At 72.5% G+C, this 178,419-nt stretch carries 142 protein-coding genes, 3 pseudogenes and 1 riboswitch; of the genes and pseudogenes, 74 read left to right on the top strand and 71 right to left on the bottom strand.

Annotation, left to right across the window (positions count from 1 at the left end; all coding sequences use genetic code 11):
* From M8542_RS34190 to M8542_RS50760, 9 genes and pseudogenes are all read left to right on the top strand, one after another.
* Positions 1-2,718, top strand: a pseudogene (locus M8542_RS34190) (hypothetical protein); the annotation flags it as partial.
* Positions 2,715-6,722, top strand: a complete 4,008-nt coding sequence (eccCa, locus tag M8542_RS34185) for a type VII secretion protein EccCa (protein WP_257924443.1) — start codon at positions 2,715-2,717, stop codon at positions 6,720-6,722. The pseudogene M8542_RS34190 and the gene eccCa, both read left to right, overlap by 4 nt.
* A gap of 5 nt (positions 6,723-6,727) precedes the next feature.
* Positions 6,728-8,107, top strand: a complete 1,380-nt coding sequence (eccD, locus tag M8542_RS34180; protein WP_257924448.1) for a type VII secretion integral membrane protein EccD — start codon at positions 6,728-6,730, stop codon at positions 8,105-8,107.
* A gap of 4 nt (positions 8,108-8,111) precedes the next feature.
* Positions 8,112-8,348, top strand: coding sequence for a type VII secretion protein EccB (locus tag M8542_RS34175; RefSeq protein ID WP_257924442.1), 237 nt, complete (start codon positions 8,112-8,114; stop codon positions 8,346-8,348).
* A 13-nt stretch (positions 8,349-8,361) separates the two neighbouring features.
* Entirely contained in the window at positions 8,362-11,271 is a 2,910-nt protein-coding gene (locus M8542_RS34170) for a hypothetical protein (protein WP_257924441.1), read from the top strand.
* Positions 11,272-11,287: 16 nt separating this feature from the next.
* Positions 11,288-14,323, top strand: coding sequence for a right-handed parallel beta-helix repeat-containing protein (locus M8542_RS34165; protein ID WP_257924440.1), 3,036 nt, complete (start codon positions 11,288-11,290; stop codon positions 14,321-14,323).
* 10 nt (positions 14,324-14,333) lie between these two features.
* On the top strand, positions 14,334-14,735 hold the full coding sequence (locus M8542_RS34160) for a YbaB/EbfC family nucleoid-associated protein (RefSeq protein ID WP_257924439.1): 402 nt from the start codon (positions 14,334-14,336) through the stop codon (positions 14,733-14,735).
* Complete coding sequence (locus M8542_RS34155) at positions 14,728-15,096, top strand: hypothetical protein (RefSeq protein WP_257924438.1); 369 nt, start codon at positions 14,728-14,730, stop codon at positions 15,094-15,096. The genes M8542_RS34160 and M8542_RS34155 overlap by 8 nt, the downstream gene beginning before the upstream one ends.
* A 15-nt stretch (positions 15,097-15,111) precedes the next feature.
* A pseudogene (locus M8542_RS50760) lies at positions 15,112-15,453 on the top strand (WXG100-like domain-containing protein); the annotation flags it as partial.
* On the opposite strand, the gene M8542_RS34150 reads toward M8542_RS50760, so the two are convergent.
* Positions 15,357-15,641: a hypothetical protein gene (locus M8542_RS34150; protein ID WP_257924437.1), complete on the bottom strand. Its 285-nt coding sequence runs from the start codon at positions 15,639-15,641 to the stop codon at positions 15,357-15,359. The pseudogene M8542_RS50760 and the gene M8542_RS34150 sit on opposite strands and share 97 nt — an antisense overlap.
* 2,650 nt (positions 15,642-18,291) lie before the next feature.
* Between M8542_RS34150 and M8542_RS34145 the strand changes: the two genes are divergently transcribed.
* On the top strand, positions 18,292-31,413 hold the full coding sequence (locus tag M8542_RS34145) for a hypothetical protein (RefSeq protein ID WP_257924436.1): 13,122 nt from the start codon (positions 18,292-18,294) through the stop codon (positions 31,411-31,413).
* Positions 31,400-31,903, top strand: a complete 504-nt coding sequence (locus M8542_RS34140) for a type VII secretion system-associated protein (protein WP_257924435.1) — start codon at positions 31,400-31,402, stop codon at positions 31,901-31,903. Before M8542_RS34145 ends, M8542_RS34140 begins: the two co-directional genes overlap by 14 nt.
* 52 nt (positions 31,904-31,955) lie before the next feature.
* On the opposite strand, the gene M8542_RS34135 is transcribed toward M8542_RS34140, so the two are convergent.
* A complete protein-coding gene (locus M8542_RS34135) occupies positions 31,956-32,414 on the bottom strand; it encodes a MarR family winged helix-turn-helix transcriptional regulator (RefSeq protein ID WP_257924434.1) in 459 nt (152 codons plus the stop codon).
* Positions 32,415-32,471: 57 nt separating this feature from the next.
* Here M8542_RS34135 and M8542_RS34130 point away from each other — a divergent pair, with 57 nt between their 5' ends.
* The gene (locus M8542_RS34130) at positions 32,472-33,407 is read left to right on the top strand and encodes an amidohydrolase family protein (RefSeq protein WP_257924433.1); all 936 of its coding nucleotides are present in this window, start codon (positions 32,472-32,474) and stop codon (positions 33,405-33,407) included.
* Positions 33,408-33,450: 43 nt separating this feature from the next.
* Here the strand turns inward: M8542_RS34130 and M8542_RS34125 are convergent, their stop codons facing one another.
* Positions 33,451-34,011, bottom strand: a complete 561-nt coding sequence (locus tag M8542_RS34125; protein WP_257924432.1) for an HAD family acid phosphatase — start codon at positions 34,009-34,011, stop codon at positions 33,451-33,453.
* Between M8542_RS34125 and M8542_RS34120 the strand changes: the two genes are divergently transcribed.
* Together M8542_RS34120 and M8542_RS34115 are read left to right on the top strand one after the other, a co-directional pair.
* Positions 34,010-34,168 (top strand): hypothetical protein, encoded by a 159-nt coding sequence (locus M8542_RS34120; protein ID WP_257924431.1) that lies wholly within the window; start codon positions 34,010-34,012, stop codon positions 34,166-34,168. The two genes, M8542_RS34125 and M8542_RS34120, sit on opposite strands and share 2 nt — an antisense overlap.
* The gene (locus M8542_RS34115; protein ID WP_257924430.1) at positions 34,165-35,100 is read left to right on the top strand and encodes a hypothetical protein; all 936 of its coding nucleotides are present in this window, start codon (positions 34,165-34,167) and stop codon (positions 35,098-35,100) included. The genes M8542_RS34120 and M8542_RS34115 overlap by 4 nt, the downstream gene beginning before the upstream one ends.
* Before the next feature lie 26 nt (positions 35,101-35,126).
* Here the strand turns inward: M8542_RS34115 and M8542_RS34110 are convergent, their stop codons facing one another.
* Positions 35,127-35,846 (bottom strand): mycothiol-dependent nitroreductase Rv2466c family protein, encoded by a 720-nt coding sequence (locus M8542_RS34110; RefSeq protein WP_257924429.1) that lies wholly within the window; start codon positions 35,844-35,846, stop codon positions 35,127-35,129.
* A gap of 29 nt (positions 35,847-35,875) precedes the next feature.
* On the opposite strand from M8542_RS34110, the gene M8542_RS34105 reads away from it, so the two are divergent.
* From M8542_RS34105 to M8542_RS34095, 3 genes are all read left to right on the top strand, one after another.
* Positions 35,876-36,016, top strand: a complete 141-nt coding sequence (locus M8542_RS34105; RefSeq protein WP_372508680.1) for a MerR family DNA-binding transcriptional regulator — start codon at positions 35,876-35,878, stop codon at positions 36,014-36,016.
* A gap of 4 nt (positions 36,017-36,020) precedes the next feature.
* Positions 36,021-36,587 (top strand): TetR/AcrR family transcriptional regulator, encoded by a 567-nt coding sequence (locus M8542_RS34100; RefSeq protein WP_257924428.1) that lies wholly within the window; start codon positions 36,021-36,023, stop codon positions 36,585-36,587.
* Positions 36,588-36,706: 119 nt separating this feature from the next.
* Positions 36,707-37,087 carry a DsrE family protein gene (locus M8542_RS34095; RefSeq protein ID WP_257924427.1) on the top strand — a complete coding sequence of 127 codons (381 nt, stop codon included), beginning with the start codon at positions 36,707-36,709 and terminating at the stop codon, positions 37,085-37,087.
* Positions 37,088-37,200: 113 nt separating this feature from the next.
* Here the strand turns inward: M8542_RS34095 and M8542_RS34090 are convergent, their stop codons facing one another.
* The 3 genes from M8542_RS34090 to M8542_RS34080 form a co-directional block, all read right to left on the bottom strand.
* Entirely contained in the window at positions 37,201-37,887 is a 687-nt protein-coding gene (locus tag M8542_RS34090; RefSeq protein WP_257924426.1) for a M15 family metallopeptidase, read from the bottom strand.
* A 144-nt stretch (positions 37,888-38,031) separates the two neighbouring features.
* A complete protein-coding gene (locus M8542_RS34085) occupies positions 38,032-39,201 on the bottom strand; it encodes a hypothetical protein (RefSeq protein WP_257924425.1) in 1,170 nt (389 codons plus the stop codon).
* A 22-nt stretch (positions 39,202-39,223) separates the two neighbouring features.
* Positions 39,224-39,796, bottom strand: a complete 573-nt coding sequence (locus M8542_RS34080) for a TetR/AcrR family transcriptional regulator (protein WP_257924424.1) — start codon at positions 39,794-39,796, stop codon at positions 39,224-39,226.
* A 68-nt stretch (positions 39,797-39,864) separates the two neighbouring features.
* Between M8542_RS34080 and M8542_RS34075 the strand changes: the two genes are divergently transcribed.
* Positions 39,865-40,887 carry an NAD-dependent epimerase/dehydratase family protein gene (locus M8542_RS34075; protein WP_257924423.1) on the top strand — a complete coding sequence of 341 codons (1,023 nt, stop codon included), beginning with the start codon at positions 39,865-39,867 and terminating at the stop codon, positions 40,885-40,887.
* A gap of 13 nt (positions 40,888-40,900) precedes the next feature.
* On the opposite strand, the gene M8542_RS34070 is transcribed toward M8542_RS34075, so the two are convergent.
* Positions 40,901-41,776 carry a cyclase family protein gene (locus M8542_RS34070; RefSeq protein ID WP_257924422.1) on the bottom strand — a complete coding sequence of 292 codons (876 nt, stop codon included), beginning with the start codon at positions 41,774-41,776 and terminating at the stop codon, positions 40,901-40,903.
* The gene (locus M8542_RS34065; protein WP_257924421.1) at positions 41,773-43,314 is read right to left on the bottom strand and encodes an FAD-dependent oxidoreductase; all 1,542 of its coding nucleotides are present in this window, start codon (positions 43,312-43,314) and stop codon (positions 41,773-41,775) included. The genes M8542_RS34070 and M8542_RS34065 overlap by 4 nt, the downstream gene beginning before the upstream one ends.
* Positions 43,315-43,385: 71 nt before the next feature.
* On the opposite strand from M8542_RS34065, the gene M8542_RS34060 reads away from it, so the two are divergent.
* The gene (locus tag M8542_RS34060; RefSeq protein WP_257924420.1) at positions 43,386-43,826 is read left to right on the top strand and encodes a MarR family winged helix-turn-helix transcriptional regulator; all 441 of its coding nucleotides are present in this window, start codon (positions 43,386-43,388) and stop codon (positions 43,824-43,826) included.
* A 4-nt stretch (positions 43,827-43,830) separates the two neighbouring features.
* Here the strand turns inward: M8542_RS34060 and M8542_RS34055 are convergent, their stop codons facing one another.
* Both M8542_RS34055 and M8542_RS34050 read right to left on the bottom strand, forming a co-directional pair.
* Positions 43,831-44,619: a hypothetical protein gene (locus M8542_RS34055; RefSeq protein ID WP_257924419.1), complete on the bottom strand. Its 789-nt coding sequence runs from the start codon at positions 44,617-44,619 to the stop codon at positions 43,831-43,833.
* 66 nt (positions 44,620-44,685) lie between these two features.
* A complete protein-coding gene (locus M8542_RS34050) occupies positions 44,686-46,122 on the bottom strand; it encodes an alpha/beta hydrolase family protein (protein WP_257924418.1) in 1,437 nt (478 codons plus the stop codon).
* 337 nt (positions 46,123-46,459) lie between these two features.
* Here M8542_RS34050 and M8542_RS34045 point away from each other — a divergent pair, with 337 nt between their 5' ends.
* From M8542_RS34045 to M8542_RS34030, 4 genes are all read left to right on the top strand, one after another.
* Positions 46,460-46,825 carry a DUF7134 domain-containing protein gene (locus M8542_RS34045; protein WP_443642548.1) on the top strand — a complete coding sequence of 122 codons (366 nt, stop codon included), beginning with the start codon at positions 46,460-46,462 and terminating at the stop codon, positions 46,823-46,825.
* A 29-nt stretch (positions 46,826-46,854) separates the two neighbouring features.
* The gene (locus M8542_RS34040) at positions 46,855-47,571 is read left to right on the top strand and encodes a sensor histidine kinase (protein ID WP_257924416.1); all 717 of its coding nucleotides are present in this window, start codon (positions 46,855-46,857) and stop codon (positions 47,569-47,571) included.
* Positions 47,568-48,227: a response regulator transcription factor gene (locus M8542_RS34035; RefSeq protein WP_257924414.1), complete on the top strand. Its 660-nt coding sequence runs from the start codon at positions 47,568-47,570 to the stop codon at positions 48,225-48,227. The genes M8542_RS34040 and M8542_RS34035 overlap by 4 nt, the downstream gene beginning before the upstream one ends.
* A 97-nt stretch (positions 48,228-48,324) precedes the next feature.
* Complete coding sequence (locus M8542_RS34030) at positions 48,325-49,140, top strand: tyrosine-protein phosphatase (protein ID WP_257924413.1); 816 nt, start codon at positions 48,325-48,327, stop codon at positions 49,138-49,140.
* 6 nt (positions 49,141-49,146) lie between these two features.
* On the opposite strand, the gene M8542_RS34025 is transcribed toward M8542_RS34030, so the two are convergent.
* The 3 genes from M8542_RS34025 to M8542_RS34015 all read right to left on the bottom strand — a co-directional run bounded on the left by M8542_RS34025 (position 49,147) and on the right by M8542_RS34015 (position 51,757).
* Complete coding sequence (locus M8542_RS34025) at positions 49,147-49,941, bottom strand: maleylpyruvate isomerase family mycothiol-dependent enzyme (RefSeq protein WP_257924412.1); 795 nt, start codon at positions 49,939-49,941, stop codon at positions 49,147-49,149.
* Positions 49,942-50,034: 93 nt separating this feature from the next.
* Entirely contained in the window at positions 50,035-50,634 is a 600-nt protein-coding gene (locus M8542_RS50455) for a TetR/AcrR family transcriptional regulator (RefSeq protein ID WP_257924411.1), read from the bottom strand.
* A gap of 10 nt (positions 50,635-50,644) precedes the next feature.
* Positions 50,645-51,757: an FAD-dependent monooxygenase gene (locus tag M8542_RS34015; RefSeq protein WP_257924410.1), complete on the bottom strand. Its 1,113-nt coding sequence runs from the start codon at positions 51,755-51,757 to the stop codon at positions 50,645-50,647.
* 389 nt (positions 51,758-52,146) lie between these two features.
* Here M8542_RS34015 and M8542_RS34010 point away from each other — a divergent pair, with 389 nt between their 5' ends.
* Positions 52,147-55,038: an AfsR/SARP family transcriptional regulator gene (locus M8542_RS34010; RefSeq protein WP_257924409.1), complete on the top strand. Its 2,892-nt coding sequence runs from the start codon at positions 52,147-52,149 to the stop codon at positions 55,036-55,038.
* A gap of 249 nt (positions 55,039-55,287) precedes the next feature.
* Here the strand turns inward: M8542_RS34010 and M8542_RS34005 are convergent, their stop codons facing one another.
* From M8542_RS34005 to M8542_RS33985, 5 genes are all read right to left on the bottom strand, one after another.
* Positions 55,288-55,704 (bottom strand): S26 family signal peptidase, encoded by a 417-nt coding sequence (locus tag M8542_RS34005; protein ID WP_257924408.1) that lies wholly within the window; start codon positions 55,702-55,704, stop codon positions 55,288-55,290.
* The gene (locus tag M8542_RS34000; RefSeq protein WP_257924407.1) at positions 55,704-57,494 is read right to left on the bottom strand and encodes an ABC transporter ATP-binding protein; all 1,791 of its coding nucleotides are present in this window, start codon (positions 57,492-57,494) and stop codon (positions 55,704-55,706) included. Before M8542_RS34000 ends, M8542_RS34005 begins: the two co-directional genes overlap by 1 nt.
* Positions 57,494-57,982 (bottom strand): thioredoxin domain-containing protein, encoded by a 489-nt coding sequence (locus M8542_RS33995; protein ID WP_257924406.1) that lies wholly within the window; start codon positions 57,980-57,982, stop codon positions 57,494-57,496. The genes M8542_RS34000 and M8542_RS33995 overlap by 1 nt, the downstream gene beginning before the upstream one ends.
* A gap of 12 nt (positions 57,983-57,994) precedes the next feature.
* The gene (locus tag M8542_RS33990; RefSeq protein WP_257924405.1) at positions 57,995-58,528 is read right to left on the bottom strand and encodes a MauE/DoxX family redox-associated membrane protein; all 534 of its coding nucleotides are present in this window, start codon (positions 58,526-58,528) and stop codon (positions 57,995-57,997) included.
* Positions 58,529-58,595: 67 nt separating this feature from the next.
* A complete protein-coding gene (locus M8542_RS33985) occupies positions 58,596-58,733 on the bottom strand; it encodes a hypothetical protein (RefSeq protein ID WP_257924404.1) in 138 nt (45 codons plus the stop codon).
* A 241-nt stretch (positions 58,734-58,974) separates the two neighbouring features.
* Between M8542_RS33985 and M8542_RS33980 the strand changes: the two genes are divergently transcribed.
* Positions 58,975-61,206, top strand: coding sequence for an ATP-binding protein (locus M8542_RS33980; RefSeq protein ID WP_257924403.1), 2,232 nt, complete (start codon positions 58,975-58,977; stop codon positions 61,204-61,206).
* Here M8542_RS33980 and M8542_RS33975 read toward each other — a convergent pair.
* Both M8542_RS33975 and M8542_RS33970 read right to left on the bottom strand, forming a co-directional pair.
* On the bottom strand, positions 61,173-62,681 hold the full coding sequence (locus M8542_RS33975; RefSeq protein WP_257924402.1) for a nucleobase:cation symporter-2 family protein: 1,509 nt from the start codon (positions 62,679-62,681) through the stop codon (positions 61,173-61,175). The two genes, M8542_RS33980 and M8542_RS33975, sit on opposite strands and share 34 nt — an antisense overlap.
* 75 nt (positions 62,682-62,756) lie before the next feature.
* Positions 62,757-63,692 carry a LysR family transcriptional regulator gene (locus M8542_RS33970; RefSeq protein ID WP_257924401.1) on the bottom strand — a complete coding sequence of 312 codons (936 nt, stop codon included), beginning with the start codon at positions 63,690-63,692 and terminating at the stop codon, positions 62,757-62,759.
* 72 nt (positions 63,693-63,764) lie between these two features.
* Between M8542_RS33970 and M8542_RS33965 the strand changes: the two genes are divergently transcribed.
* The gene (locus tag M8542_RS33965; RefSeq protein WP_257924400.1) at positions 63,765-64,133 is read left to right on the top strand and encodes a CBU_0592 family membrane protein; all 369 of its coding nucleotides are present in this window, start codon (positions 63,765-63,767) and stop codon (positions 64,131-64,133) included.
* Between the two features lie 116 nt (positions 64,134-64,249).
* Positions 64,250-65,704, top strand: coding sequence for a CHAP domain-containing protein (locus M8542_RS33960; protein ID WP_257924399.1), 1,455 nt, complete (start codon positions 64,250-64,252; stop codon positions 65,702-65,704).
* Between the two features lie 5 nt (positions 65,705-65,709).
* Here the strand turns inward: M8542_RS33960 and M8542_RS33955 are convergent, their stop codons facing one another.
* Entirely contained in the window at positions 65,710-66,336 is a 627-nt protein-coding gene (locus M8542_RS33955) for a helix-turn-helix transcriptional regulator (RefSeq protein WP_257924398.1), read from the bottom strand.
* 137 nt (positions 66,337-66,473) lie between these two features.
* Positions 66,474-67,751 (bottom strand): COG1470 family protein, encoded by a 1,278-nt coding sequence (locus M8542_RS33950; protein ID WP_257924397.1) that lies wholly within the window; start codon positions 67,749-67,751, stop codon positions 66,474-66,476.
* A 181-nt stretch (positions 67,752-67,932) separates the two neighbouring features.
* Between M8542_RS33950 and M8542_RS33945 the strand changes: the two genes are divergently transcribed.
* Positions 67,933-70,143 carry a choice-of-anchor D domain-containing protein gene (locus tag M8542_RS33945; protein ID WP_257924396.1) on the top strand — a complete coding sequence of 737 codons (2,211 nt, stop codon included), beginning with the start codon at positions 67,933-67,935 and terminating at the stop codon, positions 70,141-70,143.
* Between the two features lie 157 nt (positions 70,144-70,300).
* On the opposite strand, the gene M8542_RS33940 is transcribed toward M8542_RS33945, so the two are convergent.
* The gene (locus M8542_RS33940; protein ID WP_257924395.1) at positions 70,301-70,831 is read right to left on the bottom strand and encodes a phage tail protein I; all 531 of its coding nucleotides are present in this window, start codon (positions 70,829-70,831) and stop codon (positions 70,301-70,303) included.
* A gap of 19 nt (positions 70,832-70,850) precedes the next feature.
* The gene (locus M8542_RS33935) at positions 70,851-71,477 is read right to left on the bottom strand and encodes a discoidin domain-containing protein (RefSeq protein ID WP_257924394.1); all 627 of its coding nucleotides are present in this window, start codon (positions 71,475-71,477) and stop codon (positions 70,851-70,853) included.
* A gap of 90 nt (positions 71,478-71,567) precedes the next feature.
* Here M8542_RS33935 and M8542_RS33930 point away from each other — a divergent pair, with 90 nt between their 5' ends.
* The gene (locus M8542_RS33930) at positions 71,568-71,819 is read left to right on the top strand and encodes a hypothetical protein (protein ID WP_257924393.1); all 252 of its coding nucleotides are present in this window, start codon (positions 71,568-71,570) and stop codon (positions 71,817-71,819) included.
* Between the two features lie 605 nt (positions 71,820-72,424).
* Here the strand turns inward: M8542_RS33930 and M8542_RS33925 are convergent.
* The 11 genes from M8542_RS33925 to M8542_RS33880 form a co-directional block, all read right to left on the bottom strand.
* Positions 72,425-74,356 carry a putative baseplate assembly protein gene (locus tag M8542_RS33925; RefSeq protein WP_257924392.1) on the bottom strand — a complete coding sequence of 644 codons (1,932 nt, stop codon included), beginning with the start codon at positions 74,354-74,356 and terminating at the stop codon, positions 72,425-72,427.
* Complete coding sequence (locus M8542_RS33920; protein ID WP_257924391.1) at positions 74,356-74,748, bottom strand: GPW/gp25 family protein; 393 nt, start codon at positions 74,746-74,748, stop codon at positions 74,356-74,358. Before M8542_RS33920 ends, M8542_RS33925 begins: the two co-directional genes overlap by 1 nt.
* An 8-nt stretch (positions 74,749-74,756) precedes the next feature.
* On the bottom strand, positions 74,757-76,637 hold the full coding sequence (locus tag M8542_RS50450; RefSeq protein ID WP_257924390.1) for a phage baseplate assembly protein V: 1,881 nt from the start codon (positions 76,635-76,637) through the stop codon (positions 74,757-74,759).
* Complete coding sequence (locus M8542_RS33910) at positions 76,634-77,713, bottom strand: phage tail protein (protein ID WP_257924389.1); 1,080 nt, start codon at positions 77,711-77,713, stop codon at positions 76,634-76,636. The genes M8542_RS50450 and M8542_RS33910 overlap by 4 nt, the downstream gene beginning before the upstream one ends.
* Positions 77,710-78,222, bottom strand: a complete 513-nt coding sequence (locus tag M8542_RS33905; RefSeq protein ID WP_257924388.1) for a phage tail protein — start codon at positions 78,220-78,222, stop codon at positions 77,710-77,712. Before M8542_RS33905 ends, M8542_RS33910 begins: the two co-directional genes overlap by 4 nt.
* A complete protein-coding gene (locus M8542_RS33900; RefSeq protein WP_257924387.1) occupies positions 78,216-79,490 on the bottom strand; it encodes an eCIS core domain-containing protein in 1,275 nt (424 codons plus the stop codon). Before M8542_RS33900 ends, M8542_RS33905 begins: the two co-directional genes overlap by 7 nt.
* Positions 79,491-80,284: 794 nt before the next feature.
* On the bottom strand, positions 80,285-80,446 hold the full coding sequence (locus M8542_RS50445) for a DUF6760 family protein (protein WP_308210312.1): 162 nt from the start codon (positions 80,444-80,446) through the stop codon (positions 80,285-80,287).
* Entirely contained in the window at positions 80,443-80,835 is a 393-nt protein-coding gene (locus tag M8542_RS33895; protein ID WP_257924386.1) for a phage tail assembly protein, read from the bottom strand. The genes M8542_RS50445 and M8542_RS33895 overlap by 4 nt, the downstream gene beginning before the upstream one ends.
* A complete protein-coding gene (locus M8542_RS33890; protein WP_257924385.1) occupies positions 80,835-81,305 on the bottom strand; it encodes a phage tail protein in 471 nt (156 codons plus the stop codon). Before M8542_RS33890 ends, M8542_RS33895 begins: the two co-directional genes overlap by 1 nt.
* Positions 81,306-81,332: 27 nt before the next feature.
* A complete protein-coding gene (locus M8542_RS33885) occupies positions 81,333-81,797 on the bottom strand; it encodes a phage tail protein (protein WP_257924384.1) in 465 nt (154 codons plus the stop codon).
* The gene (locus tag M8542_RS33880) at positions 81,794-83,299 is read right to left on the bottom strand and encodes a phage tail sheath subtilisin-like domain-containing protein (RefSeq protein ID WP_257924383.1); all 1,506 of its coding nucleotides are present in this window, start codon (positions 83,297-83,299) and stop codon (positions 81,794-81,796) included. Before M8542_RS33880 ends, M8542_RS33885 begins: the two co-directional genes overlap by 4 nt.
* A 170-nt stretch (positions 83,300-83,469) precedes the next feature.
* On the opposite strand from M8542_RS33880, the gene M8542_RS33875 reads away from it, so the two are divergent.
* From M8542_RS33875 to M8542_RS33855, 5 genes are all read left to right on the top strand, one after another.
* Entirely contained in the window at positions 83,470-84,129 is a 660-nt protein-coding gene (locus tag M8542_RS33875; RefSeq protein ID WP_257924382.1) for a Pvc16 family protein, read from the top strand.
* A gap of 381 nt (positions 84,130-84,510) precedes the next feature.
* Positions 84,511-84,903 (top strand): PAAR domain-containing protein, encoded by a 393-nt coding sequence (locus tag M8542_RS33870; RefSeq protein WP_257924381.1) that lies wholly within the window; start codon positions 84,511-84,513, stop codon positions 84,901-84,903.
* Between the two features lie 31 nt (positions 84,904-84,934).
* A complete protein-coding gene (locus M8542_RS33865; protein WP_257924380.1) occupies positions 84,935-86,059 on the top strand; it encodes a hypothetical protein in 1,125 nt (374 codons plus the stop codon).
* A gap of 21 nt (positions 86,060-86,080) precedes the next feature.
* Positions 86,081-87,724, top strand: coding sequence for a hypothetical protein (locus M8542_RS33860; RefSeq protein ID WP_257924379.1), 1,644 nt, complete (start codon positions 86,081-86,083; stop codon positions 87,722-87,724).
* Positions 87,725-87,806: 82 nt separating this feature from the next.
* On the top strand, positions 87,807-90,581 hold the full coding sequence (locus M8542_RS33855) for a helix-turn-helix transcriptional regulator (protein WP_257924378.1): 2,775 nt from the start codon (positions 87,807-87,809) through the stop codon (positions 90,579-90,581).
* A 57-nt stretch (positions 90,582-90,638) separates the two neighbouring features.
* On the opposite strand, the gene M8542_RS33850 is transcribed toward M8542_RS33855, so the two are convergent.
* Complete coding sequence (locus M8542_RS33850) at positions 90,639-93,593, bottom strand: trypsin-like serine protease (RefSeq protein ID WP_257924377.1); 2,955 nt, start codon at positions 93,591-93,593, stop codon at positions 90,639-90,641.
* Positions 93,594-93,729: 136 nt separating this feature from the next.
* Positions 93,730-94,614, bottom strand: coding sequence for an XRE family transcriptional regulator (locus tag M8542_RS33845; protein ID WP_257924376.1), 885 nt, complete (start codon positions 94,612-94,614; stop codon positions 93,730-93,732).
* A gap of 138 nt (positions 94,615-94,752) precedes the next feature.
* On the opposite strand from M8542_RS33845, the gene M8542_RS33840 reads away from it, so the two are divergent.
* From M8542_RS33840 to M8542_RS33825, 4 genes and pseudogenes are all read left to right on the top strand, one after another.
* Positions 94,753-95,640 carry an XRE family transcriptional regulator gene (locus tag M8542_RS33840; RefSeq protein WP_257924375.1) on the top strand — a complete coding sequence of 296 codons (888 nt, stop codon included), beginning with the start codon at positions 94,753-94,755 and terminating at the stop codon, positions 95,638-95,640.
* Positions 95,641-95,783: 143 nt separating this feature from the next.
* Positions 95,784-96,302, top strand: a complete 519-nt coding sequence (locus M8542_RS33835) for a CHAP domain-containing protein (RefSeq protein ID WP_257924374.1) — start codon at positions 95,784-95,786, stop codon at positions 96,300-96,302.
* Between the two features lie 94 nt (positions 96,303-96,396).
* Positions 96,397-97,083, top strand: a pseudogene (locus M8542_RS33830) (poly(ethylene terephthalate) hydrolase family protein); the annotation flags it as partial.
* 171 nt (positions 97,084-97,254) lie between these two features.
* The gene (locus M8542_RS33825; RefSeq protein WP_257924373.1) at positions 97,255-97,587 is read left to right on the top strand and encodes a hypothetical protein; all 333 of its coding nucleotides are present in this window, start codon (positions 97,255-97,257) and stop codon (positions 97,585-97,587) included.
* 16 nt (positions 97,588-97,603) lie between these two features.
* On the opposite strand, the gene M8542_RS33820 is transcribed toward M8542_RS33825, so the two are convergent.
* Positions 97,604-98,164, bottom strand: a complete 561-nt coding sequence (locus M8542_RS33820; protein WP_257924372.1) for a TetR/AcrR family transcriptional regulator — start codon at positions 98,162-98,164, stop codon at positions 97,604-97,606.
* Between the two features lie 69 nt (positions 98,165-98,233).
* Between M8542_RS33820 and M8542_RS33815 the strand changes: the two genes are divergently transcribed.
* On the top strand, positions 98,234-99,130 hold the full coding sequence (locus M8542_RS33815; RefSeq protein ID WP_257924371.1) for an NADP-dependent oxidoreductase: 897 nt from the start codon (positions 98,234-98,236) through the stop codon (positions 99,128-99,130).
* Here the strand turns inward: M8542_RS33815 and M8542_RS33810 are convergent.
* The 3 genes from M8542_RS33810 to M8542_RS33800 form a co-directional block, all read right to left on the bottom strand.
* Positions 99,127-100,566: a non-reducing end alpha-L-arabinofuranosidase family hydrolase gene (locus M8542_RS33810; RefSeq protein WP_257924370.1), complete on the bottom strand. Its 1,440-nt coding sequence runs from the start codon at positions 100,564-100,566 to the stop codon at positions 99,127-99,129. The genes M8542_RS33815 and M8542_RS33810 overlap by 4 nt on opposite strands.
* Before the next feature lie 111 nt (positions 100,567-100,677).
* Positions 100,678-102,048 carry a glycoside hydrolase family 10 protein gene (locus tag M8542_RS33805; RefSeq protein WP_276587474.1) on the bottom strand — a complete coding sequence of 457 codons (1,371 nt, stop codon included), beginning with the start codon at positions 102,046-102,048 and terminating at the stop codon, positions 100,678-100,680.
* A 99-nt stretch (positions 102,049-102,147) separates the two neighbouring features.
* Positions 102,148-103,305 (bottom strand): mandelate racemase/muconate lactonizing enzyme family protein, encoded by a 1,158-nt coding sequence (locus tag M8542_RS33800; protein ID WP_257924368.1) that lies wholly within the window; start codon positions 103,303-103,305, stop codon positions 102,148-102,150.
* A gap of 72 nt (positions 103,306-103,377) precedes the next feature.
* On the opposite strand from M8542_RS33800, the gene M8542_RS33795 reads away from it, so the two are divergent.
* The 5 genes from M8542_RS33795 to M8542_RS33775 all read left to right on the top strand — a co-directional run bounded on the left by M8542_RS33795 (position 103,378) and on the right by M8542_RS33775 (position 110,066).
* On the top strand, positions 103,378-104,112 hold the full coding sequence (locus M8542_RS33795; protein WP_257924367.1) for a FadR/GntR family transcriptional regulator: 735 nt from the start codon (positions 103,378-103,380) through the stop codon (positions 104,110-104,112).
* Positions 104,113-104,158: 46 nt separating this feature from the next.
* Positions 104,159-105,307, top strand: coding sequence for a Gfo/Idh/MocA family protein (locus tag M8542_RS33790; RefSeq protein WP_257924366.1), 1,149 nt, complete (start codon positions 104,159-104,161; stop codon positions 105,305-105,307).
* Between the two features lie 72 nt (positions 105,308-105,379).
* Positions 105,380-106,804 (top strand): ABC transporter substrate-binding protein, encoded by a 1,425-nt coding sequence (locus M8542_RS33785; RefSeq protein ID WP_257924365.1) that lies wholly within the window; start codon positions 105,380-105,382, stop codon positions 106,802-106,804.
* Entirely contained in the window at positions 106,801-108,807 is a 2,007-nt protein-coding gene (locus M8542_RS33780; protein ID WP_257924364.1) for an ABC transporter permease, read from the top strand. Before M8542_RS33785 ends, M8542_RS33780 begins: the two co-directional genes overlap by 4 nt.
* Positions 108,804-110,066 (top strand): mandelate racemase/muconate lactonizing enzyme family protein, encoded by a 1,263-nt coding sequence (locus tag M8542_RS33775; protein WP_257924363.1) that lies wholly within the window; start codon positions 108,804-108,806, stop codon positions 110,064-110,066. Before M8542_RS33780 ends, M8542_RS33775 begins: the two co-directional genes overlap by 4 nt.
* Here M8542_RS33775 and M8542_RS33770 read toward each other — a convergent pair.
* The 4 genes from M8542_RS33770 to M8542_RS33755 all read right to left on the bottom strand — a co-directional run bounded on the left by M8542_RS33770 (position 110,063) and on the right by M8542_RS33755 (position 114,624).
* Complete coding sequence (locus M8542_RS33770; RefSeq protein WP_257924362.1) at positions 110,063-110,803, bottom strand: ribonuclease activity regulator RraA; 741 nt, start codon at positions 110,801-110,803, stop codon at positions 110,063-110,065. The genes M8542_RS33775 and M8542_RS33770 overlap by 4 nt on opposite strands.
* Positions 110,804-110,894: 91 nt before the next feature.
* A complete protein-coding gene (locus M8542_RS33765) occupies positions 110,895-112,241 on the bottom strand; it encodes an MFS transporter (protein WP_257924361.1) in 1,347 nt (448 codons plus the stop codon).
* 22 nt (positions 112,242-112,263) lie between these two features.
* Positions 112,264-113,727 (bottom strand): NAD-dependent succinate-semialdehyde dehydrogenase, encoded by a 1,464-nt coding sequence (locus M8542_RS33760; RefSeq protein WP_257924360.1) that lies wholly within the window; start codon positions 113,725-113,727, stop codon positions 112,264-112,266.
* An 81-nt stretch (positions 113,728-113,808) separates the two neighbouring features.
* Complete coding sequence (locus M8542_RS33755; protein ID WP_257924359.1) at positions 113,809-114,624, bottom strand: IclR family transcriptional regulator; 816 nt, start codon at positions 114,622-114,624, stop codon at positions 113,809-113,811.
* A gap of 143 nt (positions 114,625-114,767) precedes the next feature.
* On the opposite strand from M8542_RS33755, the gene fae reads away from it, so the two are divergent.
* The 7 genes from fae to M8542_RS33720 are packed head-to-tail and all read left to right on the top strand — an operon-like array spanning position 114,768 to position 123,737.
* Positions 114,768-115,301 (top strand): formaldehyde-activating enzyme, encoded by a 534-nt coding sequence (gene fae, locus M8542_RS33750; protein ID WP_257924358.1) that lies wholly within the window; start codon positions 114,768-114,770, stop codon positions 115,299-115,301.
* A complete protein-coding gene (locus M8542_RS33745; RefSeq protein WP_257924357.1) occupies positions 115,298-116,407 on the top strand; it encodes a mandelate racemase/muconate lactonizing enzyme family protein in 1,110 nt (369 codons plus the stop codon). The genes fae and M8542_RS33745 overlap by 4 nt, the downstream gene beginning before the upstream one ends.
* Positions 116,395-117,885, top strand: coding sequence for an aldehyde dehydrogenase (locus M8542_RS33740; RefSeq protein ID WP_257924356.1), 1,491 nt, complete (start codon positions 116,395-116,397; stop codon positions 117,883-117,885). The genes M8542_RS33745 and M8542_RS33740 overlap by 13 nt, the downstream gene beginning before the upstream one ends.
* 1 nt (position 117,886) lies before the next feature.
* Entirely contained in the window at positions 117,887-118,804 is a 918-nt protein-coding gene (locus M8542_RS33735) for an NAD(P)-dependent oxidoreductase (RefSeq protein WP_257924355.1), read from the top strand.
* Between the two features lie 11 nt (positions 118,805-118,815).
* Positions 118,816-119,949, top strand: coding sequence for an iron-containing alcohol dehydrogenase family protein (locus tag M8542_RS33730; protein ID WP_257924354.1), 1,134 nt, complete (start codon positions 118,816-118,818; stop codon positions 119,947-119,949).
* 55 nt (positions 119,950-120,004) lie between these two features.
* The gene (locus tag M8542_RS33725) at positions 120,005-123,019 is read left to right on the top strand and encodes a DEAD/DEAH box helicase (protein ID WP_257924353.1); all 3,015 of its coding nucleotides are present in this window, start codon (positions 120,005-120,007) and stop codon (positions 123,017-123,019) included.
* Positions 123,012-123,737: an SWIM zinc finger family protein gene (locus tag M8542_RS33720; RefSeq protein WP_257924352.1), complete on the top strand. Its 726-nt coding sequence runs from the start codon at positions 123,012-123,014 to the stop codon at positions 123,735-123,737. The genes M8542_RS33725 and M8542_RS33720 overlap by 8 nt, the downstream gene beginning before the upstream one ends.
* Positions 123,738-123,750: 13 nt before the next feature.
* Here the strand turns inward: M8542_RS33720 and M8542_RS33715 are convergent, their stop codons facing one another.
* From M8542_RS33715 to M8542_RS33680, 8 genes are all read right to left on the bottom strand, one after another.
* Positions 123,751-124,623 (bottom strand): serine hydrolase, encoded by an 873-nt coding sequence (locus tag M8542_RS33715; protein WP_257924351.1) that lies wholly within the window; start codon positions 124,621-124,623, stop codon positions 123,751-123,753.
* Between the two features lie 130 nt (positions 124,624-124,753).
* Positions 124,754-125,629, bottom strand: coding sequence for a hypothetical protein (locus M8542_RS33710; RefSeq protein WP_257924350.1), 876 nt, complete (start codon positions 125,627-125,629; stop codon positions 124,754-124,756).
* On the bottom strand, positions 125,626-126,123 hold the full coding sequence (locus tag M8542_RS33705) for a SigE family RNA polymerase sigma factor (protein WP_257924349.1): 498 nt from the start codon (positions 126,121-126,123) through the stop codon (positions 125,626-125,628). The genes M8542_RS33710 and M8542_RS33705 overlap by 4 nt, the downstream gene beginning before the upstream one ends.
* A gap of 91 nt (positions 126,124-126,214) precedes the next feature.
* A complete protein-coding gene (locus M8542_RS33700; protein WP_257924348.1) occupies positions 126,215-127,606 on the bottom strand; it encodes an SMP-30/gluconolactonase/LRE family protein in 1,392 nt (463 codons plus the stop codon).
* The gene (locus tag M8542_RS33695) at positions 127,603-129,426 is read right to left on the bottom strand and encodes a ricin-type beta-trefoil lectin domain protein (RefSeq protein WP_257924347.1); all 1,824 of its coding nucleotides are present in this window, start codon (positions 129,424-129,426) and stop codon (positions 127,603-127,605) included. Before M8542_RS33695 ends, M8542_RS33700 begins: the two co-directional genes overlap by 4 nt.
* A 242-nt stretch (positions 129,427-129,668) precedes the next feature.
* Positions 129,669-131,249 carry a hypothetical protein gene (locus M8542_RS33690; RefSeq protein WP_257924346.1) on the bottom strand — a complete coding sequence of 527 codons (1,581 nt, stop codon included), beginning with the start codon at positions 131,247-131,249 and terminating at the stop codon, positions 129,669-129,671.
* A 217-nt stretch (positions 131,250-131,466) separates the two neighbouring features.
* Positions 131,467-131,997: a hypothetical protein gene (locus M8542_RS33685; protein WP_257924345.1), complete on the bottom strand. Its 531-nt coding sequence runs from the start codon at positions 131,995-131,997 to the stop codon at positions 131,467-131,469.
* 67 nt (positions 131,998-132,064) lie between these two features.
* The gene (locus M8542_RS33680) at positions 132,065-132,316 is read right to left on the bottom strand and encodes a hypothetical protein (protein WP_257924344.1); all 252 of its coding nucleotides are present in this window, start codon (positions 132,314-132,316) and stop codon (positions 132,065-132,067) included.
* A gap of 182 nt (positions 132,317-132,498) precedes the next feature.
* Between M8542_RS33680 and M8542_RS33675 the strand changes: the two genes are divergently transcribed.
* Positions 132,499-133,713: a hypothetical protein gene (locus M8542_RS33675; protein ID WP_257924343.1), complete on the top strand. Its 1,215-nt coding sequence runs from the start codon at positions 132,499-132,501 to the stop codon at positions 133,711-133,713.
* A 43-nt stretch (positions 133,714-133,756) separates the two neighbouring features.
* Here M8542_RS33675 and M8542_RS33670 read toward each other — a convergent pair whose 3' ends face one another.
* From M8542_RS33670 to M8542_RS33660, 3 genes are all read right to left on the bottom strand, one after another.
* Entirely contained in the window at positions 133,757-134,374 is a 618-nt protein-coding gene (locus M8542_RS33670) for a hypothetical protein (RefSeq protein WP_257924342.1), read from the bottom strand.
* A gap of 17 nt (positions 134,375-134,391) precedes the next feature.
* Entirely contained in the window at positions 134,392-134,835 is a 444-nt protein-coding gene (locus M8542_RS33665) for a hypothetical protein (protein WP_257924341.1), read from the bottom strand.
* A 210-nt stretch (positions 134,836-135,045) separates the two neighbouring features.
* Positions 135,046-135,477, bottom strand: a complete 432-nt coding sequence (locus M8542_RS33660) for an Lrp/AsnC family transcriptional regulator (RefSeq protein WP_257924340.1) — start codon at positions 135,475-135,477, stop codon at positions 135,046-135,048.
* An 81-nt stretch (positions 135,478-135,558) separates the two neighbouring features.
* Here M8542_RS33660 and M8542_RS33655 point away from each other — a divergent pair, with 81 nt between their 5' ends.
* The 9 genes from M8542_RS33655 (at position 135,559) to M8542_RS33615 (ending at position 146,953) form a co-directional block, all read left to right on the top strand.
* Positions 135,559-136,971 (top strand): pyridoxal phosphate-dependent decarboxylase family protein, encoded by a 1,413-nt coding sequence (locus M8542_RS33655; RefSeq protein WP_257924339.1) that lies wholly within the window; start codon positions 135,559-135,561, stop codon positions 136,969-136,971.
* 406 nt (positions 136,972-137,377) lie between these two features.
* Complete coding sequence (locus M8542_RS33650) at positions 137,378-138,856, top strand: hypothetical protein (protein WP_257924338.1); 1,479 nt, start codon at positions 137,378-137,380, stop codon at positions 138,854-138,856.
* 158 nt (positions 138,857-139,014) lie between these two features.
* Positions 139,015-139,836, top strand: coding sequence for a class I SAM-dependent methyltransferase (locus M8542_RS33645; protein WP_257924337.1), 822 nt, complete (start codon positions 139,015-139,017; stop codon positions 139,834-139,836).
* A 247-nt stretch (positions 139,837-140,083) separates the two neighbouring features.
* Positions 140,084-140,296 carry a DUF2188 domain-containing protein gene (locus M8542_RS33640; protein ID WP_257924336.1) on the top strand — a complete coding sequence of 71 codons (213 nt, stop codon included), beginning with the start codon at positions 140,084-140,086 and terminating at the stop codon, positions 140,294-140,296.
* Positions 140,297-140,567: 271 nt separating this feature from the next.
* Positions 140,568-142,709 (top strand): DUF6351 family protein, encoded by a 2,142-nt coding sequence (locus tag M8542_RS33635; RefSeq protein WP_257924335.1) that lies wholly within the window; start codon positions 140,568-140,570, stop codon positions 142,707-142,709.
* A gap of 92 nt (positions 142,710-142,801) precedes the next feature.
* Positions 142,802-142,969 carry a hypothetical protein gene (locus M8542_RS33630; protein WP_257924334.1) on the top strand — a complete coding sequence of 56 codons (168 nt, stop codon included), beginning with the start codon at positions 142,802-142,804 and terminating at the stop codon, positions 142,967-142,969.
* Positions 142,970-143,087: 118 nt separating this feature from the next.
* Entirely contained in the window at positions 143,088-143,315 is a 228-nt protein-coding gene (locus M8542_RS33625; RefSeq protein WP_257924333.1) for a hypothetical protein, read from the top strand.
* A gap of 90 nt (positions 143,316-143,405) precedes the next feature.
* A riboswitch (cobalamin riboswitch) is annotated at positions 143,406-143,640 on the top strand.
* Positions 143,641-143,756: 116 nt separating this feature from the next.
* Positions 143,757-146,045, top strand: coding sequence for a 5-methyltetrahydropteroyltriglutamate--homocysteine S-methyltransferase (gene metE, locus M8542_RS33620; RefSeq protein ID WP_257924332.1), 2,289 nt, complete (start codon positions 143,757-143,759; stop codon positions 146,043-146,045).
* Positions 146,046-146,134: 89 nt separating this feature from the next.
* Positions 146,135-146,953, top strand: coding sequence for a methylenetetrahydrofolate reductase (locus tag M8542_RS33615; RefSeq protein ID WP_257924446.1), 819 nt, complete (start codon positions 146,135-146,137; stop codon positions 146,951-146,953).
* A gap of 9 nt (positions 146,954-146,962) precedes the next feature.
* Here the strand turns inward: M8542_RS33615 and M8542_RS33610 are convergent, their stop codons facing one another.
* Positions 146,963-147,517 (bottom strand): RipA family octameric membrane protein, encoded by a 555-nt coding sequence (locus M8542_RS33610; RefSeq protein WP_257924331.1) that lies wholly within the window; start codon positions 147,515-147,517, stop codon positions 146,963-146,965.
* A 91-nt stretch (positions 147,518-147,608) separates the two neighbouring features.
* Here M8542_RS33610 and M8542_RS33605 point away from each other — a divergent pair, with 91 nt between their 5' ends.
* The 3 genes from M8542_RS33605 (at position 147,609) to M8542_RS33595 (ending at position 150,768) form a co-directional block, all read left to right on the top strand.
* On the top strand, positions 147,609-148,817 hold the full coding sequence (locus M8542_RS33605) for a toll/interleukin-1 receptor domain-containing protein (protein WP_257924330.1): 1,209 nt from the start codon (positions 147,609-147,611) through the stop codon (positions 148,815-148,817).
* A gap of 206 nt (positions 148,818-149,023) precedes the next feature.
* A complete protein-coding gene (locus M8542_RS33600; RefSeq protein WP_257924329.1) occupies positions 149,024-150,154 on the top strand; it encodes a sensor histidine kinase in 1,131 nt (376 codons plus the stop codon).
* Between the two features lie 47 nt (positions 150,155-150,201).
* Positions 150,202-150,768, top strand: coding sequence for a hypothetical protein (locus M8542_RS33595; protein ID WP_257924328.1), 567 nt, complete (start codon positions 150,202-150,204; stop codon positions 150,766-150,768).
* Positions 150,769-150,771: 3 nt separating this feature from the next.
* On the opposite strand, the gene M8542_RS33590 is transcribed toward M8542_RS33595, so the two are convergent.
* Together M8542_RS33590 and M8542_RS33585 are read right to left on the bottom strand one after the other, a co-directional pair.
* The gene (locus M8542_RS33590; protein ID WP_257924327.1) at positions 150,772-151,413 is read right to left on the bottom strand and encodes an alpha/beta fold hydrolase; all 642 of its coding nucleotides are present in this window, start codon (positions 151,411-151,413) and stop codon (positions 150,772-150,774) included.
* The gene (locus M8542_RS33585) at positions 151,410-152,348 is read right to left on the bottom strand and encodes a beta-ketoacyl-ACP synthase III (protein ID WP_257924326.1); all 939 of its coding nucleotides are present in this window, start codon (positions 152,346-152,348) and stop codon (positions 151,410-151,412) included. Before M8542_RS33585 ends, M8542_RS33590 begins: the two co-directional genes overlap by 4 nt.
* 63 nt (positions 152,349-152,411) lie before the next feature.
* On the opposite strand from M8542_RS33585, the gene M8542_RS33580 reads away from it, so the two are divergent.
* Together M8542_RS33580 and M8542_RS33575 are read left to right on the top strand one after the other, a co-directional pair.
* Positions 152,412-153,005 (top strand): TetR/AcrR family transcriptional regulator, encoded by a 594-nt coding sequence (locus tag M8542_RS33580; RefSeq protein ID WP_257924325.1) that lies wholly within the window; start codon positions 152,412-152,414, stop codon positions 153,003-153,005.
* A 46-nt stretch (positions 153,006-153,051) separates the two neighbouring features.
* Positions 153,052-155,502: an ATP-binding protein gene (locus M8542_RS33575; protein WP_257924324.1), complete on the top strand. Its 2,451-nt coding sequence runs from the start codon at positions 153,052-153,054 to the stop codon at positions 155,500-155,502.
* Here M8542_RS33575 and M8542_RS33570 read toward each other — a convergent pair.
* Complete coding sequence (locus M8542_RS33570; protein ID WP_257924323.1) at positions 155,492-157,075, bottom strand: FMN-binding glutamate synthase family protein; 1,584 nt, start codon at positions 157,073-157,075, stop codon at positions 155,492-155,494. The genes M8542_RS33575 and M8542_RS33570 overlap by 11 nt on opposite strands.
* A 131-nt stretch (positions 157,076-157,206) precedes the next feature.
* Between M8542_RS33570 and M8542_RS33565 the strand changes: the two genes are divergently transcribed.
* The 4 genes from M8542_RS33565 (at position 157,207) to M8542_RS33550 (ending at position 162,088) form a co-directional block, all read left to right on the top strand.
* On the top strand, positions 157,207-158,307 hold the full coding sequence (locus tag M8542_RS33565) for an NAD(P)/FAD-dependent oxidoreductase (protein ID WP_257924322.1): 1,101 nt from the start codon (positions 157,207-157,209) through the stop codon (positions 158,305-158,307).
* 11 nt (positions 158,308-158,318) lie between these two features.
* Positions 158,319-159,671, top strand: a complete 1,353-nt coding sequence (locus tag M8542_RS33560) for an amidohydrolase family protein (protein WP_257924321.1) — start codon at positions 158,319-158,321, stop codon at positions 159,669-159,671.
* Between the two features lie 25 nt (positions 159,672-159,696).
* Positions 159,697-160,677 carry a LacI family DNA-binding transcriptional regulator gene (locus M8542_RS33555; protein ID WP_257924320.1) on the top strand — a complete coding sequence of 327 codons (981 nt, stop codon included), beginning with the start codon at positions 159,697-159,699 and terminating at the stop codon, positions 160,675-160,677.
* A gap of 97 nt (positions 160,678-160,774) precedes the next feature.
* Positions 160,775-162,088 (top strand): MFS transporter, encoded by a 1,314-nt coding sequence (locus tag M8542_RS33550; protein WP_257924319.1) that lies wholly within the window; start codon positions 160,775-160,777, stop codon positions 162,086-162,088.
* Here the strand turns inward: M8542_RS33550 and M8542_RS33545 are convergent.
* Positions 162,030-163,535: an FAD-dependent monooxygenase gene (locus M8542_RS33545; RefSeq protein ID WP_257924318.1), complete on the bottom strand. Its 1,506-nt coding sequence runs from the start codon at positions 163,533-163,535 to the stop codon at positions 162,030-162,032. The genes M8542_RS33550 and M8542_RS33545 overlap by 59 nt on opposite strands.
* Positions 163,536-163,618: 83 nt before the next feature.
* Between M8542_RS33545 and M8542_RS33540 the strand changes: the two genes are divergently transcribed.
* Complete coding sequence (locus M8542_RS33540) at positions 163,619-164,575, top strand: Lrp/AsnC family transcriptional regulator (RefSeq protein ID WP_257924317.1); 957 nt, start codon at positions 163,619-163,621, stop codon at positions 164,573-164,575.
* Between the two features lie 10 nt (positions 164,576-164,585).
* On the opposite strand, the gene M8542_RS33535 is transcribed toward M8542_RS33540, so the two are convergent.
* Both M8542_RS33535 and M8542_RS33530 read right to left on the bottom strand, forming a co-directional pair.
* Positions 164,586-166,082, bottom strand: a complete 1,497-nt coding sequence (locus M8542_RS33535) for a CoA-acylating methylmalonate-semialdehyde dehydrogenase (RefSeq protein ID WP_257924316.1) — start codon at positions 166,080-166,082, stop codon at positions 164,586-164,588.
* A 40-nt stretch (positions 166,083-166,122) separates the two neighbouring features.
* Positions 166,123-166,992: a Cgl0159 family (beta/alpha)8-fold protein gene (locus M8542_RS33530; protein WP_257924315.1), complete on the bottom strand. Its 870-nt coding sequence runs from the start codon at positions 166,990-166,992 to the stop codon at positions 166,123-166,125.
* A gap of 157 nt (positions 166,993-167,149) precedes the next feature.
* On the opposite strand from M8542_RS33530, the gene M8542_RS33525 reads away from it, so the two are divergent.
* A complete protein-coding gene (locus M8542_RS33525; RefSeq protein WP_257924445.1) occupies positions 167,150-167,926 on the top strand; it encodes a GntR family transcriptional regulator in 777 nt (258 codons plus the stop codon).
* Positions 167,927-167,932: 6 nt separating this feature from the next.
* Here M8542_RS33525 and M8542_RS33520 read toward each other — a convergent pair whose 3' ends face one another.
* Positions 167,933-168,616, bottom strand: coding sequence for a GntR family transcriptional regulator (locus M8542_RS33520; RefSeq protein ID WP_257924314.1), 684 nt, complete (start codon positions 168,614-168,616; stop codon positions 167,933-167,935).
* Between the two features lie 192 nt (positions 168,617-168,808).
* Positions 168,809-169,993, bottom strand: a complete 1,185-nt coding sequence (locus M8542_RS33515) for an oxygenase MpaB family protein (protein ID WP_257924313.1) — start codon at positions 169,991-169,993, stop codon at positions 168,809-168,811.
* A 242-nt stretch (positions 169,994-170,235) separates the two neighbouring features.
* Between M8542_RS33515 and M8542_RS33510 the strand changes: the two genes are divergently transcribed.
* Positions 170,236-171,390: a TetR/AcrR family transcriptional regulator gene (locus M8542_RS33510; RefSeq protein WP_257924444.1), complete on the top strand. Its 1,155-nt coding sequence runs from the start codon at positions 170,236-170,238 to the stop codon at positions 171,388-171,390.
* A gap of 12 nt (positions 171,391-171,402) precedes the next feature.
* On the opposite strand, the gene M8542_RS33505 is transcribed toward M8542_RS33510, so the two are convergent.
* The 5 genes from M8542_RS33505 to M8542_RS33485 all read right to left on the bottom strand — a co-directional run bounded on the left by M8542_RS33505 (position 171,403) and on the right by M8542_RS33485 (position 176,878).
* A complete protein-coding gene (locus M8542_RS33505; RefSeq protein ID WP_257924312.1) occupies positions 171,403-172,005 on the bottom strand; it encodes a lytic polysaccharide monooxygenase auxiliary activity family 9 protein in 603 nt (200 codons plus the stop codon).
* Positions 172,006-172,172: 167 nt separating this feature from the next.
* Positions 172,173-173,426 carry an MFS transporter gene (locus M8542_RS33500; RefSeq protein WP_257924311.1) on the bottom strand — a complete coding sequence of 418 codons (1,254 nt, stop codon included), beginning with the start codon at positions 173,424-173,426 and terminating at the stop codon, positions 172,173-172,175.
* An 18-nt stretch (positions 173,427-173,444) separates the two neighbouring features.
* Entirely contained in the window at positions 173,445-174,395 is a 951-nt protein-coding gene (locus tag M8542_RS33495; RefSeq protein ID WP_257924310.1) for an alpha/beta hydrolase fold domain-containing protein, read from the bottom strand.
* Positions 174,396-174,407: 12 nt separating this feature from the next.
* Complete coding sequence (locus M8542_RS33490; RefSeq protein ID WP_257924309.1) at positions 174,408-175,331, bottom strand: alpha/beta hydrolase fold domain-containing protein; 924 nt, start codon at positions 175,329-175,331, stop codon at positions 174,408-174,410.
* Positions 175,328-176,878 (bottom strand): long-chain-fatty-acid--CoA ligase, encoded by a 1,551-nt coding sequence (locus M8542_RS33485; RefSeq protein ID WP_257924308.1) that lies wholly within the window; start codon positions 176,876-176,878, stop codon positions 175,328-175,330. Before M8542_RS33485 ends, M8542_RS33490 begins: the two co-directional genes overlap by 4 nt.
* Positions 176,879-177,017: 139 nt before the next feature.
* Here M8542_RS33485 and M8542_RS33480 point away from each other — a divergent pair, with 139 nt between their 5' ends.
* On the top strand, positions 177,018-178,268 hold the full coding sequence (locus M8542_RS33480; RefSeq protein ID WP_257924307.1) for a lipase family protein: 1,251 nt from the start codon (positions 177,018-177,020) through the stop codon (positions 178,266-178,268).
* Positions 178,269-178,419 lie beyond the last annotated feature (151 nt).

Genomic DNA, 178,419 nt, shown 5'->3' with positions numbered 1-178,419 from the left:
GGCGCGGACGTCCCGCCGCCCCCGCCGCCGCCCGAGGCGCCGCCGCCCCCGGACATCCCGCCGCCCGCGGACGCGCCGCCCCCGCCCGCCATCCCGCCGCCGCCCGGCGGTTCCGGTGGTGGCGGCGGTGGTGGCGACGTGCCGCCACCCGAACTCCCGCCCCCGCCCGGCGACACCGGCAGTGGCGGCGCTCCGCCCCCGTTGTCCGGCGCCGACATCCCGCCGCCGCCCGGCGGGGACTCCGGCCCGGGCGGGGACACCGGGGGCACACCTCCGCCGTTCCAGAGCCTCGCGGCCGTCTCCCCGCCACCCGGCGGCGACAGCGGTCCCGGCGACCTCGGGGCCATCGACCCGCCTTCGCTCGACGGCCCGCCCGGGGACGTCGGCGCGGGCGGTGGCGCCCTGCCGCCGTTGACCTCGCCGAGCCTGACCCCGCCGCCTTCCGGCGCGGGGAGCAAGAGCGATCCGAAGGCCGGTGGCCTGGGCGACCTCAAGTCGCCCGCGTTCGACAGTCCGCCGGGTGATGTCGGCGCCGGTGGCTTGGGTGACCTCAAGTCGCCCGCGTTCGACAGTCCGCCGGGTGATGTCGGCGCCGGTGGCCTGGGCGACCTCAAGTCGCCCTCGCTCGCTCCGCCGCCGGGTGATGTCGGCGGCGGAGCCGGGGGCCTCAACGGCCTCGGCGACCTGAAGTCGCCGGCGCTGGGCAACCCGCCGGGCGCCGGTGGTCTCGACGGGCTGGGCGCGAACGCCCTGAACCCGGCCGACGTGCCGTCGTCGCTGCAGGACCCCAAGGCGGGCGGCGGGTTCACCTCGCCGATGGGCGGCGGCATGCCGATGATGCCGCCGGGTGCCATGGGCGGCGGCATGAACCCCGCCGGTTCCGAACGCCCGGACTCAGCCGGGCTGCTGGGCGGTGTCGACAAGCCGTGGACCAGCAGCCTCCCCGACGGGCTGGGCGACCCCAGCGCGCTGGCCGACGCGCCGGCGCTGAAGTCGGCTTCGTGGTCGGCGCCGCCGGGTGACGTCGGTGGCGCGGGTGGCCTCGGTGACGTCGGTGGCACCGGTGACGTCACCGGCGCGGGGATTCCCGACGTGGGCGGCATCAAGGGCTTGGATCCGAGTCAGCTGCAGGGGCCGGGTGATGTGTCGTCGCCTGGGCAGCAGCAGGGCGTGCCGGGTGCGGGGATGCCGATGATGCCGCCGGGTGGCATGGGTGGTGGGATGAACCCTGCCGGTGCGGAGCGGCCGGATTCGGCCGGGCTGCTGGGTGGGGTGGACGCGCCCTGGGATTCGGCTTTGCCGGAGGGCTTGGGGGATCCGAGTTCGGTCGGGGACACGCCGGCGTTGCAGTCGGCGTCCTGGTCGGCGCCGCCTGGTGACGTCGGCGGTGCGGGTGGCAGCGGCGATCTCGGTGGTGGCGTCGACGTTCCCGATGTCGGTGGGATCAAGGGCCTGGATCCGAGTCAGCTGCAGGGGCCGGGTGATGTGTCGTCGCCTGGGCAGCAGCAGGGCGTGCCGGGTGCCGGGATGCCGATGATGCCGCCGGGTGGCATGGGCGGTGGGATGAACCCGCCGGGTGCGGAGCGGCCCGATTCGGCCGGGCTGCTGGGCGGCGTGGACGCGCCGTGGACGGCGGACGCGCCGGACGGTCTCGGTGACCCGAGTTCGTTCGGGGAGACTCCGGCGTTGCAGTCGGCCTCGTGGTCGGCGCCGCCGGGTGACGTCGGCGGTGCGGATGGTCTCGGTGACCAGAGCTCGTTCGGGGAGACGCCGGCGCCGCCCGGTGGGGATGTGGAGGGGCTCGACGCGAGCCGGCTACCAGATTCGTCGCAGCAGCAGGCTTTCCCGGGCGCGGGGATGCCGATGATGCCGCCGGGTGGCATGGGCGGTGGCCTGAATCCACCGGGTGCCGAGCGGCCCGATTCGGCCGGTCTGCTGGGTGGTGTGGACGCGGCGTGGACGCCGGACGCGCCCAGTGGCGTCGGCGACCCGGCGTCGGTGGGGGAGACTCCGGCGCTGGGCGCGGCTTCGTGGTCGGACCGGGGAAGCGCACCGTCCACTCCGGACTCGGCACCCGCCGCGGCCGGGATGCCGATGATGCCGCCCCCGATGGCCCCGCCCGGCACCGGTTCCGCCGCCGAGCGGCCGGACTCGGCCGGGCTCCTCGGCGGCGACGCCTCGGCGTGGGCCACCACCGACGCCCCCGGCGAACCCGACCCGGGCGCCGGCACGCCACGCGGCTGGGCGACCGCCGTGCCGGTCAGCGGCTGGGGCGCCGCGCCCACCGGGAAGCCGGACGACCGTGACGACGACGTGCGGATCTCGGTCGTGCAGCCCGCCGACGCGCACGAGGACACCTCCGCCTGGGACGTCGGCACCGCCGAGTTCCTGCCGGGCCTCCTGCCGTTCGCGCCGCCGGCCGAGGAGGAGCAGGAGGTCGGCACGGACCTCCTCGAGCGCAGCGACGAGCCGTGGCGGCCCGCCGAAGACGAGCCGCGGGAGACCTACCGGCGGATCCGGGTCGGGGACGGCGAGTTCATCCCGGACGAGCTGCCGACCTGCGGTGACGGTCCGGCCCTCGACACCGAAGCCGAAGCCCCCGAACCGGAACCCGAAGACGAACCCGAAGAGGAAGAACGCACCATGGCGGACCTGCTGAGCCAGGACGACTCGGCCTGGGGCCGGTCCGCGAGCCGGCCGTCGGGGGTGCTGGAGTGAGCACGGAGACCGTCAAGCGCGGCCCGCGCGCGTCCGGCCCGGAACTGCCCGAAGGCCAGGAAGAGCTGCAGGAGCCGCCCGTGCTCGCCGAACCGGCGGCGCGGGACTTCAACTCGCTGCTCATGATGCTGCCGATGGGCATCGGGTCGATGGTGATGGTGCTGTCGTTCTCCGGCGTCGGCGGCAGCTCACCGATGACCTACGTGCTCGGCGGTGGCATGGGCCTGTCCATGATGGCCATGAGCGTCGGCCAGCTCACCCGCGCGGTCGGCGAGCGCAAGCGCAAGATGCGCGCCGAACGCCGGGACTACCTGCGCTACATCGCGCAGGTCCGCACCCGGGCCCGGGCGACCGCGGAGCAGCAGCGGCGCGCGGTGGCGTGGAACAACCCGTCGCCGGACTCGCTGTGGTCGCTGGCCATGGGACGGCGGCTGTGGGAGCGGCGGGTCAGCCACGATGACTTCGGCCGCGTCCGCATCGGCCTGGGCTCGCAGCAGTCGGCCCTCGAACTGGTCCCGCCGGTCACCAAGCCGATCGAGGACCTCGAACCGCTGTCGGCGATCTCGCTGCGCCGCTTCACCGAGACCTACCGGTCGCTGTCGGGCATCCCGACGGCGGTCGGCCTGCGCAGCTTCACCAGCGTCGAGTTCGACGGCGACCCCGAGGCCGCCGTGAGCCTGGTGCGGGCGATGCTCGCCCAGCTGGTCGTGTTCCACTCGCCGGACGAGCTACGGATCGCCGTGCTCACCACCGAAGCCGCGCAGTCCCAGTGGGACTGGGTGAAGTGGCTGCCGCACAACCAGCACGCCACCCTGCGCGACCCGGCCGGCCCGCTGCGGCTGCTGGCCGCCGACCACGACGACCTGATGGACGTCCTCGGCCCCGACGTCGCCGACCGCGATGACCACGACAAGGCCGTCGGCCCGACCACGACCGAGCCGTTCGTGGTGATCGTCGCGCACCTGGCGGCGATCCCCGAGTCGTCGCGGCTGCTGGGCGCGGGCCTGCGCAACGTCGTCCTGCTGGACGTCACCGGCGCGCTCCCCGGCGGCCCCAAGGTGCTGCGTCTGACCACAAAGGACGATCGCGTCGAGTTCCCGGCGGGCACCGCGGTCGGGTCCGCGGTCCGCGACGAGCTGTCCGTGACGCAGATCGAGGGCCTGGCCCGGCTGCTGTCGCCCAAGCGGACCAGCGGCACCCTGGAGATCGCCGAACAGCCCCTCGAGAGCGACTTCGGGCTCACGGCGCTGCTGGGCATCCGCGACGTCCACAGCTTCGACATCCCCGCGCAGTGGCGCCCCCGCGCCGTGCAGCGCGCGCGGATGTCGGTCCCGATCGGCGTCACCGAAGACGGCGAGATCGTCGAGCTGGACCTCAAGGAGTCCGCGCAGGGCGGCATGGGCCCGCACGGCATGCTCATCGGCGCCACCGGCTCGGGCAAGTCCGAGCTGCTGCGCACGCTGGTGCTCGGCCTGGCCGCGACGCACTCGTCGGAGATCCTCAACTTCGTCCTCGTCGACTTCAAGGGCGGCGCGACGTTCCTCGGCATGGACCGGCTGCCGCACACCTCGGCGATGATCACCAACCTCGCCGACGAGCTGCCGCTGGTCGACCGGATGCAGGACTCCCTCAACGGCGAGATGGTGCGCCGCCAGGAGCAGCTTCGCGCCAGCGGGCACCCGTCGCTGTTCGAGTACGAGAAGGCCCGCGCGGCCGGCGAGCAGCTGCCGCCGATGCCGACGCTGTTCCTGGTCGTCGACGAGTTCTCCGAGCTGCTGAGCGCGAAGCCGGAGTTCATGGAGCTGTTCGTCTCGGTCGGCCGGCTGGGCCGCAGCCTCGGCGTGCACCTGCTGCTCGCTTCGCAGCGGCTGGACGAGGGCCGGATCCACCGCGTCGAAGGGCACCTGTCGTACCGGATCGCGCTGCGGACGTTCTCCTCGATGGAGTCCCGCAGCGTCATCGGCGTCGGCAGCGCTTACGAGCTGCCGTCCGAACCGGGCAACGGCTACCTCAAGATCGACACGACGAACCTGGTGCGCTTCAAGGCCGCGTACGTCTCCGGGCCGGTCCCGGCCGGCAGCGGGGACGGCGCGAGCGACGTCGCCCGCGCGAGCGCCGAGGTCGTCCCGTTCTTCACCCAGGTCCGGCCGACCCGGTTCATCGTCCGCGACGACGAACCCGACACGAAGACCGAGAAGACGGCCCAGGAAGTCCTCGAAACCGCTCCGAGCGGCCCGACCCTGGCCGACGCGTTCGTCGAGCGGCTGGCCGGCGCGGGCCCGGCGGCGCGCCAGGTGTGGCTGCCGCCGCTGGCCGACTCGCCCAGCCTCGACGCGCTGCTGCCGGGCGTCCTGCCGGACGCCGTGCGCGGCATGAGCGTCCAGGACCCGGCCCAGCTGGGCCGGCTGCGCGTGCCGCTGGGCATGATCGACCGGCCGTTCGAGCAGGTCCGCGAGCTGCTGACGGCCGACCTGTCCGGCGCGGCCGGGCACGTGGCGGTCGTCGGCGGCCCGCAGACCGGCAAGTCGACGCTGCTGCGGACCCTCGTGCTGGCCCTGGCCATGACCCACACGCCGGAGGAGGTCCAGTTCTACGGGCTGGACTTCGGTGGCGGCGGCATCATGTCGATCAGCGGCCTGCCGCACGTCGGCTCGGTCGCCACCCGCCTCGAACGCGACCGGGTCGTGCGGACCATCGAAGAGATCTCGCAGATCATGGAGCACCGGGAGAACATCTTCTCCGAGCGCGGGGTCGAGTCCATGGACGTCTACCGCCGGCTGCGCCGCGCCGGCCAGGTCGACGACGCGTTCGGGGACGTCTTCCTCGTCGTCGACGGCTGGTACTCGCTCAAGAACGACTACTCCGAGCTGGAGCAGAAGATCGGCGAGCTGGCCTCGCGTGGCCTGTCGTTCGGCATCCACGTCGTCGTCGCCTCGACCCGCTGGTCGGAGATCCGCCCGTACCTGCGCGACCTGCTGCAGACCCGGTTCGAGCTGCGCCTCGGCGACCCGATGGAGTCGGAGATCGGCTCCCGCAAGGCGAAGACCGTGCCGAGCCAGCCGGGCCGCGGCCTGACCCCGGACGGCCTGCACTTCCTCGCCGGCCTGCCCCGGATGGACGGCAGCGCCGCCACCGACGACCTCGCGGCGGCGACCAAGGCCGTCGCCGAAGAGGTGCACACGTTCTGGCCGGGCCGCCGCGCGCCGGCGGTGCGGCTGCTGCCCGCGACGTTGCCGCTGTCCGAGCTGCCCCGGCCCGACGGCGACCTGCGGCTGGCCCTGGGCCAGGACGAGCAGCGGCTGCTGCCGGTGTGGCACGACTTCCGCGCCACCCCGCACCTGCTGGTGTTCGGCGACAACGAGACCGGCAAGACCAACCTGCTGCGGCTGGTCCTGCGCTCGATCACCGCCCGCTACGGGCCCGGCGAGGCGAAGATCGTGCTCGCCGACCCGAGCCGCCAGCTCGACGCCGAGGTGCCCGAGGCCTACCGCGTCGGCTACGCGACGACGACCGAAGCCCTGCAGGAGCTGGCGAACCAGACCGGCGTCTCGCTCTCGCCGCGGGTGCCGGACCAGAGCGTCACCGCCGACCGGCTCAAGCGCCGCGACTGGTGGACCGGGCCGCGGCTGTTCCTCGTCGTCGATGACTACCAGCTGCTCACCGGCGGCATGGGCTCACCGCTCGAGCCGCTGCTGTCCCTGCTCGCCCAGGGCGCCTACATCGGCATGCACCTGGTCGTCGCGCGCAGCACGTCGGGCGCCATGCGGGCGCTGAGCGACCCGGTCCTGCGCCGGCTCTGGGAGCTGGGCAGCCCCGGCGTCGTCTTCTCCTACCCCAAGGAGGAAGGCAAGTTCCTGGGCGAGGCCGCGCCGCGCAAGCTGCCGGCCGGCCGGGCCCAGCTCGTCACCCGCCGCGGCGTGAAGCTCGTCCAGACCGGGTTCGTCCCCGGTCCCGACCAGCTCGTCGGCAGCGGGTTCGGCACTCTCGAAGGGAGCGGACGTTGACCGCCATGCAGCAGGGCGAGCTGTGCCGGATCACCGTGCACGGCCCGCGGGGACGCGCCGACCTGGCCGTGCCGATGGGTGTCCCGGTGACGAGCCTGCTGCCGGTGCTGCTGCGGCACACCGGCGGCCACGACGACACCGGCGACTCGTGGGTCCTGCAGCGCCTCGGCGAGGCGCCGCTCGACCCGGCGGGCACGCCGGAGTCGCTGGACTGGAAGGAGGGGGAGGAGTTCCACCTCCGCCCCCGGCTGGACCCGTTGCCGGAACTGGACTTCGACGACATCGCCGACGGCATGGCCACCGCCGTCAGCCGCCAGTCCGGCCGCTGGAAGCCCGAGTTCAACCGGTTCCTGTTCCTCGGCTTCGCCATCGCGGGCCTGCTGGTGCTGGCCCGGGTGCTGCTCTACCCGGGCGCGACCGGCCTGTCCGCCCTCGGCTGCGCGGTCGTGGCGCTGGGCCTGCTGGTCGCGGCCATCGGCTCGGGGGTCCGTTCCGAAGACACGGCGTTGATCACGCTGCTCGGCCTGGGCGGGTGCGGGTTCGCGTTCGTGGCGGGTTCGGTCGCCGTCGCGGGCCTCGGGCCGGCGTTCGACCTGCAGACCGCGCCGCTGCTGTCCGGTTGCCTCGCCTTCGGCCTGGCGGGCGGGGCGATGCTGGGCGGCCGGGCCGCGTGGGCGCGGGTCACGCCGTTCGTCCCGTTCGGGACCGTCGTGGCGCTCGGGGCCGCCGGCGCGGTGACGCTGTGGCTGCACCACGGCCCGGAGTTCTCCCCGGTGCAGTCGGCCGCGCTGGTGTCGGCCGTCCTCATCGGACTGCTGGTGTTCGCGCCGCGGATCGGCATCCGGTTCGCCCGCATCCGCGGCCCGCAGCTGCCGCGCACGGCCGACGAGCTGCAGTACGACATCGAGCCCGCCCCGGCGGAGAAGATGGTCACGCAGACCGCGTACGCCGACGGTTACCTGACGATCGCCTGCGTCACATCGGCGGTCGTGTTCGCCTGCTGCTTCCCGTTCCTGGTCGGCCAGGGCCTGTTCCCGGGCATCCTCGCCGGGTTGCTCGCGGCGGCGGTGCTGATGCGTTCGCGCAGCCTGCTGGGCGTGTGGCAGCGGGTGCCGCTGGCCGTCGCCGGCGCCCTCGGCCTGGTGCTGCTGGCGTTTTCGCTGATCGAGCCGCTCGCCCCGGACTGGCGTGGGGCGTCCGCGGCGGGCGTGGTGCTGGTGTTCTTCCTGCTGGTGCTGGCCATGCTGCGGCCCCCGCCGCGCCGGCTGCTGCCGATCTGGGGCCACCTGGCCAACTGGCTGGAGACGCTGAGCGCCGTCGCGATCCTCCCGATCCTCTTGCAGCTGTTCGGGACTTACGCGTGGGCTATCGGACTGACGGGCTGAAACCATGGTGCAGACGCAGAAAGACCACGTCGAGGCGTACTCGTTCCTCATCGGACGGATGACCTCGGCCCTCGTGCTCGGCGACGCGAGCCACCTCGACGTGCCCGCCAAGCGCACCTGGACCGGCCTGCTGGTCGGCGCGGCGCTGGCGGTGCTGATCGTGCTGGGGTTCTTCGTGTTCGGCCTGATCGCCCACCACACCGGCCACGCCGTCCAGGCGCCGCCGGTCCGCCGAGCCTGATCGGAGGGTCACCATGGATCTCTCGCTGACGCGCCGCCGCGGCGGCCCGGACACCGACCTGAGCCGGCAGACGGTCGGCAACGCGCTGGTCGTGCACCCCGCCACCGGGATGACGGACGAGGCGCAGGCGCTCGCGCTGGGCGTCGCCGCCGACGCCGAGCACGATCTCGTCGTCGTCGACCTGCCGGTGGACTCGCCGATCTCCCTGTGGGAGTCGGTGGCGAAGGCACTGCCGCGGCGCCGGCGCGGGGTGCGCCTGGTCATCGGCGGGCGCTCGCGCGAGACGTCGGCGCTGGCGGGTCAGTGGCTGGCCGAGCGGATCGGCCGTCCGGTGCTCGCCCCGGACGGTTCGGTGATCCCGAGCGCGGGCGGCGCCCTGTTCGTCCACAGTGGACGCGGTAGCGGCTGGGTCCGGTTCCAGCCGGGCCGGCCGCCGAGGTGGGAGGCGAAGCGCTTCCCACGTCCATCCTGGGATTCGGGCGTCACGTCCGAGCTGACGTCGACGAGCTCGCGCGGCGTGGCCGAGCCGTTGCCGGGCGGTCTCTGGATCCGCCCAGTGGGCGTCGACCGCCGGCTGGGTCACCACCGCTCGGCGCTGATCCGCGGCCTGCCGGCGCTGCTGGACACGATGACGATCGTCCTCGGCTGTCCGGGGTGCCCGCCCCTGACGATGGACGACGCGGCGCGGCTGTGGATGCGCCTGCCTGAGCCCGTACGCCACCAGGCTCGCTTCGTCCAGTACGGCCCGATGTCGGTCCCGGCCGGGACGACGCTGGGCCAGGCGCTCGCGGACCTGCTGGGTCGCGAGGTCGGGTTCTGCACCGGAATCCCGATCGGCGCCCCGCACGAGTTCGACGTCTGGACGGTGCGCTACGACGGCAGCCTCGTCTGGGCGCCGTTCGCCCGCGAGCTGGCGTACGTCCCGGGGCAGCCGCTGCCCCGGGTGCTGGACCACCGCCCGCCGATCTCCGGGCTGAAGGAGATCGAGCCCGCGGTGTACTGGTATTCGCCGGACGCGGTGCTGGAGGTCGTCCAGTCGGGTCTCCTGCTGCGCCCGCCGGCCGCCGGTCCCACCGCGGAGGCACTGCGCGGGGTCACGCTGGACACGACGGCGCACAACCTGACCTACGACGTCTCCTCCGACGCGGCCGAGCGCATGCGCTTCCTGGCCGAGGACGTCCTGGCCAGGCTGGACGACCACACCCGCGGCCTCAGCCGCATCCTCCCGGCGGCGGCGTTGCTGGCAGAGCGAGCCAGGGCGGCGACCCCGCGGCGCGCGCCGGCCCAGATCGAGGGGCCGCCGCTGCAGACCATCTCGGAGCGCTTGGACCCGGGCGCGGTGGTCGCGTCGTCGCTTGACGCAGTGACGATCACGACGGCCGCCCCGGCACGGGTCGCTGCGGAGCTCGGAGTCGCGATGGTTTCCGACGGCCCGGTCACTACGCCGCCCGCCCGGGTGGACACCGGCGCTTCCGTCACTCCGCGGCCCGAAGCTCCGGCGATCCCGCTCCCGCCACCGGCGGTCCCGCCCGCAGGCCTCCGGGCGGCCGGCAGCGCGGTCTCGGATGGTGCGGTGCAGCCTGCCGAGGTCGCCGGGGGCACGGCGACGGATCTTCCGTCCGGTGCGACCGCCGAGACCACGCCCCGGCCCTCCGCGGCCCCGCCGACGAGCGGTGGTGCTGTTCCCGCGCCGCCACCGCCGGCGGTGCCGCCGGCCGGTGTCGTCGGTGGTTCGGCTGGTACCAACCCCGCCCCGATTGTGCCCAGCGGTGCGAGTGCTGCCTCCGCGCCCCTGCCGGCGGTGCCGCTCGCTGCTGTCGTCGGTGGTTCGGTTGGTGCTGACCCCGGTCCGATTGTGCCCGGTGGTGCAGCTACCACGCCGCCGCCGGCGGTGCCGCCGGCCGGTGTCCTCGCCGGTTCGGCTGGTGCCGACCCCGGTCCGATTGTGCCCAGCGGTGCGAGTGCTGCCTCCGCACCCCCGCCGGCGGTGCCGCCCGCCGGAGTCGTCGGTGGTCCCGCCGCCGGGCCCGGGGCAGAGGCGCCGACCAGCCACGATGCGAACACCCCCGAGCCCCCGCCGTCCGCGGCCTCGCCCCTCGAGGTCGCGGGCGGCGGTACCAGCGGCGCGCGGCTGCAGCCCACTCCCGCCGCCGAAGCCGCCGCCCTCGTGCCCAAGCGCGGGGTCGACAAGGAACGCGAGTGGCTTCGCAAGTCCCTCGGCGCCGAGTACGGCCTGATGTCCAACACCGCCGCGCGGATCCTCTCCGAACACCCCGGTTTCCAGGGTGCGCTCGCCGCGTCGCCGGCCGATGTGCTCACCGATGCCGTCGCCGTGCAGCTCTACCTCTCGGCCAAGGGCGCGGCCGTCGACGCCGGGCTGCGGGCCGGGCGCAGCGGGCCGCACGTGCCGATCGCGCGCTGCGTCGTCGCCGGGCTCAGGCGGCTGCCCTCGCACCGGGGGCCCGCGAGCTTCACGACCAGCCCGACCGCCGCGCAGTGGGCGCTCTACCGGACCCGGAAAGTCCTCACCGAGTGGGGTTTCCTGCACACCACGACCACTCCGATGTCCACATCGGACGGTGACACTGACTTCCTCGTCTGGTCGGTCACCGCCCGCCGGACGAAGCTGCTGGAGCCGGACGGGAGCGTCGCCGACCGCGCGCTCTTCGTGCCCGGCACCAGCTTCAAGGTCCTCGAAATCACCGAGCCCGGCGGCGCCGACCGCGGCCTGGTGCTGCTACGGGAACTGACCGTGAGCGAGGTGGACGAGACCGGCCGGGTCGCCGCCGACCGGATCTCGCTCGACGAACTGGCGCTCGAGTCGCTGCGACGCGAACTCGAGATGTGGGCCGAGACCGACGGCCGCACACCGATCGCGACGGCGGCCGCCGCGCGGTTCGGTGTCGTGCCGGGGCTGGTGTGAGGGAGAGGCGGAACTGATGAACCGACAGGTGCTCACGGTCGGCGGCGAAGGCGGCCACCCCACGATCGGTGCCGCGCTCGCGCAGGCCCAGCCCGGCGCCACGATCACCGTCCACTCCGGACGCTACGAGGAGAACCTCGTCGTCGACCGCATGGTCTCGCTGGTCGCGGAGGGCGACGTCGAGATCGTCGCGCGCGAAGGCAGCGTCCTCGTGGCCAACGCCGAAGCCGTCCAGCTGCGCGGCTTCACCCTCGCCGGGCAGGACGACAAGCTCGTCGCGGTCGACGTCGTCCGCGGCGAGGCCGCCCTCGACGGCTGCCGCGTCACCGGCGCCTCCTGGGCGACGCTCCTCGCCCGTCTCCAGGGCTCCCTCGCCCTGCGCGGCTGCGCGGTGACCAGCACCGCCGGGGCCGGGATCGTCATCGCGTCGCCGGCGCAGAGCACCATCGAGGACACCGAAATCGCCGGCACGGCGTCCTCCGGCGTCGTCATCGCGGAGGTCGGCTCGGTCGTGCTGCGCCGGTGCGCCGTCCGGCAGCCGAAGGGCAACGGCGTGTGCGTCAACGGCGAGGCCGTCGCCGTGGTCGAGCAGTGCGAGATCACCGGCGCCGAGAAGCCGGCGATGGTCGTCGAACAGCAGGGCCGGGCCACCATCACCGGCCTGACCGTGCGCGAGAGCGCGAACGTCGACCTGTACCTGACCAGCGAAGGCCGGGTGTCCGTTGTGGACTCCCGGTTCCTGGCGGCGCCGATGCAGGCCGTGCACGTCGCCGCGTCGGCCGCGCCGGTGCTGCGCGAATGCGTGTTCGCCGGTGCTGAGCGCAACGCAGTGCAGGTCACCGGCACCGCGTCGCCGCACTTCGTGGACTGCACGTTCGAGGACTCGCAGGTCGCGATCCTGGCCGACGGCGAGGCCGCGCCGAACTTCGAGCGCGCGACCGTGCGGGGCGCGACCCGGACCGGCGTGCTCGCCACCGCCGACGCGAAGGTCCGCATCGCCGGGTTCCGGCTCGCCGGCCGGGGCATCGTCCTTTCCGGACAGTCCCGGCTGGACATCATGGACGCGTCGGTCGAGACCGGACGCGAGATCGCCGTCGAGGTCACCGAATCGTCGTGGCTGAGCGGGACCGACCTCCACGTGCGGGGTAGCGGGTTCCGGATCACCGCCACGGCGGAGCTGCAGGACTGCGAGATCGCCGACGAGGTCGTGGTCGCACCCGGCGCCACGCTCACCGCGTCGCGCTGCCGCGTGCGCGACGGCGTCTCGGCCGAAGACGGCGCGAACGTCACGCTCACCGAATGCGAAACCGACGGCGCGACGACCGTCGAGCCCGAGGTGGTACCGCCGGCGGCGCCCGAGCCCGGCTCCGGCGACGCGTCCGGCGAGGTGCTCGACGGCCCGCTCGGCGAGCTGGAGTCGCTGGTCGGCCTGGCGGGGGTGAAGAAGGAGGTCACCGGCCTGATCAACCTCATCCGGATGTCCCAGATGCGGGAACGGATGGGGCTGCCGATGCCCCCGATGAGCCGGCACCTCGTCTTCGCGGGCCCGCCCGGCACCGGCAAGACGACGGTCGCGCGGCTCTACGGCACGGTGCTCGCGGAGCTGGGCATTCTCTCGAAGGGCCACATGGTCGAGGTCGCGCGGCAGGACCTCGTCGGCCAGTACATCGGCTCGACGGCGATCAAGACCACCGAGGTCGTCGAAAAGGCCATCGGCGGTGTGCTGTTCATCGACGAGGCGTACACGCTGTCGGCCGGTTCCGGCGGCTCCGGGCCGGACTTCGGCCAGGAGGCCATCGACGCGCTGATGAAGATCATGGAGGACCAGCGCGACTCGCTCGTCGTGATCGTCGCCGGCTACTCCGAGCAGATGGACGTCTTCCTGGAGTCCAACCCCGGTCTGGCTTCGCGCTTCACGCGGACCATCGAGTTCCCGAACTACAGCGTCGACGAGCTGGTCACCATCACCACCGGCCTGACCCGCAAGCACTACTACGAGCTGACCGACGACGCGCTGACGACGCTGCGCGAATACTTCGAGCGGGTGCCGAAGAACTCGACGTTCGGCAACGGCCGCGTCGCGCGGAAGCTGTTCGAGGCCATGGTGAACAACCAGGCGTCGCGCCTGGCGCTGCAGCCGCCGTCGAAGGACTCGGAGCTCAACCGGCTGACGGCCGAGGACCTGCGTGCGGAGCTCGCGAACCTGCCCGCGGCGGTGCAGGCGGCGGTGTCGGTGGGCACCGATCCGGCCGCCGCCGTCGGCGCGGCGGACAGCGTGCACCGGCTGCGCCGGCTCGTCGGCCAGAAGACGGTCCGGGAGCACGCCGAACGCCTGCTCGTCCGGCTCGGCGGGCTCGAGCACGGACGTCAGCCGCTCGGCCAGGAAGCCAACGTCGTGCTCAGCGGCGAGCGTGGCTCGGGCCGGGCGGAGTTCGCGCGGCTGTACGCGCGGGGGCTCGCCGAACTGGGGCTGGTCGGCGTCGGCCAGCTCGTCCGGCGTTCGGTCGCCGACGACCTGATGCCGCGTTGGCCGGGACAGGCCGAGCACCTGGTCCGCACGGCGCTGGACGACGCGAGCGGCGGTGTGCTCGTGCTCGATCTGGACGGTGAGTGGGAGTCCACAGTGCACACTCCCGGCCACGAAGTCCTCGAGGCTTTGGCCGAAGCGGTCGGCCGCCGGCCCGCGGACCCGGTCGTCGTCCTGACCGGCGAACCGCGTCGCGTTCGGACACTCGCCGGGCTGGTGCCGTCGCTGCGGGACCGGTTCCCGGCGGTCTGGGAACTGGGGGAGTACACAGTGGACGAACTCGGCGAGATCGCTGTGCGGCTGCTGGTCCGCGGCGGCCATGAGGTCCCGGGCGACGTCCGCGACGCACTGGCGCACGAGCTGGCGGCGGCCTCGGATCGGACGGTGCACGCCGCGCACGAACTCGCCCGCACGCTGTCGGCCACGGCCGCGTCCCGCACGCTGGCCGCGGCGGACCTGCGCGCCGTCCGCCCGCCGGACGTCGAACCGCTCGCCCTCGGGCAGGGCCTGGCCTCGGTCGGCTGAAGGAGGAGTCATGGCATCGCCCTACGAAAAGATGCTGGAGGACGCGCTCGGCGCGTACCAGCGGCAGCGCGAAAACCTCACCGCGGCCAAGGAACGGATCGACGAGGCCACCGGCACGGCGACGTCCGCGCGCCGCGAGGTGACCGCGACCGTCGGCCGCACCGGCGAGGTCACCGAGCTGACGTTCCCGACGAGTGCGTACAAGCGGATGGCGCCGGCCGAACTGGCCGGGGTGATCGTCCGGACCATCGCGCAGGCGCGGCAGCAGGCGATCGACGCGTCCGCCGAACAGCTCGCGCCGATGCTGCCGCCGGGGTTCTCCGCGCGGGACCTGATGGCCGGGAAGGTCGACGTCCAAGCGTTGTTCGCCGCCCGCGTGCCGGGCTTCGAGGGAGGGACCGAAGATGACTGACCAGTTCTTCGTGGACGCCGACGGGCTGGACACCGGCCGCAACGGCTACCGCGAGAAGGCGACCGAGCTGGAGGCGCTGACGCAGCGCATCCAGGCGCTCGGCAGCTCCGGGCGCGTCTCCGAAGCGGCGGGCCACGACAAGAACGGCAACGCGTTCGCCGAGACGCACATGAAGGCGGTCGCGGAGATCCGCGACGGTGTCCGGCTGTGGGCGAAGGCCGTCGACGGCACGTCCGACGCGATCGGTGACATGGCCGGCTCGTTCCGCGAGGCCGACCAGGGAGCGTTCGACATGGCGCGCGACCTGCAGAAGAGCTTCCTGCAGCTGCAGGAGGACGTCACGAAGCCGCCGACGGCCTAGGTTTCGGAGCCCGCGATGAGCCTGATGGTGGATCCCAGCCTGAACTGGATCTTCTACATCATCGCGGGTGACGCCTGGCCGCAGGGCGACGAGGACAAGCTCCGCGAGCTGGCCGCCGAATGGGACCAGGTCGCGCGCGACATCGCGGCGGCGGGCCAGGGGTTCAACCGGCTCTCGCAGCACGTGACGGCGAACGTCGGCGGCGACGTCCAGCACAACTTCTCGGAGTTCTCGCGGAACCTGAGCACGTTGGGCGCCGACTACGTCCAGCGCGCGACCGCGCAGGCGGCGTCGCTGCGGGAGCAGGCGCTGAACATCGAGAACGCCAAGTACGGCATGCTGATCTCGATCGCCGTGACGGCCGCGGAAGTGCTGTGGGCGTTGACGAACCCGTTCACGGCCCCGTTGGTCCCGGAGATCATGGCGGCCGGCCGGACCGCGGTGGTGACGGTGCAGCGCACGCTCGTCCAGCGCCTGACGAGCCTGCTGGCCCGCATCGCCCGCGAGGCGGCGCAGGAAGCGGCCGAAGAGGTCGCGGAGGACATGCTGGCGCAGGTCATCCAGATCGCCCAGGGCAACCGGCACGGAGTCGACTGGAAGTCGATCGGCCAGTCGGCGGCACTGGGCGCGGTGGGTGGCGCGTTCGCCCACGGGCTGGGCAAGGGCCTGGGCAAGGTCGACGGCAAGTTCGGCACGAAGTTTTCGAAGAACGTCTGGGGCGAGGCGGGCAACGAGGCGGCGACGGAGGTGGTGGTCGGCCTCACCGGAGCGGCGGCTTTCGGGGGTGACCTGGACAGCCTGGGCTGGGGTGCGCTGAACGGCGGTCTGAGCGGTGCGGCCACGCATGGGGCGCACAAGGCGGGTGAGTCACTGCACGACAAGCTGACCGGAGGCGGGCCGGCTGACGCGGGGCCGAAGGATGTCGGGGACGTCGGGTTCGACAAGGGCAAAATCGGGCCGATCGACGCGCCGTCGGGACCGGGAGCCGGCGGAGCCGGCCATGGATCGGCTGGGGTGGGCGGCGGCACGGGTTCTGGTGGGTCGGGCGCTGGACCGGCTGGGGCGGGCTCCGGTGCCGGTGGGCCGGGTGCGGGTGGTTCCGGTTCGGCTGGGGCGGGTGCGAGCGGGGCGGGGCCTGCTGCTGGTGGTTCCGGTTCGGTTGGGGCGGGCTCCGGTGCCGGTGGTCAGGGTCCGGACGTTGGTGCTTCCAGTTCGGCGGGGACAGGTTCCGGTGCTGGTGGTTCCGGCTCGAACGGGCCCGGCGCTGGGGCGGCCACCGGTGACCAGGGTGTCGGCTCCCATGGTGCCGGCGCGGGGACCGGTGGCCCGGGCGCGAACGGAGCGGGCTCCGGCGCCGAGACGGGTTCCGGCGGACCGGCTTCGGGCGGGGCGGGTAATGGAGGAGCCGGTCCGGTGGACGGCTCCGGTTCGGCCGGTCCTGGTTCTGCTGGAGCGAGCTCCGGTGCGAACGGCGCAGGTCCGGGCGGCGCGAACGATGGTTCCGGGGCGCAGGGCTCGAATGGGACGGAGGCGGGCTCCGGCCAGTCCGGTGCCCCGGGCGCTGCAGGGCCGGGTACCCAAGTCGGCACGGGTGGTTCTGACAGCGGCGCCGGCCAGTCCACCGCGGGTGGTACTGGCTCCGGCTCGGGTGGGGCGGGTACTGGGGTTGGTCAGTCGGGTTCGGGTGGAACCGGTGCTGGTCAGTCCGCCTCGGGTGGTGCCGGTTCTGCCGTGGGTGGGGTGGGTGCGGGGTCTGGTCAGGTGGGTGTGGGTGGAACGGGTGCTGGTCAGCTCGCCTCGGGTGGTGCCGGTTCTGCCGTGGGTGGGGTGGGTGCGGGGTCTGGTCAGGTGGGTGTGGGTGGAACGGGTGCTGGTCAGCTCGCCTCGGGTGGTGCCGGGTCTGCCGTGGGTGGGGCGGGTGCCGGGGTTGGTCAGCCGGGTTCGGGTGGAACCGGTGCTGGTCAGTCCGGTTCGGATGGTTCCGGTGTCGGGCTTGGTCAGTCCGCCTCGGGCTCTGGTCTCGGTGAGTCCGGCGGGCCAGGTCCGGCGGGGCCTGGCGGTCCGGGTTGGGTCGGGACAGGGCCGGGCACCGCCGGGGTGGGACGAGGCGTTGGTGACTCCGGCGCAGGCATTGGCTCGACAGGTTCCGGACCAGGGGCCACGGCCGGTGGTCTCAACGGAACTGGGGGAGCGGGTTCGGGCGCCGGGGCCGGCACCTCGATCGGCGGCCCCGGCTCAGCCGGCGGGGTGGGCTCCGCCAACGGCCACCTGTCGGCGCAGGGTGGTCCTGGCCGCGATGCGGTGGGGACACCTGCCCCCGGCACCGGTTCCGAGCCGCACGGTCCGGCCGGCGGCCCCGCGACCGGCCTGGGACCGAACGGCTCGAGCGCCGTGAATCCCGTCGAAGCGCCGAGCGTCGGCTCCGCGGACCAGCACGGGCCGGCATCTCCATCCGTCACCGGGGCCACTCCGGGGCCGAGCGCTGCCAGAACGGAACCCGGGGTGGGCACCGACTTCGCCGCCGGTGGCTCGAACCGGCCGGGAGACGGCTCATCCGGGACGAACGGCAACCCGGCCACCACCGACGGCAAGTCCCCCACCGGGGAAGGCCGACCGGACCACACTCGGCCCAGCACGAACGTCTCTGCGCCGGCACCTCCTCCGGTGGCGGTCAGCGTCGGCGGGGTGACCGCGACCGGCTCGCCGGCTACCCACCCGCCGAACGCGGTCCCGGCAACCGACGGAGACTCCACGGGGAACGTTCCCTCGGCCGGTGCGGAACAGAGCGCCGGGGCGGGTACGACCAATGCCGGTCCGCAGCCCGCGGCGGGTGCGGTCAACGCCGGCGCGGAGCCGGTGCGGACGGGCGCGATCGAGGCCGGTCCGCAGCCGATCGCCGGCAAGGGTGCGACCGAAGCCGCGATGACCGCGACGGGCGCGCCCAACCCCGGTCCGCGGCCGGTGGCGGGCGCCGGGACCGATCCGGTGCCGGTGAGCGGGACGGGCCCGAGCAACGTGAGTCCGCAGCCTGTGGCGGGGACGGGCCCGGGCAACGTGAGTTCGCAACTTGCGGCGGGGACGGGCCCGAGTAACGCGGGTCCGCAACTTGCGGCTGGGACGGGCCCGGGCAACGCGGGTCCGCAGCGTGCGGCTGGGACGGGCCCGAGTAATGCGAGTCCGCAGCCCGCGGCGGGAATGGGCCCGGGCAACGCGAGCCCGCAGCCCGCGGCCGGGACTGGCTCGGTCAAGGCCGGAACCACCCCGGGAGACGCCGGCACCGCGACGCCGAGCCGGCGGCCCGGCCCCGCCGCCGCGATCAGGACCGACTCGACGCTCGAGGTGAGCACTCCGCGGCACGTCCCGGCCGCAGCGCCGACAGCCGACAGCGGAAAGACGCAGCACGCGCCTGGACAGCCGGAAACACGGGGGAAGGCCGACACCAGCCGCCGGAGTACTGCGCCGCCCGCGCGGCTTGTCTCCGAACGCTTCGATCCCGCCAAGTCCCTTGCTCGGCAGTTCGAGAACGGTGGCCCGAAGGACACCGAACTCGACGGCGCCGTCACCCAGATCCGGTACGACGTCCGTCGGTACGAAACCGACGGCGACGGCTGGGTGCGGGACTTCACCGTGCCGCTCGACCTGACCTCGAACTCCGGCTCGGTGCCGCCGGAAACCCGCGCGCAGCTCGCGCGGGACCTGCAAGAACACCTCGACGCCACCGTCAACCAGGGCAACCGACTGCCGGGCGGCGACGCGCTGCACGTCACTGTCGACGTGAAAACTCCACAAGGGACAGTCGACGACGATTGGCGCACCGACCACCGGCGCGGCGTTCCGGTCGACGTCCACGACTCCACTGTGGATGGCAAGCGGCCGACCGACCAGACGCACTGGGACGTCCACGACGCCAAGACCGGGCTCACCCACGAGGTCATGCACTACCTCGGCCTCGGCGAGGGCTACCGCGACGACCACCTGCTCTTCCACCGCACCGACCAGCCCGGCGTGATGGGACCCGACGCGTGGACCGACTCGACGCTCACCGAGCAGAACCTCGCCAAGATCCAGGAGATCTCGGACACCGCGCCGATCCGTGATCACTACCGAGACGACCCCGGCGTCACGCCCGCGCCGCGTCCCGAACCCCCGTCGGGGCAAGCGAAGCCACCGTCCGGTCACCATTATCCGGCCAAGGCACCCATCACCGTCAACGCGGTCCGGATCGACGACCCGCACCCCGGCCAGGTGCTCGACCGCAGCGTCCTGCCGCCGCCGCAGCACACCTTGCTCGGTGTGCACGGCATGGACCCCGTGTACGTCGGCGGGGACACGCCACACGACAACTTCCGCGAGGCCGTCGCCGCCAGCTTGTCCGACAACGCGCCGAACGAGCACGCCCGCATCAGCGCGGCTCTCGACGCCCACCGGGGCGAAACCGACTTCGACGCTCTCGCCGAGGCCGCCGACGTGCACGTCCACGTCCTGGGCAGCAACGGAAACTGGACCAGCCACGGTCCGGAGACCGGCCGGCCGGTCCACATCGTCCGGACCGAAGTCGACGGGAAGCCGGCCTACCTCGGCACCCAGGAGAACGTCCACATCGGACGTCCACAAGTGAGCTACCCCGGCTCCACGGTCCTGCGCACCGAAGAAGGGCGCAAGGTCGTCCACCGCGGCGAGTTCGAGATCGAGACGATCAAGGGGCAGCACCACGTCCGCCTCTACACCGCGATCCTGACCCCGGCCGCGCGCGGCTCGGAGTTCAAGGACGTCCACCAGGACGCCGACGGCACCGTCCACCCGTTCAGCGGGGACGGCAAAGAAGGCTCGAAGATCTTCTGGGTCGGCGGCGGCCGCCCGCTGCGGGCCCTGCAGTGGACCGCGAAGTACGAGCACGACGTCAACCGCAGGCCGGGGATGCAGCCGGTCCTGCGGTCGTTCCTCGTCCCGATCGACACGTTCACCAGGATCAGCGAGCAGGCCACCGTCGAGGCGCGGTCGCAGGGCAACAGTCTCTCGATGAACGTCGACCAGAACGGCGACACGAACCAGTTCGGCCTGCGCGGCCAGGACTTCGACGCGCTCCAGCGGCAAGCGCTCAAGGGCTCGCTCGTCACGTACACCCCAGGAGGGCACGACCACCAGCTGCCGGACGTCGCGGGCCGTCAAGAAGACCTCGCAGACCTCTACCACCGGCTCGGCATCAGCCCGGAGTTCGACTCCGCCGCGCTCGGCCGCGAGAACGACCCGTGGTTCAGCTGGACGCCGGACGGCCGCAAGTACTTCCGCAACGACCCCGCCGCGCTGCGCGGGCTCGCCCGGACGCTCGGAAACCACTACCACACCTGGAAGAACGCGCCCGACCTGTTCTTCAGCCCGGCCGCGGACAGCATTCCCGACGTCGCCACGAAGGACGCCGCGGACAACAAGACGCGCCGCACCGAGGACATGAACGTCTTCCTCAACTCCCACGGTCCCGGCCGGGCCACCGTCGGGCAGCTCGCCGACGGCATCGGTGCCGCCATCGACACCGCCGTGCACAAGCACGCCCCGGACGGCGTCCCTGTGGGCTCGAAGGAGCTGAAGGACACGATCCTGGGCGAGGTCAGGGACAGCCTCAAGCTCCCGAACCAGGTCCTCGCCGAGGCCACGCCGAACGCCCGGCGCGACACCCTGGAGAACATCCGCGCCGCGATGGACGCCGATCCGCAGGTCCCGGCGAAAGCCGCGGACGTCGTCACCAAGGCCGTGACCGACCGCCTGACCGGCGAACTCGGCGACACCGGAACGTTCGGACCGGACGTCGCCAAGATCGTCCACCAGACCGTCCGCGCGCACTTCGACGCGCTCAAGGGTGACCCCGGCACCCGGCTCGACCAGGTCCCGCAGGGCAAACGCGGGTACCTGAGCGGCAGGCGCGCCGAAGCCTTCACCAAGGGGATCGCCGACGACCTCACGAAGAACCAGGACCTCAAGACGTTGCTCGCCAAGCCGGGCGTCACCATCGCCCCGGACGTCTTCGCCGCGCAGCTCAAGGCCCAAGTGGTACCCAAGGCGATGCACCCGGTCACCAAGACCTCCCTGGTCGGCCTCGACGCCGACGCCCTGCGCGCGCACTTCCAGGCCAAGCAGAACGACGTCGCCGACGCGCTCGCCAAGGAACTGGCCCGCAAGAACGCGGGCAAGCTCGCCGACCCCGGCTTCCGGAAGAACCTCGCGACCGCCGTCGGCCCGGAGGTGCACGACCCGGACCTGCTGCGGAACGCCCGGTTCGACCCCGTCACCCACGAAGACGCCGACGTCTTCATGGACCGGCTGCCCGACTTCGCGACGCAGGCCGAGATCGGGGCGGCCATCGCCACCGACGAGCGCCGGATCAAGGCCGACTTCGACACCCGCGAAACCGACCTGACCGACCACGGCATCGAGGGCACGCCGTTCGCGAACGAGTTCGGCCGCTGGCAGGCCGAGCACACCCTCGGCTACACGCAGAAGAACGACCCCGCGGTGTTCACCCGGCACCAGGAGGCGGGCCGCGACCTCACCTCGGCCATCCACGACGAACTGGTCGGCCCGAACCCGCGGTCCGCCAAGAAGATCCTCGACCGGCTCGTGTCCAGTGTGGACGAACAGGCCGCGCGCAAGTTCGCCGAGACCGTCAAGCCGCAGGCCGACGGCCGCCCGGACCGCGCGCCGGGGCAGACCAAGCCGAACACCTTCGGCGAGCACGCGCAGATGGTGCTCAACCAGTACCTCAAGCTCACCCAGGGGCAGCCGGACGCCGGGCGGTTCGTCTCGCGGGACGCGATCGCGAAGGCGATCCTCTTCCACGACGCCGACAAGGTGAACTCGAAGAACCAGTACGGCGACGCCCAGGTCAGCCACGACCGCGAGCCCGAGCACCGCGGCGCGGTCAAGCAGATGAACCGCCACGAAGGACTGTGGGCGAACCAGCGCGACTTCGAGATCGCCCGCCGGTTCGTCGACTCCGACCCGTTCGGCTTCTACTTCCGCGACATGGGAGTGTCCGCAAAGGACGTTCACGACTTCGTCAAGGCGCTCGCGCACCAGGCGAAGACCCCGGACGGCCGGACGCCGAACGCGTCCGACGTCCGGGACCTGTTCCGCGAGTTCCACCAGTACTACCAGGCGGACTTCTCCTCCTACAGCCCGCAGGCGAAGTTCGTCAACGACACCACCGGCGAGGTCCAGAGCGGTTACGACAAGCTGACCGGCCTGGCCGTCGAGCACGGTGACCACGTCAAGGTCCCGGGCGAGCACCGGTTCGCCTACTCGAACGAACCCCGCGACGGCGGGAAGACGCCGTACGAACAGAAGTACCAGGAACTGGCCAAGCTGTTCGACGACGCCGTGCACGACGGGACCGTGCTGGTCGGGGACGCCGATCCCGGCCCCGACGGCACCGACCGGGACTCGGCGCGCGGGGTCCGGGCCGTGCACGAGACGAACCCGCAGGCCAAGCCGACGGTGCTGGCCCGCGTCAAGCCCCGCGAGTTCAGCGAGAACGAGACCAGCGCGATCGACGACGCTCTGAAGCACTACGCGCCGATCCTCGGCGAGCGCCGGGCGACTTCGAGCCGGGCGCACGCCGAGCAGGAGGTCAAGCACTTCGCGGCCGTGTCGTTCGGCGTCGAACGCGGCCAGATCGCGCCGACCGCCCGTGCGGAGTACCTCGGGTCCCACCAGACCGTGAACCTGTACGCGATGGGTGTGATCAACAAGGAGTTCGGCGGCGGCCACCGCGGGATCGAAGGCACGGTCACCCACGAACTCGCCCACGGCCTGCTTTCCTACGCCCTCGATGACTACAGCAAGCACGTCGGCAGCTGGAACGCCGACGGCTCGCCGCACCGCAAGCCCGGCGGCGAAGCGCCGGCCGACCCCAAGATCCGCGACGACGTCGCCGACTTCAAGGCCGCCCTCAAGTCGCACCTGCTGGACCCGGCCGGGTTCGCGACGCGCTCGCCCCGCCGCTCGGAGTTCGTGACCCGGCTGGCGCACGCCAACCCGGACGTCTTCGCCCGGCTCGAGAACGAGCTGTCCGGCAAGGCCGCCGAGCGGATCTTCAAGGAAATGAAGGGAAGCCAGGCCGACTTCAACGTCCACACCGGACACTGGGACGCCGACGGTTACCCGGCGTTCGACGGCGAGCGCCCGATCAGCAAGTACGGCGCGACCAACGTCCACGAGGACATGGCCGAGACCGCCAAGTACTACTTCCTGGACCCGGACCACCTCCGGCAGCACGCGCCGCGCCGCGCCGAGTTCTTCGACCGGCTCGTCGCCGGCTGGGACCCGGCGCACCGCGACGACGTCCTGGTCGACGACACCCCGGACACCCGGCCCCTCCAGGCCCGGCTGCCCGAGTACGCGCGCGAAGGCCGGGCGCTCGGCGCCCTCGCCCCGGTCGACGTCCAGGGTGCCGAGCAGGTCGGCGCTCAGATCGAGCAGCTGCTGCGCCCGCTGGCCGACGGCCGTCCCGAGGGCGTCGACGCCATCACCGCGTCCCTGCGGGGTGGCGGCTTCGAGTCGTTCCTCGGCCAGGGCAAGGCGTCGATGGTGCGGGTGGGGGAGAAGTGGTTCGAGGTCCGCGTCCAGGCCGAGCCCGACCTCGCCACCGACCGGATCACCGACGCCGCTCCCGCGGCCGGCGACGTCACGAACAAGAACGAGACCACCCACGGCGACCCGCACGCCGACACCACGACCAGCAGCATCGCCACCTCCGCGTTCTGGCTGTTCCCGGCCGGGCCCTACGCCTCGGTCGGCGTGTCAGCCCAGCTCGCGTCGCCCGCGATCGAGCACACCTCGACCAGCACCGCCACCGAGCAGCGGGTGATCCACTCCGCCGGTGACCTGCACCGCGCCGACGTCCCGGTGAAGTACCGGATCACCGTCACCACCCCGACCGGCGGGCGGACCGGGTCCGAAGTGGACGGCCGCGTCCGGCTCCTCGTCCCCACCGACCTCGCCGGCCTGGAATCGCACGAAAGAAAAGACGCGACCCCGCGCGACGACTGGGCCGAGCGCGTCGAGTTTCTTGCCCCGGAAGCCGTTCTCCTCGACGAGCAGGCGTTCTTCGACCAGGTCAGCGGCAAGCTGCACCCTTCAGTCACGAAGTTCGGTGCGCCCGGCCGCACGGCGCTGCGCGACTTCGTCAGCGGCCCCGGCCTCCGGCAGGTGCTCGGCACCGTGCTGTCCGGCTCGCCGGTGGTGTCGAACGACCTGTTCAGCCCGCACGGGAGCTACCGCGAGGCGGTCGAACTGCGGGCGAAGCCGACCGGCGTCGAACTGCTCGGCACCGTGCCCGGCGACTCCGAGGTGAAGCTCACGGACTCCGCCGTCAGCGGCGGAAGCACGTCGGCGGCGTCGAAGTCCGGCGGCGAGGTCAACGGGATCTTCGGCGGCGGCGCCTACATCCCCGGGGCGACCGGCGGGGTCGCGGGCGTCAGCGCGAGCGCGTCGGCGAAGGTCACGCAGACCTCGCAGAGCGGCACGAGCGGCACCACCAAGACGAACCTGAACGCCAAGGGCGACATCGGGCTGTACAAGGTGACGGTCGACCTCGCGGTGACGACCTCGAGCGGCGAGACCGTCACCGTGCCCGCGACCGCGTATGTCCGGATGGGACTGCCGGAAGCGAAAGCGCAGGGCTTGCCGGTGCCGGACGGCACCCGCGACAAGGTGACACCGGGGGAGAAGCGGTTCGAGCCGCCGTACCTCGCCGCCGCCGCGGCCGCCGGGCACGTCCGTGCCGGCACCTTCGCCCCGGCGACGAAGGTGCAGGCCCAGATCGAGACCGCGCTGCGCGAACGCCCGGGCTTCGCGAAGTTCCTCCCGCGGTTCGACAAGTTCCAGCGCGACGTCTCGAAGGGCTCCGGTGCCGATGCCGCCGAGCGCCTCGGCAACCTCCGGAAGCTCACCGCGACCTTCTCGCCCGCCGCGCTGCGGTCCAAGATGGACGATCTGCTCGGACCGGGCGTGTCGGCGCAGCTCAAGCGCCGCGGGCTGTTCACCGACGAGTACCTCAGCGTCACGGTCAAGGCGAAGCTTTCGCCGGGCCGCCACCTCGGCCAGGCCACCGGCCGCTCGGTCAAGGGCAGCACCGTCTCCTCACCGACGTTGACCAGCAGCACGACGATCGAGAAGGGCTGGAGCGTCGGCCTCGAAGGCCGGATGATGATCCCGAACACGACACCGCTGACGTCGCTGGGCATCAGCCCGACCGTCACGCCGGTGCAGTACTCCGACACCACGACGTGGAAGAACTCCGGCGGCCCGACCACGACCGTGACCACCGGTACCGGCGGCAGCCCGGACGCGCAGGTCTTCGCGCACGACGTCGAGTTCGAGGTCGAGATCACCAGCCACACCCGCCACCGCCCATGGGTGAAGAAGCTGACGCCCGGCTCGCCGTTCCGCCAGACGCCGCGAGTGTCCACAGTGGCCAAGACCGGTGACGGCCTGCCGAAGATCTCCGGTCAGGTCGACCTCTGGGTCAGCGACGGCTCGGCGCCCAAGACCGATCCCACGCGGTTCGCCCCCGGGAAGCCGTCGGTCACCGACCTGGACACCGCGCCGAAGCCGGCCGCGCTGCTCGGGGCCGCCCGGCCGCCGGCCCCGAAGTTCCTGCACGTCGAAGCCGTCGCGAACACCGAGGCGCTTCGGGACGAGGCCGTCCGGCAGCTCGAACGGGCGGCGGGCGGCGACGGCGTCCTCGGCCTGCCCGGCGGCGAGGCCCGCAAACGCATCGACCGGATGTTCACCCCGCAGGCGTTCCGCGCCGGCCTGCCGCGGTTCCTCCGCCAGGGCGCGCGCTCGGGCGGGTTCCGCTACGAACGCCGGGTCGCCGACCGCGTCGGCGCACTCGGCATGAACGTCGGGCTGAGCAACCCGAAGCTCGTGCTGACGTCGGAAGCGGGCGGCAGCGACACCACGTTCGCCGGCGGCGCCAAGGCGGGCTCCGAGAAGTCCCGCAAGCAGGCGGTCGAAGCGAATGTCCAGTTCGGCATGACGATCCGGCCCGACGGCGGCGACCCGCACGGCCAGGGCCAGCTCTACACCTCGGCCAAGTGGAGCCCGTGGAGCCGCACGAAGGGCTCGTCGGCCGAAGTGAGCGCGAGCGTCGACCACGTCCGCCGGGCGCCATCGGACAGCCGGACCGTGCTCGTGCAGTACGACGCCGACGTGCGGCTCGTCGCCGAGACGCGGCAGGAGAGCATCGTCAACGGCGGCAAGTCGCGCGCCGGGGCCGACGTCAAGCTGCCGGGCGCGGTGTTCGTCCGGATGACCGAAGACCAGGCTCGCGAGCAGGGCCTGCTGCCGCCGATCGAGCCGCGGACCCCGGCGCCGGGCACGCTCACCGCTCCGGCGCTGGTCGGCGGCACGTCGAGCGCGCTGGGCGCGGCCGTCGTCGAGGACGCGCCGGACCTGAGCGGCCTGATCCGGGACACGCGCACGTCGCTCGGCAAGACCGGCGAGGCGCTGCTGCCGAAGTCCGTGCTGGACGACTCGATGAACAACCTGCAGCGGATGCTGGACACGGCGTCCCCGGAGAGTGTTACGTCGCTTGTGGACGGTGCGCTCGACGGCGGCGTGCCGCTGGTCCTGCACGACCCGGGCGTCGTCACGACCGACACCTACCAGGTGCTGCTGAAGGCCCGCGTCACCGGAACCGAGTTCCTGGACGTGGCCCACGACGGCAGCGAGATCGACCACGCACTCACCGCGACCTCGATGGCCAAGGAGACCGCGGGCCACGGGTCGTCCTACGGTGGCCAGGTTCGCGGCGCCGGACGCGGGCTGTTCTCCGACAGCCACCCGAAGGTCAGCGGCTACGACGGTGTCTACAAGGGAGTGTCCGGCACCCGGACCAAGAGCGACCAGACAACCGCGACCGGGACGCAGACGACGTCGAAGACCGCGTCGTCGAGCGGGCCCTCGGTGCGCTACCGCGCGCGGATGACCTTCGAGCTGGTCGTCACGCGCGGCGGCAAGACGTTCCCGGTCACCTCGCAGGACGCCGACCTCGTGGTCCGGGCGGCCGCCGACGACCAGAAGATCGGCACCGGTTCGGCCTCGAAGGACCACAACGCGGCGGCGACGAACGTCAAGGCCTTCACCGACGCCGACCTCAGGACCTGGCAGGACGGCGGGCACGGCACCTTGCCGGCCTCCGCGACGACCGAAGGCCTGCGCGGTGCCGCCGAGGTGCGTGCCGCCGCCCGGCAGGCGCTGCGGACCGCCGGGGCCCGCGACGGCCTGCTCGACACGACCACCCTCGCGCCCGCCCTCACCAACGAGATGCTCCAGGCGCACCTGCCCGAGCTGGTCAAGGGCCCGCTGCACGTCCCCGAGCTGCACGAGGCCGCCGTGCTGCGCGGCGGCCACGGCACCGTGAAGGTGTACGCGCGGGTCGTCAACCCGAAGCTCACCGGGCTGAGCGACAGCGTGAAGCTGGAGCACTCGGCCACCGAGACGGCGACCTTCACCAGCGAGGCCAAGGCGTCGTCCAGCTCCGAACAGCAGCACAACCTCGGCGGTGGCGGCGTCACCGACACCGCGCAGAACGCGCACTCGTGGGGCGGGCTCGACACGCGCACGCCCGACCCGACCGCCGAGCCGACGTCGTCGACGTCCGCCGGCGACCGGTCGGTGACCGGCAAGCCGAAGGGCCGCACTGGCCTGGTCGGCTTCGACGTCGAGTACCGCGTGGTCGCCGACGTCGGCGGCGGGCGGACCGCGGCGGTCGAGGTGAAGGTGCCGTCGTCGGCGCTGGTCCGGATGACCGACGCCGACGTCGAGGCGTTCCTGAACGCGAAGCTGCCGGACTCGCTGAGCCAGGCCCAGGACGCGGTGAAGGAGGCCGCCGAGGCGTGGCGGACCGCCGAAGAGGCCGTCGACCAGGCTCAGCGCGGCGCCGACGACCGCTGGCTCGACCAGCGCGAAGGCGCGCGGAGGCTCACCGAAGACGGCCCGGCGCTCGGCGTCGACACTTCGGGCGATGCCGTGCAGGCACTGCGGGACGCGCTGGCCGCGGCGGAGACCGACGCGCGGGATGCGGGCGCGCGGCTGCGGGCGGGCAACGCGGAAATCTCCCGGCTGAACGATGTCGCGGATCAGGCGCTGACCCTCGCCGCGGGCTCCGACCCCGACTCGGCCGAGCAGCGCGGGTTCCTCGCCACGCGCGGCAAGGCCCTGGAAGACGCGGCCGCGATCCGGGCCGCACAGCCCGCGCTGACCCGCACGCGCGGCGCCGCCCAGGACCGGGCCGAACGCCTCGCCGCCGTGCTCGACGGCCACCGCAACGACCGCGCCGACCAGGTTTCCCGCCGCGAGGCCGCGCTCGACGAGGTCGCCGAAGCCCGCCGCCGCGCCGACGAAGCCCGGCGGGCCTGGTGGGACGCCAAGCGCGAGCTGGACCGGCGGCTCGACGCGTTCGATCCATCCACTGTGGACGCCGTGCTGGCGCAGGACACCCTCACCGGTCTCGATACCGGCACCGGCCTGCCGTACGACTTCGACGTCTCGCAGATCGAGGCCCGCCCGGTCACCGACCGGTCCGGCCGGGTAGTCGCGGTGTCGTTCCTGCCCGCCGCGGAGCACACCGCGGACATCGAGCGCGACTGGGCGGACGACCACGCGGACACCGTCGGGTCGCTGCCCGAAGGCGCGACGCCGGAGCGGACCACGCGGCTGCTGCGGGACGGCGCGAAACCGGACCTGGGCGGCCGCGCGTTCGGCGAATGGGCCGCGCAGAGCCCGGCGCCGTGGGACTCGAGCACGTTGTTCGTCATGGCCCACGGCCGGCCGCAGTCGGTGAAGCTCACGCTGCTCGGCGGGCGCACCGTGCGGGTCGACGGCGCGGCGTTCGCCAAGATCCTCGCCGCGTCGAAACCGTTCGCGCAGGCATCCGGCGCCGCGCGGCCGTCGGTCACGCTCATCGCGTGCGGCACCGGCAAGCTCGACGGCCCGGGCGGCGTCGCCCACGACTTCCAGCGGGCGCTGGCCGAGCTGGGCGGGCCGCTGCGGGTGCACGCGCCCACCGAGCCGGCGCTGTTCGGCCGTCCGTCGTCGACCCTCGGCCAGGCGACCGGCGCCACCCGCGGCTTCACGACCGTGACCGACGGCGGGCACTTCGCGACCTTCGGCCCGCGGTTCACCGGCGAGCCGGCCGACCGGCCGGGGACGTCGGTCGAGTTCGACGCGCCCGTCGCGACCCCGCTGCTGGACTCCGCCGGCGAGGTCCGCGGGGTGAGCTTCCTCGAGCCGGCCGAGGCAGCGAAGGTGCAGGCCTGGCTGTCGCAGACCACAGGGGAGAACCTCCTCGTCGAGGCGGAGCCGGACGAGATGCGCGAGTTCGCCTCCGGAGCGCGGCCGTCGCTGCGTGGCCGCGGACCGGGGGAGGGCGGCGTGCTGGTCCGCGCGCCGTGGGCGGACGAACTGGCGCGGGGGAAGACGTTCCTCGTCACCGGGCACGGCGAGGAGACCCGAACGAAGGTCTTCGCCGACGTCAGCGGCGAGCGGCGCTCGGTGTACGTCGACGGAACCACGCTCGCTCGCCTGGTCACGGCGTCCCCGGCTTTCGTTGCGGCGCAACCGGAATCGGTGACGCTGTTCCCGTGCGCGGCCGGGCGCCGTCCCGGGCCGGGCGGGGTCGCGCACGACTTCCAGGCGGCCTTCGGCGGCCCGGTGCACGCGGCGACGGACTCGGTGCTCGCCAACCGCCGCGGGCCCGGCGAACCCTCGGCGCCGCTGTTCGGCGCCACCGACGACGCGTTCACGGCCGTCGTCCGTGGCGGCCACTGGACGACGTTCGGGCAGCCGGTCGACAGTGGCGCGGTCGTGGCGGAGCTGGCCGAGGCCGTGGCCAAGGACTGGCGCTACGCGCGTCCGGAGCCTGCCGCGGGACCGGTGCCGCTGGCCGACCGCGCCCGGACCCTCGAGGTGGTGCGGGAAGCCGTCGCGACGACGCTCGCCCTGCGCGACCCTGGGCCGGTGCTGGCTCAGCACGAGCGGCCGGACCTGATCCGGGCGGTCGTCGACCGGCACCTCGGCTACCGGGACGCCGACCTGGCGACGGGTGCGCGGGAACTGGCGCAGGCGGTGCTCGTGGCCGACACCGGCGAGGGCTCCCTACCCGCCATCAGCCTCTCGGGGACCGGCGCCGGCGCCGTGGCGAAGACCCTGGCCGGGCACCTCGGCGCGGCGCTCGCCCGCGACGTCCTGGCGCGGGTGCCGGTGAAGATCCGCGGCGGCGAAGGGGGATACGTCGACATCTCCTTCGCTTCGACGCGGCTGCGAGTCGATCCGGCGGTCGGGGAGATCGTCGAGCGGCTTCGGGACGGCCTGCCGGTGGTGCGGCTGGACACGGTCGCGGACGCCGTGGCAGCCCACGAGAATCCCGGTCTGCTGTGGACTTCCGTTTTGGCCGCGGTGGCGGGCTCGTCCGACTTCGCCGGCGCCACCCACGTCGTCGACCGGAGGTTCGACGCGACGTCGGGGAAGTGGCGGCCGGTCGGGGCGTCCGTCCGGGACTTCTTCCCGGCGGTGGGCAAGGGCGAGTGGCGGGACGGTCTGGTGTACCGGCCGCTGGGCCCGGGCGAGTCCGAAGTGGACACCGCCCGTGCGCTGGCGGAGTCCATTGTGGAGCACCTGGGCGACGGCTTGCCCGTACCGGCCGTGCCCGGCCCCCTGGCGGCGGACGTCCAGGCGGAACTGCGGGCGTTGACCCCGCCCGGGGTGGCGCCGTTCGTGCTCGACTGTGCGGCGGACCCGGCCGCCGCGGCCGGGCTCGCCGAGGAGTTCGCCCTCCTGCAGCTGCACGGCGTCACCGACGTCGTCACCGGCCGGGACGACGTCCTGGACATCGCGGCCCGAATCGCCGACGGCCTGGACGTCGGCGCCGCGGCGGACGCTATCGACGCACTCGCCCGGCACGGTGCGCTGCGGCCGGGGCTCGTGACGGTCGCGATGGACGCCGTCCTGGCCGCGCAGGACGCCGAGACGCGGGCCGGTGAGGTCGCGGCGGTGCTCGGGCAGCTGTCCGATGTGGAGCTGCCGATCGGGGTCCTGCGCGAGGCGGTGCGCGGGGTGCTGGACGGGACCGCCCGCGTCGAGGTCACGCGGCGGGCGCTGTGGCTGATGCGGCGGTTCCGGGTCACGAACCTCGCGTGGCTCTACCGGTGGCGGATCGCGGAGGGCGTGCGACGCTACCAGGAGCAGGAGAAGGCGGCGTCGGAACGATCGGCCCGGCTGACGGCCGCGGTGGGAGGAATGGGCGATGACGGCGGATAAGTGGGTCCTGCTGGTCGACCCGGCGTGGCAGCCGGAGCCGTCGGCCCCCGATCGCACGCACGTGGTCGGCGGCTGGCTCACCTCGGCGGACGGCTCGATCGGCGAGTTCGAGCCGAATCCCGCCTACGAGCCGTCGGGCCCGGACAGCCCGGCCGACCCCCTGGACGCGGTCTTGCGCCTGCTCGCGGCGGGTGACGCGGAGTTCACCCAGGTGGCCTCGGTGTTCCGCCGGACCAGGACGGTGGTGGCCCTGGACGCGGCGGGCGCGCCCTTGACGGCACCGTCGCCGGACGGGATCCCGTGCCTGCTGGCGGCGACGGCCCCCGCCCACCGCGCCCGCGTCCGGACGGCGGGCTGGCGAGCGGTGGACGCGGCGGAGCTGGCGGAGCTGCTGGCCGAACGGCCGGGCACCGACCTGCTGCTCAACCCGGGGGCACCCGGCTGCACCCGGCTGCCCGCGGAGACCGTCCGGGACCTCACGCGCCCCTGACCGGGGCACCTTGTCGACGGCCTGGGTGAGCTGCGGACCGCCGTCCGGCCGGTCAGCCGAGAGTGATCACCGGCACCAGCTTGTGGAGCAAGGTGACGAGCTGCCGGCGTTCCGCCGGGGAGAACACGCCGAACGCTTCCGCTTGACGTTCGCGCCGGCGGTCCAGCAGGCGGGTCAGCCGCTCGCCGCCATCCGGGGTCAACGTCACCAGGACCTTGCGCTCGTCCTCGGGTGATCGGCGGCGCACCACGACTCCGGCGGCTTCCAGCTGCTGGAGCATCCGGGTGGCCGTGGGGATGGTCACGTCGGCCGCGGCGGCGAGCCGGCCGACCGGCAGTTTCGGCTCGGCCGCCAGGGGCTCGAGGAGCGTGACCTGGGGGAGCGACAGCCCGCCGTCGCGGTCCGCGCCCGCCGAGCGGGCCTTGCGCATGGCGAAGAACACCGCGTCGGCCGCCTGGACGAGCTCGTCGACCTCGGCGGCTGTCGGTGGCTGGTTGCCCGTCGTCGTCATGCGCGTTAGCCTAGCAAAGTAATAGTTAGCAACCTAGCTATTAGGAGGCTAGGAATCATGAGTGACCGGATCGACGTCCACCAGCACCTCCTCCCCACCCGCTACCGCGAAGCACTGGAAAGCAGCGACCTGACCGCGGGCGGGTGGCCGACGCCCGCGTGGAACCCCGGCGACGCGACCGCGATGATGGACGACGCGGGCATCGCCACCGGGGTCCTGTCCATCAGTGCGCCGGGCGTCCACTTCGGCGACGACGCCGCGGCGCGCGACCTGGCCCGCGAGGTCAACGACTTCCAGGCCGAACTCGTCAAGGACGCACCCGCCCGGTTCGGGCACTTCGCCGTGCTCCCGCTGCCGGACTTCGACGGCGCGGTCGCCGAGGCGGTGCGCGCGCTGGACGAACTGCACGCCGACGGCGTCGTCCTGCTGTCCAACGCCCGTGGCCGGTACCTGGGCGACCCGGCGTACGAACCACTGTGGACGGAGCTGGCCGCGCGCCGCGCCGTGGTGTTCGTGCACCCGGCCGAGCCGCCGATCGCCCGGCTCGACGGCCTGCCCAGCCCGCTGCTGGACTTCCCGTTCGACACCACGCGCACGGCGCTCGACCTGGTGGCGCACGGGGTGTTCGATCGGCACCCGGAGCTGCGGATCATCCTTTCGCACGCCGGGGGGTTCCTGCCGTTCGCCGCGCACCGGTTCGCCGGCGCCGCGATGTTCAACCCCGACACCACGCCGGAAGGCATCCTGGCCGGGTTGCGGAAGTTCTACTTCGACACCGCGCTGTCCGCGGCGGCGACGTCGCTGCCGTCGTTGTTCGCCTTCGCCGAGCCCGGGCACGTCCTCTACGGCAGTGACTTCCCGTTCGCGCCGAAGGAGTGGCGAGGGGAGTTCGACCGGTACCTCACCGCCTACGACGGCCCCGGCGCGCAGCGTTTCCCCGATGTCGACCGCGCCGCGGCGGAGGCGTTGTTCCCCCGGCTCGCCACCGGCTGACGCCACCCGCGGTCCCGGCCCTCGCCGGGCCGGCTCGAGCGGGTCAGGACAACTGCTCGTCGTAGTCGGGCAGCTTGAAGCCCTTTTCGTAGTTTCCGCCGGTGAAGTCGCCGGGGCGGTTGCCGACGTTCGCGATGATCGTGTAACCCGCGGCGACGTACTCCCTGCGGCAGCGCTGTTTCGTGTCGGTGGCGTGCTGCTCGCCGCTCTTGCGGACGCACACCCGGTCGACGGGGTAGCCGACGCTCGTCAAAGCCTCCTTCGCGTCCGATGCGTCGCTGCGGAAACTGGCGACGAGCACGCTGACGCCGAGGCTTTTGGCGTGCCGGGTGAAGTCGAGGACGTCCTGAGTGGCGTGGCCGGGCCGGTAGTGGGTTTCCAGCGCCGTGTTGTCGATGTCGGTCACGATGGCGAGCTTCGAACCGCCCCGGGAAACCCGGGTGTCGAGGTAGCCGGTGCCGCCGGCCATGGCTTGGTGGACGTCGGCGAGCCAGGTCTCGAAGCTCGGCAGCCCGCTCGCCGAGGCGGGCTCGGCGGTCCCCGCGGCGATGGCGGCGCAGGCCAGGGCGCAGGCCGCGGTGCGGGTGACAACGGTTTTCCGCATGGTGGCGTCCTTCGTGATCGGCGGCGATTCGTTGCGCCGCAGTGGTTTCGACGTCAACGATGGTACGAAGCCCGTCTCGGCGGGGTACCCGGCGAAAGTCGTTAACAGTATCCAGGGCTCGTGCGCCGCGGCGAAAACGAGGATCATCGGCGCATGACCGAGACGTCCTTCGCCTGCGCGCTCAGCGCCGCCATCGACCGCGCGGGGCTCAGCTTGCGCCGGCTCCAGCGGGCCCTCGAAGTGCGGGGCACGACGGTCAGCGTCGCCACCCTGAGCTACTGGAGCAGCGGCCGCAGCCGGCCGGAGCGCGACGTCGCCACGGTGCTGGCCGCGTTGGAGGAGGTCCTGCACCTGCCTGGCGGCGAACTGTCCGCATTGCTCGGTGCGCGCCGGTGCCGTGGCCCGGCTGCCCGGTCCACACAGGACGTGCACCGGATGGCGAACGCCTGGGGCGCCCCGGTCTCCCTCCGCGACGCGCTGGCCGACTGCACCGTGCCGCCGGTGCGGGCGGTCGCCCGGCACGACACCCTGTACCTCGACCACCGCGGCGTGAACGAGCGGCTGGCGGCCGCCGTGACCCTGCTCGCCACCGCGCCCACCCGCCGCGCCGTCGTGCTCGTGCGTGGTGCTTCACGTGAGCGGATTCCCGTGCTCGGCAGAACCCGCGGCTGCGTCCTGCGCCGCTGCCGGGTCGTCGCCGGGCAAGGGCTCGCGTTGCTGGAGCTCGAACTGGACCGGCTGCTGCTCGCCGCCGAAACCGGCCGGATCGAGTACGAGGTGCTGTTCGACGACGACGTCCGCAACGACCACTGGTTCCTGCGAACCCACCGCACGGTGCGGGATCTGCGGCTGACCGCGGTGTTCACGGCGCCGATGACGCCGGCCGCGGTCGCCGTCGTGGCACCCGGCCCGCACCGGGGCGTCCAGCGGACCGCGACGGGCTTCACGGCCGCGGCGGGCAATGTCCGCCCCGGGTGTTTCGGGCTGCGCTGGAGCTGGCCCGACAGCGACGCAGACCCCGGCTCGATCGGCTGGATGATCACTTCCCGGAGGGCGACACCGGTGCCGTCTCGATACTCGACGTCCTGACCCGGGTGCCGTGACGCGGCGGGCCGCTACTTCTTGAGGCGGCGGCTGCCGGCGTGCCAGTCCTCCGTCTTGCCCGGCTCGTGCGCGGTGACGCCGAACGAGGGCAGCTGGGGACGTTCGCGCAAGCTGCGCTTGAGCTCGGCGAAGCCGGGGAACCGGGCGAGGCCGACGACGTGGTCCCACAGCTGCCCGGCCTGGTCCGCGTCCGGCAGCCGGCTGATCACCGGCCCGAAGAAGGCGACGCCCGCGGGCGGTTCGAAGTGGATGATCGGCGTGCCGACGTCCCTGCCGGTCAAGGAGAGCGCCTCGTCGGACTCCGCCTGGATCTCGGCGTCGCGTGCGGTGTCGTCGAGCGCGTCGGCGAGCGAGGTGGGCAGGCCCGCCTCGGCGAGGGCGTCGGCGGCGAGGTCGGGAGTGCCTTGCCAGCCGGGAGTCCGGCCCTCGTCGGGGCCGGCTTCGAAGATGCGCGCGCCGAACGCCGCGTACAGCGGGCCGATCGCCTCCCGGCCGTGCTTCTCCCGGACCGCCGACGCCACCCGCAGCAGCCGCAGGCCCGCGGTGTGCTGGGCGGGGTACTCCGGCGGGAAGTGGGTGTCGTAGTCGAGGTGCGCGTTGATCAGGCGCAGGGAGATGAACCGCCAGTCGACGGTGTAGTCGCGCTGCGCCTGGACCAGCCGGATCCACTTGCTCGTCATCCACGCGAACGGGCAGATCGGGTCGAAGTAGAAGGTGATGTCACTGCTCATGTCACGATCCTAGGTCGGGGTCGGAGTGGCTGCTGCGGTACTACGAAGAGCAGTGCCTGATCCGGCCGAGGCGCGAGGAGAACGGCTATCGGTCCTACGCGGAGCCGCAGGTCGAACGGGTGCGGCAGGAGGGGTGCCGAGGAATCTTTACCGAAAGTTCGGTAAAGTAGGCGCATGGCACGCCCTCCCTCCATCGACGAGGCCCAGCTGCTCGATCTCCTGGTCGCCGTGTTCCGCGAGAAGGGCTTCGACGGCACCGCGATCGGTGACCTGTCCGCCGCGACCGGGCTGCAGCGGGCGAGCCTCTACCACCGGTTCCCGGCCGGGAAGGAGGAGATCGCCGACGCGGTCCTGACCGCGGTCGGGCAGCGGTTCCTCTGGATCCTGGCCCCGATGCGCGAGGACCCCGACGTCGCCAAGGGAATCCGGGCGACCGCCCGCCGGCTCGGCGACTTCTACGGCGCCGGTGCGCTGTCGTGCGTACTCGACACCATGACGCTGGCCGGAACGCCGCCGAAGCTGCGCGAGCACGCCCGCGCGCTCGGGAAGACGTGGATCGACGCCATGGCCGATGCCTCCCGGCGCGCCGGGCGCACGCCCAAGCAGGCCGCCCGGGCCGCCCGGGACGGCTTCCTGCGCATCGAAGGGGCGCTCGTGCTGGCGCGCGTGCTGGGGGACACCGACGCCTTCGCCGAGGCCGTGGCCGAGCTGCCGAAGCTGCTGATGCCGCCGAAGGGTTAGGTGTCCGGCGCCGCGGTCGCGGTGATCCGGGACTCCCTTGTGCTTCTGGGTCTTTGAATATTACCGAACGTACGGTAAAAATGGCGACGTCACCTACCGGTCAACCGAGGAGCACGTTCATGACCAGCAAGACCGCCGTCGTGGTGTTGTCCGACCCGTCCACCGGCACCGAGGAGGCCCTGGGCCGGGTGTTCAACGCCCTCGCCACCGCGTGGGAGTTCGCGCAGGGCGGTGAAGCACTGGTGCTGTTCCAGGGGGCGGGCACCCGCTGGCCGGCCGTGCTGGCCGACGCGGCCCACCCGGCGCACGAGCTGTACACCGCGGTCAAGAAGCAGGTCGCCACGGTGGCGTCGGGCGGCTGCGCGACCGTCTTCGGCGCGACCCAGGGCGTCGAGGACGAGGACATCAAGCAGATCAGCCAGAACCAGGCGCCGGGCACCCCGGGGGTCGCGAGCATCCGCGAACTGGTGCAGTCCGGCTACTCGGTCCTGACCTTCTGACGCCGTCGCCGCCCGCATCGACTGTCGGCCCCCGCGGTGGCGCTCCCGCTTCGACCGAGACCACGGCTGAAGCGGGAGCCGTCCTCAATGACCCGCGCGATTCGCCTGCGGGCTCAGGGCTTCTCGAAGTGCTGGTAGTCGATGGGGGTGTCCCAGGACCCGCCCCAGGTCCAGCCGCGAGTCGTGAACGCCCGCTCGGTCGCGTCGCCCGCGTGGATCATGCCCGGCGCGTGGAGCGTTCGGTCGGCGTACGGCGCGCCGTTCGGCGGGTAGATCGCGCCGCTGCCGGAGATGTACGGGTTCTGGACCGTGTTGATGTCGATCGCGCGGCCGTAGGAGTGGTTGGACCACGCCGTGCCGCCGGTGATCGCGCGGCAGTTGAACGCCGACGTGTTGTTCGCGGCCATCGAGGCGTCGTCGTCGGAGTCGTACTTCTCCACGGTTTCCATGCGTTCGATGGGGAACCTGCCGAAGTAGAGGTCCGCGAAGGTGTAGGCGACCTCGACGGCGCGGTCGGCGTTGACGACCAGTTCGCCGCGGTGCACCGCACCGTCGAAGCCGTAGAAGTTCAGGCTCAGCAGCCGCAGCTGCTCGGGGCCGACCGGGCAGCCCTCGTGCCAGCTGGAGGCGAGCCGCTGCGCGGAAACCGGTTTGATGAGGGCGAGGAACGGCGGGAGACCGCTTTCCGGCCTGGTGATTTCGACACCCGGTCCGGTATCGGCCGACGCCTGCGTGGTGCCGGCGAGTACCGCCGAAACCGCGAACGTGAGGACTGCGAAAGCTCTGGTGATCCGTTTCATGCCGCTGACACGCCCGGCCAGGCCGGCCGGCTGCGGCGGAGTCGGATTCCTCACAACGGCTAAACCGGCGGCACCGCTGCGGCTCGAGGCATTCGCCGAAGTGGCCGACGAGATCTTCCTGCCGGCTCCGAGGCGCTCGCGAAGCTATCCGGACGAGGGAGTCTCCTGGCGGAGGGTCAGGTAGACGGCGCGCACCGCGAGGGTGCGCTCGATCTCGTCGATGAGCGGGGCGAAGAACTGCTTGCGGTGCTCGGTGTCGCTCATCGACGTGACGGCGAAGTACATGCTGCCGAACCCGGCGAGCAGGGTCGCGTTGCGCAGCAGGGCGACCGGGACGCCCGGCAGCAGCGGTGAGATCGCCGGCTTCGCGCCGATCCACTGTTCGGCCGCGGCCGGGGTCACGATGATCACGCCGAGGAGGACGAAGAACGCGAAGAGGGCGAGGCCGATCACCGCGGCCTGGACCAGCTGCCGCGTGGCGAGCATCAGCAGCAGGTTGCGTTTCTGGCGTCCGTTGAGGCTGACCGCGCGCACGGGCCCCTCGACGGTGACCGCGGCGAGCGGCGTCCCGGCGCACGCGGCGGTCAGCATGGCCGGGCTGAAGTCCTGTTCGACGCGGCCGATCTCCTCGCGCAGGCGCGCGGCCGCGGCGAGCACGGTCACTGCGCCGAACAGGGCGACCACCAGGGCGAGGCGCCACCAGTCGAGCTGGTTCATCAGCTGCCACAGCTCCCCGGTGAAGAAGAGGAACAGGGTGACGAACAGCAGCACCGGCAGGGCCCGGCCGAGGACCTGCACGCTGTTGCGGAGGTCGGTGACCGCCTGCCGGACGGCCTGGCGCACGAGGGTGCCGAAGCCGTAGGTGGTGGCGAGGTAGGTGGCCGCGAAGACGGCGGCGAAGAAGACGAGGAACGCGAGGACGCCCAGCGCGCGGGCGCCCGGCAGGGTGATGGCGCCGTCGAACGCGAGCTGCAGCAGCGGGACGGCGACCGGCATCGCGGCGTAGGCGGCGAGGATGGTGATGGTCGTCGCGCGGGAGAAGCGGGGGAGGCGCCGGACGAACAGCGAGATCGTCACCCAGGCCGCGATGGTCACCGCGACGACGATGCCGAGCAGCACCCACCGGCCCGAGCCGGCGGTCTTGAGCGGGACGAGCCAGGCGAGGCTGGCCAGCATGACGAAGGCGAGCGCGGGCAGCATCCGGGGCAGGACGTGCTCGGTGAAACCGTACCCGGCGATCATCGTCGGGGTGCCGCGCCGGAGGAACCAGCGTTCGGTCCGCTGGGTCCGCGCCCGAGGTGAGGAGGTCGGCATGGACAGATGATCCCCGGCGACCTCAGGCCGTGCCGGACCGCAGGTCCCCGACGACCCGCCGGCACAACCGGGTGAGGGTGGCGCGGAGGTCGTCGTCGGAGAGGTGGGTCAGGCGGCGGTTCACCACGCCGAGGTCGCTGATCAGCCAGTAGGCCGCCTGCTCGTCGACCGTGGGCGCCGGGCCGAACATCAGGTGCAGGGCGCGTTCGCTCAACGCGTCCAGGTCGCGGCTGATCCGCTCGTGACGCCGCACGATCGGGTCCTGCCGGCTCATCGGCGCGAGCGTGCGGTACGCGGTCACGACCTGCTCGACCCAGGTGGTGATCAGGTGGTCGATGCGCTCGGCCCGGTCGGTGATGCGCTCGGCCGCGTCGAGGCGTTCGGTGAGTGCGTCGACCGTCGGGGCCAGGAGGGCTTCGAGGATCGCGATCTTCGTCTTGAAGTAGTAGTAGACGTTGGCCTTCGTGACACCCATGGTGTCGGCGATGTGCTGCAGCGAGGTGGCGTCGAAGCCGTGCTCCAGGAACAGGTCCCGCGCGGTGTCGAGCACCGCCTGCCTGGTCCGCTCGGCCTGAGCCGCCCTGGTCGACACCATCCGGTCATCGTAGCCGCGTGCTACTCTCGATTTCATTAGCCGAGCGGCTAATGAAAACTGGAGGAGACATGACCGAGACGGTGCTGGTGACCGGCGGGACGGGCTACGTGGCCGGCTGGTGCGTCGCGGAGCTGCTCGGCCGCGGCTACGACGTCCGCGCGACCGTGCGCGACGAGAGCCGCGGCGACCGGGTCCGGCAGGCGGTCGCCACGGTGACGGACCGGGCGGACCACCTCGAGTTCGCCGTCGCCGACCTGACTTCCGACGACGGCTGGAAGGCCGCCGTGGACGGCTGCGCCTACGTCCTGCACGTGGCTTCGCCGCTGGGCGCGGACCCGGGCGCCGAGGACGAGGAGCGGGCGCTGCTGATCCCGGCCCGGGACGGCACCGTGCGGGTGCTGCGCGCCGCGGCCGAAGCCGGGGTGCGCCGGGTCGTGATGACCTCGGCCGCCAACACCGCGAGCCCGACGTCCTACGAGACCGACGGGGTCACCGACGAGACACTGTGGACGGACCTGTCGGCGCCGGACCTGATCCCGTACCGGCGGGCGAAGACCGCGGCCGAGCGGGCGGCGTGGGACTTCATGGACTCCTACGCGGGCCCGATGACCCTGGCCACCGTCCTGCCCGGCGCGGTGTTCGGGCCGCTGCTCTCGCCCGACACGCTCGGCTCGGTGCAGATCATCGGGCGCATGCTCGCCGGGGCGATGCCCGGGGTGCCCCGCATCGGCCTCGAGGTCGTCGACGTGCGGGACCTCGCCGACGTCCACGTCCGGGCGATGACCGCCCCGGAAGCCGCCGGGCAGCGGTTCCTCGCGACCGGGGAGTTCCAGTGGATGCGCGACATCGCCGTCATCCTGAACGAGGCCTACGGTGAGCAGGTCTCGACGCAGGAGATCCCGGACGACGTCGTGCGCGCCGCGGCCGAGACCGACGAGTCCATGCGCGGCATCCTGCCCGGCCTCGGCCGCCGCAACCGGCACCGCACGGAGAAGGCGGAGCGGCTGCTCGGCTGGTCGCACCGCTCGGCGAAGACCAGCGTTCTGGACTGCGCGCGCAGTCTGGTCGCCCACGGTGTCGTGACCGCGTGAAGATCGTCCTGCGTCAGAAGATCGCCTGGGGGTTCACCGGCACGCCGGTCGCACCGCGCAGCCGGGGTGGTGCGATGGAGAGGAGGAACGCGTACCGGCCGAGCTCGGCGCAGACTTCGGCCAGTTCCTCGACTTCGGCGCCGTCGATGAGCGGCATGCCGAGGCGGGCCAGCCCGATCGTGTGCAGCGGCAGCGGGACCTCCGGGTCGACTGGCGGGTGCGCGTCGCCGATGTCGCCGGCGTAGACCGAGATGTCGCGGCGCCGCATCCAGGCGACGGCGTCGACGGTCATGCCGGGCATGGGCTTCGCCGGGTCGCGGGAGAAGGCCCAGCCGCCGCGCACCACCAAGGCGTCTCCCGGCTCGAGGCGCTGCCCGCTGCGTTGCTCCGCGGCGTCGAGGTCGGCGCCGGTGACCGGGTGGGCCGGAGGCAGCCGGCCAGCGGGAGCGAGATCGAGCAGGACGCCCCGGGTGAGCACGCCGTCGGCGAACGCGGTCGTCGACCCGTGCCGGATGCCGGTCGGGGTCACGGCTTCGGCCAGGGGGCGCCCGGGGTAGACGTGCCCGTCGACCGGGATGTGCACGAGTGCGTCCAGGTGGGTCAGCCCCGGGTTGTGCGGGGTGACGACCAGCACCTCGGCCATGGCCATCGGCGGGATGCCGGTGTGGAGCATGGCCTGCTGCACCGGCGGGGACGGCGGGGTGGGCGGGGCGAACGGCCCGCCCAGCATCGACGCCGGTTCGATGGGCTTGGCCAGCGACACGCACCGGCCGGTGCGCGCCTCCGCCAGGGCCCGCGCACGGGTTTCGTCGGTGATGAGGTTCAGGGTGCCGCGTTCGTCGTCGGGGCCCCACCGGCCCCAGTTGCCGAGGCGGTCGATGTCGGTCACGACGGCTCCTGTTCTGTCCGCGTGTGCAGGCCGGTCAGCCGGTCGAGGGCGGCGCGCAGGCTGGTGTCTCCGGCGCCGCGCGCGCTGAGGTAGCCGTCGGGACGGACGAGGATCCACTGCCCCTCGGTCAGGGCCAGCGTGTCCTGGACCCGCCCGTCGGGGTCCCACACGCTCTCCTCCAGCTGACGCGGGCTGATCGTCGTCCCGGCCAGCCAGGCCGGCAGTTCCTGGCCGGCCGCGGGGGTGCGGCCGGCGACGAGCAGGTGCCAGGCCGGGGTTCTGAGCACCGCGCGCAGTGCGGTCCAGCCAGGTGAGTGCGCGTCGGACGCGGAGACCTGGGTCAGCCGCTGGCCGGGGTGGGGACCCTCGCCCGGCTCCTGGCCGGGCACCGTGAGCGGGCTGTCGGGATAGGCGATGGTCAACCCCGACATGCTCCGGATGAGCCGGCGCATGAAGCCGTGATCGGCTTCCCGGGTGTCCTCGGTGGTGGTGTCGACCATGGCCGTGTTCATGACCTTGCCGGTGGAGGCGAGCAGCGCCTGGCCGATGGGAACGCGCTCGGCGTCGTAGGTTTCGAGCAGCACGGGATCGGCGTGCCCGTGGACGACCATGGCCAGCTTCCACGCCAGGTTGTACGCGTCCTGGATGCCGGTGTTGAGACCTTGCCCGGACGCGGGGGAGTGCACGTGGGCGGCGTCGCCGGAGACGAAGCACCGCTCGACGTGCATGGCGGGCACCGCGCGCTGCTGGATGGTGAACTTCGACGCCCAGCTGGGACGCTCCACGACGGTTTCGCGCCCCAGGGCCTGCGACAGCTTGGCGCCGAACTGCCGGGCGATCTGCTCGGGGTGCTCGGGCTCGCCTTCGCCGGTGGTGTCCAGCAGCCGCCACTTGCCCGGGTCCGGGAACGGGAACGCCATCAGCGCGCCGCCGGCCGGGAACAGCCAGTGCACGCCATCGCGGTCCAGGTCGGTGTGCACGGTCGCGTCGGCGATCAGCCAGGTGTGGGCGGCTTCCCCGGCGAGCGGCAGCTCCAGGGCTTTGCGGACGGTCGAGTGCCCGCCGTCGCAGCCCCACAAGTAGCGGGCGCGCACCGTCTCCCGCGGCAGCTTCGCCGTGACGACGTCTTGGTCGTGCTGGAACGACTCCAGCGCGGTGTTCCACTCGACCTCGACCCCGGCCGAGCCGGCGTGCGCGCGCAGGACGCGCTCGGTGATCACCTGATCGACGTTGAACATGTACGGGAACCGGGTCGTCAGGTCGCCGAAGTCGAAGTCGACCCGGCTCGCGCGGTCGGCCTGGTGCCGGATGAACGCGTTGACCCTCGTTCCGTGCGGGGCGATGTCACCGAGGATCCCGAGCTGGTCGTAGATCTCCAGGCTGCGGGCGTGGGTGCCGAGCGCGCGGCTGGTCGTGGCCGGACCGGGCGCGGCGTCCACCACGCGCACCGAGACACCCCAACGGGCCAGCTGCAGTGCCGCCGTCAGCCCGACCGGCCCCGCTCCCACGACGAGGACGTCCACGTCATAGCCTGTCATGCTCTCGGCCCTCCCAGTGTCACCTATGCTGACACTGGAGGTTAGCCCCACGAGCGGAAGGAGCGCGAGCAATGAGCCCGGAAAGTCACCACGAGGCGGACCTGCCGCTGCTCGCACTCCTCCAGCGGGGTGTCCGGTGGTTCTCCGAGGAGCTGGTGGAGCGTCTGGACGCCGCGGGCGTCGCGCCCATCACCCCGGCGCACGCGGCCGTGCTCGCGCACCTGGAACCCGACGCCGCGCTGAGCGTCGCCGAGCTGGCCCGCCGCGCCGGGGTCACCCGCCAGACCATGCACCGCGCGGTCACCCAGCTCGTCGACGAAGGCCTGCTGACCAGTGCGCCGGGGCCGGGGTTCCCCCGCAGCACCCTCATCGGGCTGACCGCCGCGGGGGGCCGGCGTCGTGACGTCGCGTCGGGGATTCTCCGTGACCTGGAAGAAGAACTCGAGAGCCGGCTGGGCTCCGGGAAACTCGGCGGGTTGCGCGACAGTCTCACGCGAGCGTGGCCGCGGTGAAGAACTATCGCCGAAACCAGCGGCGCTTCCGTGGGCTTTCCGCGGACTCGGTCGGCTCCAGACCCAACCTCCCGGTCAGGAAGAAGGTCCCCGCCACGACGTTGCCGCGTGCCGGTGGCCGCTCGACGTCGGTCGTCGCGATCGCGACGTCCACTTCGATCGCGGCGATCGTGCGGACCCGGATCCGGTGGAACGCCGTGCCGGTCACGGTGTTCACCGGCGTCTCGGCCTCGACGACCTCGCCGGCGAACAGCGCGTGGGCGGTGGGTGTCCAGCCGGGCTTCGGTTGTCCGACCGCGAACGTTCCGGACGGGATGAAGTGGTCGGCGGCGAACTTGGGCTTGTCGTCGTCCTGAGCGGCGAAGTACGCCTCGGCGTCGGCGTGCACGGTGACGTCTTCCGCCAACGCCGCCAGCGTCAGGGAGCCGCTCTCGAGCCGGCCGCCGGAGTGGGCGAGGACCGCTCGGTCTTCCAGCTCCACCGCGACCGGGCAGACCAGCTGCCCTTCGACGCCGTCGAGGAGATCGAGCATCGCCGTCTCGTCGTCGACGAGGCGGACGTCGCGCACCGGTACCGCGGGTGCCGTGCCGGCCAGGCACGGCAGGAGGAACTCGATCCGGCCGTTGCGGATCTTCGCGACCAGCCGGGCGCCGGACGGATCAGTCCACACCTGCTCGTTCACCTTGGTGGTGATCCGCCGGGCCGCGCCCGCGCCGATCAAGGAGACCACCTTCTCCCGGAAGTCGTCCTTGCTGGTGATGCCGATCCCGATTGCGTCGAAGTGGCTGGACACTGGTCTCTCCCCCTGGTTCACCGTCCACAGGAGACTAGCGGCGGCGTGGAACGAGGTCATCCCGGTTTACGGCCTGCCCGGGCGGTGGACGCTGAGCTCGCCGTAAGCCGGCAGCACGCCGGTCAGGTCGGTGGGCGCACCGCGGAGAACGTTGTCCAGGAAGGCGAGCGTCGCCGCGGCGACGACCCGCAGGCTCTCGGTGCGGCCCAGGGAACCGACAATCGAGGGCACCGGTGGCAGGTACAGGGGGCCGTCCGTGAACGTGAGGTGGGCCGCGCCGGGGATGGTGAGCCGGTAGCTCGGCGCGGTGTCGCGCTCCAGCACCTCGGTGAGGCGGGGCAGGTAACGCGGGTCGGTGCCCGGGGTGATGGCCTGGGTGAGCGCGAGCGCCGGCCGGTCGAGGGCGGGTGACACCGGCCCGTGCGGGTAGCCGTCCAGATCGATGACGGCGGCGAACCGGTGGTCCTGGCGGACGACCTGCAGGGCGGCGGCGCCACCCAGGGAATGACCGGTCGCGGCGACCCGGGCGGTGTCCAGGCGTCCGGTCAGCGGGTCGCCACCCCGGTCCAACCCCGTCAGCCGGGTGAGGACGAAGCCGAGGTCGGCGGCGCGGATCGCGGTCCAGCCGGCCGCCAGCTCTTCGTCGGTGGCCCGGTCGCCGCTGGAGACGGTGGCGGTGGTGATCGTCCGGCCATCGGCCAGGACGACGGCGGCGGAGTCGTACGGGTGGTCGAGGGCGGCGACCACGTAGCCGTGGCCGGCCAGTTCCTCCGCCCACGCGGTGTTCTGGCTGCGCACTCCGCTGGATCCGGGGGAGAACAGCACGATCGGGAACCGGCCGCCCTCCCGGGCCACCGGGGCGTCGAAGACCGAGTGGGTGCGGGTGCCCGGAACGTCGTCCAGCAGGAACTCCGGCAGGCCGGTCGCGGTGGCGAGGGCTGCGGAGACGGTGCGCGCTTCGTCCTCCGTGCGTCCGAGGTAGGGCGCCCGCGGTGCGTCCGCCGGGCTGTGCTGGGCGGGGTACCAGAGCTGAACCACGACCGTGCGCCGGTCGTCCGGGTCGGCGGTGAAGGTTTCGGGGCGGAGCGGGTCGGTCCACTGCAGCACGCGGGTGCCGACCGCGAACGGCCCCGAGGGGCTGGGGAACACCGGCACGGGGAACGCCCAGGCGGCGACGGCGCCGGTGGTGATCAGCCCGAGACAAGCCACCGTTCCCGGCAGCGCGAGCCACCAGCGGGCCCGGCGGCCGGTCCGACGTCGCAGCACCGGGGCGAAGGCGAACGGCGCCGCGAAGGCCGCGCCCGCCAGCACCGGCAGCATCTGCCAGCGGATCCCCGTCACGCTCAGCGCGATCACCGACGCCAGGACAACCGCCCCCGCCGCGATCGTGGCGCGGGAGCGAGCGGCGGCCGGCAGCCAGCGCGCCACCACCAGCGCGACGGCTCCGAGCAACGCCAGGATTTCCAGGAGGGACAGGTCCAGTCCCGTGATGATCTCGGTCACCCGGCCATCCTCGGCGCGGGGGAGGCCCGGCCACATCGCTCCCGGGTCGCCTTCTCCCTGCGACGGCGGTGGCAGTCGGGTCGGCCGATCGGCGGCCGGGTTGCGACCGGGGCAGGGGGTGGGACTCCTCCTCGGGTCGCATCGCGACCGGCCGCGATCAGCCGCCGGGCTCATGTGCCGGGCAGTGCCCACGGCCTAGCATGGCCGGACCGGGTACGCGCCCTGTGCTCCGGGGCTGGATCGACAGGAACGTGCGATGACCGAGGCAGTGCGCTCACCGAGAACCTCAGAGGCGTTCCTGAAACGATGGGCGCGCAAGGCTTCCCGGTTGCCACCGGTGGTACGGGGTTCGCTGCTGCCGGCGCTGCTCCTGCTCAACGTCGTGACCACCCGGCCGCCGCGAGAGCTGCCGGTGGCCGTGACCTTCACCGTCGTCCTCCTGCTGCCCCTGGTGTGGCGGCACCGGGCGCCACGCACGGTATTCGGTGTCCTGGCGGGCGTGGCCGCGGTCCAGTGGCTGCTGGACGTCCAGCTGCCGGCCGACATCGCTTTGCCGGTGGCGTTTTACGCCGTGGCCGTGCACGCACGTCTGCGCGACACCCTGGTCGCCGGGGCCGTCCTGGTGGCCGGCGGCGTGCTGGCCTGCCTGCGCTGGGCCACCGACGGCGCGTTCCTCACCCCGTTCGTCGCGTCACCGCGCTGATCGCCGCCGTCGGCGTCCTCGGTGTGCACGTGCGGACCCACCGCGCCTACCTCGCGGTCGTCGAGGAGCGGGCCGGGCGCCTGGAACGGGAACACGACCAGCAGGCGCGGGTGGCCGTCGCCGAAGAGCGGACCCGGATCACCCGGGAAATGCACGACATCGTCACGCACAACCTGTCCGTCATGGTCGCGCTCACCGACGCCGCCGTCTACGCGCAGCACCGCTCGCCCGGCAAGGCCACGACCGCGATGCTGCAGATCTCCGAGACGGGCCGGCAGGCCCTGACCGACATGCGGCGCTCCCTGGGCGTCCTGCGCCCCGGCGAACCGGACGCGCTGCGCCACCCGTTGCCCGGGATCGCCCAGCTGAGCACCCTCGCCGAGCAGATGGGCGCCGCCGGGCTGCCGACCCGGATCGAGGTCCACGGCGGCCACTCCCACATCCCCGCCACCGCGCACCTGACCGTCTACCGCCTGGTCCAGGAAGCCTTGACCAACACCCTCAAGCACACCCCCACCGGCACCCACGCGGAAGTCCGGATCGAGTGCTCGACCGAGACCGTCACCGTGGACGTCACCGACAGCGGCCCCCGCCCGCCTGCGCCCGGGTCCGGCCACGGCCTCACCGGCATGCGCGAGCGCGCGGCCGCGTACGGCGGGACGTTGCGGGCCGGACCGCTGCCGGGCGGCGGCTGGGGCGTCCACACCCGCCTGTTCCTCGCCGGCAGCGGGGTGGTGCCGGCATGACGATCCGCATCCTGATCGCCGACGACGAAGCACTGCTGCGCATGGCCTTCGGCACGGTCCTGGAAGCCCAGCCCGACATGGCGCCGGTCGGCGAAGCCGAAGACGGCGCCGAGGCCATCCGCCTCGCCCGGGAACTGCGCCCCGACGTCGTCCTCATGGACGTCCGGATGCCCGGGACCGACGGGATCGAGGCGACCAGGGAGGTGATCCGGAGCTGCCCGGAGACCCGGGTGCTGATCCTCACCACCTTCGACCTGGACGACTACGCCTTCGCCGGGCTCAAGGCCGGCGCCTCGGGGTTCCTGCTGAAGAACACCAGGCCCGAGGAGCTGCTCTCGGCGATCCGCCACGTCGCCGCGGGCGACGCGGTGGTCTCCCCGCGGATCACCCGCCGGCTGCTGGAGAAGTTCCGCCCGCACATCCCCGGCGGCCGCACCGAACGTGACGAGCGGCTGAGCCGGCTCAGCGCCCGCGAGCACGAGGTGCTCGTCCAGGTGGGCGCCGGCCTGTCCAACGCCGAGATCGCGGCCACCCTGTACCTCGCGGAGGCGACCGTGAAGTCGCACCTGGGGCGGGTGCTGCAGAAACTCGAGCTCCGCGACCGGATCCTGGCCGTGATCTTCGCCTACGAGAGCCGCCTCATCCACCCGGCGTGAGCTGAACTCCCCGCGAACTCTCACTTTTTACCGTTGTCCCCGCCGGCGAATGCGGGAACCATCCACGTTCGTTCCGGAAACCGTTGGAGGGAGCGAGATGCGGGTGCGCAAGCTGGTGGTGGTCGTCGCGGCGGTGGCCGTGACCGCGGGCGGGGTGCCGGTTGCGGCGTGGGCGGGCGTCGAGACGCCCGCTGTCGTCAGCGCGGTGAACCTGGAGGGCGCCAGGAACTTCCGCGATGTCGGCGGGTACCGCACGACCGACGGCCACACGGTGCGGACCGGCGTGGTTTTCCGGTCCGGCAGGCTTTCCGGGCTCACCGACGCGGATCTCGGGTGGCTCGCCGCGGCGAACGTCTCGCTCGACGTCGACCTGCGCAACGTCAAGGAGCGCCACGACGAGCCGGATCGCACGCCCGCCGGTGCCCGCTACCAGGTGGCCGACGTGGTCTCGCTCGAGCACGGCTTGCGGTTCCACGACAACGCCGCCGTCACGCTGGTGAAGGCCATCGCGGCCGGGCTGCTGACCGGCTCTGGCGACCTGGGCCAGTCGATCGGCTACCCGTTCATGGTCGACTTCGTCGGCGCGGACTACGCCTTCGGCGACCTGCTGCGCGCGATCGCGGCCAACGGTTCCGGCGCCACCGTGTTCCACTGTTCGGCTGGCAAGGACCGCACCGGCTGGGGCACGGCGGTCCTGCTGAGCCTGCTGGGCGTGCCGCGCGCGACCGTCGAGGCCGACTACCTGCTCAGCAACGACAAGCTGGGCGACCCCGAGGCCGTCGAGCCGAGCTGGCTGCGTGCGGCCTTCGCCGAGGTCGACCACCTGTACGGGTCCGTGGACGCCTACGCCCGCCAAGGTCTTCGCCTCGACGACGCGACCATCGCCGCGTTGAAGGCCCGTCTGCTGGTCTGACCCGGCTCAGCCGCTGACGTGGGCGGTGCGGTCGAGCCAGTGCCGGGCCAGGTCGATGTCGCCGTCGACGGTGAGGCCGGCGGTGGCGTGCTCGGTGAGCGGGAGCCGCCGGGTCAGCGTCAGCAGGAGCGATCGGGCCGGGCCGGTGAGCGTCACGTCGGCGGGCCGGGTGCCGGCCTGCCAGGTGGCCCCGTCGGGCCGGCGTTCGACGAACCACGCGCCGTCGCCGTCCGTGGCACGCCACTGCAGGGTCTGCCCGGTGCCCCGCAACGCGTGGGCGGACTCGGGGCGTTGCCGCTCCCACGTGGGTGAGGTGAGCATCGCCAGATGGTTGGTGATGAGCGCGGCCGCGATGTCGGTGTCGACGTGGGCGGGGCGGTCCGCCGCGGCGTCGGCGTCGAAGCCGTGGACGACCGCCTCGTTGACCATGCTGGAGAGCCAGAACAGCGTCCCCGACCGGGCGTCGCCCGCGGCGTTGAACACGGGCGCGTCGAGCGCGTCGTCGGAGCACGCTTGGGCGACCCGCTGCGCGGACTCCGTCAGCCACGCCGGCCATTCACGGGGATCGGCGGGCAGGGCGGCGACGTCGGTGGGCAGCTGGGTGGGGTCGGTGATGCGGCGTTCGATGATCTCCGCGACCCAGCGCTGCGTCTGACCGACGTGGGCGACCAGGTCGGTGACGGTCCATCCCGGGGTCGTCGGCACGGCGGCGTCGGGTCCGGCCGCGGCGGCCGCTTCCGCCAGGCGCCGGGTGTGGTCGACGATCGCTCGCCGGCTGCATTCCGTGCTCACTTCGGTCATCGCGTTGTCCTTCGAGTCCGGGGCCGGTGGTTCGTGTCTTCGGCTACGCGTCGAACGACGGTGGCGAGGATCGACACGGCCGGCGAAGTTGCTTCAGCGGGTGGCTCGCACGCCGGCGAGGACGATCGCGCTCACCTGGTGTGCGTCGGCTCGGGTGAACGTCCGGGCACCGCGGCTGACGAACAGCTGGACGGGTCCGGTGAGCATTTCGCCCAGGAACGAGAGGTCGGTCTCGGGCAGCTCGCCACGCTCCACCGCGGTCTGCAGGCGCTCTCGCAGCGTCGCCAGCCGCCGGTCGTACACCTCGTCGACGACGGCGCGCAGCTCCGGGTTCTCCCGCGCCGAGGCCACCACGGTGAGCATCGCCCGGCCTTGCGGGCTCGCGGTGGCGGCGGCGAGGGCTTCGAGGTAGTCGACGAGATCGGCGTCGAGGTCGCCGGAGTCGTGCAGGGGAGCGGCGGTGGCGCCGAACTCGGCGAGCGCGTCGGCGACCAGCGTGGTGCGGTCGGGCCAGTTGCGGTAGACGCTGGTCTTGTTGACCTCGGCGAGCTCGGCGACCTGGTCGTAGCGCAGGCCGCCGATCCCGTCGCGGGCGATCAGCTCGGCGGCGGCCTCGAGGATCCGGCGTCGCACTCGGGCGGTGCGCCCGCCAGGACGGCGGGCCGGTTCTCGCGCGGGTCCATCCTCGGCCACGGACGGGAGCCTACAGCGGCTGCGCCGCGCGCAGCCGGGTGTTGCGTGCCTCGATGGCTTCCCAGGTGGCGGGGACGACGAGGTCGGCCCCGCCGCGCGCGAACTCCTGGGCCGCCGTCGCGTAGGGACGCTGGCGCCGCTCGTAGGCGCTGAAGGCCGCCTCGAGGTCGTCGCCGTGGCGGCCGAGCTCTTCGGTGAGCGCCCACGCGCCGAGCAGGGCCAGCGAGGTGCCGCGCCCGGCCATCGGGGTCGCGCAGTGCGCGGCGTCGCCGATCAGCACGACCCGGCCCCGGTGCCAGGCCGGCACGTGGATCAGGGCGATGGCGTCGAAGTAGAGCTCGGGATCGTCCTGGGCGGTCTTGATCAGCTCGGGGACCTTCCAGTCCTCGATGCCGGCGAAAGCCTCGGCCAGGATGCGCTTCTGCGCGGCCCGGTCGTGGTGGTCGTAGTCGATCGGCCCGGACCGGAATTCGAAGATCCCCAGTGCCTTGTCGCGGTAGCGGGCCACGCCGGCGAAGCGCCCCGGCAGGTTGAGGATCTCCGTCGTGCGGTTGCCGGGAGTCGCCTGGCCGGGCGCGTCGCCGATCGCGACGTACACCCCGAGGTGCTCGGTGAACTCCCGCTCCGGGCCGAACACCAGCCGCCGCACCGCGGAGTGCACCCCGTCGGCGCCGACGACGACGTCGTAGCCGGCCTCGCGACCGGAGGCGAAGGTGACCGCGACCCGGCTCCCGTCGTCGACCAGCGTGGCGATGGACTCGGTGAAGCGCAGGTCCACCTCTGCGGGCAGGGCCTGCCGCAGGATGGTCATCAGGTCTTCGCGGGGCAGCTCGACGTCATCGGGGCTGTCATCGATCTCCTGCGTCACCAGCGGGGCGACGGCCTCGCTGGACCGGTCGACGAACATCGTCTGCTCGGTCATCGTGATCCGGTGTGCGCGCACCGCGTCCAGGATGCCCATGCCGCGCGCGGTCTCGAGCGCGTCGCCGCGCACGTCGATGGGTGAGCCGTTGACGCGCAGGTGATCCGCCCGCTCGACGATCTCCACCGTGTGTCCGGCCCGCGCGAGGTCGATGCCCGCGCACAACCCCGCCGCTCCGGCGCCGCTGACCAGGATCTTCATGGTTTCTCCCCTCGGGTTCCCGTGCTGACCCTGCTACTATAGCAACAGTTTGTGGCTTTAGTGCTGGGTCGCTGGCTCATCGGGTGCCGGTGTCCGGGCGTGAGAAAGGCTCGGCCCGATCGAGCAGCGCGTTCTTGAGGAATCACGGCAGTGGCTTTTCCGGACCATTCCGCCGCGTCTCGACGATTCGGCGAGGCGCGAAACCTTCTCGAGACGGTTGACAACGCTCGTGCGTATGCCCCGGTCAGGGGCGCATTCTTCCCATATCCGGCACGGAAGGAAAACCGAAGCCGCGCGCTCTAGCTTCTTTCGCACCGCGGAAAACCGAAAAGGAGCGGCCGGCAGGCGAAACCCGCTGGGGCCGCTCCTCGATCGTGAGGGGTTCGGGATTGCTGGAAGCCACTGTTCTCGGTCCCGTCGGCGCACGCGTCCGGGGGAGCTCGATCTCCGTCAAGGGGCGGCTCGGGCGCACGGTCCTCGCCGCGCTCGCGCTCGCCTGCCGGAAGCCCGTGTCGGTCGAACGGCTCATCGACGCCCTGTGGGGGGAGCTGCCGCCGGCCACCGCGCGGACCCAGGTGCACATCCAGGTGTCCAAGCTCCGTGCCTCGCTCGACCGGGCGGGCGCGGCCGGCGTCGTGGTCACCGTGCCGAACGGGTACCTGCTGGACTGTTCCGTCGACGTCGACGAGGTGCGACGGCTGCTGCGCACGGCGCGGGCGGCCGGGGACCCCGCGGCCACGGCCGGCCTGCTGCGGTCCGGGCTCGACCGGTGGACCGGGATGCCGCTCGGCGGCGTCACCCCGCACCTGGCGGGCGCGGAGCTGCCCCGGCTGGACGAACTGCGGATCTGCCTGGTCGAGGAATGGATCGACGCGGAAATCGCGTGCGGGCGGGCCGCGCGGCTGCTGCCCGAGCTGACCGCCCTGGTGCAGGCGCACCCGCTGCGTGAAGGCCTGCACCACCGGCGGATGCTGGCGCTGCACCACGCCGGCCGGCGGGCCGACGCGCTGGCCGCGTTCCACCAGGCCCGGCGCGTGCTGCGCGACGAGCTGGGCGTCGATCCGTCGAAGGAACTGCTCGCGCTGGAGGCGGAGATCCTCGCCGTCGACACGCCGCCCGCCGCGCTCGTGGTGCCCGCCCAGCTGCCGCCGCGGGCCTCCGGGTTCGCCGGGCGCGACGCCGAGTCGGCCGCCATCAGGGCGGCGGTGATGTGCCGGACCGACACGCCGCCGCTGGTGCTGGTCACCGGCATGCCCGGGATCGGGAAGACGGCACTCGCCGTGCACGCGGCCGCGGCGTCGGCGCACGCCTTCCCCGACGGGCAGCTCTACGCCGACCTGCGGGGCGCCGACGCCCGGCCGGCCGCGCCGCACGAGATCCTCGCCCACTTCCTCCGTGCCCTCGGGGTGCCGGCGAGGTCGATGCCGGCCACCGTCGAGGAGCGCACGGCCGAGTTCCGCAGCCGCACGGCGGGCAAGCGGGTGCTCGTGGTGCTCGACAACACCGCCACCGCCTGGCAGCTCGAGCCGCTCCTGGCCGCCGACCCGGGGTGCGCCACGATCGTGACCAGCCGGTCCGTGCTGCCCGAGGTCGAGCCGTCCGTGCGGGTGCCGCTCGCGCCGCTGTCCGGGCCGGTCGCCGCGATGGTGCTGGCCAACGTGGCGGGCGCGGACCGGCTCGCCGAGGCCGAGAGCATGGTCGCCACGGTGCTCGAGGCGTCCGGGGGTGTGCCGCTCGCGGTGCGGATCGCCGGCGCGCAGCTCGCCGCGTACCCGAGGCTCGGCGTGGCGGAACTGGCCGCGCGGCTGTCCGACGAGTCGCGGCGGATGCGGGAGCTGGTGGCCGGGCAGCGCAGCGTCCGGGACAGTCTCGACGCCAGCTTCCGGCTGCTCGGCCGGGACGCGCGCGCCGCGATGCTGGCCCTGGCGGCGATCGGGGCGCCGACGTTCACCGCCTGGCCGCTGGCCCCCGTGCTGGACGTGCCGCTCACCCGCGTCGACGAGGTGCTGGGCCACCTGTGCGCGATGAACCTGCTCGACCAGGCCGGCCCGGGGCGCGACGGGGTGCCCCGATACCGGATGCACGACCTCGTGCGGGCCTACTGCCGCACGGTCGGCCCACCGCTCGACGCCGACGCCCTGAGCCGGCTGACCGGGTGGGCGATCGCGCTGACCCGGCACGCCTACGAGGGCATCCTCGGCGCGCCGGTCGGGTACGCGGTGCTCGCCCGGACCGCCGCGCCGCTGGCGAAGGACGTGGTGCGGGGTGTGGTGCGGGAGCCGCTGTCGTGGGTGGGCGCCGAGGCCGACGTCCTGCTCGCCGTGTTCGCCCTGGCCGTGCGCGGCGGCCTGCCCCGGCCCGCGGCGGCGCTGCTGCTGGTGCTGCGCGCGCCGCTGGTGCGGCTCGGCCTGCACGACCACGGCGCCCGTGCGGCCGCGAGGCTGGCGAACGTCGCCGGGGCGGACCCCGTGGTGCGGGTGACCGCGGCGCTGGTCGCGGCGACGGCGCGGATGCACCACAGCCGGTACGCCGAGGTGGTCGCCGTCCTGAACGAGGTGCCGCTGCGGGAGGTCGACCCGGCGCTGCGGGCGGAGGTGCTGACCAAGCTGGGCGACGCGTACGAGCGGTGCCGCGACTGGCACCGCGCGATCACGGTCGTGCGCGAAGCGGTCGGCTGCTTCCGGAAGGCCGGCAACCGGGCGGGGGAGTCGGGCTGCCACGCCACGCTGGCCGCCCTGTACCGGGACCAGCTCGGCGACCTCCGCGCGGCGAAGGCGCACGGCGCGAAGGCACTGCGGCTGGCCGACGCCGCGGGCGAGTGGAAGACCCGCGCCCAGGTGCGGCTCGTGGTCCTGCGCACCGCACTGGCCTGCGGCGACCCGGCGGCCGCGGCCGGTCTCGCCGAGCAGGCCCGCGGCCTGGCCGAGCAGCACGGCGACCCGGTCGGCCGAGCCTGGTGCCTCACCGCCGAAGCCGACGCCCACCGCGCGAACGGCGACCTGGGCGCCGCACGGAGAGCCGCGGACCGCGCGCTGGAGCTCGCTCGCCGCCTCCGCCACCCGGACGCCGAGTCCGCCGCCCTGCTGGCCCTGGCTTCGATCGAGCTGGCCGCCGGCGACCGGGTCGCCGCCCGCCGCGCCGCTCGTGCGTCGCTGTGCCTGCAGGACGAGTTCGACAGTCCGGCCGAGCGGGCCGGGGTGGAGCAGGTGCTGGCGGAGATCGACGCTCAGCCGGCGGTCGGTTTGGGGCGGTGCGCGGCCACGCTGGCCAGGTCGATGTAGCCGAGCTGGCGGGTTCGAGTGGTGGTCGGCGCGGGGCGGTTTGGCGCTGCGCCAGCCACGCCGGCGAGGTGGATTCGGCCGCGCTGGTGGAGATCGAGGCTCAGCCGGCGGTCGGTTTGGGGCGGTGTGCGGCCACGCTGGCCAGGTCGATGTAGCCGAGTTGGTGGGGGTTTGAGGGGCAGCTGCCGGTCGGTATGGGGCGGCGCGCGCCGGCCACGTCGATTCAACCGAGCTGGCGGAGATCGGCGCTCAGCCACCCGTCGGCGCGGGGCGGTGCGCTACCACGCCGGCCACGCTGGCCACGTCGATGTAACCGAGCTGGCGGGAATCCTCGCTGTGGCCGGTGTTGTCGCCGACCACGACCACCCGGCCGGCCGGGACGACCGGGTCGTCGGCCGGCAGCCAGCCGGGTACCGGGTCGCCGGCGATCGCGGCGATGCGCTTGATGCGCCACGCGACGTCGTCGGCCGTCGGTCGGGGGCGGAAGACGATCACGTCGCCGACGCCGTAGTGCCGTCGCCGGGTCGCCACGACGCGCTCGCCGTCGTGGAAGGTCGGGGACATGCTGTGGCCCCAGACTCGGGCCACCACGTACCGGCGGCGCAGCACGACCAGCAGCACGACCAGCAGCACCACCACCACTACGACCACGGCGAGCCCGATCATCACGCCTCCACCATCGCGTATCCCTTGGCCTGCAACGAAAACAGCCGCGCGTACTCGCCGCCGGTGGCGAGCAGCCCGTCGTGGGTGCCCTGCTCCACCACCCGGCCGCCGCCGAGCACGACGATCCGGTCCGCGCCGCGCAGGGCGGACAAGCGGTGCGAGATCAGCACGCTCGTCCGGCCAGCCCGGTGGGCGCGCAGGGCTTCGTGCGTCCGGGTCTCGGCTTCGGCGTCCATTCCGGAGCTGGGCTCGTCGAGGATGAGCAGGTCGGCGTCGGAGCGCATGAGCGAGCGGGCCAACGCCACCCGCTGCCACTGGCCACCGGACAGCGCCGCCCCGGCCTTGTCGTCGACGTCGAGGAAAGCGCGTGACAGCAGGGTTTCGTAGCCTCGTGGCAACGCCGACAGCGCCGGGTCGATCTCGGCGAGGCGGGCCGCCGCGCGGATCCGGTCGAGGTCGCCGAGGCGGGTGACGTCGCCGATGCCGATGTTGTCGGCCGCGGTCAGGTCGTAGCTGGTGAAGTCCTGGAACGTGGCGCCGATGCGGGCGCGCAACGTGGCCACGTCGTAGGAACGGATGTCCACGCCGTCCCACAGGATCCGGCCGCGGTCCGGGTCGTAGAAGCGGCACAGCAGCTTCACGAGCGTCGACTTGCCCGCGCCGTTCACCCCGACCAGCCCGACCGCCGCGCCGCCGGGGATCACCAGGTCGACCCCGCGCAGCACCCACGGGCCGGCCGGGTCGTAGCGGAACCACACGTCACGCAGTTCGATGCCGGTCTTCAGCTCGGGCACGGCAGCCGTCCCGGACGGCAGATCGGGTGCGGTCGTCACGACGTCGAGGTAGTGCTTGAACAACCCGAGCGAGCCGCCGGCCCGGCCGAGCTGGCCCAGCAGCGCGCCCACCGGGGACTGGATGCCGGCCACCGCGGCGGTGAAGAGGGTGACGTCGCCGATCGACAACGACCCGCGGGCGGCGCCGGTCGCGGCGACCACGAGCGCGATCCCGGCGACCACCGCCGACACGACCGCGGCGGCGATCCCGGCGACGGCGGTCCGGCGCTGCAGCGCGCATTCGCTCGCCGTGGCCGCGCGGACCGCGGTCACCATGCGCGAGCGGAAGAGGTCCGCGAGGCCGAAGAGCCGGATCTCCTTGGCCGCGCGGATGTCCGAGCACAGCGAGCGGAACAGGAACCGCTCGCGGTGGGTGGCCATCATCGCCTCGGCCTCCCGCGCGCGCAGGCGGGACAGCGTCAGCTGGGAGATCGCCGCCGCGGCCAGCGACGCGGCGAGCAACCCGGCCATCGGCGGCCAGACGAGCAGGACCGCGCCGCCGAACCCGAGCACGGCGACTGCGGTGCGCACCGACTCGACCGACAGCGCCAGCACCGCGGGGGCCGCCTCCTGCGCGCCCTGTTCGGCCAGCCGCACCTGGTCCAGGAACGCCGGGTCTTCGAGCCGGCGCAGTCCCGGCAGCGCGCCGACCGCGCCGACCAGGCGGTCCTCGGCCTCGATCGCGGACCTGGCCCGCACGATCGCGGCGCAGTACGCGGCGACCGCGGTGATCGCGGTCGCGACGGCGAGCCCGGCCGCCGAGCCGAGGGCCAGCAGCACGATCCGGCCGCTGTCCCGGCCGCCGGCCAGCTCGTCGAACAGGAGCTTCCCCAGCCAGGCCGACACCGCCGGCACGGCCGAAGCGAGCACGGCCAGCACGATCGCGCCGCCGGTGGCCAACCGCGACGCTCGCCAGGCGACCCCGAACGCGGGGCCCGCCGCACGGAACAGGCGCATCAGACGTGCTGCGGACGCACGGCGTCGAGGTCGTGGCCGGCGGCGGCGATCCGGCGGTCGCGCACGCGGAGCAACGTCGGGGTCACGTCGCCGGCGTTGAAGGCGGCCGACACCGGGCTGCGGTCGCCGACGAAGGCGACGCGCACCGCAGCACCCAGACCGGCCGCGTACTCGACGGCCTTGGCCCGGTCACCGCCGTCGAGCACGAACGCGACGGTCGGTTCGGTGAGCTTGCCGGCGAGGCGTTGGCACGGCCCGCAGGTCGGCGAGAGGAAGGCGACGAGCGCGTCGTCCAGCTCTCGGTCGGTGACGGGCACGCCGTCGGCGTCGGTCACCTCGAAGGCCCCGATCTCGGTGCCCACCGCGGGCAGCTCGGGCGTCACCGGCCGGCGTTGCTCGTTGAGCAGCCGGATGATCGCGGCGGACAGCAGGAGGTTGAGCACGGTCAGCACGGCCAGCACCGCGACGACGGCCACCAGGAACGACATGAGATACCTCTTTCAGCGGTTGGCGGTGTCCGCCCTGCCGACCAGGCCGGCCAGGCTGTCCCAGTTGATCGCGACGACGGCGGCGAACGCGCCGACGAGCGCGGCGGCCGCGACGGCGTCGAAGCGGAGCGCGGGTCCCGGCGGGACAAGCGCCGCCGCGGCGGCGCACACCGCGAGCAGCGCGTTGCGGACGAGGTGGGCCCGGCCGAGCACCGCCCCGGAGCGACCGAAGCAGCGGCAGGTGACGCGACGGCCCAGCCGCACCGAGCGGCCGATGGCGACGCAGAAGACGATCATCACCGCGCTCGCCAGCCCGAGCCCGAGCCGGTAGGTGGCGGAGAAGGCGACGAGCACGGCAACGGCCAGTTCGACGACGGCGGTGGCGGCGGCGACCGGCAGCCACCCCACGGGCGACCGCCCGAGCGGCGCCAGCGACGCGGCGAACTCGGCCAGCCGCGCCCGCCCGGCGAGCTTGCCGACGGCAGCGACGGCGAACACCAACCCGGTCAGGACCCGGGCGGCGAGCACGAACTGAGCGCCGATCATCGGTGAACCCCCTTCGCGGGCCTTTCCCGCCGCGAGGGCCGCGGCGGGAAAGGCACGGGTGCCGCGGTTACTTGCAGTTGCCGTAGCAGTCGTAGTGCAGGGTCTTGCAGACCTGGCCGTGCTCGGGGATGCACGCGCCGGCCTTGACCTCGCGCAGGAACAGCCCCAGCAGCCGGTCACCCAGGGTGTTGATCAGGCGAGCCATGATCACTCCTCTCAGTAGCGGGAATCGACTGGGTGATCGTGGCTCAGCCGCGCTATCGCTTCGCTATCGCGAGAGCAGGCCCGGTGGGCTCGACCGCCCGTGCGCGGCCGTCGTCGTGTCACGACCCGGCAAAGCCGTTCGTCCGGATGGGGTAAGACAAGTCCGGGTTCCGGCCGGAGGATGAGACGATCGCCCGTGGTGTCGTCCCCTCCCACCGCGGCTCGGGCGACCGGGGAGGACGATGACGATCGACGACGGCCAAGAGCACGCGCCGGCCGAGATGGACGTCGAGGCGGAAAACGCCGTCGCCGCCGTCGCGGTGTCCGGGACCGTGATCCAGGCGCACAAGATCACCGGTGGCGTCCACCACCATCCCCCGCGGCCGACGCGGCCGGTGCCGCGGCAGCTGCCTCCGGTGCCGCACTCGTTCGTGGGTCGTGTCGACCTCCTGGCGGACCTCGGGCGTTCCGCGGCCACCGATGGCCCGGCCACCCTGGCCGGTGGGCGGCCGCGATCCCCGATCGTGGCCATTTCCGCGATCGGCGGTGCCGGTGGCATCGGCAAGACGTGGCTGGCGCTGGCCTGGGCCCACCGGAACCTGCACCGGTTTCCCGACGGGCAGTTGTTCGTGGACCTGCGTTCCTTCAGCCCCACCGGACGCCCGGCAAGCCCCGTCGACGTGCTCGGCGCGTTCCTGGACGCGCTGGGCATCGACCGGGACCGCCAGCCGAACGACGCGGACCGCCGCGCCAGCCTCTACCGGAGCCTGGTCGCCGACCGGCGGCTGCTCATCGTGCTGGACAACGCCGCGACGACCGAGCAGGTCGCCCCGCTGCTGCCCGGTAGCCACCAGTGCACCGTGCTGGTCACCAGCCGAAACCACCTGCACGGTCTGGCCGTCCGCTACGGCGCGCGCCCGGTGCACCTGGACGTGTTGTCCGACGTCGAGGCCCACACTCTCCTGAGCACCGCCCTCGGTCCCGAGCGCGCCGCCGACGAGGACGCGGTCGTGGAGCTGATCCAGTTGTGCGGCGGGTTTCCCCTCGCGCTCGGGCTGATCGCCGCCCGTGCCGCCGCCGACCCACGCCTTCCGCTGGTCGACACCGTCGCCGAACTCCGCGATCTCGGCCTGGACGCGTTCGACTCCGACGATCCCACGGCCAGCCTGCCCGCCGTGCTGTCCTGGTCCCTGCGCCACCTGACCGACCAGCAGCGAGCAGTGTTCGCCCTGCTCGGAACCGCCCCCGGTCCCACCACCGGCCTCGCGGCCGCGGCGGCCCTGACCGACCTGCCCCAGCGCGAAGCGCACACGGTGCTGCGCGCCTTGGCCGACGCGTCGCTGGTCGACCGCGCCCCCGGCGGCCGTTACGGCATGCACGAACTGGTGGGCAGCTACGCGGCCCGGACGGCTGACAACCTGCCCGAGGGATTTCGCGAGTCAGCACTGCGGAGGCTGCTCGACTTCTACACCCACACCGCACACGACGCCGCCCGGCTCCTCTACCCCCACGGCGACCCGGTGAAGCTCGAGCCGCTCGGCCCCGGCGTGCGCGCTCACCCGTTGGCCGACGCGCCCGCCGCCCTGACCTGGCTGGACCTGGAGCACGTCTGCCTGCTCGCCGCGCAACACACGGCCATCCGGCACGGCTGGCATTCGACTGTGCTCTGGCTGGCCTGGGGCCTGGACAGCTTCCACGCGCTGCGGGGCCACCGCGACGACCGGCTCGTCGTCTGGCGAGCAGCCGCCGAAGCGGCGCCGCACCTGTCCGATCCCTTCGCCCGCATCCGGGCCTACCGGTCGCTCGGCCGTGCGCACGCCGGGCTGGGACACCACGACGACGCCGTGGCCCAGCTGCACCACGCCCTCGCACTCGCCGAGCAACACGATGATCCCAACCAGCAAGCTCATGCCCACCGCATCCTCGCCCTGACCTGGGGGCGACGGGGAGATGATCGGCAAGCCCTGGAGCACGCCTCTCGTGCCCTGGACCTCTACCGCGGCTTGCAGCAGTCCGTGGGCGAAGCCGCCGCGCTCAACGAGGTCGGCTGGTACGCCGCGCGGCTGGGGGACTACGGCACCGCACGCGATCGCTGTCAAGCCGCACTCACCCTGAGCCGTCACCACCGCAACCGCGACAACGAATCGTCCACACTGGACAGCCTCGGTTTCGTCGAGCACCACAGCGGCCACCACCGGCTGGCCATCGAGTACTACTGCGACGCGCTCAGCCTGCGGCGGGACATCGGCCACACCTACCAGGTCGCCAATACCCTCGACCGGATCGGCCACCCCCACGCCGCCCTCGGGCAGTACGAGCGGGCCGGCGAGGCATGGCGCGAGGCGTTGCAGCTGTATGAGGAACAAGGCCGCGACGACGACGCTGCCCGCGTGCGGCACCAGCTCGACGACCTCGCCGCCCGCGACCGCTCCTCTCCGGGTCAGTGCGCTTCCGGCTCGGAGCCGATCCGGTAGGGCACCGGCTGTCCGTCGGCGTCCTGGACCGGGACCGGCCGGCCGTGGGCGTCCACGATCTTGCCGTCGACGACCTTGTCGCCGTTCTCGAGCCGGGAAAGGGCCTTCAGGTCGGAGTAGTCGATCACCCGGGTCGCCGTCGCGAACACCGATGGCTCGCTGCCCGCCTTGCCCGGCCTCAGGTGGTTGAACACCAGGTTCAGCACGACCGCCAGTAGCGCGGCGGAGCTGATCCCCGAGTGGAAGATCGTGCCGACCCACGACGGGAACCGGTCGTAGAAGTCCGGCACCGCGATCGGGACCATGCCCAGGCCGACGGACGCCGCGACGATCACCAGGTTGAGGTTGCCGTTGTAGTCCACTTTGGACAGCGTCTTGATGCCGGACGCCGCGACCGTGCCGAACAGCACGAGACCCGCGCCGCCCAGGACCGGGTACGGGATGGCGGCGACCACCCGGCCCAGCACCGGGAGCATGCCCAGGACCACCAGGACGCCGCCGCCGGCGGTCACCACGAACCGGCTCCGGACCCCGGTGATCGCGACGAGGCCGACGTTCTGGGCGAACGCGCTCTGAATGAAGCCGTTGAAGACCGGCGCGATCGCCGAGGACGCCATGTCGGCACGCAGGCCGTCGCCGATCCGGCGCTTGCCGACCTTCGTGTCGACGATTTCGCCCACCGCGAGGATGTCGGCCGTGGTCTCGGTGAGGGTCACCAGGATGACGATGAACATCGACACGATCGCGGCGATGTCGAACGTCGGCGCGCCGAAGCCGAACGGGGTCGGCACCGCGAAGATCGGGCCGTTCCCCACCTGGGAGAAGTCGGCCTTGCCGAGCAGGGCGGCCAGCACGGTGCCCACCACGATCGACAGGAGGATCGACAGCCGGGACACCGCCGGGATGGCGACCTTGCTGAGCAGCAGCACGATCACCAGCGTCAGCGCGGCCAGCCCGATGTTGGACATCGACCCCGAATCCGGCGCCTTGGTGTCGTTGCCCATCGCCCAGTGGGCCGCGACCGGCATCAGGCTGAGCCCGATCACCGTGATCACCGTCCCGGTGACGACCGGCGGGAAGAACTTCACCAGCCGGGAGAACACCGGCGTGATGAGCAGGCCGAGCACCGCGGACACGATCACCGAACCGAACACCGCGGGGAGCCCGCCGTCGGCCACGATCGCCGTCATCGTCGCCACGCCGGCGAAGGAGGTGCCCTGGACCAGCGGCAGGCGGGAGCCGAAGAAGGGCACGCCGTAGGACTGCAGGATCGTCGCCAGGCCGCCGATGAACAGGCACGACGCCACGAGCAGCCCGATTTCGGCAGGTGAGACGCCCGCGGCACTCCCGATGATCAGCGGCGGCGCGATGATGCCGCCGTACATCGTCAGGACGTGCTGGATGCCGTACGCGAGGCTTTTGCCGATCCCGAGCCGTTCGTCCTCGGGCCTGCTCGCCGCGTCACCCTTCGCCATCGGACCTCCCGAAGTTTCGTTCTGCGGAGGTTAACTTCCACATAGCAGAAGAAGAAACAGTCAGCGGCAATGTCTTCAGCTCGCGTGCGGCGGCTCCGCGGTCCACGCCATCGTGCTGTCGAGGTCGGCGGCGAGGGTGACGATGGCGTCGAGGACGGTCACCACCTCCTTGCGTGGTTCGGAGCGGGTGGTGCGGTGGCGGGCGACGAGGGTGCGGGTCCCGAGGCCGGCCAGGGACACCGCTTTCACCCCGTCCGGCACGGCTTCCCGCACCGCGAGCGCGGGCACGAGGGCGATGCCGAGGCCGCCCGCGACCATCGACAGCGCCACGTTGTAGTCGTAGTAGCTGTGCCCGGGCGGCGGCGCGGACTCGGTGCGGGCGCGTTCGGTGGCCGCGTGGGCCGCGGTCTCGGAGTCGACGCCGAGCCAGGTGTGGTGTTCGAGGTCGGCCGTGCTCACCGGATCCGCCATCCCGGTGGGCAGGACGACCAGCCAGGGCTCCTCGAGCACCGGCACGTCGCGGGTGCCGCGCGCCGGTTTCCCTTGGCTCGCCGGACTTTCCGCTTCGAGGATGAGCAGGTCGACCGCTCCCGAGCGCAGGGACTGCAGTGCCTTCCGGGTTTCCATTTCGCGGATCACCACCTCCAGCGCGGGGAACTGCTCCCGCAGCTGGTGCAGGAGCGGGATCAGCAGCGTGCGGATGACCGACTGGAACGCGGCGATGACGACCGTGCCGGTGACGTCTTCGGCAAGCGCGGCAAGGGCTTTGCGCGCGTCGATCAGCTCGGCCTCGATGTGCTCGGCGGCTTCGGCGAGCACCCGCCCGGCGGGGGTCAGGACGGCGCCGGTGGGCTGGCGGTCCAGCACCGCGACGCCGATCGTCTCCTCGAGCCGGGCGATCTGCTGGGACACCGCCGACGGCGTCAGGTGCAGGAGGTCGCCGGCGGCGAGCACGCCACCGGCGCGGTGCACGGCGAGCAGGACGGCGAGGCGGCGGGGATCGATCTGCATTCAGCAGAGCTTAACCCCCGGAGCAGATAACTTCGATTGCGCTGCACCCCCGCCGCCGGTCACGATGGCGGCATGGAGGAAATGATGTCCCTGGCCGCCACCGCGGCCGGGTGGGTGGGCGCACTGGGCACCGCGGCGGCGTACGGCCTGGTTTCGCGCCGCGTGATCGAGCCGGACTCGGCCCTGTTCCAGACGCTCAACCTGTCGGGTGCCGCCCTGCTGGGTGTGTCGGCCGCCGCGAACGGCGCTTGGCCCGCTGTCGCGGCGAACTTCGTGTGGGTGTTGATCAGTGTGCTGGCGCTGGTCAGCGCGCGGGGTGTGGTGGACGCGCTGCGGCGGCGGCTGCGCCCCCGGCGTGACCGGGTTTGCGCGCCGGTCGAGGTCGGAGTGCCGCAGTATGCCGCTGCGCTGGGGGAGCCCGTGGCCGAGCCGGTTGGCTGACGGCCTGGTCCGATCGGCTGAATCACCGTCCGCGCTGTGCGTTCTCCCCGGCACCGAGCGACTCGGCTTGGGTCTGGCTTCGTGGCGAGGTGGAGGGTGTCGTGGGTCGAGGACGAATGTTGCTTGCGCTGGTGGTCGCGGTTCTCGCCGTCGTCGGGGTCGCTCCGGCCGCCTCGGCCTGGACGGATGACTACCCGTCGCCGTGGCGGAGCGCAGCCCAGGACTCGACGTCGGACTCGTGGGGCTACAAGAACCGGGAGTGCACGAGTTTCGTGGCGTGGCGCCTGCACGCGCGCAACGGGTTCGAGATGCCGCGCGGGATCGGCAACGGCGGGACGTGGCATTCCTGGTTCGCCGCCCGCGGGTACGCCGTGAACGGCACCCCTGCGGTGGGTGCCATCGCGGAGTCGGCCACGCACGTTGCCTGGGTCGAGGCCGTCAATGGTGATGGCACTGTCACGGTCGAGGACTACAACTACGGCTACACCGGCACCTACGGCGAACGCAGGGTCGCCGTCTCGGCGTTCCACTACATCCACGCGCGGGACATCGGAGGTGCCGGGTTCGCCGACGGCGCCTTCCTCGGCTCGATCGAGACCGGTGTCGTCTACCGGGTGGTCGGTGGTGCGCCGATCCGGCTCTACAACCAAGGCGTGGTACCCGGTTTCAGCGGCTCGGTGACGACCATGGTGCACCAGCAGGTGATCGATCAGATGCCCGCCTACCCGGCCGACGGGGCGTACGTGAACATCGTCGAGGCGGGTGGCAGCGGGATCTACCGGTTCGTCGGGGGCGCGCCCGTGCGGTTGTTCAACTGGGGCGCCCTTCCCGGGTTCGACGGAAGCCGCGCTTACGGCATCAACTTCCAGTCGCTGGTGGTGCTGGACCACATGCGGCCGGTGCCAGCGGACGGCGCGTACATCAACATCGTCGAAGCCGGGGGTAGCGGGGTCTACCGGTTCGTCGGGGGTGCGCCGGTCCGGTTGTTCAACTGGGGCGCCCTTCCCGGGTTCGACGGCGGTCGCGTCGTGGACGTCAACTTCCAGTCGCTCGTCAACCTGGACCACATGGCACCGGTGCCCGCCGACGGTGCCTACATCAGCATCGTCGAGGCGGGTGGCAGCGGGATCTACCGGTTCGCCGGCGGCGCGCCGGTCCGGTTGTTCAACTGGGGCGCCCTTCCCGGGTTCGACGGCGGACGTGTCGTCGACGTCAACTTCGACTCGCTCGCGACCCTGGACCACATGCGGTCCGTGCCCGCCGACGGGACCTGGCTGGGCTCGGCCGAAACCGGGATCGTCTACCGGGTTGCCGGTGGTGCCGCGCTGCGGCTGTACAACCACGGCGCGCTGCCCGGGTTCTCGGGCGCGAACGTGGTCATGGTCAACCAGGCGACGCTCGACAACCGCGACCACCTTCTCGCCACACCCGTGGACGGCACGGTGCTCCAAGGGTTTCCGTCAGGAAGCACGTGGACGATCTCCGCCGGACATCGCGCGTCCGCTGGGCCGGGAGCGGCTGCGGTGGGCGTCGACGACCAGACGGCCGAGGAGTTTCCCGCCGGGAGCTGACCGGCTCAGATGAGGCCTTCCCGCAGGGCGAAGGCCACCGCGTGGGATCGGTTGCGCAGCTGGAACCGGACGCTCACGTCGTGGAGGGCGTTCTTGACCGTGCGCACCGAATAACTGAGCTCGGAGGCGATCTCGCCGGTGTCGAGGCCGTCGGCCACGAGCGTCAGGATCGCCGCCTCGCGGTCGGTCAGGCCGGCCAGGCGGAGGCCGCGGGGGGCGAGCACGTCGGACTGCAACCTCGACACCTGCGTGAGCAGCTTGGCCAGCACGTCCGACGGCAGCGTCGCCTCGCCGCACGCCGCCTTCTCGACCAGCGCCGCCAGGCTTGCCGCGGTGACCTCGGTGCGGCGGATGAGCGCGCAGACACCCGCTTCGATCACCTTGAGCAGGTCGCTGTCGTGCACCGTGTTGACCAGCAACACCAGCCGGGCGAACCCGCGCCGCTTGAGGTCCGCCAGCACGCGCAACGTGGCGTCGTCCACGGTCTCGGCCGCGACCACCGCCACCGCCGCTTCCGCCAGCCGCTCCTCCGGCACCAGGGTCACCGACGGCTGGAAGCGCAGCTGGCTTTCCAGCCCGGCGCGGGAGATCGGGTCCGCGGCGAAGGCGTAGACCGGTACTCGGGCTCCCATGGCTACCTCCGGGTCGCTGGTGACGGCGCCCCTGAACCATGCACCAGGACCGCGCCCGGAAGCACTAGGGAGCAGCCCTAGTGCCACCACGTGGATCCCGGACGCGCCAAGCGATCCACGCCAGTGCGCCGAAGCGATCAGCCGAGCTTGCCGGAGAACGACACCGACGGCGTGCACTGCGTCGCCCCGGCCCCGGGTGTCGTGCAGCTCACCGAGACGACCACCGGTGCGCCGGCGGTCGCGCGCAGTGGATCGAGGTAGTGGTAGTCCAGGTCCCGGAAGTTGGCCAGGCCGGTCTCCAGAACGACGTCCCGGCCCAGTACGATCCGCATGATCCCGGTGTCGCCCCTGGGGTTCTGCAACACCAGGTCGCCGATGTCGAGAACTTTCCCATCCGGCACCTGGTAAGTGAATTCCTTGAACGAACCGTCGGTCACCGGGTTCGCTTCCGCCTGCAGGCGGAAGCTGAGCGGGTCGGCCCCGGCGGCCGGAGTCGTGGCGGGTGGCCGGCTCGCGGTGGCTCCGGCGGGGTTCGCCGGCGGCTTCCCGGCGCCGGTGCCGCCGTTGGCTTCCTGCGCGGCGGCGTTGGCGACCTTCGCCGAGTCGGCCGCGCGCACGGCCGCGCCTTCCGCCCGGTCGACCTGTTGCCGGGCCTGCTCGGTGGCCACCGACACGACCGCGGGCTTGAGGACGGCGAACCAGAACGCGATCGCCGCGCCCAGCAGTGCGACCAGCGCCACCAACGCCGGTAGCAGCCACTTCGGGACGAGCTGCTCCTGTTCGAGGATCGCGTCCTCGGCGCGCGGGTCCTCGTCGGCCGCCTTGGTGAACACCCTGAACGGCAGGATGCGCGGCTGACCACGAAGAAAGCGTTTGCGCGGCAACGCTTTCACGGTGAAGAAGGTGGCGGTGCCCGGCGCGGTGCGGGCGAACGCCGGATCCGCGTGCAGCACCAGATCGCCGGCCGGATCCTCGGCGAAGACCTCGACCACGGTGTCGGTGTTGCCCAGGTTGTCGACCGCGAGGCGGTACTTCGCCTTGCGGCGGGCCCGCCGCTTGATCGGCACCAGCTCGCTGACGATCCGGCTGAACGGCTCGATCGTGAGCGTGCCTTCCTCCACCGTCGAGCCTTCGGGATCTTCGCGGGATTCGGCGCGAACGCCGAAGTGGTGCGCGCCCGACACCGCCTCCGGCGCACGCGGCGGCGAAAACGTGAGCGTGATCGTGGCCGAGGTGCCCGGCATCAGGTTGGCCGCTTCGGGCTCGACCGCGCTCCAGACCGCCGGGGCGCCGACCACGGCGAAGGTGAAGCGGTCGACCAGCTGACCGGTGTTGGTGACGGTCACCTCGCACGTCACCGTCTCGCCCGGCGCGACGGAGAGCTCGTCGCCGGTGAAGGACACAGTGGATGGCATGCGGCCAGTCTCGCCGCGTGCGGGGCGCCACCCCAGAAGTGCGCGGGTACCGGCGCGGGCAGCCGCGCTTACCCGATGGGGCAACGCAACCGGGCCCGGCGGCGGGAACGGGTGCCCTCGCGGCGCCGCCCGCGGGAATAGCATCGGAGCCACCGTCGAGGGGAGCGCTCCGGTGCGCACGATGACACGCCGATCGGTCGCGCTCGTGGTGGCGAGCGCGTTGGCCGCCGGGCAGGTGGCCGCGTGGGGTGCGGTGTCCCCGGGCGGCACGGAGGTGCTTTCCGTCGCGGACAACGGCGTTTCCGGGACCGGCGCCGACCCGGCCGTGTCGGCGAGCGGCCGGTACGTGGCGTTCAGTTCCCGCGACGCCTTGGACCCGCTCGTCACGACGGACGAACTGTCCGATGTGTACGTCCGGGACCGGTGGGCACCCGGCCGCACCGTGCTGATCAGCCGCGGTTACCCGATTTACTCCTTCGCCGCGTTCTCGGCCTCGGCTTTCGAAGCCGCGCCCAACGGCGACAGCGGGCACGCGGCCATTTCGGCCGACGGCCGGTACGTCGCCTTCGAAACCGCCGCGACCAACATCCCCGACGGCTACGACGGCTTCCGGCCGCACATCGTCGTCGCCGACCGCGATCCGGACGGTGACGGCGTCTTCGACGAACTCCGCCCCGACGGCGGGATGGACTACCGGTACGTGCCGCTGGGACGCCCGGACGCGAACCTCGACGAGCAGCCGGACATCTCCGGCGACGGCACGACCGTCGCCTGGACCGAGACGATGCCGGGCGAGCCGCGGGCCGTCGTCGTGGCGCGGCTCGCGAAAGACCCGGCGGGTCGCCTGACTCCGCCCGACCGGACGGCGTACGTGCGGCCGGCGCCGGGAGACCGGCCTCGAGTATCCGCCGACGGCGCCCTCGTCGCCTTCAGCCAGGCCTCTTGCGACTGTCCGAACCGGACGACTTCGGTGTGGGAGTATGACATCGCCACCGCCGCGACGAGCCGCGTCGACGTCCCCGCGTCCGGTGACGCCTCGCGCCCGTCGGTCTCCGGTGACGGCCGGCTGATCGCGTTCGAGCAGCGGGCACCGGACGGCACGACCCGGGTGGTCACCGTCGAACGCGGTTCGCCGCCGCGAGTCCGGGTCGCGGCCGTCGTCGGCTCGCCGGCGCTGTCGGCGGACGGGCGGTACCTGACGGGCCTGAGCGCGGGCGCCGTCGTCGTGCGCGATCTGATCGTGGACACCGAGCGGGAGAGCGCCGGTCTCGATCGCCTGCCCGACGAACTTGCGTCCCCGTCGGCCGGTGCCTGTGGCACGTGCCCGGCTGACGGCCCGAGTTCCGGGCCCGCGCTGTCCGGCGACGGCTCGGTGGCGGTGTTCGCCTCCGCCGCCGACGATCTGGTCGCGGGGCGGCCCGGGTGCTGCGCGGGCGCGGTGTTCGCGCGGGCGTTCCGGCCCACGCTCACCGCGCCCGCCACCGACTTCGGCGCGGTCACGGCGGGGGAGCCCGCCGACCGCACTCTCTCGTTGCAGCACAGTGGTTTCGGCCCGCTCGCCGTGGGGGAGGTGACGGTGGCGGGGCCGGACTTCACGGTCACTGCCCAGACGTGCGCCGGCGCCACCCTGTACGAAACCGGGTCGTGCCTGGTGGCGGTCTCCTTCCGGCCGGCGTCGCCGGGCCGGAAGGACGCGGAGCTGCGGATCGTGGCGGGTGGGACGCCGGTCTCGGTGGCACTCACCGGGAACGCGGGGGAGCCGCTCGGCGGGCTGACCGCCGAACCGGCGTCACTCGGCTTCGGCGGTCCGGTGCCCGCGCTGTCTCCGGCCGGGTCCCGGACGGTCCGGATCGGCAGCACCGGCGGGGTGCCGATCGCACTCGGCGACGTCTCGATCGCCGCCGGCCCCCGGTTCGCCGCCGAGGACTTCCGCGTCACGGCGACGACGTGCGCGCACACCACGCTGGCGCCGGGCGGCTCCTGCACGGTCGAGGTGGCGGCCACCCCACGCGGCGCGGGACCGCGGACCGCGGCGTTGCTGGTGCGCGCGTCGCCGCCGGAGCTTTCCCGGATGGTTCCGTTGCGGGATGAGGGAAACACGCCGACGGTGACCGCGTCGCCGGCGGTGGCGAGGCCGCGTCGCGTCATCCAGGTGGCCGGTGCCGGGTTCCCTGTCTCGCGCGAGCTGACTGTGCTCTTCGGCGGGGTCACGACGGTCGCGCGCACGGATCCGGCCGGAGTGTTCGGCACGGCCGTGCTCGTGCCGGCGCACACCGATGTCGGCACGGTGCCGCTGGTGGCGACCGCGGTCGACGTGCCGCTGACTGCGCGGACGTCGGTGCTGGTCCAGCCGGGTACGTATCAGCCGCCGGGGTTCACGTCGCGTCGGTGACCTCGACGTGGTGCGTGGGCTTGGCGGTGGTGGTGGCCGCGGTGGAGCTGCCGCTGACCGCCGCCGGGGTTCACGTCGCGTCGGTGACCTCGACGTGGTGCGTGGGCTTGGCGGTGGTGGCGGCCGCGGTCGACGTGCTGCTGACCGCCGCCGGGGTTCACGTCGCGTCGGTGACCTCGACGTGGTGCCGGACGTGCGCGGGCTTGGCCGCGGCGACGAGCGCGTCGACCGCGGCGGCGTCCAGCGAACCGCCGGTCACCACGACGGTCAGTTCGGGTGCCCGCTCCTCGGCGGGGCCGGTCGGCGTCGGCGACCACGCCGTCCCGCCGCTGTCGGTGATTTCGACGCGGCCACCGGTCGCCGTCTCCAGGTGGGCGCGCAGGCCGGCCACCGTGCCGCGGACGCGGTGCAGCCCGGCCGCTGCGGCGACCACAGCCCGGCGCCGGGCCGCCGGCCAAGCCGGGTCCAGCTCGGTGCCGACCCACCCCGCCAGCCAGGCGAGGAAGTCGTCGGGAGCCAGCGCCGGATCCAGGTAGCCCGGCAGGCAGTCGAGCACGGCGAACACCGGGGCCAGCACCTGGTCGAGCGCGTCGGCGAGCAGCATCACCACGGCGTCGTCCTGGAACACCGCGGGCAGGGTCGCGCCCAGCGGGCTCGGGGTGCCGAGCCCGGACGGGGTGCCGCGCATGGTGCCGCTCCTTTCTGCGTCAGCCGCCGACGCCGAACAGTTCGAGCTCGGAAAGGGCGAGGTCCTTGGCGTCCTGCGCCGGGTGGACGGCGAGCACGGTGATCTTCAGCCCGGTGACGCCGACCGCGTTGGCCAGCGTCAGCTCCTGCGGCTGCGGGCTGTCCGCCACCGCGACGATGTCGGACTTCTCGTTGGAGTAGGAGAATTCGAGGGTGGCGGGCCGGGCGTGCGCGGCGAACGCGTCGCTCGCCCCGTTGGTCACGATGACCTTGCGCAGCGCCACCGGGCTGCCCAGCCGCACGACCAGCGCCGGCTTGGCCCCCTCCGCCCACACCGCGGTCCAGTAGGTGTTCTTGAACGTGTCGAAGACGGCCTTGGGCGGGTGGTCCGGCGCGGCGACGGGACCGTCCACAGTGGCCGGACGAACCGGACCGAGCGCGGTCCCGGCGAGGTCGAGGACCCGCTGGCGGAGCGCGTCCAGCTGGTGCAGGGCGGCAGTCCGCGCCGGCGGGTAGAACCCGACGACGAGCCCGCCCACCAGCACGGCCACCCCGACCGCGGCCCGGACCCGCCGGACGGCGGTGGTCGCGGCGCGCCGGCCCCGCCCGTCGCCCGGCCGAGACGGGCGGCTCCCCGCCTTCCGCACCCGATGGTGCGGCAGGATCCGCCGCCACCACGGTCGCCGGGCGACGACGGCGGTGGCGAGTGAGTCGCCGCAGCGCCGGCAGAACTTGCGGTGCGCCGGGTTCCCCTCGCCGCACTCGCCGCAGATGAGTTCGCCCGGTCGTGGGCGTGTCTTCGGTGGAGTCCTGGTTATCGGGGTGGTTCGGACTCGCGCGGGCTGGGGCGTGAGTTCGGCGGGTTCGGTCTCGACGACCGGTACCGCGAGGTGGCGTTCCAGACCGGTGGGGAGGTCGGCGGGCACTCGTGGGTCGGGGTGGTCGGGCAGGTCGGCCGGGTGGTCGGGGAGGCCGGCCGGTCCTCGTAGGCCGGGCAAGTCCGCCGGGGAATCCGGCAGATCCGCCGAACCACCCGGTGAGCCGGGGAAATCGGCTGGATCGCCGGGCAGAGCCGCCATGCCCGCCGAGGGGCCCGGAGGAAGGCCGGGCGGTAAGCCCGCGGGCATCCCGGGAGGCATGCCAGGCGGCAGACCCGGAGGCATCCCCGGCGGCTTCCCAGGTGGTGCGCCCGGGGGCATGCCTGGCGGCATTCCCGGGGGCATCCCGGGCGGTGGGCCCGGTGGCATGCCTGGCGGCATCCCGGGCGGCATGCCGGGTGGCATCCCCGGTGGGAGCCCGGGCGGCATCCCCGGCGGCGGTCCCGAAGCACCACCCGCCACCCCACCGCCCCCACCCGGCGCAGGCTTCTTCGCACCTTCCAGCCCAGGCAACGGCGGCCCACCGGCCAGCTCCTGCGCCGCACGCTGCAGCCGCGTCAGAAACCCAGGCCTCGCCTCCGCCTCTGCCTCGGCCTGTTTCACCACCTCAGGCGCAACCTCGACCTTGACCCGCTTACCGTCCCATTCGAGGAACTGCCCGCAGGCGCCGCAAAAGGTGTCCCGGTCCGCGTTGTGGTGCCCGCAACCTCCGCAGATCAGCATCCGTGTTCCTCCACGCGCACCTGGTGGTCGAACGAGAAAATCAAGCTGTCCGGCTCGACCGTGACGTTCTGCTGCTCCGAGCCGCGCTCGCCGAGCACCGGGTCGGCGGTGAACAGACGCACGTCCTCGACGAACTCCACGCCGCGGACGGCCTGCAGCACGCCGTAGACGTCGCCGGTGCGCACCGAACGCCCGAACGGCCAGCCTTGGCCGTCAGGCCCGCCGCCGGGGAGCGGGTTCAGGTACCGGTACAGCGCGTCGAGCGCGTCGTCGTGCGCCTGCCGCCGGTCGGCTCGCGGCCGCGCGGTCAGGCGGGCCACCACCGTCACGCCGCGGTAGCGCGGCGGCTCGACCGAGACGCGGGTGCCGATCAACCGGACCTCGTCGAGCTTCCGCGCGAGCCGGTCCAGCAACGCGGGCGGCGGCACCAGGTCCGCGAACGCGATCCGCCCGGACTCCTGGGCCGCCACCGGGACGACGAGCACCTTGACCACCCCGCCGGCGGCGACGCACCGCACCCGCGCGGCCTCCGGAACCGCTTGCGCGGCCAGCGCTTCGTAGTCTTCCGCCGTGACGGCGCGGGCGCGGGTCCGCAACAGCAGGGGAGCGCGGCCGCGGGCCTCCTCGAGCGTCTCGCCGTCGGTGCCGCCGTGTGCGGCCTCGCGGTTTTCGACGGCGGACACGAACGGCACCGACGACTTCAGCACGCTGATCGCCGAACGCGGCAGGTTGCCCGCCGAACCGCCGCCGGTCGCGTGGCCGCTCAGGCGGACGGCCGCACCCTCGGCCGGCACCGCGCCGTGCCACCGCAGGCCGCCGTCCGACTCGCGCACGACCGGGCCGAAGGAGACCTCGCCGAGGGCCGCGTCGAGCCGGAAGTGCCGGTCTTCCGGGCCGCTGTCGGCGAAGTCGTCCACTTCGGTCCACTCCTGCCAGCCGTCGTCGGTGCCGACCTCAACCACCGGGCTGCCAAGCCCGGCCAGCAAGGGGCGCGTGCGCACCGCGAACACCTGGCCCGCGACACCGGTGGCGGCGCCGAGCACCTCGTCGAAGACCAGTTCCGCGTGCACCGCGTCGACGGTGCCGCCGACCGTGCTCGCGCCGAGCCGCCCGACCACCGGCGACGCGGTGTAGTACGACCGGCCTTCCCCGGCTGCGAGCACCCGGGCCCGCAGCCACCCGGCGAGCGCGCCGTCGACCAGGTCCGTGCGGTGCCCGGCCGGTACGTGCACGACCACCGCGCCGTCGCGGTTGAGGCCGCCGGTGGTGTCGCTGCCGACCGCGCACGGCGCCCAGCCGTCACCGGTCCACGCTTCCCACGCCAGCGGCGGATCGGCCGGCGCGACCCCGAGCCCTTCGGTCCGGCCGGTGAAGTCGAGCCGCACGGCGCAGCCGGGTGCCGCGCGGTCGAGACCCACCAGCAGCTCGTCCCCGGCCCGCGGCGGCTGGGAAAACGCCGGGAACTCGCCGGAAGCGGCCCGGCCGGCGCTTTCCGCGGCACCGCTTTCCCGCGTGCGCACCGCGGTCACCGAACACGGCGACAGCGTCAGTGTCTCGGTGGTGGTGAAGACGACCGGCTCGGCCGCCTCGGTGCGCGCGGTGCCCGCCTCCGTCCCGCGCGGGACCGTCACCGCCGCCTTCGCCGGGCTGGACAGCCAGAACGTCAGGGGCACGCGCGCCGGTGTCGGCGGCACCAGCCGGAGCCCGATCAGGTCGAGGAACTTGACGTGCAGCCGGTCGGGCACCCGGTTCAGCCGGGACAGCAGCTGCTCGGTCATCGCCGCGAACGCTTCCACCAGCGTCACCCCGGGGTCGGCCGCGGTGTGGTCCGTCCACTCCGGACAGGACCGGCGCACCAGCCGCAGCGCGTCGCGGACCAGGTCGGCGTAGCGGCGGTCGTCGAGGTCGGGCGTCGGCAGCGGCATCAGGAAACCCCACCCTCCGGGAGCGCGTGGAACGGCAGCTCGAGCTCGCGGAGTTCGTCGGCGCCGGCCAGCCGGTAACCGATCACGATGTGCAGCAGGCCGGGCCGGGCCTCGTCCGGGACCACGTCGACGGCGAGCACCTCGGCGCGCCGCTCCCACTCGCCCAGGGCCCGGCGCACTTCGGCCGCGAGCCGCGCCGCGGTGCCCGAGGTCACCGGTTCGAACACGAAGTCGCGCAGCCGGGAGCCGAAGTCCGGCCGGCGTGCCCGTTCGCCGGGGTAGGTCAGCAGGACCAGCCGCATGGCCTGCTCGACCTTGCGCACCCGCTCGGCCACGGCGATGGTGCCCCACGGCGTGAAGCCGACGGGGAAGGCGATGCCGCTGTCGCTCATCGGACACCTCAGTTCAGCTTGATCGGGTTTCCCTTGATCTCGACCACCCCGGCGCTTTCGATGGCGATCGCGGCCTGGGCCTTGAGGTTGAGCCGGGCGCCACCGTCGACCGTGACCGTCCCGCCCGGCCCGGCGCGCAGGTCGATCGTCCCGGCGGGGCCGCATTCGATGGTCAGCCGCCCGGCGGCCGCGTCGCTGCCGGGTGGCCGGGGGTCGCAGCGCAGCAGCACGGTGCCCGCCCGCTGGTCGATCTTCAGCGTGAGGTCGCCGGTCCCGGTGCCGAGCTCGACCTGGGAGACGGCGGGAGGGCCGTCATGGAAGAGCAGCCGCGAGCCCGACGGGGCGACGATGCCCCGGCGCACTACCGACGCGGTGGCGCCTTCGGTCCGCACCGCTTCGCCGCCCAGGTCGGCGCGGCTATGGTCGTTGACGATCCCGCCGAGCACGTACGGCCGCCGCGGATCGCCGAACTCGAAGCCGACCAGCACCTCGTCGCCGACCTCCGGCAGGAAGACGGTGCCGCTCGCCGCCCCGGCGCCCACCTGCACCGGGCAGGCCCAGTCGGACTCGTAACCCGGCGAGAGCCAGGGGAGGACCACCTTCACGCGGCCCTTGCGCAGCGGGTCGTTGAGGTCGCTGACGATCCCGCAGACGACACCGGGAATCCGCTCGACGCCGTCGTGGCCTCCCGCGGCCAGCCCGAGCAGCGACCGGTCGTGCCGGCCGCTGACCTCGAACGTGGTCCGGTAGGTGCCGGAGCCGAACTCGTGCCGCGCGCGGGTGAGCAGCCAGGTGCCCGCGAACGGGCCGGCGACCCCGCGCACCAGCGCCATCCGCCCGGCGGTGAGCCACGGGTCGCCGATCGCTTCGCCGACGGCTTCGGCGAACGTGTCGGACATCCGCTCGGACAGCCCGGCCGCGGCCTGCTTCGCTGCCGCGCCGATCGCCGCGCCCCAGGCCAGTGGCCGGTCGGAGACGACGGTCGCCGGCTCGGCGGGCGCGGGCCCGAAGGTTGCGGACGGCTTGGTGCCTGCGAGGCGGGAGGCCGGGCCGGCCGGCGTGGTCTCCGCGGAGGCGGCCCCCTGGGGAGCGTGCGGCTGTACGCCCGCGAAGCGGGAGGCCACCGCGGCCGGGTCGTCGGCCAGCCGGGCCGTGGTCTCCGCGGGCGCCGCGTGCTCGCTGACCACGCGCGCGGCCAGCGGGTCCCACACCCGGACCTCCGTCCGCGGCGCGAGGTTCCCGGCGGTGATCCGGGCGGAGAAGGAGACCAGGTTCTCGCCGAGCTCCAGCGTGACCGGCTTGCTCCGCTCGGCGGCCGGCCGGAACTCGAACCGGCCGGCCGTGACCCCGACGTGGTAGCCGATGGCGGCCGCCCGCCCGACGAGGAAGTCCCAGTCGGTCTGGTTCACCTGGCCGACGTGCCGGTGGGTCACCCGGGTCGGCTCGATGACACCGAGCGGCAGCCCGGCTTCGGTGGCGATCTTGCGCGCGATGTCCGCGTCGGTCGCGTCGAGGAATGTCCTGGTGCGCTTGGCGCGTTGCAGCCGGTGGTCCTCGGCGTAACCGCGGAAGACGATCGACGCGGTGGCGGCGTACTCGGCTTCGATCGCGGTCACCTCGCCGCTCATCAGCAGCCGCGGGTCTTCCGGGCGGCCGGGCGCCGCGCCGCCGATGGCCACCTCGGTCCCGATCGCCAGCACCCGCACCGCGTGCGCGCTCGCCGCGCGGTCGGTGACCGTGATCTCGAACATGTCCGGCAGGTGCAGGTGGGTGTCGACGGTGACGCGCAGCACCGAGCGGGCGACGTCCGCGGGCAGCGGCCGCTTCGCCGGTCCGATGTGGATGGACGGCTGCACCAGGTTGTCGGCCTGCCACCAGGTGAGGTTCACGTCTTCTCCTGCAGCACCAGCGAAACGGTGGCCCGGCTCGGCGTGCCGTCCGGGGTGAAGCGGGTGAAGTTCACGGTGATGCTCTTGAGCACGACCTTGGCAGGCAGGTAAGCGACCGTGGCGCCGAGGGAGAGGGTGAGGGGGGTGAAGCTCGCTTCCGCGCGCTTGCTTTCCGGGGAACCGGGCGGGGTGCCTTCCTTGGGGGCGGCCGGTGGCACGCCCGGGCTCACCGGCGGGCCGGGCAGGGGCTGGAGCCACTTCTTGAGCGTGGTGATCCCGGCCTTCACGGCCCGGGTTCCTTCGAGGAGCAGGTCGTTGAGCGTCACGCTGAGCGCGTCGTCGTCGACGACCTTCGACCCGTCGTTGATGCTCTGCCCGTCCTTGAGCTTCACCTGTCGCGCCTGGCTGAGGGTGAACTTCCCCGGGCTGCAGTAGAAGGTGACCGCGGCGTCCGGCTGGGTGCTCTCGGCGATCCGCAGCCGGGCGCGCTCGCCGGTGCGGTGCCCGCCGATGCGTGGTCCGCTCTGCGTGGCGTTCAGGAAACCGTTGTGCACGAAGGAAAGCTTCTCGATGGCAATGCCGCCGCCGGTGCCGCTCGACAGCGTCGGCACCGACCACGCGACCGGGATCGCGTTCCGCAGGGTCCACGTGTGGATCAGTTCGTCACCCGGGCTCAGCCCGCTGAACAGCTGGATGGTGATCGGCGGCCGGTCCTCCTCGGCGCCGCGTCCGTCGCGCCACTCGGCGGCCTGCCGCTGCAGCCATTGCCGGACCTTCGTCGACCCGCTCACCGTCATGGCCCGGTCCAGGGTCAGCGGCTTGTAAGTGATCCTGCCCGGGAGGTAGCGGGGCGAGTCGTAGTTGCCGCCCTCGTCGAGGGGGCCTTCCGGGGTGAAGTTCACCTCGAGCCCGGAACAGCCCGACCACAGGCCCAGTGACGTCCCGCCGCCGTCGAGGTCGGGGACGATCACGTTGAACCACATGGTCATGCCGTAGCGCTCGGCCGGCTTCTTCGTGTCGGCGCCCGGCCGGACGCCGACGGCCCGCGCGACGTTGGCCCGGAGCTGCTGGGTCACCACGGTTTGCGCACCTCGTCGTCCAGGAACCCGCCGTGGGCGAGTTCGAGCGTTTCCAGGACCGGCCGGCTGCCGCCGGAGTCGAACTCGCCGATCCGCCAGCCGATCGGGAAGAACTCCTTGAGCTTCCAGCTGATCACCGGCAGGCCGGTGAAGTCGATCAGCGAGACGGCGCCGCTGAGCAGCTGCCGGCTCCGCACCACGGTGACCAGCCACTTCTGCACGACGGCGGAATCCGCGCAGGCGGCGCGCGAAAGGCTGATCGTGGTGTAGGCCGGCACGGCGGGCTGGATCACCTCCGCGGTGGTGTTGCCGGCGCGGTAGCGGTGCGGTGTCCAGCTGACCCCCAGCCCGGACGCCTTCGTCCACTGCCCGAAGTCGTAGCGCCCGTGGTCGATCTGGATCACGAAGTGGTGGCTCATGCCGACCTGGCCGGTCAGCGTCGCCGCGGCCCGGCCCGGGGTGCGGACGTTCGGTTTCGGGAAGGAGACCACGGCCGTCCTCACCACCGGTCGGCGAGCGTGCCCCGCCGCTCGCGGTCGACGAGGAGCTCACCGCGCAGCCGGTGCCGCAGGCGGTGGTAGAGGCGGTCGGCGAGCGCTTCGGCGGGCTCCCGGTCCTGCTTGGCCAGCTCGGCGACGGTCTCGTCGAGGCGGTCCAGGCGTGCGACCAGCTCGCTGTCGTCCGGGGCTTCGGCGGGGGCCTCGCTGGGCAACGACCACGAAACTGCTTCGGCCCGCATGACTTCGGGTGGTTGCCCGGCCTCCGCGGTCATCGTTTCCGGCACCAGGGCGTCGGGTGGGGCGTTTTCGCCGCGTGCCCACTGTTCGGCCGCGAGCGCGCGACGCTCGAGTTCGGCGCCGTCGGCGGACGCTTCGGGCGGCACGGCCGGGCCGAGCAGCCGCTGCTGCGCCACGTGGGTCAGTTCGTGCACGAGGAGCCCGCCGGCGTCCACTGTGGTGAGGGCGTCGGCCTCGTCGGGGAGGAAGACTTCTCCGGCTGTGGTGAAGGCGCGCGCGGACAGGGTCGCCGCTTGCGCGCTCACGGCCCGTCCGCGCCGGACCGGCACGTCGGCGACGTCGACGCCGAACTGGGTCCGGAAGGTGGCCGCGATCGTGCCGGGCACCGTGTCGGTGGTGTGGTCGGGCTGCGGGGTGGCTGGTTTGTTTGCCGAGAGACTGGCCGGGGGTGTGGTGAGCAGCCCGGTGGGAATCGGCGCGGCGGAAACGGCATCGGTGTCGGGCGTGGTCGGCCCGCCGTGATCGGCGATGGCGTGGTTTTCGGCCGGTCCCGGGGGCGCCGGTGTGTTCTCACCTGTTGCCTGCTCCCGGTCGGGGTTCGCGGTGCGGGCGAGCCGGCGGGCCTGCCCGAGCGTCGGCCGCCGCAACCGGCGGACCTCCGGTTGTGGCTCGGGTGCCGGGGTGGCCGGCGGCGGGTCCGCGACCGAGGTGAAGCCGGTGAGGGCGGCCAGCCCGGCGACGTCGTTCGCCTGGTACTCGGCGAAGATCCGCTCGACCTCGGTGACACTCCGGAACGGCTGGGCGGGCTCGACCGGTTCGCCGACCGACGTCGGTGTCACCGTGGTCAGGACCGGACGCGAGACCGCGGCCGGAACCGCCGGCGCGTGACGCAGCACGAGCGGTGGTTGCGGCGGCGTGGCCACGGGTTCTTCCGCGGCGGACGACGGCTCGGCGAGGGTGGCCAGGCCGGTGACCCGGCCTGGTTCGCTGTGGTGCTCGGGCTGCGGTGGTCCGGCAACCGCGATTGCGGGCTCCACTCCGGCGGCGGGGGCTGGTCCGCTGGTGTGCTCGGGGTGCGGTGGTCCGGGAATCGTTGGCGGCGTTGCGATCGCGGGGTCCGCTCCGGCGGTGGGGGTAGGTCGGCTGGTGTGCTCGAGTCGCGGTCGTCCGGGGACGGTTGGCGGTGCTGCGATCGCGGGTTCCACGCCGGCGGCGGGGGTTGGTCCGCTGGTGTGCTCGGGGTGCGGTGGTCCAAGGACGGTTGGCGGTGGTGGGATCGCCGGTTTCTCTCCGGGGGCTGGTCTGCTGGTGTGCTCGAGTTGCGGTCGTTCGGGCACCGTTGGCGGTGCTGCGATCGCGGGTTCCACGCCGGCGGCCGGGGCGGGGGTTGGTCCGCTGCTGTGCTCGGGCTGCGGTGGCTCGGAGACCGGTGGCGGTACCGCGACCGCGGGCTCCATTCCGGCGGAAAGGGCAGCGAGGCTCGGCCTGCTGCCGGGTTCGGGCTGCGGTGGTTCGGCAGTTGGCAGCGTCGCTTCCACGAGTTCCTCGCCGGCGCTCGGCCTGCTGCCCAGCCCGGGCTGCGGTCGCCGGGCAACCGACAGCGCCGCGGCCACGGGATCCTCTCCGGCGTAGGGCGCGGCAAGACCGTCAGCCTGCGGTGGCCCGGAAACGAGCCGCCGGGCCCCGGCGACCGGCGGCACCTCGTGCAGCGGGCTGAGCACCGGCGGCCGGCGCCCACCCGCGGTGTCGAGCCCGGGCAGCCTCGCCCAGTGCCGCCGAGGCACCGGAACGGACCGAGACGTGCGATCGCGGCGGAACGGCCAGCGCATGGTCACCTCCGGGGGACGCCGATCTCACTGTGGATGCCGCCGATCTCGCCGATCACCCTCGCCCTGGCGCGGTGGTCGAGGTCGAGGATTTCCCCGGGCGGCCAATGCAGGTAGTAAGCCACGTACACGACTTCCTTCCAGAGCCGGTCAGCCGTGTACGTCAGGATCCCCCCGGCGCATCACCGGCCACGTCGACGGCGAAGTCGTGGCGGCACCGGGGACACGTCACGTCGACCTCCGTGTGGCCGCTCTGGTTGATCCGGCGGTACAAGTCCTGCAGGAACGCCAGGTCCGACGCGAACAGGCACTCGACCACGAGGCTGTCCACCACCGCCAGCGAACCCAGCCGGGTCAGCGTGCGCTCCAGCAGCAACACCGTCAGGTACGCCGGGTTCTGGCGGACCCGGGGGTCGGTCTGCGTCGCGATCTCGTCGCGTGCGGTCGCCAGCCGCATGACGCCGTCGCGGTGCAGCACGCCGCGCTCGTCGACGAAACCTCGCGGCAGGGTGAACGGGTACTCGGTGCGCAGCCCCGCTTCGGGTGCGAGCGTCATCAGCCGTTGCCCCGGCCGGAGATCGACTCGCAGGTGATCTTGCATTCGATCATCGCGACGTCCGAGGTGCCCGCCTTGACGCTGGTGATGTTGACCTCCGAGACCCAGGCGCCCTCGAGCAGGTACATCGCCTGCTGGGTGCCGCCCGCGTCGAACACGGTGAGCGTCCCCGGGCACCTCGCGCGCGTGTCCCCGCCGCGGGCGAACGCGTGCCAGGCGAGGATCGCGTTGCTGCCGGCCTGGTCGAGACCGCGCTTGAGGGTGATCGTCGGCGGCTCGGTCTTGCCGAACTGCTTGGTGTGGTTCACCTTCCCGGTGGCGTCGCTGAAGATGTACTCCTGGGACGCCACTTTGGACGTGATCCCGCCGAGCTCGGAGAACGCCATCCGCCCGATCGGCGAGCCGGTGAACTCGACCACGAAGCTGGCCGCCGTGACGACCTGGGACTGGCTTGCGACGCCGGATGTCATGAGCAGGACTCCTTGTGTGCGGGGGTTTCAGAGCTGGACGATGCCGTCGCAGACGATCGTCGCCTTCATCATCGAGACCGCGGAGGCGTCCGCCTGGGTCTGCTCGACCTCCAGCTTCTGGCACCAGGCGTTCTCCAGCAGGCAGGCGAGCACCGGTTCACCGGACTTCGTCAGGATGTCGAACGACGCGGGCAGCTTCGCCAGCGGGTTGTTCATCCTGGCCAGCAGGTGCCAGCCGTAGAGCTGGGCGAACCCGGCGCTGTCCAGGGCACGCTCCAGCACGATCGACGGCGGCTTCGACCGGCCGAACTGTTTCGTGTGGACGTTCCCGACCCGGCTGTTGTACGAGTACTCCTGGAACTCCACTTCGGACTGCAGGCTGCCGAGCTTCGAAAACCCCAGCCCGGTGGTCCAGCCCTCGCAGGTGACGACGAACCGGGGCGCGCTCAGCACCGGGGGAGCGGGGATGCCGCCGTGGCGGGCGGTCGTCATTCCTTCAGCTCCGCGCCCTCGGAGTACTGCGACAGCCGGAACACCACGAACTCCGCGGGCTTCACCGGCGCGACGCCGATGTCCACGGTGAGGATCCCGGCGTCCCGGTTCTCCGGCGGGTTGTTCTCCTCGTCGCATTTGACGTAGAACGCCTCTTCCGGCGTCTGGCCGAACAGCGCCCCGCTGCGCCAGATCCGCCGCAGGAACATGCTGATGATCCGCTCGACCGAGTGCCACAGGAAGTGGTCGTTCGGCTCGAACACCACCCAGCTGGTCCCGGTGAGCACGGACTTCTCGATGTAGTTGAACAGCCGCCGGACGTTGAGGTAGCGCCATTCCGCGTCGCTGGACAGCGTGCGCGCGCCCCACACGCGGATGCCCTGGCCGGGGAAGAACCGGAGGCAGTTGACGCCGATCGGGTTGAGCCGGTCGTGCTCGCCCCGGGTGAGCCCGGACTGCAGCTCGACCACGCCGCGCAGCACTTCGTTGGCGGGCGCCTTGTGCACGCCGCGGGTGTCGTCGTTGCGCGCCCACACGCCGGCCACGTGCCCGCTCGGCGGCAGCAGCACCGGCTTGCCGGTGCGCGGGTCGCCGACCTTGACCCACGGCCAGTACAGCGTGGCGTACTTGGAGTCGTAGCCGGCGACCTCCAGCCGCCACTGCGCGACCTGCTGGGGACGCAGCCCCGGCGGGGGATCGAGGATGGCGACCCGGTCGGCCATCAGCTCGCAGTGGGCGATCATGGCCAGCTGCACGGCCTTGACACCGTCCATGTCGAGCCGGCCGGACTCGTAGGCCGTCATCAGGTCGGGCACGCACAGCATGGTGACGTCGTCGATCGCTTCCAGACCGCCGAAGCCAGTCCGCTCGTCCGGGTCGCCGATGTAGTCGTCGGCGCTCAGCGCGCCCGAAGACGTCGCTTCGACCACCGTGCGGGTGTTCTTCGACGGCGTGGCGAGCGCGGCGCCCTTCACCTCTTCCACGGTGACCAATTTGGACTTCCGCAGGGCGGCCGCGACGTTCGAGGCGCCCCGGCGCGTGCTCACGTTGTCGTAGACCTCTTCGTCGCCGCCGGCCCGGACGACGAGCTTGAACGTCTCGTCGGCGCTTTCGGTCGCCTCCTGGACCTCGACGCTCACTGCGTGCCCGGCCTCCAGCGCGCGGACGACGAGTGGCCGGCCGGCGCCCTCGCTGGGCAGTTCAGTGCCGGCAGCGGCCGTGTCTTGCGTCCCGTTCGCCGAGCCGCCCACCCGGACGATATAGGCGGCTCCGCCCCCGTTCGCGAAGTAGGCGTAGACGGCGTGCGGGAGGTACGCGCCTTCGGTGAACTGCCCGAAGTTCTGGGTGAACTGGGTCCAGTTGGTGACCAGGACCGGTTCGTCCAGCGGTCCCTTCGCGGCGAAGCCGACGAACGCGGCGACGGCCGTGCCGACGCCTTCGATCGGCTTCGAACCGGATGACACCTCTTCGACGTAGACACCCGGTGACAGGTACGACGGCATGGCGCCTCCATGGGGACGATTCGGCTTCCCGATCACTGTGCGCGCCACCGCCCGCGCCGCACCACGGGCGGTGGGGCACACCGGGTTGCCCGATCGGGTAAGCCGCCCGGACCGCGGCGGTGCACCCGGGAAGCTGCCCGCCCGGCCGCGGCGCGCCGCACACTGGCGCCATGTTCGATGAAGTCGACATCGCGCTGCGATCACTGCTGAGGGAGTCGTTGTCCCGCGACGTGGTCGTGCGCTTCGACGCCCCGGGTGAGCGCTGGACCGACGAGTGCTCGGGCACCGAAACGGTGGGCGTCTTCCTCCACCGGGTGCGTGAGGACCTGGCGGCGGGCACGCCGGCCGGCTGGACCGACGAGCGCGACCCGGACGGCCGCGTGGTGCGTCGCACCCGGCCGTCGCGGCGGTACGAGCTGTGCTACCTGGTCACGGCCTGGGCCGACGACATCGAACGGGAGCACCTGCTGCTCGGCGCCGTGCTGTCGGCGTGCACTCGGACCGGCGTGCTGCCCGCGACGCACCTCACCGGCGCACTGGCCCGCACCGGCGCCCCGGTCACCCTTTCCGTGGCGCAGCCGGGGCTTTCCGCCGCTCCGGTGGACATCTGGACGGCGCTGGGCGTGGCCGCGCGCGGCTGCCTGGACCTTGTCGTCGTCGCGGCACTGGCGACGGCCGAGCCGGAACCGGTGGCCTCGGCGCCGGTGGCGGTCGATTTGGGTAGCGAGGTTTTGGGGCCGCCGCAGCGTGAAGCGGGCCGGGGACGCCGTCGGGCTCCTCTGATCACCGAGGGGGTGCGTGATGGGCAGGGCAGTGGCGAAGCTGGGTGACCTGGTCACGGGGACTGACACGCACCTCGTTGTCGTGCCACTGGCGGCGGCCGAGCCGGAACCGGTGGCCTCGGCGCCGGTGGCGGTCGACTTGGGTAGCGAGGTTTTGGGGCCGCCGCAGCGTGAAGCGGGCCGGCGACGTCGGCGGGCTCCTCTGATCACCGAGGGGGTGCGTGATGGGCAGGGCAGTGGCGAAGCTGGGTGACCTGGTCATGGGGACTGACACGCACCTCGTTGTCGTGTCACTGGCGACGGCCGAGCCGGAACCGGTGGCCTCGGCGCCGGTGGCTGTCGACTTGGGCAGCGAAGTTCTGGGGCCGCCGCAGCGCGAAACGGGCCGGCGACGACGCCGGGCTCCTCTGATCACCGAGGGGGTGCGGGATGGGCAGGGCCGTGGCGAAGCTGGGTGACCTCGTCCTCGGGACCGACACGCACATCGTCCTGGTGCCGTCGTCCGGCGGTCCCGTGCCGACCCCGATGCAGCTGCCGTTCGCCGGGAAGCTCCTGCTCGGCTGCTGTCCCACCGTGCTCATCGGCGGGCGGCCCGCGGCGGTGGCCGGCAGCGTCGCCGTCAACGCCCCGCCGCACGTTCCCACCGGCGGCACGTTCCAGCGGCCGCCCGACAACCGCGGCACGGTGCTGGCCGGCAGCCCGACCGTGCTGGCCGGCGGCAAGCCACTGGCCCGGGACGGCGACCGCGTCCTCGACTGCAACGACCCTGCCCCGGCCCCGACCGGCACGGTCGTCGCCACCGGCACGGTGCTGGCCGGCTGAAACCGATCGATCACGAAACGAGGTGAAGCAGGTGGAACCGATGGAAACGGCCGTCGTCTCGGTCGCGGGCAAGCTGCGGGACGACGAGGTCCTGCTGTGGTTCGACGCGGTGCTGACCGCGCACCGGGAGTCCGAAGAGGACTGGTCACGGACCCTTCCGCGGCTGGCGGACCTGGTCGCCGAACGCGCACTGCCTGCCGAAGCGTTGCAGGCGTTCACCGAGCACATGGCCACCGTGACTTCGCCGGCGACCGTGCTGTCCGAAATGGACCGCAAGGGCGACGAACTGCCGCGGCTGTACTGGGAGCTGCTGGCCGGCGCGCAGACGACGACGGCCGCGCCGGCGCCGCAGGCGTGGGACAGCACCGCCGCGCCGCGCTGGTACGCGCACCTGACGCAGGTGCTCGGCAACGGCTGGCCGGGCTGGTCGGGCAAGGAAGAGGAATGGGACCGCTTCAAGGCGTTCTTCCTCGGCTACGCCGAACAAGCCGGCGTCCGCCTGCAGGCGCAGCTGCTGCTGGACAGCGTCGAGCAGACGCCGGACAAGGTCGCCGGCTTCGCCGCACACGGCATCGCGATCGCGACCCACGCGCAGGCGGTCGCGCGGACCAAGGCGGCGGACCTGTGGTCGCAGTACGAACCGAAGGCCTGGTACGCCACGTTGACGCAAGGCTGGGGCGGGTGGACCGGGCAAGACGCGGACTGGGACAAGTTCACGCAGTACTTCCTGTGGTACGCCAAGAACCAGAACGTCGGCGAGGGTGCGGCGGCGTTCCTCGGACGCGTCGAAGCGAGTGGGGACAAGCGGGCCGCGTTCGCCGAGCACGGCATCCCGCTGCCGGACGCGCCGGTCGCCGCGCCGGTCGGCGAGCTCGCGGAAAAGGTGGCCGAGCGCGACAAGCGGGTGGAAGCCGAGCTGGCCGAGCTCTCCCGGGCGAGCGAAGTGTTCGACCGGATCGCCCTCGACATCGTGGAGAACTCCGATCCGGCGGAGCTCGAGAGTGCGACCGAGGAGGAGATCCAAGAGCTTTGGGAGCGCTCGGTCCTCGCGAAGATCCAGGCGTACGTCGAGACCGCGCCGCCGGACGAGGTGGCGAAGCTGCGTGCGGCCGAAGGCGTGTCCGATCAGGTCAAGGCGCTGCTCCCGCAGTCCTGACCACTCACCAGGAGGAAGACCATGACGGCCAGCACGACCCCGGCGGTCTCGGCGAGGAAGTCGAGTTCCGCCACCGTTTCCCAGGCCATCCGCGACCTCAACCTCGACTACGGGACGACGCTGACCCTGTCGATCTGGGGCCTGGGCCGGATCGGTGTCGGACACGTGGGTGCCCGGGTCAAGCAGCACGCCTCGGCCAAGAAGGCCAGGGAAGCCGCGGGGGCGGAGTACCAGGAGTTCGACGACCTGCGCGGCGACAACCCGGAAGTGGCCCGTCGCCGCAAGGACATCGCGGTCATGCGCGACGACCTCCAGGACGGGCGGCAGGCGATCATCAACCTGCACGCCAAGTTCTCGGGACTGCAGAACGTCACGCTCTACCGGAAGTGCTCGATGGTCGTGCTCAGCGACGCCGACAACCTCCTCAAGTTCGCCATCGACCGGAGCAAGCACACCCTCGGCATCCACGCCGACGCGAAGAAAACGCTGGCCGAAGGCGACGGACCGGTGAGCAGGAAGGAATACTGCGTCATCGTCGAAGTGCACACGAGGATGCGCAAGGCCATCGACGACATCGTGGAGAACCTGACCGTCTGCCGGAAGCTCGTGGTCGACGAGATGAACATCCAGCGCTACGCTGCGGCGGTCGAGAGCGAGGACTTCCGGATCGGCGGCCAGAAGTTCACCGAAGACGACGTCACCAAGGCGATCAGGCTCACGAAGAACATCCTGGGCGGGGCCAACACCGGTGCCGGCGTGGTCTCCGCGGTCGTCCCGGAAGAAGGCACGGCGCAGGCGCTCGGCGCCGCGAACCTCGTCGGCTCGGTCGTCATCAGGGAGTTCTCGGCCATCGCCGAAAGCCTGGACCGCAAGCGGCGCGCCAAGGCGATCATGAAGGAGCCTGCCAAGAAGAAGGCCGCTGACGACTACCTGCAGGAAAACCCGCTGGCCATCCTCGACTACATCATCGCGCGCAACATGGACGACCTCGACCGGGCGTTGACGCGGGCCGAACCCGCGGCGGCCGTGGTGCTTTCGGTGGCGAGCTACGGCTTGGACTTCACCGGTGTGGGCGGCATCGTGGCGAAATGCGTCTTCCCGTTCGTGTTCCCGACGGTCCGGAAGCTCGTGACGCTGTTCTTCGAGAACATGCACAAGAACGCCCGGGCCGTCGAGGCGGCGAAATACGAAGATCTGCGGAAGTTCAAGGCCTCGATGGTCGCGACCTGGGCGACGCTCAGCGGCGAAGCGACGGTGGGCGGGCTCATCCGGGACGCCAAGGCGAACATCAAGGAGGAGCCCTCCCTGCGCAAGCGGGTGCAGGACGAAGGGAGCCGGCTCGTCGCGGACGTCCTGGAGATCCGGGACGAGGTGGCGCTGAAGAAGGCCGTGGAACGGCACCGGAAGGACCTGACCAGTCTCGGGCTCGACGCGGCCGACAAGCTCGTGCAGAAGGCCACCGACCTCGGCAACTACCTCCTGCCGCAGACGCTCATCGACCTGGCGCTGGACAAGACCCTCGGTCCCGTCTTCCGCAAGGTGCTGAGCTACGTGGACACCGAACACGACCCCGGCCTGATCTCGAACATCGAAATGATGCAGCGGCAGGACCAGATCAGCCGGTTGGAGGCGTTCGAGCTCAAGATGCGGGTGATCGGCAGCTGATCCCCCGGGTGGAGCAATGTGCTGGTCCATCCGTCCCACAACGGGAAAGATGCCCGGTATCTGCCTGAAACGTGGGGGCGTTGTGAGAGCGACTGGCACCACCCTGGCCGACGGCGGGTTCGCCGGGCGGTCCGCCGAGCTCGCCGCGCTGGCCGATGTCGCCGGCAAGGTGCGGGTCGGCGCGCACCACCTGGTCCGGATCGAAGGGGCCGCCGGGATCGGCAAGAGCGCGCTCGCCCGGCGGTTCTTCGGCGGGCTGGCGGACTTCCGGTTGCTGTGGGCCCTCGGCGACCCGGCGGAGACCGCCAGTGAGTTCGGCCTGGTCGACCAGCTCGTGCTCGCCGCGCCCGCGGGCACGGGGGAGGCCTTGCCCCTGCTCGGCGGGCGGCGGCCACCCGGCGTGGACCCGCTCGCGGTCGGCCGGCAGCTGCACACCCTCGTCGCCGACCTGCTGGTGCGCAGTCCGGTGGCACTGCTGCTGGACGGGGTGGACTGGGCGGACCGGCCGTCGCTGACCGCGCTCGGGTTCGTGTTGCGGCGCAGCTGGGCGAACCAGCTGCTCGTCGTCGCGCTGAGCCGGACCGACGAGCACGGCGACGGGGGCGGTGACCCACTCGGCGACGGCCCCGCCGCCGTGCGGATCCAGCTGGCCGGGCTGGCCGGGCCGGAGTTCGCCGAGCTGGCGCGTTCGGTGGTCGGGCAGGCGATTCCCGCGAAGGTCGCCGAGCGGCTGTGGGCCTACACCGGTGGGCATCCCGGGCACCTGCACGCCCTGCTCCGAGAGGTCGAACCGGAGGAGCTCGCCACCGGGGAGCTGTTCCGCACGACGCCGCGGTCGGCGGTCGCCGCCGCGCGCAGCACCCTGGCCGGTCTGCCGGACGCGACCAGGGAGCTGCTCGCCGCGCTGGCCGTGCTCGGCGTCCGCTCGCCGCTGGCGCGGGTGGCCCAGGTGGCCGGGGTCGAGCAGGCCGTGGAGGCGCTGCAGCCCGCGCTCGAAGGCGGTCTGGTCACCTGGTGGCCGCGGGAGGTGTGCAGCCCGGTCGACATCACCGGCGACGTGCGGCGCGAAGCGGTCTACACCGCGCTGGTCCCGGCGCACCGGCGCCGGCTGCACCTGCGCGCGGCCGACGCGGTCGACCGGGCCAGCTCGTGGCGGCACCGGGTCGCCGCCGTCGCGATGGCCGACGTCGGTCTCGCGGCCGAGCTGGAGGCCACCGCGCAGGAGGAGGCCGACCGCGGCGAGCACGGCCTGGCCGCCACCTACCTCGGCTGGGCCGCGGACATCTGCCCCTCCGGCCCCGACTCCGAGCGCCTGCTGCTGACCTCGGTCGTGCACCTGCTGCTCGGCGAAGAGCGCTGGCGGGCGGCGCGTGCCCAGGCCCGGGTCGTCTCGTGCGGGCGCTCGGCGCTGCGCTCGCTGTGCGAAGGCCTCGTCTCGCTGTTCGGCTCCGGTGACCGGGTCAAGGCCGAACGCGACCTGGCCGCGGCCCTGTGTCAGGCCGAGACGGAGGACGCGCCCCGCTGGGTGCGTGCCGCCGCGGCGGCCGGCCTGGCGGGCGCGCTGACCTGGCGCGGCGAAGCCGACAGCGTGATCGAGCACGCCCGCCTCGCGCTCGCGCTCGGCGGGGCGCCGGTCGTGCTCGAAGACTTCGCCCGGGTCCTGCTGGCGGTGGCCAGGGGCCGGCGGGACGGCCTGCCGAGCGGCCTGCTCGAGCTCGCCCACCTGCCCGAGGAGCCCGCCGACGTCCCGGCGGCCCACCTGGACTCGCTCGCCTGCCGCGGCGCACTGCACGTCGTGCTGGGGCGGCTCGGCGACGCCAAGCGGGACCTCGAAGAGGTGCTGCGGCGGGCCCACGCCGGCGTCCCCTTCCTCAGCGGCACCTGTCCGCACTCCTACCTCACCGCCGTGCACTACCAAGCCGGTGACTGGGACGCGGCCGCGTCGACCGTGGCGCAGGTCCTTTCCGTGTCGGCGCTCGAGGAACAGCCGACCAACCAGGCCCTGTGCAGCCTCGCCGCGACACTCGTGCCGGCCGGCCGCGGCGAGTGGACGACCGCCGCCGCACACGTCCGCCGCGCCGCCGCGGCGGCCGGGGCCACCGGCGCCCTGCAGGACCTTCGTTACGCGGGCATCGCCGGCGCCGTTCTGGCGCAGGCGAAGGACGACCCGGCCGCGATGCTCTCGGCGTTGACCGCGGTGCCCGGGCTGTCCGAAGGCGCCGCGGCCCACGAGTGGTGGAGCCTCTGGTGGCGTCCCCTGCTGGTGGAGGCGCTCGTCGGCACGGGCCGGCTCGAGGAGGCGAGCGCCCAGCTCACCGCGTTCGCCGAGCTGGCCGACGGTGTCGAGTGCTTGCGGAGCACCACGGTCCGCCTGACCGCGGCCTGGTTGGCCGGCCGCGGCGAGTACGCGGCGGCAGTGGCCTGTGTGGAGGACAGCTACGCGGCACCCTCCGCGCTGGGCCGCGCCCCGGCCGACGGCATGCTGTGCCACGACCAAGGCCGCCGCCTGGTCGGCGCCGGCCGGCGCCTGGAGGGCTTGCGCTGGCTCGGCGCGGCTCGGGCTTGTTTCGCCGCGCTGGGCGCGGTGCCGTTCGAACGCCGCCTCGAAGCGAACGTCCCGGACCTGCCCCGGACGACGTCGGCCGACGTGGTCGCGCTGGCCGGGCTCACCGACCGCGAGAGCGAAGTGGCGCGCCTCATCGGGAAGCACCTGACCAACCGGGAAATCGCCGCCGAGATCTTCGTGACGGTGAAGACGGTCGAGTTCCACCTCGGCAACATCTACGCGAAACTGGGGTTGGGGTCGCGCAAGGAGCTGCGTGAGCTCGTCACCGGGGCGGCCGCGCGGTCCGCGTGAGCGGTGGACGGCGGTGCCACCCCGTCCCGGGAGGTGACACCGCCGTATTCGAGCGACTCAGCCGAAGACGAACCAGAAGAAGGCCGCGGTCGCCTTCTTCCCGGCGGAGTCGGTGACCGTCACCGTGACCTGCCTGCTGTCCGCGCGGGTCGGGGTGCCCGAGACGACGCCGCTCGCGGGGTCGAGCGTCAGGCCCGGAGCGAGCGCCGTCGACGACCACTTGTACGGCGTCGTGCCGCCGGTGGCCTGCAGGGGCACGTTCGCCGGCTGGCCGGCCCGGCTCGTCTGGTTACCCGGGTTGGCCAGCTTGAGGTCGGCGGACTGGCCGCCCGTCACCGTCAGGCTGTAGTGCGTTGTCTGCGTCGACTTCGTGCTCTTGCCCGAGATCGTGACGTCGTAGGTCCCGGCCGGGGTGCTCGCGCCCGTGGTGATGGTGAGCGTCGAACGGCCGCCGAGGTCCACGCTCGCCGGGCTGAACGCCGCCGTCGCGCCCGAGGGCAGGCCCGACGCGGTCAGGCTGATCGCGCCCGCGGGCGGCGGGGTGTCGCCGCCGGGCAGGTGCGGGGCGATGTCGGCCGCGTAGGTCGACACCCTCGCGTATACCGCGTACCAGTCGCAGCCGGTCGACATCCACGAGAACACGCCCACGACCGTGGTCCCGACCAGGTACGGGCCGCCGCTGTCGCCGACGCACGCGCCGGCGTGGTGATCCGCGTACCCGGTGCACAGCATGGCCGGGGTCTTGTACTGCTCCCGGCCCTGCGGGTCGGTGTACCGGCCCGTGCAGGCGCTGTCCGCGGCGACCGGGACGTCGGCCTGGCGCAGGACGTTGCTGTAGGTGTTCGCGCCCGTCTCACCCCAGCCGATCGAGACGCCCCTCGTGCCGGCCGCCTCCAGGCCGGGGTCGGTGTTGAGCTTCGGGTACGTCATCCCGGCCGGGACCGGCATGTCCTTGTCGAGGGTGACGACCGCGACGTCGGCGCCGGCACTCCAGTCCGTGTAACTCGGGTGGACCCACTGCGCCGCGATTTCCGCGGTGGTGCCGGTGTTCTGCGTCAGGTCGTCGGCGCCGTAGACGAACCACTTGTGGCCCGGCTTCTCCAGCAGGCAGTGCGCGGCCAGCAGCACGGTGTGCGGGCCGAACAGCGTGGCCGTGCAGGACTGCTGGCCCGGGAAAGCCGAACCCTCGCGCCGCATCGAGATGATGAACGGGTGCGCCGCCGTCGTGGTCGGCGAGCCGCCCACGACACTCGGTGACGCCGCGGCGGGCGCGGCCGCCGTGACCGTCGTGCGCACCGAGCTGCCCGCGGCCACACTGCCCGAAGACGGCGACGCGGACAGCGTGAAGTCCTGCGACGGCGGCGGGGTGTCGCCGCCGCCGGTCAGCTTCGCGCCCAGTGCGTCGGCCTTCGGGGAACCCCAGCCGGTGCACAGGTCGTAGCCGGTGCCCGCGTTGTAGGTGCCGTTGCCGCCGGCGGTGACGTCGTGGAACGTCGAGGCGTAGTCGGCCGAACCGGCGACCCGGTAGATGCCCGGATTCAGCTGCCCGAGGCGGGACTTCCCGCCGCCGAGCGACTTCTGGTTCAGCATCGCGACGTACCCGGCCCACAGCGGCGAGGACAGGCTGGTGCCCCCGACGTCCTGCCAGCCGCCGTTCATGTACACCGACAGCGCGCCCGCGCCGTAGTCGGCCAGCAGCGAGACGTCGGGCACCGAGCGGTACTGGTTCGTGCCCGGCTGCCAGTCCGGCCGCGCGTAGATCTTCGAGTAGCCGCCGCCGGAGCGGGTGTTGCCGCTGCTGCCCTGGTTCCAGCACGACTCCGACTGCCAGGTGCCCGCGCTGTCGGACGTCCGCAGCTGCGTGCCGCCGACGCCGGTGAACAGCGGGTCGCTGGCCGGGTAGTCGGCCTGGATCGTGCGGTTGTCGCCCTGGTAGCCGCAGCCGGTGGCGCCCCAGTCGCCCGACGCCGAAAGCATCGTGACGCCCTGGGCGGCGAGCTGCGTGTACGAGTCGTGCGAGGCCGCGATCGGGTCGGACTCGCAGACTTCGCCGTTGAGCCACGACCCGGACAGGATGGTGATCTTGTTGTCCGAGGCGATCTTCGCCATCTCGTGCACCCACGCCTGGTCGGAGTTCGGCGCGGAGTAGACGACCTGCTTGGCCTTGGGCGCGGTGGCCGCCACGGCCTGGACGTCGAGGGTGACCTCCAGCTGGTCGCTGCCGGGGTTCGGCACGCCACCGTCGACCTTCACCACCTCCGGCGTGACGGCCGGCTGCTTGAAGTACTGCGTCCAGGCGTCGATGTCGGACTGCTTGAACGTGTCGAACTCGATCAGCCCGACCGTCTCACCCGAACCGTCGTACGAGCCGGACAGGCCGCTCATGCTGTAGGCGGTGCGCAGCTGCGCCGGGGTGTAACCGCCGGCGGGTCCGGCCGGGCCCGCGGGGGAGCCCGCCCGGTGCACGGCCGGCCGGTTCGTCAGGCCGGTCACCCCGCGGACGACGGCGGCGATGTCCGCCGGCACCGCGGTGCCCTTGGTGGCGTTGAAGAACCGCTCACCGGTCGCCGAGCGGAAGCCGGAAAGCGTGGTGGCGAAGGCGTTTTCCACTTGTGCCGGGGTGCCGGACGCGGTGACGACCTGGCGGTTGCCGGTGACGTCGTCGATCCGCAGTCCCCGGCCGGCTAGGTAGGCGTGCACCTGGTCGAGCGCGCCGGTCGTCGGGCCGAACCGATCGGTGTACTCCGCGGCGCTCAGGTAGTGGTGGTACAGCGGGGAAGCGGGATCGGCGGTGGCGGCGGCGTAGTGCTCGGCGCCGGCCGCGTCCCGGGGTTTCAGCGCGACGGACACGGTGACCCGGCCCGGCAGCGCGGTGCTGTCCGCGGTGGCGCCGGCGGGGACGGTGGGGGCCGCGCCCAAGGGCACCAGCGGAGGTGGCGCCGCCACGGCCGACGGTGGGGAGAGGGCCGCCGTCGCCAGGAAGGCGGCCACGAGCAGAGCTGGTTTTCGCATGTGCTGCTCCGGGAGGTGAGGAGGAATACAGCACTGCGCACCGTAAGAACGGTTTTGCGGTCCGGCCCCGGCGAAGTGGAATTCGGCCCGCCGCCGGCGGATAAGCACAGGTCAGGCCCGCGCGTTCACAGAATTGCTACCAGGTCCAGTTCAGGCCGATGATGCCGACCGGGACGTCGCGCGCCGCCACGGTGGCGGACTGCTCGGCCGAGAGCCGCAGCCGCTGCGTCTTCCGGCGCGGCGCGGCGAGATCACGGCGCTGGAAGCGGTACAGGCTGCGGGGCGCGCTCCGGCCGAAGCGCACCTGGCAGGTGTACATCGGGGTCGGCCGGGTGAGCCGCCGGTGGTAGCCGTCCACCGGCCGGCCGGGCTCGAAGGCCAGGTCGTAGTCGACGGCGGCGACGTCGCCGGCGGCCAGCACCCGGTCGAAGACCAGCTCGACGACGAAGAGCCCGGCCGAGCCGTCGCTCCGGACGCGCCCCAGCCGGCCGTGACGCACCGCCGCGACGCGCGGCGTGACCCTCGCGAGGTCCTCGGTCTGGTAGTAGACCAGCATCCTCGTCACGCCGGCGACGGCCGCTTCGGCGACCAGCCGCACGCGCAGGAGCCGTTCCTGGTGGTCGTCGTCGACCGTCAGCTCGTCGTGCACCGACCACAGGCGCAGCTGGTTCTCCGGTGGTGAATCCAGCTCCAGGGACAGCGGCCGCACCGACGGCCACAGCCGCCGGCGCTCCAGCAGCGGGGCGCGCCGCTCGCGTGGCAGGCACCGTCGGTCGGTCGACGCGAGCAGCCGGACGAGCGTGCCCGGCGCCAGCCCCAGCACCCGTTCCAGCTCGCTCACGGCGTGCAGCGACGCCTCCCGCTCGGGCCGGGACCGCCCGAGCCGCCAGTAGGCCAGCGCACTGCGCGAGACCGTCACACCCCGGGCCGCGAGGTGCTCGCGCAGCCGGTCCAAGGTCAGCCCGGCGTCGCTGATGGCCGCGTCCAACGCGGTGGCGAACGACTCGTCCGATGTCGGCATGGTGCTCACTGTCGCGCTCGCCGGGCCGGGCGGCCAGCGCCGTTCGTCTGATCCCGGTGCCCAGATGCTGGGAATCCCGGACCGAGAGCAGGACTTTCGTTGGTTCCGCCAGGGAGGACCGGTGATCATGATGGGAGCGTGACTCGGTCGTCTCCCGGCTCGTTCGCGGTCACGCTGGACGCCGCGATCGACGAAGCCGGGCTGTCGCTCGATCGGCTCCAGCACCACCTCGCCGCGCGCGGGGTGCACCTCTCGCGCTCCGCGCTCTCCTATTGGCGACGCGGCCGGTCACAGCCGGAACGCGAGAAGTCGTTGCTGGCCGTCACCCACCTCGAGGCGGTGCTGGGCCTCGAGCCGGGCGCGCTGACCGGGTTGCTCGGCCCCAAAGCGCCTCGCGGGCGGTGGCTGGGCGAAGGCGCGTGCCGCATCGAGCGCCGCCGGCTGTGGCCGGACCTCCGGGTGCTGGCCGCCGAGCTGAAACCACCGCCGGACGGCCAGCTGTCCTTCTGGTCGATCCACGACCACCTGGTCCTCGACGAGCGGGGCGGCGAACAGGCGCTGCGGGTCAGGATGGTCGCCGAAGCCGCCGTCGACGGCGTCGACCGCCTGATGACCTACTACCAGGCCGATGCCGTGCTGCCCGCGGATCCCTGCTACCGCTACGTCCGGTCCGCCCGGCTCGGGCAGGTGTGCGTGGACCGGCGCACCGGCATGGTCGCCGGCGAGCTGCGCCTGGCGCACCCGCTCGCGCTGGGCGAGGTGACGGTGGTCGACTACGAGATCCGGTTCCCGCCGGGCTCGCCGATCGACCACTACCACCGCCGGTTCACCCGTCCCATCCCGGAATACGTCTGCCAGGTGCACTTCGGGCCGCGGTCGCCCCGCGGTGTGCGCTCGTTCGAGCAGCGCGGCCTGGGCGGCCCCGAGCACCCGGGCAGCTCACTGGCCACCGGCGCCACCCACACCGCGACCATGGCGCTGCGCGACGCCCGCCCCGGGATCTACGGCATCAGCTGGCACTGGTGAGCGCAATTCTGTGAACACCGCGCGCCGACCAGCCCTTCCGGTCCGGTCCCGGCGGGACGTTCACAAAGGCCTGGGCCGCCGCTGATCTTGCTTCTACCGTCACGGCACATCCCCACCACCCCTGGACCGGAAAGGGCTTTCCCATGCGTCGAATCCCTCGCGCCGCACTGATCGTCGCCGCCGCCTTCGCGTTCGCCGTCACTCCGGCGACCGCCGCGACCGCCGCCCAGCCCGCTTCGATGGCGGCTCAGTACGGCACCGCCCCCGCCTCCTCGGCGGCCGGCACGATCGGCGACATCTACCCGGCGAAGTGGCGCAACGTCCCCCAGGACTCGGTCGTCGACGACTGGAACATGTACAACCGCGAGTGCGTCTCGTGGGCGGCGTTCAACATCGCCCGCCACGGCGAGAGCGCGAACAACTACGGCGACGCGAAGTACTGGGACGACAACGCCCGCAACCACGGCTACCGCGTCGACAGCACCCCGGCCGCGGGCGCCATCGCACAGACCGACAACGGCCGCTACGGCCACGTGGCCATCGTGGACAGTGTGCACGGCGGCACGGTCACGGTCGAGGACTACAACTGGGCCGGCGACGGGCACTACCTCGTCCACGACGTGAGCACGTCCTCGTTCCGCTACATCCACTTCTACAGCTGACCGGAGCGGAGATGCTGAGCCGGAGGCTCTTCCTGACGACGACGGCCACGCTCGCTCTCGTGCCGGCCCGCACCAGCCGGTCAAGGCCACGGGCGACGCCGCCCACACGCTGTACCACCCGGCGGACATCGCGACCGGCACGGCCAAGCACCCCGTCCTGGTCTGGGGCAACGGCACCGGTGCCACCGTCGAGCAGTACGAGGCCTTGTTCACCCACCTGGCGAGCTGGGGGTACGTCGTCGCCGCGGCGAACACCGGCCAGTCGGGCTCCGGCCGGGAAATGCTCGCCGGCGCGAGGTACCTGATCGCGGAAAACGCCCGCACGGGAAGCGTTTTCCACGACCGCGTCGACACCGGCGCGATCGCGGCCGCCGGTCACTCCCAGGGCGGCGGCGGCGCGATCGCCGCCGGCGCCGACCCGCTGGTGCGGACGACGATCCCGATCATGCCCGGCCCCCAGGGTGTCGAGAAGTCGTTGCACGGCCCGGCTTTCTACGTGTCCGGCCAGGCCGACATCGTGGTCCCGGCGTTCTACGTCCGAACCCGCTTCGCGGCGACCACCCAGGTCCCGGCGGTGTACGGGCAGCTGGCGGGCGCGACGCACTTCCTGCAGGGCGACACCCGGTATCGCTTGATCGGCGCGATCACGGCGTGGCTGCAGTACCAGCTGGCCGGCGACCAGGCGGCGAAGGGCGTGTGCTTCGGGACGAGCCCGGGACTGCCGGGGGACAGCGCCGGGTGGTCCGACTTCGCTCGCAACCAGCGGGCTGACGGGGTTTAGGGCTCGTGGGGCTCGTGGCGGGGCGCGGCCGTCACGAGCCCTTCCTGAAAAGAACCCGGATGTCCAGGGGCATTGCCCGGTTTTTCAGACGAGAACCGACGCCGCTGACGCCGCACCGGCCCGCGTTAGCTTCGTGGTTCTGCTGACTCGTCTTCGACCCGGGAGGACATCATGGAGACCCGTTTCCGGCCGTTCATCGGTGTGGTGGCGGCGGTTGCCGCGACCATCGGCTTCAGCGTCACGGCCGCGACGCCGGCGTCCGCGGCGGTGTCCTATTGCGCCGCATCGGGCAGTTGCCCGGTGTTCGCGGGACCCGACTCGGGGTACTACTACGCGGACATCCCCAAGTTCACCGCGACGCAGATGATTTGCTGGACCGACGCCCAGTGGTACTCGGTGAACTACTCCTCGAACCGGTGGTTCAAGGTCTCGACGCCGTACACCAGCACGACCTGGATGCACTCCTCCGAGGTGTACAACCAGATCTCCGTCTCGCACTGCTGAACCGAGCCGGCGCGGCCTAGCCGAAGTCCAGCGCGTCCCAGGCGGCTTCGATCATCCGGAACGTCTCCTCCAGCGCGGCTTCCGGCTCGGTAGCGTCGCGGGCTATCGCGTAGGCGTCGATGACGAAGCGAGCGATGGCCCTACACGCAGTCGGCGACCGGTCGACCTCCGCGGTGATCGCCGTCGCCAACGACTCGGCGTAGCGCAGCAGCATCGCGTTCTCGTAGTCCCGCAACGCAGGCGACGAGCCGATCATGCGCCGGAGCGGGACCCGGTCGCGGGCCGCGCAGTGGCGGACCATGGCGCTGATTTCGTGCCGGAGCGCGGGAATGAGCGGCTCGACAGTGACCGCCTGGACGAGACGGTGCTCGAAGTTCTCGTCCTGCGCGAACACCAACGCCTCCTTCGAGGCGAAGTGGGAAAAGACCGTGGTGACGGCGACGTCCGCCTCGGCGGCCACGTCGCGGATGCCCACCGGGTCGTAGCCGCGCTCCAGGAACAGGCGCAGGGCGGTGTCGGCGATCTTCTGGCGGGTCGCGGCCTTCTTGCGCTCGCGACGCCCTGGTGGTGCGGTCACCGGCTGAGGCTATCAGGTGCGTAAAGCTAACCGTTCTAAAACACTAACCGTTAGTGCTATGGTCGGCTCATGAAGATGATCAGCTTCGCCGAGTTCGGCGGTCCCGAGGTCCTGCGCCTGATCGACGCCGAGGAACCCCACGCCGGCCCCGGGCAGGTCCGGGTCGCCGTGCGGGCGGCCGGGGTCAACCCCGTCGACTGGCGGCTGCGGGAGGGGCAGGTCCTCGGCGCGCACCCGATCCGGCTGCCCGCCGGGGTCGGGCTGGATGCCGCGGGCGTAGTGGACGAGGTCGGCGCGGGGGTCGGCGACGTCGAGGTCGGCGACTTCGTGTTCGGGGAAGGGAGCAACACCTACGCGGAGTTCGCGGTGTTGTCGGCGTGGGCGCGGATGCCCGCGGGGCTGACGTTCGAGGAGGCGGCCGGCTACCCGTCGGTCGTGGAGACCGCGGTGCGCCTCCTGCGCGAAACCGAGGTGGCCGCAGGGCAGACACTGCTGGTCAGCGGCGCGTCCGGCGGCGTGGGGTCGGCGGTGCTGCAGCTCGCCCGCGTGCGCGGGATCCGGGTGATCGGCACGGCCGGGCCGGCGAACCAGGACTACCTGCGTGGCCTCGGCGCGGTGGCCACGACCTACGGCGAGGGCTGGGTCGAGCGGGTGCGGGGCCAGGGCCCGGTGGACGCGGCGGTGGACCTGGCCGGCTCGGGTGTGCTCGGCGAGCTCGTGGCGCTGACGGGCGACCCGGCGAAGGTGCTCTCGATCGCCGACCTGGACGCCCCGAAGTTCGGCGTCCGGTTTTCCGGGGTGGCCGGCAGCGTGCGGGACGCGCTCGCCGAGGCCGTCGACCTGATCTCCCGGGGAGAGCTCCGGATTCCGGTGGAGCGGGTGTACCCGCTTGTCGACGCGGCGGCCGCGCACGTCGACAGCCAGGCCGGGCACACCCGAGGCCGGCGCGTGGTGGTTCCCGGTTAGCGCTGCAGCGTCAGGACGCCCGGCCGCCACGGCAGCTGGTCGTACGGCCCGCTCGCGTTGGGCGACTTGCCCTGGTACAGCAACTGCAGGTTGCAGGGGTCGATGGTCTTGGTCTGGTCCGGGTTGGCGCGGACCAGGTCACCGTGGCTGATGTCGTTGGTCCAGGAGGCGCCGCTGTTGGCCTTGCCCGCGAAGGGGCTGCTCTCGCTCGCCGCTTGCGGGGTCCACGAACCGCTCAGGCTGCTCGCGGTGAACGACCGGAAGTAACGCCCGTTCGCGCCGATCGCCTCGACGATCATCAGGTACTGGTTCTGGCCCTGGACTTTGTAGACCTCCACCGCCTCGAACAGGTTGTTCGTCGAGTCGCTCATCACCGTCGTGTAGTTCGCGCCGAAGCTGCCGGGGAAGTTCCCGATCGGCATGCTCGCGCGGTAGATCTTCCCGTTGTCCCCGGCGAAGAACAGGTACATGGTCGAGCCGTCGGCGATCAGCGTCTGGTCGATCGGGCCGGTGCCCGAGCCGGAGATGCTGCCCGTGAACAGAGGCTGCGGTGACGACCAGCCGTTGGGGTTCGCCGGGTCGCTGGAGGTGCGGTAGCTGAACGGCCAGGCGCCCCACTGGTAGGCCAGCACCCAGATGTTCTTCGGCGCGAAGTAGAACAGCGTGGGCGCCACCGTGGCCTGGTTCATCCCGGTCTGGCCGGCCGAGCCCATGTCGGACCAGTTCGTGAACGGGCTGAAGGCCATCGAGCCGTAGGTGGACCCCGAGACGTTCGACGCGTAGACGAGGTGCTTGCCGTTGTGGACGACGTTGGTGAAGTCCTTCAGCGACACCCAGCCGTTCTTCGGCGTCGCGAGCACACCCGTCGACGACCAGCGGTACGTCGAAGGCAGCGAACAGCCGCTGCCGGTCGGTGTGGTGGTCGGCGTGGTCGTGGTCGACAGGCCCGTCCACTTCTGGTTGCCGCCTCCGGTGCACGCCCAGAGCTGCACCGCGGTGCCGTTGGCAGTGCCGGCGCCGGTGACGTCCAGGCAGAGCCCGGACTGCACGCCGGTCACCGTGCCGTCGGAGTTCAGCCGCCACTGCTGGTTGGCCCCGCCGTGACAGGTCCAGATCTGCACCCGGGTGCCGGCCGTGGTCGCGCTGCCCGGCACGTCCAGGCACTTGCCGCCGAACACCGTCAACCGGCCGTCCGACGTCGCCGTCCACTGCTGGCCGGAACCGCCCCAGCAGTCGTAGATCTGCAGGTTCGTCCCGTCGGTCTGGCTCGCGTTCGGCACGTCCAGGCACCGGCCCGAACCGGTGCCGCGCAACGCGCCGGTGACGTCGGCCGCGGCTGCGCCGGCGCCCAGGGTCACCGCTGTCACCACGGCCGCCGCGACGGTCACCGCGCCGGAGAGCGCTGCGATCCTGCGGCGGGCAGTTCCACTGTTCATGAGGACTTCTCCCGGTCCGAACGGAATGTTATCGCTAACATTTTTGGCGGTAAACTGCGCCGAAGGGCTCGTTCACCGGCGTTGCACGGCGAACAAGCCCCTCGGCGCACTTCAGGAAGTGCTGCAGCTGACGCTGGGCCAGTTCCGGTTCCCGTTGTGCATGATGGTGACGCCCCAGTTGTTGCCGTTCCCGTTGGGCGTCGCGACGAGGACCTGACTGCTGGGCCACGTCGCGTTGACGTTCCAGGTGGCGCTGATCCGCGCGGGGCTCGGCACGGTCATGGTGACCGTCCACGAACTGGCGCCGCTGACCGAGACGTTGAGGTTGTACCGGTCGTTCCACGACTGCCCCGCCGACAGCGACGCGGTGCAGCTCCCGCCGCCGCCCGGGGTGGTCGTGGTCGGTGTCGTCGTCGGAGTCGTCGGTGTCGTCGTCGGTGTGGTGGTCGGCCCGCTGCCGGAGTTGAGGACGTTCAGCACCGAGTTGTAGGCGGCCTTCTTGTTCCCGTTGCCGTCGAACAGAAGCGGGCTCTCACCGGACCGCCACGAGTCGCTGTCGCGCACGCCCCACACGGTGATGCCGACGCAGCGCGCCACGTTCAGGCACGCCTGGGTCAGCGCCGAGTACTGCGACGTCGACGCGTTCGTGACGTCGACCTCGGTGAGCGCCACGTCGACACCGAGTGCCGCGAAGCTGGAGATCGTCGTCTGCAGGCTGCTCGGCACGGAGCTGCCGCCGGTGAAGTGGGCCTGCAGGCCGACGCAGTCGATCGGCACGCCGCGGGACTTGAAGTCCCGCACCATGTTGTACACGCCCTGGGTCTTGGCGTAGGTCCAGTTGTCGATGTTGTAGTCGTTGTAGCAGAGCTTGGTCGACGGGTCGGCCGCGCGGGCGGTCTTGAACGCGACCTCGATCCAGTCGTTGCCCGTGCCCTGCAGGTTCGACGAGCGGCGGCTGCCGTCTTCGTTGAACGCTTCGTTGACCACGTCCCAGTAGGCGAACTTGCCCTGGTAGTGGGCCATCACCTTCTGGATGTGGTTGATCATCGCGTTGCGCAGCGTGCTGCCGCTCATGCTCTGCATCCAGCCGGGCTGCTGCGAGTGCCAGGCGAGGGTGTGCCCGCGGACCTTCGCGCCGTGGCCGACCGCCCAGTTGTAGATCTGGTCGCCGGCGGAGAAGCTGAACTGGTTCTGGTTGGGCTCGGTCGCGTCGGGCTTCATCTCGTTCTCGGGCGTCACCATGGTGAACTCGCGCGAAGCGATCGTGGTGTAGGCCGAGTTCCCGAGCTTGCTCGCGGCGATCGCGGTGCCGAAGTACCGGCCGGACTGCGCGGCCGCGGCGCCCAACGTGCTCGCGGCGGCGTCGGCGCCGGGCGCGGTCACGAGGACGGCGGCCGTCGCGGCCACGGTGGCCATCCCGGCCAGGGCCCGGGTGGCGGGCGATCGCCACCATCCGCGTGGGCCGGGCGAACTTCCTGCCATCGGTGGTCTCCTCAACGGCATGCGTGGTTGCTTACCGTAAGCAGAAGAACACGGTGGATCTCCGGCCCGCAAAGAGTTTCGCTCGACTTTCGGGCGCGGCTACTCGAAGACCCCGAAGCCCGCGACGGCGTGGGCCCGGACGCCGGCCAGGTCGGGTTCCACGCCGATGCCGGGGGTGTCGGGCAGCGTGATGTAGCCGTCCTTGACGATCGAGTCGCTGCCGTCGGGGGCGTGGACGTAGCTGTCCCACACCGCGCGTTCCTCGAGGGCGTGCCATTCCTGGACGAGGAAGTTGGGGATCGCCGCGCACTGGTGCGACGTGGCCATCGTGCCCAGCGGCGTCGACACCAGGTGCGGGGCGAACGGGATGTAGTGCAGCTCGGCGAGGTTGGCGATCTTCTTGGCCTCGGCCAGGCCACCGCACTTCGGCACGTCCGGCTCGATGACGTCCACGGCGCCGCGCTCCAGCAGCTCGCGGAACCCCCAGCGCAGGTAGAGGTTTTCTCCCGCGCAGATCGGGGTGCGGGTCTGCGCGCGCACCCGCGCCAGCGCGTCGACGTTCTCCGCGGGCAGCGGCTCTTCCAGCCACATCAGGCGGAACGGCTCGAGCTCCCACGAGATCCGGCACGCGCTCGGCACGTCGTAGCGGGCGTGCAGGTCGATGGCCAGGTCGACGTCCGGTCCGATCGCCTCCCGGACGGCGGCCACGCGCTCGACCATCGAGCGCAGCTCGGCGGCGTTGACCGTGTGGTTGAACGCGTCGAACTTGGCCGGGTGGCGCAGGTCGTCGATGTCGAACTTGAGGGCGGTGAAGCCTTCGGCGACCATCCGCTGGGCCCGGTCGACGCACCCGGCGACCGAGCCCGCCGGGTCGTCGCCGTCACCGCAGTCGGCGTAGAGCCGGACGCGGTCGCGGAACTTCCCGCCGAGCAGCCGGTGGACCGGCAGGCCCGCGGCCTTGCCCGCGAGGTCCCACAGCGCGAGCTCGATCCCGGACAGGGCGATCACGAACACCCCGCCCTGCGCACCCGCGAACACCTTGCTGCGGCGCAGTTTCTCCCAGCACCGCTCGACGTTGCACGGGTCTTCGCCGATCAGGAGCGGGGTCAGGGACTCGATCATGCCGACGACGGCGGCCGCGCCGGCGTCGGGATTGGCCTCGCCGAACCCGCTGAGGCCTTCGTCGGTGTCGATCTTCACCAGCGTGGCCTGACCGTGGTAGGCCACCACCGCCGTCGTGACGTTCACGATCCGCATTGCTCTCCCGCCGCCGGGTGGTGCGTATGAACGGACTAACGCGACGTCCAACTTGTCCTATAAGCTGCTCACATGCAAAGGAGACAAGAGTCTCTGGACGCTGTCAAGGTCCGGACCCTTCCGGTGCAGGTGGCGGCCCACCTGACCCGGCGCATCGTCGGCGGCGGGTTCGAAGCCGGCCGGGCCCCGTCGGAGCTCGACATCACCCAGGAGTTCGGGGTGTCCCGCGTCGTGGCGCGGGAGACGCTCAAGATCCTCGCCTCGCTCGACATCGTCGACGTCGCGCAGGGCCGCCGGGTCGTCGTGCGCCCCCGCGCGGAGTGGGACTACCTGAGCCCGTTGCTGATCGAGTGGCTGCCGCCCGAGATCGTCGACGAGCTGCTGCAGGAGCTGCACCAGATGCGCGCGTTGCTCGAACCCGAACTGGCCGCGATGGCCGCGGCCGCCGTCACCGACGAGACGTTGGAACGGCTCGAGGGCGAGATCGACCGCATGGCGGCGCTCGAGGCGGATCCCGAGGCCTACCTCGAGGTCGACCACGAGTTCCACATGGAGATCTGCCGGGCGGCCGACAACCGCATCCTCGACCGGATCATGTACTCCGCCCGCTGGCTCGGCACGGCCAGCAGGCGCGTCACCAACGAGGCGCCGGCCGGGCTGCGTCGCGCGACCGCCCAGCACCGGAAGATCTACGAGGCGCTCGTGGCGCGCGATCCGGAGGGTGCCCGCGCGGCGATGCGCGAGCACCTCAGCAACAACTACTCCACGCTCCTCGCGGAGAAGAAGCAGCGGAACAAGCGTCGCTAGCACACTGCACGATCGATCCGGAACCGATGACGAGGACGGACGAGGCATGGCAGCATCGGCGATCCCGCCCATCCGGCTGGGACTGATCGGCACCGGGCTCGCGGTCGAGAAGCTGCACTGGCCGGCGTTGCGCGGGCTCACCGACCGGTACGTCGTCACCGCGTTCACCGACGCCTCCGCCGACCAGTGCACGCGGTTCGCCGGCTACAGCGGGGTCGATCCGGCCCGGGCCGTCGCCGGCCGAACCACCTTGCTGGCCCGCGAAGACGTGGACGCCGTGCTGATCTCGGTGCCGATCCCGCACCTGTACGAGGTGGCGTGCGACGCGCTCGCGGCCGGCAAGGACGTGTTCTGCGAGAAGCCGGCCGGCGCCGACGCGGCGCAGGCCGCGGCCTTCCTGATGCTGGCGGCCGGGCACCCGGACCGCACGTTCGTGGTGGGGGAGAACTACTTCTACCGCGACGACCTGCGCTACGCCCGCGCGTTGCTCGACGACGGCGCGATCGGCCGCCCGCACCTGATGGCGTGGCGGCACGCCGGCCAGTCGGTGCCCCGGGCGGGCGGGTTCACCGGCACGCCGTGGCGGCAGCGGCCGCAGTACCGCGGCGGGGTGCACCTCGACTTCGGCGTGCACCACATCGCCCAGATCCGGCTGCTCTGCGGCGATGTCGCGCAGGTGCACGGTGCCGTGCAGGCGGCCAACAGCACGATCGACGCACCGTCGGACCTCGCGCTCAACCTCGTCTTCACCGGAGGCGCCATCGGCAACTACACCGCGTCCTTCCCCGAAATCCCGGTCCCGCCCGAACCCAACGACATGCGGCTCTACGGCACCGAGGGCGTGCTCGTGCTCGCCGGATCCGAGGCGGAGCGCCGCGTGACGCGCAGCAGCTCCGACGCCACCACCCACACGACGGTCTTCCGCGGCAGCGACAACGGCTACCGCGCGGAGCTCGTCGACTTCGCCGACGCCGTCCAGTTCGGCGTGCGGCCGGTCGGCAGCGTGGCCCAGAGCGTGGCCAACACGATGGTCGTCCAGCGGGCGTTCGACTCCGCGGAACGGGCGGCGGTACTGGCGCTCGACCCCGTGCCCGGCGCGGGCCCGGTGCCGCTTTGGCGGCCCCGCGGCTCGACCGGGCTCTTCGACGGGCTGCCGGGACAACGCATCAGCAGTACGGCGTCCTTCGCCGCATGAAGACTCACAGCGTGGCAATCGCCTCGCTGTCCCGCCGGTCGCAACGTCGCCCCGTCGGTATGAGGAGTTGTCATGGAAGAGAAGAACGACCTGTCGAGGCGCACCTTCCTCGGGGTGAGCGCGCTGGGCGTGCTCGGCCTCGCCGGCTGCGGGGGCGGTCCCGCACCCGCGCCGCAGGTCGACGTCCAGGTCCCCCAAGAGCTGCTCGACCAGGCCGCCGGGCTGCGCGGCGGGTCGGTGGGAATGCTTTCGCAGAAACTGTATTCCGAGGCGGCCAACAAGGCGCTGGACAAATCGCTGCAGGTGTTCGCGCAGGCCACCGGGACCACGATCCGCAACGACCTGGTCTCCGGCGACGCGGGCGACATGGTCGCGAAGATGGACGCCGACGTGAAGGCGGGCACCAACCGCGATCTCGCGTTCGTGAGCGACCGGCGGTTCGTCGGCCAGCTCCACAACCTCGGCGCCCTCACCGACGTCACCGCCGTGGTCGACGCGATGCGCCCGCTCTACGGGGATCCCGCGACGGAGGCGAACGACTACTGCGTGTTCGACGGGCGCTGGTTCGCGATCCCCTACCACTTCATCGCGTCCGGGATGTACCTGCGCAAGGACTGGTACCAGGAGAAGGGGCTCCCGCTCAAGCCCCACTACACGTGGGAAGAGCTGCGCGACAACGCATTGGCGGTCTCGGACCCCGCGAAGCGGCGCTTCGGCTGGGGGCTCACGGTGAACCGCTCCGGCGACGCCAACGGCTTCATCCAGAACGTCATCGACACCTACGGCGGGGCGATCGCGGACAACACCGGCACGAAGGTGGTGTTCAACTCGCCGGAGACCGTCGCCGCCGTCACGTTCATCGGCGACATCTACACGAACCCGAAGTACCAGCCGATGCTGCCACCCGGGATCGGGAGCTGGACCGACTCGAGCAACAACGAGAACTGGCTGGCGCAGATCCTGGGGTTGACGCTCAACCAGTTCAGCGTCTACGCCGACTCCAAGACCAAGAAGAACCCGGTCTACGCCAACACCCACGTGTTCAACGGCGCCACCGGACCGGCGATCGACCAGCCACTCGCCTTCGGGGAGTCCAACTCGTTCGTCGTGTTCAAGGGGGCGAAGAACCCCGACCTGGCCAAGCTGGTGGCGAAGTTCATGGTCGGCGGGACCGCGCTGCTCGGGGTCGCGAAGGAGGCACCGTGCCTGGTCAACCCGTCGTGGAGCAAGGTGTGGGACTCAGACCCGTACTACACGACCGGTGACCCGGCTTACCCAGCATTGCGGGAGCAGACTCGCGTGCAGCTCCCGCTGAAGACCAGGACCGGCTACGCGTTCCCCCAGGCGCCGAGCCCCGGCGAGCAGGCGACCCTCGCCGCGTACCTGCTGACCGACATGATGCAGTCGGTCATCCAGGGCACCAAGCCGGCCGACGCCGTCGCCGCGACCCACGGCCGGATCGTGCAGATCTTCGAGCAGCAGGGCTACCGGCAGTGACGGTCCTCCGCCCACGCTCGGCGCCGGTCCGGCCGGCGCCGAGCGCGTCCTCCTCGCTCACGCCCACCCAGCGGCTGCTCGGGCGCGACTGGCGCCTGGCCGCGGTGTTCGTCGGGCCGACGCTGGTGCTGGTCGCCGGCCTGATCCTGGCCCCGATCGTCAGCTCGGTCTTCACCAGCACCACCGAACGCCACGGCGCCGAGACGGTCTTCGTCGGGCTGGACAACTACACCGCCCTGGTCGGCGACGGCCTGTTCCACCACGGCGTGCTCAACTCGTTCGTCTTCACCGCCTACGCCGAGATCTTCAAGGTGACCTTCGGCCTGATCGCGGCGTTGCTGCTGCACCACATGCGCCGCGGCAAGGCGCTCGTCGCCGCGGTGATCCTGCTGCCGTGGGTGATCCCGACGGTCGTCACGGCCTTCACCTGGCGGTCGTTGCTCGACCCGATCTTCGGCAGCGTCAACGTCCTGCTCACCGACTCCGGGATCGGGCCGTTCCTGGCCACGACCGGGCTCGTCGACAAGTGGCCCGCGGAGTGGCTGTCGGATCCTTCGCTCGCCATGCCGGCGGTGATCCTGGTCAACGTCTGGAAGGGCATCCCGTTCTTCACGGTGACGTTCCTCGCGGGGCTCAAGGCCATCGACAGCGGCCTGCACGAAGCGGCGATGGTGGACGGCGCTTCGCCGTGGCAGCGCTTCGCGCACATCACGCTGCCGGGGCTGCGGCCGGTCATGATCGTGACGGTGCTGCTGTCGTCGATCTGGACGTTCAACAACTTCGACCTGATCTGGCTGATGACCCAGGGCGGGCCGGGGGACGCCACCGCCCCGTACGTGATGGTGGCGTACTCCAAGGCCATCCAGCAGCTGCAGCTGGGCGCGGGCGCCGCGGTCACGCTGGTGATGCTGCCGGCCATCGCCGTCCTCGTGGCGATCCTCGTGCGGCTGATGCGCCGCGACGACCGGCCGGGTGCGCCCGATCTCGGACGACGGCGGCTGACCCTCGGGCAGCGCCGGGCGCTGCCGTGGGTGATCGTCGTCGCCACGGTCCTCGTGCTGGTCTGGGCGTCACCGCACATCGTCTGGAAGGCCGCGCTCGTGCTGGGCGTGTTCGTGGTGCTCGCGGCCGCGGTCGGCCGGGTCGTCTCCGTGTTCGCCGCGCGGGGCAACCGGCTTGCCGCACGCCTGGTCGGCGGCACCGGCTCGGGGATCGCGCTGGTGGGCTTGCTGGGCTTCGTGCTCGCCCCGCTCTACTGGATGACGATCACGGCCTTCAAGTCCGACGACCAGATCGTCGCGCGCACCGACGACCTCTGGCCGACCCCGTGGACCACCGAGCAGTTCACCAACCTGTTCACGGGGGCGTTCGGCACGTGGTACGTCAACACGATCCTGGTGTCGGTCGCGTCCACCGCGATCGCCCTGGTCTGCGCGGCACTGGCGGGCTATGCGCTGGCCCGGCTGAAGTTCCGCGGTTCGGAGAGCTTCACCGTGACGATCCTGCTCACCTACGTGATGCCCGGCGCGCTGCTGTTCATCCCGCTTTACCAGCTGGTGAGCGGGATCGGGCTGAACGACTCGTTGTGGTCGCTGGTGCTCGCCTACCCGACGTTCACCCTGCCGTTCGCGACGTGGCTGCTCGTCGGCTACTTCAAGTCGATCCCGGCCGACCTCGAAGAGGCCGCGCTGGTCGACGGCTGCACGCGCTTCGGGGCGTTCCGCCGGATCGTGCTGCCGCTGGCCAAACCGGGCCTGCTCGCCGTCGCGTTGTTCACGCTCACCAACGCGTGGAACGAGTTCCTGTTCGCCTTCGTGTTCATCACCAAGGACGAGAACAAGACGCTGCCGGTCGGCATGCAGTCGATGATCTTCGGCGACGTCGTGCCGCAGGGGCAGCTGGCCGCGGCCTCGCTGCTGGTCAGCATCCCGGTCGTGCTCATGTACGGCTTCGGGCAGCGGTTCCTGACCGAGGGCCTCACCGCCGGGGCGGTGAAGGGATGATCACCGAGGAGCACGTCGCGACGGCGTCGCGGCCGAGTGACCTGCGCATCACCGACCTGCGGGTGGCCACCCTGACCGGAGTGCCGTTCCGGTCGTCGCTCATCCGGATCGACACGAACCAGGACCTGGTCGGGTACGGCGAGGTGCGCGACGGGGCCAGTGCCACCTACGCGCTGATGCTCAAGAGCCGGCTCGTCGGCGAAAACCCGTGCAACGTCGACAAGATCTTCCGCAAGATCAAGCAGTTCGGGCACCACGGCCGCCAGGGCGGCGGGGTCTCCGGTGTCGAGATGGCGCTGATGGACCTGGCCGGCAAGGCGTACGGCGTGCCCGCGTACGCGCTGATCGGGGGCCGGTTCCGGGACGAGATCCGGTGCTACGCGGACACGCCGTCGCTGCCGGACCCGCACGAGCTGGGCGCCCGGCTGCTGGAGCGCAAGCAGCGCGGGTTCACGATGCTGAAGATGGACGTGGGCATCGACCTGCTCTGGGATGTGCCGGGCGCGCTGATCGCCCCGCCGGGTGCCCGGTCGGACACCACGACGATGCACCCGTTCACCGGCATCCAGGTCACCGGGAAAGGTGTCGACCACCTGGCGTCCTATGTGGACGTCGTGCGGTCGGTCGTCGGCTACGACGTCGCCCTCGCCGCCGATCACTTCGGCCACATCGCCCTCGACTCGGGCATCCGGATCGGCCGCGCGCTGGAGCCGTTCACGCTGGCGTGGATCGAGGACCTGATCCCGTGGCAGCTGACCGGCCAGTGGCGGCAGCTGACCGAGGCGGTCGCCGTCCCGACGTGCACGGGGGAGGACATCTACCTGGTGGAGGGCTTTCGGCCGCTGCTGGACGCGGGCGCCATCCGCGTCGTGCACCCCGACCCGGCGACGGCGGGCGGGATCGCGGAGACCAAGCGGCTCGGGGACTACGCGCAGGAGCGCGGGATCGCGATGGCGCTGCACCTGGCGGCGTCGCCGATCGCGACGATGGCGTGCGTGCACCTGGCCGCCGCCACGGAGAACTTCCTCGCCCTCGAACACCACGCGGCCGATGTCGGGTTCTGGAGCGACCTCGTCACCGGCCTGCCCCGCCCGCTGATCCGCGCCGGCCACATCACCGTGCCGGACACGCCGGGGCTGGGGTTCGGTGACCTCGACGAGGAACTGGTCCGCCGTCACCTCGATCCGCGCGATCCGGTGTTCTTCGCCGAAACAACGCACTGGGACCGGGAGTCGAGCCACGACCGGCTGTGGAGCTAGGCGGTGTCCTGTTCGGCGCGCCACCGCTCGTACTCGGGCCGGGCCTCCTCCGAAAGCGGGTAGTACCGCCGCAGGTCGCCGCCTTCGGACAGCCGGATCCGGGAGAACTCCTCCCATTCCGCGTGTTCCCGGGCGTGGGCCACCAGGGCGGGCGCGAGCTTGACCGGCACCACGACGGCCCCGTCGTCGTCGGCGACGACGATGTCGCCCGGCTCGACGACGGTGCCACCGCACGCGACCGGCACGTTGACGGCGGCCGGGACGATGCCGGTCTGGGCGTGGAAGTTCGGGGTGGCACCGCGGATCCACAACCCGAGGCCGAGCTGCTTGGCCTCACCGATGTCCCGCAGGCAGCCGTCGATCACCACCCCGGTGCCGCCGCGGCCCTTGAAGTAGGTCAGCATCATCTCGCCGAACACGCCGCTCTCCAGGTCGCCACGCGCGTCGACGACGATCATGTCGCCGGGCCGGGTGTGGTACATGACGTGCCGGTGCAGTTGCTTTTCCGGTTCCTCGTACTCGTCGACGGGGTACCGGTCTTCCCGCTTGGGCAGGAACTGCAGTGTCAGCGCGGGTCCGGCCACGCGCACCCCGGGAGTCCAGGTGACCGGGCCGCGGATGAACGCGCTGCGGATCCCCAGGCGGCTGAGCTCGCCGCTGGCGGTCGCGCTGCCGATGGCCGCGAGCGCCGCGCTGAGCTCGGCGGGCGGGCGAACGATGTCGGGCGTCTCGACCACGTCGGCAGCTCCCTCGGATCCGCGCTGACCGTGCCTGCGTTCTCGATCCGAGCCTAGCCACTTTCCCCGCCGGGACAAGACCGATCGTGGCTCACTCCTTCGGTACGGGCACGCCGTGGGCGGCGCGGGCGGCGTGGCTGAGGTCCAGCCCGGTCGTCTCGGGTGCCAGCCGCTGCGAGACCAACCCGCCCAGCGCCAGCACCGCCGCGCCGATCAGCAGCGTCGGGCCGACGCCGAGGTGGTTCAGGGCGATCGGGAACAGGAACGTGCCGATGGCCGCGCCCACCCGGCTCATCGCCGTCGCGAAACCGACGCCCGTGCTGCGGATCGCCGTCGGGAACACCTCCAGCGGGTAGACCGCCGTGAGGGCGCTCGACGCCGCGTTGAGGAACGAGAACACCAGGAAGCAGAGGATCACGACCACCAGCGGGGCCGACGGCCAGAACCCGATCAGGGCCAGCGCGACCGCGGTGATCCAGAACGGCGGGATGAGCAGCTTCCGGCGGCCGATCCGCTCGACCAGCAGGCACCCGGTCGCCACGCCGAGCACCGCGAAGCCGTTGCTGGCCAACGAGCCCGCCAGCGCGTTGTCGCCGAGGCCCAGCGCGGTGAGGACCTGGGGCGAGAACGTGCCGATGGCGAAGTACGGCAGCACCAGCGCGGCCCAGAACGTGCCCGCGAAGACCGTGCTGCGCAGGTGCTCGCGGGTGAACAGGGCACGCAGGCTGTTGCGGCTCTCGGTGTCGGCCAGCTCGGTTTCGACGTCGACGTCCATGTCGTAGCGGTCGATCAGCTCCTCGGCCTCCGCGCGGCGGCCCTTGCTGAGCAGCCAGCGCGCCGACTCCGGGACGCCACCGCGCAGGGCCAGGCAGACCACCGCGATCACCGTGCTGCTGCCGAGCGTCCAGCGCCAGCCGCCGTCCACATCGGACAACGCGTAGCCGACGGCGAACGCCAGCATGTAGCCGACGTACCAGCTCACCTCCAGGCTCGCCAGCAGCCTGCCCCGGTTTCGGCGTGGGGCGTACTCGGACAGCAGCGGCGCGCCGATCGCGTACTCGCCGCCGATCGCGATGCCCATCAGGAGCCGGATGGCGAACAGCTGCCAGGCGTCGGTGACGAAGAACTGCAGGACCGAGCCGACGAGGAAGATCAGCATGTCGGTGAGGAAGACGATCCGGCGGCCGTAGCGGTCGGCGAACCAGCCGAAGAGCGGGCCGCCGGCGAAGATGCCGACGAGGGCCGACGCGCCGATCAGCCCGGCCGTCCAGTCCGTGACGTGCAGGTCGGTGCTGATCGCGGGCAGGGCCGCGCCCAGGCCGCCGAGGATGTAGCCGTCGATGCCTTCGCCGATCTGGGTGGCCAGCTTCAGCTTGGTGCGCAGGCGCCGGGCCGGCGCGGAGACTTCGGGCGAGTGGGTGCCGGGCAACGCTGCCATGGTCTGTCCTGTTCTCTGCGGCTCACGCGGGCCAGTCGACCGCGTGGTAAGTGGTTTCGAGGAACGCTTCGATCCCTTCGCGGCCGCCCTCCCGGCCGAGTCCGGACTGCTTGACCCCGCCGAACGGGGCCGCGGGATCCGACAGCAGGCCGCGGTTCACGCCGACCATGCCGGTCTCCAGCCGGTCCGCGATCCGCAGCGCGTGGCAGAGGTCGCGGGAGTAGACGTAGGCGGCGAGCCCGTACGCGGAATCGTTGGCACGGGCCAGCATCGCCGCCTCGTCGGTGTACGTCGTCAGCGGCGCGACGGGCCCGAACACCTCGGTGTGCAGGAGCCGCGCGTCCGCCGGGACCCGGTCGAGCACGGTCGCCGGCACGAACCAGCCAGGGCCGTCGGGCACCGGGCCGCGGGCGACGAGCCGCGCACCGCGCGCCAAGGCGTCGTCGACCAGCTCGCCGATCTTGGTCACCGCCGCCGCGTTGACCATCGGGCCCAGCCCGACGCCCTCGTCGAGACCGGGACCGATGGGGACGGACGTCATCGCGGCGGCGAACTTCGCGGTGAACTCCTCGGCGACCGACTCGTGGACGTAGAACCGGTTGGCCGCGATGCAGACTTCACCGCCGCCACGCATCTTGGCGTCCATCGCGCCCCGGACGGCCGCGTCGACGTCGGCGTCCGCGCACACGACGAACGGCGCGTTGCCACCCAGTTCCATGGTCACGTTGACGACGTTCTCGGCCGCCTGCTTAAGCAGCAGCTTCCCGGTGCCCGTCGAGCCGGTGAAGGAGAACTTGCGGACCCGGCCGTCACGCAGCCAGGTCCCGGCGACGTCGGCGGCGCGATCGGTCGGCAGCACGGTGCAGACCCCGGCGGGCAGCCCGGACTCGGCGAGCAGGCCGGCGATCGCCAGCGCGGTCAGCGGCGTGTCGGGTGCCGACTTGAGCAGCACCGGGCAGCCGGCGGCCAGTGCGGGCGCGAGCTTGCGGGTGGCCATCGCGGCGGGGAAGTTCCACGGCGTCACGAACGCCGCGATCCCGGCCGGGCGCCGCCGCACCAGGTGCCGGTACCCGCCGCCGGGAGCGTCCGAAAAGGACGATCCGATCCGGACGGACTCCTCGGCGGACCAGCGGAAGAACTCGGCGGCGTAACCGACTTCGGCGAGGGCGTCGCGGTAGGCCTTGCCGTTCTCGAGCGTGATCAGCCGCGCCAGCGCCGGAGCGTGCTCGCGCATCGCCTCGAACGTCGCGTGCAGGATCTCCGACCGGCGCCGCGGCGGCGTCTCGCGCCAGGCATCCGCCGCCGCCGCGGCGACGTCGACCGCGGCCTCGGCGTCTTCGGCGGACGCCGAGGCGACTTCGCGGATCACCTCGGTGGTGGCGGGGTCGTGCACCGGGAACGTGCGGCCGTCCGAGGCGGGCCGGTGGGTGGTGCCGAGCACGAGGTCCCGGGTCTCGCCGGTCTTCGCGAGCGCGTCGATGTCCATGGTCGAAGGAACCTAGGAGCGGAAACCCCATCGCGACAAGGGAAGCCGGGATTTCGCAACGCTGGTTGCGCTCCGGGCAACTCAGGTCAGGCGGGCCTCGGGCGGCGGCTGGGGCCGGGCCTCCCAGCCGAGGTGGGCGGACACCGTCGCCGCCGCCTTCGCCGTGACGCGCCCCGCGAAGTCGAGGCGTTCGCCGAGCCGTCCGGCGGGCGCGGAGATGTTGAGCGCCGCGACGACCCGGCCGCGGAAGTCGCGGATCGGCGCGGAGACCCCGACCAGGCCGGCTTCGAACTCTTCGCGGACCCGGGCGTAGCCGTCGCGCCGGGATTCCTGGATCTTCGCCCACAGTTCGGGCAAAGAGTGCACTTCGGACCGTGGCCGGTCGTCGGTCAGCGCCGGGAACCGGACGTAGAGCTCGTCGGGGGTGGCGTCGAGCAGCAGGACCCGGCCCGCCGAGGTGCAGTGGGCCGGCACGCCGCGGCCTTCCCAGCCGTGCACCCGGAAGGAGTGCCCGGACACCGACAGCAGCGTGAGCACCTCCTGCTCGCGCAGCACGCAGAGGTGGCTGGTCTCTTCGAGCTCGGCCGACAGCTCCCGCATCACCGGCTCGGCGGTCCGGGCCAGCCGGTTTTCGACCGTCCGGGCGACCAGCGAGAACAGCCGCCAGCCCAGCCGGTAGCCGAGGGTGTCCGGATCACGTTCGACGACGCCCTCCTCGGCGAGGGCCTTGAGCGCGCGGGAGACCTGGCTCTTCTCGCGGCCGGTGAGCTGGGCGAGGCGGACCACGCCCAGCTCACCGGCGTGCTGCGCCTCGGCGGAGGCGAGCGCCTCCAACAGGCCCAAGTCACGGCGGAGGCCGTGCCCCTGGTGCCGGGCACCGTCGTCCGGGGATGTCATGTCCCCGAAATTAGCAACCGGCCGCAAGGGCGCGAGTTGGCGCGAGCGCAACCCGCGTTGCAATGTCCGGGTGGGACTTGCTCGCGGTTTCCGCGCGCTCTTACCGTCGATCCCGCCGCACCCCCCATCGACCTGGAGCACCCATGACATTCGCGTCCACCGCGCTCATCGGCGAGGCCTTCGTCGGCGAGGGCGCCAACGCCGCCCACACGAACATCGTGCTGGGCCGCCGGGGCGGACCGGTGGAAGCCGCGTGGGCGACCGCGCTCGCCACGCCCAGCGCGGGGCACGTGCCCTTCGTGACCGTGCTGCGCCCGTCCGTCCCGGTCCAGCCGCCGACGCTGTTCGTGCCCAAGGCGGCGGCCGAGACCGACCTGCACCAGCGGGCCACCTGGGGCGCCGCGCAGGCCGGGCTCGCGCAGGGCGTCGTCGACGCCGTCGAGGCCGGGGACCTCCCCGCCGACGAGGCCGGCGCCCTGCTGATCATCGCCGCCATCTGGGTGAACCCCGCCGTGAACGACCTCGACGAGTCCTTCGCCAACCAGCGCGAAGCCGCCGCCCGGGCGATCCGCGCGGCGGTGGAAGGCACCCCGACGCTCGCCGAAGTGCGCGAAGCAGCACGCGTGGGCGCCGCCAACCCCTTCTACACACCGGCCCCGGAGGCGGTGGCCCGATGAAGATCACCGCCATCACCCTCGACCACCTGCGGCTGGAGCTGGACCCCCCGTTGCGCGCGGCCTGGGACCCGGATCCCCGCCGCCACTTCGACGCCACGATCGTGCGCGTGCACACCGACGACGGCGTCACCGGCATCGGCTCCGGCGATACCATGGCCGGCTTCGCGGCCGTCGAGCACCTGTTCCTCGGCGAGGACCCCCTCGACATCGTCCGGCACGTCAAGGCCATCGAGACGGCCAACTTCCACGGTGGCTGCTTCTGGCCCCTCGAAGTCGCGCTCTGGGACATCATCGGCCAGGTCGCGGGCCTGCCGGTCGCGACGCTCTTCGGCAACTCCGCCCGCTCGCTGCCCGCGTACGCCTCTTCGGCCGAGCTGAAGGCGCCCGAAGAGCGCGTCGAGACGGCCCTGCGCGCTCGCGAGGCCGGCTTCCGCGCCATGAAGATCCGGATCGACCGCGACCGCGTCAACGACGGCGTCGCGGCCGTCGCCGCGGTCCGCGAGGCGCTCGGGCCGAACTTCGAGATCATGGTCGACCTCAACCAGTCCTGGCGGATGGCGGGCGACACCGCGCCCGCGTCCGACCTGGCCAAGACGCGCAAGCTCGTCCGCCGGCTGGCCGAGCTGGACGTTTTCTGGGTCGAAGAACCCTTGCCGTATAACGACCTGGACGGCTTCAAGACGCTTCGCGCGGAGAACCCCGGTGTCCGGATCGCGGCGGGGGAGATGCACCACTCCGTGCCGGAGCTGCTGCGCTACCTCGAAGACGACGTCCTCGACGTCTACCAGATGGACGTCGTGCTCGCGGTCGGCATGCACCGGGCCCGGACGCTGGCCGAGCTCGCGCAGCTCAAGCACCGCGCGTTCACCCCGCACAGCTGGACCAACGGCATCGGCGTGCTGGCCAACCTGCACGTTTCGGCCGGCGTCGGCGGCGGCCCGTACTTCGAGTTCCCCTGGGACCCGCCGGGGTGGACGCCGGAACGCCGGGACTTCATGCTGGCCGAGCCCGTGATGATCACCGCGGCGGGCGAGCTCGAGGTCCCGCAGCGGCCCGGGCTCGGCATCGAACTGGACGAGGAGGCGGTGGACCGGTGGCGGATCTGACCCACCAGGACTGGATCGCGGCGGCGGCAGCGCTGACGCCCGAGACCCGGCCGTTCATCGGCGGCAGGCACGTGGAGTCCACTTCGGACGAAACCTTCCCGAGCGTGTCGCCCCGCGACGGCCGTGAGATCGCCCGCATCCCCGCGGGCAGCGAGGAAGACGTCGACCGTGCCGTGCGGGCGGCTCTCGAGTCCTTCGAGGACGGCCGCTGGCGCGACCTGCCCCCGCGCGAGCGCAAGGCGGTCCTGCTGCGCTGGGCCGACACGATCGCCGCGCACACGACCGAGCTGGCCCTGCTCGACACCCTCGAAATGGGCAAGCCGATCAGCGAGTCGCAGCGCGTCGACGTCGCCAAGACGGCCGAGACGATCGCCTGGTACGCCGAGGCGATCGACAAGACCTACGACGAGGTCGCCCCGACCGGCGGCGACGCCCTCGCCTGGATCACGCGCGAGCCGCTCGGCGTCGTCGGCGCGGTCGTGCCGTGGAACTACGCCCTGCTCATCGCGTCCTGGAAGCTCGGCCCGGCCCTGGCCACCGGCAACTCGGTCGTGCTCAAGCCCGCCGAGCAGACGTCGCTGGCCGCGCTGCTGCTGGCCCGGCTGGCGAGCGAGGCCGGGTTGCCGGACGGCGTGCTCAACGTCGTCCCCGGCCGCGGCGAGGTCGTCGGCCAGGCCCTGGGCCGGCACAGGGACGTGGACAAGATCGCCTTCACCGGCTCCGCCGAGGTCGCGCGGCTGTTCCAGGTCTACGCCGGGGAGTCCAACGGCAAGCAGGTCGCGGTGGAGGCGGGCGGCAAGTCGCCGCAGCTCATCCTGCCCGACGCCGACCTCCCCGCGGCCGCTTCCGCGGTCGCGTGGGGCATCTTCTACAACGCCGGACAGACCTGCAACGCCGGTTCGCGGGTGATCGTCCCCGCCGCGCTGAAGGACCAGCTGCTCGCCGAGGTCGTCAAGATCACCGGGGAGACGTTCCGGCCGGGCGACCCGCTCGACCCGGCGACCGTGCTCGGCCCGCTCGTCGACGACGTCCAGCTCGACCGCGTCCTCGGCTACCTCGACACCGCCCGCGCCGAAGGCGGCAAGGTCGTGCTCGGCGGCACCCACGACGGCCTGACGCTGGAACCGACCATCGTCGACGACGTCCGCCCCGGCACGACCATCGAGCGCGAAGAGGTCTTCGGCCCGGTGCTGTCCGTGCTGACCTACGACGGCTCACCCGACGAAGGCGTCCGCCTGGCCAACGACACCGACTTCGGTCTGGTCGCGTCGGTCTGGACCCGCGACGTCACGACCGCGCACCGCGTGGCGAAGCGGCTGCGTGCGGGCACGGTCTGGATAAACACCTTCGACGCCAGCGACGTGATCACGCCCTTCGGCGGCTTCAAGGCCACCGGCGCGGGCCGCGACAAGTCACTGCACGCCCTCGACGCCTACACCGCCCTCAAGACCACCTGGCTCAACCTCCCGGAGACCTAGCATGAAGATCGGTTTCATCGGCCTCGGCAACATGGGCCGCCACATGGCCCGGCACCTGATCCTCGCCGGCCACGACGTCACCGTGCACGACGCCCGCTCGGAGGCGGCGCTGGAGCACCTCCACCTCGGCGCACGCTGGGTGGACAGCCCCGCCACCTGCGCCGAGGGCGTGGACGTGCTCATCACGATGCTCCCGACCCCGCGCGTCGTCGAGGACGTCCTCCTGCGTGGGGGAGCGGCCGAAGCGCTCGCCCCCGGCGCGCTGTGGATGGACATGTCGACTTCGACGCCCGCGGCGGCCCGGCGGATCGCCGAAGAGGCCCTCGACGCGCGAGGCGTCCGGCGGCTCGACGCGCCGGTCAGCGGCATGGCCCGCGGGGCCGAGGCCGGCACGCTGCAGATCTTCGTGGGCGGCGACGCGGGCGACTTCCGCGAAGCGCTGCCGCTGCTGGAGATCCTCGGCGCCCCGGAGAAGATCCTGCACGTCGGCGCGGCCGGGCACGGCTACACCGTCAAGCTGATGATCAACCTGCTCTGGTTCAGCCACCTGGTGGCCGCGTCCGAGGTGCTGGCCATGGGGGTCAAGGCGGGCGTCGACCTCGGCGTGCTGCGCTCGGCGCTGCTGGCCAGCCCGGCAGCGTCGCACTTCCTCGAGCACGACGTGCTGTCCGTGCTGGCGGACGGCGACTACGACGACTCGTTCGCGATGGTGCTGGCCTGCAAGGACCTCGGCCTGGCCGTCGACCTCGCCCGGGACGTCGGCGTGCCGGCCGAGCTGTCGGCGCTCGTGGAGCAGATCTTCCGCCGCGCGAAGGCGGCCTACGGCGATCTCGCCGGGGAGATGAGCCCGGTCCGGCTGTACGAAACCTGGGCCGGACAGCACTTCCGGCTGCCCCTGCCCGCCGTCCCGGTCGTCTGAAGGAGACCAGCATGCGCCTGTCCGTCGAGCCGGCCGGCCGGACCGAATACGGTCCCGGGGTCGTCGCCGAGCTGCCCGGCTTCGTCGAGTCGCTGGGCCACATCCGGGTGTTCGTGGTCACCGACCGCGGCCTGCGGGTCACCGGGATCGTCGAGCGCGTCGAGAAGATCCTGGCCACGGCCGGGATCGAGCACACCGTCCACGAGGACGTCGGCCCGAACCCGTCGACGGCGGAACTCGACCGCGGCGCCGCGGCGCTGCGGTCGTTCGGCGACGCGGTGGTGGTCGCGCTCGGCGGCGGCTCCGCGCTGGACGCCGCCAAGGGCATCTCGCTGCTGGCGGGGAACCCCGGCGCCGCCGCGGCGGACGCGGACCGGCTGTGGGACGCCGGCGACGGCCTGCCCCTGATCGCGGTCCCCACCACGGCGGGCACCGGCGCGGAGACCAACGGGTTCGGCGTCACCGAAGACGTCTGCGCCCGCCGGAAGGTCTACATCGGACACTCGTCGGTGCGGCCCCGGATCGCCGTGCTGGACCCGGAGCTGACCCTCGGCCTGCCTGCCCGGGTGACGGCGGCGACCGGGCTGGACGCGCTGGTCCACGGCATCGAGTCGCTGGCGTCCCGCGGATCGACGCCGTTCTCGGCGGCGTACGCGACCCAGGCGGTCACGCTGGTCGGGCGCTGGCTGCCGATGGCCTACCGCGACGGCGCCGACCTCGAAGCGCGGTCCGGGCTGATGCTCGGCGCGCACCTCGCCGGGCACGCCCTCACCCAGTCCGGGCTCGGCCTGGTCCACGGCATCGGGCACGCGCTGACCGCGCACACGGGCACCCCGCACGGCGTCGCGCTGGCCGCGGTGCTGGAGGAGGTGATGGCCTTCAGCGCGACGGCCGCCGCGGAGGCCTACGAGGCGACGGCTCGCGCGCTGCACGTGCCGGGCCCGGACTGGGCGACCGCGGCGATCGAGGCCGTCCGCGAGATCTCGGGCGCGATCGAGATCAAGCGGCCGTTGCGCGAACTCGGCGTCACCCGCGACGACATCCCGGCGATCGCGGCCGACGCGGTCGCCGACGCCGTCACGAAGAACGCGCCCCGGCTGCCGTCGGAGACGGAGGTCGCGGAACTGCTGCGGTCGGTTCACTGAGGGTGGCCGTGCGACGATCGGGGAGAGACCCGGACCGGACGAAGGAGCCCCGACCTTGCCCTTGGTGCACGCCCTGTGGTCGCCGGGCCGGGGGCTGCTGCTCTGGGCGGAACGCGACCAGGCCCCGACGGGCACGTCGAGCCGTTCGGTGCTGGTCGCGCTGTCGCACCCGTTCGCGGTCTCCAGCGCGGAGCTGACCGCGCTGCACCCCGGCAAGCCCACGTCGGTGACGTTGCTGCTGCCGTCGCGGGCGAACCGGCCGCTCGCTTCCGCCGAGGCGACGGCGGGCGGCAAGCGGCGTGGCTCGGGGCCGTCGTTGCGGCCGTGGTCGGTGCCGGCCCTGGTCGTGGACGCGAGCGAGCTGGAAGACCTCGACGACTCGGCCTCGTACGGCTCTTCGGTCACCTACCTGCGGGCGGTGGCCCGCCTGGCCACGGACCTGGTGCGGCGTGGGCGCGTGCTGCCGACGCTCGTCCGCCGGGGCGACGTGGCGGAGGCCCGGTGGCGCCCGGTGCTCCAGGGCGTGGACTTCGTCGCCTTCGACGCGCTGGTCGCGGCCATGCCGCCGGCCGGGCGGGCCGAGCAGGTCGCGCCGTCGACCGGGGCCTCGCCGCGGGCACTCGTCACCGACGCCCTCCACACCCTCGTCGACGCGGCGGTCCGGGACCGGCTGGCCCGGGCCGAACCACCCGTCGACCTGCGTGCGGGCCGGGGCGCGGCCGGGGTGTGGCTGGCCGCCCTGCAGGGCGGCGCTCCCCGCGTCGAGCTGCCGCTGGACGAGCTCGGTGTGCTGGCCGACGCCATCGCGAAGTGGGACGAGGTCGCCGACACCGACGTCGTCGACGGCCGGGCGTGTTTCCGGCTGGCCGAGGTCGGCACCCTGCGCCGGGCGGCCGAGGACGATCCCGACGACCAGACCGGCGACGGCACGAAGTGGCAGCTGCAGTTCCTCCTGCGGGCGACGGCCGATCCGAGCCTGCTGCTGTCGGCGGGGCAGATCTGGTCGGGCGAGGCGACCGGGCTGGTCCGGGACCCGAAGGGGCTGTTCGTCGCCGAGCTGGGCCGGGCCGCGCTCGTCGAGCCGATGCTGGCCCCGGCGTTGCGCCGGACCCGGCCGGCGGAGTACGACCTGACCGTCGAGGAGGCCGAACAGTTCCTCACCTCGGGCGCGAACCGGCTGGTCGAGGCCGGCTTCGAAGTGCAGCTCCCGGCCACCTGGGACGGCCGGCGCCGGCTCGCGCTGCGGCTGTCGGTCCGCAGCACGCCGTCGGAACAGGTCGTCGCCCGCAACCGGGTCGGCCGCGACGAGCTGGCCACGTTCCGCTGGTCGATCGCGGTGGGCGACGACGAAATCGGCGAGGAAGAACTGGCCAGGCTCGTCGCGGCGAAGACGTCGCTGGTGCGCTTGCGGGGCCGGTGGATCAGCGTCGACGCCGACCGGCTGCGCGCCGGTCTCGAGTACCTCCGCCGCGACCCGCACCGCCGCCCCACCGCGGCCGAGCTGCTGGAGCTCGTCCACCTCACGCGGGAGACGCCGCTCCCGGTCACCGACGTCCGCGCCGACGGCTGGGTCGGCGACGTCCTGGCCGAGCGGGTCCACCGGGAGCTGCGGCCGGTCGAGCTGCCGCCGTCGTTCCGGGCCACGCTGCGTCCCTACCAGCAGCGGGGCGTCGCCTGGCTGGCGTTCATGGCGACACTGGGGCTCGGCGCCTGCCTGGCCGATGACATGGGGCTCGGCAAAACGGTCCAGACGCTGGCGCTCGAGGCGCTCGAGCGGGCCGACGGCGAGTGCCGGCCGACGTTGGTGCTGTGCCCGATGTCGCTGGTCGGCATGTGGCAGCGGGAGGCGGCGAACTTCGCCCCGGACCTGCGGGTGCTCGCCCACCACGGCGGCGCCCGCGCGCACGGGGACGCGCTGGCCGAGCAGGTCGCCGCGGCCGACCTCGTCGTCACGACCTACGCCACCGCCGCCCGGGACGCCGACGAGCTCGCGGAGGTCACCTGGCGGCGTCTGGTGCTCGACGAAGCACACGCCATCAAGAACGCCGACACCGTGACGGCCAAGGCGGTGCGGCGGTTCCCGGCCGGGCACCGGCTCGCGCTGACCGGCACCCCGGTGGAGAACCGGCTGGCCGATCTGTGGTCGGTGCTGGACCTGCTCAACCCCGGGCTGCTCGGCAGCCGGGCCGGGTTCCGGCAGCGGTTCGCGGTCCCGATCGAGCGCCGGGGCGACACCGCGACGGCCGCCGAGCTGCGCCGGCTCACGCAGCCCTACCTGCTGCGCCGGGTGAAGACGGATCCCGCGATCGTCCCCGAGCTCCCGGAGAAGATCGAACTGCGGCAGGAGTACCGGCTCACCCGCGAACAGGGCACGCTGTACCGCGCGATCGTCGACGAGATGATGACGAAGATCGAGAACAGCCAGGGCATCAAGCGCCGGGGCCACATCCTGGCCGCGATCACGAAGCTCAAGCAGGTCTGCAACCACCCCGCGCACCTGCTGCACGACGGCTCGCCGCTGGGGCGCCGCTCCGGAAAGGTCAGCCGCCTCGAAGAGCTCCTGGCGGAGATGCTGGCCGCGGGCGATCGGGTGCTGTGCTTCACGCAGTACGCCGAGTTCGGTCACCTGCTGGTGCCCCACCTGGCCGACCGGCTCGGCGCCGAAGTCGGATTTCTGCACGGTGGCCTGGCAAAGGGGGCGCGGGACGCGCTGGTGGCCCGGTTCCAGGCCGGCGACGGGCCGCGGATCCTCCTGCTCTCGCTCAAAGCCGGCGGCTCCGGGCTCACGCTGACCGCCGCGAGCCAGGTCCTGCACCTGGACCGCTGGTGGAACCCGGCGGTGGAGAACCAGGCCACCGACCGGGCGTTCCGGATCGGGCAGGGACGCACCGTCCAGGTCCGGAAGTTCGTCTGCCCCGGCACCATCGAGGACCACATCGACACCCTGATCGCCAAGAAGCGCGCGCTCGCGGGCATGGTGGTCGGCGAAGGCGACAGCTGGCTCACCGAGCTGTCCACCGACACGCTGCGCGGGGTGCTCACCCTGGGGGCGGAGGCGATCGATGACTGAGCCACTCCCGTGGTGGCCGACCCGGTTCATGCGGGCGTCGACCGCGATCGGCGTCCTCCTGCCCGCGCGCGGCGAAGGGCGGGTCGTGTCCTTGACGGTCGGCGCCGGGCGCGTCGACGCGCAGGTGCGGGACGATCGGACCCACCAGGTGCGAATCGGGCTGACGGCGTTCGGGAAGACCGACTGGGCGGCGATCACCCACGCGCTCGCCGCCAAGGCGTCGCTCACGGTGCAGCTGCTGAGCGGCGAACTGCCCCGGGACGTCGAGCAGGTCTTCAAGGCGGCCCGGCTGCCGTTGTTCCCGTCGTCGGCGCGGGAGGTGTCCCTGGATTGCGACTGCCCGGCCGTCGAGGTGCCGTGCGGCCACTTGAACGCCGTGTTCTCGGCGCTCGTGGCCCGCGTCGGCGAGGATCCGTTCACCATCCTCGCGTTGCGCGGACGGGACCGGACGGCGCTGCTCGAGGAGCTGAAGAACCGGCTCATCGCCGCCGAGCCGGTCGATCCCGCCTCCCCGCCCCTGACCGACGTGATGGACACGTACTTCGACTGCGGCCAGGCTCCGGGCCTGGGCGGCACGGCACCGTTGCCCGGGCCCCGCACGACGTTCGACGCGCTCCTGGACCAGGCCCCGCGGTTCGCGATCGGGGCGGGCGGCGAGGAGGTCGCCGAACTGCTGCGCCCGGTGTATCGCGCACTCGCCGGCGAGCCCGAGTCCTAGGCGGACCGGTCGGTCACCTCGTGGCCGGCTGCGCCGCGAAGCCGACGTCGATGCGGCCGAACAACTGCTGCGCGACCGACTCGCACACCGCGGCCCCGTGCCGGTGCTCGTCGCCCTGGTCCGGGTAGTGCACCAGGACCGCCAGCACCCAGCGGTCCCAGATCGCCAGGCAGTTCACCGCCCACCAGGTGCCGTGCCGCGTCCAGCCGTTCTTGACCGCGACGCGCTCGCCGGCCAGGGCCGGCGCCTCCGGGATGCCGAACGCGTCGCCGGGCTCGACCGACCGCATGAGGTCGAGCAGCTTGCCGCGCCACTGCGGGCTCACGCCCGGCCCGCGAACCACGCACTGGCCCAGCAGGGTCGCGTCGATCGCGGACATCGTGGTCTTGGACCACCAGCCCGGGTGGACCCGCGTGTCCCGCAGCCCGCACGTGCGGATCATCCGCGTGATCGAGGTGTCACCGCCGAGCCGGAGGTACAACGTCTGGGCGGCGTGGTCGTCGCTGGCGCGGATCATCCGGGCCAGCCGGGCTTCGTCGTCGGCCGAGAGCCGTGACTGCCGCGAAGCGAGGTAGTCCACCGCGAGCCAGCTCTTGATCATGGATTCGGTCGTGTTGCGCAGGGTTCCGGCGCCGACGACGGCACTCGTTTCGAGGTTGCGCAACGCCCAGGACCACTCGCCGCGGACGTCGACCGTCACTTCGGGGTCCTTGGGGACCGGCGTGGCCGGACGCGCGGTCGAGGACGCCGGCGAGGCGTTCGACGACAACCGCACGGGCGAACCGGTTTCGCCCGAGGCGGTCACGGTCGCCGGACGCAGGCAGAGCGCCGCGACGAGCGAACCGACGATGACGCCCACCGAGACGGCGACCACGGAACCGCGCATCGAGCCTCCTCGGCCGGCATTGGGGCAGGGCGGTGCCGGGAAACGGGCAGCCGGAACCGTGCGGGGGTGTTCGGCCGCGCTCGCGGCACCGCCACCGGAGGTCGAAGCTCAACGGTGGGGAGTCATGGGGTCACCGGGTGAGCGTCACCGAGTTCATCAGCTGCCGCGCGGCTTGCTCGTTTGCGGACGAGCTGTCGATTTCGACGGTGTAGCGGCCGATCTCCCGGTGCTGGTGCACCGGCAGCGGGTCGTTCGGGAAGGAGCTGCTGCCGGCGGTGCTGCTCAGCGAGACGAACACGGACAAGCACCGGCTGTCGAGCGGGGCCCGGTCGGCGTCGAGGTCGGGGCAGAGGATGAAGGTGTTGGCTTCGGGCTCGCTGGTGAACGCCACGAGCTGCTGCCCGTCGGGAACGCGCACCGACTTCAGCGGCGCGTCGACCACCGGCGGGGTGGTGCCGATCTTCGCCAGCAGGGTGACCAGCTCCGCGGCTTTCATCGGCTTGGTGGTGCGCACCCAGAACCACCGGTCCGGGGTGTCCTGCCACATGACCGACCGCGTGTCCGGGATCTGGGCGGCGGAGGTGGGCTTCGCGGGCAGCGCGGTGGCGGGCGCGGTGCCCTCCCGGACGGCGAGCTCGAGCCCGTACTTCCGGTCCTGCCCGTAGTGCAGGTTGACGTAGTGCGGCTCGACCGACCAGACGAGCAAGTGCCAGGAGCTGTCCTGGAGACTGACCGCGGGCGCGGCCGGGGGCACCTTTCCGCCGGGGGCGGTGCTCACGGCGGAAGTCGAGCCGGCGGGGGAGGCCGGCGGCGTGACCGCGGCGCCCCGGTCGAGGAGCCCGACGGCGCCGGCGCCGAGGGCGGCCACCGAAAGCGTCACCGCGGCGACGCTGGTCGCCCGCCGCCGCCGGATCCGGCGGGTGGCGGCGGCGAGCGCGCTTTCCGGGTCCGGCGCCAGCGCCTCCTCGGCGCGCAGGGCGCGGCGCAGTTCGTCGAGGTCGGTCAAGAGACAATCTCCTTGCCTTCGGTGAGCTGGACGCGCAGCGCGCTCAGGCCGCGAGAAACGTGGCTGCGCACGGTGGCGGGCGCGCAGCCGAGGATCGCGGCGATCTCGTCGTCGTCGCGATCCTCGTAGAACCGCAGCACGATCGACGCCCGCTGCGCGCGGCTGAGCCGGGCGAGCAGCCCCGCGAGCTGATCGGCGTCGCCGACCTGCCAGGCCGGATCGGGCGCGGTCGGCTCGCGAAACCGCGTGACATCGGCGGTGACCTGCACGGACCGCTGGTACCACCGGCGCCGCCAGGAGAGGTAGCCGTTGACGACGATCTTCCGCAGGTACAGGTCGGGCCGGTCCAGCGCCGCCATCCGCCGCCACCCCTGGTGCGCCCGGACGAGGGCGTCCTGCACGACGTCCTGGGCCAGTTGCCGGTCCCCGGTCAGCACCGCGGCGAACCGCACCAGCCCGGGCAGCTGCTCACGCGCGAACTCTTCGAACTGCACACCCTCAAAACGCCGCTACCCCGGTGGTCTGTTGCAGGGGCGCGGGAAATTCTTCGACCGCGATCGCCGTGCCGCCGGCGGCACGGCGTGGTCAGTACGGCCACCCCGGCACGTTCAGCCGGACGCTGTAGAGCGCGAAGTCGCCGCTGTCACCTCCCGCCGACGGCCTCCCGGACGTGATGTACAGCGTCCTGCCGTCCGGGCCGCCGAACGCGGCGTTCGTCGCGTTCGGGCCCGCCGACACCGTGCCCAGTGCCGCTCCGGACGGGGACAGCACGTGGACCACCCCGTCGCCGTAGGTCACCTGGTAGACGTTGCCCGCGCAGTCGATCGTGCCGCCGTCGGTGCCCGCCAGGGACGCGAAGTCGGCGCGGGGGCCGGTGCTGCCGTCCGCGTTCACCGGGTAGCGGTAGATCTTGCCCGTGGCGTTCCCGCCGACGTACAGCGTTCGGCCGTCCGGGGACAGCTCGATGCCGTTCGGCTCGCGGATCGTGTCGTCGATCAGCGACACGACGCCGTCGTGGGCGCGGAAGACCGCGGTCTTGCCGGCCATCCCGTCCGGGCGGTCGGCGCGCTGGAAGTCCGGGTCGGTGAAGTACACCGTGCCGTCCGGGCCTTCGGTGACGTCGTTGGGCGAGTTGAACGCCCGGCCGCCGAAGTTCGCCGCGAGCGTGCTGCGTTGCCCGGTCGCGAGGTCGTAGCGGGAGACGCTGCGCTGGTCGTGCGTCGCGGCGATGACGGACTTGCCGTCGCGGGCCAGCGCCAGCCCGTTGCTGCCCGCGTCCGGGATGACCGTGGTGAACGCGCCGGTCGCCGGGGTGTAGCGCAGGATGTCCGACGGCTGCACGTGCTGCGCGCCCGCCCCGTCGTGCATGTTCGTCAGCAGCAGCGACTGGCTCGCCTGGTCCCAGGTCGGCCCTTCCAGGAAGTTGAAGCCGCCCTGGATCTTCGTCGCGGACTGGTGCGACGAGGGCAGGGGCGAGCCGAACGGGCCCTGGGGGCAGAACCCGGCGGCCGCCGTGCCGCCGGGCAGCGTCCACGCCTGGTTCGCGCCGCCGGTGCACGTCCAGGTCTGCAGCCGGGTGCCGTCCGCGCTCGAGACGCCCACCGCGTCCAGGCACTTGCCGGACGCGGTGTTGACGAGGGCGCCCGCGTGCGGGGTCCAGCGCTGGGCGCCGGTGCCGTTGCAGTCGTAGACCTGCACCGCGGCGCCGTTCGCCACCGAGCCGCCCGCCACGTCGAGGCACTTCCCGGACGCGGCCACGACCGTGCCGTCGGCCCCTGCGGTCCATTGCTGCACCGAGCCGCCGGTGCACGACCACAGCTGCACCCGCGTGCCGTTGGCGCTACTGGGGACGTCGACGCACTTGCCGCCGATGCCGGTGATCGCGCCGGTGCCCGCCACCGCGGCGGGGGCGGTGACGGCCACCCCCGCCGCGGTGAGGACGGCGGCCAGCGCGAGCCGTCCGAAGTGGACCCTCACGCGGGCACCGTCCAGCGCTGGTTCGGGCCGCCCGTGCAGGTCCAGAGCTGGACCTGGGTGCCGTTGGCCGTGCCGCCGCCGGTGACGTCGAGGCACTTGCCGCTGCCGGCGTTGACCAGCGATCCGTTCGCGCCGGGCGTCCACCGCTGGTTGCCGCCGCCGAAGCAGTCCCACAGCTGGACGGCCGTGCCGTCGGCGGTGCCGTTGCCGGTGACGTCGAGGCACTTGCCGAGCCCGCGCACGGTCCCGTCGCTCGCGAGCGTCCACTGCTGGTTGGGGCCGGAGGTGCAGTCCCACTGCTGCGGCCGGTTGCCGTTGGCGGTGGAGCCGCCGGTGACGTCCAGGCACTTGCCCAGCGCCGAGATCGCGCCGGTGCGGCCGGTCGGCGGGGGAGTGGTGCCGCCGGTGCCGGGCCAGGTGAACGTCGCCATCGCGCCGCCGGGCAGGGAGTAGCCGAACGACTGGCCGCCGTAGGAGACCTGGAAGTTCTGCGTGCCGCCGGTGTTCAGCGCGACGAGCACGATGGTGCCGTCCGGGTTGCGGAAGGCGACGTTCTGGACGCCGCCGTCGCCGTAGCCGGTCGAGTCGATCCGCACCGCGCCGGGCTGGACGAACTTGCTGAGGTGCCCGAGGACGTAGTACTCGGCGTTGTAGGTCACGTTCGACCCGTTGGTGGTGACCACGCCCGTGCAGTTGGTGCAGCTGCCGATCACCGGGCCGTGGCCCGCGTCGAGGGCCATGTTCCACGTCGTGACGGTGCGGGCCCAGTTGCGGGTGGCGCCGATGGCGAGGTTGGTGCCCTGCCAGCGCAGGGAGTCGGCGAAGGTGTTGCCCGACTCGGTGCCGGAGCATTCGGTGAAGAAGATGTCCTTGCCCGGCTGCGCGTTGTGCACAGTGGACTGTCCACTCGGGTTGCCGCCGTAGCAGTGCCAGGCGGAGCCGGCGACGTTGTTCCCGGCGCCGCTGTTGACCTGCTGCGGGAAGGCCGTGTCGTCCCAGTTGTGGTCGTAGCCGAGGATCTTCGCCGGCAGCCCGGCCGAGCGCAGCTTCGGCGCGAGGTTGTTGATGATGTTCACCTGCTGCCCCGACGTCATCTTCATGCCGGGGTAGGCGGGCGGGGAGAAGTTGGGCTCGTTCTGCACGCTCAGGTAGTCGATCGGCACCCCGGCCGAGCCGTAGGCCTGCGCGAACTTGACGAGGTAGTCGGCGTAGGTGCCGACCTGGCTGTCGTTGAGCGAGCCGCCGACGAGGTTGTTGGTGTTCTTCATCCACGCGGGCGCGCTCCACGGCGTGCCCATCACCGCCAGCTTCGGGTTGAGTGCCTTGGCCTGCTTGACCAGCGGCAGGATGTAAGCGTTGTCATGGGCGACGGAGAACCGCGACAGGCTCGGGTCGGCGGCGCCGTCGTCGTAGGTGTAGAAGCTGCGGGAGAAGTCGGTGGCGCCGATGGGCTGGCGCAGGAAGCTCAGCCCGACCCCGCTGCCCGGGTTGAACAGGGCGTTCATGATCTCGTCGCGGCGGGGCGAATTGTTGATGTTCCACGCGGCGGCGTCGGTGAAGGACGCGCCGAACCCGACCATCGACTGGTAGGTCGTGTTGGGGTTGACCGTGATCACGGACCCGCTGCCACCGCTGCCGAAGCTGACGCTTCCCTGCTGCCGCAACAGGTTCGCCCGGTCGGGAGTGGTGAGCCAGACGTTCGCGGTCGTGGCCGCCATCGCCGGCGGCGCAGGAACGGCGAGGGTCGCGGCCACGGCGACGGCCACCACGGTGAGCCCGGATAACCGCGACCGCCGCTTCGTGCTGGACTTGGACAGCATGCCACTCCTTGCGAGGTCGTGGACAGTGGCGGCTGTCGGAGAAGGAAGTCCCGCAAACGATCGTAAGGACCGGAAATTCGGGGTGTCAAGCCGTTGCCGTCGCTTGCGTTCGGTTGCGGCAACTTCTTGCGGCCGTGTGCCGATCAGTGGGACGTGGTGAAAAAGGTCTGGACCAGAGCAATCTGTCGTGTCTTAATTCAAGGTATGAATTAGTATGTGTGCCAACGTGCTCGCCGAACTCTTCAGAGCGTCGCGCTGTGCCGCAGGTGTGGTGGCAGGCCGAGCCACCACGCGGCCGCCGTGCGGACGTTGCGCGGCAACGTCTGGTTCGCGGCCGCGCGGCGGAGCAGCGCGTCGTTGTGGTGGATGCCGGAGGCGTAGACGAGCCGGTCGAGCACGCTCGCGTCGCGCGCCGACGACGTGCGGGCCCAGTGGCTCGAGTACCTCGAGAACGCCGTGCGGTGAAAGGTCACCGTGCTCCGGCCGCCGATGTGGCCGAGTGTGTAGGCGGCCATGTCGTGGATCTCGGCCGGCATGTCTCGCGCCAGCACCAGTTGTTCGACGAGGGCCCGCTGGGACGGCCCGCCGAGCACGCGCAACGATTCGAGGATGCGAAGCGTCCGAAGGCGGTCGGTGCGGCGGCGCAGCAGCGTGACCAGCTCGGTGGCCAGCGCCCGGGCGAGGTGTGGCCGGTACGGGCTGGCGTACAGCAGGAACATGGCGCAGAGCCGGACGTCGAACACCGGGTCGGTCAGCATTTCGTGGACCAGCACCGGGAGGACGGGGTCCGGCGGCAGCGGGTCGTCGCCGGCGGCGGTGCTGAGCACGCTGTCGCACAGCCGGGAGATCGGCTCGTCCGCGACGAGCCCGGCGGCCGGGTGCACTCGCCGCGGCAGCTGGGCGCGCAGGTCGCCCGGCAGCGCGGCGAACAGGCGCGCGGCGAGCCCGGCCTCTTCCTGGGTGCCGGTGAGCAGTTCGACCAGCACGGGGAGCAACGACCGGACCTGTGCCCGGCTGAAGTGGCCGTAGCGCAGCTTCTTGACGCTGGTCAGCAGGGCGCCGTAGAAGGTGCGGACCGTGGCGGGATCGATGACGTGGCGGATGACCGAGGTGCTGGCCGCGGGGTGGGAGCTGGCCGTGAAGACCGACAAGTGGCCGATCATGCTCTGGGCCGAGCTGTCGTCGGCCGCGGCGGTGGCGGTGGCGATCGCGGGTCCCTGGCCGTGCGGGTGGGCGATGAGCCGGTGGTAGGACTCGGCGCGGACCATCCACTGCACGCCGTCGGCGATGCTCAGCTCGGTCAGCAAGCGCTCAGTCAACCGAGCCCAGGTCGACGCGGGTGAGAGCACCAGCTGTGGTCGCCTGGCGATGAGCTCACTGAGCCGGTCCCAGCTGCCGGCGCTCATCACGTCGTCGCCGGCCGCGCGGTCCACCAGCTCGTCGAGCAGCGGCCCGGGACCGGGGCGCCGCCGGTGCTGCGCCCAGTTCGGGATCAGCGCCGAGGGCGGGGTGTGGTACCGGTAGGACGTGTCCGCGGCGGCCGAGAGCAGCATGGCCGGCAGGGCGAGGGTGGCTTCGTAGCGTGCGGGCGCCCAGTGGGGGATGGCGACCTTTCCCGTTTCCCACCGGGAAAGCGTGCTGGGGGCGATGCGCTGGTCCGGCGCGAACTCCCGCGCGAAACCGGCCAGGCTCCGGTGCCGTGACCGGGGGCCGAGAGTCCGGTTGACGCGCAGGAGCCAGCCGACGCGAGCACGCGCGGAAACCGGGGGCGGCGCCGCGGGAGATCGTTCTTCGGGCCGGTTCCTGAGCAGGTCGGAGGTCATCGGGGGTCCGCGGTCTCGACGGGTCGGAGCCCTCACCGTCCCCCGATCCACGGCCCGCGGCAAGCCCCTGAACGGAGTGCGGCCCGCCTAGCGCTTCAGGGGCCGGATGTCCAGCGCTCGTGCACGGATTTCCGGACGGGAAGCGATCTCGCCGGCTCGTCTCCCCGCCGGGCTAGCTTCGTGGTTCCGCCGTTCGGGAGGACATCATGGAGACTCATCAGCGGGCGATCACCGGCTGCCGCGCCGCGCTGATCAGCTCGGCGACCCGTGCCGCGCCGGCGATCGCGTACAGGTCCGGCACGAACGGCGCCCAAGCGCCGGGCTGAGGCTTGTTGGCCAGCTGCCACCGGGTCCAGGGGCTCGTCCCGAAGGTGATCGTCCCGACGCCCCGGTCGTCCGCCTTGACCCGCGGCGGCCCGAGCCGGCTGAGCCGCACCCAGCGGTACTCGGCGCCGCTCGGCCACTGCGCGACGAAGATGATCCGCTGATCGGTCACGAGGTAGGTGGTCGCGAAGGCGCGGGCACGGCTGTTCCGCAGGTGCGGGAGCGTCGTGGTGAAGAGCAGGACCAAGGCCAGGGGCAGGCCGACGAACGCCACGAACGAGTCGTCGAGCACGAACCAGGTGCCGAGGACGCCGATGACCGCGATCGCACCCACCAGCAGGGCGAGGTGCTCCGGAAACCAGCGTCGCGCGTGCTCCGGCCGGCCTGACCACAGCAGCCGTTCGCCGTCTTGAAGTGGGTACATGACGTCCTCCCCGGTGTCGCCGACTACACGCGCGAGCGGGCCGGAAGGTTGCGTCGCGACCCGCGGCTCAGGTGCCGAGGTGGATGAAGCCCGCCCACCACGCCGGGCGGACGGCGTCGACGGCCTCGTGCCGGGCACTCGCTGGTTCGTGGCCTTCGCCGGCCACGTCGTCGTCGATCTTCGACAGCGTTCCGAAGCGGCCCAGCTTCGGTGGCGCGGCGATGTCCCGGACCGACAGCCTGCTCAGCGTCAGCAAGATCGCGCTCGTCGTCCGGTCGGCTGTCTTCGCGGCACCCGCGTTTCGGACGGTGGAACGCATCGGGGAAGCTGGGGCAGGTGAATCCGGTCGCGGGGGAACTGTTCGAGCCGCACCGGTGGGCTGCCCCGGGGCCGCTGGTTGTCGCCGGGGTGGTGGCCGTGCTCGCCGGCTGGGGTGCCGTCCGTTGCGTGAGGTCACGAAACGCGGTGCAGAGAACGGGTGAGCTTCTTCGCGTGTCGGGAATGGTGGTCTTCGTTGTCGCTGTCTCGCTGCAGGTTTACCTGCTCCCGCTCTCGGCGCCGTGGTACACATGGCTCGAGGAGCACGGGGTGCTGGGATTCGTCGGGGTGTTCGCGCAGTTTTCGGTCACGTTCGGAGTTCCGTTGTGGCTGGACAAGCAGGGCCGGAAGCTGCGGTGGTGGGGTTCGTGGACGTTGGGCAGCCCGTCGACAGAGCCGTCCGGCCGCCTGAAGAACGGGAAGCCACCAGGTGCGGGCCGCGGCCGGGGTTTCCCGGGTCTGGCGCTCTGGGGCGCCGGGTGGCTCTGCTTGGTGCTCGGGACGATCGGCTCTCTCTGGGGGTACGCGGGACTGCTGACGGCGCTTTCCGCGCACGAGAGCTGGGTGTTCTGGGTGGCGCTCTCAGTTGTGGCGAGTGCGACGCTGCCGGCGGGGCGAAGCCTGGTCGACCGGGCGCGCCGCCTCCGTGCCCACGTGCTGACTTCCCCGGCCGACGTGCCTGCCGGGTCCTACGTCCTGTATCTGCGGCCGTTCGAGGTCGACGCGGGCCGTGCCCGGGTCGAGGACCTCGTCGGGGCGACGGGGAAGTTCGCCCTGATCGAAGGGATCCTGCGGGAAGCTTCCGTCGAGCGGCAGATCGCGGAGGCGGTGCGGCCGGTCGGAGCGCTGGTCGGCGTCGGAGCGCCGGGTGAACGCCTGCCTCGGCTCGGCGCGTGCCGGATGTACCTGCCGCACCAGGGGTGGCAACCTGCCGTCGCCCAGCTGATCGAGCAGGCGCGCCTGGTCGTCCTGACCCTGGGGGCCGGTGCCGGGACGATGTGGGAGCTGGCCGAGGCGATGCGCGTGTTGCCGCCCCAGCGGCTGCTCTTGGTGGTTCCCCGGATGCCGAAGGAGGACTACGACGGCATTCGCGAGCAGAACATCCGGGATCTGAGGGACACCCAGGTGCGTGCCCGCAACCCGACGTGGGAAAACGGCGACGCACCAGCGCTGCCACCGCAGCAACCGGGCGGGCACCCCGCCGCCGCGCGATCACTGGTGACGACCGGGTTGATCCGCTTCTCCTCGGCGTGGCAGCCGGCTTTCACCGAGGTGAACGACCCCGACCGCGTTCTCGGCTCCCGACTGTCGCTGTTCGGTGACCTGTGCAAGGGCCTGCGCCCGGCCTTCCGTCAGCTGATCGCCTACGAACGCGAAGCCGGCCGGTGCCACGGCTGACCGGCCGCCGCCGGACCCCTCGGCCGACGGCGGCCGGAAGTCCTCAGCCGCAGTGCTCGGAGCGTTCCTGGTCGGTCATCGGCGCCGTGTGCTGGGTGATGTCGCCCGTCGAACCCGGGACCGGGCCGTCCGCGTCGAAGTCCTGGTACCAGATGTAGTGGTCGTAGAACTTGTCCGGGAAATGCATTTCGTAGGTTCCGTGCACCTTCTGCATCTTCGGCGCGCGTTCCACCCAGCCCTTTTCCCCGGGGCGGACGTCGACGTTCGTTGCCTGGCCTTCGGTGTGCGATGACTCCCACGTGTGCTGGTACGACGTCTCGATCGACACCTTGAACACTTCCGAGAAGCCGTATTCGGCCGAAAGGGAGACGCCGAAGCTGTTCGACTCGCCGGTCGTGTCGGACCAGTTCACCGTGCTGCGCTGCAAATCACCCGTGCAGTTGAAGGCCGCTTCGCCGACCTGGTGGCCCGCTCCTGTGTGCTCTTCCGGCGGGCCGGCCGGGTGGAACACGCACGAATCCGTTCCGTTGTCGCACTTGTCGAGCAGTTCGCGGGCGGTGGGCTGGCCGTCGGCCCAGGCGCCGGGCGCGGTCAGCATCAGGCCGGCCGCGGTCAGCAGGCCGAGGCTCGCCGCCGTCCAGGCGGTGCGCTTGCTGGTCATGGTGGTCACTCCTTCGCTCAGCTGAAACCGATGGACTGGGTGCGGTTGTCCATGAAGGACCCGACGTTGCCGGTGTTCTCCTTGAACGGGCCGTCGCGGTCACCGCCGAGGTTCGGCTCCGGGTAGAGCCAGACCCAGCAGTCACCCCACGGCTGCACGGACGAAATCTTGTTCTTCCAGTCGTCGCCCAGGTCGAACTGCCAGTTGACCCAGCCGTCCTTCTTGCACAGTTCCGGCCCGGTGATCGTCAGCGAGTTCCCCGTGTAGTCGGGACCGTCGAAGAAGGTCCCCTGCACGACCTGACCGTCGGCCTCCGCGAGCGCGAGCGAGCGCTGTGTCCCGGTGGAACAGTGCTGCACACCGGTTTCGGAGTTCAGCACGCAGTGCCGGGGGACGTCCGCGGCGGCGGCCGGAACGGCGCCGAGCAGGGAAACGGCAGCCGCCGCGGCGGCTGCCGTCATGGCGCTTCTGGTGAGGTTGCCCGCCATTGTGTGTCCTTTCTCGGAATCGAAAAGATCTTCGTCCTCGAAAGTACGTCGGCCTGCGGGCGATGGCGCGGGTGTTGCCCCTCGGACTTCCGGGGTCTGCCTCATTTCCCTGAGGACGCCGCCGCCGTCCTGCACGCGAAACAGAACCGGGGTACGCTACGCCGTCCGCTCAGCGGCCGGCATTCATTTCACCGTCTTCATCGGGAACTGCGAGTTGGTGCGCGCGACACCGGGCAAGCGGGTCAGCACGGTCATGTACAGCTGCTCGTACGCCGCCAGATCGGCGACTCCCACCCACAGCAGGTAGTCGGGCTGGCCGAACAACCGGAAGCATTGCTCGACCTGGTCGACCTCCGCGATCCGCGCTTCGAAGGCCTCGATCGTGGCGATGTCCTGGGTGGCCATTTCGATGTGCACGAGAACGCGGAACCCCCGGCCGAGCGCGGCGGCGTCGACGGCGGCGTGGTAGCCGGTGATGACGCCGGACTCCTCCAGTGCGCGCACCCGCCGCAAGCACGGCGACGGCGTCAGGCCCACCATGTCGGCCAGCTCGGTGTTGGTGAGCCGGCCGTCGGCCTGCAGGTGGCGGATGATTGCGCGATCGGTCCGATCCATGGGCACACTATGCCATGACTCCGTCGAACCAAGGTCAAAGATGGCATCGCATGCCGGGCTTCTCGCTATAGCGTGCTACCCATGAGTGAGCTGGTGTTGACCGATGAGGAGCGGGCCACGGCGGGCACGCGGCTGGTGGCGTTGCTGGACCGGTACGAGCGGGATCTGCCCGACGCGCAGGTCCTGCCGGCGCCCGACCGCGAGCAGCTCACCCGGCTGCTCGCGGATTCGTTGCCGGATAATGGAATCGGCGTCGACGGGCTGTTCGACCGGCTCGAGGACACGATCCTGCCCAGCTCCACCACCGTGGCGCACTCCCGCTTCCTCGCCTACGTGCTCGGGCCGCCGAACGGTGTCGCCGCCTACGCCGAAGCCGTCGCCGCGACGATCAACCAGAACTGCAACTTCTGGCAGCTGTCCCCGGCGGCGAGCGTCGTGGAGCGGGCGGTGCTGGAGTGGCTGGCCTCGGTCGTCGGGTTCCCGGCGTCCGCCAAGGGCATCCTCACCGGCGGCGGCTCACTGGCGACGGTGCAGGCCATGGCCACGGCGCTCGCCGACCGCGTGCCCGGCTTCCGCGAAACCGGGCTCCAGCGCCCGGCTCCGCCGCTGGTCGTCTACACCTCGGTGGAAGCCCACCGCAGCGTCGACAAGGCCGCGGCCATCCTGGGCATCGGGCTCGACCACGTCCGGCACATCGCCACCGACGAGCGGAACCGGCTGGACGTCGGCGCGTTGACCGCGGCGATCGACGCGGACCGGCGGGCCGGCCGGCAGCCGTGGTGCGTCGTCGCGACGTGCGGCACCGTGGCCACCGGCTCGGTCGACCCGCTGGACGCGCTCGCCGACCTGTGCGCCGAACAGGAGCTGTGGCTGCACGTCGACGGCGCTTACGGCGGCCTTTTCCTGCTGTGCGAGGAAATGCGGGAGCTGATGGGCGGCGCGGCCCGCGCCGACTCGATCTCCCTCGACCCGCACAAGCTGCTGTTCGCACCGCTGGAGGCCGGCTGCCTGCTGGTGCGCGACGGCGCGAAGCTGCGTGCGGCGTACGCGTTCGACTCGTCGTACCTGACGGTGGCCGAAGACCCGTTGCTGACCGACTACATGGACTACGGGCCCCAGCTTTCCCGCAACTTCAAGGCGCTCAAGGTGTGGAGCGCGCTGCAGGTGTTCGGAGTGGACTCGTTCCGGGCCGCCACCCGCCGGACGCTCGAACTGGCGCAGCACTTCGCCCGCGGGATCGAAGCCGTCGACGGCCTCACGCTGCTCGCGCCCGTCACCCTCACCGCGGTCTGCTTCGCCGTCGACGGGGCGTCCCGGACCGAGCAGACCCGGTTGCTGGAAAGGCTGGCCGCGGAGAACACGGCCCTGCTGGGGCCGGTGCTGCTCGGCGGCCGGCACGGCCTTCGCGCCTGCGTCACCAACCACCGCACGACGACCGGCGACATCGACCTGATCCTCGCCCGGCTTCAGGAGGTGGTCGCGAGCCGCTCGTAGAGCGTCCCCACCCGCACCGCCGCCGGCGGTGCACCCCGCTCGACGATGACAACCACCTCCGGAGCTCGATCCTCCTGGCCGGCCTTGCCGGCCGGCGACCACCCGCGCCCGGAGCGCCCGACGAACCACCGCGCCGACGCAGCGTTGGCGGGCGTGCCCGGGCGGAACCGAACGGTCGCCGTCGAGCAGCTGTACTTCGCCGAGCAAGCAGATCCGCGCCATGGCAACCCCCACCCTCGCACGGCTCAGCGCACGCAGAAAAGCGTTGCGCGATCAGGGGCGGAGAACTCGGCACCAGCCGGCCGCGGCACCCAGCCGCGTGGTCCGGATGTTCACCGCGTGGCAGCCCTGTAACGAATCCGCGGTGCGGCCCGACTCGACCGGCGGGTGCGAGGGCGGTGAGTCGATGGCCGGGGAAAGCCTTGCCGAGCGGTTCCGGCGGTCTCAAGCCGACGCCGCGCGGATGGTCAAGAAGAACCTGCGCACCGTCGTGCTGTCCGGCGGGTCCGGCGCGCTCATCCTGCTCTTCGGCGCCGACCTCGTCGTCCAGCTGTTCTCCGCGCTGCGGTTGTCGGTGAAACGCTCGGACACCACCGGGCTGGTCATCATGGCCTGCGTGCTCTGCGGCAGTGTCCTGGTGCCCGCGCTCGCCACCGCCGTCGTCCAGGCCGTCATCTGGGCCAAGGCACGCCGGATCAACGCCCGCGTCGCCCGGAACCCGGAGCTCGCCGCCCTGATCGTGCCGCCGGGCGCCGGACAGCTGGCCACGCTCAAGGCGGTCGCCGGGCACGGCCGGAGCGTGCAGCGGATCCTGGTGCGGCTCGTGGTCGTGCTGGCGGTGGCGGCCGGGATGGTCTGGGCGGCCGTCGTGGTCGCGCGGGCGTCGAGCAGCGCGTCCGGCTGGGTGCCCGGGCTGACGGTCTTCTTCTCGGCGGTGGTGCTCCTCCTGGTCGTCGCCCTGGTCCGGCGGTACCGGCACTGGCAGGTGGCGCAGCACGTCCGGAAGTGGTCGGAAGATCCGTCGCTGTCGGCGAAGCTGTCCTCGATCGGGCCGGACGCGGACGGCCGCAGGGCGGAGCTCATCCCGGACCTCACCGTCGTGTTCGACCGGCCGCGGACGCTGATGCGGGGCGCCGGGCCGGTGTCCGCCACGCGGAACGTGCTGAACCGGGGTCCGTTGAAGATCGGCTACCTCCGGCTGTTCGACAACCAGGCCCGGACGCGGGACTTCCTGCGCGGGGCGTGGCGCGAAGCCGGTTACGTCCACCTGCTGCGCAGCGCGGCCTCGGTCAGCCCGGCGGAACTGCGCGAGGCACGCCGGACCGGCGGTCTCGACTCGATGTTCGTCACCTCGCCGAGGGTGTTCCGCGAGCGCCTCGCCGGCCGGCCCGCCACGCCACTCGCGCCGGGGGCGTACCGTCTCGCCGAGGTGACCGACCTCCCGCTGAAGGTGCGCGACCCGTACGGCAGCTACCCGGTCAGCGCGGTGCTCTGCCACGGCAGCTTCTGGCGGATGGCGGTCGATCTCCTGCTCGCCCGGGTCGACCTGACGGTGCTGGACCTGTCCGGCTACCGCCCGGCGAACAGCGGCACCCAGTTCGAGCTGCAGCGGGTGGTGGACCGGATTCCCATGGCGAAGACCGTGCTGCTGTGCGACACGAAGAGCGACCAGCCGTTCGTCGAAGCGCAGATCCGCCACCACTGGGCGCAGATGGCCGCGGGTTCCCCCAACGCCGGCGCGGGCCGTCGTCGGATCAAGGTCTGGGTGACCGACAACGCCTCCGACTACCGGGGCGGGATGAAGTGGACCCAGGGGGTTCAGCAGCATCGCCGGTCCGTGTCGAGGTTCGTGATCGCGCAGGTGCTCGGGCTCACCGGCGGGTAGTGCTCAGGGGTGGGGAGTGCGCGTCGTTGCGCGGGCAACGGACTGGAGACGCGGGTCGGGGCGGGCTTGAAGTTCACCACCGTGCTGAAGGCGGTGGCCACCAGTGCACCCTGACGTCCACTGTGGACACCACCGCGGACAGGCGTAGGCTCTCCGGCATGGGGCTCGTCGGCGCGCAGAAGACGCTCGTTCCGGTGCTGCGGGCCAAAGCGCTGGACACCAGGTTGCCGGACCCGATCCTCGGTGACGAGTACGCCGAGCGGGCGATGCGGCAGCTCGACCCCGGCTACGACCGGCGGCCGTTCGGCGCCGGCCAGCTGGGCCTCGTCGCCGTCGTGCGTGCCAAAGCCCACGACGACTGGGCGCGTGACTTCCTCGCCGGCCACCCCGACGCCGTGGTGCTGCACCTGGGCTGCGGTCTCGACGCCCGGGTGCTCCGGCTCGACCCGCCCGGCACGGTCGAGTGGTACGACCTGGACTACCCGGCCGTCATCGCGCTGCGGCGGCAGATCCTGCCTTCCCGGGAGCACGCCACGCTGATCGGCTCCAGCGTCACCGACCTGACCTGGTTGGACCGCGTCCCGCGTGGCCGGCCGGTGCTGGTGGTCGCCGAGGGACTGGTGCCGTACCTGGCCGAGACCGACGTGCGCCGGCTGCTCACCGCCGTCGTCGACGCCTTCCCCGCCGGTCAGGTGCAGCTCGACACGGTGTCCGTCCGGGCGTGGCGCACCTCGGGCTGGGACCCGGCATTGCGCAGGTACGGCACGCGGTTCCGGTGTGGCTTCGACGATCCGGCCGAGCTGGCCGGCTGGCACCCTCGGCTCGAGTACGTCGACGAGGCGCCGATGAACGACTCGCCCGTGCTGATGGCGAAGGCGCCCGCCACCGTGCGGCGCGTGTACCGGCTCCTGAACCTGGTGCCGGGGATGCGGCGGTCTTCCCGCATCGCGCGGTACCGGTTCGGGGCGCAGCCCGGCTGACCGACCGCCGGCGGTGAAACCGGTGGCACGCAAGAACTCGCGCACAACCGGGCGGTGCCGGTGGAGTCGTGTGCCGCGTGGCGCACCAGTCAACACGCCAGGCTCACCCGGATGGCGCAGTCCCGGGTTTGTCTGCCGCGCCGGCCGGGTAAGCGGTTCGCCGGTTCGTCTTCAGCTCTCCGGACGCGCCGGCCCACCGCGGGTGGCCCCTGTGCAGGGGACGCCGAACCGACCCGAATGGAGCATCGTGGCGGACGGAGACGTGCACACCGTCTACGAGGACGGCCTGTGGAAGAACCGGGTCGAGGGCGGCACCCGCGCCTCGAACACCTCCCCGCGCCGCGTCGACGCGATCGTCGCGGGGCGGCAGGCGGCGAAGAAACGCCGGGTCGGCCACTGGGTGCACACCCCCGACGGCGAGATCGAAAGCGAACGCGACTTCCGGCCCCGGGGCGGCTGAGCCGGCCCGCGACGCACGTCACGCCGGCCGCCCGGAACATCGGCGGGGCCGTGGCGTTGTACAGGCTGTCGGTACGGCGGTGTCCCCGGGCCTCACCCCTTGCCTTCACGGAATACCGGTCACGCAGGAGCCGTGTTGTGCCTTTCGCCGCGAGGCGACCCCCGTACCGACCTCATCTTCCCGCTTCGTTGTTCAGGTCGGGGTGCGGGTGCTATACCGGCAGCTGCCCGGTGTCGCGACGACGCGACGCCACGAGCGAGCGGAGTGTCCGTTGGCGAACCGTCCTTTGCGCTCATCCCTCGCGGTCGCGGCCCTGACCGCGCCCCTGCTCCTCGCGGGGACCGCGACCGCCGTCGCCGACACCTCGGCGGGGCGGCAGCTGACCATCGAGACCGTGTCGAACCCGCGGCCCGCGCTCGTCAGCGGGGGACAGGTCCTGGTCAAGGTCGTCGCGCCACCGAGGACGCGGGTCAGCGCGAACGGCCACGACGTCACCTCGAGCTTCCACGCCCAGCCCGACGGCAGCCTGCTCGGCCTGGTGACCGGCCTGCGTGACGGCGCCAACGAGCTGAGCGCCCGGACGAGCGGCCACGGCCCGGACCGGCGGGCCGAGCTGCGCGTCACCAACCACCCGATCACCGGGCCCGTCTTCTCCGGCACCCAGCAGCGCCCGTTCTACTGCGAGACCCAGGCCTTCGGCCTCCCCGCCGCGCAGCAGCCCCTCTGCAGCGCCCCGACGCAGGTGAGCTACCAGTACAAGACCACCACCGGGGTGTTCGCGCCGCTGGCGGATCCGGCGACCCGGCCCGCGGACCTCGCGACGGCCACCGTCGGCGGGCACGCGGTGCCGTACGTGGTCCGCGTCGAACGCGGCACGATCGACCGCGCCGTCTACGAGATGGCGGCGCTCTACGACGGCACGCCGTCGCCCGTCACGCCCGACCGCGGCTGGAACGGGAAGCTGGTCTACACCTTCGGCGGCGGCTGCAACGCCGGCTACCACCAGGGCAACTCGACCGGCGGTGTCGTCAACGACCTGTTCCTGGCCCAGGGCTACGCGGTCACTTCGTCGAGCCTCAACGTGCTCGACAACAACTGCAGCCCGATCATCTCGGCCGAAGCGGCGATGATGGTCAAGGAGCACTTCATCGAGACCTACGGGCCGGTCGCGCACACCATCGGCTGGGGCGGCTCGGGCGGGGCGATCCAGCAGTACGACATCGCCGAGAACTACCCCGGCATCGTCGACGGCATCATCCCCGGCGTCTCGTTCCCGGACCCGCTGAGCACCGGCGGCCCGGTGTCGGACTGCCGCCTGCTGGAACGCTACTTCGCCGGGCCGGGCGCGTCGTTCACCGCGGCGCAGAAGCAGGCCGTCGCCGGCTTCGGCAGCTACGACACCTGCGTCTCCTGGGACAAGACCTTCGCCAACCGCGCCACCGCGACCGGCAGCTGCAACGCCGCCATCCCGGTCTCGGCGCGGTGGGACCCGGTCACGAACCCGCGCGGCGTCAAGTGCAACTCGAACGAACAGATCGCCAACCAGCTCGGGCGGGACCCGAAGACCGGGTTCGTCCGCAGCCCGCTGGACACCACCGGCGTCCAGTACGGCTTGGCCGCGCTGAAGGCCGGGACGATCACCGCGGCGCAGTTCGCCGACCTCAACGCGACCATCGGCGGCCTCGACTACACCGGATCACCCGTGCCGCAGCGGATCGCGGCCGATCCCAAGGCGCTCGACGCGGTGTACGCCGACGACCTCGTCAACTCCGCGTCGCAGGGCCTGCGGGAGACGCCGATCATCGACCAGCGGACCGATCTCGACTTCGCCGGGTTCGGCAACGACATCCACACCACCGAGTGGTCCTACGTGCTGCGGCAACGGCTCCTGAAGGCCAACGGCACCGCGGGCAACCAGGTCATCATCGAAAACCACCCGACCGCCGCCGAAGCGGCGACCGCGAGCGCCTACGAGCTCGACGCCATGGACCGCTGGCTCACCGCGGTCGACGCCGACGGCTCGCACCGCAGCCGCCAGCAGAAGGTGCTGGCGAACCGCCCGCGCGACCTCGGCGACGGCTGCTACCTGACGGCCGCGTCGCGCGTCACCGAGAAGCTGACGTACCCGGCGAGCGGCCAGTGCGGCGCGCAGTACCCGGTGGCGGCCAACACGCGCCTGGTCGCGGGCGAGAGCCTGGCCCTCGACGTGCTGAAGTGCCGGCTCAAGCCGCTGGACTTCCGCGACTACCCGGTCACCTTCACCGCGGCGGACCGGCAGCGGCTGCGGGCGACGTTCCCCGGCGGCGTGTGCGACTACAGCCGCCCGGGCGTCGGGCAGCACGCCCCGATCGGCACCTGGCTGAGCTACGGCGACGAGCGGAGCGGCACCACCCCGCCGACGAAGCCGCGGTGATCCACTGGGCCGAACGGCGGCGTTCCGCGGATACGGAAGCGGGAGGGAAGCCGGAACTGGCACGATGGCGGCGACCGAAGGGGAAGTGAACGATGAAACATGCTGGAGCGGCCGCCCTGATCATCGCGGCCCTGCTGACCGTGCTCGGCTCGACGGCCTCCGCGGCGACCGGCCCCTCGACCGACCCGTCACCGGTCGGCGGCGTGGGCAGCGGGCCGTACATCGGCGACGTCCCGGAGCCCGGGCCGGGTGGCCACTGACCGGAACGCACCGGCGGCGGGGCGGCATCTCACCCGGATAGGGGTGGTCTTCGGGATGGCGCCGGGGCTGGGACGCCGATAACGTCGGCGCTTCCAGCACCCACTTCCGGGAGGCCGGGTGAACGAGCCGCAGCACGATCTGGACGCCGGAGCCCGCGTCGCCTACACGCCCCGACGGGGCAAGGCGACCGCGCCCCCGCTGACGGGAACGGTCGCCGGGGCGCCCGTCTTCGACCGGTACACCTCGGAGACCTGGATCCCGGTCCAGCCGGACGGCTCGGCGGCCGACACCGAACCCGCGCTGGTCCGGCGCGGTGACATCCTGGAGTTCGAGGCCGGCGGCTAGCCGATCCACAGTGGACTGTCCACATCCTGGGAACTCCGGCGCAGCACGTGATCGACGCCAAGCTGTGCGCAAAACTCCGGTGCGAGCCGCTACAGTGGCGGGGCAGCTGGTTCGGCCGTCGTGAGCTCCACGGCGGCGGCCGAGGCAAGAGGGAACCCGGTGAGAATCCGGGACTGCCCCGCAGCGGTGAGCAGGAACGACCGCCGTCAGTCCCTTCGAGGGACGAGCACTGAGCCACCCGGCTCGGGAAGCGACGGCCAGTAGGAACCCGGCGCGCGCCGGAACGCCCGCGAGTCCGAAGACCTGCCGGCTGCGCACCCCACGACCGTGGGGTGCTGGCTGCGACCTCGCGGGCGGGTCACGCCGGATCACGGCCGGGAACGGTCGCGGTTTGCCGTGCGCTCCCTCGGGGTCCACGCGGACTCGCGAAGGAGAGCCCCCGTGACCAGTTCCACCCCGACCAGCCGCGCCACCGTGTACGGCTACCCCCGCCAAGGCCCTGACCGGGAACTCAAGAAGGCCGTCGAGGCCTACTGGAAGGGCCGGATCGACGCCGGCACGCTGCTCGGCACCGCCCGTGAGCTGCGGCTGCGGAACCTGGCGGAGCTGCGCGACGCCGGCGTCGACGAAATCCCGAGCAACCACTTCTCGTTCTACGACCACGTGCTGGACACGTCGGTGCTGCTGGGCGCGATCCCCGAGCGGCACCGCGGGGCCGCGAGCGAGCTGGACCGCTACTTCGCCATGGCCCGCGGCACCGCGGACGCGCCGCCGCTGGAAATGACGAAGTGGTTCGACACGAACTACCACTACCTCGTGCCCGAGCTCGGCCCGGACACCCGCTTCACGCTGGACGCGAGCAAGCCCCTCGCGGAGTTCGCCGAGGCACTCGAACAGGGCGTCACGACCCGGCCGGTGCTCGTCGGCCCGATCACCTACCTGCTGCTGGCCAAGGACCCGGCCGGCACTGCCGGGTTCCGGCCGCTGGACCTGCTCGACCGGATCGTCCCGTTGTACGTCGATCTGCTGCGGCAGCTGCGCGAAGCCGGCGCCGAGTGGGTCCAGCTCGACGAGCCCGCGCTCGTCACCGACCAGCCGGCCGACGTCCTGGCCGCGGTCGCCGACACCTACGCGACGCTGGCCGCGGCGACCACGCGGCCGAAGATCCTCCTCGCGTCCTACTTCGACCGGCTCGGCGACGCGCTCCCGGTGCTGGCGTCGTCGCCGGTCGAGGGCCTGGCGCTGGACTTCACGAACGACGCCGCGGCCAACCTCGACGGCCTGGCGAGTGTCGGCGGGATTCTGGACAAGCGCCTGGTCGCGGGTGTCGTCAACGGCCGGAACATCTGGGCCGCCGACCTGACCGCCGCGTTGAGCACGCTGGGCACACTGCTCGGGCTGGCCGGTTCGGTCGACGTCGCGGCGTCCTGCTCGCTGCTGCACGTGCCTTACGACGTCACCCTCGAAACCGGCCTCGACCCGGAGATCGCCGGCTGGCTTTCGTTCGCGCGGCAGAAGCTCGGCGAGATCGTGACGCTGCGCCGCGGCCTGACCGAAGACCGATCGGCGATCGAGGACTTCCTGCGGACCAACGCCGAGCGGCTGGCGTCGCGGGCGGCGTCGCCGATCGTGCGGGTGCCCGCCGTCCGGGAGCGCGTCGCCGCGGTGACCGACGCCGACCTGCACCGCGCGAGCCCGTACGGCAAGCGCCGCCTCGCCCAGCAGGACCGTCTGCACCTGCCGGAGCTGCCGACCACCACGATCGGCTCGTTCCCGCAGACCGGTGAGCTGCGCAAGGCCCGCGCGGCGCTGCGGGCGGGCCGGCTCGATCAGACCGCCTACACCGAGGCGATGCGTGCCGAGGTCCGCGCGGTCATCGCGGAGCAGGAGCGGATCGGGCTGGACGTGCTGGTGCACGGCGAGCCCGAGCGCAACGACATGGTCCAGTACTTCGGCGAGCAGCTGACCGGGATCCTGGCCACGCAGCACGGCTGGGTCCAGTCCTACGGCACGCGCTACGTGCGGCCGCCGCTGATCGTCGGCGACGTCGCGCGGCCCGAGCCGATGACCGTCGAGTGGGCCGCCTACGCCCAGAGCCTGACCGAAAAACCGGTCAAGGGGATGCTGACCGGGCCGGTCACCATGCTCGCGTGGTCGTTCGTCCGTGACGACCAGCCCGAAGGCGACACCGCCCGCCAGGTCGCGCTGGCCCTGCGCGACGAGGTCGCCGACCTGGAAGCCGCGGGGATCCCGGTCATCCAGGTGGACGAGCCCGCGTTGCGCGAAACCCTGCCGCTGCGCACCGCCGGCCGCGCGGCGTACCTGGACTGGGCCGTGGCGTCGTTCCGGCTGTCGACCGCGGGTGTCCGTGACGACACGCAGATCCACACGCACATGTGCTACGCCGAGTTCGGCGACGTCCTGCAGGCGATCGTCGACATGGACGCCGACGTGATCAGCCTGGAGTCGGCCCGGTCGAACATGGCCGTCGTCGCCGACCTGGCGCGGGCCGGGTACCCGAACGAGGCCGGGCCGGGCGTGTGGGACATCCACTCGCCGCGCGTGCCGTCGATCGAGGAGATCACCGGGCACCTGCGCACCGCCGTCGCCGCGTTCCCGGCCGAGCGGCTGTGGGTCAACCCGGACTGCGGGCTGAAGACCCGCGGTTACCCGGAAGTCCGGGCGAGTCTGACCAACCTGGTCGAGGCGACCCGGAGGGCGCGGGCGTGACGAGCGTTTCGCCGCGGCGGGCGAGCACCTCGCCCGCCGCGGTCCGTGACCGGCTGGCCGCCGGCGCGCCGGTGCTGTCCCTGGAGTTCATGCCGCCCCGCGCCGGCGACGACGCGGAGCGGATCTGGCAGAACGTCCGGCGACTGGAGTCCCTGCACCCGGGTTTCGTGTCGGTCACCTACGGCGCCGGCGGGTCGACCCGCGACAACACGGTCGCGGTCGCGGCGCGGATCGCCCGCGAGACCACGATGCTGCCGGTCGTCCACCTGACGGCGGTCGACCACTCGGTCCGGCAGCTGCGTTCCTTCGTCGGCGCGCTGGCGGACGCGGGCGTGACCGACGTGCTCGCCCTGCGCGGCGATCCACCCGGCGACGTCACGGGGGAGTGGGTCCGGCATCCGGAGGGGCTGTCGTACGCGAGCGAACTGGTGACGCTGCTGCGCGAACACGGCGACTTCTGCGTCGGCGTGGCGGCATTCCCGTTCGGACACCCGCGTTCGGCGTCACCGGCGGAGGACACGGCACGGTTCGTGGCGAAATGCCGGGCGGGCGCGGACTACGCGATCACCCAGATGGTGTTCGACGCCGACGACTACCTCCGGCTCCGCGACCGCGTGGCGGCGGCGGGTTGTGCGACGCCGATCATCCCGGCATTGATGCCGGTGACGACGATGAAGACGATCGCCCGTTCGGAGCAGCTTTCCGGCGCGCCGTTCCCGCCTAGTCTGGCAGCGCGGTTCGCTGCGGTCGCCGACGATCCGGCGGCGGTGCGGGCGCTGGGCATCGAGCAGGCGATCCTGCTGGCGCGGCGGCTACTGGCCGAAGGCGTGCCGGGACTGCACTTCATCACGTTCAACTTCGCCAGGGCCACCACGGAGGTGGTCGCGGAGCTCCCGGTGTTCGGGTGACGGCGCCGATCAGTGCGGCAGGACGACCGCGACGACGAAGCCGAGGACGTACACCACGGCGAGAGTCACGGGCAGCCACTGCTCCAGGTGGGTGAGCGGCCAGTACAGCGCCTTGTCCTTGCCCTCGCCCAGCGCCTGCCACTCCGCGCTCCAGTACGGGGACGCGGGCAGCCGCTCCTCGAGCATCCCGACCACGATGTACTTCGCCGAATTGAGCTGCCGGTACGAGCGGACGATCCAGAACCAGGCCGCGGTCTGCGCCAGCAGCAGGCACAGCGGCAGGAACAGCAGCCACGACGTCAGGAACTTCGAGCCCCACAACGCGCCGGCCGCGGTCAGGGTCGCGGTGTTGAGGCTCAGGAAGAACCCGTTGGCCAGCGCTCGCCGGGCGCTGACGCGGTCGGCCATTTCGACGTACATCTTGTACTGGTCGAGGATCGCGGCCTGGTAAGCGGCCTTCTCACCGGCGTAGGCCGTTTGGTCGACCGCGGTCCACAGGCCACTGCGGACGGTCTGGACGTCGATCGGCTTCGCGCGGAAGTAGCGGGACAGGAACTGGGGCACCGGCTCACTCTAGGCGGGTCCGCGGCCGGCTGTTCGCCGTAACACGCCGGTGGTGATCTCCGACTGAAGGGCGCGGAGGCGAAACGGGGGCGTGGTGGAGCCGTTCAACGTCTATTCGCCGGTCGACGTGCCCGCCGGTGAGCTGCCCGCGCTGCCCCGGGTGTTCGTCTCCCACCGCAACCTCGACAAGCCGCTGGCCGAGGCGGTGACCGCGGTGCTGGACCGGCTCGGCGTGCACTACTGGTTCGACCGCGACGACGTCGACAGCCAGGCGGCCGCCGCGCTGGGCATGGTGGGTGACCAGCAGCTGGTGCACGCGATCGAGCGCGGGGTCCGGCACTGCACGCACCTGCTCGGCCTGCTGAGCGCCGCCACGGCGGGGTCGTGGTGGGTGCCCTACGAGATCGGGTTCTCCCGGTCGGCGCGCATCCCGGTGTCCTACCTGGTGCTGCCGTCGATCCGCTCGATGGCCGGGTTGCCGGAGTACGTCCGGCTCGGCGCGAACTTCTGGTCGGCCGACGAGCTGGTGCGGTGGGCCGGCGGCCTGGCGGAGGGACGTCGAGGTGGTGTGGACGGCGCCGTGGCCGACGGCCTGACCGGGTTCGTCCCGCGCCTGCCGCCGGCGCCCGCGGTCGCCGAGCTGGCCGCGCGGGCGGTGGCGGCCATCGGGCTGCTCGCCACGCCCGCCGTCCAGGCCACGCTGGCGCTCACCCGGACCGACCGGTTCCAGTGGCTGCCCAGCGCGGGTGGGCTCGTCCGGGACCTGGCTTACGACCTGCTCGCACCGCCGGCCTTCCACGACGTCGCGGCCGGGACCATCAGCGCCCGCGAAGAAGCGCTTCTCCGGTCGGTCGCGGCGGCACCGACCTGGCACCGCGTGCTGGCCCAGGCGGCCCCGGCCTTGTCCTACGCGCCCGACGTCGAGGGCTGGCGGTACGAGCGTTACCGGAACCCGCCCGTGCACTGGCTGCAAGGCTTGACGCCCGGGCAGCTCCAGGAGCGCCTGCACCGCTTCTTCGTCGTCGACGACCTCGATGGGCGGTCCCGGCTGGCCACGCGTGAGGAGTTCAAAGAAGAATTCGATCGGGTGCTGCGCGACGGCGTCACGGGGGACGAGCGCTCGCTGGGCGTCCTGCTCAACCCGCTGTTCGGCTTCACGCCGGCGGATCGGCCCGTCTACTGGCGGGTCTTGGCCGTCCAGTACGAGCTGTACCACCGGATACTCGGCACGACCGCGCCTCCGGGTGTGTTCGACGAGCCGACTTCGGCGCTGGCGAGGCGGGTGGCCGACCGGGGTTGAGCCGGACCGGTCTGTCCACTGTGTCCCTTCGGCCTCACGCGGTCATGCGGACCAGCACCCCGCCGTTGGACGTGAACGTGGTGAGGTGTCGCTGCCCGTCCCCGGCGCGTTACGGGGATGTCCCTCGGCAGAGCTACCCGCAGCTGCCCTCCCACCGGTGACGCCTCCCGCCCGCCGGGTCGCTAGCGTTCCGGGCAGGGGGCGAGATGCGGATCGCGACCGGACGGCCGGGCACGGACCGGTGGCGGCGGCTGGACGTCGTGATCCGGGACGCCCCGCTCGCGCTGGCGTTGCTGGTCGCGTCGCTGATTCCCGCGCTGCACAGCAACGGCACCCAGCTCGGGGACGTCCCGGCACGGCCCGTGGACGCCCTCGGCCTCGGCGTGGTCGCCCTCGAATGCCTGCCGCTCGTCTTGCGGCGGCGGTGGCCCGGCGGCTGCCTCGTGCTGGTGTCGCTCGGCTTCGCCCTCGACCAGCTGCGTGGCTACCAGACGGTCGCGGGGACCGCGCTGGCCTTCGCGTTGATCAGTGCCGGGGCGCACCTGGACCGGTTCCGGCTGCCCGCCGTGGTCCTGGCGTCGGCGGCTTACGTCCCGCTGGCCCTCGCCCTCTCCTGCGGCGGGGGCGAAAGCGTGCTCGGCTTCGTGACCTTCTACCTCGCGCTGGTCGTCGCGTGGGGGATCGGGAGCTGGCTGCGGCAGTCGCGGGCCGCGGAAGCCGGGCAACGACGTCGCGCCGTCGAGACCACCCGGGCCGCGGAACGCACGCGCATCGCCCGCGAGCTCCATGACGTCGTGACCCACCACGTGACGGCGATGGTCGTGCAGACGGAGGCGGCGCGGTACCTGACGGCCGACCGGCTCGACGAGACGTTGTCCGCCATCACCGACTCGGGCCGGCGGGCCATCGCGGACCTGCGGAACCTGCTCGACCTGCTGGATCCCGACCACCACGCGGACCCCCTCTCGGCCGGCGATCTGCGGACGCTCGTGGCGCGGACCCGGCAGGCGGGCCAGCCGGTGGAGTTCACGGAAGAGGGCCGGGCGGCGCAGGCGGTCGGCAGCGCCGAGGCGACCGCCTACCGCGTCGTGCGGGAGGCTCTGACGAACGCGCTCAAACACGCTCACGGCAGTCCCACCACGGTTCTCGTCCGCCACGGAAACGGGGCGGTCACGGTGGAAGTCGGCACGGCGGGCGCGCGGCCACGCGCCACCCCGGTCGGGGGACTGGCCGGGCTTCGCGAACGCGTCGCGGTGCTCGGCGGTGAGTTCACGGCCGGCCCGGAAGACGGCGGGTTCCTGGTGCGGGCCCGCATTCCGACGGGCCGCGCGTCGTGACCGACCCGCCGACGTGGTGCGGCGGGCAGCCCTGGTAGTCATGCGCGGTGTCTTTTCCGCTGGGTGTCCAGAGCGCGCTCATCAGCGTCGTCACCGCGACCGTCGTCACGTTGATCGTCGAATACGCGGCCAAGCCTCGGCTCGAGGCGAGAAAGGAAAGGCTGCTCACCAGGTACAAACTGCGGCACGAGCTGGAAGCGCGGGTCTTGGTCCTGCACCGGTCCCCGTTGTTCTCCCCGTCGGCCGCCGAGCTCGAGCCGGTCGACGCGGTCAGGATGTTCGAGGCCGAGGTGCCTTCCGCGGTCCAGGAAATCACCGAAGTGATGCGGGTGGCCGAGAACTTGCTGATCCTCGGCCACCGCGACATCCGGGGGATCTACGTCATCGAAGGTCTTCGGGCGGCGCGCCGGCGGCTGGCCGAGCTGGCCGTGGAGCTCCGCCGGGACGAACCGGTGCGGGAGGTTCTGCTCGGGCGACTGGGTGCGGCTTACGAGCAGGTCGCGCTGTGCGTGCTGCACCTGCGGCCGCACGGCCGTGAATGGGCGATCCGGTGGCGGTTCCGGCACATCAAGCGCATCCGCTGGGAGCTGGTCCGGAAGGAGATCAGGTTCTGAACGTCACTGCACCTCGCCGAGCCAGGGCTCGACCGCGGACAGCCAGCGCTCCGGTGCCCGCGAATGAATCCGGTGCCCGACGCCGATCGTGACCGTCGTCGAATCCCGTAGTGCCCGGCCGAGCAAGGCGTAGCGGGACTGGTCGAGGTGGCTTCGCGGACCGCCCGCCAGGATCAGCGTCGGGGCGCTGATCCCGGCGAGGCCGGCCCACCACTCGGGTTGGGGCGCGCGAAGGCCGGCGAGTACATCCTTGATCATCACCGGGTCGCACCGCTTGCGTCCCGGGAAGGCGAGCAATGCAGCCCGGCGCCGGGACGGCCGTGAGTCCTCGGTGTCGCGTCGGGGCACCGGGATCTCCTCCAGGACCAGCCGCTCGACGCGCTCAGGCTCCGCCGCGGCCACCATCGACGCGACGAACGCCCCGAGCGAGTGCCCCACCAAGGTGAACCGGGAGAGACCGGCCAGCGAGCGCAGGACGTCGTCGCGGAAGGAGGTTAGCGGGTACGACCGCTGGCGCTCGGCGTCGTGATGACCGAGCAGCAGCGGGGTGTGCAGCCGGAAGCCGAGTTCGGTCAGCGCCGGGCGCAAAGGGGCCCAAGTCGCCGGGCCGCTCGCGGCGGCGTGCAAGCACACCAGGTCCCTCACGGGCAACCGACGACCTGGCCGGCCCACGAAAGACCGCCGCCGAAAGCGAACAGCAGTACCGGTTCTCCCGAGGGTAGCTCGCCTCGGGAGACCATTTTGGACAGTGCCAGCGGGACCGACGCCGCCGATGTGTTTCCCGAGTCCACCACGTCGCGGGCGATCACCACGTCCTCGCGGAGGTCCAGGCGGTCGGTCAGGGCCTCGATGATGCGCAGGTTGGCCTGGTGGGTCACGACGCCGGCGAGGTCGGTCGTGGCGATGCCCGCCCGCTGACACGCTTCCGCCGCGACCGCGGGCAGTTCCTGGGCCGCCCAGCGGAACACCGACTGGCCGTCCTGGGCGAAGGCCGGCTGCCACTCGTCCACCAGCCTGACCAGGTGCCGGCGTGCCGGGTCCGAACCCCAGACGACCGGGCCGACCGCCGGTGTCCCGGCCGCGCTCACCACCGCCGCGCCCGCGCCGTCGCCGAGCAGGACGCACGTGCCGCGGTCCGTCCAGTCCGTGATGTCGGACATCTTCTCCGCGCCGATCACCAGCGCGTGCCGGACGGCGCCGGCCTGGACCGCGTGATCGGCGGTGGCCAGCGCCGTGCAGAAACCGGCGCAGGCGTTGTTGAGGTCGAAGCAGACCGGGGCCGGGATGCCCAGGCGCCCGGCGACCTGCGCGGCGATCGACGGGCAGCGGTCGATCGCGCTGCAGGTCGCGACGATGACCATGCCGATCTCGCCCGGCTCGAGACCGGCCGTGGCCAGCGCCTTCGCCGCGGCCTCGGTGGCCAGGTCGGCGACCGAGCCGTCCGCGATGTGGCGGGTGACGATGCCGGTGCGGCGGCGGATCCACTCGTCGGACGTGTCGACCATGGTCTCCAGGTCGGCGTTGGTCAGCACGCGGGCGGGCTGGTGGTGGCCGAGCGCGGTCAAACGGGAGCCGGGCATGTGTCCCTCCTCGGGGGTCGGACGCAATATAGCAACCGATCGTTCGTAATCTATAGTGGTTTCATGAGTCCCCGGAAGTCCGTGGCCGAGTCCCGCCTGACCCGGCAGCGCATCCTCGACACCGGCCTGGTGATCGCGTCCGCGGAAGGCCTGGAAGGGCTGACCATCGGCCGGCTCGCCGCCGAGCTGGGGATGAGCAAGGCGGGCGTGATCGGGCACTTCGGCACCAAGGAGAGCCTGCAGCTGGCCGTCGTCGACACCGCCGTCGAGCTGTTCGTCCGCGAGGTGCCCGAACGCGCCCGCGGTGTGGCGCGCGGCCTGCCGTACCTGCGCGCGGCCTGCGAGGCGTGGATCTCCTACCTGGAACGCGAACCACTGCCCGGCGGCTGCTTCTTCACCGCCGCCGCGGCCGAGTTCGACGGCCGCGAGGGGCCGGTGCGCGACGCCATCGCCCGCGCGGACGAGACCTGGCGGCGGGAGCTGCGCGTCACCATCTGGCGCGCGGTGAGCCTGGCGGAACTGCCGCCGGACACCGACATCGACCAGCTGCTCTACGAGATCGTCGCGATCATGCTGGCCCTCAACCACTTCCTCCAGCTGCACCGGGACCGCGAGGCGCCGAAGCGCGCACGCCGTGCGCTGGAACGGCTGTTCTGACCGAAGAGCCGCGACTGCTCGTTACACTCCGGTGTGGGGGTGGGGAATGGCCGAACCGTTCGGGACCCTGCTGCGCGGCCACCGGGTCGGCGCGGGCCTGACCCAGGAGGCGCTGGCCGAGAAGGCCCGCCTGAGCGTCCAGGCGATCGGCGCGCTCGAACGGGGTGAGCGCCGGTACCCGCACCGCCACACCGTCGATGTGCTGGGCGCCGCGCTGGGCTTGGCCGGCGAGCAGCGCGACGCGTTCGCCGCGGCGGCCCGCCGGCCCGCCACCCCGGCGCCACTCCCGCCGGGGGACCGGGTCGCGCTCCGCGCACTGCCGTACGACCTGCCGGACTTCACGGGCCGGGCCGACGAAGTGGCGAAGTGCCTGCGGTTCGTGGCGCGGCGCCGGGCCGCGACGGGCATCGTGGCCCTGACCGGGCTGGCCGGGGTCGGCAAGTCCGCGCTCGCGGTCCACGTGGCCCACCGGTGCGCCGAGTCGTTCCCGGATGGCCAGGTGTTCCTCGACTTGCACGGCCACACCCCGGACCGGGAACCGGTGCCCCCGGACGTCGCCCTGCACGACCTGCTGCGCCGGACCGGGGTGCCCGACGACGCCCTGCCGCGTGACCCCGGGCAGGCGTCGGCGTTGTGGCGGTCCTGGCTGGCCGGGCGGCGGGTGCTGGTCGTCCTCGACAACGTGCTCGACGCCGGACAGGTCGCCCCGCTGCTGCCCGGTGCGCCCGGCCACCTGGTGCTGGTCACCAGCCGTCGGCGGCTACCGGAGCTCGACGGGGCCGATCACCTGGCGCTCGAACCACTGTCCGAAGCGGACGCCCGGGACCTGCTCGTGCGGGTCAGCCACCGGCCGATCGGGGACGAGCGCGCCGCCGCCGAGGTGGTGGCGCTGTGCGACCGGCTGCCGCTGGCGATCAGGCTCGCCGGAACCCGGTTGCGGCACCACGATTCCTGGTCGGCCGGCGACCTCGCCGACCGGCTCCGCGACCTCCAGCGGCGACCGGTCGAGCTCTCGGTGGGCAGCCGCAGCGTCGCCGACGCGTTCGAGGTCTCCTACCGCAGGCTCACCGCGGGTCACCAGCGGGCTTTCCGGTTGCTCGGCCTGCACCACGGCCCCGACATCGGCGTGCACGCGGCGGCGGCGCTGTTCGGCTGCGCCGGGCCGGACGCCCGCCGGCTGCTGGACGACCTCGCCGAGGCGCACCTGCGGCGCGAGCCCGAGCCCGGCCGCTACACCGGCCACGACCTCCTGCACGCGCACGCGAACACGGTCCTGGCCCGCGACGAACCGGAGCCGGCGCGCAAGGCCGCCCTGCGCAGACTCGTGACGCACTACCTGCGGGCCCTGGACCGGGTCGGCAAGACGGTCGACCCACGGCGGTTCCCCGGCCCGCCACTCGGTGACGACGGCTTGCCGCCGCTCGCCGACCGGGCGGAGGCACTGGCGTGGTGGGAGGCCGAGCGGCTCAGCCTCGTGGCGGCCGTCGAGGCGGCGACGGCGGCGGGGCTGGACGGCGAAGCGATGCGGTTGGCCCGGGCACTGGCGCCCTTCCACTCCCAAGCGCACCACGCGGCCGAGCGGCGCAAGGCCCAGCATGCCGCGCTGCGGTCCGCCCGCCGCCTCGGAAACCGGTCCGCGCAGGGACACATCCTGGTCGAGCTGGGCGGCGCCGAGCACCACCTGGGCCGGACGGCCGACGCGCGGACGTACTACGCCGAGGCGGTGGCGGCCGGCGAGGCCGCCCAGGACCTCCTTGCCGAGGGTCGGGCGCGCGCCAGATTGGGCGCGCTGCACCAGTCGGTGGGGGAGTACCGGCGGGCCGAGCACGTCATGCGGGCCGCGCTGGAAGCGTTCCGTGCCTTGGGAGACGACCAGCGCACGGCGGTCACCTTGCTGGGGCTCGCCATCCTGGCCGAGCAGGCGGGCCGGTACGCCGATGCGCAGCACGCCCTCGACGAGGCGCGGCCGGCGCTGGAGCACGCCGGTCCGTTGCTGCGGGCCGGCCACGTGCACTGCACCCAGGGGCTGGTGTACCTGCGGGGTGGGCGCCACCACGACGCCGAGGACCAGCTCCGGCTCGCTCTGCGGCTGGCCGGAGAGCTCCGCGACCGCGACGGTGAACGGCGTGCGCGCCTGGGCCTGGCCCGGGTCCACCTCGGCGCCGGCCGGTTTTCCGAAGCGCGGCAGGGGTTCTGCGAACTCCTCGAGGACCGCGCGATCGGGGTCGTCGACACGATGGCGCGCACGGGTTTGGGCACGGCGTTGGCGGCCCTCGGCGAGCACCAGAAGGCAGTGCGGCTCCACACGGCCGCGCTGGCCACCACGAGCGACGCGCCGGACCTGCGCGCCGTCGTGCTCAACGACTTGGCCGACACCCACCGCTCCGCCGGCGCGCACGACCGGGCCGCCGGCCACTACCGCGCGGCGCTGGCGCTGGCCCTCGAAGTCGGCATGGCCGCCGAAGCCGACCGGGCGCGCGCCGGCCTCAGACGGTGAACCGGTCGGGATCGGCCGCCGCCCAGTCGGTCGCCCAGGCTTCCGGTGGCTCCGCCAGGAGCTGCTCCGGGGCCAGCCAGTCGTAGAGCTCGGCGTACGAGCGCACTTCGTGCGGGCCGACGCGGCGGCGCAGCATGTGCGGGCGCAGCTCGGCCGGGAACCGGACACCCATCGACGCCATGATCTGCTGGGCACCGGCCACTGTGGACCGCTGGAACCGCTCCACCCGCAGGGACTTGTCCTCGACGTCCAGGGCTCGCGCGCGCCGGGCGTCCTGGGTCGTGACGCCCACCGGGCACGTGTTGGTGTGACAGCGCTGCGCCTGGATGCAGCCGACCGCGAACATCATCGCCCGGGCCGCGTTGGTGTAGTCCGCGCCCTGCAGCAGCCGCTTGACGATGTCGGCGCCGGTGGCGACCTTGCCGCTCGCGCCGATCCTGACCCGGTCGCGCAGACCCGTGCCCACGAGTGCGTTGTGGACGGTGAGGAGGCCTTCGGTCAGTGGTGTCCCGATGTGGTCGGCGAACTCCAGCGGCGCGGCGCCGGTGCCACCCTCGGCGCCGTCGACGATGATGAAGTCCGGTGTGACGCCCTCGGCCAGCATCGCCTTGCAGACGGCGAGGAACTGCAGCCGCGAGCCCACGCAGAGCTTGAACCCGGTCGGTTTGCCGCCCGCGAGCCCGCGCAGCTCGGCGATGAACCGGACCAGCTCGCGCGGTGTGGAGAAAACCCGGTGGTACGGCGGCGAAATGACGGTCTCGCCTTGGGGAACGTCGCGGACGCGCGCGATCTCGGCGTTGACCTTGCCGCCCGGCAACACCCCGCCGATGCCGGGTTTCGCGCCCTGGGACAGTTTCAGCGACACGCACTTGACGGCGTCGTGGGCGGCCTTGCCAGCGAACTCGCTCCGGTCGAACCCGCCGTCGGACGTCCGGCAGCCGAAGTAGCCGGTGCCGATCTCCCAGACGAGATCGCCGCCGTGGCGCAGGTGGTGTTCGGACAGGCCGCCTTCGCCGGTGTCGTGGGCGAACCCGCCGAGCGCGGCGCCCTTGTTGAGGGCCAGGATCGCGTTGGCCGACAGGGAGCCGAAGCTCATCGCCGAGACGTTCAGCAGCGCCATGTCGTAGGGCCGGGTGCAGTCCGGGCCGCCGATCCGGACCTTCGGCGGCTCGTCCGGGGCGGCGACCGGCGCCATCGAGTGCACGAGGGATTCGTAGCCGTCGGCGTAGACGTCGCGTTCGGTGCCGAAGGGCTCCTCGGCGTCGGTGCCCTTCGCGCGCTGGTAGACGATGCTGCGGACGTCCCGGTCGTAGGGGCGGCCGTCGAAGTTGCGCTCGATGAAGTACTGCTGCAGTTCGGGCCGCAGGGCTTCGAGCAGGAACCGCAGGTGCCCGAGGACGGGGTAGTTGCGCAGGACCGAATGCTTGCGCTGCAGGAGATCCCAGCACCCGACCGCGGCGAGCGCGAGCAGCGGCGCGGCGGGCAGCCACCACCACGGACCGGCGAGCACGGCGAGCGCGGTGGCGCCGAGCGCGAGCAGGGTGAGCGCGGCGACCGCACCGAATCTGAACACGGCCCGAAGTTATCCGCGTCGTCGCGAGTGCGCAGGTCGAGCGCTCGTCATTGACGCTCGCGGCTTCCTGTGCTCTAGTGATGTAACTAGTTACTGAAACTAGTTACATTCGACAAAGCGGAGGTATCGGTGTGACAGCGCAGGTAGTGGTGATCGGCGCCGGGGTGTACGGCGCCGCGGTCGCCGCGGAACTCAGGCGGCGTGGGGCCCAGGTGACCGTCGTCGACTCCGGCGCCCCCGCGGGCGGCACCTCGGGGGCGACGTTCTCGTGGACCAACTCCAACGGCAAGGAACCCCGGCCCTACCACGACCTCAGCGTCGCGGCGATGGAAGCGCACCGGAAGCTGGCGGCCGCGGTGGCCGGCAGCGACTGGTACCACGAGACCGGCAACCTGGAGTGGGCCGCGGACGACGCCGAGCTCGCGCGGCTGCGCCGGAAGGTCGACTCGGTCACCGGGTACGGCTACGGCGCGCGCTGGCTCACCCGCGCCGAAGCGCTGCGGCTGGAGCCGGACATCGACCCCGCCGGCCTGCCCGCCGACGGCATCGCGTACTTCCCGGACGAGGGCTGGATCGAACCGGCCCGGCTGGTCGGGCACCTGCTGGCCGCCTCCGGGGCCGAGCGCGTCTTCAACGACGCCGTCACGCACCTCGACGTCTCGGGTGACCGGGTGCGGGCCGTCCGGCTGGCGTCCGGGCGGGAGCTGCCCGCCGACGCCGTCGTGAACTGTGCCGGGCCGGAGGCGGCCGGCATCGCCGCGCTGGCCGGGCTGGCGCTGCCCATGCGCAACACCCCGGGCGTGCTGATCCACACCGCCCCGGTGGCCGTCGCGGTGGGCCGGGTGATCCACGCGCCGCACGTGCACCTGCGGCCCGACGGCGGCGGCCGGCTCCTGCTGCACACGCACGAGGTCGACAACGCCGCGCACGTCTCGGACTCCGGCGAGACGAGCGTCGACCCCGCCGCCGTCGACGAGGTCGTCGCCGCGGGGCGCGCGCTGTACCCGGGGCTCGCCGCGGCGAGCGTGGAGAGCGTCCGCGTGGGCGTCCGGCCCATTCCCGGTGACGGCCTGCCCGTACTGGGCCGGGCGAGGCGGCTCCCGAACTTCCACTTCGCCGTCTCGCACAGCGGCGCGACGCTCAGCGTGCACGCCGGCGCGCTCGTCGCGGCCGAGGTGCTGGGCGAAGACCATTCCGCCGAGCTGGCCGCGTTCCGGTTCGAACGCTTCTGAAGGAGGACGTCGTGCGCACCACCGTTCTGCACGGCTGCGACCTGGCCGACGGCACCGGTGACCCGGTCCGGCCGGCGGTCGACGTCGTGGTCGAAGGCGACACGATCCGCGAGATCGTGCCGACCCGCCCCGCCGGGGAGTACTCCCGCGTCGACGAAGTGGTCGACGCCGCGGGCCTGCTCGCGCTGCCCGGCCTGATCAACAACCACACCCACGGCACCGCGTACGGCCCGCTGTTCCCGAGCGGTCACGAAGCGCTGCCCGCCGCGCAGGTCCGGGCGAACCTGGACCGGCACCTGGCCGAGGGCACCACCACCGTGTTGTGCGTCGACGGGTTCGTCACCGCCGACGCGGTGGCCCGGACCAACGACGACCACCCGGTCACCGTCCGGCTGGCCTCCTGCAACACGCCGGCCTGCCTGCACGCGGCCGCCACCGCCGACGGTGGCGGGCTCACCGACGAGAGCCGGGCGTTCACCGCGGCGCGGGCGGTCGAGGCCGGCGCGGTCGCGCTCGGCGAGATCGGCGCCGGCCACACCCTCGGCGGCGGGGGCGCGAGCTACCTGTACATCCCGGCCGAGATCGCCCGGCGCACCGGGGTGACCATCACACCCCGGCAGGCCGACGCGCTCAAGGTCGCGGTGCTGGGCCGGCACATCGCGGCGACGGCGTTCGACCGGGACGCGGTCGAGCAGGCGCTGGCCTCCGCCGGGCTGACCGGCAAGCTGTCGGTCGAGGAGATCCGCGAGCTCGTTTCGGCGATCATCCTGCCCGCGTTCGACATCGCCCTCGACGGCCTTCGCGAGGCGGGGGAACACGCGGCCCGCGCCGGGGTCCCGGTGCTGGTGCACAACGCGGCCGCGTCGATGACGCAGGTCGCGGCGGTCGCCCGCACCGGCGTGCCGCTGATCGCCGGGCACTCGAACCACTCCAGCTTCGAGCTGCGCGAGGCCCTGCGCCACGCCGAGCGGCTCAAGGAGCTGGGCGCGACCGTGGACGTCGCCACCCTGGACACGTTCGGCGCGCGGCGGCTGACCAGCGGCCCCGACCTGCTGTTCGCGATGTTCGAGGCGGGGCTCGTCGACACGATCTCCACCGACTACGCGGGCGGGTTCCACGACCCGATCCTGCTGGCGATCGCCCACGCGGTCGAGGCGGGCGTGGTGACGTTGCCGGCCGCCATCGCGATGGCCACCGGGAACGTCGCCGACGCCATCCCCGGCGTGGCACCGCGGCGCGGGCGGGCCGCACCGGGCATGATCGCCGACCTGGTGCTGACCGACCCGGCGGACCTGCCGCGGGTCCGGACCGTCATCATCAGTGGCCGGACGGTCGTGCGCGAAGGCGAGTGCGTCGCGGCCTGACGGCGCGGCGGGGAAGGGGCGCACGGTGAAGCGGACGACGATCGGGGACGTCGCGGCGGCGGCCGGGGTGTCGGCGGCGACGGTGTCGCGGGTGCTCAACGGCGGCGCGGTCAAGGAGGACACCGCCACCCGGGTGTGGGCCGCGGCGGCCCGGCTGGACTACACCCCGAACGCCCTCACCAAGAGCATCTTCGCCGGCCGCTCCAACACCATCGGCGTCATCATCGACGACCTGCGCAGCCCGTTCTACCTGGACCTGATGCGCGGGATCGACGAGGTCGCCGACGCCAACGGCAGCCTGGTCATGTTCGCCAACACCTTCCACCGCTCCGGCCACGAAGTCGCCCAGGTGCAGACGATGGACGAGCAACGCGTCCGCGGGCTCGTGGTCACCACCGGCGACTCCACCGACGAGCGGACCGGGCGGATGGCCGCGGGCGGCACCCCGTGCGTGATCGTCGCCCGCCCGGCGCCGGAAACGCAGCCCAACCTGCACTCGGTCGCGCTCGACAACGTCGCGGCCGGCCGGCTGATGGCCGCCCACGTGCTCGCCTGCGGGCACCGGTCCGTCGGCGTGGTCGTCTCCGGCGGGCGGCCGTCCCAGCGCGACCGCACCGAAGGGGTGCGCCGCGGGCTCGCCGAAGCGGGCGTCCCGCTTCCCCCCGAAGCCGTGGTCTCCGTCGAAACCGACGACCGCGCCGAGGCCGCCCTGGCGAAGCTGCTGGACCGGCCGGTCGACGTGGTCGCGTGCCTGACCGGACGGCGGACCGTCGCCGTCCACACGGCACTGGTCGCGCGTGGACTGTCCATTCCGGACGACATCGGGTTCCTCACCACGGACGACTTCGCCTGGGCACCCGCCCTCGGCATCACCGTCGTCGCGCAGCCTGCCCACCGCATGGGGCAGCGGGCGGCCGAGCTCATCATCGACAACCCCGGTGAGCCCGCCCGGCTGACCTTCCAGCCCGAGCTGCTGGCCCGCACGTCCTGCGGCGAGCGGCGCTGACCCGGGACTTCCCGGACAATCATTCGCACAGCGCGGCACCACTGCACCGGCGCACGTCCCGGTGTGGTGCGCGGCCGCGCGGAAACAGGGGTCGACGATGCCCACCTCCCGTACCGACACCAGTGCCACCACCCGCGTGCCGCGGCAGCTCACCGTCCGCCTCGGCGGCGCGGCCGGGCAGGTCATCGAGTGGTACGACTTCACCATCTACGGCTACTTCGCGGTCTTCCTGGCGCCGCAGTTCTTCCCGGCGCACAGCGAGGTCGCCGGGCTGCTGGCCACCTTCGTCGGCCTGCTGTCCACCTTCGTCACCCGGCCGCTGGGCGCGGTCGTGGTCGGCCACTTCGCCGACCGGCTCGGCCGGCGCCGGATCCTGGCCGTCACGATCTTCGGCGCGTCGCTCTCGGCGGCGGTGATCGGCCTGCTGCCCTCGGCCTCGTCGATCGGTGTGGCCGCGTCGGTCCTCGTCGTGCTCTGCCGGCTGACCCAGGGCATCTTCACCGGGGGCGAGGTGCCCGCGGCCGGTTCACTGGTGCTCGAACACGCGCCCGCCCGCCACCGGGCGTTCTCGGCGAGCTGGGTCCAGGTGGGCGCGGCCGCGGGCAGCATCCTGGCGTTGCTGGTCGCCACTCTGCTGTCCACTGTGCTGCCGCACGACGCGCTCGCCGCGTGGGGCTGGCGCATCCCCTTCCTGATCGCGGCGCCGCTGGGCGCGGTCGGCTGGTTCGTGCGGGCCCGGCTCACCGAGACGCCGGAGTTCACCAAGCTGGCAGCACACGGCGAAGTGGTCCGGGCGCCCATCGTGGAGCTGGTGACCAGCCCCCGCCACCTCGGCCAGATCCTGCGGCTGCTCGGGGTGTTCCTGTGCGGCAGCTTCTTCGCGTTCTACATCTTCCTGACCTACGTGCCCACGTACCTGCTCGGCCACGCCCACCTCGGCGAGCGGGCCACCTTCGCCAGCGCGTTGCTCGCGCAGTGCTTCATGATCTGCGTGATCCCGCTGGCCGGCCGGCTGGCGGACCGCGTCGGCCGCCGTCCGGTGCTCTTCGCCGCCCAGGCCCTGTTCGTGGTGCTGTCGGTGCCGGTGTTCCTGCTGATGGGCCTCGGGACGTTCGGCTTCGTGTTGCTGGCGCAGCTGGTCATCGTCATCCCGATCGGCCTGCACCAGGCCGTGCAGATCCCGATCATGCTCGAGCTGCTGCCGACCCGCGTCCGGGTCAGCGGCGGCGGGCTGGCGTTCGGCATCGCCTCGGCCCTCTTCGGCGGCACCGCGCCGATCTTCGCGGTGTGGCTGGTGGGCCGCACCGGAACCGGCACCAGCGTGGCGATCGCCGTCGTGGTGGCCGCGCTGATCAGCATGGCCGCCACGCTGGTGACCGCCGAAACCGGGCGCCGGGAACTGGAGGCCTGAGGAGCGTCACCGGCAGGGCGGCGACGCCGTGGCCGGCGGTGTCTGAAGCCGGCGCGCGCCTCGGTGCCGAGCCTCGCCAGGCGACCACGTGGTCCGGCCGCACCAGCAGGGCGCCGCCGTTCTCGATGCCGAAGCGGTCGGCGTCCCTGGGGAGGCGCACGACGTCCGCGGCAGTGTCCGGGACTTGGCTGTCGTCGGTGGTGAGCAGCAGGTAGCGGCCGTCGCGGACGAGGTCGAGAGTCGAGCTTCCGTTCAGCCACACGTGCGGCAGCCGCGTCCCCGGTTCGCCGCGCCAGCGGCCCGGCTCGTCGGCCAGCGGGCCGTCGGTAAGGGGCGAAGGGTAGCGATAGCCGACGGCGACGGCGGCTTCGCTGAGGTGTTCTCCGCCGCGGTCGCCGACCCGCGACACCGCCTGCGCCACGGTGAGCTCGCCGATCGGGCGGCGCTCGGGCTCGTAGGAGTCGAGCAACCGCGGGCTCGCGCCGTCGCGCAGGATCGAGACGAGCTTGGCCGCGAGGTTCCAGGCGTCCTGGATGCCGGCGTTGGCGCCGAAGCCGCCGACCGGCGGGGTGACGTGGGCGGCGTCGCCGAGCAGGAAGACCCGGCCGGCGCGGTAGGCGTCGGCCACCCAGCCGCTCATCCGCCACGGGCGGCTCCCGGTGATCGTCACGGCGGCCGAGGGCAGGCCGAGTGCCTGGGAGACAACAGCTTCGGCGTCCACGTCCACCCCGGGGGCGGCGGGCACGGACACCGCGCCCCGGTCCTGTGCCGTGCTCCACGAGACGAACGCCGGCCCGGCCCACGCCATCGCGAGCCGGCGGCCGGCCAGGACCCCGCGCAGGTCGGCTTCGAACCCGATCTCCCGGACGTGCGAGACGACGTCCTCGCCGGTCCGGCCGATGCCGAGGGACTCCCGGATGCCGCTGCCGTTCCCGTCGGCGGCCAGCAGGTAACCGGCTTCCACGAGGTACGGCTCGCCCTCCGCGTCGAGCACGCGGGCCACGACCCGGTCGTCGTGCCGGGCCAGGTCGAGGAACCGGTGTCCGAACCGCAGGTCCGCGCCGTGTTCCCGGGCGTGGGCGCGGACGATCTCCTCCAGGTCGGCCTGCTTGACCAGCGCGCTGGGACTCGGTGACACGTCGCTGAAGTCGCGGGCCGCCGGCAGCAGCCAGCGCCGGAGCTCCGGACCGGCCAGCGACTCGACGACCGCGGCGTGGTCGGCCGGGGGAAGGCTGTGCTGGCGGGCGTAGACGTCCTGGTCGGCGCCGACCGCCCGGTAGGCCTCCATGGTCCGCGGGTAGAACACTTTGGCGCGCAGTCTCGTCGAGACCGACGGGTGTTTCTCGACGAGGACAGGGGAAATCCCGCGGGCGGCGAGGAACAGGGCGGCGGACGCGCCCACGACGCTCCCGCCGACGATCAGCACCGGAGTGCGTTCGACGTTCATGCCCCGATCGTGTCGGCGACCCGGCCGGGCTTCCGCTCGCGCGGCCTAGGATGGGGACATCCGACAGCATCCGGGACGCCACGATGAAATCCGACCAGTACGACCCGCTGGACCTGCGGATCCTCCACGCCCTGCACCTGGACGCGCGGGTGCCGTTCGCTCAGGTCGCGGCCGTGCTGGACGTGTCGGACCAGACCGTCGCCCGGCGCTACACCCGCCTGCGGTCCGAAGGCGGCCTGCGCATCCGGGGACTGGCCGATCCGGCCCGGCTCGGCCGCGTCGAATGGGTGGTGCGGATCCGGTGCCCGCCGGACTCCGCCGCCGCGGTCGCGGCCGCGCTGGCCCGGCGGCCGGACACCTCGTGGATCAGCCGGACCTCGGGCGGCACCGAGCTGGTTTGCGTCACCCAGGCCCCGACCCCGGCGGACGAGCTGCTGCTGAAGTCGTTGCCGCGCACCGCACGCCTCCTCGACGTCTCGGCGCACTGCCTGCTGCACACCTTCTGCGGCCGCGCCGGTGGTGTCGTGTCCAAATTGGACGCACTCACCCCGGAGCAGGCCGCGCACCTGCGGCCACCCGAGCCGGACCCGGGCGGCCCGGTCACGCCGGACGACGTCGACCACCACCTCCTCGCGCTGCTGCGGGCCGACGGCCGCGCGCCGGCCGGCCGGCTGGCCGCCGAGACGGGGGTGTCGTACTCCACCGTGCAGCGCCGGATCGCCGACCTGCGCTCCAGCGGCGTGCTCTACTTCGACGTCGACACCGAACGCGCCCGCCTCGGCGTGCACGTGCGCACCCTGCTGTGGCTCACGGTCCCGCCCGCGCGGCTCGAAGCCACCGGCGCCGCGCTGGCCAGCCACCCCGAGGTGGCGTTCGCGGCGGCGATCGCGGGGGACCGCGCCTTGTTCGCTTCGGTGGCCACGCCCGGCATCGCCGGGTTCTACGCCTACCTGACCGGCACGGTCGCGACGCTGCCCGATGTGCTGAGTCTCGAAAGCTCGCTCGTGCTGCACACCGTCAAGGGGCCGGACGGGGGCTGAACCCGGTGTGTCAGTGCGAAGTGGGGAACGTGAACGCCGCGGCGGAGGTGCTCGCGTCGTCGGGCCAGCGCGTGGTCACCACCTTCGCGCGGGTGTAGAACCGGACCCCTTCGGGGCCGTGGATGGGACTGTCGCCGATGAGGGAGTCCTTCCAGCCGCCGAAGGAGTAGTAGGACATCGGGACGGGCACCGGCACGTTGACGCCGATCATGCCGACCTTGACCTCGCGCTGGAACTTCCGGGCCGCCGCGCCACTGCCGGTGAAGATCGCGGTGCCGTTGCCGTACGGGTTGGCGTTGATGAGGGCGATGGCCTCGTCGACGGTTTCCGCGCGCACGACCGCCAGCACCGGGCCGAAGATCTCCTCGCGGTAGGCGTCCATCTCGGTGGTGACGTGGTCCAGCAGCGACGGCCCGACGAAGAAGCCTTCCTCGTTCCCTTCGACGGTCAGGCCGCGGCCGTCGACCACTACCGACGCGCCCTGCTCGGCGCCCCGCGCGACGGAGCTCACCACGCGCTCGCGGGCGGCTTCGGTGACGACCGGGCCCATGTCGCTGGCCGGGTCCGAGCCCGGGCCGACCCGCACCTCGCGGGCCTTGCGGGCCAGGATCGCGACCAGCTCGTCGCCGGCCTCGCCGACGGCCACGCCGACCGAGACCGCCATGCACCGCTGCCCGGCCGAGCCGAACGCGGCCGCGGTCAGGTGGTTCGCCGCGTGCTCCAGGTCGGCGTCGGGCAGCACGACCGCGTGGTTCTTCGCGCCGCCGAGGGCCTGGACCCGTTTGCCGGCCGCGGTTCCGCGCTCGTGGACGTACTTCGCGATGGGTGTCGAGCCGACGAAGGACACCGCCGCGATGTCCGGGTGGTCGAGGATCGCGTCGACCGCGGTCTTGTCGCCGTGGACGACGTTGAAGACGCCATCGGGCAGCCCGGCGTCGGCGTAGAGCCGCGCGACGAAGTTCGACGCGGACGGGTCGCGCTCGCTCGGCTTGAGGACGAAGGTGTTGCCGGTGGCGATGGCGACCGGGTGCATCCACAGCGGGACCATGATCGGGAAGTTGAACGGCGTGATACCGGCGACCACGCCGAGCGGCTGCCGGAAGTCGTGCACGTCGACGTCGCGGGAGACCTGGTCGGAGAAGCTGCCCTTGAGCGCGTCGGCGATGCCGCACGCGTACTCGACGACCTCGCGGCCGCGAACGATCTCGCCGCGGGCGTCTTCGACGACCTTGCCGTGCTCACTGGAGATCAGCCGGGCGAGCTCGTCTTCGTGTTTCACGAGCAGCTCGCGGAAGGCGAACATCACCTTGGTGCGCTGGGAAAGCGAGCTGGTGCTCCACGACTCGAAGGCCTTGCTCGCGGCCGCGACCGCGGTGTCCACATCGGACGCTTCGGCGAGGAGAACCGATGCTTGCCGCTTGCCGGTCGCGGGGTCGAAGACCGGCGCCGTGCGGGTCGAGCCCGCGGGCGTGCCGGTGCCGTTGATCCAATGTCCGATGGTGGTCACGGTGCTCCTCCGGGTAATGGGGCTTGGTCGCCGGGGCGGTTCACAGCAGCCCCACCGCGGTGTCGACCGCCTTGGCGACGTCGCCGTCGTGCGGGTAGAGCAGTGACCGCCCGACGACCAGGCCCTGCACGGTCGGCTGGGTCAGTGCTCGCTGCCAGGCCGCGAAGGCGGCGTCCGGGTCCTTGACCTCGCCGCCGAGCAGGACGGCCGGCAGCGTCGAGGATGCGAGCACGCGCTCCATGTCGTCCACCACTGGCAGCTTGAGCCAGGTGTAGGCCGAGGACCGGCCGAGCCCGGCCGCGACGGTGATCGACTTGATCACGGCGTCGGGGGAGAGGTCGTTTTTGAGCCGGCCCTCGGCCCAGACCGACAGGAAGGGCTCGACCATCGCGATGAGCTTGCGGCCGGCCAGTTCGTCGATGGCTTTCGCGGTGTTTTCGAGGACGCTGGGCGTCGCCGGGTCGTCGAGGCAGATCCGGGTGAGGGTCTTGCCGCCGTCGAACCGCATGCGCTCGATCGCTTCGGCGTCGTAGCAGGCGAACCGGTCGTCGATCTCGAAGCTCGACCCGGCCAGCCCGGTGCGGTTCATCGAGCCGAGCACGGTCTTGCCGCTGAGCACGCCGAGCAGCAGCAGGTCGTCGAGGATGTCCGCGGTCGCCAGCACGCCGGTGACGCCGGGGCGTTCGAGCGCGAGGCACAGCCGCTCCAGCAGCTCGCCCCGGTCGGCCATCGCCGTCGGGTTGCCGCCGACCGCGTTGGCGCCGCGGGCGGGGTGGTCCGCGGCGATGATCATCGTGCGGCCCTTGTCGTTGAAGGGCGACTCGGCCCGCACCCGGCTCGCGGCCGCCTCGGCGATCGCTTCGGGGTCGTGGACGCGCTTGGCGACGATCCGTCGCACGACGTCGGTCACTGAACCTCTCCCCGCAGCTGGTCGGTGGGCACGGCGCCCCGGGCACGCCATCGAGATTGCCAAGCACTGGAGACTTTGTCAAGACATAACGACATCAGGTCGTCCCGTCTCGGATGAACCGGCGAGTAGGCTGCCCGGCGTGAGCACTCCTCCGCCGTTGCCCGAACCGGACGTCACCTTCCCGTCCTGGAACGCCGGCCGGGAAATCTCGCTGGACCCGGGCAGCCCGGAACCGCTGTACTTCCAGGTTTCGCGGCAGCTGCACGCCGCGATCGAAGACGGCCGGCTGCCCGCGGGCGCACGGCTCGACAACGAGATCGACCTGGCCGCGAGCCTGCACGTGTCGCGCCCGACCGTCCGCCAGGCGATCCAGTCGCTGGTGAACCAGGGCCTGCTGGTGCGCCGGCGCGGCATCGGCACGCAGGTCGTGCGCAGCAAGGTGGCTCGCCCGCTGCGCCTGAGCAGCCTCTTCGACGACCTCGCCGGTCTCGGCGGCCGGCCGGGCTCGGAGGTGCTGGCCAACCGCGTCGAGCCGGCCGGCGAGGAAGTGCGAGAGCTGCTGGAAGCGCCCGGCCTCGGCCACGTGCGCCGGCTGGCGCGGCTCCGGACCATCGACGGCGAGCCGCTCGCCCTGATGAACAACTACCTGCCCGACGGCGTCATCGACCCGGACGACGACGAGCTGCGCGAGCACGGCCTGTACCAGCTCCTGCGGTCCGCGGGCGTGCGCCTGCACGCGGCGGAGCAGAGCATCGGCGCCCGCTTGGCGACCGAGGCGGACGCGGAGCTGCTGCAGGAGGAACCGGGAGCTGCGCTGCTGACCATGCAGCGCACGACGTACGACGACTCGGGGCGTGTCGTCGAGTACGGCTGGCACGTCTACCGGGCGTCGAGGTACGCCTTCAACCTGTCGCTGACCAACTGGCCGCAGTGACGCCGGTCAGCGCCCGAGCAGGCGGGCGCTCTCCTCGGCGCGCCGCAGCGCGACCAGCAGCGCGGCGCGGCCCGTGTGGTCGATGTCCTCGGTGAGGGCGTCGACCGCGGCTTCCCCGCCCCGCTGAAGCTTTTCGACCAGGTCCCGGTGCAGCGCGGCCATGCGCGCGGCGTCGAAGTCCGGCCGGACGAAGGTGAGCAGCAGCCGGACCTCGTCCTCGCAGCGCCCGTAGCTGTCGAGGAGGTGCCGGTTGCCCGCGGCCGCGACGATCGCGCGGTGGATGGCGCTGTGCGCGCTGGTCAGCTCGTGCCACGGCGGGCTCGGGGTCCGCGCGGCCAGCGCCTCGAGCCGGGCCACCTCGGCCAGCACCGGCCCGAGGTCGGCACCCGCGTCGAGCGCCATGCGCAGGGCGCCGAGCTCGAGCACCTTGCGGTAGTCGAAGACCTCGTCGATCCGCCGCTTGCTCAACGGAGCGACGACGGCGCCCCGGTTCCGCTCGTGGACCACCAGCCCCCGCTCGACGAGCAGCCGCAACCCCGACCGGATGGTGTGCCGGCCGACGTCGAAGCGTTCCGCCAAGTCCTCTTCGCGAAGGCGGGTGCCGACGGGGTGCGCGCCGTCCAGCAGCTCGTCCCGCAGCACCTTCGCGACCCGCTCCGGCGCGGTCCGCGCCTCGGCCGCCGTGGTCATGGTCCCTCGATTCGCGCACTGATCGGCCAACGATACCCGGCGATATTGTGCAACAAGATCGAGGTGCTCGGTCGTCGAGCGGAAGTCGGCGGGTCGCGCCGGCCGGCGTGCCCGCAACCCGGCCCGGCAGGCCCGGCCGCGGCGGGCCCGGCCGCGGCGGGCCTGGGTACAGCGGGCCGGCCCAGCCCCTCGTCAGGCGCTGGGCCGGTTGCCCGTCGGGATCGTGATCGGGGTGCTCGTCGGGGACGTCACCTTGTTCAGGAACAGCATCGCGATCGCGCGCACGAACTGGTCGAACAGGTAGAACCCCGCCGGCGCGATCGGCAGCAGCCCCTCGCGGAACGCGATGTAGGCCGGCCAGCCGGTGCGGACCAGGGCGGCGGCCGCGTAGTCGCGGGGGAGGCCGAGCCAGTCGCCCACCGCGTCGCTGAGCACGTAGCGCACGAACTCGTTGAGGAACCCGCGGGTGACGCCCAGGTCGATCTGCGCCGTCAGGCCGAGCAGGTCCGCCGCCAGCTCCTTGCCCTCGGTCGTCGGGGCCAGCAGCGGGGTGAGCACCCGCGTCGACTGCGCGTCGGCCTCGGCCCACGTCTTGGGGATGAACTCGTCGCGGACGCCGAGCAGGTGGATGGCGACCTGCCAGTGGTGGAGGAAGGCCTCTTCGTCCGCGGCCGACATCGGGACGCGCCACTCCAGGAGCTTGCGGTGCACGAAGGTGCCGAGGCTGTGGAAGGTGACGAGGATGTCGCCGTTGCTGATCGGGATCTGCTCGTCGGAGACCGCCCGCCAGTGCGCCGACTGCGGCAGCAGGTGGCGCACCGCGGCGTGCACCAGGCGCGTCTTGTTGGCCGTGACGACGAACTGGCCCGCGGGCTCGAACGCGTTCAGGTCGGCCAGGTCGTAGCCGAAGGTGAACGTCTTGGCCGCGCGGTCCTGCATGTTCGCCCCGCCCGCGGACCAGTAGACCGACTTGGCCTCGCGGGGGATGACCGTGCTCATGATGCCGCTGCCGAGGCCGTAGAGCATGAACAGGTAGGTGTCCTTGCGCCGGTTGAAGTCGGCGGCGCGGCGCAGCTTGACGGGGTCGGCCCAGGACGGCAGCCGGTTGGCCCGCTGGAGGTAGCCGGCCAGGTCGGCCGGCAGGCCGGTCGGCAGCGCGTCGTCGTTGTTCACCCACGGCTGCAGCGCGGTGTTGACCGCGGGGACCTGCCCGGTGTCGACGATGCCCGCCATCAGGCGGTCCACCTCGTCGTCCCAGACCCACCACGGGTCGGCGCCCGCCGCGGCCGCGCCGGCCGACGCCCAGGCCGGGACGGCGCCCGCCAGACCCAACGCGACACCGAGCGACAGGACGTTCCTCCGGCTGAGATTGCTCATTTACTTACCTAGCTTCCTCGGTAGGCAGTCGGCCGGTGCACCCGTACCAGCGGGGACAACCGGCCGTCGGTCGTGCAGAGCAAGGGGAGATTCTTCATTAACATAGCGACGCCTGCGGCCGGTCGGCAAGAGGTCGCCGGGCCTGAATCGGTCCGCCTCGCCGACGCCGTCGGCACCAGGCTCCCGGTTCACTTCGTGGTTGACTGGCACCCATGGCCCCGCACTCCCGCCCGGCGGCCGCGGTGACCGCCGAGCCGGCCGCGGCCGTCCGGCCCCGCAACCGCAGGCAGCTCATCGTCGAGGCGGCCGGCGCGGTCTTCAGCGAGCGCGGCTACCACGCGGCGTCCATGGAGGAGATCGCGGCGGGCGTGGGCATCACCGCGGCCGCCCTGTACCGGCACTTCCCGAACAAGTACGCGTTGTTCGCCGAATGCGCGAACGTCATGGCCGACCGGCTCGTCGCTGCGCTGGGTGAAGTGCCGGCCGACGCCGCCTTGCCGGACGTGCTCGCCGCCGTCACCCGGGTCACCGTCGCCCACCGGGCCGCCGGTGGCGTCTACCGGTGGGAGGCGCGGTACCTCAACCGCGACGACCGCCGGGTGCTGCGGGGGAAGTTCGCGCACGTCGTCGGCCGGGTGGCGGAGGTCGTGCACCGTGCGCACCCGTGGCCCGGCGAGCACCTGCGCGCGGTCGCGGCTCTCGGCGCCATCGGGTCGATCACGATGCACCACAACGCGATCGCCCAGCGCCGGGTCGAAGCCCTGCTGCAGGCGTCCGCGCTGCGCGTCGCCGCGACCGGGCCGGTGGCCGACGCGCGGGCGGTCGAGCTGCCGGCCCCGCCGGTGGTGCGCACGCGGCGGTCCGAAATCCTCGCGGCCGCCGTCCCGCTGTTCGAACGCGACGGGTTCGCCGCCGTCACCAACGGCATGCTCGCCGAGGCGGTGGGGCTGGCGCCGTCCGGGCTCTACCGCTACTTCCCGGGCAAGGCCGACATCCTGGCGGCGGCGTGCCTGCAGGCGGCCGCGTTGCTGGCCCAAGCGGTGGAGCACAACCTGCGTGGCGTGACCGACCCGCGAGAGGCGCTGTCCGCCTTGACGGCGACGTACGTGGCGTACAGCTTCGAGCACAGTGCTCTCAACAGCGTGGCCAACGCCGAAGTCGTCGGCCTGCCGGCCGGTTTGCGGCGGCCGCTGGTCGCCGCGCAGCGCGAGCACATCGCCGTCTGGGAGCAGCACCTGCGCCAGGCGCGGCCGGACCTCGACGCGCGCCAGGCGCGGGTGCTGGTGCACGCGGGCTTCGGCGTGGTGGTCGAGGCCGGCCGCCGCCTGCGGTGGCAGGACAGCCCCGGCCACCGCGCCGCGGTCGCCGCCTTGTTCGTGAGCGCGTTGGACCTGTGACGGCGGAGCCGGTCAGCCGAAGTTCACGTCACTGCACCACATGTAGGTCTGGTCCTGGTGCGAGGCCTGCCAGATGGTGAACAGGACGTGGTGGCCGCGGTAGGCGCCGGACGTCTGCACCGGGAACGTGATGTCCTTGGCCGGGGCGTACTTGCCGGTCTGGGTCAGCAGGTCGAGGTTGCCCCAGCCGAGGCGCTGGGTGGCGGGGTCGAACCCGTTCTTGCTGACGTAGACGCGGAGGAAGTCGGCGCCGTGGCTGGCCTGGTCGTACAGGTGCATCGTGAAGCTGCTGCCGAGGCTGGTGGTCCGCCACGCTCCCGGGGTGTCAAGGGAACTGTTGCGCGCCAAAGCGTTGCTGCAGAGCTGGCCGTCGGGGGTCTTGCCCTGGAAGTTGCCGCCGAGGCCGTCCCGCAGTGCGCTCATCCAGTTCCACATCGTGTCGGCGTTGGCCTGGAAAGCCTGGTAGCACATGGGGTCCTGCTGTTGCATGGCCGGGTTCGTGTGCTGGCTGCCCCAGTCCTGCCAGCACTGGTAGGCGCGGGTGGCGGGGCTGACGATGGTGCCGTGCGCCGAAGCCGCCGGCACCGAGAGGAACAAGCCGGCGAGAGCGGCCAAGACCAAGAAGATGCTCCGTCGTCGGGCGGTACGCATGAATGGGCCTCCAGTCGTGACGAGTGGTGGTGATCCATTGGGATCGCTCCCAGCGTGTCGTGGAGCATATCGGGCATTTCGCAAAACTTCAACGGGACCGGCGCCGGCGGCGGTGGCTTGTTCACGAACCGTCAGCGGACGCTCCTGACGGGGAGCACCGCGAGTGCGCCCAGCACCGCGGCGGCGACCGAGCCGAGAAACAACGCGAAGTAGTTCGGCCCGGCGTCGCCGATCGCGAGCAACAGCGTCGCGAGCGCCGGGACCAGCAGCTGCGGGAGCTGGTAGGACAACGCGATCACGGCCAGGCCCGCGCCGGCCGCCGAGGTCGGCGGCAGCACCTCCGTCAGCATCGCCATGTCGACCGCCACGAACGCGCCCTGGCCCATCCCGGCCAGCGCGATGCCCAGCACGAACACGGGCAGGCCCTGGGCGAACAGGCTGACCAGCAGGCCGCCGGCGGTGAACAACGTCGAGGTCCAGACGATCAGCTTGCGCTTGCCGGTCCGGTCCGAGAGCCAGCCGAACACGAACGCCGTGACGACGCTGCCGGCGAAGTAGGCCGCCAGCACCGTCCCGGACGCCCTCGCGGCGTCTTCGGTGGCGATGCCGAGCCGGTCGGTGAGGAAGTACAGGAGGTAGAGGGAAACCGTCACCAGCGACATGGTCACCAGCAGCCGGCAGGCCCACGCCCAGGCGAAGTCGGGGTGGCGCACCGGGTTGATCCAGTAGCTGCGGGCCAGGCTGCGCCAGCCGACCGCGACGCGCTCGGTGCGCACCTCGTCGCGCAGCACGAGCACCACCGCGAGGTCGGTGCCGAGTGCGACCACGGCGGGCACGCCGAACCACCACAGGGGATTGCCGGGCAGCGCCCCGATCAGCATGCCGCCGACGAACGGCGCGATCCCGGTGGCCAGCCCGAACAGCGCCGACACCCGCGCCCGGATCCGGGCCGGGATCGCGTCGGCGAGCAGGGCCTGCAAGCCCATGGTCGTCGCGGCGAAGCCGGCCTGGGTCAGCGCCCAGCCGGCGACGACCACCGGGACGTCCGCCGCGGCCGCGAGCACGAGCATCCCGCAGGCGCCGACGACCGCGCCGCCCAGGATGAAGGGCCGGCGCGCCCCGAAGCGGGACGTGCTGACGTCGCTGAGCCGGCCGAGCGGCGCCGTCACCAGCATGACCACCACGCCGCCGATGCCGACGGTGAGCGAGAGCAGCTGCGTCTTGCCCGCGGGGTCCAAAGTGGACAGCCGGAGCGGGATGGCCACCGTCGCCGCCGACGTGACGGCGAGCGCGGAGCCGAAGTAGGCGAGCACGTACAGCGGGAGGAAAGCCGTGGACTGCCGTCTCCCGCGGGCGGTCGCCACCGCCGGGATCGTTTCGGACATCGTCGTCCTTTCCGGAGCTCAGTCGTGGAGGCCGCGAAGGGCGTGCGCGACGGCGGCCTGCCCGGCGCGCGCGGTGGCGGACACCCGTTCGTAGGCGCCGCCGTCGTGGGTCAGGCCGATGAGCCGGAGTGTCGCCACCGGGACTCCGGCGGTGGCGAGCGCGGCCGCGTACGCCTCGCCGTCACCGCGGAGGAGGTCGACCTCGGCCGTGACGACGAACGCGGGCGGCAGACCGCCGAAGTCCGCCGCGAGCAGCGGTGACACCGTCGGGAGCAACCGGTCCCGGGGATCGGGCACGTACTGGTCCACGACCCGTTCGATGCCGGCCCACACCTCGTCGGTGACGGGCATCGCGGCCCGGTCGAAGTGCTTCAGCGTCAGGTCGAGCATGGGCACTTCCAGGATCTGCAGCGCCACCGGGTGCCGGGCCCGGTCGCGGTTGAGGTGGGTCAGCGCGGCCACGAGGTTGCCGCCGGAAGACTGCCCCGACACCGCGATCCGGTTCCGGTCGACGCCGAGGGAGTCCGCCTCGCGCACCAGCCACTCCAGCGCCGCGTACCCCTGCTCCAGTGCGGCGGGGTAGGGGTGTTCCGGGGCGAGCGCGTAGGAAACCGCCGCCACGACGACGTCGGCCCGGGCCGCGCGCAAGGCACACATCGCGGCGACGCTGGGGTGGTGCGGGCCGCCTTGCCGCCAGGCGCCGCCGAAGAAGAACAAGCACACCGGCAAGGACGTCCCCGGGCCGGGCTCGCGCGGGTAGAACAGGCGCAGCGGCACGTCCGGGTGACCGTCGACCGGCACGACGTGGTCGCGGATCGGCAGGTCCGGGCCGGGGATGCCCAGGTGCGGGTACACCGCTTGGTCGTACTCGAGGGCGCGTTGCCGTTGCACCCGCGGGTCGGGCGACTCGGCGGGCGGGGCGACGCCGAGTTCGGCGTGCGCGGCGAGCAGCAGGGCGTCGATGGGCATGGGGGCCTTTCGTCAGGGGATTCGGGTGCGGAGGAAGGCGCTGACCCGGTCCTGCCACTCGCGGGCGGTGGCGGAGGTCCGGGTGAGCGCGCCGGAGCCGTGTGCCTGCCCTGGCGCGCACCAGCTTTCGACCGCGACACCGGCTTCGGCCAGCCGCGCGGCGAAGCGCTGCCCGCTGTCGCGCAGGGCGTCACACTCGGCGGTGATCACGAGGGTGGCCGGCAGGCCGGTGAGATCGGGGACGCCGGCGGGTTCCGTCCAGCCGGCGGGCTCGTCGCCGAGGTAGGCGGCCCGCAGCAGCGGCAGCTCCGCGGTGCCGGTCAGCTCGCCGTACCCGAGGTTCGAGGCGTCCCGCTCGACGTCCAGGGTCACCGCCGGGACTTCGAGCACCAGGTGGTCCAGCGCCGGTCCACAGTGGACGGCGACCAGCGCGGCGAGGTTGCCACCCGCCGACGAACCGCCGGCGCCGACGCGGTCGACGCCGAAGTCCGCGGCCGAAGCGCGGAGCCAGGCCAGCGCGTCGAGGCAGTCGTCGAGCGCGGCCGGGAACGGGTGTTCCGGGGCGAGCCGGTAGCCGGCCGCGAAGACGTCGACCCCGCTGTCGGCCGCCCGGCGGCGCAGCAGCCGGTCCTCGACCACCTCGTGGATCCCGCCCAGCACGAACCCGCCGCCGTGCAGCCACAGGTAAGCGGCCCGGCCGGCGCCGGGGGAGTGGTACCGCCGGACGGCGATTTCGCCGCCGCGGGTCGGCACGCGGTGTTCGGTGACCTCGCACCCGGCCGGTCCCGGCAGGGTGAAGCGGGTGGCGAGGGCGTCGGCGAGCCCGGTGGCGGCAGCGCGCCGGCGGGGCCAGTCCGCCGCCGTCAGGTCGGGCCACCCGGCGGACAGCTCTTCGATCGCGGCGACCCACTCGAGCACGGCCGGTTCGGGGCTCACCCGCCCACTCCGCGCTCGGCGCCCGCCCAGTGCGGCTTGCGCAGCTCCCGCTTGAGGATCTTGCCCGCGCCCGACACCGGAAGCGCGTCGGCGAACTCGAAGGACCGCGGCAGCTTGTAGTTCGCGATGTGCTCGCGGCAGAAGTCGCGCAACTCGTCGGGATCCGCCTTCGTGTCGGGCGCCGGCACCACGACGGCGTGGACGCGCTCACCCCAGTTCGCGTCCGGGACCCCGATGACGGCGACCTGCGCCACCGCCGGGTGCTTGGCCAGCGCGTTCTCGACCTCGGCCGTGTAGACGTTCTCGCCGCCGGTGACGACCATGTCCTTGAGCCGGTCGACGACGAACAGGTAACCCGCGTCGTCGAGGTACCCGGCGTCACCGGTGTGCAGCCAGCCGCCACGCAGCGCCGTGGCCGTCTCCTCGGGCTTGTCCCAGTAGCCGCTCATGACGTGGTCGCCGCGCACGACGATCTCGCCGACCCGGCCGCGGGGCACCTCGGCGCCGTCGGGGTCGACGACCCGGACTTCGGCGTGGACCGCCGGCCGGCCGCAGGAGCGGGTCAGCGCCGGGTCGTCGTGGTCGGCGGCGGTGAGCAGGGTCGCGACCGGGGCGAGCTCGGTCATGCCGTAGGCCTGGGTGAAACGCGCGTTGGGCAGGACCGTCCGCGCCTTGGCCAGGACGGTCTCGGAGATCGGCGACGCGCCGTACATCACCCGCCGCAGGCTGCTCAGCTCGCTCGTCGCGGCGCCGGGCGCGTCGACGAGCTGCTGGATCATGGTCGGGACGAGCAGGACGTCGGTGACCCGGTGCTCGCCGATCGCGGCCAGCACGGCCGCCGGGGCGAACGACGGCACCATCACGTGGGTGGCGCCGGTCAGGTTCCCGATGGTCCAGGCGGCGATGTCGGCCAGGTGGAACATCGGCGCGGTGTGCAGCAGGACCCCGCCGCGCGAGAGCATGTCGGTGGTCACCATGCTGCCCATCGCCGAGGCCAGGCACGCCCGGTGGGACAGCATGACGCCCTTGGGTGAGCCGGTCGTCCCGCCGGTGTAGAAGACGCCGTACAGCTCGTCGCCGCCACGCCGGGCGTCGTCCACTTCGGACGCCGCGGCGACGAGCTCTTCGTACGAGTGCATGCCTTCGGGCAGGTCGCCCTCGCCGCAGAAGATGACCGTCCGCAGGTTCGGCGCGTGCTCCCGGAGCGCGGGGACGGCGGCCGCGAAGGCGTCGTCGACCACCAGGACATCGGTCCGGCAGTCCGCCAGCGAGTAGGCCACCTCGCGCAGGCTCCACCGGACGTTCACCGGGTTCACCACGGCGTCCGCCCACGGCACCGCCATCAGCAGCTCGTGGTACCGGTCGCTGTTGAGCGCGTAGATCCCGACCCGGTCACCGGCCGCGACCCCGAGCGACCGGAGCGCGCCCGCGAGCCGGGCGATCCGCGAAACCGACTCGGCGACGGTCCGGGTCCGGGCGCCGAAGACCGTCGCGACGCGGTCGGGCCCGCGCTGCCGGGCGGCGTGCAGGGACTGGGTGATGTGCATCGGCCGGACTCCGTTGTCTGTGAATACTCGTACGTGCTCGACGGCTGCCAATCTGACGGGATCGACCCCTTGCTGTCAAGGTTCGCGTCGGTGTTAAGTGAATATTCGTTCGTCGCTGATCGAGGTTGAGGAGAAGCTCGTGCGCCATCGTCGCGTCCTGCCCGTCCTGCTGGCGGTCCTGCTCCTCGCGCCCGGCGGGGCCGCGTGGGCGGAGCCGGTCGCCGACCCGGGCACGCCGGGTTCGGTTGTGCCGCAAGAGGATCCGTTCTACGCACCGCCGGCGAAGCTGCCCGGCACACCCGGCGCGCTGATCCGCGCCCGCCCGTTCACCGCGTACGAGTCGGTCCTGGTGAACGTCGGGCGGCTGATCCCGATCCCCGCGCGCGGGTGGCAGCTCATGTACGAGTCCCGTGATGCCGCGGGCCGGCCGATCGCGGTCACGGGGAGCCTGTTCGTCCCGGCGGCGCCGTGGCCGGCCCGGCCGATCGTCGCCTTCACACCCGGCAGCGTCGGGCCCGCCGACACCTGCGCGCCGTCGTACGCGCTGGCCAGGGGGACCGAGCACGAGTCGCTGCTGCTCACCCCGTTGCTGGCGGCCGGGTACGCCGTCGTCGTGCCGGACTTCCAGGGCATGGGCGTGCCCGGCGGGGCGACCTACGTGACCGGCCGGTCCGAAGGGCACGTGACGCTGGACGCCCTGCGCGCGGCCGGTCAAGTGCGCGGCGCTTCGCTGTCGCGCACGGCGCAGGTGGCGGTCAGCGGCTACTCCCAGGGCGGCGGCGCGGCCGCGTGGGCGGGTCAGCTCAAGGCGGAGTACGCCCCGGAGCTGAACCTCACGGCGGTCGCGGCGGGCGGCGTGCCCGGCGATCTGCCCGACCTGCTCGCGTCGCTCGCCGGGCAGCCGGCGAACCTGCACCTGCGGGTGATGATCCTGCTCGGGCTGCACCACGCCCGGCCGGACCTGCCGTGGTCGGACCTGCTGACGCCGCTCGGCGGCCGGAAGATCGCCGAGCTGGAGACCAAGTGCGTGGTGGACCCGGGCTTCGCGGGCGTCTTCGGCGCCGACTCGACCGCGGCGGTGTTCTCGGGATTGACGTTCCCGGACATTTTCGTGGCGGATCCGCTGACGATCCCGGCCTGGCACTCGGCGGCACAGGCGAGCAGCCCCGGCGGTGGTCGGCAGGCGGCGCCGACGCTGCTGTACGGCAGCCCGGCCGACGAGCTCGTGCCGTACCGGATCCAGCGCGAGGTGTTCGCGCGCTATCTGGGGAACGGGTCGGCCGTGACGTGGCAGACGACGCTGCCGCTGCCGCACGCCGCCGCGGATCTCGCGTGGGCTCCGGTCGCGGATGCTTGGCTTGCGGCACGGTTCGGTGACGGCACGAGGTGAGCGGGGGCGCGGGTGGTTCGGGCTGCGGTGGGCCTGCGCGCGCCCAGCGGGGGTGGCCTCGCGCCTGGGCGGCGGCGGTCGCGCCGGCGGTGCGGTGCCGCGCCGTGCCGTGCCGTGCCGTGCCGTGCCGTGCCGGCCGTGCCGTGCCGTG

Origin of the sequence: Amycolatopsis iheyensis, assembly GCF_024703995.1 — a bacterium.
In the GTDB taxonomy this organism is placed as follows: domain Bacteria; phylum Actinomycetota; class Actinomycetes; order Mycobacteriales; family Pseudonocardiaceae; genus Amycolatopsis; species Amycolatopsis iheyensis.
Note: the sequence above shows the minus strand (reverse complement) of the source record. Positions and strands in the feature narration are given on the sequence as shown.

Coding starts and splice junctions, on each gene's coding strand:
- eccD (WP_257924448.1), top strand. CDS start 6,728: ATGCAGCAGGGCGAGCTGTGCCGGATCACCGTGCACGGCCCGCGGGGA.
- M8542_RS34175 (WP_257924442.1), top strand. CDS start 8,112: ATGGTGCAGACGCAGAAAGACCACGTCGAGGCGTACTCGTTCCTCATC.
- M8542_RS34170 (WP_257924441.1), top strand. CDS start 8,362: ATGGATCTCTCGCTGACGCGCCGCCGCGGCGGCCCGGACACCGACCTG.
- M8542_RS34165 (WP_257924440.1), top strand. CDS start 11,288: ATGAACCGACAGGTGCTCACGGTCGGCGGCGAAGGCGGCCACCCCACG.
- M8542_RS34160 (WP_257924439.1), top strand. CDS start 14,334: ATGGCATCGCCCTACGAAAAGATGCTGGAGGACGCGCTCGGCGCGTAC.
- M8542_RS34155 (WP_257924438.1), top strand. CDS start 14,728: ATGACTGACCAGTTCTTCGTGGACGCCGACGGGCTGGACACCGGCCGC.
- M8542_RS34150 (WP_257924437.1), bottom strand. CDS start 15,641: ATGTCCTCCGCGACCTCTTCGGCCGCTTCCTGCGCCGCCTCGCGGGCG.
- M8542_RS34145 (WP_257924436.1), top strand. CDS start 18,292: ATGGGCCCGGGCAACGCGAGCCCGCAGCCCGCGGCCGGGACTGGCTCG.
- M8542_RS34140 (WP_257924435.1), top strand. CDS start 31,400: ATGACGGCGGATAAGTGGGTCCTGCTGGTCGACCCGGCGTGGCAGCCG.
- M8542_RS34135 (WP_257924434.1), bottom strand. CDS start 32,414: ATGACGACGACGGGCAACCAGCCACCGACAGCCGCCGAGGTCGACGAG.
- M8542_RS34130 (WP_257924433.1), top strand. CDS start 32,472: ATGAGTGACCGGATCGACGTCCACCAGCACCTCCTCCCCACCCGCTAC.
- M8542_RS34120 (WP_257924431.1), top strand. CDS start 34,010: ATGGTGGCGTCCTTCGTGATCGGCGGCGATTCGTTGCGCCGCAGTGGT.
- M8542_RS34125 (WP_257924432.1), bottom strand. CDS start 34,011: ATGCGGAAAACCGTTGTCACCCGCACCGCGGCCTGCGCCCTGGCCTGC.
- M8542_RS34115 (WP_257924430.1), top strand. CDS start 34,165: ATGACCGAGACGTCCTTCGCCTGCGCGCTCAGCGCCGCCATCGACCGC.
- M8542_RS34110 (WP_257924429.1), bottom strand. CDS start 35,846: ATGAGCAGTGACATCACCTTCTACTTCGACCCGATCTGCCCGTTCGCG.
- M8542_RS34100 (WP_257924428.1), top strand. CDS start 36,021: ATGGCACGCCCTCCCTCCATCGACGAGGCCCAGCTGCTCGATCTCCTG.
- M8542_RS34095 (WP_257924427.1), top strand. CDS start 36,707: ATGACCAGCAAGACCGCCGTCGTGGTGTTGTCCGACCCGTCCACCGGC.
- M8542_RS34090 (WP_257924426.1), bottom strand. CDS start 37,887: ATGAAACGGATCACCAGAGCTTTCGCAGTCCTCACGTTCGCGGTTTCG.
- M8542_RS34085 (WP_257924425.1), bottom strand. CDS start 39,201: ATGCCGACCTCCTCACCTCGGGCGCGGACCCAGCGGACCGAACGCTGG.
- M8542_RS34080 (WP_257924424.1), bottom strand. CDS start 39,796: ATGGTGTCGACCAGGGCGGCTCAGGCCGAGCGGACCAGGCAGGCGGTG.
- M8542_RS34075 (WP_257924423.1), top strand. CDS start 39,865: ATGACCGAGACGGTGCTGGTGACCGGCGGGACGGGCTACGTGGCCGGC.
- M8542_RS34065 (WP_257924421.1), bottom strand. CDS start 43,314: ATGACAGGCTATGACGTGGACGTCCTCGTCGTGGGAGCGGGGCCGGTC.
- M8542_RS34060 (WP_257924420.1), top strand. CDS start 43,386: ATGAGCCCGGAAAGTCACCACGAGGCGGACCTGCCGCTGCTCGCACTC.
- M8542_RS34035 (WP_257924414.1), top strand. CDS start 47,568: ATGACGATCCGCATCCTGATCGCCGACGACGAAGCACTGCTGCGCATG.
- M8542_RS34030 (WP_257924413.1), top strand. CDS start 48,325: ATGCGGGTGCGCAAGCTGGTGGTGGTCGTCGCGGCGGTGGCCGTGACC.
- M8542_RS34025 (WP_257924412.1), bottom strand. CDS start 49,941: ATGACCGAAGTGAGCACGGAATGCAGCCGGCGAGCGATCGTCGACCAC.
- M8542_RS34015 (WP_257924410.1), bottom strand. CDS start 51,757: ATGAAGATCCTGGTCAGCGGCGCCGGAGCGGCGGGGTTGTGCGCGGGC.
- M8542_RS34005 (WP_257924408.1), bottom strand. CDS start 55,704: ATGATCGGGCTCGCCGTGGTCGTAGTGGTGGTGGTGCTGCTGGTCGTG.
- M8542_RS34000 (WP_257924407.1), bottom strand. CDS start 57,494: ATGCGCCTGTTCCGTGCGGCGGGCCCCGCGTTCGGGGTCGCCTGGCGA.
- M8542_RS33995 (WP_257924406.1), bottom strand. CDS start 57,982: ATGTCGTTCCTGGTGGCCGTCGTCGCGGTGCTGGCCGTGCTGACCGTG.
- M8542_RS33990 (WP_257924405.1), bottom strand. CDS start 58,528: ATGATCGGCGCTCAGTTCGTGCTCGCCGCCCGGGTCCTGACCGGGTTG.
- M8542_RS33985 (WP_257924404.1), bottom strand. CDS start 58,733: ATGGCTCGCCTGATCAACACCCTGGGTGACCGGCTGCTGGGGCTGTTC.
- M8542_RS33980 (WP_257924403.1), top strand. CDS start 58,975: ATGACGATCGACGACGGCCAAGAGCACGCGCCGGCCGAGATGGACGTC.
- M8542_RS33975 (WP_257924402.1), bottom strand. CDS start 62,681: ATGGCGAAGGGTGACGCGGCGAGCAGGCCCGAGGACGAACGGCTCGGG.
- M8542_RS33970 (WP_257924401.1), bottom strand. CDS start 63,692: ATGCAGATCGATCCCCGCCGCCTCGCCGTCCTGCTCGCCGTGCACCGC.
- M8542_RS33965 (WP_257924400.1), top strand. CDS start 63,765: ATGGAGGAAATGATGTCCCTGGCCGCCACCGCGGCCGGGTGGGTGGGC.
- M8542_RS33960 (WP_257924399.1), top strand. CDS start 64,250: ATGTTGCTTGCGCTGGTGGTCGCGGTTCTCGCCGTCGTCGGGGTCGCT.
- M8542_RS33955 (WP_257924398.1), bottom strand. CDS start 66,336: ATGGGAGCCCGAGTACCGGTCTACGCCTTCGCCGCGGACCCGATCTCC.
- M8542_RS33950 (WP_257924397.1), bottom strand. CDS start 67,751: ATGCCATCCACTGTGTCCTTCACCGGCGACGAGCTCTCCGTCGCGCCG.
- M8542_RS33945 (WP_257924396.1), top strand. CDS start 67,933: ATGACACGCCGATCGGTCGCGCTCGTGGTGGCGAGCGCGTTGGCCGCC.
- M8542_RS33940 (WP_257924395.1), bottom strand. CDS start 70,831: ATGCGCGGCACCCCGTCCGGGCTCGGCACCCCGAGCCCGCTGGGCGCG.
- M8542_RS33925 (WP_257924392.1), bottom strand. CDS start 74,356: ATGCCGCTGCCGACGCCCGACCTCGACGACCGCCGCTACGCCGACCTG.
- M8542_RS33920 (WP_257924391.1), bottom strand. CDS start 74,748: ATGAGCGACAGCGGCATCGCCTTCCCCGTCGGCTTCACGCCGTGGGGC.
- M8542_RS33895 (WP_257924386.1), bottom strand. CDS start 80,835: ATGACGCTCGCACCCGAAGCGGGGCTGCGCACCGAGTACCCGTTCACC.
- M8542_RS33890 (WP_257924385.1), bottom strand. CDS start 81,305: ATGACATCCGGCGTCGCAAGCCAGTCCCAGGTCGTCACGGCGGCCAGC.
- M8542_RS33885 (WP_257924384.1), bottom strand. CDS start 81,797: ATGACGACCGCCCGCCACGGCGGCATCCCCGCTCCCCCGGTGCTGAGC.
- M8542_RS33880 (WP_257924383.1), bottom strand. CDS start 83,299: ATGCCGTCGTACCTGTCACCGGGTGTCTACGTCGAAGAGGTGTCATCC.
- M8542_RS33875 (WP_257924382.1), top strand. CDS start 83,470: ATGTTCGATGAAGTCGACATCGCGCTGCGATCACTGCTGAGGGAGTCG.
- M8542_RS33870 (WP_257924381.1), top strand. CDS start 84,511: ATGGGCAGGGCCGTGGCGAAGCTGGGTGACCTCGTCCTCGGGACCGAC.
- M8542_RS33860 (WP_257924379.1), top strand. CDS start 86,081: ATGACGGCCAGCACGACCCCGGCGGTCTCGGCGAGGAAGTCGAGTTCC.
- M8542_RS33850 (WP_257924377.1), bottom strand. CDS start 93,593: ATGCGAAAACCAGCTCTGCTCGTGGCCGCCTTCCTGGCGACGGCGGCC.
- M8542_RS33845 (WP_257924376.1), bottom strand. CDS start 94,614: ATGCCGACATCGGACGAGTCGTTCGCCACCGCGTTGGACGCGGCCATC.
- M8542_RS33835 (WP_257924374.1), top strand. CDS start 95,784: ATGCGTCGAATCCCTCGCGCCGCACTGATCGTCGCCGCCGCCTTCGCG.
- M8542_RS33825 (WP_257924373.1), top strand. CDS start 97,255: ATGGAGACCCGTTTCCGGCCGTTCATCGGTGTGGTGGCGGCGGTTGCC.
- M8542_RS33815 (WP_257924371.1), top strand. CDS start 98,234: ATGAAGATGATCAGCTTCGCCGAGTTCGGCGGTCCCGAGGTCCTGCGC.
- M8542_RS33810 (WP_257924370.1), bottom strand. CDS start 100,566: ATGAACAGTGGAACTGCCCGCCGCAGGATCGCAGCGCTCTCCGGCGCG.
- M8542_RS33805 (WP_276587474.1), bottom strand. CDS start 102,048: ATGGCAGGAAGTTCGCCCGGCCCACGCGGATGGTGGCGATCGCCCGCC.
- M8542_RS33800 (WP_257924368.1), bottom strand. CDS start 103,305: ATGCGGATCGTGAACGTCACGACGGCGGTGGTGGCCTACCACGGTCAG.
- M8542_RS33795 (WP_257924367.1), top strand. CDS start 103,378: ATGCAAAGGAGACAAGAGTCTCTGGACGCTGTCAAGGTCCGGACCCTT.
- M8542_RS33790 (WP_257924366.1), top strand. CDS start 104,159: ATGGCAGCATCGGCGATCCCGCCCATCCGGCTGGGACTGATCGGCACC.
- M8542_RS33785 (WP_257924365.1), top strand. CDS start 105,380: ATGGAAGAGAAGAACGACCTGTCGAGGCGCACCTTCCTCGGGGTGAGC.
- M8542_RS33775 (WP_257924363.1), top strand. CDS start 108,804: ATGATCACCGAGGAGCACGTCGCGACGGCGTCGCGGCCGAGTGACCTG.
- M8542_RS33765 (WP_257924361.1), bottom strand. CDS start 112,241: ATGGCAGCGTTGCCCGGCACCCACTCGCCCGAAGTCTCCGCGCCGGCC.
- M8542_RS33760 (WP_257924360.1), bottom strand. CDS start 113,727: ATGGACATCGACGCGCTCGCGAAGACCGGCGAGACCCGGGACCTCGTG.
- M8542_RS33755 (WP_257924359.1), bottom strand. CDS start 114,624: ATGACATCCCCGGACGACGGTGCCCGGCACCAGGGGCACGGCCTCCGC.
- fae (WP_257924358.1), top strand. CDS start 114,768: ATGACATTCGCGTCCACCGCGCTCATCGGCGAGGCCTTCGTCGGCGAG.
- M8542_RS33745 (WP_257924357.1), top strand. CDS start 115,298: ATGAAGATCACCGCCATCACCCTCGACCACCTGCGGCTGGAGCTGGAC.
- M8542_RS33735 (WP_257924355.1), top strand. CDS start 117,887: ATGAAGATCGGTTTCATCGGCCTCGGCAACATGGGCCGCCACATGGCC.
- M8542_RS33730 (WP_257924354.1), top strand. CDS start 118,816: ATGCGCCTGTCCGTCGAGCCGGCCGGCCGGACCGAATACGGTCCCGGG.
- M8542_RS33720 (WP_257924352.1), top strand. CDS start 123,012: ATGACTGAGCCACTCCCGTGGTGGCCGACCCGGTTCATGCGGGCGTCG.
- M8542_RS33715 (WP_257924351.1), bottom strand. CDS start 124,623: ATGCGCGGTTCCGTGGTCGCCGTCTCGGTGGGCGTCATCGTCGGTTCG.
- M8542_RS33695 (WP_257924347.1), bottom strand. CDS start 129,426: ATGCTGTCCAAGTCCAGCACGAAGCGGCGGTCGCGGTTATCCGGGCTC.
- M8542_RS33690 (WP_257924346.1), bottom strand. CDS start 131,249: ATGACCTCCGACCTGCTCAGGAACCGGCCCGAAGAACGATCTCCCGCG.
- M8542_RS33685 (WP_257924345.1), bottom strand. CDS start 131,997: ATGTACCCACTTCAAGACGGCGAACGGCTGCTGTGGTCAGGCCGGCCG.
- M8542_RS33680 (WP_257924344.1), bottom strand. CDS start 132,316: ATGCGTTCCACCGTCCGAAACGCGGGTGCCGCGAAGACAGCCGACCGG.
- M8542_RS33675 (WP_257924343.1), top strand. CDS start 132,499: ATGGTGGTCTTCGTTGTCGCTGTCTCGCTGCAGGTTTACCTGCTCCCG.
- M8542_RS33670 (WP_257924342.1), bottom strand. CDS start 134,374: ATGACCAGCAAGCGCACCGCCTGGACGGCGGCGAGCCTCGGCCTGCTG.
- M8542_RS33665 (WP_257924341.1), bottom strand. CDS start 134,835: ATGACGGCAGCCGCCGCGGCGGCTGCCGTTTCCCTGCTCGGCGCCGTT.
- M8542_RS33660 (WP_257924340.1), bottom strand. CDS start 135,477: ATGGATCGGACCGATCGCGCAATCATCCGCCACCTGCAGGCCGACGGC.
- M8542_RS33655 (WP_257924339.1), top strand. CDS start 135,559: ATGAGTGAGCTGGTGTTGACCGATGAGGAGCGGGCCACGGCGGGCACG.
- M8542_RS33650 (WP_257924338.1), top strand. CDS start 137,378: ATGGCCGGGGAAAGCCTTGCCGAGCGGTTCCGGCGGTCTCAAGCCGAC.
- M8542_RS33645 (WP_257924337.1), top strand. CDS start 139,015: ATGGGGCTCGTCGGCGCGCAGAAGACGCTCGTTCCGGTGCTGCGGGCC.
- M8542_RS33630 (WP_257924334.1), top strand. CDS start 142,802: ATGAAACATGCTGGAGCGGCCGCCCTGATCATCGCGGCCCTGCTGACC.
- M8542_RS33615 (WP_257924446.1), top strand. CDS start 146,135: ATGCCGCCCCGCGCCGGCGACGACGCGGAGCGGATCTGGCAGAACGTC.
- M8542_RS33600 (WP_257924329.1), top strand. CDS start 149,024: ATGCGGATCGCGACCGGACGGCCGGGCACGGACCGGTGGCGGCGGCTG.
- M8542_RS33585 (WP_257924326.1), bottom strand. CDS start 152,348: ATGCCCGGCTCCCGTTTGACCGCGCTCGGCCACCACCAGCCCGCCCGC.
- M8542_RS33580 (WP_257924325.1), top strand. CDS start 152,412: ATGAGTCCCCGGAAGTCCGTGGCCGAGTCCCGCCTGACCCGGCAGCGC.
- M8542_RS33575 (WP_257924324.1), top strand. CDS start 153,052: ATGGCCGAACCGTTCGGGACCCTGCTGCGCGGCCACCGGGTCGGCGCG.
- M8542_RS33550 (WP_257924319.1), top strand. CDS start 160,775: ATGCCCACCTCCCGTACCGACACCAGTGCCACCACCCGCGTGCCGCGG.
- M8542_RS33545 (WP_257924318.1), bottom strand. CDS start 163,535: ATGAACGTCGAACGCACTCCGGTGCTGATCGTCGGCGGGAGCGTCGTG.
- M8542_RS33540 (WP_257924317.1), top strand. CDS start 163,619: ATGAAATCCGACCAGTACGACCCGCTGGACCTGCGGATCCTCCACGCC.
- M8542_RS33520 (WP_257924314.1), bottom strand. CDS start 168,616: ATGACCACGGCGGCCGAGGCGCGGACCGCGCCGGAGCGGGTCGCGAAG.
- M8542_RS33515 (WP_257924313.1), bottom strand. CDS start 169,993: ATGAGCAATCTCAGCCGGAGGAACGTCCTGTCGCTCGGTGTCGCGTTG.
- M8542_RS33500 (WP_257924311.1), bottom strand. CDS start 173,426: ATGTCCGAAACGATCCCGGCGGTGGCGACCGCCCGCGGGAGACGGCAG.
- M8542_RS33495 (WP_257924310.1), bottom strand. CDS start 174,395: ATGCCCATCGACGCCCTGCTGCTCGCCGCGCACGCCGAACTCGGCGTC.
- M8542_RS33485 (WP_257924308.1), bottom strand. CDS start 176,878: ATGCACATCACCCAGTCCCTGCACGCCGCCCGGCAGCGCGGGCCCGAC.